At 61.8% G+C, this 226,524-nt stretch carries 215 protein-coding genes, 4 tRNA genes and 1 pseudogene (1 of these 220 only partly in view); 118 read left to right on the forward strand and 102 right to left on the reverse strand.

The features are described from left to right. Positions 1-110, reverse strand: a 110-nt coding sequence (locus BM413_RS33605; protein WP_139238584.1) for an NAD-dependent epimerase/dehydratase family protein, incomplete at its 3' end; no start/stop codon positions are given. A gap of 62 nt (positions 111-172) precedes the next feature. Continuing rightward, positions 173-1,033: a glycosyltransferase family 2 protein gene (locus tag BM413_RS14235; RefSeq protein ID WP_175544326.1), complete on the reverse strand. Its 861-nt coding sequence runs from the start codon at positions 1,031-1,033 to the stop codon at positions 173-175. A 187-nt stretch (positions 1,034-1,220) separates the two neighbouring features. Between BM413_RS14235 and galE the strand changes: the two genes are divergently transcribed. Next, positions 1,221-2,207 carry a UDP-glucose 4-epimerase GalE gene (gene galE / locus BM413_RS14240; protein ID WP_091914106.1) on the forward strand — a complete coding sequence of 329 codons (987 nt, stop codon included), beginning with the start codon at positions 1,221-1,223 and terminating at the stop codon, positions 2,205-2,207. Here the strand turns inward: galE and BM413_RS14245 are convergent. Further along, the gene (locus tag BM413_RS14245; RefSeq protein WP_175544327.1) at positions 2,204-3,367 is read right to left on the reverse strand and encodes a glycosyltransferase family 4 protein; all 1,164 of its coding nucleotides are present in this window, start codon (positions 3,365-3,367) and stop codon (positions 2,204-2,206) included. The two genes, galE and BM413_RS14245, sit on opposite strands and share 4 nt — an antisense overlap. A gap of 211 nt (positions 3,368-3,578) precedes the next feature. On the opposite strand from BM413_RS14245, the gene BM413_RS14250 reads away from it, so the two are divergent. The 3 genes from BM413_RS14250 (at position 3,579) to BM413_RS14260 (ending at position 7,531) form a co-directional block, all read left to right on the forward strand. Beyond that, positions 3,579-4,541 carry an NAD-dependent epimerase/dehydratase family protein gene (locus BM413_RS14250; RefSeq protein ID WP_091914561.1) on the forward strand — a complete coding sequence of 321 codons (963 nt, stop codon included), beginning with the start codon at positions 3,579-3,581 and terminating at the stop codon, positions 4,539-4,541. A 169-nt stretch (positions 4,542-4,710) separates the two neighbouring features. Continuing rightward, the gene (locus BM413_RS14255; protein WP_139238585.1) at positions 4,711-5,670 is read left to right on the forward strand and encodes an MraY family glycosyltransferase; all 960 of its coding nucleotides are present in this window, start codon (positions 4,711-4,713) and stop codon (positions 5,668-5,670) included. Further along, positions 5,660-7,531 carry a polysaccharide biosynthesis protein gene (locus BM413_RS14260; protein ID WP_091914112.1) on the forward strand — a complete coding sequence of 624 codons (1,872 nt, stop codon included), beginning with the start codon at positions 5,660-5,662 and terminating at the stop codon, positions 7,529-7,531. Before BM413_RS14255 ends, BM413_RS14260 begins: the two co-directional genes overlap by 11 nt. Before the next feature lie 166 nt (positions 7,532-7,697). Here the strand turns inward: BM413_RS14260 and BM413_RS14265 are convergent. Further along, a tRNA-Gly gene (locus BM413_RS14265) sits at positions 7,698-7,771 on the reverse strand. A 138-nt stretch (positions 7,772-7,909) separates the two neighbouring features. Between BM413_RS14265 and BM413_RS14270 the strand changes: the two genes are divergently transcribed. Beyond that, the gene (locus tag BM413_RS14270; protein WP_091914114.1) at positions 7,910-8,173 is read left to right on the forward strand and encodes a DUF6460 domain-containing protein; all 264 of its coding nucleotides are present in this window, start codon (positions 7,910-7,912) and stop codon (positions 8,171-8,173) included. Here BM413_RS14270 and BM413_RS14275 read toward each other — a convergent pair. Further along, complete coding sequence (locus BM413_RS14275) at positions 8,161-9,078, reverse strand: histone deacetylase family protein (RefSeq protein ID WP_091914563.1); 918 nt, start codon at positions 9,076-9,078, stop codon at positions 8,161-8,163. The two genes, BM413_RS14270 and BM413_RS14275, sit on opposite strands and share 13 nt — an antisense overlap. Positions 9,079-9,229: 151 nt before the next feature. Here BM413_RS14275 and BM413_RS14280 point away from each other — a divergent pair, with 151 nt between their 5' ends. Further along, complete coding sequence (locus BM413_RS14280; protein ID WP_091914116.1) at positions 9,230-10,570, forward strand: MATE family efflux transporter; 1,341 nt, start codon at positions 9,230-9,232, stop codon at positions 10,568-10,570. Between the two features lie 63 nt (positions 10,571-10,633). Here BM413_RS14280 and BM413_RS14285 read toward each other — a convergent pair whose 3' ends face one another. Next, entirely contained in the window at positions 10,634-11,725 is a 1,092-nt protein-coding gene (locus BM413_RS14285; protein ID WP_091914118.1) for a quinone-dependent dihydroorotate dehydrogenase, read from the reverse strand. Further along, positions 11,722-12,072 (reverse strand): DUF952 domain-containing protein, encoded by a 351-nt coding sequence (locus BM413_RS14290; RefSeq protein ID WP_175544330.1) that lies wholly within the window; start codon positions 12,070-12,072, stop codon positions 11,722-11,724. The genes BM413_RS14285 and BM413_RS14290 overlap by 4 nt, the downstream gene beginning before the upstream one ends. A 114-nt stretch (positions 12,073-12,186) precedes the next feature. Here BM413_RS14290 and BM413_RS14295 point away from each other — a divergent pair, with 114 nt between their 5' ends. Both BM413_RS14295 and BM413_RS14300 read left to right on the forward strand, forming a co-directional pair. After that, positions 12,187-12,630, forward strand: a complete 444-nt coding sequence (locus tag BM413_RS14295) for a hypothetical protein (RefSeq protein WP_091914122.1) — start codon at positions 12,187-12,189, stop codon at positions 12,628-12,630. 157 nt (positions 12,631-12,787) lie between these two features. Further along, positions 12,788-13,444 carry a response regulator transcription factor gene (locus BM413_RS14300; RefSeq protein ID WP_091914124.1) on the forward strand — a complete coding sequence of 219 codons (657 nt, stop codon included), beginning with the start codon at positions 12,788-12,790 and terminating at the stop codon, positions 13,442-13,444. A gap of 9 nt (positions 13,445-13,453) precedes the next feature. Here BM413_RS14300 and BM413_RS14305 read toward each other — a convergent pair whose 3' ends face one another. Then, entirely contained in the window at positions 13,454-16,945 is a 3,492-nt protein-coding gene (locus tag BM413_RS14305; protein WP_091914126.1) for a hybrid sensor histidine kinase/response regulator, read from the reverse strand. Positions 16,946-17,218: 273 nt separating this feature from the next. Between BM413_RS14305 and mscL the strand changes: the two genes are divergently transcribed. The 4 genes from mscL (at position 17,219) to BM413_RS14325 (ending at position 20,658) form a co-directional block, all read left to right on the forward strand. Continuing rightward, a complete protein-coding gene (gene mscL / locus BM413_RS14310; RefSeq protein WP_091914128.1) occupies positions 17,219-17,638 on the forward strand; it encodes a large conductance mechanosensitive channel protein MscL in 420 nt (139 codons plus the stop codon). Between the two features lie 112 nt (positions 17,639-17,750). Continuing rightward, a complete protein-coding gene (locus BM413_RS14315) occupies positions 17,751-18,917 on the forward strand; it encodes a pyridoxal phosphate-dependent aminotransferase (RefSeq protein WP_091914130.1) in 1,167 nt (388 codons plus the stop codon). Positions 18,918-18,999: 82 nt separating this feature from the next. Then, complete coding sequence (locus tag BM413_RS14320; RefSeq protein WP_091914132.1) at positions 19,000-20,082, forward strand: branched-chain amino acid aminotransferase; 1,083 nt, start codon at positions 19,000-19,002, stop codon at positions 20,080-20,082. Positions 20,083-20,169: 87 nt separating this feature from the next. Further along, positions 20,170-20,658: a molybdopterin-dependent oxidoreductase gene (locus BM413_RS14325; RefSeq protein WP_091914134.1), complete on the forward strand. Its 489-nt coding sequence runs from the start codon at positions 20,170-20,172 to the stop codon at positions 20,656-20,658. Between the two features lie 44 nt (positions 20,659-20,702). Here the strand turns inward: BM413_RS14325 and hemA are convergent, their stop codons facing one another. After that, on the reverse strand, positions 20,703-21,980 hold the full coding sequence (hemA, locus tag BM413_RS14330; RefSeq protein ID WP_091914565.1) for a 5-aminolevulinate synthase: 1,278 nt from the start codon (positions 21,978-21,980) through the stop codon (positions 20,703-20,705). Between the two features lie 207 nt (positions 21,981-22,187). Between hemA and BM413_RS14335 the strand changes: the two genes are divergently transcribed. After that, complete coding sequence (locus tag BM413_RS14335) at positions 22,188-23,438, forward strand: D-amino acid dehydrogenase (protein WP_091914136.1); 1,251 nt, start codon at positions 22,188-22,190, stop codon at positions 23,436-23,438. A gap of 5 nt (positions 23,439-23,443) precedes the next feature. On the opposite strand, the gene BM413_RS14340 is transcribed toward BM413_RS14335, so the two are convergent. The 9 genes from BM413_RS14340 to BM413_RS14380 form a co-directional block, all read right to left on the reverse strand. Next, positions 23,444-24,760 carry an aspartate aminotransferase family protein gene (locus BM413_RS14340; protein WP_091914138.1) on the reverse strand — a complete coding sequence of 439 codons (1,317 nt, stop codon included), beginning with the start codon at positions 24,758-24,760 and terminating at the stop codon, positions 23,444-23,446. 26 nt (positions 24,761-24,786) lie between these two features. After that, complete coding sequence (locus BM413_RS14345; RefSeq protein WP_091914140.1) at positions 24,787-25,455, reverse strand: cysteine hydrolase family protein; 669 nt, start codon at positions 25,453-25,455, stop codon at positions 24,787-24,789. Next, positions 25,452-26,480 (reverse strand): branched-chain amino acid ABC transporter permease, encoded by a 1,029-nt coding sequence (locus BM413_RS14350; RefSeq protein WP_091914141.1) that lies wholly within the window; start codon positions 26,478-26,480, stop codon positions 25,452-25,454. The genes BM413_RS14345 and BM413_RS14350 overlap by 4 nt, the downstream gene beginning before the upstream one ends. A gap of 7 nt (positions 26,481-26,487) precedes the next feature. Then, entirely contained in the window at positions 26,488-27,378 is an 891-nt protein-coding gene (locus tag BM413_RS14355; protein ID WP_091914143.1) for a branched-chain amino acid ABC transporter permease, read from the reverse strand. Between the two features lie 235 nt (positions 27,379-27,613). After that, entirely contained in the window at positions 27,614-28,321 is a 708-nt protein-coding gene (locus BM413_RS14360; RefSeq protein ID WP_091914145.1) for an ABC transporter ATP-binding protein, read from the reverse strand. Next, complete coding sequence (locus tag BM413_RS14365; protein WP_091914147.1) at positions 28,314-29,048, reverse strand: ABC transporter ATP-binding protein; 735 nt, start codon at positions 29,046-29,048, stop codon at positions 28,314-28,316. The genes BM413_RS14360 and BM413_RS14365 overlap by 8 nt, the downstream gene beginning before the upstream one ends. Before the next feature lie 51 nt (positions 29,049-29,099). After that, positions 29,100-30,275, reverse strand: a complete 1,176-nt coding sequence (locus BM413_RS14370) for an ABC transporter substrate-binding protein (protein WP_091914149.1) — start codon at positions 30,273-30,275, stop codon at positions 29,100-29,102. A gap of 155 nt (positions 30,276-30,430) precedes the next feature. Next, positions 30,431-31,093 carry a cysteine hydrolase family protein gene (locus tag BM413_RS14375; RefSeq protein WP_091914151.1) on the reverse strand — a complete coding sequence of 221 codons (663 nt, stop codon included), beginning with the start codon at positions 31,091-31,093 and terminating at the stop codon, positions 30,431-30,433. Further along, complete coding sequence (locus BM413_RS14380) at positions 31,094-31,894, reverse strand: N-formylglutamate amidohydrolase (RefSeq protein ID WP_091914153.1); 801 nt, start codon at positions 31,892-31,894, stop codon at positions 31,094-31,096. A 163-nt stretch (positions 31,895-32,057) separates the two neighbouring features. Here BM413_RS14380 and BM413_RS14385 point away from each other — a divergent pair, with 163 nt between their 5' ends. From BM413_RS14385 to mprF, 6 genes are all read left to right on the forward strand, one after another. Further along, positions 32,058-32,939, forward strand: coding sequence for a MurR/RpiR family transcriptional regulator (locus BM413_RS14385; protein WP_091914155.1), 882 nt, complete (start codon positions 32,058-32,060; stop codon positions 32,937-32,939). Continuing rightward, positions 32,929-34,242, forward strand: a complete 1,314-nt coding sequence (locus tag BM413_RS14390; protein WP_091914157.1) for a glutamine synthetase family protein — start codon at positions 32,929-32,931, stop codon at positions 34,240-34,242. Before BM413_RS14385 ends, BM413_RS14390 begins: the two co-directional genes overlap by 11 nt. Before the next feature lie 290 nt (positions 34,243-34,532). Further along, positions 34,533-35,990, forward strand: a complete 1,458-nt coding sequence (hydA, locus tag BM413_RS14395; protein WP_091914159.1) for a dihydropyrimidinase — start codon at positions 34,533-34,535, stop codon at positions 35,988-35,990. Positions 35,991-36,128: 138 nt separating this feature from the next. Continuing rightward, positions 36,129-37,490 (forward strand): virulence factor family protein, encoded by a 1,362-nt coding sequence (locus BM413_RS14400; RefSeq protein WP_244537869.1) that lies wholly within the window; start codon positions 36,129-36,131, stop codon positions 37,488-37,490. A gap of 329 nt (positions 37,491-37,819) precedes the next feature. Next, complete coding sequence (locus BM413_RS14405) at positions 37,820-39,370, forward strand: DegQ family serine endoprotease (RefSeq protein ID WP_091914161.1); 1,551 nt, start codon at positions 37,820-37,822, stop codon at positions 39,368-39,370. Between the two features lie 177 nt (positions 39,371-39,547). Then, positions 39,548-42,184, forward strand: a complete 2,637-nt coding sequence (gene mprF / locus BM413_RS14410; protein ID WP_091914163.1) for a bifunctional lysylphosphatidylglycerol flippase/synthetase MprF — start codon at positions 39,548-39,550, stop codon at positions 42,182-42,184. Positions 42,185-42,219: 35 nt separating this feature from the next. On the opposite strand, the gene BM413_RS14415 is transcribed toward mprF, so the two are convergent. The 3 genes from BM413_RS14415 to BM413_RS14425 all read right to left on the reverse strand — a co-directional run bounded on the left by BM413_RS14415 (position 42,220) and on the right by BM413_RS14425 (position 44,537). Next, positions 42,220-42,657, reverse strand: coding sequence for an NUDIX domain-containing protein (locus tag BM413_RS14415; RefSeq protein WP_091914165.1), 438 nt, complete (start codon positions 42,655-42,657; stop codon positions 42,220-42,222). Positions 42,658-42,745: 88 nt separating this feature from the next. Continuing rightward, positions 42,746-43,381 (reverse strand): DedA family protein, encoded by a 636-nt coding sequence (locus BM413_RS14420; protein ID WP_091914167.1) that lies wholly within the window; start codon positions 43,379-43,381, stop codon positions 42,746-42,748. 103 nt (positions 43,382-43,484) lie between these two features. Further along, a complete protein-coding gene (locus tag BM413_RS14425) occupies positions 43,485-44,537 on the reverse strand; it encodes an ornithine cyclodeaminase (protein ID WP_244537870.1) in 1,053 nt (350 codons plus the stop codon). Positions 44,538-44,798: 261 nt separating this feature from the next. Here BM413_RS14425 and BM413_RS14430 point away from each other — a divergent pair, with 261 nt between their 5' ends. Next, the gene (locus BM413_RS14430) at positions 44,799-45,110 is read left to right on the forward strand and encodes a hypothetical protein (protein WP_091914172.1); all 312 of its coding nucleotides are present in this window, start codon (positions 44,799-44,801) and stop codon (positions 45,108-45,110) included. A 103-nt stretch (positions 45,111-45,213) separates the two neighbouring features. Here the strand turns inward: BM413_RS14430 and BM413_RS14435 are convergent, their stop codons facing one another. Beyond that, positions 45,214-45,603, reverse strand: coding sequence for a DUF930 domain-containing protein (locus BM413_RS14435; protein WP_091914175.1), 390 nt, complete (start codon positions 45,601-45,603; stop codon positions 45,214-45,216). Between the two features lie 111 nt (positions 45,604-45,714). Between BM413_RS14435 and BM413_RS14440 the strand changes: the two genes are divergently transcribed. Further along, entirely contained in the window at positions 45,715-45,981 is a 267-nt protein-coding gene (locus tag BM413_RS14440; protein ID WP_091914177.1) for a PepSY domain-containing protein, read from the forward strand. A 52-nt stretch (positions 45,982-46,033) separates the two neighbouring features. Here BM413_RS14440 and BM413_RS32475 read toward each other — a convergent pair whose 3' ends face one another. Beyond that, on the reverse strand, positions 46,034-46,567 hold the full coding sequence (locus tag BM413_RS32475) for a helix-turn-helix domain-containing protein (protein WP_139238586.1): 534 nt from the start codon (positions 46,565-46,567) through the stop codon (positions 46,034-46,036). 285 nt (positions 46,568-46,852) lie between these two features. On the opposite strand from BM413_RS32475, the gene BM413_RS14450 reads away from it, so the two are divergent. The 4 genes from BM413_RS14450 to BM413_RS14465 all read left to right on the forward strand — a co-directional run bounded on the left by BM413_RS14450 (position 46,853) and on the right by BM413_RS14465 (position 51,592). Continuing rightward, complete coding sequence (locus BM413_RS14450) at positions 46,853-47,221, forward strand: hypothetical protein (RefSeq protein WP_091914181.1); 369 nt, start codon at positions 46,853-46,855, stop codon at positions 47,219-47,221. Between the two features lie 358 nt (positions 47,222-47,579). Then, positions 47,580-48,614: an extracellular solute-binding protein gene (locus BM413_RS14455; RefSeq protein ID WP_091914184.1), complete on the forward strand. Its 1,035-nt coding sequence runs from the start codon at positions 47,580-47,582 to the stop codon at positions 48,612-48,614. Positions 48,615-48,670: 56 nt separating this feature from the next. Continuing rightward, entirely contained in the window at positions 48,671-49,615 is a 945-nt protein-coding gene (locus BM413_RS14460; RefSeq protein WP_091914186.1) for an alpha/beta hydrolase, read from the forward strand. Positions 49,616-49,624: 9 nt separating this feature from the next. Continuing rightward, complete coding sequence (locus BM413_RS14465) at positions 49,625-51,592, forward strand: MOSC N-terminal beta barrel domain-containing protein (RefSeq protein ID WP_091914188.1); 1,968 nt, start codon at positions 49,625-49,627, stop codon at positions 51,590-51,592. Positions 51,593-51,615: 23 nt separating this feature from the next. On the opposite strand, the gene BM413_RS14470 is transcribed toward BM413_RS14465, so the two are convergent. Next, entirely contained in the window at positions 51,616-52,314 is a 699-nt protein-coding gene (locus BM413_RS14470) for a GntR family transcriptional regulator (RefSeq protein ID WP_091914190.1), read from the reverse strand. A gap of 386 nt (positions 52,315-52,700) precedes the next feature. On the opposite strand from BM413_RS14470, the gene BM413_RS14475 reads away from it, so the two are divergent. Next, a complete protein-coding gene (locus BM413_RS14475) occupies positions 52,701-52,946 on the forward strand; it encodes a YMGG-like glycine zipper-containing protein (RefSeq protein ID WP_091914192.1) in 246 nt (81 codons plus the stop codon). A gap of 131 nt (positions 52,947-53,077) precedes the next feature. On the opposite strand, the gene BM413_RS14480 is transcribed toward BM413_RS14475, so the two are convergent. The 11 genes from BM413_RS14480 to BM413_RS14530 all read right to left on the reverse strand — a co-directional run bounded on the left by BM413_RS14480 (position 53,078) and on the right by BM413_RS14530 (position 59,761). Continuing rightward, entirely contained in the window at positions 53,078-53,695 is a 618-nt protein-coding gene (locus tag BM413_RS14480) for a hypothetical protein (protein WP_091914194.1), read from the reverse strand. 106 nt (positions 53,696-53,801) lie between these two features. After that, positions 53,802-53,877, reverse strand: a tRNA-Phe gene (locus BM413_RS14485). A 310-nt stretch (positions 53,878-54,187) separates the two neighbouring features. Continuing rightward, on the reverse strand, positions 54,188-54,391 hold the full coding sequence (yacG, locus tag BM413_RS14490; protein ID WP_091914196.1) for a DNA gyrase inhibitor YacG: 204 nt from the start codon (positions 54,389-54,391) through the stop codon (positions 54,188-54,190). Beyond that, positions 54,388-55,017, reverse strand: coding sequence for a Maf-like protein (locus BM413_RS14495; protein ID WP_091914198.1), 630 nt, complete (start codon positions 55,015-55,017; stop codon positions 54,388-54,390). The genes yacG and BM413_RS14495 overlap by 4 nt, the downstream gene beginning before the upstream one ends. A gap of 40 nt (positions 55,018-55,057) precedes the next feature. After that, complete coding sequence (gene infA, locus BM413_RS14500; protein WP_019172992.1) at positions 55,058-55,276, reverse strand: translation initiation factor IF-1; 219 nt, start codon at positions 55,274-55,276, stop codon at positions 55,058-55,060. 112 nt (positions 55,277-55,388) lie between these two features. Then, positions 55,389-55,784, reverse strand: coding sequence for an arsenate-mycothiol transferase ArsC (locus BM413_RS14505; protein ID WP_175544331.1), 396 nt, complete (start codon positions 55,782-55,784; stop codon positions 55,389-55,391). Between the two features lie 41 nt (positions 55,785-55,825). After that, positions 55,826-56,311 (reverse strand): UPF0262 family protein, encoded by a 486-nt coding sequence (locus BM413_RS14510; protein ID WP_091914202.1) that lies wholly within the window; start codon positions 56,309-56,311, stop codon positions 55,826-55,828. A gap of 3 nt (positions 56,312-56,314) precedes the next feature. Next, on the reverse strand, positions 56,315-57,613 hold the full coding sequence (hisD, locus tag BM413_RS14515) for a histidinol dehydrogenase (RefSeq protein ID WP_091914204.1): 1,299 nt from the start codon (positions 57,611-57,613) through the stop codon (positions 56,315-56,317). 16 nt (positions 57,614-57,629) lie between these two features. Continuing rightward, positions 57,630-58,064, reverse strand: a complete 435-nt coding sequence (locus BM413_RS14520) for a DUF2948 family protein (protein WP_091914206.1) — start codon at positions 58,062-58,064, stop codon at positions 57,630-57,632. A gap of 94 nt (positions 58,065-58,158) precedes the next feature. Further along, positions 58,159-59,448, reverse strand: coding sequence for a UDP-N-acetylglucosamine 1-carboxyvinyltransferase (murA, locus tag BM413_RS14525; RefSeq protein WP_091914569.1), 1,290 nt, complete (start codon positions 59,446-59,448; stop codon positions 58,159-58,161). Positions 59,449-59,578: 130 nt separating this feature from the next. Then, positions 59,579-59,761, reverse strand: coding sequence for a hypothetical protein (locus BM413_RS14530; RefSeq protein ID WP_091914208.1), 183 nt, complete (start codon positions 59,759-59,761; stop codon positions 59,579-59,581). Positions 59,762-59,916: 155 nt separating this feature from the next. Here BM413_RS14530 and BM413_RS14535 point away from each other — a divergent pair. After that, positions 59,917-59,991 (forward strand) — tRNA-Thr (locus BM413_RS14535). A 232-nt stretch (positions 59,992-60,223) separates the two neighbouring features. On the opposite strand, the gene BM413_RS14540 is transcribed toward BM413_RS14535, so the two are convergent. Beyond that, a complete protein-coding gene (locus BM413_RS14540) occupies positions 60,224-61,114 on the reverse strand; it encodes a GntR family transcriptional regulator (protein ID WP_091914210.1) in 891 nt (296 codons plus the stop codon). A gap of 298 nt (positions 61,115-61,412) precedes the next feature. Here BM413_RS14540 and BM413_RS14545 point away from each other — a divergent pair, with 298 nt between their 5' ends. From BM413_RS14545 to BM413_RS14575, 7 genes are read left to right on the forward strand one after another with little or no spacing between them, the layout of a single operon-like run. After that, complete coding sequence (locus BM413_RS14545) at positions 61,413-62,222, forward strand: ABC transporter substrate-binding protein (RefSeq protein ID WP_091914212.1); 810 nt, start codon at positions 61,413-61,415, stop codon at positions 62,220-62,222. Between the two features lie 31 nt (positions 62,223-62,253). After that, positions 62,254-62,982, forward strand: coding sequence for an amino acid ABC transporter permease (locus BM413_RS14550; protein WP_091914214.1), 729 nt, complete (start codon positions 62,254-62,256; stop codon positions 62,980-62,982). An 11-nt stretch (positions 62,983-62,993) separates the two neighbouring features. Continuing rightward, positions 62,994-63,743 (forward strand): amino acid ABC transporter ATP-binding protein, encoded by a 750-nt coding sequence (locus BM413_RS14555; RefSeq protein ID WP_175544332.1) that lies wholly within the window; start codon positions 62,994-62,996, stop codon positions 63,741-63,743. Between the two features lie 21 nt (positions 63,744-63,764). Further along, entirely contained in the window at positions 63,765-64,922 is a 1,158-nt protein-coding gene (locus tag BM413_RS14560) for a M20 family metallopeptidase (RefSeq protein ID WP_091914218.1), read from the forward strand. A 3-nt stretch (positions 64,923-64,925) separates the two neighbouring features. Beyond that, a complete protein-coding gene (locus tag BM413_RS14565; RefSeq protein WP_091914220.1) occupies positions 64,926-66,023 on the forward strand; it encodes a mandelate racemase/muconate lactonizing enzyme family protein in 1,098 nt (365 codons plus the stop codon). Continuing rightward, positions 66,020-67,186, forward strand: coding sequence for a M24 family metallopeptidase (locus BM413_RS14570; protein WP_091914222.1), 1,167 nt, complete (start codon positions 66,020-66,022; stop codon positions 67,184-67,186). Before BM413_RS14565 ends, BM413_RS14570 begins: the two co-directional genes overlap by 4 nt. Before the next feature lie 24 nt (positions 67,187-67,210). Beyond that, positions 67,211-68,134: a dihydrodipicolinate synthase family protein gene (locus tag BM413_RS14575; protein WP_091914225.1), complete on the forward strand. Its 924-nt coding sequence runs from the start codon at positions 67,211-67,213 to the stop codon at positions 68,132-68,134. A 67-nt stretch (positions 68,135-68,201) separates the two neighbouring features. Here the strand turns inward: BM413_RS14575 and BM413_RS14580 are convergent, their stop codons facing one another. Then, on the reverse strand, positions 68,202-69,419 hold the full coding sequence (locus BM413_RS14580) for a pyridoxal phosphate-dependent aminotransferase (RefSeq protein WP_244537872.1): 1,218 nt from the start codon (positions 69,417-69,419) through the stop codon (positions 68,202-68,204). A gap of 177 nt (positions 69,420-69,596) precedes the next feature. On the opposite strand from BM413_RS14580, the gene BM413_RS14585 reads away from it, so the two are divergent. The 4 genes from BM413_RS14585 (at position 69,597) to BM413_RS14600 (ending at position 73,660) form a co-directional block, all read left to right on the forward strand. Next, a complete protein-coding gene (locus tag BM413_RS14585; RefSeq protein ID WP_091914229.1) occupies positions 69,597-70,814 on the forward strand; it encodes a glutamine amidotransferase-related protein in 1,218 nt (405 codons plus the stop codon). Positions 70,815-70,831: 17 nt separating this feature from the next. Then, positions 70,832-71,617: an SDR family oxidoreductase gene (locus BM413_RS14590; RefSeq protein WP_091914231.1), complete on the forward strand. Its 786-nt coding sequence runs from the start codon at positions 70,832-70,834 to the stop codon at positions 71,615-71,617. Positions 71,618-71,727: 110 nt separating this feature from the next. Next, positions 71,728-72,747 carry an LLM class flavin-dependent oxidoreductase gene (locus BM413_RS14595; RefSeq protein WP_091914233.1) on the forward strand — a complete coding sequence of 340 codons (1,020 nt, stop codon included), beginning with the start codon at positions 71,728-71,730 and terminating at the stop codon, positions 72,745-72,747. 214 nt (positions 72,748-72,961) lie between these two features. Next, on the forward strand, positions 72,962-73,660 hold the full coding sequence (locus BM413_RS14600; RefSeq protein WP_091914235.1) for a class I SAM-dependent methyltransferase: 699 nt from the start codon (positions 72,962-72,964) through the stop codon (positions 73,658-73,660). Between the two features lie 11 nt (positions 73,661-73,671). On the opposite strand, the gene BM413_RS14605 is transcribed toward BM413_RS14600, so the two are convergent. Further along, positions 73,672-74,817 carry an acyltransferase family protein gene (locus BM413_RS14605; protein ID WP_244537874.1) on the reverse strand — a complete coding sequence of 382 codons (1,146 nt, stop codon included), beginning with the start codon at positions 74,815-74,817 and terminating at the stop codon, positions 73,672-73,674. Positions 74,818-75,137: 320 nt separating this feature from the next. On the opposite strand from BM413_RS14605, the gene BM413_RS14610 reads away from it, so the two are divergent. Beyond that, positions 75,138-75,911, forward strand: coding sequence for a metallophosphoesterase (locus BM413_RS14610; protein ID WP_091914237.1), 774 nt, complete (start codon positions 75,138-75,140; stop codon positions 75,909-75,911). 42 nt (positions 75,912-75,953) lie between these two features. Here BM413_RS14610 and BM413_RS14615 read toward each other — a convergent pair whose 3' ends face one another. The 8 genes from BM413_RS14615 to BM413_RS14650 all read right to left on the reverse strand — a co-directional run bounded on the left by BM413_RS14615 (position 75,954) and on the right by BM413_RS14650 (position 84,919). Continuing rightward, a complete protein-coding gene (locus BM413_RS14615; RefSeq protein ID WP_091914572.1) occupies positions 75,954-78,287 on the reverse strand; it encodes a polysaccharide biosynthesis tyrosine autokinase in 2,334 nt (777 codons plus the stop codon). A 197-nt stretch (positions 78,288-78,484) separates the two neighbouring features. Further along, complete coding sequence (locus BM413_RS14620) at positions 78,485-79,381, reverse strand: UTP--glucose-1-phosphate uridylyltransferase (RefSeq protein ID WP_091914239.1); 897 nt, start codon at positions 79,379-79,381, stop codon at positions 78,485-78,487. 61 nt (positions 79,382-79,442) lie between these two features. Beyond that, positions 79,443-80,405: a glycosyltransferase family 2 protein gene (locus tag BM413_RS14625; protein ID WP_091914241.1), complete on the reverse strand. Its 963-nt coding sequence runs from the start codon at positions 80,403-80,405 to the stop codon at positions 79,443-79,445. After that, entirely contained in the window at positions 80,395-81,360 is a 966-nt protein-coding gene (locus BM413_RS14630; protein ID WP_091914243.1) for a glycosyltransferase family 2 protein, read from the reverse strand. Before BM413_RS14630 ends, BM413_RS14625 begins: the two co-directional genes overlap by 11 nt. Then, entirely contained in the window at positions 81,357-82,358 is a 1,002-nt protein-coding gene (locus BM413_RS14635; RefSeq protein WP_091914574.1) for a glycosyltransferase family 2 protein, read from the reverse strand. Before BM413_RS14635 ends, BM413_RS14630 begins: the two co-directional genes overlap by 4 nt. A gap of 8 nt (positions 82,359-82,366) precedes the next feature. Continuing rightward, positions 82,367-83,542, reverse strand: a complete 1,176-nt coding sequence (locus tag BM413_RS14640) for a glycosyltransferase family protein (RefSeq protein WP_091914245.1) — start codon at positions 83,540-83,542, stop codon at positions 82,367-82,369. Between the two features lie 12 nt (positions 83,543-83,554). Then, positions 83,555-84,298: an endo-1,3-1,4-beta-glycanase ExoK gene (locus tag BM413_RS14645; protein WP_091914576.1), complete on the reverse strand. Its 744-nt coding sequence runs from the start codon at positions 84,296-84,298 to the stop codon at positions 83,555-83,557. 237 nt (positions 84,299-84,535) lie between these two features. Continuing rightward, positions 84,536-84,919, reverse strand: coding sequence for a hypothetical protein (locus BM413_RS14650; RefSeq protein WP_091914247.1), 384 nt, complete (start codon positions 84,917-84,919; stop codon positions 84,536-84,538). Positions 84,920-85,478: 559 nt separating this feature from the next. Here BM413_RS14650 and BM413_RS14655 point away from each other — a divergent pair. Next, the gene (locus BM413_RS14655) at positions 85,479-86,438 is read left to right on the forward strand and encodes a glycosyltransferase family 2 protein (RefSeq protein ID WP_091914249.1); all 960 of its coding nucleotides are present in this window, start codon (positions 85,479-85,481) and stop codon (positions 86,436-86,438) included. 11 nt (positions 86,439-86,449) lie between these two features. After that, positions 86,450-87,403: a polysaccharide pyruvyl transferase family protein gene (locus tag BM413_RS14660; protein WP_091914250.1), complete on the forward strand. Its 954-nt coding sequence runs from the start codon at positions 86,450-86,452 to the stop codon at positions 87,401-87,403. A 59-nt stretch (positions 87,404-87,462) separates the two neighbouring features. Here the strand turns inward: BM413_RS14660 and BM413_RS14665 are convergent, their stop codons facing one another. Together BM413_RS14665 and BM413_RS14670 are read right to left on the reverse strand one after the other, a co-directional pair. Continuing rightward, positions 87,463-88,461: a glycosyltransferase family 2 protein gene (locus BM413_RS14665; protein ID WP_091914578.1), complete on the reverse strand. Its 999-nt coding sequence runs from the start codon at positions 88,459-88,461 to the stop codon at positions 87,463-87,465. A gap of 133 nt (positions 88,462-88,594) precedes the next feature. Beyond that, positions 88,595-88,891 carry an exopolysaccharide production repressor protein gene (locus tag BM413_RS14670; protein WP_091914253.1) on the reverse strand — a complete coding sequence of 99 codons (297 nt, stop codon included), beginning with the start codon at positions 88,889-88,891 and terminating at the stop codon, positions 88,595-88,597. A gap of 622 nt (positions 88,892-89,513) precedes the next feature. On the opposite strand from BM413_RS14670, the gene BM413_RS14675 reads away from it, so the two are divergent. The 7 genes from BM413_RS14675 to BM413_RS14705 all read left to right on the forward strand — a co-directional run bounded on the left by BM413_RS14675 (position 89,514) and on the right by BM413_RS14705 (position 96,852). Next, positions 89,514-90,194 (forward strand): sugar transferase, encoded by a 681-nt coding sequence (locus tag BM413_RS14675; protein ID WP_091914254.1) that lies wholly within the window; start codon positions 89,514-89,516, stop codon positions 90,192-90,194. A gap of 174 nt (positions 90,195-90,368) precedes the next feature. After that, the gene (locus BM413_RS14680) at positions 90,369-91,556 is read left to right on the forward strand and encodes a polysaccharide biosynthesis/export family protein (protein ID WP_244537875.1); all 1,188 of its coding nucleotides are present in this window, start codon (positions 90,369-90,371) and stop codon (positions 91,554-91,556) included. Positions 91,557-91,573: 17 nt separating this feature from the next. Further along, positions 91,574-92,842, forward strand: a complete 1,269-nt coding sequence (locus BM413_RS14685) for an O-antigen ligase family protein (RefSeq protein WP_091914258.1) — start codon at positions 91,574-91,576, stop codon at positions 92,840-92,842. After that, positions 92,839-93,873, forward strand: coding sequence for an acyltransferase family protein (locus tag BM413_RS14690; protein ID WP_091914260.1), 1,035 nt, complete (start codon positions 92,839-92,841; stop codon positions 93,871-93,873). The genes BM413_RS14685 and BM413_RS14690 overlap by 4 nt, the downstream gene beginning before the upstream one ends. Positions 93,874-94,012: 139 nt before the next feature. Beyond that, a complete protein-coding gene (locus tag BM413_RS14695; protein ID WP_091914262.1) occupies positions 94,013-95,113 on the forward strand; it encodes an OmpA family protein in 1,101 nt (366 codons plus the stop codon). Positions 95,114-95,245: 132 nt separating this feature from the next. Next, entirely contained in the window at positions 95,246-96,583 is a 1,338-nt protein-coding gene (locus tag BM413_RS14700; protein ID WP_091914579.1) for an NAD(P)H-dependent oxidoreductase, read from the forward strand. A 74-nt stretch (positions 96,584-96,657) separates the two neighbouring features. Further along, positions 96,658-96,852 carry a hypothetical protein gene (locus BM413_RS14705; RefSeq protein ID WP_091914264.1) on the forward strand — a complete coding sequence of 65 codons (195 nt, stop codon included), beginning with the start codon at positions 96,658-96,660 and terminating at the stop codon, positions 96,850-96,852. 65 nt (positions 96,853-96,917) lie between these two features. Here BM413_RS14705 and proC read toward each other — a convergent pair whose 3' ends face one another. The 4 genes from proC to BM413_RS14725 all read right to left on the reverse strand — a co-directional run bounded on the left by proC (position 96,918) and on the right by BM413_RS14725 (position 101,444). Beyond that, the gene (gene proC, locus BM413_RS14710) at positions 96,918-97,733 is read right to left on the reverse strand and encodes a pyrroline-5-carboxylate reductase (protein ID WP_091914266.1); all 816 of its coding nucleotides are present in this window, start codon (positions 97,731-97,733) and stop codon (positions 96,918-96,920) included. 80 nt (positions 97,734-97,813) lie between these two features. Then, positions 97,814-98,977 (reverse strand): metallophosphoesterase, encoded by a 1,164-nt coding sequence (locus BM413_RS14715; protein ID WP_091914268.1) that lies wholly within the window; start codon positions 98,975-98,977, stop codon positions 97,814-97,816. A gap of 35 nt (positions 98,978-99,012) precedes the next feature. Next, positions 99,013-100,296, reverse strand: a complete 1,284-nt coding sequence (locus BM413_RS14720) for an O-antigen ligase family protein (RefSeq protein WP_091914270.1) — start codon at positions 100,294-100,296, stop codon at positions 99,013-99,015. A gap of 149 nt (positions 100,297-100,445) precedes the next feature. Further along, the gene (locus BM413_RS14725) at positions 100,446-101,444 is read right to left on the reverse strand and encodes a glycosyltransferase family 2 protein (protein WP_091914272.1); all 999 of its coding nucleotides are present in this window, start codon (positions 101,442-101,444) and stop codon (positions 100,446-100,448) included. 171 nt (positions 101,445-101,615) lie between these two features. Here BM413_RS14725 and BM413_RS14730 point away from each other — a divergent pair, with 171 nt between their 5' ends. The 3 genes from BM413_RS14730 to BM413_RS33610 are packed head-to-tail and all read left to right on the forward strand — an operon-like array spanning position 101,616 to position 104,484. Continuing rightward, positions 101,616-102,791, forward strand: coding sequence for a glycosyltransferase (locus tag BM413_RS14730; RefSeq protein ID WP_091914581.1), 1,176 nt, complete (start codon positions 101,616-101,618; stop codon positions 102,789-102,791). Next, positions 102,788-103,570, forward strand: a complete 783-nt coding sequence (locus BM413_RS14735) for a WecB/TagA/CpsF family glycosyltransferase (RefSeq protein WP_091914274.1) — start codon at positions 102,788-102,790, stop codon at positions 103,568-103,570. The genes BM413_RS14730 and BM413_RS14735 overlap by 4 nt, the downstream gene beginning before the upstream one ends. Next, a complete protein-coding gene (locus BM413_RS33610) occupies positions 103,567-104,484 on the forward strand; it encodes a DUF6492 family protein (protein WP_091914276.1) in 918 nt (305 codons plus the stop codon). Before BM413_RS14735 ends, BM413_RS33610 begins: the two co-directional genes overlap by 4 nt. Positions 104,485-104,502: 18 nt before the next feature. On the opposite strand, the gene BM413_RS14745 is transcribed toward BM413_RS33610, so the two are convergent. Next, complete coding sequence (locus BM413_RS14745; RefSeq protein WP_091914278.1) at positions 104,503-105,798, reverse strand: lipopolysaccharide biosynthesis protein; 1,296 nt, start codon at positions 105,796-105,798, stop codon at positions 104,503-104,505. Between the two features lie 168 nt (positions 105,799-105,966). Here BM413_RS14745 and BM413_RS14750 point away from each other — a divergent pair, with 168 nt between their 5' ends. The 3 genes from BM413_RS14750 (at position 105,967) to BM413_RS14760 (ending at position 110,632) form a co-directional block, all read left to right on the forward strand. After that, on the forward strand, positions 105,967-108,573 hold the full coding sequence (locus BM413_RS14750; RefSeq protein WP_091914280.1) for a GumC family protein: 2,607 nt from the start codon (positions 105,967-105,969) through the stop codon (positions 108,571-108,573). A gap of 129 nt (positions 108,574-108,702) precedes the next feature. Then, a complete protein-coding gene (gene folD, locus BM413_RS14755) occupies positions 108,703-109,602 on the forward strand; it encodes a bifunctional methylenetetrahydrofolate dehydrogenase/methenyltetrahydrofolate cyclohydrolase FolD (protein ID WP_091914282.1) in 900 nt (299 codons plus the stop codon). Positions 109,603-109,669: 67 nt separating this feature from the next. Continuing rightward, a complete protein-coding gene (locus tag BM413_RS14760) occupies positions 109,670-110,632 on the forward strand; it encodes a GlxA family transcriptional regulator (protein ID WP_091914284.1) in 963 nt (320 codons plus the stop codon). 3 nt (positions 110,633-110,635) lie between these two features. Here the strand turns inward: BM413_RS14760 and BM413_RS14765 are convergent, their stop codons facing one another. After that, positions 110,636-111,436 (reverse strand): SDR family NAD(P)-dependent oxidoreductase, encoded by an 801-nt coding sequence (locus tag BM413_RS14765; protein ID WP_244537876.1) that lies wholly within the window; start codon positions 111,434-111,436, stop codon positions 110,636-110,638. 77 nt (positions 111,437-111,513) lie between these two features. On the opposite strand from BM413_RS14765, the gene BM413_RS14770 reads away from it, so the two are divergent. Further along, complete coding sequence (locus tag BM413_RS14770; protein WP_197716886.1) at positions 111,514-111,957, forward strand: MarR family winged helix-turn-helix transcriptional regulator; 444 nt, start codon at positions 111,514-111,516, stop codon at positions 111,955-111,957. 229 nt (positions 111,958-112,186) lie between these two features. On the opposite strand, the gene edd is transcribed toward BM413_RS14770, so the two are convergent. The 3 genes from edd to zwf form a co-directional block, all read right to left on the reverse strand. Beyond that, entirely contained in the window at positions 112,187-114,010 is a 1,824-nt protein-coding gene (gene edd / locus BM413_RS14775; protein WP_091914288.1) for a phosphogluconate dehydratase, read from the reverse strand. Positions 114,011-114,137: 127 nt separating this feature from the next. Further along, positions 114,138-114,839: a 6-phosphogluconolactonase gene (gene pgl / locus BM413_RS14780; protein ID WP_091914290.1), complete on the reverse strand. Its 702-nt coding sequence runs from the start codon at positions 114,837-114,839 to the stop codon at positions 114,138-114,140. Positions 114,840-114,843: 4 nt separating this feature from the next. Further along, positions 114,844-116,313, reverse strand: a complete 1,470-nt coding sequence (gene zwf / locus BM413_RS14785; RefSeq protein ID WP_091914292.1) for a glucose-6-phosphate dehydrogenase — start codon at positions 116,311-116,313, stop codon at positions 114,844-114,846. Between the two features lie 198 nt (positions 116,314-116,511). Here zwf and BM413_RS14790 point away from each other — a divergent pair, with 198 nt between their 5' ends. The 3 genes from BM413_RS14790 to BM413_RS14800 all read left to right on the forward strand — a co-directional run bounded on the left by BM413_RS14790 (position 116,512) and on the right by BM413_RS14800 (position 119,904). Beyond that, positions 116,512-117,987 (forward strand): aldehyde dehydrogenase family protein, encoded by a 1,476-nt coding sequence (locus BM413_RS14790; protein WP_091914294.1) that lies wholly within the window; start codon positions 116,512-116,514, stop codon positions 117,985-117,987. 16 nt (positions 117,988-118,003) lie between these two features. Continuing rightward, the gene (locus BM413_RS14795; RefSeq protein WP_091914296.1) at positions 118,004-118,753 is read left to right on the forward strand and encodes an SDR family oxidoreductase; all 750 of its coding nucleotides are present in this window, start codon (positions 118,004-118,006) and stop codon (positions 118,751-118,753) included. Positions 118,754-118,956: 203 nt separating this feature from the next. Beyond that, complete coding sequence (locus tag BM413_RS14800) at positions 118,957-119,904, forward strand: cell wall hydrolase (protein ID WP_244537877.1); 948 nt, start codon at positions 118,957-118,959, stop codon at positions 119,902-119,904. 1,310 nt (positions 119,905-121,214) lie between these two features. Here BM413_RS14800 and BM413_RS14805 read toward each other — a convergent pair. The 6 genes from BM413_RS14805 to aceA all read right to left on the reverse strand — a co-directional run bounded on the left by BM413_RS14805 (position 121,215) and on the right by aceA (position 127,293). Then, positions 121,215-121,907 carry an outer membrane protein gene (locus tag BM413_RS14805; protein WP_162931677.1) on the reverse strand — a complete coding sequence of 231 codons (693 nt, stop codon included), beginning with the start codon at positions 121,905-121,907 and terminating at the stop codon, positions 121,215-121,217. Between the two features lie 130 nt (positions 121,908-122,037). After that, positions 122,038-123,324, reverse strand: a complete 1,287-nt coding sequence (locus BM413_RS14810) for an NAD(P)/FAD-dependent oxidoreductase (protein WP_091914302.1) — start codon at positions 123,322-123,324, stop codon at positions 122,038-122,040. Positions 123,325-123,465: 141 nt separating this feature from the next. Next, positions 123,466-124,899: a glutamine synthetase family protein gene (locus BM413_RS14815; RefSeq protein WP_091914304.1), complete on the reverse strand. Its 1,434-nt coding sequence runs from the start codon at positions 124,897-124,899 to the stop codon at positions 123,466-123,468. A gap of 102 nt (positions 124,900-125,001) precedes the next feature. Next, positions 125,002-125,460, reverse strand: a complete 459-nt coding sequence (locus BM413_RS14820) for a PleD family two-component system response regulator (protein WP_244537878.1) — start codon at positions 125,458-125,460, stop codon at positions 125,002-125,004. A 252-nt stretch (positions 125,461-125,712) separates the two neighbouring features. After that, on the reverse strand, positions 125,713-125,952 hold the full coding sequence (locus BM413_RS14825) for an SMc00767 family acetate metabolism repressor (RefSeq protein ID WP_091914306.1): 240 nt from the start codon (positions 125,950-125,952) through the stop codon (positions 125,713-125,715). Between the two features lie 51 nt (positions 125,953-126,003). Beyond that, entirely contained in the window at positions 126,004-127,293 is a 1,290-nt protein-coding gene (gene aceA / locus BM413_RS14830) for an isocitrate lyase (protein ID WP_091914308.1), read from the reverse strand. Between the two features lie 416 nt (positions 127,294-127,709). Here aceA and BM413_RS14835 point away from each other — a divergent pair, with 416 nt between their 5' ends. After that, complete coding sequence (locus tag BM413_RS14835; protein ID WP_091914310.1) at positions 127,710-129,149, forward strand: helix-turn-helix domain-containing protein; 1,440 nt, start codon at positions 127,710-127,712, stop codon at positions 129,147-129,149. A 4-nt stretch (positions 129,150-129,153) separates the two neighbouring features. On the opposite strand, the gene BM413_RS14840 is transcribed toward BM413_RS14835, so the two are convergent. From BM413_RS14840 to BM413_RS14850, 3 genes are all read right to left on the reverse strand, one after another. Continuing rightward, a complete protein-coding gene (locus tag BM413_RS14840; RefSeq protein ID WP_091914313.1) occupies positions 129,154-130,365 on the reverse strand; it encodes an MFS transporter in 1,212 nt (403 codons plus the stop codon). After that, positions 130,362-130,910, reverse strand: a complete 549-nt coding sequence (locus BM413_RS14845) for an NADPH-dependent FMN reductase (protein WP_091914315.1) — start codon at positions 130,908-130,910, stop codon at positions 130,362-130,364. The genes BM413_RS14840 and BM413_RS14845 overlap by 4 nt, the downstream gene beginning before the upstream one ends. Positions 130,911-131,034: 124 nt before the next feature. After that, a complete protein-coding gene (locus tag BM413_RS14850; protein ID WP_091914317.1) occupies positions 131,035-131,910 on the reverse strand; it encodes a LysR family transcriptional regulator in 876 nt (291 codons plus the stop codon). A 393-nt stretch (positions 131,911-132,303) separates the two neighbouring features. Between BM413_RS14850 and BM413_RS14855 the strand changes: the two genes are divergently transcribed. Next, positions 132,304-133,251 carry a DMT family transporter gene (locus BM413_RS14855; RefSeq protein WP_091914319.1) on the forward strand — a complete coding sequence of 316 codons (948 nt, stop codon included), beginning with the start codon at positions 132,304-132,306 and terminating at the stop codon, positions 133,249-133,251. 35 nt (positions 133,252-133,286) lie between these two features. Here BM413_RS14855 and BM413_RS33120 read toward each other — a convergent pair whose 3' ends face one another. Continuing rightward, positions 133,287-133,472: a hypothetical protein gene (locus BM413_RS33120; RefSeq protein WP_162931516.1), complete on the reverse strand. Its 186-nt coding sequence runs from the start codon at positions 133,470-133,472 to the stop codon at positions 133,287-133,289. 91 nt (positions 133,473-133,563) lie between these two features. On the opposite strand from BM413_RS33120, the gene BM413_RS14860 reads away from it, so the two are divergent. The 5 genes from BM413_RS14860 to BM413_RS14880 all read left to right on the forward strand — a co-directional run bounded on the left by BM413_RS14860 (position 133,564) and on the right by BM413_RS14880 (position 139,156). Continuing rightward, on the forward strand, positions 133,564-134,817 hold the full coding sequence (locus BM413_RS14860) for a glutamine synthetase family protein (RefSeq protein ID WP_244537879.1): 1,254 nt from the start codon (positions 133,564-133,566) through the stop codon (positions 134,815-134,817). Between the two features lie 119 nt (positions 134,818-134,936). After that, the gene (locus BM413_RS14865) at positions 134,937-136,034 is read left to right on the forward strand and encodes a polyamine ABC transporter substrate-binding protein (RefSeq protein ID WP_091914321.1); all 1,098 of its coding nucleotides are present in this window, start codon (positions 134,937-134,939) and stop codon (positions 136,032-136,034) included. A gap of 182 nt (positions 136,035-136,216) precedes the next feature. Continuing rightward, entirely contained in the window at positions 136,217-137,359 is a 1,143-nt protein-coding gene (locus BM413_RS14870; RefSeq protein WP_091914323.1) for an ABC transporter ATP-binding protein, read from the forward strand. Between the two features lie 8 nt (positions 137,360-137,367). Next, entirely contained in the window at positions 137,368-138,336 is a 969-nt protein-coding gene (locus BM413_RS14875) for an ABC transporter permease subunit (protein WP_091914325.1), read from the forward strand. Position 138,337: 1 nt separating this feature from the next. Next, complete coding sequence (locus BM413_RS14880) at positions 138,338-139,156, forward strand: ABC transporter permease subunit (protein ID WP_091914327.1); 819 nt, start codon at positions 138,338-138,340, stop codon at positions 139,154-139,156. A gap of 309 nt (positions 139,157-139,465) precedes the next feature. Here BM413_RS14880 and BM413_RS14885 read toward each other — a convergent pair whose 3' ends face one another. Further along, positions 139,466-141,355, reverse strand: coding sequence for an AsmA family protein (locus BM413_RS14885; RefSeq protein ID WP_091914329.1), 1,890 nt, complete (start codon positions 141,353-141,355; stop codon positions 139,466-139,468). 197 nt (positions 141,356-141,552) lie between these two features. On the opposite strand from BM413_RS14885, the gene BM413_RS14890 reads away from it, so the two are divergent. Both BM413_RS14890 and BM413_RS14895 read left to right on the forward strand, forming a co-directional pair. Continuing rightward, on the forward strand, positions 141,553-143,511 hold the full coding sequence (locus BM413_RS14890; RefSeq protein WP_091914331.1) for an acetoacetate--CoA ligase: 1,959 nt from the start codon (positions 141,553-141,555) through the stop codon (positions 143,509-143,511). Positions 143,512-143,843: 332 nt separating this feature from the next. Further along, positions 143,844-145,433, forward strand: coding sequence for a peroxidase family protein (locus tag BM413_RS14895; protein WP_091914333.1), 1,590 nt, complete (start codon positions 143,844-143,846; stop codon positions 145,431-145,433). A gap of 284 nt (positions 145,434-145,717) precedes the next feature. Here the strand turns inward: BM413_RS14895 and BM413_RS14900 are convergent, their stop codons facing one another. Continuing rightward, the gene (locus tag BM413_RS14900) at positions 145,718-147,433 is read right to left on the reverse strand and encodes an ABC transporter permease (RefSeq protein WP_348272906.1); all 1,716 of its coding nucleotides are present in this window, start codon (positions 147,431-147,433) and stop codon (positions 145,718-145,720) included. Between the two features lie 70 nt (positions 147,434-147,503). Beyond that, complete coding sequence (locus BM413_RS14905) at positions 147,504-148,526, reverse strand: Fe(3+) ABC transporter substrate-binding protein (protein WP_244537885.1); 1,023 nt, start codon at positions 148,524-148,526, stop codon at positions 147,504-147,506. Between the two features lie 382 nt (positions 148,527-148,908). Here BM413_RS14905 and BM413_RS14910 point away from each other — a divergent pair, with 382 nt between their 5' ends. After that, positions 148,909-149,370 (forward strand): GNAT family N-acetyltransferase, encoded by a 462-nt coding sequence (locus BM413_RS14910; protein WP_091914337.1) that lies wholly within the window; start codon positions 148,909-148,911, stop codon positions 149,368-149,370. A 4-nt stretch (positions 149,371-149,374) separates the two neighbouring features. Here the strand turns inward: BM413_RS14910 and BM413_RS14915 are convergent, their stop codons facing one another. From BM413_RS14915 to BM413_RS14925, 3 genes are all read right to left on the reverse strand, one after another. Beyond that, positions 149,375-149,728, reverse strand: coding sequence for a hypothetical protein (locus BM413_RS14915; RefSeq protein ID WP_091914339.1), 354 nt, complete (start codon positions 149,726-149,728; stop codon positions 149,375-149,377). A 68-nt stretch (positions 149,729-149,796) separates the two neighbouring features. After that, entirely contained in the window at positions 149,797-150,759 is a 963-nt protein-coding gene (locus tag BM413_RS14920; protein WP_091914341.1) for a hypothetical protein, read from the reverse strand. 16 nt (positions 150,760-150,775) lie between these two features. Then, on the reverse strand, positions 150,776-154,429 hold the full coding sequence (locus tag BM413_RS14925; protein ID WP_091914343.1) for a PAS domain S-box protein: 3,654 nt from the start codon (positions 154,427-154,429) through the stop codon (positions 150,776-150,778). A gap of 271 nt (positions 154,430-154,700) precedes the next feature. On the opposite strand from BM413_RS14925, the gene BM413_RS14930 reads away from it, so the two are divergent. The 3 genes from BM413_RS14930 to BM413_RS14945 all read left to right on the forward strand — a co-directional run bounded on the left by BM413_RS14930 (position 154,701) and on the right by BM413_RS14945 (position 156,351). Next, positions 154,701-155,162 (forward strand): phasin, encoded by a 462-nt coding sequence (locus BM413_RS14930; protein WP_091914345.1) that lies wholly within the window; start codon positions 154,701-154,703, stop codon positions 155,160-155,162. Between the two features lie 270 nt (positions 155,163-155,432). Further along, positions 155,433-155,509: transfer RNA gene (locus BM413_RS14935), tRNA-His, on the forward strand. Between the two features lie 587 nt (positions 155,510-156,096). After that, positions 156,097-156,351, forward strand: a complete 255-nt coding sequence (locus tag BM413_RS14945) for a hypothetical protein (RefSeq protein ID WP_091914349.1) — start codon at positions 156,097-156,099, stop codon at positions 156,349-156,351. Between the two features lie 34 nt (positions 156,352-156,385). Here the strand turns inward: BM413_RS14945 and xseA are convergent, their stop codons facing one another. Continuing rightward, on the reverse strand, positions 156,386-157,951 hold the full coding sequence (gene xseA / locus BM413_RS14950; protein ID WP_091914351.1) for an exodeoxyribonuclease VII large subunit: 1,566 nt from the start codon (positions 157,949-157,951) through the stop codon (positions 156,386-156,388). 125 nt (positions 157,952-158,076) lie between these two features. Here xseA and BM413_RS14955 point away from each other — a divergent pair, with 125 nt between their 5' ends. Together BM413_RS14955 and BM413_RS14960 are read left to right on the forward strand one after the other, a co-directional pair. Next, positions 158,077-159,021, forward strand: coding sequence for a DMT family transporter (locus BM413_RS14955; protein ID WP_091914353.1), 945 nt, complete (start codon positions 158,077-158,079; stop codon positions 159,019-159,021). Positions 159,022-159,061: 40 nt separating this feature from the next. Further along, positions 159,062-160,099: a zinc-dependent alcohol dehydrogenase family protein gene (locus BM413_RS14960; RefSeq protein WP_091914355.1), complete on the forward strand. Its 1,038-nt coding sequence runs from the start codon at positions 159,062-159,064 to the stop codon at positions 160,097-160,099. A 188-nt stretch (positions 160,100-160,287) separates the two neighbouring features. Here the strand turns inward: BM413_RS14960 and BM413_RS14965 are convergent, their stop codons facing one another. Continuing rightward, positions 160,288-161,244, reverse strand: coding sequence for a LysR substrate-binding domain-containing protein (locus tag BM413_RS14965; protein WP_091914357.1), 957 nt, complete (start codon positions 161,242-161,244; stop codon positions 160,288-160,290). 182 nt (positions 161,245-161,426) lie between these two features. Between BM413_RS14965 and BM413_RS14970 the strand changes: the two genes are divergently transcribed. Further along, positions 161,427-161,717, forward strand: a complete 291-nt coding sequence (locus BM413_RS14970) for a DUF1127 domain-containing protein (protein WP_091914359.1) — start codon at positions 161,427-161,429, stop codon at positions 161,715-161,717. Between the two features lie 104 nt (positions 161,718-161,821). On the opposite strand, the gene BM413_RS14975 is transcribed toward BM413_RS14970, so the two are convergent. The 3 genes from BM413_RS14975 to BM413_RS14990 form a co-directional block, all read right to left on the reverse strand. Further along, on the reverse strand, positions 161,822-162,046 hold the full coding sequence (locus BM413_RS14975) for a type II toxin-antitoxin system HicB family antitoxin (protein ID WP_091914361.1): 225 nt from the start codon (positions 162,044-162,046) through the stop codon (positions 161,822-161,824). Between the two features lie 252 nt (positions 162,047-162,298). Next, complete coding sequence (locus BM413_RS14985) at positions 162,299-163,375, reverse strand: DUF937 domain-containing protein (protein WP_091914364.1); 1,077 nt, start codon at positions 163,373-163,375, stop codon at positions 162,299-162,301. Positions 163,376-163,467: 92 nt separating this feature from the next. After that, on the reverse strand, positions 163,468-164,841 hold the full coding sequence (locus BM413_RS14990) for a glutamate--cysteine ligase (protein WP_091914366.1): 1,374 nt from the start codon (positions 164,839-164,841) through the stop codon (positions 163,468-163,470). Between the two features lie 199 nt (positions 164,842-165,040). On the opposite strand from BM413_RS14990, the gene BM413_RS14995 reads away from it, so the two are divergent. After that, a complete protein-coding gene (locus BM413_RS14995) occupies positions 165,041-165,445 on the forward strand; it encodes a GNAT family N-acetyltransferase (protein ID WP_091914368.1) in 405 nt (134 codons plus the stop codon). 77 nt (positions 165,446-165,522) lie between these two features. Here BM413_RS14995 and BM413_RS15000 read toward each other — a convergent pair whose 3' ends face one another. Continuing rightward, the gene (locus BM413_RS15000; protein WP_091914370.1) at positions 165,523-166,257 is read right to left on the reverse strand and encodes a 16S rRNA (uracil(1498)-N(3))-methyltransferase; all 735 of its coding nucleotides are present in this window, start codon (positions 166,255-166,257) and stop codon (positions 165,523-165,525) included. A 100-nt stretch (positions 166,258-166,357) separates the two neighbouring features. Next, entirely contained in the window at positions 166,358-167,005 is a 648-nt protein-coding gene (locus BM413_RS15005; RefSeq protein ID WP_091914372.1) for a hypothetical protein, read from the reverse strand. 74 nt (positions 167,006-167,079) lie between these two features. Here BM413_RS15005 and BM413_RS15010 point away from each other — a divergent pair, with 74 nt between their 5' ends. Both BM413_RS15010 and BM413_RS15015 read left to right on the forward strand, forming a co-directional pair. Next, on the forward strand, positions 167,080-167,778 hold the full coding sequence (locus tag BM413_RS15010) for a type 1 glutamine amidotransferase (protein ID WP_091914374.1): 699 nt from the start codon (positions 167,080-167,082) through the stop codon (positions 167,776-167,778). A gap of 212 nt (positions 167,779-167,990) precedes the next feature. Continuing rightward, positions 167,991-168,131, forward strand: coding sequence for a hypothetical protein (locus BM413_RS15015; RefSeq protein WP_175544325.1), 141 nt, complete (start codon positions 167,991-167,993; stop codon positions 168,129-168,131). A 20-nt stretch (positions 168,132-168,151) separates the two neighbouring features. Here BM413_RS15015 and BM413_RS15020 read toward each other — a convergent pair whose 3' ends face one another. From BM413_RS15020 to BM413_RS15035, 4 genes are all read right to left on the reverse strand, one after another. Then, positions 168,152-168,676 (reverse strand): hypothetical protein, encoded by a 525-nt coding sequence (locus BM413_RS15020; RefSeq protein WP_091914378.1) that lies wholly within the window; start codon positions 168,674-168,676, stop codon positions 168,152-168,154. A 38-nt stretch (positions 168,677-168,714) separates the two neighbouring features. Continuing rightward, on the reverse strand, positions 168,715-169,422 hold the full coding sequence (locus tag BM413_RS15025; protein WP_091914591.1) for a metallophosphoesterase: 708 nt from the start codon (positions 169,420-169,422) through the stop codon (positions 168,715-168,717). 79 nt (positions 169,423-169,501) lie between these two features. Next, a complete protein-coding gene (locus BM413_RS15030) occupies positions 169,502-170,638 on the reverse strand; it encodes an alpha-hydroxy acid oxidase (RefSeq protein WP_091914381.1) in 1,137 nt (378 codons plus the stop codon). 16 nt (positions 170,639-170,654) lie between these two features. Further along, positions 170,655-171,461, reverse strand: coding sequence for a FadR/GntR family transcriptional regulator (locus tag BM413_RS15035; RefSeq protein ID WP_091914383.1), 807 nt, complete (start codon positions 171,459-171,461; stop codon positions 170,655-170,657). A gap of 177 nt (positions 171,462-171,638) precedes the next feature. Between BM413_RS15035 and BM413_RS15040 the strand changes: the two genes are divergently transcribed. From BM413_RS15040 to glcF, 5 genes are all read left to right on the forward strand, one after another. After that, the gene (locus tag BM413_RS15040) at positions 171,639-173,135 is read left to right on the forward strand and encodes an FAD-linked oxidase C-terminal domain-containing protein (RefSeq protein ID WP_091914385.1); all 1,497 of its coding nucleotides are present in this window, start codon (positions 171,639-171,641) and stop codon (positions 173,133-173,135) included. After that, on the forward strand, positions 173,135-173,650 hold the full coding sequence (locus tag BM413_RS15045; RefSeq protein ID WP_091914387.1) for an endonuclease domain-containing protein: 516 nt from the start codon (positions 173,135-173,137) through the stop codon (positions 173,648-173,650). The genes BM413_RS15040 and BM413_RS15045 overlap by 1 nt, the downstream gene beginning before the upstream one ends. A gap of 268 nt (positions 173,651-173,918) precedes the next feature. Beyond that, the gene (gene glcE, locus BM413_RS15050; protein WP_091914389.1) at positions 173,919-175,169 is read left to right on the forward strand and encodes a glycolate oxidase subunit GlcE; all 1,251 of its coding nucleotides are present in this window, start codon (positions 173,919-173,921) and stop codon (positions 175,167-175,169) included. Continuing rightward, positions 175,166-175,546: a DUF4870 family protein gene (locus BM413_RS15055; RefSeq protein WP_091914391.1), complete on the forward strand. Its 381-nt coding sequence runs from the start codon at positions 175,166-175,168 to the stop codon at positions 175,544-175,546. The genes glcE and BM413_RS15055 overlap by 4 nt, the downstream gene beginning before the upstream one ends. Positions 175,547-175,563: 17 nt before the next feature. Next, positions 175,564-176,892 carry a glycolate oxidase subunit GlcF gene (gene glcF / locus BM413_RS15060; protein WP_091914393.1) on the forward strand — a complete coding sequence of 443 codons (1,329 nt, stop codon included), beginning with the start codon at positions 175,564-175,566 and terminating at the stop codon, positions 176,890-176,892. Positions 176,893-176,922: 30 nt separating this feature from the next. On the opposite strand, the gene BM413_RS15065 is transcribed toward glcF, so the two are convergent. Then, entirely contained in the window at positions 176,923-177,534 is a 612-nt protein-coding gene (locus BM413_RS15065; protein ID WP_119920291.1) for a hypothetical protein, read from the reverse strand. An 87-nt stretch (positions 177,535-177,621) separates the two neighbouring features. Continuing rightward, positions 177,622-178,260, reverse strand: a complete 639-nt coding sequence (locus BM413_RS15070) for a DNA-3-methyladenine glycosylase I (RefSeq protein ID WP_091914397.1) — start codon at positions 178,258-178,260, stop codon at positions 177,622-177,624. Positions 178,261-178,456: 196 nt separating this feature from the next. Here BM413_RS15070 and BM413_RS15075 point away from each other — a divergent pair, with 196 nt between their 5' ends. Next, positions 178,457-179,266 (forward strand): L,D-transpeptidase, encoded by an 810-nt coding sequence (locus tag BM413_RS15075; protein WP_091914399.1) that lies wholly within the window; start codon positions 178,457-178,459, stop codon positions 179,264-179,266. Between the two features lie 123 nt (positions 179,267-179,389). Here BM413_RS15075 and BM413_RS32500 read toward each other — a convergent pair whose 3' ends face one another. Further along, entirely contained in the window at positions 179,390-179,581 is a 192-nt protein-coding gene (locus tag BM413_RS32500; RefSeq protein WP_139238591.1) for a hypothetical protein, read from the reverse strand. Between the two features lie 81 nt (positions 179,582-179,662). Here BM413_RS32500 and BM413_RS15080 point away from each other — a divergent pair, with 81 nt between their 5' ends. Together BM413_RS15080 and BM413_RS15085 are read left to right on the forward strand one after the other, a co-directional pair. After that, positions 179,663-180,580 carry a bifunctional 5,10-methylenetetrahydrofolate dehydrogenase/5,10-methenyltetrahydrofolate cyclohydrolase gene (locus BM413_RS15080; RefSeq protein WP_091914401.1) on the forward strand — a complete coding sequence of 306 codons (918 nt, stop codon included), beginning with the start codon at positions 179,663-179,665 and terminating at the stop codon, positions 180,578-180,580. A gap of 270 nt (positions 180,581-180,850) precedes the next feature. Beyond that, on the forward strand, positions 180,851-181,210 hold the full coding sequence (locus tag BM413_RS15085; RefSeq protein WP_091914403.1) for a lysozyme inhibitor LprI family protein: 360 nt from the start codon (positions 180,851-180,853) through the stop codon (positions 181,208-181,210). A 158-nt stretch (positions 181,211-181,368) separates the two neighbouring features. Here BM413_RS15085 and BM413_RS32505 read toward each other — a convergent pair. From BM413_RS32505 to BM413_RS15100, 3 genes and pseudogenes are all read right to left on the reverse strand, one after another. Further along, positions 181,369-181,485 (reverse strand): annotated as a pseudogene (locus tag BM413_RS32505) (oxidoreductase); the annotation flags it as partial. 71 nt (positions 181,486-181,556) lie between these two features. Continuing rightward, on the reverse strand, positions 181,557-182,093 hold the full coding sequence (locus tag BM413_RS15095; protein WP_091914407.1) for an STM3941 family protein: 537 nt from the start codon (positions 182,091-182,093) through the stop codon (positions 181,557-181,559). 280 nt (positions 182,094-182,373) lie between these two features. After that, on the reverse strand, positions 182,374-183,249 hold the full coding sequence (locus tag BM413_RS15100; protein WP_091914409.1) for an aldo/keto reductase family oxidoreductase: 876 nt from the start codon (positions 183,247-183,249) through the stop codon (positions 182,374-182,376). A 95-nt stretch (positions 183,250-183,344) separates the two neighbouring features. Here BM413_RS15100 and BM413_RS15105 point away from each other — a divergent pair, with 95 nt between their 5' ends. Beyond that, a complete protein-coding gene (locus BM413_RS15105; protein WP_091914411.1) occupies positions 183,345-184,262 on the forward strand; it encodes a LysR family transcriptional regulator in 918 nt (305 codons plus the stop codon). A gap of 95 nt (positions 184,263-184,357) precedes the next feature. Next, entirely contained in the window at positions 184,358-184,549 is a 192-nt protein-coding gene (locus tag BM413_RS15110; protein WP_091914414.1) for a hypothetical protein, read from the forward strand. Between the two features lie 101 nt (positions 184,550-184,650). Here BM413_RS15110 and BM413_RS15115 read toward each other — a convergent pair whose 3' ends face one another. Beyond that, on the reverse strand, positions 184,651-184,881 hold the full coding sequence (locus BM413_RS15115) for a hypothetical protein (RefSeq protein WP_091914415.1): 231 nt from the start codon (positions 184,879-184,881) through the stop codon (positions 184,651-184,653). Between the two features lie 513 nt (positions 184,882-185,394). On the opposite strand from BM413_RS15115, the gene BM413_RS15120 reads away from it, so the two are divergent. Further along, positions 185,395-186,759: a DUF2778 domain-containing protein gene (locus BM413_RS15120; RefSeq protein WP_091914593.1), complete on the forward strand. Its 1,365-nt coding sequence runs from the start codon at positions 185,395-185,397 to the stop codon at positions 186,757-186,759. Here the strand turns inward: BM413_RS15120 and BM413_RS15125 are convergent, their stop codons facing one another. After that, positions 186,760-187,080 (reverse strand): putative quinol monooxygenase, encoded by a 321-nt coding sequence (locus BM413_RS15125; RefSeq protein WP_091914418.1) that lies wholly within the window; start codon positions 187,078-187,080, stop codon positions 186,760-186,762. Between the two features lie 1,433 nt (positions 187,081-188,513). Here BM413_RS15125 and hisS point away from each other — a divergent pair. From hisS to hisG, 3 genes are all read left to right on the forward strand, one after another. Next, positions 188,514-189,980, forward strand: a complete 1,467-nt coding sequence (hisS, locus tag BM413_RS15130; protein WP_091914420.1) for a histidine--tRNA ligase — start codon at positions 188,514-188,516, stop codon at positions 189,978-189,980. Positions 189,981-190,152: 172 nt separating this feature from the next. After that, entirely contained in the window at positions 190,153-191,271 is a 1,119-nt protein-coding gene (locus BM413_RS15135) for an ATP phosphoribosyltransferase regulatory subunit (protein WP_091914422.1), read from the forward strand. Beyond that, a complete protein-coding gene (gene hisG / locus BM413_RS15140; protein ID WP_091914423.1) occupies positions 191,268-191,966 on the forward strand; it encodes an ATP phosphoribosyltransferase in 699 nt (232 codons plus the stop codon). Before BM413_RS15135 ends, hisG begins: the two co-directional genes overlap by 4 nt. Before the next feature lie 3 nt (positions 191,967-191,969). Here the strand turns inward: hisG and BM413_RS15145 are convergent, their stop codons facing one another. Beyond that, complete coding sequence (locus BM413_RS15145; RefSeq protein WP_091914425.1) at positions 191,970-192,884, reverse strand: hydrogen peroxide-inducible genes activator; 915 nt, start codon at positions 192,882-192,884, stop codon at positions 191,970-191,972. Between the two features lie 320 nt (positions 192,885-193,204). Here BM413_RS15145 and katG point away from each other — a divergent pair, with 320 nt between their 5' ends. Continuing rightward, complete coding sequence (gene katG / locus BM413_RS15150; RefSeq protein WP_091914427.1) at positions 193,205-195,394, forward strand: catalase/peroxidase HPI; 2,190 nt, start codon at positions 193,205-193,207, stop codon at positions 195,392-195,394. A gap of 94 nt (positions 195,395-195,488) precedes the next feature. On the opposite strand, the gene BM413_RS15155 is transcribed toward katG, so the two are convergent. Beyond that, complete coding sequence (locus tag BM413_RS15155) at positions 195,489-195,719, reverse strand: hypothetical protein (RefSeq protein ID WP_091914429.1); 231 nt, start codon at positions 195,717-195,719, stop codon at positions 195,489-195,491. A gap of 188 nt (positions 195,720-195,907) precedes the next feature. Between BM413_RS15155 and BM413_RS15160 the strand changes: the two genes are divergently transcribed. The 4 genes from BM413_RS15160 to guaA all read left to right on the forward strand — a co-directional run bounded on the left by BM413_RS15160 (position 195,908) and on the right by guaA (position 200,069). Continuing rightward, complete coding sequence (locus BM413_RS15160) at positions 195,908-197,197, forward strand: RsmB/NOP family class I SAM-dependent RNA methyltransferase (RefSeq protein ID WP_091914431.1); 1,290 nt, start codon at positions 195,908-195,910, stop codon at positions 197,195-197,197. Between the two features lie 101 nt (positions 197,198-197,298). Then, entirely contained in the window at positions 197,299-197,757 is a 459-nt protein-coding gene (locus BM413_RS15165) for a PaaI family thioesterase (protein WP_091914433.1), read from the forward strand. Positions 197,758-197,761: 4 nt separating this feature from the next. Continuing rightward, entirely contained in the window at positions 197,762-198,394 is a 633-nt protein-coding gene (locus BM413_RS15170; protein ID WP_091914435.1) for a 5'-methylthioadenosine/S-adenosylhomocysteine nucleosidase, read from the forward strand. Positions 198,395-198,506: 112 nt separating this feature from the next. Continuing rightward, complete coding sequence (gene guaA, locus BM413_RS15175; protein ID WP_091914595.1) at positions 198,507-200,069, forward strand: glutamine-hydrolyzing GMP synthase; 1,563 nt, start codon at positions 198,507-198,509, stop codon at positions 200,067-200,069. Positions 200,070-200,632: 563 nt separating this feature from the next. On the opposite strand, the gene BM413_RS15180 is transcribed toward guaA, so the two are convergent. After that, positions 200,633-201,265 carry a methyltransferase family protein gene (locus BM413_RS15180; RefSeq protein WP_091914437.1) on the reverse strand — a complete coding sequence of 211 codons (633 nt, stop codon included), beginning with the start codon at positions 201,263-201,265 and terminating at the stop codon, positions 200,633-200,635. Positions 201,266-201,519: 254 nt separating this feature from the next. On the opposite strand from BM413_RS15180, the gene BM413_RS15185 reads away from it, so the two are divergent. The 5 genes from BM413_RS15185 (at position 201,520) to BM413_RS15205 (ending at position 205,328) form a co-directional block, all read left to right on the forward strand. Continuing rightward, positions 201,520-201,777, forward strand: a complete 258-nt coding sequence (locus BM413_RS15185; RefSeq protein WP_091914439.1) for a hypothetical protein — start codon at positions 201,520-201,522, stop codon at positions 201,775-201,777. Positions 201,778-201,815: 38 nt separating this feature from the next. Continuing rightward, positions 201,816-202,610 carry a COG4705 family protein gene (locus tag BM413_RS15190; RefSeq protein ID WP_091914441.1) on the forward strand — a complete coding sequence of 265 codons (795 nt, stop codon included), beginning with the start codon at positions 201,816-201,818 and terminating at the stop codon, positions 202,608-202,610. Positions 202,611-202,719: 109 nt separating this feature from the next. Next, positions 202,720-203,220 carry a tyrosine-protein phosphatase gene (locus tag BM413_RS15195; protein WP_175544333.1) on the forward strand — a complete coding sequence of 167 codons (501 nt, stop codon included), beginning with the start codon at positions 202,720-202,722 and terminating at the stop codon, positions 203,218-203,220. Between the two features lie 70 nt (positions 203,221-203,290). After that, entirely contained in the window at positions 203,291-203,968 is a 678-nt protein-coding gene (locus tag BM413_RS15200) for a winged helix-turn-helix domain-containing protein (RefSeq protein WP_091914446.1), read from the forward strand. Further along, on the forward strand, positions 203,955-205,328 hold the full coding sequence (locus BM413_RS15205; RefSeq protein ID WP_091914448.1) for a HAMP domain-containing sensor histidine kinase: 1,374 nt from the start codon (positions 203,955-203,957) through the stop codon (positions 205,326-205,328). The genes BM413_RS15200 and BM413_RS15205 overlap by 14 nt, the downstream gene beginning before the upstream one ends. 134 nt (positions 205,329-205,462) lie before the next feature. Here the strand turns inward: BM413_RS15205 and BM413_RS32510 are convergent, their stop codons facing one another. Further along, a complete protein-coding gene (locus tag BM413_RS32510) occupies positions 205,463-205,852 on the reverse strand; it encodes a hypothetical protein (RefSeq protein WP_139238593.1) in 390 nt (129 codons plus the stop codon). 274 nt (positions 205,853-206,126) lie between these two features. On the opposite strand from BM413_RS32510, the gene BM413_RS15210 reads away from it, so the two are divergent. Then, positions 206,127-206,399 (forward strand): glutathione S-transferase family protein, encoded by a 273-nt coding sequence (locus BM413_RS15210; RefSeq protein ID WP_280141836.1) that lies wholly within the window; start codon positions 206,127-206,129, stop codon positions 206,397-206,399. A gap of 150 nt (positions 206,400-206,549) precedes the next feature. On the opposite strand, the gene BM413_RS15215 is transcribed toward BM413_RS15210, so the two are convergent. The 3 genes from BM413_RS15215 to BM413_RS15225 are packed head-to-tail and all read right to left on the reverse strand — an operon-like array spanning position 206,550 to position 209,430. Further along, positions 206,550-207,692, reverse strand: coding sequence for a M20 family metallopeptidase (locus tag BM413_RS15215; protein ID WP_210188934.1), 1,143 nt, complete (start codon positions 207,690-207,692; stop codon positions 206,550-206,552). Positions 207,693-207,703: 11 nt separating this feature from the next. After that, a complete protein-coding gene (locus BM413_RS15220; RefSeq protein ID WP_091914452.1) occupies positions 207,704-208,582 on the reverse strand; it encodes a nitrilase family protein in 879 nt (292 codons plus the stop codon). Between the two features lie 29 nt (positions 208,583-208,611). Beyond that, positions 208,612-209,430: a glutamine amidotransferase gene (locus tag BM413_RS15225; protein ID WP_091914454.1), complete on the reverse strand. Its 819-nt coding sequence runs from the start codon at positions 209,428-209,430 to the stop codon at positions 208,612-208,614. A 170-nt stretch (positions 209,431-209,600) separates the two neighbouring features. Between BM413_RS15225 and BM413_RS15230 the strand changes: the two genes are divergently transcribed. From BM413_RS15230 to BM413_RS15250, 5 genes are read left to right on the forward strand one after another with little or no spacing between them, the layout of a single operon-like run. After that, the gene (locus tag BM413_RS15230) at positions 209,601-210,590 is read left to right on the forward strand and encodes an ABC transporter substrate-binding protein (protein ID WP_091914597.1); all 990 of its coding nucleotides are present in this window, start codon (positions 209,601-209,603) and stop codon (positions 210,588-210,590) included. A gap of 21 nt (positions 210,591-210,611) precedes the next feature. Further along, positions 210,612-211,328, forward strand: a complete 717-nt coding sequence (locus BM413_RS15235; RefSeq protein WP_091914456.1) for a M24 family metallopeptidase — start codon at positions 210,612-210,614, stop codon at positions 211,326-211,328. Between the two features lie 21 nt (positions 211,329-211,349). Further along, positions 211,350-212,153 carry an ABC transporter ATP-binding protein gene (locus BM413_RS15240; protein ID WP_091914458.1) on the forward strand — a complete coding sequence of 268 codons (804 nt, stop codon included), beginning with the start codon at positions 211,350-211,352 and terminating at the stop codon, positions 212,151-212,153. Next, on the forward strand, positions 212,143-212,961 hold the full coding sequence (locus BM413_RS15245; RefSeq protein WP_091914460.1) for an ABC transporter permease: 819 nt from the start codon (positions 212,143-212,145) through the stop codon (positions 212,959-212,961). Before BM413_RS15240 ends, BM413_RS15245 begins: the two co-directional genes overlap by 11 nt. A 28-nt stretch (positions 212,962-212,989) precedes the next feature. Further along, positions 212,990-214,030: a LacI family DNA-binding transcriptional regulator gene (locus tag BM413_RS15250; RefSeq protein ID WP_091914462.1), complete on the forward strand. Its 1,041-nt coding sequence runs from the start codon at positions 212,990-212,992 to the stop codon at positions 214,028-214,030. A gap of 179 nt (positions 214,031-214,209) precedes the next feature. Here the strand turns inward: BM413_RS15250 and BM413_RS15255 are convergent, their stop codons facing one another. After that, positions 214,210-214,998: a sulfite exporter TauE/SafE family protein gene (locus BM413_RS15255; protein ID WP_091914464.1), complete on the reverse strand. Its 789-nt coding sequence runs from the start codon at positions 214,996-214,998 to the stop codon at positions 214,210-214,212. 367 nt (positions 214,999-215,365) lie between these two features. Here BM413_RS15255 and BM413_RS15260 point away from each other — a divergent pair, with 367 nt between their 5' ends. From BM413_RS15260 to BM413_RS15270, 3 genes are all read left to right on the forward strand, one after another. Next, complete coding sequence (locus BM413_RS15260; RefSeq protein WP_091914599.1) at positions 215,366-215,803, forward strand: MarR family winged helix-turn-helix transcriptional regulator; 438 nt, start codon at positions 215,366-215,368, stop codon at positions 215,801-215,803. Between the two features lie 155 nt (positions 215,804-215,958). Beyond that, entirely contained in the window at positions 215,959-217,524 is a 1,566-nt protein-coding gene (locus tag BM413_RS15265; protein WP_175544338.1) for an MFS transporter, read from the forward strand. A 19-nt stretch (positions 217,525-217,543) separates the two neighbouring features. Then, the gene (locus BM413_RS15270) at positions 217,544-218,632 is read left to right on the forward strand and encodes an HlyD family secretion protein (RefSeq protein ID WP_091914468.1); all 1,089 of its coding nucleotides are present in this window, start codon (positions 217,544-217,546) and stop codon (positions 218,630-218,632) included. A gap of 74 nt (positions 218,633-218,706) precedes the next feature. Here BM413_RS15270 and BM413_RS15275 read toward each other — a convergent pair whose 3' ends face one another. After that, positions 218,707-219,054 carry a DoxX family protein gene (locus tag BM413_RS15275; RefSeq protein ID WP_091914470.1) on the reverse strand — a complete coding sequence of 116 codons (348 nt, stop codon included), beginning with the start codon at positions 219,052-219,054 and terminating at the stop codon, positions 218,707-218,709. Then, positions 219,047-219,691, reverse strand: coding sequence for a TetR/AcrR family transcriptional regulator (locus tag BM413_RS15280; RefSeq protein WP_091914472.1), 645 nt, complete (start codon positions 219,689-219,691; stop codon positions 219,047-219,049). Before BM413_RS15280 ends, BM413_RS15275 begins: the two co-directional genes overlap by 8 nt. A 245-nt stretch (positions 219,692-219,936) precedes the next feature. Between BM413_RS15280 and BM413_RS15285 the strand changes: the two genes are divergently transcribed. The 8 genes from BM413_RS15285 to BM413_RS15330 all read left to right on the forward strand — a co-directional run. Next, entirely contained in the window at positions 219,937-220,662 is a 726-nt protein-coding gene (locus tag BM413_RS15285) for a class II aldolase/adducin family protein (RefSeq protein WP_210188935.1), read from the forward strand. A 3-nt stretch (positions 220,663-220,665) separates the two neighbouring features. After that, positions 220,666-221,607: an NAD(P)-dependent oxidoreductase gene (locus tag BM413_RS15290; protein WP_091914474.1), complete on the forward strand. Its 942-nt coding sequence runs from the start codon at positions 220,666-220,668 to the stop codon at positions 221,605-221,607. Positions 221,608-221,673: 66 nt separating this feature from the next. Further along, on the forward strand, positions 221,674-222,387 hold the full coding sequence (locus BM413_RS15295; protein WP_175544334.1) for a GntR family transcriptional regulator: 714 nt from the start codon (positions 221,674-221,676) through the stop codon (positions 222,385-222,387). A gap of 119 nt (positions 222,388-222,506) precedes the next feature. Next, positions 222,507-223,541: a LacI family DNA-binding transcriptional regulator gene (locus BM413_RS32520; RefSeq protein WP_175544335.1), complete on the forward strand. Its 1,035-nt coding sequence runs from the start codon at positions 222,507-222,509 to the stop codon at positions 223,539-223,541. A gap of 182 nt (positions 223,542-223,723) precedes the next feature. Continuing rightward, complete coding sequence (locus BM413_RS15315) at positions 223,724-224,743, forward strand: ABC transporter substrate-binding protein (RefSeq protein ID WP_244537881.1); 1,020 nt, start codon at positions 223,724-223,726, stop codon at positions 224,741-224,743. A gap of 48 nt (positions 224,744-224,791) precedes the next feature. Continuing rightward, positions 224,792-225,631 (forward strand): ABC transporter permease, encoded by an 840-nt coding sequence (locus tag BM413_RS15320; protein ID WP_091914483.1) that lies wholly within the window; start codon positions 224,792-224,794, stop codon positions 225,629-225,631. Continuing rightward, a complete protein-coding gene (locus BM413_RS15325) occupies positions 225,628-226,452 on the forward strand; it encodes an ABC transporter permease (RefSeq protein ID WP_091914485.1) in 825 nt (274 codons plus the stop codon). Before BM413_RS15320 ends, BM413_RS15325 begins: the two co-directional genes overlap by 4 nt. A 31-nt stretch (positions 226,453-226,483) precedes the next feature. Further along, positions 226,484-226,524: the 5' end (the start) of a dimethylarginine dimethylaminohydrolase family protein gene (locus BM413_RS15330; RefSeq protein WP_091914487.1), read on the forward strand. The gene runs 979 nt beyond the window's last position; only the first 41 of its 1,020 coding nucleotides appear in the window; the start codon lies at positions 226,484-226,486; its stop codon lies off the right edge, out of view.

Genomic DNA, 226,524 nt, shown 5'->3' on the forward strand with positions numbered 1-226,524 from the left:
AGGATCTCGCAATCCTCGTCCTTCAGCCTGCGCACGATTGCCGATCCGACCATGCCGCGATGGCCCGCGACGAAGACGCGCTTGTTTTTCAGGGAATAAAGATCGGTCATGGTCAATCCTATCATGTCGGGTATCCGTCGCATCGGAAACCCTATTCCGTCTCTCGCCGGCTTTAAACTTTCTCCCTATCCCATCCCGGGGAAAGTTGAAGCGAAAAACGCGGGCATTCAATAAGTGAGCGGGCGAGCCAAAGCAGGGCTTTGACCCGCGAACCGGCAAAAAAATGTGCCGCCGCAGTTTCCAGGCTCATATAGCTTCGCAAGCGCGACATCAAAAGCCGGTCGAGTCCATTTTCGGCCCATTTGCGGCAGAGGGCGCCAGCTGCCTGTTCTATGCGGTGGGGATTTTGCTGGCGCTTGCGCTCGATGTTCGCGCCGATGACGGGAAGAACCTGCAGGGAAAACCCCTTCAGCGCGAGCGCCAGGAACCAGTCGCAGTCCTCGAACCGCCGCAAGGTTTCGTCCTGTCCCCCGGCCGCTTCAACGGCCCGCTTGCCGTTCATGATGATGCAGGAGCCCGGTGAGAACCAGCAGCCGGCGGCGAAATCCAGCGGGTCATGCGACGGTCTTGGCTGCCTGATGCCGAGCGATTTGCCGTCTTCATCGCAATCGATCCAGCCGCAGCCATAGATGGCTGTGTCGTTCGGGCGCTGCTGCTGGTCTTCCTGCACGAGCGCCCAGCGGCGGCCGAGCGTGTTGGACAGAAGGGCGTCATCGCTGTCGAGAAAGGTTATCCATTCGGTAGTGCTGGCCGCCAAACCCGTGTTGCGCGCGCCCGCCGCACCCTTGTTCCTGTCATGCCGAATGAGGCGCAGCCGCAATTGGCGCGTGAATTCAGGCCGGATGAGCATCGGTGTTTCGGAGGCGTCATCGACCACGATGACCTCGGCCGGCACAACTTCTTGTGCGATCACGCTTTGCAGCGCGCAGTCGAGCGCGTCCTGGCGGTCATGCACCGGGATGATCAATGTCATCGGGATTTCAGGTTTTCCGGTCATGAAATACGGTCGGTTCAGATGCACTTGGCTTTTAGGATAATTCATACCTCTAAAGTGTGTCGGCGCTGTCTGCGAGTGTGAACGGGCCTGTTCTGGCAAAAATGGGAAAAATCGCTAAAACGCAGATCGGCAAATCTGTCGATGAGAATGGAAAGGATATTGCATGGCGGTGATGGTGACGGGCGGAGCCGGTTATATCGGCAGCCACATGGTCTGGAAACTGCTGGACCAGGGCGAAGAGGTCGTCGTCGTCGATCGCCTGAGCACCGGCTTCGATTGGGCCGTGCCCGCAGAGGCCGAACTGGTTGTCGGCGACATTGCCGACCAAGCGCTGATCGAAGCGACGATGAAGCGCAAGAAAGTCGATGCCGTCATCCATTTCGCCGGCTCGATCATCGTGCCGGAATCAGTTTCCGATCCGCTCGGCTATTATCTCAACAACACAGCCAAGTCTCGCGACCTGATCGAGAGCGCCGTGCGCTCGGGCGTCAAGAATTTCATCTTTTCATCCACCGCTGCCGTTTATGGCAGCCCGGAGCGTATTCCGGTTGCCGAGAATGAGGCCGCCGCTCCCGAATCGCCCTACGGCACCTCCAAGCTGATGACGGAACTGATGCTGCGTGATGCCGCCGCCGCACATGACCTCGATTATACGATCCTGCGCTATTTCAACGTGTCCGGCGCCGACCCGAAGATGCGCACGGGCCAGTCGACCAAGGGCGCTACCCATCTGATCAAGGTCGCCTCCGAAGCTGCGACCGGCAAGCGCGACTATATGGAAGTCTACGGCACCGACTATCCGACGCCGGACGGCACCTGCGTGCGCGACTACATCCATGTCAGTGATCTGGCGAACGCGCATTACCTGGCGCTCAAGCGCCTGCGCGACGGCGGCAAAAGCATCATCGCCAATTGCGGTTACGGCCAGGGCTATTCGGTTCACGAGGTCATAGATGCGGTCAAGCGCGTCGTCGGCCATGATTTCGAAGTGCGCACCCGCGAACGCCGCCCGGGCGATGCGGTGGCGATCGTCGCCAATGCCGATCTGGCAAAGTCGGAATTCCAGTGGAAGCCCGAATACGACAACCTAGAAACCATCGTTTCCCACGCCATCCAGTGGGAAGAGATGCTGAAGAAGCGTAATACCTAGATACGGTCGGTCTCCGGCCCGGTCAGCAATGCGATGAAGTGGCTGACGACCGCTTCCTCGCTGAAGCCGCCTGACAGGAAGCGCTGGTAGCCGGCAGCACCTTGTGTGCGCAGCAGTTCAGGATTTTGCAGATAGGCGTCGACGGCGTTGCTGATGTTCTTGGCAAGCGCTTCCGGTTCCGAGGCCGGGACGAGCGTGCCCGAAACGCCGTCCTCGACGATTTCCTTGCAGCCTTCCAGATCGGTAGCCAGACAGGCGATACCGCTTGCTGCCGCTTCGATGAGGATGCGCGGGATGCCTTCGCCGTAGCGCGTCGGCAGGCAGACAAGATCGACCTCGCGCAGCAGGGCGGGCATGTCCGTCACCTCGCCGAGGAAGGAAATGGCGGGCTCCTTGCGCAGTTCTTCAGGGTAATAGCCGTCGGGATCGTGGGGCTCGATCATGCCGGCCACGATGAACTCGATATCCGCGCGATTTGCGTATTGCTTGGCCGCATCGATGAAGGCGTCGAGCCCCTTCGCCTTCAAAAGCCGCGACGCAAACAGCACCTTGATGCCGGGGCGAGCGGCTTTCCCGGCGACCGGATAAAATATCTCCGGGTTGACGCCGGCCCCGTTGATGACGGTGGAATTGTCGTTGCGGATCAGCCCGTCCGAGAGCCAGAGATTGCGGTCGTGTGAGGTCTCGAAGGTGAAATAGACGCCGCGCCGATCCGACAGGAAACGTATCGCGCGCCGCACGATGGAGCGTGCTGCGGAAGCAGTGCTGCTCGACGCCGCGCCCGGCGACATCAGGCGGCCGAGGCCGGGAATGGTGACGAGGATGCGGCGCGGGCCTCTACCCGCCAGCCGCGCCAGAATGGCGGCAAATCCCGAAAAGACAGCCGGCTTGAGCGTTATCAGATGCACGGCGTCGGGGTTTATTGCTGCAATCAGCCGTGCTGAGCGCGCGACGATCGCCAGGTCCCCTAGCGGGCGAAACGAAAACCGTTCGATCGGCATATGGATGAAGGTCCAGCCTTCCGGCTTGCGCAAGGGCTTTTCCTGCCCGCCGGTGACGACGGTCACCTCTGCGCCCGCCTGCGCGAGCTTCTCGACGACGGCGAGCCGGTGGCGCAGGAAATATTCCTGGTCGTTGCAGATGACGACGACTTTCGTCATGCCTTTGCAGTCATTCGTCTGGGTGCCCCCATACCCGTCGCGCTGAGGGGAAACGGCGCAGAATCCAAGTGCTTTCCGTGACATAGCGCGAAGTGTTTCATGGCTCGCTGCACTAGCATGGCCCCCATGGCTGCGCTAGACCGGCAGCGATGTCGCAAACCGGGGCCGGATGTCGATGCCGTCGTCAGAAGAAAAGCCGTCTGTTGTTCCCGTGAATATTGGTGTCACGGGCGCGTCGGGTTTTGTCGGCCGGGCTTTGGTCAGGCAAATCGCTGAGACGAAGAATTCCTGTTCGGCAGCGTATCGTGGATCGATTCCCTCGCGCCTACCGCCGCAAGTCCGGCCGGTCACGGTCGGCGATCTTTCTCGCGAAACCGATTGGTCATCCTTTCTGCAGGGTCTCGACGTCGTCATCCATGCGGCGGCGCGGGTTCATGTTTTGAACGATCTCTCCGGTGATCCACTCACTGAGTACCGGCGCGTCAATGTCGAAGGCACGCTGGCACTGGCCCGGCAGGCTGCTGCGGCAGGCGTCAAGCGCTTCGTGTTCCTCAGCACCATCAAGGTCAATGGCGAGGAAACCGCGCCCGGACAGGCATTTCGGGCATCAGACAGTCCCCAACCTTCCGACCCCTATGCGATCTCCAAACTGGAGGCCGAAACCGGGCTTGTCGAGCTGGGTGCGCGACAGGGAATGGAAATCGTGATCATCCGTCCACCGCTGGTCTATGGCCCGGGCGTGAAGGCGAATTTCCTGAGCATGATGCGATGGGTCGATCGCGGCGTGCCGCTGCCGCTTGGCGCGGTGAACAATCGGCGCACGCTGGTGGCGCTGCCCAATCTCGTCGACCTTGTCCTGCTGTGCACGCAACATCCGGATGCAGCCGGAAAGGTGATCCTCGCCGGAGACGGCGAAGACCTTTCGACCTCCGACCTTCTGCGCCGCCTCTATGCAATCATGGGCCGGTCAAGCCGTCTGATCTCCGTGCCGCCGCGCCTGCTTTCTGCTCTGGCGGGTCTCCTTGGCAAGGGCGAAATAGCCCGCAGGCTGTGCGGCTCGCTGCGCATGGACGTGGAGGAGACGCGACGCCTGCTTGGCTGGACACCGCCGGTGAGCGTTGACGAAGGACTGCGTCAGACAGTCGAATACTATCGGCGGGAACAAAGGCTTTAAGAATCTGCGAACAAAGATGTTCGATCATCTCTCCTGTGCCTTGTCGGTAAACAATCTGGACTTCCAGCGCCGCCAGCATTACGAGGTCAGTCGAGGGTAACCGGGACAAGATGATTTGATATTGTTCGTCGTGCTTTGCGGAGTAGCGGCATGGGCTGCTACGGCTTTCGTGAGGCGTAATGCAGTCCAACTTCGCCTTGTGCAGGCACCGAACGAACGATCCTCGCATGTTCGTCCCACGCCGACCGGCGGTGGCGTCGGCATCGCCCTGACCGCGTCCATCTTCGGCGTTTGGGTGGCATGGCAATCCGGCTCTCCGCTCTGGACCATTCTGCTGCTTTCGCTGGCATTCGCCATGCTTGGCCTGCTCGACGATATTGTCAGCCTGCGATCGGCATTGCGGTTTCCGATCCAGATGCTGCTGATCTGCATTCTGATTGCGACCATGGCACCGCTTCCTGCGATTGAAGTCTTCGGATTGACGATTTCCGGCTGGTCGCTGCTGGCCGCCATAGCTTTCGTCGGCCTGTGGTGGATCAATCTCTTCAATTTCATGGACGGCATCGACGGATTGGCGGGCATGCAGGGAATTGTCATGCTGCTGGCGGCCGCCGTTCTGTGCTCACCACATTTGACCGGCATTCCGGCCGGCCCGGTGTGGTGGTGGATGCTGGCCGTGGCGGCTGCGACCGCAGGCTTTCTGGGCATGAACTTTCCACCGGCCCGCATCTTCATGGGCGATGCCGGCAGCAACTATCTCGCCTTCATGATTTTCGCGCTGGCGCTGCTGTCGATCTCGGCGGGCTGGCTATCCTATCAGACATGGGCGGTGCTGGCGGCAGCTTTTGTCTGCGATGCCACGGTCACGCTTCTGAGGCGTATCCTCAACCGTGAACGCTGGTGGGCCGGCCATCGCCAGCATGCCTATCAGCATCTGGCGCGTCGCCTTGCATCGCACCGCTCGGCAACGCTGATTTACACGGGGGTGAATCTGTTATTTGTGGTGCCGCTGGCCTTCGCGGCAAACAGCCGGCCGCAGGAAGCCTGGCTGCTGGTAGCTGTCGCCTATCTGGGTTTGGGGATTTCGGCATGTTTTGCCGGAGCGGGACGTTCTGAAGATGGTAAGTAGACTCCGCACGACGATCAGTATCTTGCCGCGCCGGGCCAAGCGCGGCATCCTGATTGCATTCGATATCGTCGTGCTTCTGTTCGTTCTGTGGGCGAGCTACTCGCTGAGACTGAACCGCCTGTTCGTGCCGAGCGGCAGCGAGCAGATCATGATCATGCTCGTAGCGCCTGTGCTGGCCGTGCCGATCTTCATACGCATCGGCCTCTATCGTGCGGTGATCAGATACCTGCCCGAACGGGCGATATGGACCGTTCTGCAAGCCATGACGCTGGCAGCACTTGCCTGGGTCTTCGTGATTTTCGTTACCGAAATGGCAGGCAGCGCTGTCGTTCCACGCTCGGTTCCGCTGATTTACTGGATACTCGGGACGTTCGCGATCGGCGGAACCCGGTTTGCGGCCAAGCGGTTGCTTCTGGCTCCGTCGGGCAACAAGGCTCCCCTGAATAGTCAGATACTCATCTATGGCGCCGGCAATGCAGGATCGCAGCTGGCCACAAGCCTGCTCAGCCAGGGTACGATCATCATTGCCGGATTTCTCGATGACAATTCTTCCCTGAGAGGCAGGGATGTAGCCGGCATCCGTGTCTTTTCGCCCAACCAGATCCAGACGCTGATCGACAATAACGGGATCAAGGAAGTGGTCCTGTCCATGCCGTCGATCAGCGTGGCCCGCCGGCAGGCCATTGTCGCCAACCTCAGCCAGTATCCGCTCCGCATCCGCACCCTGCCGCCGATCACCGATCTTGTCGCGGGCAAGTATCTGGTCAACCAGATCCGCGAGATCGATATCGATGAGCTTCTGGGCCGCTCGTCGGTGCCCGCCGACGCCCGCCTGCTCCGTAATATGATCGAGGGGAAAAACATCCTCGTTACCGGTGCGGGCGGATCGATCGGATCGGAACTGTGCCGCCTCATCGTGCGCTGGGCGCCTGCCAAGCTGGTTCTTTACGAAGCAAACGAGTTTGCGCTCTATCGCATCGATCAGGAACTTACCCGAAAGACTTCCTGCCCCATCGTGCCGGTCCTTGCCTCCGTCACCGATGAAGTAAGCATCGGGCGCGCGATCAGGAACAACGATGTCGAGGTCATCTTTCACGCAGCGGCGCACAAGCATGTGCCGCTGGTCGAGGCCAATGCGATCGAAGGCATCAGGAACAATGTCTTCGGCACGATGACGGTGACGCAGGCCGCAGTCGACAACGGCGTGAAGAATTTCGTGCTGATTTCCAGCGACAAGGCCGTGCGCCCGACCAACGTCATGGGCGCGACAAAGCGCTGGGCGGAATTGATCCTGCGGGAGCAGTCATTGGCTTTCCACGAACGAGGCGAGGGCACCCGCTTTTGTGCGGTGCGCTTCGGCAATGTGCTTGGTTCGAACGGCTCGGTCGTGCCGGTTTTCAAGGAGCAGATCGCGGCAGGCGGTCCGGTCACGGTGACCGACACGCGCATGACGCGCTATTTCATGTCGATCTACGAGGCAGCGGAATTGATCGTGCAGGCGGCGGCGCTGTCGGAAGGCGGCGACGTGTTCCTGCTTGAGATGGGAACGCCGGTGCGCATTCAGGAACTGGCGGAGAACATGATCCGGCTGGCCGGATTTTCGGTACGGGACCAGCAGCACCCGGAAGGCGACATCGAGATCATCATTACGGGTGCGCGGCCCGGAGAAAAAATGTTCGAGGAACTCTTCTATGATGAAGCGACGGCCCTGCCGACCCTTCATCCGAAAATCATGCGGGCCAAGCGCTCCAGCATGGAAGATCGCGATGTGCCCGCTGCTTTGGAGAAACTCAAGGCGGCCGTCGACGCCAATGACGAGGCCGCGGCACGCAGCATATTGTTCGATTTCATCAAGCCTTGAGAGACTGCTCGCTAATTCTAGCCTGCCGGCCATCTGACGCAGTTTTCTGCGCTTCCGGTGCTCACGTACTTTATGTACGCTCCCCTCGGGTTCTCGAAAACCACGCCATATGCCTCGACAGGGCGAATTATCAAGCGGTCTCTAAAAGGCCGCGCTGTGAAGAGGCTGGAGCGGGTAGAGGGAATCGAACCCTCGCGTTCAGCTTGGGAAGCTGACAAGCTACCATTACATCATACCCGCATATGGCTTCGATATCACGGTGAAGAGCCAATCGGCAATCGCTAAACGAGGCCTGACAGGCATTCGCCTTGAACGCCACGCAACAAGTGCGTATTTCGGCAGGACGGCAACGCGAAAGCGAATCGCAGGAGAACCACAGTGTCCGGACTTACGCGCTTTCTTGGAGACAGCCCGCTACGGGTTTTTCTCAAGCTCGTCGTGGTTTCGTTCCTGGTCGGCATCGTCATGAGCTTCTTCGGCTGGTCGCCTTATGACGTGTTCTACCAGATACGCGATTCGATCCTGCAGCTGTGGAACATGGGCTTCCGGGCGATCGACCGCTTCGTCGGTTACTTCATCCTGGGCGCAGCGATCGTCATTCCGGCCTTCCTCCTGCTGCGGCTTTTCAGCTACCGCAAGTGATGTCCGGCAAAGCCTGAGGCTACTTCGAAGAGTATGGCGTGGCGGGCAGCAAGTGCCGGCACATCCTTGGAATAACCGCCGCCGATAACCCCGCAGACCGGAATCCCGCGCTCACGGAAATGGCCGATCACCGTCAGGTCGCGCTGGCGTAGGCCGTTATCGGTCAGCGCAAGCCGCCCAAGGCGGTCATCGGCGTGCGGGTCGACACCGGCATTGTAGAAGACGAGATCCCAATCCGCCTTTTCCGACAGCGCCGGCAGCACCTCCCGAAGCGTTTCGAGATAGGCGTCGTCACCCGTGCCGTCCGGCAGCGCGACATCGAGATCGGAGGCGATCTTCTGGTTGGGATAGTTGCGCTCGCCATGCATCGAAAAGGTGAAGACGCGCGGCTCCGGCTGCAAAATGTCGGCCGTGCCATCGCCCTGGTGCACGTCGAGATCGACGACGAGGATGTTGGCCGCCAGCCCTTCCGAAAGCAGCACCAGGGACGCGACCGCCACGTCGTTGAAGGTGCAGAAGCCGGCGCCCTGGGCGCGGCGGGCGTGATGGCTGCCGCCGGCGGTGTTGCAGGCGATGCCGTGCTCCAGCGCCAGCCGCGCCGCCAGAACCGTACCGCCAGCGGCAAGCTGGGCGCGGCGCGACACGCGCTCGCCGATGGGAAAGCCGATGTCGCGCTCAATTTGCGCGGGCACGGCACAGGCGATCACCTGATCCACATAGACGCCGTCATGCGCCAGCTTCAGCCACTCCGCAGGTGCGGGTTCGGTGAGGTGCAGATTGCCGTTTGATGCAAGGCCCCGCCCGACCAGTTCTTCCATGAGCAGGCGGTATTTGCCCATCGGGAAGCGGTGGGTCGAGGGGAACCCGGCGTCGTAGTCGGGATGATGAACGATCTGGAGCGGCATCGTCGTTTCTTGCAATGCGATCCAGCAGAAAGGAAGCGGCAATATCGCTCCTGCATCAAAAGTCTCCTGACATCAGCCGCTTGCGCCGGTGGTGCGGAATGTTTCAGATCGCGTTCAGCGCCAGCATCAGGCCAGCAGCGAAAGACCCGGAATGGATCAGGTATCATTGGCGACCAGCCCGAGGGCTTTCGACGTCAACAACCGCCTCGTGCTGACGATCGCCATTCCGATGATGCTCGCCTATCTGACCACGCCGCTGCTGGGCCTCGTCGATACGGCGGTCGTCGGACAGTTCGGCGATGCCGCCCTGCTCGGCGGACTTGCTGCCGGCGCGATCATTTTCGACGTCGTCTTCACCACCTTCAATTTCCTGCGCTCGGGCACGACCGGCCTGGTTGCGCAAGCGTTCGGACGCGATGATTCGCTGGAACAACGGGCGGTCTTCTGGCGGGCGGCGGCCATCGCCGTGATTGCTGGCGTCGCGCTGATCCTGCTTGCGCCGCTTATCGCTTCCGCCGGCGAATGGTTCATGGGGGCGGAGCCGCGCGTCACGCAAGCGATGGACACATACATACGCATACGCCTGCTGTCGGCCCCGGCTTCGCTGCTGAACTACGCCATCCTTGGCTACTTCCTCGGGCGCGGTGAGGCGAGCCGTGGCCTGATGCTGCAGCTTCTGCTCAACGGCGTGAATATCGTGCTTTCGATCTGGTTTGGCCTTCATCTCGGCTGGGGCGTCGAAGGCGTTGCCTGGGGCACGGTCTGTGGCGAGGTCGTCGCAACGCTGGTCGGCCTGGCGGTCATTCTCCGCCGCTTCCATCCGATGCCGGACATGCCGTGGCGGCGCACCTTCAGCCGCGCCGCCATGCGGCGCATGCTGGCGCTCAACGGCGACATCATGATCCGCTCTTTCGTGCTGATGGGCGCCTTCACGCTGTTCACGCGGCAGGGCGCGCAACTCGGCACGCTGACACTCGCCGCCAATGCAGTGCTCATGCACTTCTTCCTGGTGGCGGGCTATTTTCTCGACGGCTTTGCCACCGCAGCCGAGCAACTGGCGGGCAGGGCGGTCGGGGCGCGCTACCTGCCGGCGTTCCAGCGGGCAGTCAGGCTGACGCTGATATGGGGTTTCGCCATGGCGGGCGCCGTCACCATCATCGTACTTCTGTTCGGAGACCAGCTGGTTGCCATCATCACCACGGCGGCAGACGTGCGCGCAGAGGCTTCGGCCTATTTGCCCTGGGCCGCACTGACGGCGGTGAGCGGCGTTCTGGCATTCCAGATGGACGGTGTCTTCATCGGAGCGACCTGGTCGCGCGACATGCGCAACATGATGCTCTTATCGTTTGCGGCCTTCGTCGCAGCACTTCTGCTGCTCGGCGCCTATTTCGGCAATCACGGCCTTTGGGCGGCGCTCCACGTCTTTCTCATCACGCGCGGATTGAGCCTGCTGGCGGCAATGCCGCGATCTGTGCGCGCAACCTTCGTCTGACGTATGGCGCGCAAAACTGTGCAGCGGTTTTGCGATGACGACATGCGCAAAACTATTGCCTGATCAATCGAGCGGACGGTCGGCCCACTGCGCCAGCCGCGTATCACGCAGATCGCGGAAGCTGGCGATGCCTTCGGATGCGGCGAACTGCGCCATGCCCCTGACAATCTTTCCGGGCAGCGACGGTCCCGCATAGATCATGCTGGTATAAAGCTGCACGAGATCAGCACCCGCGCGGATTTTCTCAAGCGCGGTCTCCGTCGAATCGACACCACCGACGCCGATGATGGCCACCTGCGGTCCGAGCAGCCTGCGCATCTTGGCGAGCACGATCGTCGAGCGTTCGAACAGCGGCTTTCCCGAAAGGCCGCCGGTCTCGCCGGTATGGGCGCTGCTTGCGAGGCGAGGGCGGGTGATCGTCGTGTTGGAAATGATGACGCCTTCGACCGCCTTTTCCGTCACCTCGGCGGCGATGTCTTCCAGGTCGGCCTCGTGCAGGTCCGGCGCGATCTTCAGGAACAGCGGCGTTTTCCGTGGCTGGTTCTGGGTGACCGCATCGCGCGCCGCCACGACGCGGCTGAGCAATTCGGCAAGGCTTTCGCGCGCCTGCATGTTGCGCAGGCCGGGCGTGTTGGGCGAGGAGATGTTGACGGTGAGATAGGAGGCGTAGCGCGCAAAGCGCTTCACCCCGAGCTCGTAGTCGGCGATGCGATCGGCGCTGTCCTTGTTGGCGCCGATATTGACGCCGACGACGCCCGGCCGCCCGGCGCGCGCCACAAGCCGCTTTTCGCAAGCTTCATGGCCCTCATTGTTGAAGCCGAGCCGGTTGATGACGGCGTCGTCGCGGGTGAGGCGAAAAATGCGCGGTTTGGGATTGCCGGACTGCGCAAGCGGCGTGACCGTTCCAACCTCGGCGAAACCGAAGCCGAGGCCGAGAAGCGCATCCGGCACCTCGGCGTTCTTGTCATAGCCGGCGGCCATGCCGAGCGGATTGGGAAAATCGATGCCGCAAAGGCTTACATGGAGACGCTTGTCGGAGACAGGCCGGCCCTGAACCGGAAAACCGCATCTCAGCGCCTTGATGGAAAGGCCGTGCGCGGCTTCCGGGTCCAGCGTGAAGAGCAGATTGCGGCCAAGCGTATCGAAAAGGCTCATGCGGACCCCAGCGGCGGGAATTGATGGGCGCCGTCGGCGCCGAGCGGCAGCGGTTTCACCCACAGCACGCTTGAAAGATCGAGCGGCGCGTAGAGATGCGGAAACAATGCGCCGCCGCGCGACACTTCATATTTCAGCGCCGGGCCGAGCTTCGCGTCGTCGATGGCAATGAGCAGCAGGTCGGTTTGCCCGGCAAAATGCTTGGCTGCCGTCTCCACGGCCTGATCGGCGGTCGAGAAATGGATGAAGCCGTCGGCAAGGTCGATCGGCGCGCCGGTGAAGACGCCTGTTTTTTCGGCCTCGCGCCACAGCGCTTCAGGACATATCTTGTAAATGGTTTGTTGCATGCGCGCCCTATAGTCCGAAAGCGCGGAACGGGAAAGACGGGCAAACCGTTTACTCCCCATTTCCGGCGCAAACGAAGTGCAGCCTGTCGGGTCTGCTTAAGATTGGAGGAAGTCATGCGGTTCATCACCACCATCATTGCCCCGGCGGCTGTTGCGATGCTGGCAGTCTCCGCTGCGCAGGCCGCCGACACCGAACGTTACCGGTTGGAGAAATCAGAAAGCGGCTATGTCCGCATGGACACGCAGACCGGCGAGATGTCGATCTGCGAGGAACGCGCGGGACAACTGGTCTGCAAGCTCGCCGCCGATGAGCGCAAGGCCTATCAGGATCAGGCCGATCGCCTGCAATCGGAGCTGAAGGCGCTGGATGAGCGGGTCGCCGCGCTTGAAAAATCGCCGCTGATAAACCCGAAATCCGTGCTGCCCACGGACGAGGAATTCGAAAAGACGATGGGCTACATGGAACGCTTCATGCGCCGCTTCATGGGCATCGCCAAGGATCTGGATCAGGACAACAAGACGCCCGGCGTTCAGCCTTCCGATCCGAACAAGACCTGACCCTGCTTGCCGATTTCATGCGCGTATTGCGAGGATGCGGGCTCTCGAGCTTCAAAAACGGGCGCTTGCCGCTTGAAATGCCTGTATATCCCCGCATAATTGGGTTGCTTGATCTCGTGCCATACAACAACAATAAGCGAGATTTCGGGAGGGACATTTGCCGTCAGGCTACAAGTTCGTCATCGCGGACGATCATCCGCTGTTTCGCGGCGCGCTGAAACAGGCGCTTTCCGGCGTTGCCGACGTCGCCACCATCCTCGAGGCCGGCGATTTCGAGGCGACCAAGGCCATCGTCGCCGCCAATGAGGATATCGACCTGCTGCTGCTCGACCTTTCGATGCCGGGGGCCAGCGGCCTTTCCGGGCTGATCTCGCTGCGCGGCATTCACGCCGCCGTGCCGATGGTCGTGGTCTCGGCACATGACGATCCCGAAACGATCCGGCGCGCGCTGGAACTCGGCGCTTCGGGCTTCATCTCGAAATCGGCGAGCATGGACGATATCCGCAAGGCGGTTCAGACCGTGCTGTCGGGCGATATCAGCGCACCGGTCGGGATCGATCTCGGCGTCGAGCGCGACCCAGAGATTTCCGACCTCATCAAGCGCCTGCAATCGCTGACGCCGCAGCAGACGCGGGTGCTCGGCATGCTGGCCGAGGGGCTTCTGAACAAGCAGATCGCATATGAACTGTCGGTGTCCGAAGCGACCATCAAGGCGCATGTCTCGGCCGTATTGCAAAAGCTCGGCGTCGACAGCCGCACGCAGGCGGTCATCCTGCTCTCAAAGATCGGCAGCGACCCGCTTTCGGCAAACTAAGCGCATAAGCTACTCAGCCGCCGGCGCCATGCGACGCAGCCGCGTCATCATCGAGCGCAGCACCGCAGGCTTCACCGGCTTGTTGATGACGGGCACGTCCATCAGATCGGCGGCGGTGCGGACCTCGTTCGAGCGGTCGGCAGTCAGCAGCACTGCCGGTGTGCCGTTGCCGTAGACCGTGCGCAGCCTGGCGATGACGTCGAGGCCGGTTTCGCCGTCGAGGTGATAGTCGGCAAGGATGATGTCCGGTTGCCGTGCCGGGCGATTCTTCGCGAAAGCTGCGGAGCCCGAATAGGCGCTGACCTCGCAACCCCATCCTTCGAGCAACAGGCGCATGCCTTCGAGAATGCGGGCGTCATTGTCGACGCACAGCACCGAAAGCCCGTTCAGGGCGGCGTTGGCGGCAGGCTGCGGCCTGGCCACGCTTTCGGTCACGGTCTCCTGTGCGTCCGTTACCGGCAGGATGACGGAAAAGCGCGTGCCCTTGCCGCGGCCGGAATCGATCTGGATTTCCAGCCGCAGAACCCGCGCGATGCGGTCGACGATCGACAGGCCGAGGCCCAGCCCCTGCGCTTCGCGCGCGCCTTCGTCGAGGCGGGTGAATTCGCGGAACACGGTGTTCAGCTTGTCGACCGGAATGCCGATGCCGGTGTCGAACACCTGGATTTCGGCCAGTTCGCCACGCCGCCGGACGCCAACGAGGACGCGGCCGCTGCGGGTATATTTGATCGCATTGGAGACGAGGTTCTGGACGAGGCGGCGCAGCAGGTTGCGGTCGGTCTCGACCGTCAGCGAAGACGGCACGATGACGAGCTCGAGCTTCTTTTCCGCCGCCATGGGCTGGAAGTCGGTGCCGATCTGGCGCAGCAGGCCGTCAAGGCGGAAGACGGTTTCGGCGGGTTTCATCGCGCCCGCGTCGAGCCGCGATATGTCGAGCACCGCGCCGAGGATCGTTTCGACGGACTCCAGCGAGGATTCGATATTCGTCGCCGCATCTCCGACGGCACCCTTGCCTGCACGCTCCAGCAGTGACGAGCAGTAGAGCCGTGCGGCGTTGAGCGGTTGCAGGATGTCGTGACCCGCAGCCGCCAGGAAGCGCGTCTTGCCGAGATTGGCCTCCTCGGCCAGCATCTGCGCCTGGGCGAGCTCTTCGTTGACCAGCGTCAGTTCGGCGGTGCGGCTCTTCACGCGCTGTTCCAGCGATTCATTGGCGCGCTTGAGCGCCAGATCGGCAGCGACCCGGGCCGAAATATCGGCATAGGTCGCGACGATGCCGCCGTCCGGCATCGGGTTGGAGCGCAGTTCGATGATCCGCCCGCTGGTCTTCAGTTCGATCTGCCAGGCGCTGTCGAAGTCCGTCAGCCGGTTGAGCGTCGAAAGCCGCGCCTCGTGAGGGATGTCGCCGCGTGCCGCCAGAAAGCGCAGGATCTGGTCGAGCGAGACGCCGACCTGGCCCATGTCGTCGGGCAGGTTGAACAGGGCGCGATACTGCCTGTTCCAGCAGGTCAGACGGAAATCCTTGTCGAAGACGGTGATGCCCTGTTCCATCTGGTCGAGCGCGATCTGGAGCAGGTCGCGATTGTGCTGCAGGGCTTCGGTCGCGTCGTCCAGCAGGCGGAAGGCGTCCTTGGAGGCGCTGTCGTTGCGCTTGAACAGCAGCGACAGGATCAGCCGCGCCGAAGACGAGCCGACGGCGCTGGCCAGAAGCTGCTCGGAAAAGCGCACCACCTCCATGCTGGCCTGCTCGTTGCCGTTGAGCTTGATCCCGTCGATCTGCTCGAAGGTCTGGAACGACCGCTCGGTGCGCTCGACGCCGAGATAGCGCGAGATCGTGTCCTTGAGGTCGTTGACGGTGATGGCGGTGCGGAAACGGCGCAGGCTCGGCATGGGGCTCGTGTCGCGCGGCACGAAGATCGCCGCCTGTATCCGCTCCAGCGGCACCGAGGCGCGCGAGAGCGAACCGAGGATAAAGCAGAGCGTGTTGATTGCGAGGCTCCACATCACGCCATGGTTCAGCGGCTCGGCAACGGTGCCAAACAGCGCCTGCGGCCGCAGCGCCTCGATGCCGAACAGGCCGTCGGTCAGGATTTGCGTATCTGGTGCGGCAAGTGACGGAAACAGCAGCGTATAGGCCCATACGAGGATGCCGGCGGACATGCCGAGGGCAGCACCCCGGCCATTGGCGCCGCGCCAGATTAGTCCGCCGAAGAAGGACGGCGCGAACTGGGCGATTGCCGCAAACGACATCAACCCGATCGAGGCCAGCCGCGCATTGTTGGTGCTCTCGCGGTAATAGAGGAAGGCCACGAACAGGATGATGAAGATCGATGCGCGGCGGATGTTGAGGATCAGGCTCGACCAGTCCTCGTTCTCGCTGGCCTCCGTCTTGAGCACGCGCCGCACGAACAGCGGAATGATCAGGTCGTTGGAGATCATGATCGACAGCGCGACGCTGGCCACGATCACCATGGCGGTGGCCGCCGACAGCCCACCGATGAAGGCCGCCATCGCCAGCAGGTCCTGCCCGCTCAGGAGAGGCACGGAAAGCACGTAGAGATCGCTGCTTGTCTGCGGGCCGACCATGGCAAGACCGGCAAATGCGATCGGCAGGACGAACAGGTTGATCAGCACCAGATAGAGCGGAAACACCCAGGTTGCCGTGCGCAGCTCGGCCTCGCTGCGGTTCTCGACGATCATCACATAGAACTGGCGCGGCAGCATGATGATGGCGAAGCCGCTGATGATCGTCGAGACCAGCCAGGTTCCAAGCGAGGTCGTGTAGCCCATGGCGTGCTGTACCTCGGCATTGGCGGCGAAGGCGTCGAGCATCTCGCCCGGACCGTCGAAAAGCACGAACATCACCATCAGGCCGACGGCAAGGAAGGCAGCGAGCTTGACCACCGACTCCACCGCGACCGCCAGCACCAGCCCATCCTGGTGTTCCGTCGCGTCGGCGTGCCGCGTGCCGAACAGGACCGCAAAGAGCGCGAGCAGCATGGCGACGATCAACGAGATGTCGCTGACGAACGGGTCGAAGGACGGCGGCGAGCCATTGTAATGCTCGACCATCAGGCTGACCGACCCTGAGATCGCCTTGAGCTGAAGGGCGATGTAAGGGATCGCGCCGACGATGGCGATCAGCGTTGCGATGAGTGCCACGGCAAAGCTCTTGCCGTAGCGGGCGCCGAGAAAATCGGCGATCGAGGTGATCTTCTCGGCTTTCGCCAGCTTGACGATGCGTTTGAGCAGCGGAAAGCAGAAGACGAAGACCAGCACCGGGCCGATATAGATGGCGAGGAACTCTATGCCCTTTTCGGAGGCGAGCCCGACCGATCCGAAGAAGGTCCATGATGTGCAATAGATGGCGAGGCTGAGCGCGTAGATAAATGGGCGCGGGCGGCCCGGTTCGCGCTTCGCGGCCTGCCTGTCGCCCAGGCTTGCAATCGCGAAAAGCAGCGTCACATAGGCAACTGCGATGATGACGACGACCCAGCCCTGCACGCCTGAACCAACCTCCCACGCCAAGCGATCTCGGCAATAGAACGAAGGCAATCACAGCCGCGCTGGCTTGTCCATTCGAGAACCCTAGACAATTGGTTGTGCAAGACCTTGCCGACCGGGTTTTTGATCCCGGCCCATTTTGCGGTGCGGATCGCGCATCGGTGCAATTTTAAACGTTTTGCAATCTATGGTTTTTGTTATGATGCCGCACCGGCCGGAGTCGAAGAGGCGGACAAATCAGAGTGCCCGGCCGTCATCAAAGGAGAGGGTTCTATGCTTAAGGAATTCCAGGAGTTTATCTCCAAAGGTAATGTCATGGACCTCGCGGTCGGTGTCATCATCGGCGCGGCTTTCGGAAAGATCGTCGACTCGCTGGTCAACGACGTCATCATGCCGATCGTCGGCGCGATCTTTGGCGGCCTCGATTTCAACAACTACTTTTTACCCTTGTCTTCGGCCGTTACGGCACCGTCACTCGACGCTGCGAAGGCGCAAGGCGCCGTCCTTGCATATGGCAGCTTCATCACCGTCGTACTGAACTTCATCATTCTTGCCTGGATCATCTTCCTGATGGTCAAGGCGGTGAACAACATGCGCCGTCGTGTCATCGCGGAAAAGCCGGTGGCTCCTGCCGCTCCTCCCGCGGACGTTGCGCTGCTGACCGAAATTCGCGATCTTCTGGCGAAGAAGTAGCCGTTTATTTCAACCGCTTTAGGAAAACCCTGGCTTCCGCAGCCGGGGTTTTCTGTTTTCGACGGCATGAAAACGCGCTAGCTATCTTCCAAACCTTCCATCTGGATTCATCATGACCCTGATAGACAACCTTCGCGCAGAAGCCCGGCTTGCGCCCGAAAGCGGCATCGTCGAAGTCGCCAACTATGGCCGCGTGCGCGAGGGCCTCATTCCGCTGTGGGCGGGCGAGGGCGACCTGCCGACGCCGTCTTTCATATCCGACGCGGCGACCCGCAGCCTTGCCGCCGGTGAAACCTTCTATACATGGCAGCGCGGCATACCGGACCTGCGCAGCGCTCTTGCTCGTTACCACGAGCGTCATTTCGGCAGGCATTTCGCCGACGAGGAATTTATGGTCACCGGCGGCGGCATGCAGGCGATCCAGCTTGCCCTGCAGGCGACGGCCGGAGCCAGCGACGAGGTCATCTACCTGACGCCGGCCTGGCCGAATTTTCCGGGTGCCGCCGGCATTGCCGGGGCAAAGCCGGTGGCGGTTCGCCTCGACCAGTCGGACAATGGCTGGGTATGCGATGTCGCCAAGATAGAGGCTGCGGTTACGCCGCGTACCAAGGCGATCTTCCTCAACAGCCCGTCTAATCCGACCGGCTGGACAGCTGATCAGGAAACGCTGAAGGCCATTCTCGATCTCGCCCGCCGGCATGGGCTCTGGATCATCGCCGACGAGATTTACACGCTGTTCTACTATGGTGGCGACCGTGCGCCGTCCTTCATGGACATCATGGATGACGAGGACCGCATCCTGTTCGTCAACACATTCTCCAAGAACTGGGCGATGACCGGCTGGCGTATCGGCTGGCTGCGCATCCATCCTTCGCTGCAGCAGACCTTCGAGAATCTGATCCAGTATTCGACCTCCGGCGTTGCGCAATTCATGCAGCGCGGCGCGATAGCCGCACTCGAACATGGCGACGAATTCCTGAAATCGCAGATCGAGCGGGCAAGGCAGGCGCGCGATATCGTCTGCGGCATTCTCGGCGAAACCGGTCGCGCGCGCATCAGCGCGCCGCAGGGCGCCTTCTACCTGTTCTTTTCGGTCGACGGCATCAGCGACTCGCGCAGCGCGGCTTTCGAGATCATCGACAAGGCCAATGTCGGTCTGGCACCGGGGACGGCCTTCGGTGAGGGTGGCGAGGCGTTCTTCCGGCTGTGCTTCCATCGCCGTCTGGACCAATTGGAAGAAGCGGCAACCCGGTTGGCAGGCTGGATGTCGCAGCGGTAATTTGGTTTTGCGCTGTTGCAGTCAAGCGCTGCAGTAGACTATGCAGGTCTCCAGTTTCGGGGAGACCGGGAAAGTAAATTCGATGACAGGCAAACTGCAGATAAAACACATTCCACACGCTTCGCCGACCTCGCCCGAGGCGCGCGCGGCATTGATGCAAAATCCCGGCTTCGGCAAGGTCTTCAGCGACCATATGGTAACGATGACGTGGAACGCCGAGCGCGGCTGGCACGACGCCGAGATCAAGGCGCGTGCGCCTTTCTCCATCGACCCCGCGTCTGCCGTGCTGCACTACGCGCAGGAAATCTTCGAAGGCATGAAGGCCTACCGGACCAAGGACGGCATCGCGCTGTTTCGCCCGGAAGAGAATGCACGGCGCCTTGCAATGTCGGCCGACAGGATGGCGATGCCGACTGTGCCGGAAGAGCTGTTCATCGAAGCCGTCGAGACGCTGGTGCGCACTGACGCCGACTGGATTCCGGAAGGCGATGGCAGCCTCTATATCCGGCCATTCATGTTCGCCAGCGAGGCGTTTCTCGGCGTGCGCCCGGCATCGGAATACATCTTCTGCGTCATCGCTTCGCCGGTCGGGGCCTATTTCAAGGGCGGCTACAAGGCCGTGACCGTCTGGGTTTCGGACGATTACACGCGTGCGGCTCCCGGCGGCACCGGTGCTGCCAAGTGCGGCGGCAACTACGCCGCCAGCCTGATCGCCCAGGCCGAGGCAACCAAGCACGACTGCGACCAGGTTGTCTTCCTCGACGCTGCCGAGCATCGCTGGGTTGAAGAACTTGGCGGCATGAATGTCTGCTTCGTCATGGATGATGGCAGCCTGGTCACGCCGCCGCTCGGCGGAACCATCCTGCCCGGCATCACGCGCGCTTCTATCCTCAAGCTGGCCCAGGAGGCCGGTCTGCGCATCGACGAAAAACCCTATTCCTTCGATCAATGGCGCAAGGATGCCGAAAGCGGCAGGCTGCGCGAGGCATTCGCCTGCGGCACCGCCGCGGTCGTGGCCGGCATCGGCTCCGTGCGGTTCAAGGATGGTTCCTTTGCGATCGGCAACAGCGGCGACGGCGAAGTGACCGCCAAGCTGCGCAGCGAACTGGTAGGTATCCAGCGCGGTACCGTCGCCGACAAGCACGGCTGGGTGCATCTGGTCTGACACCTCGCATCCCGACAGACCTTCTGCCGGGATTGCCTTTCACGGCAGGCTCCGTAATATCTCGTTGAGTATTACGGAGCTGAACCGATGAGAACCGTCCGCATCCTTCTGGCTGTATTCGCGCTGCTGGCCATTCCTCTCGTGGCGACGGCCAGAGACATGGCCGGAATCGCGCTTTCCGGCGTCGGCGTAGAGGCCGGCACGCTGACTGCGGCCGATCTCGCCAAGTTTCCAACGACGGAAATGGAAGTCTCCTTCATGACCAAGAAAGGCATGGAGACGGGACGGTACAAGGGCGTTCTGCTGTGGCCGGTGCTTCAGGAGAAGGGGCTGGCCAAGCTCGCCGGCGACCATCACGAAGACCTGGCGCACACATTTCTGGTGACGGCCAGCGACGGCTACAGAATAGCCTTTTCGATCGGCGAGATCGCGCCGGACTTCGGCAACCGCGCCATTCTGCTCGCCACCGAGCGGGACGGCAAATCGCTGCAGGATGAAGGTTTCCGGCTGGTCGTGCCGAATGACGCCCGTGGCGCCAGAAGCGTCAAGGGCGTGGTGTCGATCGAGATCAAATAGGCAGCCGGGCAGCTTGGCCCGGCATTAACAGTGGCGGATGTCTGTCAGCCGCCGGATTTAGGAACCAGCAGCGGGATGATCCGGTCGGACTTGGCCACCGCCGGCTTGCCTTCGGTGTTGTAGGGAATGCCAAGCGCGTCCCAGGTTTCGACCAGCGCGTCCTTGAGAACATCGATCAGCGCATCCGTATGGAACGGCGTCGGCGTGATGCGAAGGCGCTCCGTGCCGCGCGGCACGGTCGGGTAGTTGATCGGCTGGATGTAGATGCCATGGACGCCGAGCAGGCGGTCGGTGGCCATCTTGCAGAGCTCGGGATCGCCGACCAGAACCGGCACGATGTGCGTTTCCGACGGCATCACCGGCAGGCCGACGGAAGCGAAAACTTCCTTGGCGCGCGCAGCCTGACGCTGCTGGGCGTCGCGTTCTGCCTGCGAAGTCTTGAGGTGGCGGATCGAGGTCGTGGCGGCTGCGGCGATCGCCGGCGGCAGCGCGGTGGTGAAGATGAAGCCCGGCGCAAATGAGCGCACGGCGTCGATCACCGATTTCGTGCCCGTTATATAGCCGCCGAGCGTGCCGAATGCCTTGGCAAGCGTGCCTTCGATGATATCGATGCGGTCCGCCAGACCTTCGCGCTCGGTGATGCCGCCGCCGCGCGGACCGTACATGCCCACGGCATGGACCTCGTCGATATAGGTCATGGCGTTGTATTTCTCGGCGAGGTCGGCGATCTCCTTGATCGGCGCGATATCGCCATCCATCGAATAGACGGATTCGAAGACGATCAGCTTGGCGCGCTCGCGGCCGGCTGCCTGCAGCAGGCTTTCGAGATGCGCGACATCATTGTGGCGGAAGATCTTCTTCTCCGCACCCGAGCGGCGCACGCCCTCGATCATCGAGGCGTGGTTGAGTTCGTCCGAGAGGATCAGGCAGTTGGGCAGCAACCGCGCGATGGTCGAGATCGAAGCCTCGTTGGAGACGAAGCCCGACGTGAAGACGAGTGCTGCTTCCTTGCCATGCAGGTCGGCGAGCTCTAGCTCAAGCTCGACCAGCGGATGGTTGGTGCCGGAAATGTTGCGCGTACCACCTGCGCCCGAGCCCATCTTGCCGGCAGTATTCTGGAAGGCGCCGATGACGTCGGGGTGCTGGCCCATGCCGAGATAATCGTTGGAGCACCAGACGGTGATTTCCTGGGCTTCACCGTTCGACCGCCAGATGGCCTTGGGGAACGAACCGGCGATGCGCTCCAGATCGGCGAAGACGCGATAGCGTCGTTCGGCATGGATCTGGTCGATCGCTTCCTCGAAAAATCGCTGGTAGTTCATTTCTGCATCCCGATTTTTGATGGGGATCATAATCACAGCCCGCTTTTCAGTCCATTCCATGGATGCGGGCAAAATGCCACGCCGTCTTTGGTGCAATATGCCCTCTTATCTGGGTACAGACCGTGATCTGGATCACGTGCGTCGTGGTTTTTGCCCAAATTTCCGATAACTGCTATTCGGCGGCCGTCTTGGGCAATGAGGAATGGCATGAAGATCGTGGTTCTTGGCGCGGGCGTGGTCGGCACGGCTGCGGCCTATTATCTCGCCCGCGACGGCCATGAAGTGACCGTTGTCGAGCGCCATCCGGCCCCCGCCAACGGCACCAGTTACAGCAATGCCGGCTTCGTGTCGCCCGGAGACGCCTATGCCTGGGCCTCACCCGGAGCGCTCAAAACGTTCCTGAAATCGCTCTACAAGCCGGAGCTGGGCATAAAGATCCGCCCGAGCCTCGATCCAGCCTTTCTGTCCTGGACCTGGCGGTTCCTCCAGCAATGCACGCAAGCGCGGGCCAATGCCAATACCAACGTGAAGCTCAGGCTGGCGCTTTATTCGCGCGAATGCATCAACGAAATCTCCTCGGAAACCGGCATCGATTTCGACGAGCGCCGCAAGGGCATCGTCTATTTCTACCGTTCGCAGCAAGGGCTCGACGGGGGTGTGGAGCACTTCAGTTATATCGGCGAACGGGGCCTCGAGATCGAAGTGGTGGATCGCAAGCGCCTGTTCGAGATCGAACCGGGTCTGGCGAATTCCGGCGACAGGATCGCCGGCGGCATCTATTCGCCGATGGACCAGACCGGCGATTCGCGGCTGTTCACGACGCGGCTCGCCGACTACGCCAGCGAACGGCACGGCGCGAAGTTCCTCTATGACACCAGCGTCGCGGGATTGGAATTCTCCGGCGATCGCGTCAGCGCCGTGAAGACCGCCAAGGGTTCGATCCCTTGCGACGCGGCGGTTCTCTCCATGGGCCCGGAAAGCGGCGTCTTTGCCCGCACGCTTGGGCTCGACCTGCCGATCTACCCGGTGAAGGGCTATACGGCGACCATGGAACTGAAAGACCCGGACAACGGGCCGACCATGGGCAGCGTTGATGAGGAGCGCTATGTCGTCTTTACCCGGCTCGGCAATCGCATCCGGCTTGCCTCGACAGCCGAGTTCGCCGGTTTCGACCGCAGCCACAAGCCGGCCGATTTCGAGCGCATGTTCCGCACCGCGCGCGAGCTGTTTCCCGGCGCGATCGATGAGAGCAAGGCCGAATGCTGGGCCGGCCTGCGCCCGATGATGCCGAACTCGGTGCCGGTCATCGGCAAGACCCGCTACGGCAATCTCTATTTCGACACCGGCCACGGCCATCTCGGCTGGACCCTGGCCTGCGGCTCCGGGAAATTCCTGTCCGATATCGTTGCCGGACGGAAGCCGGACATCGATCCGCAGGGGCTTTTGCCGGTAGCATAAAGGGCTTACCAGCCCTCGAAAGCCGCAAGAACGGCTGGGTCGACGCGGCCATCGCTAACATCGGAAAGCGCCCGGTCGAGCATGTCGAGGCCGCTGTCCGCTTCCGCCTTTGTCAGCGTCAGCGGCGGCGTAAACTCCAGAATATTCGAGCTGACGCCGACATAATAGAGCACGAGGCCAAGCTCGAAGGCACGGTAGACGGTCAGCGCCGTTTCGCGCTTGGCCGGCGTCTTGCTCATGCGGTCGGTGACCAGCTCGACGCCGATGGCAAGCCCGCGCCCGCGTATGTCGCCGATGAGACTGTGTTTCTGCTTCAGGCGTTCCAGCCCGTCCATCAGATGCTGTCCAACCTCGGCCGCATTGGCCGCGAGATTATCGCGCTCGATGGTCTCCAGCACGGCGAGAGCCGCTGCCGCGCAGACGGGATTGCCGTGCACCGTTTGGAATGAGAAGGCGGCGCTGTGGTTCATGATCTCGGTGGGTCCGACCGCTGCCGAGATGGGCAGGCCGCCGCCGAGCCCCTTGCCGAAGACGACGATGTCCGGCTCGATGCCGAAATGCTCGAAACAGTGCAGGCGCCCGCTGCGCCCAAGCCCGACCTTGACCTCGTCGCAGACGAGCAGGATGCCGTGCTGGCGGCAGAGCGCCTCGACTTTCTTGAAATAGTTCGGCGGCGGCACCACCATGCCGCCATCCGACTGGATCGGCTCGATGAACAGTGCGGCGACTTCGCTTGGCGGCACCGGCCCGGCGAACAGCTTTTCGAGATGGTCGATGGCGCTGGCTTCGGCCTGTTCCTCGCCGCCGTCGCGATAGGCATTGGGGTAGGGGATCAGCGTCAGCCCTGCGGCCTTGGCGACGCCCTGCTGTGCCGGATGACCCGAGATCGCCATCGAGCCTGACGTGCCGCCATGATAGGCGCCGTTGAAGGCGATGATGCGCGGCCTGCCGGTCGCGGCGATCACCGCGCGTGCGACCGTCTCGTTGGCGTCCGAGCCGGAATGGCCGAGCCATACGCGGCCGGCGGCGCGCTTCGGCACGATCGACAGAAGTTTCTCGGCGAGTTCGACCGAGGGCAGGTTTGCCGTGGAAAGCAGGCTGGCTCCGGCCTGGTTTTCCAGCGCTTTGTTGACCGCCTCGCTTACCGCTGGGTGCGAATGGCCGAGACCGGCGGTTCCCCAGGACGCGGAGAGGTCGAGAAGCCGGCGCCCGTCATCGCCGATGAGGTAGGCGCCATCACCGCCAACCACCGCCTGCGGGAAGAAGCGCAGGAAGGACATTTTTGAGATCGCGGCGGCGTCGCGCTGGTAAAGGCTTGCCATGGATGGCTTCCCTCGTTGCCTCGATTTTAGTTGAAGAACCCCACCGCCTCATCAAGCTGCACGACATGGCAATAAATCATGTTGATGATCTCCAGCTCGCGCCGGTGCAGTTCCATCGTCGCCGCTGCCGAGCAGTCGTCGACGACGACCACGCCGAAACTTTCATCCGCCAGGCTGCGCACGGTGGATGACACGCACTGGTCGGTGAAGATGCCGGCGCAGATGACGTCCTTGATGCCCATATTGTGCAGGATCAGCCGCAGATTGGTGCCGGTCAGCGCGCTGTCGGTGGTCTTGATGATGGTGATCTCGTCTGCCAGCGGCGCGAGTTCCGGCACGATCTGGCCATCCTCGCGATCCTTCGGCAGAAGCAGATAGTTGAAGCCGGGCTTCTTCTGGCTGAGCGAGCGATCGCGGCCATCATTCTTCAGGCAGGCGATACGGGCATAGATAACCTCGACGCCGCGTGCACGGCATTCGGCGATCAGTTTGGCCGTGTTGGGAATGACCGTGTCGCGCATGCGGCTGTAGAAGGGCTGCCAGCGCGCGGTTTCCTCCGGCGTGTCCTTGTCCTCGAGATAGGTGTTCTGGATGTCGATGACGAGAAGTGCGGTCGTCTGCGGATCGAGTTTGATATCCGCCGGCTCCTCGGCATTGGCGTAGTAGAAGGAACGGTAGGCGGTTTTCCAGCTCATCCTGCATTCTCCTGTCTGGTCTTCTTGCGCCCGAACAGCGCGCCGATTTCGCGGGTCGGGAACAGGCCGCCGGGCCGCAACGCCAGCACCGCGATCATCGCCAGCGCCAGCACGATTTCGGTAAGCCCGACGACCGGGTTCGACATGATCTTGGCTTCGTTCAGCACGCCCTCGAAGCCGCGCAGGCTCTCATAGGCGATGGTGACGATGAAAGTGCCGACGATCGCCCCGGTGACCGTATTCGCGCCGCCGATCACCAGCATGCTGAGGATCAGGAATGTTTCCTTGAGATAGAAGGCCTTTGGCGAAAACGAGGTGATGAAGTGGCCCCACAGCGCACCACCGACGCCGGCAAAAAGTGCTGCCAGAATGAAGGCGCGCCAGCGCAGGCTCGGTATATGAGCGCCTAACGCCGCCGCAGCCGTCTCGTCGTCGCGGCTTGCGCGCAGCAGACGACCGGTGCGCGATTCCTTGAAAACGAGTGCGGCGATCAAGGCGAGTATCGCGACACCCGCAGCCAGCGGCAGGTCGGTCGCTTTGGGCAGGCCAAACAGCGTGCGCGGCCCGTTGGTCACCTGGCTCCAATGCGTCATCACCGTGTAGAGCACGACCAGCAGCGCAAACGAGGTGATGACGGCTGCGGCATCCGACAGCCGCATCAGCGGATAGGACAGAGCGGCGGCAACCAAAGCCGCGACGATGCCGCCTGCGGCGATGGCGAGATAGGGCGATACCTGCACGGTCTGGAGGAAGGGATAAAGGTCGGGCAGGGCCATGCCCTTCATCTGCGCCGGTATGGTCAGCACGGCCGACGTGTAGGCGCCGACGCCCATGAAACCCATATGGGCAAAAGACAGGATGCCGGAATTGCCCATGAACACCTGCAAGCCCAGCACCAGCACCAGCGAGATACACAGATTGGTGGCGATGCGGTCGTAGAGCCGGATGCCCAGCCATTGATTGAGCAGCACCAGCAGGACGATGAGGCCGCCGAGGATCGCTACGGTGAGAAGATGGCGCTTCATGATGTCCTCACGTCCGCTGGCCCGAGGCCGGGCCCTTGATGAGGCCATCCGGCCGCCACAACAGGATCAGGATGACGAGGCTGAAGGTGAAGGCGTCGCGGAACTTCAGCAGCTCCTGCGACAGCGTGTAGTTCAGCGTCGTATCGATGAGGGCAAGCAGGAAGCCGCCGATCACCGCGCCCGTCATCGAGCGCATGCCGCCGATGACCGTAGCGATGAAGGCGACCAGCAGCGGCTCCAGCCCGATGCCCGGAACCACGGTGCCGATGCGGCCGATCCACAGCAGCCCAACGACGCCAGCCAGGAAGCCGCTGATGGCGAAAGCCGAGGTTATGATCAGGTTTGCCGGCACGCCGAGCATCCGCGCCATGGTGAAGTTGGTGGCCGCTGCACGCATGGCGATGCCGAGCACGGTGCGGCGCATCAGCCAGGCAAACAGCGCCAGAAGCACGATTGCCGCGACTATGGTGATGAGGTTTCGCACCGGCGTGATCGCGCCGAAGATCGTCACCGTCTGCGAGAAGATGTCCGGCAGAGGCACCGGGCGCGGGCGCGGCGAAATGAACAGCAGCGCCGCATTCTGCAACAGCGTCGAGAAGGCGAAGGAGGTGATCAGAACCGCCGTCACCGACTTTGCCCGAACCGGGCGGAAGGCGACATAGTCGGTGGCGATGCCGGCGATCACGGCCATGATGACTGCAACCCCCGCCATGACCAGCCATGGCAGGCCGGAGCCGCCCATCAGGAACATCGCATAGCCGGCTACCATGATGAGCTCGCCGTAGGCAAAGTTCACCAGCTTGAGGATGCCGTAGACGATGACGAGGCCGAGCGCCATCAGCGCGTAGGCGCCGCCAAGGCTGAGCACGTCGATGAGGAATTGAACTGCGAAGGTCATCTGGAGAGCCGCCTGTTCGAGTGACAGCCAAAAGGCAGTGCAGCCGCATATGAAGCTACCCCCACCCCTAGCCCCTCCCCACAAGGGGGAGGGGGATTCTGAGCTGGTGCCATTGCGAGCCAACCTTCCAAAGTTTGCGCCCAGAAAGCAGCGGCATAGTTCCCCTCCCCCTTGTGGGGAGGGGTTAGGGGTGGGGGTACAAGGACGGCGAGGGAGACAGAAGCCATATCGAAACTCACGCCCCCAAATACAGCGCTGAGAGATCCGTTTGCGCGCCGATTTCGGCGGCGGTTCCCGATGCGGCGATCTTGCCGAGCCGCATCACATAGGCGCGGTCGGCCACCGACAGCGCCTTGCGGGCATTCTGTTCGACGAGCACGATGGTCAGGCCCGATTGCTTGAGGGTGCGGATCATCTCGAAAATCTGGTCGACGATGACAGGTGCAAGCCCCAGCGACGGCTCGTCGAGCAGCAGCACCTTGGGCCGCGACATCATTGCGCGCGCAATCACCAGCATCTGCTGTTCGCCGCCTGAAAGCGTGCCGGCGGGCTGCGCGGCGCGCTCGGCAAGGCGCGGGAACAGCGCCAGCATCCGCTCGCGATCTTCAGTGACACCCGCGCGGTCGCTGCGCCGGGTATAGCTGCCGAGCGTCAGGTTTTCGGTGACCGTCAGGTCGGGAAACACGTCGCGCGTTTCGGGCACGGTGGCGACGCCCGCCCGCACCATCTTTTCGGGGTTGGCGGATGTCACGTCTTGCCCGTCGAGCCGGATCGAGCCGCCGGCAGCCTTCAGCGCGCCGGCGATGCACATCAGCGTCGATGACTTGCCGGCGCCGTTGGCGCCAAGAATGGCGACGAGTTCACCCTTGTCGGCCTTCAGCGAGACGCCGCGCACGGCGCGGATCGCGCCGTAGCGCACTTCGAGATCGTTGACCTCAAGCATGGGCGGCCTCCGAGCCGAGATAGGCTTCGATCACCGCCGGGTTCTTGCGGACTTCATCCGCCTTGCCTTCGGCGATGGTGCGGCCCGAAGCCAGCACATGCAGCCGGTTGCAGAGCCGCATGATCAGGCCCATGTCGTGGTCGATGATCAGCAGGCCGAGCCCGCGCGTGCGCGGCAGTTCGGACAGGATGTGCAGGAGCGTTTCGGATTCGGCCTCGTTCATGCCGGCTGCCGGCTCGTCCAGCAGCAGGAAGGCCGGGTCGGCAGCCAGCGCACGGGCGATCTCGACGCGGCGCTTGTCGCCATAGCTGAGATTGCCGGCAAGATCCTCGGCTTTTTCCGAAAGCGAAAACTCGGCAAGCAGCGTATTCGCCTTTTCGCGCGCCTTGCGCAGGCTGACACCGTGGGCAAGCGCCGAGCTTTCGACATTTTCGACAACGGTCATGTTGTTGAACAGGCGCACGATCTGGAACGACCGGTTGATGCCTTTCAAGGCGATCTTGCGCGGCGAAAGCCCCGAAATCTGGTCGTCGCCTATGGTCACGCGACCGCCGGCGAGCGGCACCTGCCCGGTGATGGCGTTGATCAGCGTGGTCTTGCCGGACCCGTTCGGTCCGATCAGGCCGACGATCTCGGCCGGCGACAGCGTCAGCGAGACATTGTCGAGCGCGCGAAGGCCGGAAAACTCGACCGATACGCCAGCCGCGTTGAGCGATTTGTCAGACATGGACTGCCCCATTGGGAGGGACCGGGGCACAAGGCCCCGGCGCCTGAGATGTCAGGGAGCGGGAATGCTCTCGGGCTTGCGCCAGCCGACGAAGGTCGGCTTGCCGCCCTTGAGTTCCAGGACAACGGCAGCCTTGTTCGGCACATGGCCTTCCTCGGCCGTGCCGTAGTCGAGATCGCCGGTCAGGAGCTTGAACTGGCCGTCTTCGAGCGCCTTGGCGACAGCCGCACCGTCGGTGCTGCCCGCAGCCTTGATCGCGTCGGCCATCAGCATGATCGTGTCCCAGCCGGTCGAGACGAAGGAGGTGTCGGGTGCTGCCCCATGCATCTTGGTGTAGAGGTCGATGAATTTCGGCATGTCGGGATGTGCTTCCGGCCCCATCCAGGTGTGGGTCACGAAGTAGACATTGTTGCCGAACTTCTCGCCGAGTGCCTCGTGCATCGCCGGATCGTCATAAGCGTCTCCGCCGAGCACGGGGGCATCATATCCGACTTCGCGCAGCGCGCGGATGATCGCGCCGATGTCCTGGCCGTATGAGGACAGGAAGATCACGTCGGGCTTCTTGCCGAGCGCCTGGAGGCGGGCGATCTGGGCCGAAAAGTTGTTGTCGCCGTTGGTGTAGGTGTCTTCGAGGATCACTTCGCCGCCATCGGCCTTGAACTGCTCGACGAAATATTTCGACAGCGACTTGGTGTAGGCGATGAATTGGTCGGTGACGACATAGGCCGTCTTCCAGCCCTTCTCCTTGGCGGCGAAATCGGCTGCCACTGCGCCCATCGTCGTATTCCACATCGACAGGGTGAACTGCTTGTCGCCGAGCGACCACGACGAGTAGAGCGGGTCGGAAGCGCAGGTCGAGATGCCGACGATGCCGGCTTCCTGTGCTTCACGGCCGGCCGGGCTGCCGAAGTCGAAATCGCATGGCGCCATGATCAGCTGCGCGCCCTTGTCGATCAGCTCGACCGCGACATTGCCAACCGTCACCGGGTCGGACTTGCCGTCGATGTTGATGAATTCGATCTGCTTGCCGAGCACGCCGCCATTGTCGTTGAGATATTTGACGGCGACTTCCGCGCCCTTGACGCCGGGCGTGTCGAGCGGCGCCTGCACGCCGGTCAGCGACATCGCACCGCCGATGATGATCTTGTCGTCTGCGGCGTGCGCCGCCGAGCCGAGCAGCAGCAGTGCTGCTGCTGTACCTAAAAGAGTGTTTCTTGACGTTTTCATAGGTGCATTCCCCTGTTTTTGTTTGGTTATTTCAAAGGGCCGGTGCGGGTTTTCCCGCTGTTTTCTGTCTTTTCGGCCCTGTATGCTGAAGTCACTATCAGTAAAGTTTATTTCCTCTCGAACCTCAATCCACGAACCCGCCGCGGCATCGCGGTCTATGCTTTTTTCGACGCCGAGATTTCGGCGATCAGCGCGTCTGTATCGATCTGCCGGCAATAGCCTTTGATCGTCCGCAGCGAATTGTCGTGGCGTTCCTGGCTGTAGGTTCCGCAGGCGTCGGGCACGAGCGTCACGAGGTAGCCGAGGTCGCAGGCATCACGCACCGCCGATTCCACGCACTGGTCGGTGAGCAGGCCGCACATGACGAGCTGCTTCACGCCGAGATTGCGCAGGAGATAGTCGATATGGGTCGACACGAAGACGCTGGACGAGCTTTTCGGCAACACGATCTCGTCGTCGCCCGGCGCGATCTCGTCGATGACCTTGCCGTCGTCGGAGCCCTTCGGCACGTTGAAACCGGTGATCTTATAGTCGAGGCTGCGGTCGCGCCCATCCTTGGTCAGGCTCTCGATGGTGGTGTAGAGCACCTCGATGCCAGCATTGCGGAAGGCTGCCTGCAGCTTCTGCATGTTGGGCACGGCGGTCGTCTTGATGCGGTCGAAGTAATAGGCGTATTTGCCGGTGATGTCGGCGTCCGGCACATCCTTGAACTCGCCGCCATCGCGTCGGACGCAGAAGTTCTGCACGTCGATGAACAGGATCGCCGACGCATTCGGCTCGAGCGGAAGATCGCGGGTGGTTGGAAAGTCGGCGGCCATCTAGTTGCCTTTCTCGTTCATAAGGGCGACGGCACCCATCAGTGCGTCCGCCACAAGCCGTGCCCACCTGACCTGGCCGTCAGGCTGGGCGATCTGATCATTTCGTATTTCCAGGAGAAGGTGGGGAATGCCCCGCGCCTCGCCATGAACCGGGACGGTGTAGTCCGACAAATCGTCAACCGTATAGGGCTCGTTGTGGGCGATGCTTATGCCAGGATTAGCCTCAGTGAAGGCCGCCATGAACGCGTCGGCGACACGCCGGTCGCGATTGGCCAGAAGCCCGACCAGCCAGGGCCGTTCCTTGCCGGCCAGGCATGGCGTGAAGCTGTGAACCGAGATCAGGATCGCCGGCTTTCCGGCTGCCTTGCGCTGATCCAGAAACGCGCTGACGGCGCCGTGGAAAGGCTGGTGAATTTCGTTGAAACGCTGGCGGCGCTCGCCTTCCGAAAGCGATCGGTTGACCGGCACGGCCGTCCCGTCGCTGATTTCGGGGAAGCAGTCCTTGGCTTCGAAGGGACGGTTGCAGTCGACCACCAGCCGGCTGTAGCGCTGCATGATAAGCGGCGCGTCGAGCAGCGCGGACAGGCCGCGCGAAAGCGCCTCCGCGCCGACATCATAGGCGATATGGCGATCCATCTCGGCAGCGTCCACGCCGAGATCGCCCAGCACCTGCGGTACGGCTCGGCCGGCATGTTCGCAGGTCAACAGAAACGGCGAATTGCCGGCGAGGTTGATCGCCTCGACCGGGTCCGGATCGTTTCCGGTCAGAACCGTTGTTTCTTGCTGTGCGTTCTGCAACATCGCCTCAGGCTATTTCGGCGGGCCATAGGCAGCCCATTACCGGCACAGTGGAAGAAATTTTTCAGTCATAGTCAATGTTATTTGTTTGTTTGACTAATTTTTTTCACTGTGAATAATGAACGTCAGCAACGCTCTCGGGCGGTTTATGGACCTTTCAGGCTAGATGACAGTCCGCACCACGATCATGCAGGCCGCGCCGACGCTGACCGCCAGCGAGCGCAAGCTCGCCAATGCCATTCTGGCCGATTATCCCTTCGCCGGGCTGCAGACGATCCAGGAACTGGCCGAGCGCACCGGTGTCAGCGCGCCGTCGATCACACGCTTCGTCAGCAAGGTCGGCTATGGCGGCTATCAGGAGTTCCAGCGCCAGCTGATCGGCGAGCTGAAGGAAAGCCGCCGTTCGCCGCTCGACCTGAAGACGGTCGAAAGCCCGGCCCGGGCCGGAGACTTCCTGGGCGACTATGCCAATCGCGTCGGGCATCTCATGCAGGAAATGTCGGCAAGCGTCTCGGCGGAGCAGTTCGATGCGATCTGCGGGTTGGTCGCCGATCCTTCGCGCAACATCTTCCTGCTCGGCGGGCGCATCAGCGACAGCATCGCCGCCTTCCTGTCGATGCATCTGCGCCAGATCCGCGAGCGGGTCCACCATCTGCCGGCCAGCTCCGAACAATGGCCCGAATACATCCTGCGCATGCGCAAGCAGGATGTCGTGATCCTGTTCGACTTCCGGCGCTATCAGCCGGACCTTGCGCGGCTCGCCGAAATCATCCGCGAAAAGCGCAAACCGTCGATCGTGCTGATTACCGACAAATGGATGTCGCCGATCGCCCGCGACAGCACGCATGTCGTCGGCCTGCCGATCGGCGTCGGCACGGCCTGGGACACGGTGGTCAGTGCCGTCGCCTTTGTCGAAGCCTTGATCGTCAAGGTTTCCGAGGCGGACTGGACCGCCACACGCGAACGTATCGAGGCCTGGGATGCCGTGCGGCTGGCGCCGCCGGCTCCCGGGCAGGAACAACGGAATGGGGAATTCGATGAAACGTGAAGAAATGGTCGTCGCCTGTTGCAGCGATCTGGCGGGCAAGGTGCGGGGCAAGGCGTTTCCGGCCTCGCAATTCGACAAGCGGCTGGCGCGCGGCATCGGCTGGACACCGACCAATGTCCAGATCACCTGCTTTGATGCCATCGCCGAGAGCCCGTTCGGCTCGCTCGGCGATCTGGTGCTGATCCCGGATGCCGATGCGCGCGTCCGTATCGAGTTCGGTGAGGGCGAGCCGGTCGAGCATTTCGCCATCGGCAACATCCGCCACACCGACGGCAGGCCGTGGGAATATTGCACGCGCTCGATCCTGATCGCTGCACTTGAGCGGCTGAAAAAGGCAACAGGGCTGACGCTGTTCGGCGCTTTCGAGCATGAGTTCCAGTTCAAGAACAGCCATAGCCCGATGGGCGATGCCTTCTCGATGGCCGGCTTCCGCGCCGAGCGCGATTTCGCCGAACTGCTGGTCGGTGCGATGCGCGAGGCAGGTGTCCAGCCCGACACCTTCATGAAGGAATTCGGTGCTGCTCAATACGAGGTCACGATGGGCCCGCAGCGCGGCGTGACGGTGGCCGACCACTCGCTGATCACCCGCGAAATGGTGCAGACGGTCGCCGACCGCCTCGGCCACGAAGTCACCTTCACGCCGATCCGCGACCCGAAAGGCATCGGCAACGGCGTTCATATCCATATGAGCTTCCTGTCGGAGGACGGTAAGCCCGCGACCTACGATCCTGCCGGCAAGCACGAGCTTTCGAAAACGGCGGGCCATTTCGTTGCCGGCGTCCTGAAATATCTCGATTCCATCGTCGCCATCACCGCGCCGAGCGCGGTTTCCTACCTGCGGCTGACGCCGCATCGCTGGAGCGCTGCCTTCAACAATCTCGGCTTCCGCGACCGCGAGGCCTCCGTGCGCATCTGCCCGGTGTCCGATTTGAGCGACATCGCCAAGGCGGCGCAGTTCAACTTCGAGTTCCGCGCGGCTGATGCGACGGCAAGCCCTTATCTGCAGCTTGCGGCGTTGGTTCACGCCGGCGTGCAGGGCATCGAGGAAGAACTGGAGGTTCCCGAAGCGACACAGGAAGATCTGTCGCTGCTCGATGCCAAGACACTTAACGAGCGCGGCTATGTCCGCCTGCCGCAGACGCTGGAAGAAGCGCTGCGCCGCTTCAAGGCCAATCCGGTCGTTACCGGCTGGTTCCCGCAAGGTTTTGCCGACGTCTATGTCAAGCACAAGGAAGGCGAACTTGGCTTCCTGAAAGGCAAGACGCAGGAGGAAATCTGCGCGGCCTACGAGGAAGTGTACTAGCCTTCCTGCATCTTCGATCGATCGCCCGCCGGTCCGATTCCGGCGGCGATTGCGCCTGAAACGCCTTCGATTACATCTGCCGGGCAAGACCGCATCCACCAAACGCCTCGTTTGGTGGAAAGGTGCTTTGCCGCCGCCCGAAAACGATTAAGGTGGCCCAATCAATTCTGGCCCACGGCGCTGTTCCAGGCGCGTCGGGGCGGCCAGTGTGGTGGATCAAACAAGAAGATCGAGCAGTCCGCGAGGGAACACGCAGCGACTGCCGGCAGGCAAGCATGAAGGAGATTCCAATGTCGAAAGTGATCAAGGGCGGCACCATCGTTGCGGCCGACAGGACCTATGAGGCCGATATTCTGGTCGAGGGCGAGCACATCGCGGCGATCGGCAAGGATCTCTCCGGCGACACGGTGATCGACGCTGAAGGCGCTTATATCCTGCCCGGCGGCATCGACCCGCACACCCATCTCGAAATGCCCTTCATGGGCACGACGGCTGCCGAAACCTGGGAAAGCGGCACCTTCGCAGCCCTTTCCGGCGGCACTACCATGGTGGTGGATTTCGTCATCCCCGGACCCGGCGGCATGCTGGAGGCGCTGGAGGAGTGGGAGAGCAAGGCTCAGCGTCAGGCATCCTCCGACTATTCCTATCATATGTGCGTGACCAACTGGTCGGAGCAGAACTTCTCCGACATGGCCAAGGTCGTCGACCGCGGCATCAACACCTTCAAGCATTTCATGGCCTACAAGGGCGCGCTGATGGTGAATGACGACGAGATGTTCGCCTCCTTCCAGCGCTGCGCCGCCCTCGGCGCGCTGCCGCTGGTTCATGCCGAAAACGGCGATATCGTTGCCGCCTTACAGCAGAAATATATGGACAGCGGCATGCCCGGCCCGGAGGCCCATGCCTATTCGCGTCCCCCGGAAGTCGAGGGCGAGGCGACCAACCGCGCCATCATGATCGCGGACGCAGCCGGCGTGCCGCTCTATGTCGTCCACGTCTCCTGCGAGCAGAGCCATGAAGCGATCCGACGCGCCCGCCAGAAGGGCATGCGCGTCTATGGCGAGCCGCTGATCCAGCACCTCACGCTGGACGAGCGCGAATACCAGAACCCTGACTGGATGCACGCCGCCCGTCGCGTGATGTCGCCGCCCTTCCGCGACAAGCTCAATCAGGACAGCCTGTGGGCGGGTCTCGCCGCCGGCTCGCTGCAGGTGGTGGCGACCGACCACGCCGCCTTCACCAGCGAACAGAAGACGCTCGGCCTCGACGATTTTCGCAAAATCCCGAACGGCACCGGCGGGCTCGAAGATCGCATGTCGGTGCTGTGGGCGCGCGGCGTGGAGACCGGTCGGCTGACCATGAACGAGTTCGTCGCCGTCACTTCGACCAACATCGCCCAGATCCTCAACATCTACCCGCAGAAGGGTGCGATCCTGCCGGGTTCGGATGCCGATCTCGTGGTCTGGGACCCGAAACTGTCCAAGACGATCTCGGCGGCAAACCAGAAGTCGATCATCGACTACAATGTCTTCGAAGGCTTCAAGGTCAACGGCCTGCCGCGCTACACGCTGTCGCGCGGCGATGTCGTCTGGTCGCATGGCCAGAACGACCAGCCGCAGCCGGGCCGCGGCAAATTCGTCAAGCGTCGCGCCTTCCCGGCGGTCAACCAGGCGCTGTCGAAGTGGAAGGAAATCACCGCCCCGCGCGCCGTCACCCGCTCGGCCGAGCATATGCCGATCGGGGTCTGACCGACGGAGCCGTGTCGCTTCCACCCTTGAGAAATGGCCCGCCTTAATCCCGGCCATTTTTAGGGATCAAGGTGCCCGCGCTGTACCTCCGGAACGTGTTTCGGAGGTGGGGAACGGCGGACATCCAAGGGTTTTGTCGTGAAGCGGTTTGTCGGATTTTCTCTGATTTCTCTTTGCCTTGTGGCCATCGCAGGGTCAGCCCCGGCTGACCAGTTCGACAGCGGCCTGATCCCGTCGCCGCATATCCTGATGCCGGACGGAGCGCCGAGCAGCACCGTCTTCCTGTTCTCCGACAAGCAAGGCTGGTCCGCCGCCGACGAAGACTTTTCAGCACGATTGGCCGGCGATGGCGCAATCGTCGTCGGGGTCGATCTTCCGCAATATCTCCAATCGATCGCCAAAGTGCCGGACGATTGCGCCTATCTGGTCTCGGATATCGAGAACCTCAGCCAGCAGATGCAGCGCTCGGCCGGTTCCTCCAACTACAATCCGCCCATCCTCGCCGGTGCAGGCGAGGGTGGCGGCCTTGTCATGGCAATTGCGGCGCAGACGCCTGCGGCTACCGTCGGCCACACGGTAGCCATCGATCCGACCGCCAGCGTCCCGCTGAACAAGACCTTGTGCAGCGGCGCGGCGCAAAAAGTCACCCCGCAAGGCACGGTCTACGATCTTGAAAAGGGCGAGATGCCCAATCCGATCGATGTAACCTTCACGCCCCAGGCCAACGCTGACGGCCGCGCGCATATTGAGGATTTGCGCAGCCAGGGGTTCGACATCAAGATCAACGATGCGACGACGCCGGCCCAGGCGGCACTTGAGAATTCGATGACCGCCGTGCTCCAGTCGCAGGACGACACCAGTGATATTCCGCTGGTGGAACTGCCGGCAACGCCAGTCCACGACACGATGGCGATCGTCTATTCCGGTGATGGCGGCTGGCGCGATCTCGACAAGTCCATCGGCGGGATTCTTCAGGAAAAGGGCATCCCCACAATCGGGGTGGATTCGCTGCGCTACTTCTGGTCCGAGCGCCCCGCCAAGGATGTGGCGGCGGACCTGAAGCAGATGATGGACAAATATACCGCGCTCTGGAAGGTCAAGCACGTTCTGCTGATCGGCTATTCCTTCGGCGCCGATGTCCTTCCGGCGACCTTCAACGTGCTGGATGAGGCGGACAGGCAGCGCGTCAGCCAGATTTCACTGCTCGGCTTCTCTCCCGACGCATCGTTTGAGGTTTCGGTTGCAGGCTGGCTCGGCACTTCTGATTCCGATTCTGTGCCGACCCTGCCGGAACTCAGCAAGATCGATCCGAAGCTGGTCCAGTGTTTCTACGGTGAAGATGAAGACGACACGGCGTGCCCGAAGTTGGAAGGCGGCCCGGTCGAGGTCATCAAGACTACCGGCGGGCATCACTTCGACGGAGATTACGCAGGCCTCGCCGACAAGATCATAGATGGATTTATACGGCGTACAGGCATGGCCGCGAACACGACGCCATGATCAAATGCAATAGAGAAGTATTGTCGTAATTCTGAAGATTACAATAAGTTAATAAAATAACTCTGCCAATTATGAACATCGTGTCGCACTGTATTTGTGATGCGGCGATGTTTTCTTGCGTATGTGAAAATATGCGTAAGAATTAAATCTTCGTAATGTTCGCAAAAGCTCTAAATTGTGGCGGGATTGCTCCCTAAGTCTTCCCTATCGAATGCATCGGCAGCCGAAATCGGCGAGAACGGCCAGCCTGATCGTCGATACGTCGAATAGACGATTCCAGCATGGAATACGCCACGGCGCTTGGATCAACTCTCGCAGGGACCACGAAAATGTCCTCCAATATTCTTCGCAGACACCGTGTCGCCGCTCTGCTTGGCGCCGCGTTGATCATCACTCCCCTCGTGCTGTCGCCTGTCCTGCGGGCAGGGGCAGCCGAAGCCGTCCAGCCGACGCCGGTAACCGGCATCATGGCACCGTCCGGCTCGTTCGCGCCCATCGTCAATGCCGACAAGCCGGCCGTGGTCACCATCATGACCAAGATGAAGGTCGACGCTTCGGCTTCCGACGACAGCGGCGACGGCCAGCAGCAGCCGTTCAGCGGAAATTCGCCCTTTGACGAGTATTTCCGCCAGTTCTTCGGCGATCAGGGCATGCCGCAGCAGCAGATGAGGCCGCACCGGCCCGACAGCGGCGGCCAGCAGGCCGAAGCTCTGGGCTCAGGCTTCATCATCGCATCGGACGGCACCATCGTGACCAACAACCACGTTGTCGATGGCGCCACCGAGATCAAGGTGGTGCTCGATGACGGCACGGAATTGCCGGCCACCCTCGTCGGCCGCGACGCCAAGAGCGATCTGGCGGTGGTCAAGGTCAAGTTCGACAAGCCGCTGCCGACCGTGAAGTGGGGCGATTCCGACAAGCTTTCGCTCGGCGATCAGGTGCTGGCGATCGGCAACCCGTTCGGCATCGGCACTACCGTCACCGCAGGCATTGTCTCGGCCCGTGGCCGCGACCTGCACAGCGGGCCCTATGACGACTTCATACAGGTCGACGCCGCCATCAACCACGGCAATTCCGGCGGTCCGCTGGTCGCCATGGACGGCTCGGTGGTCGGCATCAACTCGGCCATCTATTCGCCCAATGGCGGCAGCGTTGGTGTCGGCTTTGCCATCCCGTCAGATCAGGCCCAGTCGGTCGTCGCCAAGCTGATCAAGAGCGGCTCGATCGAGCACGGCTATATTGGCGTGCAGATCCAGCCGGTGACTGCCGACGTCGCCAATGCGATCGGCCTCGATCATCCGACGGGCGCGCTGATCGCGCATGTCAGCGACGATTCGCCTGCTTCGGCCGCCGGCCTGAAGACGGGTGACATCGTCACCGCGTTGGGTGGCCGCGACATCAAGGATCCGAAGGATCTTTCCCGCGCCGTGGCGGACGTTTCGCCCGGCACCAAGGAAGATCTCACGGTCTGGCGCAAGGGCTCGAGCGTCAATGTGCCGATCACCGTCGGCCAGAATGGCGACGAGCAGAAGACGGCCTCCGCCGACAGCACGCCGGACCAGTCGTCCGGCCGCAATTCGGTGCCTTCGCTCGGACTGGCTCTGACCGACATCACCCCGCAGGCCCGGCAGGCGCTGAACCTGTCGACCGGTGAGCAGGGCGCGCTTGTAGCTCGCGTCAACCCGGACAAGGCCGGCGCCGAGCAGGGCATCCGCGAGGGCGACCTGATCGTCTCGGTCAACCAGACGCCGGTGAAGAACGCCAGGGAGGCGAGCCGCGCCGTTGCCGAAGCCGGCAAGGCCGGCAAGAAGTCGGTGCTGCTGCTCGTCGAGCGTGGCGACACGCAGACCTTCATCGCCGTACCTTTCGATCACGCCTGATCGTTATTCGCCTCACAAACCGCCCGGACACATGTCCGGGCGGTTTTTGTTTGGATGCTGCCTGAAATTCGACACTGTCATACGAAAATCGACTACCATTCGCGGCCCGAACCGGCCGATTTCGGAGACTGACATGATCCTGTTTGGAAAGCCTTGCCGAGAGGCCAGCGTTAGCTGATGGACCAGCGCGTCATTGAAGAACGCAGCCCGCGCTGGCGGTTGAGTGCGTATTTAGGCTCCATTGCCGCAGTGGCGGTGACGGTCGGCGCATTATGGCTTTTCCATCAGATGACCGCCGGGCTGCGCCTCGACGACATCAAGGCTGCGATAAGTGCCATGCCGGGCACCAGCATAGTGGTGGCGCTTCTGGCAACCGCAGTCAGCTATTGCGCGCTCGCCACCTACGACATCGTCGCCTGCCGCATCGTGGCCCCCGGCAAGGTGCCATGGCACAGCGCCGCACTTTCCGGCATGAGCGGCTACGCCTTCTCGAATTTCCTAGGTTTCCATCTGTTCACCGGCGGCGCGGTCCGTTTCCGCACCTATTCGCGCAGCGGGCTCGACGCCGGCGAGATCAGCCAGGTCGTGCTTCTGACCTGGATGGGCCTATGGCTGGCTTTCACGGCACTTGTCGGCCTGGCGTTGGTGATCGACCCCGACGGCGTGCCGGTCATGAAGATGCTCTATCCGGCCGCCGATCGCCTGGTGGGTGTGGCGCTGCTGGGCGCGTTGGTCGGCCTTTATTTCCTTGCAGGGCCTGAAGGGCGTGAGATCAGGTTCTTCGAGTGGCGCTTTCCCCTGCCGCGCCGAAGCATGGTGCTGGTGCAACTGCTCGTCGGCATCATCGATCTCATGGCGTCGGCCGCCGTGCTCTACGTGCTTCTGCCGGCTGATGCGCAATCTGGCCCCGCGCTCTTCCTGACGGTCTATATGAGCGCGGTCATCCTCGGCTCGATCAGCCATGTGCCGGGCGGTATCGGCGTGTTCGAGGCGACGCTTATCGCCGGTCTTGGCCTGCAGGGCAGGGCGGACATTCTGGCCTCGCTGCTTGCCTATCGGCTCATCTATTATTTCCTGCCGTTCTTCATCGCGGTGGTGGTGCTTGCGGCAATCGAGGCGGGCGTGATCCGCGGCAAACTTGCCGCCCGCTTCGTCGGCTCGGCCAAGGCCATAAAGGCCATCGTGCCGCCGGTGGCAGCCGCAGTCGTCTTCATCTCGGGCGTGGTGCTGCTATTTTCCGGCGCCACCCCCGGCGTGCCGGACCGGCTCGATATGCTGGAAGGATGGCTGCCGCTGACGGTGGTGGAATCGTCGCATTTCCTCGGCAGTCTTACCGGCCTTGCGCTGCTGGTTATCGCCCATGGCCTGCAGCGCCGGCTGTTCTCGGCCTGGGCGGCGGCGGTGGCGGTGCTGTTTGCCGGCGCGGTGTTTTCGCTGATCAAGGGCCTGGACTGGGAAGAGGCGACGACGCTGGCCTTCTCGGCGATGTTCCTTCTGCTCTCGCGGCAGGCCTTCTATCGCCGCTCGCCGCAGCGGTTCGGCCGCATCTCATGGCACTGGCTGGCGCTGGTGGTGTTGACCCTCGTTGCCACCACATGGCTCGGCTTCTTTTCCTACAGCCACGTCGAATACTCGAACGAACTGTTCTGGGAATTCGCGTGGGAAGGCGAGGCGCCGCGCTTCCTGCGCGCAACAGTGGGCCTTCTGATCGCGGTGGCAGCACTTGGCGTCGCCGTCGCGATCAACCGGCCGCCGGTGCGCGCCAGAAAGCAGCCCGCCACAGAGTCGGACGCGGTCGAAGCGGTGATCGCGACTTCGCACGACACGCAGACCAACATCGCCCTGCTAGGCGACAAGGAATTCCTGTGGTCGCCGGACCGCAAGGCATTTCTGATGTATGCGCGGGCAGGGCGCTCGCTCGTCGCCATGGGCGATCCCGTTGGCGACCTCGAACAGGCCGAGGATCTGGTCTGGCAGTTCCGTGACATGGCCGACCGTGAGGCAGGCCGCGCCGTATTCTATGGCGTTCACCCCGACAATCTGCCGCTCTATCTCGACATGGGCTATGCGCTTCTGAAGCTTGGCGAAGTCGCCCGGGTAGATCTTACCCGCTTCACGCTGGAAGGCGGCAAGAACCAGGATTTCCGCTACGCCGACCGCCGCGCCGCCAAGGAAGGGCTGGTCTTCGAAATCGTGCCGAGGGCGGGCGTGCCGGCCATCATGGACGAACTGCGGCAGGTCTCCGACGTCTGGCTTGCCGAGAAGAGCGGCGGCGAGAAGAGCTTTTCGCTCGGCTACTTCGACCCGGCCTATCTCTCGCATTTCGACTGCGCGGTGATGCGCCACGAAGGCCACATCGTCGCCTTCGCCAATATCTGGCGCAGCGGCGGGATGAACGAAATGTCCGTCGACCTTATGCGCTACCGTCCGGGTGTCTCGAAGATTCTCATGGACGCGCTGTTCGTCCGCATCCTGCTCTATGCGCAGTCCGAAGGGTATCGCTGGTTCAATCTCGGTGCTGCACCCCTGTCCGGGCTTTCCGACCACGCTCTGGCGTCGCGCTGGAACCGCATGGGAACGTTCCTGTTCCGTCACGGCGACGACTTTTACAATTTCGAGGGCCTGCGCTCTTTCAAGCAGAAGTTCTCGCCGGTTTGGACGCCGCAATATCTGGCCTGCCCCGGCGGTCTCAACATTCCGCAGGTGCTGCTCGACGTGAACGCGCTGATTTCCGGCGGTATCGGCAAGTTCATCGGCTCGGGCTCGCGCAAGCCAAAGCGCCGGCCCAAGCCCAAGGTGGCGGAGCCGGCATAAGGCTTAGTCCGCGGGCCCGGGGAATGTTGAAATGTCTAGGAAAACAGAGCGGACAAAGGGTAAGGCAATGCCAGCGGCGGCATATCCTCCCGCGCGAAATATCTAAGCGATTTTGTCTCGTTGTCCGTCCACGATCCTTGATCTGCAAGAATCTGGCATCTGAATAGTGTGACGACGTATTCGACTTGATCGCCATTCGGGTAGGTGTACCGAAACTCTTTTCCACCAAAGACGCCGAGAATAGCGGTTGGGGTGACCGTAAGGCCAGTTTCCTCCATCACCTCCCGAATGACGGCCTCCTGCGGCGTCTCGCCAGGTTCGATTGCGCCAGCAGGCAGGCTCCATCCTTCGCCCGAAGCTTTTTCCTGCAGAAGCAGATTGCCCGCATGGTCATGAATGACAGCGGCAACGGAGGGAAGCAGAAGTAGGCGGCTTCCGATCAAACCGCGAAGCTCCATCAGATAGGATGTCATTCAGGCGCTTTCTTTTGGAGTGAAAACCCAATGTTGAATGTCGGGGAGGCCGATTCTTGGCCCAGCCTATCGGAAACAGGCTCTCGCGCTAATCGGGCAGGGCGGCTCTTGCGCGTGCTTCCAGTTCCTTCTCGTGATGACGGAAGAACCAGATGCCGGCAATAAGCCCGACGACAACGACGAGCAGCAGCAGGAGGCTGACAGGCCCGGCGACGGCCTTTATGCGTTCGCCGAAGAAATAGGCGCCGCCGCCGAAGAGCAGCGCCCAGCAGATGCCGCCGGCCGCATTCATAATCAGGAAATGCGGCCAGGCCATGCGGTTTGCACCCGCCAGCACAGCCGCGAAGGCGCGCAGAAAGGCGACGAAGCGGCCGAAGAACACGATCTTCCCGCCATGCTTCAGGAACAGATACTGGCCGACCTTGAGCCGGCCTTCATCCAGCCCGATGCGGCTGCCATGCTTGATGAGCAGCTTCAGACCGACGGAGCGGCCGATGAGATAACCGATATTGTCACCGACGATGGCCCCGCCGGCTGCGATGGTGACGACATGCAGGATCTCTATGCGATGGGTCGCGCCGGCATAAAGCGCTGCCGAGACCAGCGCCGTTTCGCCGGGCATCGGCACGCCCATGCTCTCGCACATCACCACGGCAAAAAGCACCCACAGCCCGTATGTGTGGATCAGGTGATGAAGTGTGTCCGGGGACAGGAGATCGAGCATACAGCCCTATGAAATGCATATGACGAGACAGACGGCACGTGCCGCCTTTCAAGCATAGAGCATCGCCATACGGCAAAAACGCGTCAAGTGTTCGACCGCAAGGTCAGGCAATTTCCGCCAGCATTTCCCGTGCTGGTGCTGCACCCTTCATCAGCAGGCCGAAAAGATCGCGCGGATCTTTCGGCTCGGCCACGAGGTCGATCTCGGAATAGAATGCGGTGCCCTGCACAAGATCGCGCAGGAACCGCAGCATGGAAAAATCCTCGATGGCGAAACCGACGGAATCGAAAAGCGTGATCTGCTTGTCCGAAGATCGGCCGGCCTTCTGCCCGGTAATGACCTGCCAAAGTTCGGTCACCGGATAGTCCGCGTCGAGCTGCTGGATTTCACCCTCGATGCGGGTCTGGGGCGGGAATTCGACGAATATGTCGGACTTCAGCAGGATGTCGCGGTGAAGTTCGGTCTTGCCGGGGCAGTCGCCACCGACCGCGTTCAGGTGCACGCCCGCGCCGACCATGTTGTCGGACAGGATCGTCGCGAGCTTCTTGTCGGCTGTGGCCGTGGTGATGATGTCAGCACCAAGAACGGCTTCTTCCGCACTTGGCGCATGGGTGATGACGAAGCCGGAATTTTCCAGGTTGCGCGAGAACTTCGCTGCAGCTTCCGGGTCGATATCGAAGACCTGAAGGTGGCGGATGCCAAGGACCGTCTTGAACGCCGTCGCCTGGAATTCCGACTGTGCGCCGAGGCCGATCATCGCCATCGTGCGCGCGTCCTTGCGCGCCAGATATTTGGCCGCCATGGCCGACGTCGCTGCCGTGCGCAGTGCGGTCGATATGGTCATTTCAGCCAGGAATTCGGGATAGCCGGTGTGCATATTGGCGAGCACGCCAAATGCAGTCACGGTCTGAAGCCCGTGCAGCGGGTTTTCCGGGTGGCCGTTGACGAATTTGAAGGCGTAGAGATCATGGTCGCTGGCCGGCATCAGCTCGATCACGCCATTGGGGGCGTGGGCCGCGATGCGGGGCGTCTTGTCGAAATCTTCCCAGCGCGAAAAGTCCTGCTCCAGATATTTCACGAGCTTGAGAAGCAATGTCTCCAACCCGACCGAAGCGACCAGATCCGCGATGTTTTTCGTGCCGACGAATTGAACCACAATCTACCCCAACCACCTGTTCCAGCATCTCCGCCGGATGACCAAATTGGTAGACTAGCGACGCTCTCGGCCAATCGATACGACACTTTCTTGCATAATCGCCAACCCGGTTGATAAATATCGCAGCGGTTTTGTCAGTATCGACAATACCTCTAATTGGGCATTCCCCGCTGCCGACTCATTTTGGCAGGCACCGTGACGCTCTGAAATTCCTATGATAATTGTGCCGCTGAAGGGCTCATCGGCAACAGGAGAGGTTCGATGATTAAACGCTTGTCTTTGGCGGCGGTTTTGACGGTTACGGCTTTGACGCTTGGCGGTTGCAATACGCCGGAGCAACGCGCACTCGGCGGTGGCGCGATCGGTGCGGGCGTGGGTGCGCTGGCCGGCCAGGCGATCGGCGGCAACACCGGAAGCACGGTTGCCGGCGCTCTTATCGGTGGCGTCGCGGGTGCAGCCCTCGGTGCGGCGACAACGCCCGGCCGTTGCGTCTATCAGCAGTATGATCGTCGCGGCCGGCCGCTCTACGACCGCTACGGCAATCCGCGCACATATGAGGCGCCCTGCAACTGATCCCCGGATTTCAGGTTTGACCTGATCCATGGCCCGCCGCTCCTAAAGGAATGGCGGGCTTTTTGCGTCGCATTGCGTGGTCGATGGAGATGCGCTGCGAGCGCTATTGCCAGAGATTGTATTTCTGCCAATCAGCCTCGGCGATTGCGTCGCCGATCTGGTATTCGAACGACAGCACCTTCATGTGATCCGGTGCGGTCTTGCAGACATAGGCGAGCTTGTACCATTCGCCCTTGCTGCGAAACGCAGCCCCCGGGCTTTCGATGGCGTCGGTGAGCATTGTCGGCGTCGCCATCGCATAGGCAACGACGCGATCCGGCTTGTAGTGAGAGCCGTCTTTGCCGATGCGATCAAGCGCTTCGGCGTCGCAACGCTGCTCAAGTCGCGTTTCGGGATCGAGTTTCAGCAGGCCGGCCTTGAGGGCGCCGTCGAGCGCCATGGCCGGTGAAGCGAGAACCACAACGGCGAGTGTCAGGAGACAGATTTTCCTCATGGTTACTCCTGCACCATAGGATCGAGCCTAAATCAAGGCATCAGGAGGACCATGGGAACCGGAACGCGCGTTTTATCGTTTCCTCCGCGATCAGCCAGAAAGGGAGAGATCATGTCTCGCAAATTGTTCCTTGCCGCATTGCTTGCAGGAGGCCTGATAAGCGCTCCGGCCCTGGCTCAGACCGCAGCGCCTGCCACGCCGCCCGACAACGGAAAGAAGTTGTCGGAGATCATCGCCAAGATCGAGCAGCGGGATCAGTTCCGCTATATCGGGGAGATCGACTGGGACGAGGAAGGTTTTTACGAGATCACATACTATACGACCGACAAGGCCAAGGTCGAAATAAAGATCGACCCGGCCACGGGTGAGCCGAAATAGCGGTCAAATTCGACCGGCTCGCGACTTCGGTGCTCGATAGAGACACGGTGCTCTAGATAGCTTCGAGGGGGCGGTTTTCAGCTCTGCCGACTTGTTTGAAGGTCGCCCTTCCGATCGAGGGCGTCTTGTTGCCCTGCGCCAAGCTTATGCCCTCCGCATATGCGCGCGTGCGTATTGCGCCGACGGAGCGGTTGAACCGCCTTGCAATTGCGGTCACGCTTTCCTGCTTGCCGGCCATGCGCCGCAACTGGGCGATGTCCTCCGGCGTCCAATGCTTGTATCTGCCTGAATACTGGCTCTCGTAACGGTTCACGGCACACCTCTGCTCTGTACGAAATACGTTCCAGAGCCCAGGCCGGATGAACTGCCCGTCGCCGAGCCCACGTACATCTGAGCGAATTTGACAACCGGCACTCATTGCCGTCGTCACCAGCACTATGGCTCTTTTTCCTTTCGATTGCACCACCCATACGGGTGGAATGAAGAAAAAGTGAAGATAAGGATAACGACGAACCGGATGATGACTTGCCTGACTTCGCCTCGGTGCCAGTTTAAGACAAGCTTTACCATGATCATCCATCGTCATCCGATTGAATACCGCCCCGCCCGGTAGAAGGGTGGTTCAGGCAACGAAATTGGCCCGCCGTTCCACGAAGAGCGGCGGGCTTTTTATGTTTAGCGACTGGCCGGGAAGATCAAAATTATGTCGTTCCGAGACGCCGTTGCCGGGATGAAAATAAAAGTTGCTCCCATTTCCGTTACCAGATGCTGCTCTAGGTAACGAAGTGGTGATCAATTGTATCTGCCTCCGCGGCACGGCAGATGGTATTCGGCTAAAAGTGGAACAGAACGTTCGTTCCGGGGGAGTTCATTGAAAGCGTATTTCGTTCGCATAGCTGCGGACCAACAGGTTGTGGGCCTCTTCGTTGCACCGTCGCTTTCGATGCTGGCGGCGCTTGTCGATGAGTGCGTCGATCCGAACGAGTGCGAATACGCCCCGGCGCGGATGGGCGGCATCATGGTTGCGGGCAAGGCACACGCGACCTGGCCATTGACGGACGCCGCCGACGAGGAAGCCGGCCAGTACGAAAATCCGACGGGTATCGAGGGCAGTGTTCTTTCCCAGCAATGGGAAGATGACTTGCGTTACGTGCCGGCTGCCCTGGAATGGAAGCCGCTCGCACAGGAAGCCGGCGCGCTGACGAAAGCCAAGCTGGTTTCGAAAAGCCACGGCAAATAATCCCAAAGCACGTCGCCGGTACGCGCCGGCAGTTTCCTGACGGCCCTTTGCTTCGGCTTCGCGCTGAAATCCCTGATTTTTGCGGGACTGGATTGTCCGGGAGCCGACATGCCGGCGGCGGCTCTCAAACGTCGCCCCTTGCCATTCATTGCACCCCGGACAGCTTGAAAAATAGTGCGATCGCAGATCGCACTATTGTGTAGCGGTGAGATCGCAATATAGTGCGGTTCGGCCGGTGTTGGAGGGCTGGCGGCAAACGCCGCCGGAAAACAATGAATTAGGCAAAAGTCGTCCGCCAGGGTTTGAGCGGCGGCGAAGCGCGGTCGTAATCGGGCGATTAAACTGGGAGGAGCATGACATGAACTGGAAGACGACGGCGACGGCAGTAGGCCTCGCATTGTTGGCGATGACGGGTCTCGCCCGCGCCGAGGGTGAACTGAACATCTACAACTGGGGCAACTACACCAGCCCGGAGATGATCAAGAAGTTCGAGGACGCCTACAAGGTCAAGGTTACCGTCACTGACTATGATTCCAACGACACTGCGCTGGCGAAGGTCCGCCAGGGCGGCCACGGCTTCGACATGGTTGTCCCTTCCGCCTCGGTGGTGAAAGTGTGGATCGACGAGGGTCTGGTTCTCGAAAGCCGTCCCGACCAGATGGAGAATTTCAAAAATGTCGATCCCCGCTGGGTCGATGTGCCGTTCGATCCGGGCCGTCATTACTCGGTGCCGTGGCAGTGGGGCACCACCGGCGTGACGGTCAATACTTCCGTGTACTCCGGCGATGTGAACACCTCGGCGATCTTCATGGATCCGCCGGCCGAACTCGTCGGCAAGGTCAATGTCGTGCCGGAAATGTCGGATGTCATGTATCTGGCCATTGCCTATGTCGGCGGCGAGCCCTGCACCGGCGACAAAGAAGTGTTGAAGAAGGTGCGCGACATGCTGGTTGCGGCCAAGCCGAAATGGCTGTCGATGGATTTCGGCAACATCGAGAAATACATCAAGGGCGATATTTCGGCCGGTGTAAACTGGAACGGCGCGTCCTTCCGCTCGCGGCTGAAGAACGACAAGATCGTCTATGGCTATCCGAAGGAAGGCTATCCGATCTGGATGGACAATCTTATGATCATCAAGGACGCCAAGAACACCGAAAATGCCAGGCTGTTCATGAACTTCGTCATGGACCCGGAAAATGCCGCGATGCTTTCCAGCTTCGCCCGCTACGCCAATGGCATCAAGGGTTCGGAAGCTTTCCTGCCGGAAGACATGAAGGATGCGCCCGAGGTCAATATCCCGGCCGAATTTGCTGCGAACGGCAATTTCAACCTCGCCTGCGCGCCGGATGTGCAGGCGCTCTACACCCGGATCTGGACCGATCTCCTGAAGTGATCTCGACGCGCCGCCCGGTTCGCCGGGCGGCGGCTTCCCTGAACAAGAGGTGTTGCATGGCGCTCGATCCGGAAATCAAGGCGATGCTCGACCGGCTCGCGGCCGGGCAAGCTTCGTCGCAGCAGGAGGTCACGCTGCAAAGCGCGCGCCGCGACTATCGCGCGCAATACCGCGAAATGAGCCGCGCGCCCGAAGGTGACGTGTCCGAAGCCACGGTTCGGCTGCCGGGCGGCCATGCCGATGCCTCCCTTCGTATCTACACGCCTGCCGATCTTTCCGGGTCGGCGCCGGTGATCCTCTACCTGCATGGCGGCGGCTTCGTGCTCGGCGATGCCGACACCTATGCGCTGCAATCGGCCCGCATTGCGCTCGAATGCGGGGCGGTGGTCGCCTTTCTGGAATATCGCCTGGCGCCGGAGCACCCGTTCCCCGCGGCTCTTGAAGACACGCTGCTCGCGGTGAACTGGATTGCCGGCAACGCCGCATCGATCGCCGGCGATGCTAGCCGTTTCATGCTGATGGGCGACAGCGCCGGCGCAAACCTGTCGATCGCGGCCATGCTGCAGGATCGGGCGCCATTCAAGGGTGCATGCCTTCTCTACCCGCTGGTCGATGCGCGGCCCTATCTCGGCCTCGCGTCGAAATCAGCGTCGGACGAAGCTTTCGCCACCGGCCATTATCTGGAATTCGCCGAGACCGAGTATTTCGCCAGGGCCTATCTGCCGGATCGCGCCCTGGCGTCCGATCCCCGGGTTTCTCCCGTGCTGGCCGCGGATTTGAGCGGGCTGCCGCCGATCCTGTTCTACGGCGCCGAGAACGACATCCTGCGCGATCAGGGCAGCGCGTTTGCCGAACAGTTGAAGGCTGCGGGCAACAATGTGAAATACCGCTGCTTCGACGGCCTCATCCACAATTTCATGCAGCATTCCGGCATTTCGAAGCGCTCCGATGCGGCCTTTCTGGAAGTTTGCGGTGCCGTGAAACAGATGCTTGCGGCATAACGTATCGAAATGACCGCTTTGCCTTTTCGTGTCGAAAGCCTGCACATCTATCCGCTGAAGTCCGGTGCCGGCCTGACGGTCGAAACCGCACGGCTTGAGCCGGAAGGGCTCGTCGGCGACCGGCGCATGATGGTCGTGGACGAAGAGGGAAACTGCATCACCGCCCGCAAGACTTCGAAGCTGATGCAGGTGCGCACGCATCTCGATGGCGACGAGGTGGTGCTGACTGCGCCCGACATGCCGGTGCTTGGCTTTGCGCGTGGCTCTCTGCGCCGGACCGACACGGTGACAATCTGGGGTGACAGCGTGATCGCGCTGGACGCCGGGGACGACGTTTCGCAATGGCTGCAGGATTTTCTCGGCAGGCCGTGCCGCCTTGTGGTGAAGGGCGGCCAGACCCATCGCCCGCTCGGATTGGGCGGTGGCGGCACCGTCAGCTTTGCCGATACTGCGCCGCTGCTTCTGACCAATGCGGCATCGCTTGCCGACATGAACCGCTTCCTCGAAACCGAGGCTGAAATGCAGCGGTTCCGGCCTAATCTGGTCGTCACCGGGCCGGACGCCTATGCGGAAGACGGCTGGGCGTCGGTGCGCATCGGCGCGATCGAGTTCGAGGTGGCGGGCGCGTGCGACCGCTGCGTCATGATCACGCTCGATCCGCACACGGGCGAGGGCCGACCGGATCACGAGCCTCTTGCCCTGCTGGGCAAGCAGCGGCGCGGCGAGGACGGCAAGGCCTATTTCGGCCAGTTCCTGATCCCGCGCACCATGGGACGATTGACTGTCGGCGACCCTGTCGAAGTGCTTGCACGCAAAGTCCCGATCACCATCCTGCCGGGCTCTGCCGTGCCCGTCACGCGGCTGCCTTCGACTGCCGGCGCCACAGGTGCCTCGAATGCCCGCGGGCGCGAAAGGCTGCTTCGTTGCGTGGCCGTCATCGACGAAACGCACGACTTCCGCACCTTCCGCTTCCAGCTGGAGCCGGGCGAGGCCATCGACTACAAGCCCGGCCAGTTCATCACGCTGCTGCTCGATATCGACGGGCAGACTGTGCGGCGCAACTATACGATTTCTTCGTCGCCGTCGCGGCCGCACCATATTTCAGTGACGGTCAAGCGGGTCGAAGGCGGTCACATCTCGAACTGGCTGCACGACACGCTGAAGCCGGGCGACACCCTTCGCTCACTCGGTCCTAATGGCCGCTTCCATCTTGCGGCCGCCGGTTCCGTCGAGCGCCTGCTGCTGTTGTCGGCCGGCAGCGGCATCACGCCGATGATGTCGATGCTGCGCTTCATTGCTGATGCCAACCTGCCGCTCGATATCCATTTCCACCACAGTGCGCGCAATGCGGAGGATGTCTCTTTTCTCCATGAACTGGCACTGCTGCGCCGGCAGATGGGTGGACGGCTGCGGCTATCCTGGAATCTCACCGGCGCCAACGCCGCGGAGGAGATGCTTGCGTCCACCCGCTTCGGAGAAGATAGCCGGCCCAATGTCTTGACCGGACGGCTCGATGAGGCTGTGCTGCGCGCGGCCTGTCCTGATCTTGCCGACCGCCTCGTCTTCTGCTGCGGACCCGATGGGTTTCGCAGCAAGGCCCGGCAGATCTATGAGGTCTGGCAGCCCACGCCGAAACACCCGTTTCTGGAGGAAACCTTCGGCCCGGATCGCTCGGCTGCACCGGAAACCGAGATAGGCGCCTACAAGGTGTCCTTCCTGAAGAGCGGCAAGTCGGTAGAAGGCGAGGGGGGCGTCACCGTGCTGGAACTCGCCCGCAAGGCTGGCGTTGAACTGCCTGCCGATTGCGAGGCCGGCATCTGTGGCACCTGCCGCTGCAAGGTCGTTTCGGGCGAATGGCGCATTGCTCCAAACGCCGCCGATCCCGAACGCGCGGCGTTGTCGGAGGATGAAAAGCAGTCAGGCTACATCCTGGCCTGCTCGACCAACCCGGTCGGCGCCGTCGAACTGGAGATCTGACGAGACGGGGTTTCCTGCTGCCGTCAGGCGCGCGCTTCGGGGAATTTGACGTGTTTCAGAAGATGCGTTGCGCCGTCATTTATGTCGCGTGTTATGGCTGCGCGTGCCCGCGCGCCATCATGTTCCTCGATCGCAGCCACTGCTTCCTCGTGGTAGTCGATGTCGAGAATGGACGCGAGATTGTTCTCGAACCCGGTTGTCAGGTTCCGCAGAAACGGGCCCACCTGCATCCATACGGTTTCGATCAGGAAGATCATCTGTTCGTTGCCACAATGGCGGTAGATGGAGAACTTGAAATTGTAGTTCTTGCGCAGATAGTCGTCGATGTCGCCCTTGCGGGCCGCCTCGGTCAGCTCGGTGCAATGGCGGCGGACCGTGCGCAGGTTGTTTCCGTTGATGCGCTGGGCGGCGAGTTCGGTTGCCGAACCTTCCAGGATCATGCGCACGGCAGTCAGTTCCGAGAACCGGGCAGCGGAAATCATCGGCACTTCCATGCTGCCGTTGGGCATCGGGCTCAGCGCCCGCAGCGCCTGCAGGCGCATGAAGGCACTGCGCACCGGCATGTCGCTGGTGCCGAGTTCCTTGGCGACCTTGCGCGACGTCAGCTTCTGGCCGGGTGCGAACTGGCCCGACATCAGCGCCCGCACAAGCTCGAGATAGACCTTCTCGTGCAGGGGAACGGTGTCGACTGCAGTCAGTCCGAATTGGGTTTTATCGGCCATTGGCGGTGTGCTGCTTCATGCGTCCTGAAACTACGCAGATGGCTTTATCTGCCGCTATGAAAATAAAGGTGCTGAACAATACCTGACTGCGGAAGTCAGCGATTTTTCAAGTAGATAATAGACGCTTGATCCGCAAAGCCGCAAGCGGCGATGTCACGTTATCTACGGTTGTTCGCAGGCAGCGCGGCATGAAATTCCGCCTATATTTTCCTGTCGGTAGGATCATGGTTCTCGAACTATCGGCTGCGAGCGTCGTGATTTCCCATTTGCGGTAACATCTGGCAACAATATTTTATCCAACTTTCGAGGCCCTTGACGCGTTGTCCCATTTCTTATGCTAATGGGCTGCCTGATCACTCGTGATCACCAAGTGAGGAATTCGATCCATGCGTAAAATGATCATTGCACTAGCCGCTGTAGTTGCACTGAGCGGCTGTACCTCAACCGAACGGGATGTTGGTATAGGTGCGGGTGCCGGCGCCATCATCGGTGGTATTGCTGGCGGCGGCAGAGGCGCGCTGATCGGTGCCGGCGCGGGTGCACTCGGCGGCCTGCTGGTGCGCAACCTGCGCAACGGCTACTGCCAGTATCGCGACCGTCACGGCCGCATCTACACCGCGCGCTGCCGGTGATAGGTTAGCCAGCACCGAAGATTGCGAGGTTTTCGCGGTCTAGTTGAGACAAACTGATGCCAGCTCTGTATTTCGGGCTGGCATCAGCCGTTTGCAGGCGGTTTTCCTTGAAATCTTTCAATCACCGCCGATCACCACATCCGACGCAGAAGCGCCCGGCACTTGTTGAGTCCGACCCCGACTGACATTCCGATAAACGTGTCCCCGACCTCGCCGGTCTGGGTCATGATGCCGATATCGACGCCTACAATCGCAATCCCCTTAAGTGCCTCAAGGGCATCTTCGGCCAATTCTGGTTGCGGATTTTGCGCGAACTCCGGATCCTTTGCGTATCGGCAGCATACATCCCGGATGAGCCGGATTTTTCCTTCGACTCTGTCGAAATCGAAATCGTCGATCACGCCGAGGAGACCGGAGAGTTCATCCGCTACATGAATGGTGGCACCTTCGTTGACACCAGACTGGCGTAGAACCTCTCCCTCAACGTCACGAAAGCGCTGGACAAAGCGTTCGAATTCTTCACCTTCGCGCGGCATCCCTTGAGTTGCGCGACGCCCGACCTCGACACACTCGCGCAGGTCCGCTTCAAAATCAGGGTCTTCAACCAGATCGGAGAAAGCCCGGCAGGCTTCTTGCATCACCGCGACTGCATCTTCACGCGGCATCACGTCACCCCGCGTCAATGCCCTTCTTTCTTCAATGCGGCTGATAACTCTGCCCCAATACTGCGGGTCTTTGAGTATTCCCATGGCCCCCTCCGCACATCTTGCAGAAAGTTACGGGCATATAATCAAGTCTGCATAGTTCTCAAAATGGTGGAGGTGTGATCATCAAGCTGAAATCGCTCGAAAAAAATGGTGCCCAGACGCGGATTCGAACCACGGACACGCGGATTTTCAATCCGCTGCTCTACCAGCTGAGCTATCTGGGCCTATTGGGGAACCCGGTTTGAGCCGGTTCCCCACTTTGCGGGGGCTTGGCAACCCCTGGAAAGCGGGTGGGTTATAGCACGAGATTTCTGGCTGTCCAGCGCCTGAAAGCCGATTGCGACAAGAAAGAACGAAAGCCGCTGGAAAGTCAGCCGGCGTCAGGCCGTGATCCCGAAAAGCGGTGACCGGTTTTCGCAAAAGATCACGGTCAACCCTAGAGTGCCGTGACGTTTCCTTGAATCGTCATCGCACTCTAGGGTATTGATTTTGAGCCATGATCCCGAAAAGTCTGCAGCTTTTCGGGATCATGCCCTAATTCGAGGGGTCGTCGCCTTGCTCTTCCTCGTCGTCGCGAACCGGAATGGCATAGCTGCCGGAAAGCCAGCGGTTGAGGTCGACATTCTTGCACCGCGTCGAGCAGAACGGGTAGGTTTCGCGCGCAGATGGCTTGCCGCATTCGGGGCAGGGCCGCTTCGGGCGCAGCGGCGTGACGTTGCCTGGGGCGTCGGCACTCATGCCCGCGCTCCCGACAGCCAGTTGAAATGCACCTTGAAGCCTTCCGCAGTCAGCAGGCCGACCGTCTCGTAGAGCGGCAGGCCGACGACATTGGTGTAGGAGCCGACGAGCTTGACGACGAAGGTGCCGGCCAGTCCCTGCACGGCATAACCGCCGGCCTTGCCGCGCCATTCGCCCGAAGCGAGATAGCTTTCCAGTTCCTCGCGGCCCAGCCGCTTGAAGCGCACGCGTGTTTCCACCAGCCGCTGGCGCAGCTTGCCGTCCGGCGTGATCAGGCAGACGCCGGAATATACGCGGTGCGAGCGGCCGGAAAGAAGCTTCAGGCAGTTCGAAGCTTCATCGATCAATTCGGCCTTGGGCAGGATCCGCCGCCCGACGGCAACGACGGTATCGGCGGCCAGGATGAAGGCACCGGCAAAGTCAGGTTCGGTCTTCAGCGATTCGAGGGCCTTCTCGGCCTTGGCCTTGGACAGGCGCTTGGCCAGCGAGCGCGGATGCTCGGCGCGCAGCGGCGTCTCGTCGACATCGGCCGGCAGCAGCCGGTCGGGCTCGAGGCCCGCCTGCTGCAGAAGCTCGATCCGGCGCGGCGAAGCCGAGGCAAGCACAAGCTTCTGGAAAGCGCTCATCTAATTCCCGTCGGTTGGAAAACGCGACTCGCGAACCGTCTTACTTGAAACGGTAGGTGATGCGGCCCTTGGTCAGGTCGTATGGCGTCATTTCGACGAGGACCTTGTCGCCCGTCAGCACGCGGATGCGGTTCTTGCGCATGCGGCCGGCCGTGTGGGCAATGATTTCGTGTTCGTTTTCGAGCTTGACGCGAAACATCGCGTTCGGCAGCAGTTCTGTTACCGTGCCCGGAAACTCGAGGACTTCTTCCTTCGGCATTCTTTACCTTTGGTCTGGATTGTATTTCGGCACGCCGGCCGGAATTTCGGCGGAACCTATATGATTATATGCTCTTTGTGAACACGCTTAATCGACGTAGGCCCAGTGGCCTTCACGGAAGGAAACGCTGGGCGATTCTGGCTTTCAGCCGCTCGCGCACATCGCGGTAGGCAGCCATGATCTGCTCGCGCGTGCCGGTCGCCGTGGTCGGGTCGGCTGTCGGCCAGTATTCGACATCGACGGCCATGGAGCGCGTGAGTTCCAGTGCTGCGTGATGTGCCTCCGGTGCTAGCGTCACGATCAGGTCGAAATAATCGTCCTCCAGCTCGTCCAGCGAACGCGGCTGGCGATCGTTCAGCGACAGCCCGTCTTCGGCAAGTACGGCATCGACGAAAGGGTCGCGCTCGCCCGTGCGCACGCCTGCCGAGGCGACGAAGGTCGTAGCCGGCAGCACCTTTCGGGCCAGAAGCTCAGCCATGGGAGAGCGCACGGCATTCATGCCGCACATGAACAGGATGGATCGGGGAGGGGGCGCTGCTTCAGCCAGGACTAACCCCGCCAGTGCAATACGCAGACGAGCGTGAAGACGCGGCGCGCCGTGTCGAAATCGATGTCGATCTTGCCGGCAAGCCGGTCCATCAGCGTCTGCGAGCCTTCGTTGTGAAGTCCCCTGCGGCCCATGTCGATCGCCTCGATCTGGCTCGGCGTGGAAGTGCGGATGGCCTCGTAATAGCTCTCGCAGACCATGAAATAATCTTTGACGATGCGGCGGAACGGCGTCAGCGAGAGGATATGGGTCATCACCGGGCTGTCGTCTTCGTGCGTGATGGCAAAGACCAGCCGGGAATCGATCATCGAGAGTTTCAGCTTGTAGGGTCCGTTGCCCTCGTCATTGGCCGGCTGAAAGCTGTTTTCCTCGATGAGGTCGAAAATCGCCACGGCCCGCTCGTGCTCGATGTCGGGCGTCGAACGGCCGATCGATTCGTCAAGCGCGACGTCGATCAGTCTGGAGCGTTGGCGGGTGACGTCGTCCATCCCTCACTCTTGCAGGTTCAATCTGATGGCGACGGAGCGGCCATGCGCGTCGAGCCCTTCGGCCGTGGCGAGTGCTATCGCCGCCGGCGCCAGCGCGCGCAACTGGTCGGGCCCGAGTTTCAGGAGCGACGTGCGCTTCATGAAATCCAGCACCGAAAGCCCGGAGGAGAAGCGTGCGGATCGTGCCGTCGGCAGCACATGGTTCGAGCCGCCGACATAGTCGCCGATGACTTCGGGCGTATGGCGCCCGATGAAGATCGCGCCGGCATTGCGGATTTTGGGCAGCAGCGCTTCAGGGTCGGCGACGGCGAGTTCGAGATGCTCGGCAGCGATACGGTTGGCGAGCGGGATCGCCTGGTCGATATCCTTCACCAGGATCACCGCACCGAAATCGCGCCAGCTTGCCGCTGCGGTTTCCGCCCGCGATAGCGACTTGAGCTGGCGTTCGACGGCTGCCTCGACCGCCTTGCCGAACCCTGCGTCGTCGGTGATCAGGATCGACTGTGCCGATTCGTCGTGCTCGGCCTGCGCCAGAAGATCGGCGGCGATCCAGTCAGGATCATTGTCCGCGTCGGCGACGACCAGCACTTCCGACGGGCCGGCGATCATGTCGATGCCGACCGTGCCGAACACCTGCCGCTTGGCCGCAGCAACATAGGCATTGCCCGGCCCGACGATCTTGGCTACCGGCGCGATCGTTTCGGTGCCATAGGCAAGGGCAGCCACGGCCTGCGCGCCGCCGATGCGATAGATTTCGCTGACGCCGGCAATATCGGCCGCCACCAGAACCAGCGGATTGATGGTTCCGCCCGTGGCCGGCACGACCATGACGATGCGCTCGACACCGGCAACGACAGCCGGAACCGCATTCATCAGCACGGAGCTGGGATAGCTTGCCGTGCCGCCCGGCACATAGAGGCCGACCGCCTCGACGGCGGTCCAGCGGGAGCCGAGTTCGACGCCGATCGGGTCGACGTAGCGGTCGTCCTGCGGACGCTGGCGCTGATGGTGCGAGCGGATGCGGTCACGGGCGAATTTCAGTGCTTCCACGGTCGCTGGGTTGGCATCGCGATAGGCTTGCGCGATATCTTCCTTCGACACGGCGATGCCGAGCTTGTCCAGATCGGCACGGTCGAACTTCAGCGTCAATTCCTTGAGCACAGCGTCGCCGCGTGCGCGCACATCGGCAATGATGGCCCGCACCACTGCATCCACATCCGGCGAAGCTTCACGCTTGGTCGTCAGAAACGCCGCAAAGCGCGTCTCGAAATCGGCATCGGATGTGTTGAGCGTAATTGCCATTTTTTATGAGAACTCGTCATGCTTTGTGTATGGGGCGGGAACTTGCTTCCCATGCAGCGCCCAGATCGGCCAGGCGCGCTTCGATGCACTCGACCTGCAGCGCGATTGCGCCGCCGCCGGCGAAAATCAGTTCGATGGCGCCGGCCGGTGCGTCTCTTTCGTGAAATTGTATCGCCAGGAGAGAGAGCACGTCCTCGGGCTTTTCGCGGTCGATGCCGGTTGCCCTGACGCCGAGCACGCGGTTGAAATCCAGCACGCTCTTGCGGCGCTCATAATGCGGACGGAAGAAGCCGGTCCTGGTTTCCCAGGCGAAACGGTTGACGCTCATGATGAAGCGTTTGGCCGACGCGGAAAAATCCAGGTCGCCGACCTTCATGACGGCGTCCTGGACATGCGCCGAGACGATCTTCAAATCCTGTTCGTCGAGTGCGACGAGTTTAAGCTGGTCCATATCCGCGCCGGCGCCTGTGCGAAGGTTTCTGGCCTTGTGTTATGCGGTCTTGGCAAAGCACGCAACCGAAACGCCAGCCGGCGCGGAGCAGTTCCTACGAAGACAGGCGCTCGATGGTCGCACCACAGCCGGAAAGCTTCTCTTCAAGCCGCTCGAAACCGCGATCGAGGTGATAGACGCGGTTGACCACGGTTTCACCTTCGGCAGCCAGCCCGGCGATGACCAGCGACACCGAAGCGCGCAGGTCCGTCGCCATCACCGGCGCGCCCTTGAGCTTCGAAACGCCCTCCACGATGGCGGTCTGGCCGGCCAGTGTGATGTGCGCGCCGAGGCGGGCAAGCTCCTGCACATGCATGAAGCGATTCTCGAAGATCGTCTCGGTGATGCGGGATTTGCCCTTGGCCATGGTCATCAGGCCCATGAACTGCGCCTGGAGATCGGTCGGGAAGCCGGGGAAAGGCTCGGTCGTTACGTCGACTGGCGAGATGCCTGCGCCGTTGCGGCGAACGCGAATGCCGGAATTGACCGGAATGATCTCAGTACCGGTCTGCGCGAGCACGTCGAGCGCGCCTTGCAGCAGGTCGGCGCGCGCACCTTCTAGCAGCACGTCGCCGCCGGCCATTGCAACCGCCATGGCATAGGTGCCGGTTTCGATGCGGTCAGGGATGACACGGTGACGCGCACCGGACAGCGCATCGACGCCTTCGATGGTGATGGTCGAGGTGCCGGCGCCGTCGATCTTGGCGCCCATGGCGATGAGGCATTCGGCAAGGTTGACGACTTCCGGCTCGCGGGCGGCGTTTTCCAGCACGGTTTCACCGCGCGCCAGCGTTGCCGCCATCATCAGCACATGCGTTGCGCCGACGGAAACCTTCGGGAAGACGTAGCGGTTGCCCCGCAGCCGGTTCTTGGCCTTGGAGAGGATGTAGCCGCTGTCGACATCGATATCGGCGCCCAGCGCCTGCAGGCCGTCGATGAACAGGTCGACCGGACGCGTGCCGATGGCGCAGCCGCCCGGCAGCGAAACCTTGGCTTCGCCCATGCGGGCCAGCAGCGGCCCGATCACCCAGAAGCTGGCGCGCATCTTGGAAACCAGCTCGTAGGGAGCGGTGGTGTCGACAATGTTGCGGGCGGTGAAATTGATAGTGCGCGAATAGCCTTCATTCTGGCTTTCGCGGCGGCCATTGACCGAATAGTCGACGCCGTGATTGCCGAGAATGCGGATGAGCTGCTCGACATCGGCCAGATGCGGCACATTTTCCAGCGTCAGCGTGTCGTCAGTCAAAAGCGACGCAATCATCAGCGGCAGGGCGGCGTTCTTGGCGCCGGAAATCGGGATGCGGCCTTCCAGATGATTGCCGCCGACTATTCTTATGCGATCCATGAGAATCATTTCTCCGGGATGTTTCCCGGTTTTGTCCGTTTATCCTTGCGGTCCGTCTAGACCATCGTGAAATGCCGTTCAAGAAATAGGATTTCGGCCGTCTCGCCAAAAGCCCTTACCCAAAAGCCTGCTAGTTTTCCTCGTCATGCGTCTGCGCCGCGGCGATTCCGTCGGGCCTTGCATCTTCCTCGCCGGTCCGGCGCGACCGCGCCTGCGCCTTGCGCTTCTGCAGATTGGCGCGCAATTCCTGCGCCAGGCGTGCCTTGCGGTCGTCCTTTACCGTCGAAACTTGCGTAGTTTTGTTCGAATTCATGAAGATTGCCCGAACGTGTCCCCTGTTCGATCGTCGCGAGAGCCGAAAATACCTATCATTATGGCCGCGCCGTGTCCGTGCAAAAACACTGCAAACAAGTTTCACACATAACTTGCGCTTGCCGGATTGATGTGGCAGAAGCGCCGCATTCGACAGCTGCGGTAGCTCAGTGGTAGAGCACTCCCTTGGTAAGGGAGAGGTCGAGAGTTCAATCCTCTCTCGCAGCACCATTCCCAAATCATTGATAATCTTCAAGCATTTGATTGCCGTGGCGCGCAGCATCGTTCGGCAGCGTTGCGCAACTTCCGTTGGCATCGATTCCAGATCGTGGACTATGCTGCAAAGCTACGGTTGCCGGCTACCATAGTAGGTGCCGCCATCGCCCCGGAAATGGGCGGTCCTTGGGGATATCAGGAGAGTGTCTGCCAATATCGACCGGCATTCTGCGAGAAGTGAGCCGTTCTAGCCGCCATATTTCGGCGCTGAGGCCAGTGCCGCGTTGAGGTGTTCGTTCATCAGTGTTGCGGCTCTGGCCCGGTCTTCGGATGCGATTGCGTCGATGATCATGACATGCTCGCGGCACCAGTCGCGCACGCGCCTTCGATTGGTGTAGCCGCCGAATTCGAGAAGCCTGCGCAGTCTGTTCTGTTGCTGGATGGCCTGCTGGAAGAACACGTTGCCGCTGAATTCCGCAATCATCTCATGGAACTGGGCATCGGTGTCGAACAGCTGGCGTGGGTCGAGCGCGCTGATGTCCGGATGCGCTTCCAGATAGAGATGATGCATGCGCGAGCGCTCAAGTGCTGCCGCATCCGACCGGAAAGTCTCGAGCATGATGCCCGCCGGCTCGATCGTCCTGCGGAAATTATAGCTGTTTCGAAGCGCCATCTGCGTGTCGAGCGTGGGCAGGAACGTCCAGCCCCTGCCGCTGCTTCTGGCCAAAAGGCCATCGCTTACGAGATGGGTCAGGGTTCTGAGCAGCAGGGTTCTGTCGACGTCGTAGCGCTGGAGAATCTGGGTCTGGGTGAATGTCTCTGACAGGCGGCCTGAAAGCCGGTCCTCGACGATTCTTGTATAGAGATCCTGGTCGGCCGTTGTCGGTACCTCGACCTCGAGCCGGTGCAATTCTTCCGGGCGGGCGGTCAACAGAAATCCGTGGTTCTTCTTGGCTTCGACAATGCCGCGTTCCGCCAGCAGGGAGAGAGCTGCGCGCACCGGTGTGCGCGAAACGCCGAGCATGTCGCCCAATTGCTGCTCGCGCAGGCGATGTCCGGGTTCGAAACGGGCGTCCCGCGCAATTTCCAGAATCTGATTTGCCAGACGGTAGCGATTCTGGCGCGGACTGCTGACCATGCGTGCTCACTTTCGTATTTTCTACCGTATATTCATACAATGATTTCCGTCAATCGTACAAGAAGGTGCGGTATGAAAGCTGTACGCCTTGCCAAAAAAACAAACAGTGACTGTCGATAAGCCTCGAGATTTCTCGAATTTTGCCTGTGTTTTTTGCAGTTTATGCCGTGATAGCTCGTTTATCGAGCAGATTGTGGGTTGGCTTCGCCTGACCGATTTCCGCTTGACTTCCATTTTTTCAAGATTGTATGTTTGTTCTCAAAAAGAGCAATAACTTATCCAGAGAAAGGGAACTGACATGTTTAGATATTTGCTGGCCGCAGCAATCCTGCCGCTTTTCGCAACCGCTCCGACCATCGCCGCAGAGCTTCCGAAAGAGGGTCTCGTGGAGGCTGGCGCCGTCAACTATGGCGTCGCTGCTACTTTCGCCCCATTCGAATTCCAGAAGGATGGGCAACTGACGGGCTTCGACATTGACCTGATCGGCGCGCTTGCCAAGAAACTCGGCGCCGAAGCCAAGGCATCGAATATGGAGTTCAAGGGCCTGATACCGGCGCTGAGCGGCGGGCGGATCGATATCATCAATTCCGCGATGTACATCAACCCGCAGCGCTCCGAGCAGGTCGACTTCGTTCCCTATTTGAAGATCGGCAACCAGGTCATCGTTCAGAAGGGCAACCCGTCGAAGGTCACCGGCCGCGACGACTCGCTTTGCGGCAAGACGATCTCGGTGACGCTGGGCGGCATCCAGGAAAGCCAGGCGCGCGCTGATGACAAGCGTTGCACCGACAAGGGGCTGGACGGCATCAAGGTTCTGACGATGCCGACAGCGCAGGATTCGGCACTGACGCTTCGCCAGGGCCGCGCCGATGCGACCTTCGACTCGACACCGGGCGCTGTTGTGCTGCTGGGTGCCTTGCCCGACGTCTATGAGACGGTCGGCGAGGAATTCGAAGCAAACACCAATATCGGCATTGCGACCCGCAAGGGCGACACGCAGATGCAGGAATCGCTGAAAGCAGCGCTCGCGGAAATCGTCGCGGACGGCACCTACAAGAGCCTGATCGAGAAATGGAAGCTGCCCGCAACGGTTTCCATCTTCAACTGATCCAACACCAGACAAAGAAAAAGGAGCGCGAATGTCACTCGAACTCGTCTTCGAATATCTGTTTTCGCGCACCTTCTTCGATGGTGCGGTGCTCACGCTTTTGATCACCATAACATCGCTGTTCTTTGGCGTGCTGGCAGGGCTGGTCGTGGCCCTGCTGCAGGAAACGAAAATCCGCAGTCTGCAGGTGGTGACGCTTGTCTACCTGTGGCTGTTTCGTGGAACACCGGTGCTGTTCCAGATCATCTTCATCTACAATGTCTTGCCGACCTTCGGCATCCGCCTTTCCGCCTTTCTGAGTGCGGTTATTGCTCTCTCGTTAAACGAGGGCGCGTATATGGCCGAAATCCTGCGCTCCGGCCTCCAGGCGGTGAAGACCGGGCAACGCACGGCCGGTCTCGCTCTCGGCATGACGAAGGCGAAGGTCATGCGTTACATCGTGATACCGCAGGCCGCACGCATCGTGCTTCCGCCGATGGGCAACCAGATGATCGGCATGCTCAAGACGAGCGCGCTTGTGTCGGTCATCGCGGTTGAGGAATTGCTGCTCGTCGCCAACCAGACCGCGAGTGCCAGCTTCCGCTACTTCGAGGCGCTGACGGCCGCGGGCATCTATTATCTCGCTCTGACGACGATCTTCATGGCCGGACAGTTCCTGCTGGAACGTTCGCTCGACCCGAAGCGTGGACGCCGCAAGGCTGCACCGGCCCCGCTCATCGAGCGCCTCACCCATATGACCGAAACTGCCGAGACCCGGTGAAGGATCAAGACATGCGCTCGCAAGATCATCAGCCGCTTCTGGACATCATCAATATCGACAAGAGCTTCGGCGCTTTGAAAATTCTCAAAGGCTGCAGCTTGAAGGTCAACCGGAAGGAAACGGTCGTCGTCATCGGCCCATCCGGATCGGGCAAGTCGACATTGCTGCGTTGCCTGAACCTTCTCGAGCCGGCAGACAGCGGCGCCATTCTTTTCGACGGCAAGGATATTGCCGGCAATCTCCGCGAGGCACCGGCCGTGCGTCGTGAAATCGGCATGGTCTTCCAGAATTTCGAGCTGTTCCAGCACCTGTCGGCGGCGGAAAACATCATGCTGGCGCCGATGAAAGTGTCGGGCCTCAGCAGGTCGGATGCCCACGATCTGGCCACCGATCTTCTGCGCAAGGTCCACATTCCTGAAAAGGCGGACTTCTTCCCGGACGAGCTTTCCGGCGGCCAGCAGCAGCGTGTTGCGATTGCCAGGGCGCTGGCGATGAAGCCGAAGCTCATGCTCTACGACGAGCCGACCTCGGCGCTTGATCCCGAGATGATCCGCGAGGTTCTTGACGTCATGGCCGAGCTCAGCAGTGACGGCATGACCAGCATCGTCGTGACGCACGAAATGGGTTTTGCCAAGCGCGCGGCCGACCAGATCGTCTTCATGGAAAGCGGCCAGATCATCGAGAATGCCACCAGCGAGGATTTCTTCAGCGGCACGGTCAATGAGCGTGCGCAGCGTTTCCTCGATCAGATCCTGCATTAGACCACAGCCCGGAACCCAGATATGTCCATCGCACCAGATGCCGCTCGGATGAAGCGCGAGCTCGCCGAACTGATTGCCATTCGCACCGAAAACCCTCCGGGCAACGAGGCCGAGGCCGCAGTCTATGTGCGCAATCTGCTCGAAGCCGAAGGGTTCGCAACGATATCGACCGAATACAAGCCGGGCCGCTTCAACATCGAGGCGAAACTCGAAAACGGCCCGGGCCCGGTCTTTGCCTTCAACACACATATGGACACGGTTCCGGCAGGCGAGGGGTGGTCGTCCGATCCTTTCGTGGTTCGCGAAGCCGATGGCAAACTGTTCGGTCGCGGCGCTTGCGACTGCAAGGGCCCGCTCATCTCGATGATCGAGGCGATGCGGATGCTGGCGCAGGACCGTTCGTCCTGGTCGGGCACGCTGTTGGGTGTTTTCGTCGGTGACGAGGAAATCGCCAGCGAGGGCGCGAAGTTCTATGCCGCGTCAAAGCCGAAGATCGATTTTGCCGTGGTCGGCGAGCCGACCTCCAACGCGACGTTTTCGGCGCACAAGGGAAGCTTGCGGCCGGTGGTGCGCATTCACGGCATCACCGCCCATTCGGGCACGCCGCATCTCGGCGAAAACGCGATCTACCGGGCCGGCCAGTTCCTGACCATCGTCGAGGCGCATCACGAAGACTATGTGCGGCATCAGTCGCATCCGCTGGTCGGCAATGCCAGCCTGACGGTCACACGCATCAATGGCGGCCATGCGGACAATGTCCTGCCCGGCGCCTGCGACATGCTGCTCGACCGCCGCATGGTTCCAGGCGAGGAAGAAGAAGCAGTCCAGAAGGAATTCGCGCTGCTTCTCGAACGCGCCCATACGCAGTTCGGTATCCGCGCCGAGATCATCGACTACAAGGCGACCACCGGCCCGGCAACGCAGACCGAAGAAAACACTTCGATTGTGCAGGCGAGCCTTGCCGCATGCCGCGCGCACGGTACGGCGGAGCCCGGACCGTTCGGTTTCCAGGGCGGTTGCGACCTCGTGCATTTCCGGTCGGTGGGAGCACAGGGAACGGTTATCGGACCGGGAAGCCTTTCGGTTGCGCACAAGCCCGACGAATTCGTGCCCGTGGACGAGTTCATAACCTCGAGCCTGATTTACAGGGACGTCGCAAAAGCGATGCTCAAGGCATAGGACATGCGCGCCTCACTCCATCGCGCGATGTTGCATTATGGCGGCGGCCTGCTGCTGTACACGGCGTCGTCGGGACCGGTGTCTGGTCTCGATGCGCTGTATCTGCATCTGGATGACGGCAGCACCGCCGGCACCGGTGAAGTGCGCATCAACATCGCTTATCTCAACGGCCTTTCAGCCGAAGCCGTTGAACGGGAAGCGATCGCCCTGTTCGAGACCGTCGACTGGTCAAGACAGCCTGACGCGCTGCTTGCCGATGCGACGACCTTGAAAGGCGTGAGCGCTCCCGTTCGGATGCTGCTGGATGGAGCGCTGCACGATCTTGTTTCCCGGCGCGCCGGTTTGCCGCTGGCGCACTGGCTGGGCGGCGACCGGACGCACCCGGTAAGCCATGCGACCAACCAGACGCTTTTCATCTCGTCGTTGGAGCGTTTTCTGGAGCAGGCGGAAGCTTATGTCTCGCGCGGCTTTCGGGATCTGAAGGTGCGCGTCGGCTCCAGCGGCTTTTCCGAAGATATGGCCCGGCTTGAAAGCCTGCGTGCCCGTTTTGGGTCGAAGATCAAGCTCGCCATCGACGCCAACGGCGCGTGGGCGTTCGAAGAAGCCCTGGAAAACCTGTCGGCACTCGTGCCGCTCGGCCTTGCCTATGTCGAACAGCCGATCGCTGCCGGCGACTGGGCGGCACTGTCCGAACTCGCGAACAAAAGCGCCATCCCTTTGATGCTCGACGAAAGTGTCGCCGGCCAATCCGACGTCGACGCGATCATTGCGGCGGGCGGAAAGCTTTGGGCGCATCTCAAGCTGGTGAAGATGGGCGGCATCGCGCCCACCATGAAAGCCGCAGCCCGGCTTCGCGGGGCGGGCATCCCCTTCATGATCGGGCAGATGAACGAGGGTGGTCTGGCGACGGCGGCCGCCTTGCACGTCGCTTGTGCGGCCCAGCCGCAATTTGCCGAGCTCTATGGCGCGGACGGCATCGAGAACGATCCGGCGCCGGGTCTCGCATATGAAAACGGATCCGTCAGCGGCACGCAGTCTCCGGGTCTGGGATTGGAATTCGACGCGTCGAAAACGCGTCTCATCAGGGAGTTTGGACAGTGAAGAATATCGGCGTTCAGCAGGGGCAGGAATCCGCCTTTCCCAGGCAAGAGTATGAAGCACGCCAGGCCCGCGCGCGCCAGAATCTGGTCGAGGCAGGCATCGATGCGCTGGTGGTGACGGGGCCGGAGAACATCTTCTACCTGACCGGCCAGCAGACGCCCGGCTACTACACGTTCCAGGCGCTGGTCCTTCCGGCGGAAGGCGATCCGGTATTCGTGATCCGTCAGCTCGAATATTTCAACTTCATCGCCAACACCTTCATTTCGGACGCCGAGGTCTATCAGGACGGCGATGAGCCGGTCGGTTTCCTCGTCGCGCTTATAGAGAAGCGTGGGCTCGCTTCAAAGCGCGTCGCGATAGACAAGCGCGGCTGGTTCCTTCCGATTGCCGTCTACGAGACACTGCAGGCACGCCTCGGAACCATCCACGACGGTGCGGGCGTTATCGAAAAGCTTCGCGCCATCAAATCTCCGTTGGAAGTCGAGAAGCTCGAAAAGGCCGCCGGCTATGTCGATGCCGGCATGAAGGCCGGTCTGGCGACAGTGCGCGCGGGTGCTACGGAAAACGATCTTGTCGCCTCGATGATGCAGGCGGCGATTGCCGCCGGCTCCGAATATATGGGCATGGAGCCGCTGGTTTCCTCGGGCCCGCGCACCGGCGTTCCGCACGGCACATGGCGTCGCCGCAAGATCGAGGACGGCGATCCCGCCTTCCTCGAAATGGCAGCCTGCCACGATCGCTATCATGCGGCCCTTATGCGCTCGGCCTGGGTCGGCAAGCCTCCGCGTGAAGCGGTCGACATGATGAAGACCTGCCAGGAAGCGCTGCAGGTGGCGCTGGATGCCATCCGCCCGGGTGTCGCCTGCGAAGTCCCGCACATCGCCTGCCAGAAGGTCATCGACGCTGCCGGCTACACCGACAATTTCCGCAAGCGGTTGGGCTACAGCGTCGGCATCTCGTTTGCGCCGGACTGGGGCGAGGGCGCAATTCTCAGCCTCAATGCAGGCGTGAAGACCGAATTGCAGCCGGGCATGACGTTCCACCTGCCGCCGGCTCTGCGCATCTACGGCCGCTTCACCGTGGGCGTCAGCGAAACCATCGTCGTTACCGAAACCGGATACCGCGCACTCGGCACGATCGGGCGCGAGCTTCTGGAAGTCTAGGGTCAAGGAAACAGGAATAAGAACATGAAAGACATCAGCGAGACGCGTGCCCGGCTGAAGGGCATCTTCAACATCACGGTCACGCCGTTCACCGCAAATGGCGATATCGACAAGGCCGGCTTCGCACGCAGCATAGAGCGCGTCATCGGGCTCGGCTATGACGGCATCCTGATCGGCGGTACCTATGGCGAGTTTCCGGCGATGTCGACGGAGGAGCGGGCTGACCTGTTCCGGCATGCCATGAACGTCGCGGGAGACCGTGTTCCGGTGATGCTGTGCAGCGCGCATTCGGATATCCGCGTCGTGAAAGATCTGACGCGCCTCGCAGGCGACCTTGGCGGCCTGCCGATGGTCACGCCGCCATACGTCTCCGAAGTCACCGACGGCCAGATCGTGTCGTTCTTCCGTGATATGGCGCCGCTGTCGAAGACCGGCATTCTTGTCTACAACGCGCCGGGCATCGGCATCACGCTTTCGCCTTCCATTCTGGAGCAGCTTGCCGACATCGACAATGTCGCGGGCGTCAAGCAGGGTGATCTCACCCCCACCGCAATCGACCAGATCGCCAATCGGATCGGCGGTCGCATCCGCCTGTTCTGTGCGTCGGATCTCGCTTTCCTCGGGCCGATGATGGCAGGTTTCGACGGCATCAGCTCGACCAACAGCTGCGCGCTGCCCGAGCTCATTCTCGATACCTATCGCGCTCTGGAAAAGGGCGACGCGGCCACCGCGCGCGACCTGCACCGCATCTGGTATGCGTTCCGCGCGCTGGCGCGCAAGCACGGCCAGCCGCAGACGACCAAGGCTGCGATGAACCTTCGCGGGTTCGACGGCGGTTCGGTGCGGGCGCCTCTGCGCAATCTGGAAAAGCCGGTGATCGAAGAGATCGCCAAGGTTCTGGAGACGCTGCGCGGCGATACGCGCACGCAGGTTACGCTCGCAGCCTAAAGGCGAAAACCTCCCAACAAAAAACCCCGGCTACATCGCTGTAGCCGGGGTTTTTGTTTGCCTGGTTTCAGGCTGCGTTGCGCCCGTGCAGTTTTGCGCAGGCATTGACGATACGGTCGCAGGCCGTACGCAAAGTCTCCGTGTCGACAGCATAGGCAATGCGAACATGCCCCGGCGCGCCGAACGCGGAGCCATGGACCACGCCAACATGCGCGGTTTCGAGAAGGTAGGAGGCGAACTCCAGATCGGAGCTTATCACACGTCCATCCGGGCGTGCGGTGCCGAGCAGTTTGGAGCAATCGGCAAAGACGTAGAATGCACCTTCAGGCGTGTCCGCGTGCAGCCCGTCGATCTTGCCCAGGGCTGCAAGAACGATATCGCGCCGCTCGCGCAAGGTTTCGATCCAATCCGCCATGAAGCCGATCCCGCCATCCAGTGCCGCGATCGCCGCGCGCTGGCTGATCGAGCTCGGATTGGAGGTGCTCTGGGATTGCAGGACCTGCATTGCCTCGATCAGCCAGGCCGGGCCGGCGGCATAGCCAAGGCGCCATCCTGTCATCGAGTATCCCTTCGACAGCCCATTGACCGTCAGCACGCGCGCTTTCAAAGCGGGTTCGATTGCGGCGGGCGTGGCGAATTCACCTTCGAAACGCACATGTTCGTAGATGTCGTCGGCCATTATGAGAACGCCGTCGTGGCCTAGCAGAACGTCGGTCAGCGCCTTCATTTCAGCGTTGCTGTATACCGCACCCGTCGGGTTGTTCGGTGAGTTGAGGATGACCCATTTCGTCTGCGGGGTCAGTGCCGCCGACAGGGCTGCGGGGGTGAGTTTCCAGGCTTCCTCGGCGCAGCATTGGACGATAACCGGCTCGCCGCCTGCGAGCCGGATCATGTCCGGATAGGAAACCCAGTAAGGAGCAGGCACGATCACTTCGTCGCCGGACGCGAGCGTTGCCAGAAGCGCGTTGAAGATGAGCTGCTTGGCGCCGGCGCCCGCGATTATCTCGGAGGGTTCATAGGAAAGGCTGTTTTCACGCGCGAACTTGCGCTGGATCGCAGCTTTCAGCTCGGCGGTGCCGGCCACGGCGGTATACTTCGTGTCGCCGTCGCGGATCGCTGCGACGCCCGCTTCGCAGATCGCCTCGGGCGTCGCGAAATCGAGCTCGCCTTCGCCGAGATTGATGACGGAATGGCCTGCTGCCGTGAGCGCGCGAACCTTGTTGGAAATTTCAGCGGTCGGTGAAGCACCGACGAGTTTCATGCGGGGAGCAAGCGATGGATGCACGGTCAGATTCCTTGTGGCGATTTCTTTACATTGTATAATTGTTTTTATATTGTGCAATCTGTGATCGGCAAATTATGCCGTGAAATCAGCATTTCTTATGAAGAAGCGCTTGTTCGTGTGTGAGCAGAAGTGCATATATTGAATGATTGCATGCGATCATGAATTACAGGGTTTCCGATGAGTTTGGTGCTTGTCACGCATGAGATTGACGAACCCGCGCTGTATGGCGCGGCGGCAGCGGTGATCGCAGCGCGGCATGGTGGCCGGGTGCTCTATCCCGAATTTCGTTTTGATACCGGCCTGCACGCCGATGCGGTTCAGCATGTGCTCGCAGCAGGCGGGCTTGGGCCAAGCGGGCTCTATTGGGCCGATCGCCTGACGCCGTCGCCAGCTCGTGCGGCGTCCAGTGTCGATGAGATCGTCGCAGAGGCGCGCGCGAGTGAAATCATCGTGCCTATTCACCCCAACTACCTTCGAAATCCGACGCTTCCGGGCACCATCGTTCGCGCGGCCCAAAATGCAGGGATCGAAACAACGGTCGTTACGATAGGAACCTCCGGCGACGGTTTTGTCGTTGAAGGCGAAACACTTGCGGGCAGGGACGGTTTCGGGCGGATCACGGATCGCCCGGAAAGCGCCTCCGAAAATCGTATCCCGCTGGAGATAGGGCTGATCGCCGCCGAAGGGGATCAACGCAGCGTCTACCCCGCGACGCTTGCGAGCCTGGCCGATGCTGCGGATGGCCTGTCGATAAATCTAACTATCCGGTTCATCGATCCCGTTGCGTTGGGCGACGCGGGCAATTTTGAAATTCCCGCCTCGCTTACCGGCCTGGTTCTTCCGGGTGGTGCGGCGATGAAGAATGTTCCCGGGCAGATCGAAGCTGCGGCAGCCGGTCTTGCTGCAGGCGTTCCGACTGTCGGCCTGTGTCTGGGAATGCAGACGATGGCGACGGCGATCGCATGGCGTCGGTTCGGGCGCGGAACCGCCAATCTCGCGGAAGCCGATCCGGCAGCGCCGATCAAGACCTTCGTGCCGATGGCTGGAGAGAAGGGGCCGAACGGCCGTCCCTTGCCGGAACACCGGACCGGAACGCATTCAAGCGCTGTGGCGACGCAAACGCGCCTTGCTGAAATCCTGCCCGCCTCGACGACCGTTCACTACAACCATCGCTACCGGCTGGATCCGGCACTCGTGAAAGACCTCGAAGAGGCTGGCTTGCGCGTCGCCGCCACGGGTTTCGACGGCGCCATCGTCGATGCGATCGAGGATCGCGATCATCCCTTCTTCATCGGCATGCAGGGCCATCCCGAACTTGGCTCGCGCGAAAACAACCCTCATCCGCTGCTGTCCGCCTTCCTGTCGGCAGCACGCGAATACGCTCACTCGCATTGAAACCGGGACTTTAAAAAATGGATCTCAACATAAAAGGCCGCCGCGCGCTCGTGCTCGGTTCCAGCCAGGGACTTGGCTTTGCCATCGCGCGCAATCTGGCGCTTGAAGGCGCTTCGGTCACGCTGGTCGGCCGTTCGGGAGAACGGTTGAACGCGGCTGCGGAAACGATCCGCGCAGAGAGCGGTTCGGAAGTGAATACCGAGGTGCTGGACCTCTCCGATTCCGCCGCTCTTGAGGCATGGGTTCCGGTCATCAGCACGCGTGCCATCGATATTCTCGTCAACAATGGAGGCGGTCCTCCGCCCGGTGCGATTGCCGGTGTTGCTGCCGACGTCTGGCGCGCCCAGTTCGAAACGATGGTCAACGCGCCGTTCCGCATCACGGCTGGCCTGCTGCCGGGCATGCGCAGCCGCAAATGGGGCCGCATCGTCAATGTCGTCTCGTCGGGCGTCGTGCAGCCTATTCCAAACCTTGGAATTTCCAACACTTTGCGCCTGTCGATCTTGGGTTGGGCGAAGACGCTTGCAGCCGAGGTCGCAGCTGACGGCATCACGGTCAACTCGGTCATTCCGGGCCGCATTCATACGTCACGCGTAGACCAGCTCGACAAGGCAGCCGCAGACCGCACCGGCAGCACGCCGGAAGCCGTGGCGGAGGCCTCGCGCGCCGGCATTCCGATGGGCCGCTACGGCAAGCCCGAGGAATTTGCGGACGCCGTTGCGTTTCTGGCGAGCGAGAGAGCGAGCTACATCACCGGCACGACCCTGCGCGTCGACGGTGGAATGCTGCGCAGCGTCCTGTAAGGCCAGAGCACCAACATCGCGCCGCTTCCGCTTTGGAGAACCGCTGCGATGTTGGCTGATGACGCATCTTTGCATTGCAGCATAAGCCGCACATGCTAAATCCTCGCGGTATGAAGAAAATCGGCTTCCTATCGTTCGGGCATTGGTCGCCCTCGTCCCAATCGCAGACGCGGTCAGCGTCCGATGCGCTTTTGCAATCGATCGACCTGGCGGTCGCCGCGGAGGAATTGGGCGCCGACGGCGCCTATTTTCGGGTGCATCACTTTGCCCGCCAGCTCGCCTCGCCATTTCCGCTTCTGGCGGCGATCGGCGCGAAGACCAGCCGCATCGAGATCGGCACGGCGGTCATCGATATGCGCTACGAGAACCCGCTCTATATGGCGGAAGACGCGGGCGCTGCCGATCTGATCGCCGGCGGACGCCTGCAACTCGGTATCAGCCGTGGGTCGCCCGAGCAGGTGATCGACGGATGGCGCTACTTCGGTTACGCCCCGCCTGAGGGCCAGACTGACATCGACATGGCCAGGCGCCATGCCGAGGTATTCCTGGAAGTGCTGCGCGGGCAGGGCTTTGCGCAGCCAAATCCGCGGCCGATGTTTTCAAATCCGCCCGGATTGCTACGCGTCGAGCCGCACTCGCCAGGCTTGCGCGACCGGATCTGGTGGGGCGCTGCCACCAACGCCACCGCGGAATGGGCGGCTGCAGCGGGGATGAACCTGCAGAGCTCGACGCTCAAATTCGATGAGAGCGGAAAGCCCCTTCATATCCAGCAGGCCGATCAGATCCGCGCCTTCCGCGCCGCGTGGAAGGCGGCAGGACACGAGCGCGAACCGCGGGTGTCTATCAGCCGCAGCATCTTTGCGCTGATGGACGATCGCGACCGTGCCTATTTCGGCGGCGACGAGAGCGAGGATCATTTCGGCTATATCGAGGCCGACACACGCGCCGTGTTTGGCCGCAGCTATGCCGCCGAACCGGACGTTCTCATCGAGCAGCTGAAAAAGGACGAGGCAATCGCCGAGGCCGACACGCTGCTTTTGACCGTCCCCAACCAGCTCGGCGTCGACTACAACGCACATGTCATCGAGGCCATCATGACCCATGTTGCCCTAGCGATGGGTTGGCGCTGACGTCGCCTGTAGTGGTCCTCCGGTCAGGTCAGGACGATGCAGACGGACAGCGCGATCCAGCTGCCGGACCACCCGAAGGCAGGAAGGCTTTATTGCTCGGTTGGCATACCGATTTCGACTTAGGGCAAGTACATCCTGTCGGCCGTTGTGAATACTTGTCCGTCTTTTGCAAAGATGTTTGAGTAACAAAGGGGCTCAGCAAGGGGTTGTCTCGATGTTACATCTTGTCGGAAATGCCCGACTGCGGAGCATTCATGATCTTCTCGGCCCGCTTATCAAGGGCAGAAGAATGCTCGACATTGGAACCATCGGGCACGAGTTTGAGGCCCGGCAGGAGATCGGCACCTTCTACCTTTCAGAATTCGTCGGCCTGGCAGGCTACGTGAAAGGCATCGACATTCTTGAAGAGGATGTCGCTCGGGCCCGCGCCGCCGGCTACGAGGTTGTTGTCGGCGACGCCGAATCCTTTGTCGATACCGAACCCTACGACGTGGTCTTTGCCGGCGAACTGATCGAGCACCTGAGCAATCCTGGCCTTTTTCTCCGCTGCTCGATCCGCAATCTGAAGAAGGACGGCGTCCTCGTCATCACGACGCCGAACGCTTTTTCCATGAGCCGGCTGCTGAAATGCGTCTTCGGCCTGACCAACGAGCCGCCGGTCAATCCCGAGCACACCTGTTACTACACGCCGCAGACCTTGCAGCAACTGTCCGTTCGCGAAGGCTTCGAGATCAAGCAGATCTATTTTTCCGACTATGACTACGGAACGCGCGGTGTGACGATGAAACGTGCCTTCATGCTGCGCGTGAACAAGATGCTCTGCGACCTGTTTCCGCAGCTCAGCCAGTCTTTCATCGCGGTCTTGGGACGGCCGTCCGACGCGCGTGACGAACTGTCGCCATCAGGCGCCTGACAATCATTGGATCAAGCGGACGCCCGCTCCGCTGCCGGCCGCCACAGCGGCTGCACCTTGTGGCCTGCATTGAACAGGAAGATCAGCACCCCGGAGCGGTTGATGATCTGCAACCCGATGATTGCACCGACCACCGCCAGAACGGGCAGCGTGAAGAAGGTGATCGGGAACAGGTCGGAGCCGTAATTGCCGAAAAAGCGTCGGAAGATGATTCCGGCGTAGTCGAACAGGATCGCATGGCTGCAGAACAGGAAGAAGGCATAAGGCTCGAACCGCATGAACGGTTCGGCAAAGGATGACCGCCGGATAAGCTCCGTCAGATACCAGAAACCTGCCGCCATGGTTATGCGCAGCAGCGTGTCCAGCGTCAGCCGCAGCGTATCGTCCATTTCCGAAAGCAATATGCCCTGAATGCGGATGTAGAGGAAAACCGCCGCCATCGCCGCAAGGCCGATCGAAAGCGGGCGGGTGATCCGGTCGATTTCCTGCTCATTCGTCCGCGACAGGCGAAGCCACATGCCAATGGCAAAGAACAGCATCAGCTGCGGCCTCTGCAGAACGTAGAGGTCTTCCCCGAAAAGCGTGAAGACGACAAGCAGCAGGATGGTCGCAACCGGCAGCCGCTTGATTGCGAAATAAAGCAGCGGCGAGAACAGGCAGCAGACGAAAAGATCGCGCAGGAACCACAGCGGCACAACCAGCGGCCATTCGGTTACGGCAAAGAAGGCGTTGGCCAATGCGGGTAGGGTAAACTCCGGCCAGTTGCGCCAGTTGTCGGAAAGCAGCCCGTAGGCGCCGAGCAGCACCAGCGCCAGCACATTCCAGGCCACCAATGGCACGACCAGCGTCTTCACCTTGGATTTGTAAAGATCGAGCGTGCCGACCTTGAGCAGGCTTGAGACGATGAAATAGCCCGAAACCACACTGAGTAGCGAAACCGAGCTCAGCCCCATCAGCCGCGTCAGGATGAAATAGACGATGTCGAAGAAGCCGGCGTCACGGTCATAGACGTTCTCGGCAATGCCCGGCTGGACGTGAACGAATGTCATGAAGAAGATGCACAGCGTTCGCGCGATCTTGATGCGGTTCGACATCGTCTTGGCGACGGGCGACAGGCCGGTCGCGCTCGGCGCGGGCGAAGATGTTCTTGCTGTCAAAACGTTCTCCTTGAACAGTCACGCGGCGGCTAACCGCATGGCTGCAGGTGTTCTCTTTGAAGAGCGATGCCGGAGCGAAACCGGGTGCAGCATCGCAGCGAGCCACTGAGGCCGCTCCCATCCTTGGCGCCCTGCATCCAGGGCCAGGTGTCTGCCGACTTGCGGCTGGCACAGGACATCGACACCATGTAAGCCGTTTGGGTGGTTCAAATGTGAATGTTGTGCAATTTCTGCGCGATTTCCGATTCACAAAATGCAACGTCGTTTAATACAAGGGCTGCAATGGGGGCCGCTTCGCTGGAAAGCAGAGAATATCGCCTATGAAGAAATTGGCAGGCCTGTTTGGTCTGGACAAAAACCCGGGGCGGGAACGGCGCGCCCGGTTGAAGATCGAGACCGCGGGAGCCGCCGTCTATGTGATCGGTGACGTCCACGGCTGCCTCGACCTGCTGCTGGCGCTGGAACATTTGATCGTCGCCGATGCGCGCGAACTGCCGGGGCGCAAGACCATCGTCATGCTCGGTGACTATGTCGATCGGGGGCCTGCCTCCTCTCAGGTGATCGATCACCTGATGGCCCCGCCGCCGGTTGGTTTCGAGCGCATCTGCCTGGCCGGCAACCATGAAGTGGCGATGCTGGATTACATCGACAAGCGCCTGACGCTTGGCGACTGGATGCATATGGGGGCAGGGCCGACGCTTCTTTCCTACGGGGTCGACCCCGAGCGCCTCGGCTCGATTTATCAGTCCCGGCAGGTCGACGACATGATCAGGCATGCCATTCCGGCAGGGCATGTCGAATTCCTGCGCTCGCTTCCGATTCTCATCGAGGCAAAGCGGTACATCTTCGTCCATGCCGGTATCCGGCCCGAACTCGATCTCGACCGGCAGTCGGACGACGATCTGGTTTTCATTCGCACCGCCTTCTACGAAAAGGCGCATCTCCTGAAGAAATATGTCGTCCATGGCCACACGCCGGTCACGGAAGCGAAGCTCGAAGGCACACGCATCAATGTCGATACGGGCGCCTTCTTTTCCGGACGGCTGACCGCTCTGCGGATATGGCAGAACAAGGGCCGTTACCTCACGACCTGACCTGAGCGGCCGGCGGTTCTGCGAGCGGAAACCGCCAGGCCTTCAGGCTTTCGCCGTCAGGCCGGCCTGCTCGATGTAATAGGATGAATAACGGTCGAGATATTGTTCCGAGCCGCCATAGGCGCCGTAGCGCACCAGCTTCTTCATGTCCGTCTTGTTCAGGATGATGCCGAGCAGCTTGGAGGCGATTTGCGGTTCACCCTGCAGTGTCGCCTTCACCAATGCGCGCGGCGTCACGCCCCACTCGGAGACCATCACGAATCCATCGGCAAACGGTGCGAACGCCTTGGCGTCGACCACCGGGCCGAGCGGCGGCAGATCCACCACGATGTAATCATAGGCGTTGCGGGCGTCGGTCAGGAGGTCGTTCATTCCCGGCCCGGAAAGCAGTTCGCTGGTATGCGACAGGCGTCCGCGAACCACGGCGGGAATGATGTTGAGCTTGGTCGTGCGATCGACCATGACCGTGGTTTGCCAGCGCTGCTCGCCAACGATCGCCTCGACCAGCCCTCTGTCCGGGGACAGCGACAGGCCACGGCTGAGGCCCGGGTTGCGCAAGTCGCCGTCGATCAGCAATGTTCTCGCGCCATTGGCGGCCAGAAGCCCGGCGAAGTTCGCGGCAACCGTCGTCTTGCCTTCGCTCGGCAGCACCGAGACGAAACCGATCACCTTGCAGGGCCTGCCTTGCAACACGACATCGCAGGCGATCTTGGCGTTGCGAAGCGTCTCTGCAAATGACGATGACGGAGCGTTGATCGCTACCCTTAGAATGCGCGGCGTGACGGGCTCGGGACCATCGCGTGGCGGCTTGTCGGCGCCATTGGCCCCGTTCTTGGACGCAGCACTGGAAAGGCGTGTGCCGACGATCGGCAGATAGCCGAGGAAGTTGATGTTGAGCGATGCGCGCACGTCTTCGCCTGTGCGGAAGAACCGCTCGCGGAACTCCTGAAAGGCGCCGACCCCGGCGCCGCCAAACAGGCCGAGCACCAGCGACAGGCCGAGTACCATCGTCTTCTTGGGGCTGGAGGCGGCCACCGGATCGACGGCTTCCGAGATCACGCGCGCCTTGGCGATGGGGAAGGAGCGCTGCTGCGAGGCTTCCTCATGACGGGCGAGGAAGGTTTGGTAGAGCGTCGCCAGTGCGGCTGCCTTCTGTTCGAGTTCACGCAACTGCACCATGGACTGGCTGGTCTCGGAGCTTTCTCCGGCCATCAGCCCGACATTGGCGCGCAGCGAATCCTCGCGCGACTTCGCAACCTCATATTCCGTGCGGTAGCTCTCCGTGAGCTGGTTGAGTTCCTGGAAAATCTGCCGCGAAAGGTCTCCCTGTTCGCGCCGCAGCGCGACGGCCTGAGGATGGTCCTCGCCGAAACGGTCGCTGATCTCGCGCTCGCGCTTGGTGACGTCAAGATAGCGTCCCTTCAGGTCATTGATGACGGTGTTGTTGCTGCCCTTGTCGGAAGGGATCGTCGCGTTCTTCACGGCGTTGTCCGGGCCGCTTTCGATGATCGACTTGAACTGGTTGTAGCGCGCCAGCGCATTGGCAGTATCGGCTTGCGCCAGGATGAGCTGGCTGTTGAGATCGGCAAGTTGCCGCTCGGAGATAAGCTCGCCCCGGGCCGAGGTCAGGCCGTTCTCGGCGCGGAATTTTTCCACGGCAAGTGCTGCGGCCTGCGAACTGTCGCGCAATTCGGCCAGCCGCCCCTGAAGCCAGACGGTCGCCCGCTGCGTGGCGTCGAAATTGGCGTCGAGCTGGTCGGAGAGATAGGCATTGGCATAGGCGCGTGTGATCGCGCCGGCGAGCTTCTTGTCGTAGGCCTGGAACGACAGGTCGATGACATAGCTGCGTCCGACACGCTCGGCTGACATGCCGGCCTGCAGCAGTGCTGTCGCCTTGCCGATCTTGCCGTTTGCGATCGAGGTCGCGGAGAGTTCGGGCTGCGAGGAAAACAGGCCGATTACGGACTTGATCTGATCCTTCACCCAGCCGATCGGCGAGCGCGGCGGATTGAGAAACGCGTCGTTGTTCTGAAGGTTCTCGGCCATCACCACCGCGCGGGCGAGGCGGGCCGATTTCAGGATTTCGACTTCGCTCGAAACCATCGAGTCCGCCTGGACCCGGGACGGCCCGGAATCCTTCTCTTCGGCAAACTTGGTCAGCGTGTCGTCAAGCAGGATGCGGGTGCCCGATGTGTATTGGGCGGGCGTGAACAGAAGATAGACGACGCCAAGCGCAAGGCCTACCGCCGCGCAAAGCGCCACCACGCGGATTTGCCGCATGGCGATAGTCATCAGGCGTTCAAGATCGATGAAGCGATCCGCCTCATCCGGCTCCACGGCCAGTCTGCTGTTCAAGGGAATGTTTCTCTGGTGCATGATTTCGTCGACGCCAGGCGTCACTTTCGTTTTGGATGCTTTTCGATCTCGTCCGATGCGCTCCGCCACTGATGCGGCATCAAGCATGGTTATGAGGCGAGAATGCGTTTGCGGCGGCCTTTGCGCCGCTATCTACCTTTTTGACGATCATGCCATGTCGCGGCCGATATGCTCGGCCGCGACGAGCAGTATTTCGACTAGGCTGCCGCGCTGCGGCGCTGCTGCGAGGCGATCATTTCGACGATCGGGTCGAATACGAGATCGCGGATGTCGTCGCGTGCCAGCGCGAAGGCAACGTTGGCCTGAATGAACCCTTCCTTCGAGCCGCAGTCGAACATGCGCCCGTTGAAGGGCGCTGCATGGAACGCCTGTGTCTGGGCAAGCCGCTTCATCGAATCCGTAAGCTGGATTTCGTTGCCGGCGCCCCGCTCCTGCGTGCCGAGAAGGTCGAACACCTCCGGCTGCAGGATGTAGCGGCCGTTGATGTAGTAGTTCGACGGCGCGACGGCGGGCGCCGGCTTCTCGACCATTTCGGTCACGGCAAAGCCGGTGCCGACATCCTTGCCCTTGCCGACGATGCCGTATTTGTTGGTCTCGGTCGGGTCGCACTGCTCAACCGCAATGACATTGCCGCCGGTCTGCTCGTAGAGCTCCATCACGCCGGCAAGACAGCCCTTGTCGCCGAACGACACCATGTCGGGCAGAAGCAGCGCGAAAGGCTCGTCGCCGATGATATCGCGCGCGCACCAAACTGCATGGCCGAGACCGTGCGGGGCCTGCTGGCGGGTGAAGCTCACTGCACCTGCGCTCAACTGGATCTTGTTCAGCGAAGCGAGCTGTTCCTGCTTCTTGGAGCGCGTCAGCGTGTCCAGAAGCTCCGGCTGGATGTCGAAATAGTCCTCGATGACGTGCTTGTTGCGGCCGGTGACGAACACGATGTGCTCGATACCTGCTTCCAGCGCCTCGTCGACCGCATACTGCACGACGGGACGATCGACCACCGTCAGCATCTCCTTCGGCATCGCCTTGGTTGCCGGCAGGAAACGTGTTCCAAGCCCAGCGACCGGGATCACTGCTTTTCTGACTTTTTTCATTCTATCATCCCTGCTTTGAGTGCTTTTCAATTTATCCCCCGTCCAATTCCGAAATTTCAGGTCATCCTGTCTGGCCTGCCGGGCGGCGACCCCGCAGTGGCTCTGCGAACCGCCGCAGCCGCGCAGCGATCGGCATTCTGAGATGCGTCAGCGCGACCGGATCGCGCAGTGCCGCGCCCATGGCCTTCAGCGGCGCGCGGTCCTTCAGGTGCTGGACCAGCGCCAGGAACGATGCCGCCTTTTCCAGGCTGCGGGTACGCCGCGCCTGCGCCGACTTGGCGGCTTCATCAAGGTGATGCGTGCGCAGAAACGCGGCATCGGCGTCGAACATCGCCTTGACGTGATGCTGCTCAAGCACGCGCGAGATGGAGCCGTCGCGAATGTGATAGTCGTAGCCGGGTTCCGGCTCGACCACGCAACGCCCGCCCTTGGCCAGCGCCGAAGCGAGGAAGATATAATCCTCGCCGATGCGCAGCTTCTCGTCGTAGCGCAGCTGGTGTTCTTCGATGAAGCGGCGCTCGAATATCGGCTTCATGTAGCCGTAGTTGAACGTGCCTTCGAAAAGGATGTTCGCGGCAATGAACTCGGCCAGCGTGATTTCGCTTACGCCTTCAAGATGCGAATGGGGAAACATCGTCTCGCGTGTGCCGGGCTCTTCACGGATCACGTCCAGATTATCGACGGCGATCTGCGCGCCGGCAGCTTCTGCGCGTTGGATCATCCGGGCGAGCCGCTCAGGCTGGACCGTGTCGTCCGCGTCGAGCACCGCGATCCAGCGCCCGCTGGCTGCTTCCAGTCCGGCATTGCGTGCGCCACCAGGTCCGCGATTTTTGTCGAGGGCAATCACCTTGACCATCTCGGGCGGGAAGGACCGCGCGAGCTCGACCGTGCCGTCACCTGAGCAATCGTCGACGACGACCACCTCGACGGATACGTCCCGCTGGCCGAGCGCGCTTTGGACGGCCCGGGCGAGGAAAGTTTCAGCATTGTAAGCCGCGATGACGAATGTCACGTCAGGCTGCATTGCTGCTTCTCCGCGCAGGTTCATGGTCACCATATTGTTTGATTTCGCGGACGCCGAGAAGTCCACTGACGACGCCGATATGCATAACGCCGCGAAGGGCGAAACGGTTGCGTCGCTCCGGCAATATTGCGAGGCCTGCGGCTGCCGCGAAGCAATAGGCTGCCTTCGCCGAAGCAAGCCCGATCTGGGGCAGGGCGAAACCAGCCGATGTCTGCCGCTCGACGATCAGCCTGCCGTGGGTCTGTCCGGAGCGGAACTTCCGCTTCATCAGCCACGAAAACTGCGCCCGCTTGGCCGGCACAGGCTCATAGACCCAGGCCTTTGGTGCGAAGGCTATTCTGCCGCCGGCCTGATGCAGGTGGGTGAAATATTCGGTGTCCTCGCCGCCCGTCTTGCCCAGTGCCAGGTTGAAGCGTCGGCCGGCCACCGGCTTTGCCGCACGGCGCAGCAGGACATTGCAGCTATAGCCTGTCCGGATCTCGCCTTTGACCCAGACCGGCAGCGTCGAATGGAAGTCACCCCGCGCCATCCAGCCCGGAGCGCCGTTCCCGTATGTCGCTTCGACCGGCCCGAGCACGGCATCCGCGCTGGTTGCGAGCGCTACGTTCATGAGTTCCGAAAGCCATTCCTTCGAGACGGTCTCGTCATCATCGATGAAGGCGAGAAAATCGCCCGAACTGTTTTCCAGGCAGGCATTGCGCGCAATCGAGATGTTGGAGGCCGGGCAATGCACGTAGACCACCGAGAACGGCAGCTTCGCGGCAATGGCATAGACGAGGTCACGTGCGCTCGGCTCGGCGTCGTTGTCGGCGACGATGACCCGAACCGTCGTATGCGGCGGTATGGTCAGCGCGCCGAGCGACAGCAGCGTCTCTTCTAGTTCCGGGCGGCGATAGGTGCAGACGCAGACGTCGATCCGGGTCGGCTTGGTGGCGGCTTCGTTTTGCTTGTTCATGATGCCGGTGCCTCTTTCCTTCGAAAATCGAGGAGCTGGAGCCAGAAGCCCGCGGACCATGCCAGGTGCATGACCATCGCCGAAAAGCCGGCCAGCGGCCCGTAGGGGTTGCGCTGGCTGAGAGCCATCCAGACGCCGTAACCCAGGCATGCCGCTGCCCAAAGGACTGCCGGAATGATGGCAGCCCAGCTGAGGAACGCCAGCGATGTCCCGGCAACGACCGGAAACACCATCAGCGGAATCATCTGTCGGATCTTGGGCATCGCGCGGTGCTTCAGAATGTTCTTGGCGCGGCCTCTGCCGTAGCCCAGATACTGCCTGAAGAGCGCCGGCACGGACGCACGCGGATAGTAGACCATGAACGTCTTGTCGGTCATCCAGAGCCGGTAGCCTGCAGCCCGTAGCCGATAGTCGAGTTCGGCATCCTCATTGTGGCTGAATGTCTCGTCGTAGCCGCCAACCGCACGAAACGCCTTCACCCGCATGAAGGCGTGGTGACCATGGTCGGTCCAGTGGCCCTTGGCCCCTTGGCGGTGTGGCGAGCCGCCATTGCCGAGCTTGGAATTCTGCGCGATCGCCGTCGCTTTCTGGAAAGCGCCGAAGCCACGCGTCGCCATGGACACGACCACCGAATCCGCGTCCGTCTCTTCCGCGTCCTCGATCAGCCGGTCGCAATAGTCGGCTGGGTAGTCGCCATGCGCGTCGATGCGGATGAAACTCGCGAACTCGTCGCCGAATTGTTCGACGGCGAGATTGATGGCAGCACTCTGTATCTTCTTGGGATTATCGAGCAGCGTTACGCGCGGATTGCTCGCGGCGATCTTTTGCACGATCGCCTGCGTCCCGTCGGTGCTGCCGCCGTCGGCAACCACGATCTTCATGCCCAGCCGCTCGACTGAAGGCGTCAGCCGGTCGATCAGCGCCTCGATATGCGCTGCCTCGTTCAGGCAGGGGATCACCACCATGCAAGGTGTTGCCAGCAAGGCTTCGTTTGTCATCTCAGCCATCACGCCGCCTGCAGCATCATGTTGGGGACACGTGTCGATCTCAGGCCGGCCAGTCGCTCCACCAGCGCCCGGCAGTCGCGCACATCGCAGACCCATGTGCCGCGATCCTCGGCCAGGATTTTCCGGCGGGCAGCAGAATAGGTTTCGGGTGTGAGGTCTTCGAAAAGCGCTGCCAGCGCATCCACGGAGGGTTCGTCGAGCAATTTGCCGAGGTGCCGGTCGGCCAGGAAACGGCCGGTTTCGGTGTTGCGCATGGCAATCGGAACCGCGCCGTAGCGGCAGCCTTCGTAAAGCCGGTTCGGCAGCAGCCAGCTCGAATTCAGCCCTTCCTCGAAAAAATCGATCGCCCAGGAGAAATGCACCTCGCCATAGACGCGCGGCAAATCTTCGGGGTTGCGATAGGCGCCCTCGAAACGCAGATAAGGCTCAGCGGCAACAAAGCCGTCGAAATCGGTAAACTCCGAATAGGCCGGACGTCCACGCAGCACGACCTCGAAGCGGCCTTCCATGCGCCGCGTGAAGGCTGCAAGAAGCTCCAGCGACTTGCGGCAACGCAAGGCGCCGAACCAGCCAATCTGCCATGGCTCGCCGGGCTTTGGCCCCTGCAGCGCCTGGTTGCTCGTGTCGCTCCCGCCGTTCAGCTCCAGCACCTTGTTCTGCAGCAAAGCCACCGGCGCATCGATCTGGCGGAAGCGCTGGAAATAGTCGCGCACGAAGGCCGGCGAACTTGTCATAAGCAGCGATGCGTTCCTGCCCAGCACGCGCTCGGTGCGCCGCAGTGCCCGCGAAATACGGTTCTGCCCGAGCAGCAGACGGTGGATGTCGAGGCACTCGTAGACGATGGGCGCATCGGAGGAAAACAGCGCCTTTGCCCGGTTGGCCAGCGCCAGCATTTCCAGATTGCGGCCGATGATGACGTCGGGTTTGCGGATGCCCTGCAGCTTGCCGCCGAGCGACAGTGCCGCCTTGGCGATCGCCACGATGCGTTGCGCGAACCTGCCGTCCTGCGTCGGACCGAGGTCGATAGGTGAAAGCATCTCCAGGCCGGCCACGGGCTTGTCGGCGCGCTTGAAGCCCGCCAGCGTGACATCCGCGCCACCGGCCTGCAGCATGATCACCCGCCGGCGGACCGCCGGATCGGAGAGATCATGCACGAGATAGAGAACGTGCAACATGTGGGACACCAGTTATTTCAGCTTGCAGACAACCGATTCGGGAAACTGGCACGCATCGCCTTCGGCGGTGTAAGCGATGCGATCGATCTCGGCCGTCACCGGCGCGCCGGGATCAGCGAATGTGCCCATCCAGGATTTCAGGATGTCGCTGCTCCACAGGCTGACAAAAATCTTGGACGCGTGGGTCGGCAGCTTTGCCGGGTCGGTCGCCTCGCCGACGAGTTCGCCGTTGACGTACCAGCTTATCTTGTCCTGCTTCCAGACGAAGGCGTAGTCGTTGAAACCCTGGTCGGCACCGCCGGGTACATCCACCAGCTTGGCGTCTCCGACAGGCTTGCCGTTCACATACTGGTTGATCTGAACCTTTGCCGGGTTCTTGCCCAGCACTTCGAAGTCGATCTCGTCATGCGGCTGCTTGTCGACCGGGCCGATATAGGTGAAGAAACCGGTGTTGAGGCCGGAGCCGGCGGCAGCCTTCATGCGCACCTCATAGGTGCCGTAGCTGTAGCGCTGCTTGGTCTGGATCTCGCCGCAGGCATAGTCGAGATTCTTTATCGACTGCTTCTGGAAGCCCAGCCGCAGCATGCCGTCGGAGACCTTCACCTGATCCTTCGACCAGATGCAGTTCTGGTGTTCGCCGTTCGTCCAGCCGTCGGAGACATACCACTGCTTCCTGTCCAGCTTGTCGAAATTTTCGACGAAGGATTTTCCCGAGGCTTTCTTCTCTTGCGCATGGGACGCATTCATTGCGCCCATGGATGAGACGAGGAGGGTACCGACGCCGAGAATGAGAAATGTCAGACCGCGCCGTGCCGTGCCGGCTTCGTTTGAAATCACGTGGCTTGCCACCTTTGTTTTGGCGGCGCCTCCCACGCCCACCTGTTCAAGTCACAGCATCGAAATGCTGCACTGCACATAGGTCGGTGGCAAGTTCAGAATGTGACGTGGGGCCTAATTTCGGACCCGCGTCCGGTAACATTTTATAAGCGCGCGTTAACCCTGTTCGGCCGCAACGGGGTTCACTGAGGCGCCTTCACCCACGTTTGCTTGGGAAAATTGCTCGATGCGCTCGCGCAGTTCGGTAACAAAACCGATCTGACCATCAAGCGAGGCAAGCCGCTTGGTGTAGCGGATCATCGCCTCGGTCAGTTCATCGATCTTCGACGACATGCCGGCATCGACGCGATCGTCCTCGAGGGCCTGCTGCGAAAAGGCGGCGTCGGCCGTCACCTTGTCGTAGCGATTGCGCAAGCCATTCTTTTCATTCTCGATTTCGTCGTGAATCTCATCGAGAACCTGCCTCAGCCGTTGCATGCGGCCGGCATCCGTCTCACGGTCACGATTCGGGTTGCGGGTTTTGAAGCGGAAAAGAGCCATATCGTTGCGCCTTGTCGAATCGCCATGCGGCTTGACCAGAGCTTACAGGAAAATCTCACCGAACCCCGAGATAAACAAGAGGATGAGGGGGCCTAACCCCCACCTCGGCCATGGTCGCCAGCGCGTGCCTCGCGCGGCTGAAACCGAACAAGGTTGAAGTCGCGGCTGCCGGCGCCCCGACCGGTGCCGAAGCCTTCTTCCGACGAAGTTCGCGCCGGCAATTGTGCACTGCATCAAAAGTGAACGGACCGCGCCGTTGCAGAGCTGGATTGAGCTGAGAAGGACCACTATCCTGAGAAGGTATGCGGTGAAAGATGCGCGCTCGGATCGGCACGGTGACAAACTTCAGCCCGAATGTGCTGGTTTGGGACGGGTCGCTCCAGCCGACATCATTCGTCACAGTTTCGGGTTAATGGCAGGCAGCATGGACCGGCGTTGTTTGGCTCTCGGTGAACGCCTTGTTCTCCATCAAGCCCGGAATTGGGCAGCCGACCAGAATTCATCGAGCGCTCATCGATAGCCTGCGAGCCTCTCCCTTAGACTTCATAAGGCGCAAGAAATGACGAAGTGCACAGCCATTATCCCTTATTACCAGCGGCAGCCCGGAATACTGCATCGCGCGCTGAAATCGGTCTTCGCGCAGACCCATCCGGACTTCGACGTGATCGTCGTGGACGACGCTTCGCCGTCGCCCGTGGAGCTGGATCTGGAAGGGTTTTCGCTGGAGGAGCGGGCCAGGATTACCGTCATAAAGCAACCCAATGCAGGCCCGGGCGGAGCACGCAACATGGGCCTCGAGCACATACCCGCCGATAGCACCTATGCCGCCTTCCTCGATTCCGATGACGAATGGACGCCCGATCACCTCAAGAATGCGGTCGCCGGCCTGTCACTTTTTGATGCAGATTGTTACTGGGCGTCGATAAAAGGCGGCGACGCCTTCTATTACCACTTCGGCGTGTCTGCTCTGGCAGACGTCACCACAGTCGACCGGCTGTCGGAAGAACCACCGATCGTCGAGGTGCCGGACCTTGCCGGCGTCATGCTGAAGAACTGGAGCTTCATGCACCTGTCCTGCATGGTCATCGGCGAAAACCTGTTCCGCAAAGTGCGCTTCGAAGCCGAGCTGCGTCTTGCCGCCGAGGACGTGCTGTTCTTCTACGAGTGCGTACGCAATGCGCAGCGCTGCATTCTCAGCGAAACCGTCGGTGCGACGCGCGGCGAGGGCATCAACATTTTCCACGGGCTCGACAACGATTCGCCGCAGTTCCTGAAGCAGCAGTTCAACACATGGGTGGCGCTGGACCGTCTCGAAAACGGCTTTCTGCATAAGCCGGAAGACAAGGCCTCGATCGAATCCTACAAGCAGACGGCGCGCCGGCAGGCCCTGTGGGGCCAGATGCGGCTGGTGCGCAAGCGCAAGGTGCCGCAGCTGAGCCTGCTGGCCGAATGGGCCTGGCGCGACCCAAAAATCCTGCGCAGCGCGGTGGAACTCGCCGTATCCAAGATTTCTCGATAGGCGAGGGCAACATGAATCCATTCTATTGGGAATCCGAACACGGCAATTTCGGCGACGACCTCAATCTCTGGCTCTGGGATTTTCTGCTTCCCGGCTTTCGCGCGGTTCACCCCGAAGTGCTGCTCGTCGGCGTCGGTACGGTCCTCAACAAGGTCTTGCTGCCGGATGGCGTCAAGAAGCTCGTGATCGGCAGCGGCTTCGGTTACGGCACGCTGCCCGATTTTTCCGACAAGTCGGAGTGGGACGTTCGCTGCGTACGCGGTCCGCTGACTGCCGGCAAGCTCGGCATCGACCCTGAGCTTGGCATCATCGATCCGGCCGTGCTGGTCGCCGATATGCCGGAATTCCAGAACCTGCCGAAGACCGGCGGTCCGATCTTCGTGCCGCATTGGGAATCCACGGTCGGCGGCATCTGGCCCATCGTCTGCAAGGCCGCCGGCCTCGACTATGTCGATCCGTGCGGCGAGGCGAAGTCGGTGATCCGGTCGATCGCCCAGGCCGAACTTGTCGTTGCCGAATCCATGCATGCCGCGATTCTTGCCGACGCCTTCCGCGTGCCATGGGTCGCAGTCAGCACCTCGCGCATCATCAACAATTTCAAATGGAACGACTGGGCCTCGACGGTAAAGGTCGCCTACAAGCCGTTGCACGTGCCGGTTTCGTCGCGCGCCGAGGCGATCACCAAGGGGGCGCGTTTCTGGGGCGTCGATTTCGACAACAAGGCGCCGCCGCCGCTTGACGATCCCAACAAGCGCAGCTTCGACGAAAGCCTGGTCATGACGCGCAACGATCCGCGTCAGTCGACCTTGCGCACCATGGCAAAGCAGGTGCTGGCGGCTCCATCGACGCTTGCCCTGCGGCAGGCGCGTCGCTCCGTACCGCAGCTCAGCGCCGACAGCGTCCTTGCCGAGCGCAAGGAGCGTTTTCGCGAAGTGCTGGCCGGGATACGGCGCGATTATTTCTAGAGCAATTCCAGGAAAAGTGCGTCGCGGGTTTCCGTTCGGAAGTTTGTAGAAACAAACAGTTAGATGACGCGCGCGGGCAGCAGGTAGCGCGGCGGCATCGGTGTGTCGCTCACCGGCCTGTATCGCGACTTGCGCGCTTCGATCTTGTCGGCGGCGACGCCACCGACGATCGACGGCAGGGATGCCGGGTTCGTCAGCGCGATGAGCCCGGCTCTAGCGAGCCCGGCCTTGGCTTTCATGTCGAGGAAGTTGCGCAACTCGTAGCGTCCGCGAATGTGGCGTTCGTGCAGACGCAGCCAGCCTTTCGCTTCCCTCGGCAGATCGGGTGAGGCGAGGATGGCCCGGTCTGCTTCATAGAGACGCTTGAGATCAAGTGTGCGGTGCCGGCCGCTCAGCGAGTCCGGCCGCACCACCGCGCCGTAGCCGCAGCCGTGAATGATCTTGTAGCGCGCACCCTTCACCAACGCGCGGGCATAGAGGTCGTAATCCTCGCCGAGCCGCAATTCTTCCTTGTAGCGGATGCCATGCGCATCGAGAAAAGCCCGGCGCATGACCGGCTTGAGAAAGCCGATCTCGCCGCGCGCCTTGCCACGCTTGGAGATATTGCCCTCGATGAAGCCGCCAATGTCGAGGAAGCGGGGTTCTGCCGCGAAATAGGGAACCTCCGGTTCGCTCATGTCGCCACGGGCATCGATGAAGACGATGTTGTCGGCAACGAAATCCCAGTCGTCATTGTCGAGAAGCCGGTCGAAACGGCCTTTCAGGAAAAAGTCGTCCGCGTCGAGGATCGCGATCAGCGGCGCCGTGGAATTTGCGATGGCATGATTGCGGGCAAAGGCTGGCCCCTTGTTCGTATCGAGGCGAAGGACCTTCAGGCGGCCGGTGCCATCGTCTGCTGCAATGGAGGTTTCCGCCGTGCGGTCGCTCGAGCCGTCATCGACGACGATGACCTCCGCGGTCTGCCTCTCGCGCAAGGCGGAGCTTATGGCCCGGGAAATCGTGTCTGCCGCATTCTTGGCTGCGATGATAACGCAGACGCTAGCCTCGGATGATGTCACGTGCACCTCTTTCAATCCGCTTTGTGGATCGCCGCTCGACAGCGGCGCGCCGGAAGTCGCCGGCTCCAATACAGGCAGATTGTTCGCAGTTGCGAAAGGCTATTTCATGACATGCGGGTGATCGAGACAGTGATCAGGGGTGCTGGGAACCGGAAACGCCGGGCAGTTGGCTGATCTTTGCCGAAGGCTGCTCTTCTGTGCCCGAGGTTTGAATTGAATCGTCGGAACGGCTTGCCGTGGCCTGCGAATTCTTGCCGCCTGAGCGCCAGACCATGAACAAAACAGCAGCAAAATAGCCTACTTGCAGGAGAATGGCGCAGATCACGGTCTGGATGAAAGTCGTCCATAGCGATTGGGTCACAACGTAAGTCGTGATGGCGAACACCACCAGTACGCCGACAAGACCGCGCAAGAATAGCAATAAGGACATTGTTATATCCTCATGCCATTAGTGTAATAGTTTCGGTTGCCCGAAATCATGCGCAGATACCTCCCTCCCAAACACACACCCACAATCTGCATCCGGCACGCGACCTGATCTTGTGATTTTTCGGAGCCGGGCGCCACTGCAAAGGCGCGTATAGAGGAGATATATTGAACCTGAGGTGAACGCGCAACATCACGAATTGGTTTCTCTTCCATTCTTTCATTGTGCATCGCTTTGAATCCAAAGGATGTTGCAGCGCAATATCTGTGGGAAATAATTTCAATCATGACATAGATTTATTGGGCTAACATAGGTTAGAATATTAAGGATATACAAGAATGATGTTGATTTTCGCCTAAGAGTTTCTCAATAAAATTTGGTTTGATTATAAGTAATACAAATAGATTTCAAAAAATGCACCTAAAACGATCAATTTTTACTAAAGCTCGCGGTAAAATATCCTCACCTAAATCGACTGTTATGTAAACGAGCGTCACAAATTATGATCTAAATCGGTTTTCCCGTCCGATTTTGATCACAGACATGACATATCCCCCAGTGTACAAATGTTATGTTGCGTTGCAGCATTTCGCATCGTTCCTGACCATTCTCGTGGAGCAGCCAAATGAATTACGCCGCCGTACTGGCAAACCTATCTCGACGATTCCGATCCGGCACCGAAGCCCAGCCGCCGATCGGAGGAGCTATTAAGAGGGGCTTCGACATTCTCGGTGCTGTGGGAGGACTCGTATTACTCAGCCCGCTTTTTCTGATGCTGGCAGCCCTGGTCAAATTTTCTGACGGCGGCAGTATCTTTTATGGCCATCGCCGGATCGGCCGGAATGGCAATGTGTTCCATTGCCTCAAGTTCCGCACCATGGTGCAGAATGGCGATGAAGTTCTGGCAGCCTATCTCGCCACCAATCCCCAGGGCCGCGAAGAATGGGAAGCCACGCGCAAACTGCAGAACGACCCGCGTGTAACCAGGGTCGGCACCGTCCTGCGCAAGCTCAGCCTCGACGAACTCCCGCAGATCATCAATATCCTGCGCGGGGACATGAGCATTGTCGGCCCGCGTCCGGTGGTGAAGGACGAACTCGAACTCTACGGCCAGGCGGCTGACTATTATCTGAAGTCGCGTCCGGGCCTGACCGGCCTGTGGCAGGTCAGCGGCCGCAACGACGTTTCCTACAATGCGCGTGTCGCCTTCGACCGTCACTATGTCGAGAACTGGTCATTCGCTTCCGATCTCAAGATCATCTTCAAGACGGTTCCGGCCGTTTTCTCGTCGCGCGGCAGCTATTGACCACGGACTGAGGCCGTTCCGATTGTTCGGATCGGCCTGCGCTTCGGCGCCAAACACCAGATGACCCGACAAACGCAGCCAGAAAGGCATGCTTTGATCAGCCTATTGTCTATACCCCATCCCATGTGGCGCGCCGGCAGGCGTTTTTTCTGCTTTGGCGCGGCCGCTATCGTCATGCTGCTGCCCATGGCGGCGCAATCCGCCGACTATCAGCTCGGCACCATGGACAAATTGCGTATCCGCGTCGTCGAGTGGCGCACGGCGGAGGGCGCGGTGCGCGACTGGTCGTCGATCAGCGGCGACTACACTGTTGGGCCTTCCGGCAACATATCGCTGCCTTTCATCGGCGAGATGCCGGCTTCGGGCAAGACGACCACCGACATCTCGACGGCGATCGGCGAGGAGCTTCAGCAGAAGTTCGGCCTGCTCGACAAGCCCGACGCCTCGGTGGAGCTCGCCGAGTTCCGCCCGGTCTTCCTTTCCGGCGATGTGGAAACGCCCGGGCAATATCCCTTTGCGCCCAATCTGACAGTGCTCAAGGCGCTCAGCCTTGCCGGCGGTCTGCATCGTGCTGATGCGGGTCAGCGCATAGAGCGTGACTTCATCAATGCGCGCGGCAATTTCGATGTTCTCGTGTCGCAGCGAAACGGCCTTCTCGCCCGGCGCGCGCGCCTTGTCGCGGAAGCCGAGGACCAGGAGCAGATCGCGTTTCCGAAGGAGCTGGAGGAAAGCGCCGATGGCAAGAAGCTGATCGCCGACGAAACCAACTTCAAGAACGCTCGCGCGAAAAGACTAAGCGACCAGCTCAAGTCGATCGATGACCTCAAGGGCCTTCTGACGAGCGAGATCGCCTCGCTTGAAAAGAAGATCGCTACCCAGAACCGTCAGATGGAACTCTATCGCAAGGAGCTGGACGGCATCGGCAACCTGGCCGACCGCGGACTTGTGGTGAATTCGCGCGTGCTGTCGCTCGAGCAATCCATCTCCGATCTGCAAGGCAAGGTGCTCGACATGGAAACGGCATCGCTGCGCGCCAAGCAGGACATCAGCAAGGCAACGCAGAATGCCGCTGACCTCCAGAGCGACCGCGATACCGAGATAGCCCAGGACCGTCAGTCGACGGAGTCCGATATCGAGGGCCTGAGCCTGAAGATCGGCATGTACAAGGATCTGATAGCCGAGGCGCTGTCGCGTGATCCGGGCGCCGCGCGCGGCTCGAGCACCAGCGAGGCCCCGCCGGTCAGCTACTCCATCGTGCGGGAAACAGACGGAAAGGCCAGCGAGATACCGGTCGACGAGAACACGCCGGTTCAGCCGGGTGACGTCATCAAGGTCGGGATATTGCCGATCCCCGCCAACTGATCGGCGGTGGACCGGATATGAAGATCGCCAAGGCACGCTTTGTCAGCCCCGACCATAATTTCTGGTATGGCTTCTTTGCGATCACCTTGTCGGTCTTCGTCTTCGCCTATTCGAGCCGCTTCGGTCAGGTTTCGATCCTGGCCTATTACGCGCTCTGGTTTCCGCTGATCCTGATCGACTATCGCCACTCGCTCGGCAACTACGCGAAATTCTACTGGATCATAGCCTTCGGCGTTTTTGCCTGCCTGTCAGTCTTCTGGTCGGCAGCACCTAGCGTCACCATGCGCGCCAGCCTGCAATATATGACGCATATCGTTTGCGCGCTGATCGTCGCGCGCACGATGAACATCCGCACATTGTCGATGGGCATGCTTGCCGGCGTCTGCATGGTGGTTCTCTACTCGCTGGCATTCGGCGGCTACAACTACGATTCGATGGACGGCAATTTCAGTTTCGTCGGCGCTTTTTCGTCCAAGAACCAGCTCGGCTTTTACTGCTCGGTGGGCATCTACTTTGCCTTCGCCGCCATCTTCATCCTGCGCGAACGCGGCATCTGGCGTCTGCTCGCCCTTGGTACGCTGGTTCTCGCCGGTTACGCGCTGCTCGCCTCGCAATCGGCAACCTCCATCATCGCCACGGCAGGAACCCTCGCGGTCGTAATCGGGTTGAGCCTCCTCCTGCTGTTTGCGCCGCGCACGCGAAAGATGTTCTTCCTCGTCGGCCTTATAGCTGCCATCGGCCTCGCTTTCGCCGCCATCAACCTTGGCGGCCTCGACCTTCTGCTCGGCGCCTTCGGCAAGGACACGACGCTGACCGGCCGAACCTATCTGTGGGGCGAGGGCATCGCCGCATGGCGGCTGTCACCCTATTTCGGCGTCGGCTACCAGGCCTATTGGGTGCAGGGCTTTTCGGAAGCAGAGCGGCTGTGGGAGGAATTCTACATCGCCTCGCGCAGCGGCTTCCATTTCCACAACACCTATATCGAGCTGCTGGTCGAGCTTGGCGTGGTCGGGCTTTTCCTGCTTGCCGTGGTGATCGTTCGGGTTCCGGTCGGCCATCTCATTCGGCTTCTCGATGACCGCGACGATGTCGCCTCTTATGTCGTCTTCGGCATGTCGGTCATGCTGGTCGTGCGCTCCTTCTTCGAAGTCGACATGATGCACCCTTATGCGATCGGCTCGTTTCTTCTCTATTATTCGGCCGGCCTGCTCGCGACATCCCAATCCACCCGGCGCTACGTCGCGCCGGAAAGTCAGCCGGAGTTGCAGGTGCATCCAGCCCAATGAAGAAGCTCTACGGTATCCAGTATCTGCGCGCCTTCGCAGCACTTGCAGTCGTCGTCTTTCACGCCGCCGAACGCACGGGCGGGCACTTCGCCATCGGGGCGGCGGGCGTCGACGTGTTCTTCGTCGTCAGCGGCTTCATCATGTGGACGCTTGCGCAGTCGCGGCCCGTCACGCCGTTGCAGTTCCTGCGGGAGCGGCTGGAGCGTATCGCGCCGGTCTACTGGATCGCCACGGCCGTCATGGTCGCGGGCGCATTTGCCGGGCTGTTCCCCAACATGAAGCTTACGCTCGGCCATGTGCTGGGTTCGCTGTTCTTCATTCCGCACATTTCGCCGAGCAATGGCGAGATATGGCCGGTTCTCGTCCAGGGCTGGACGCTGAACTATGAGATGTTCTTCTACGCCGTCTTCGCCTGCACCTTGCTGCTGCCAACGGCCAGACGGCTTCCGGCGCTGGCGGGCTTGTTCATCCTATTGACCGTCATAGGCCTTTCATTCGACAGCGATAATCCGCTTTTCCGCACCTACACCAACCCGGCGATCCTCGAATTCCTGCTGGGCGCGGTCATCGGCAAGTTCTGGCTGGAGGGCAAGATTCCATCGCCCGCCAGCGGCCTTGCGCTGATCCTGCTTGCCGTCTTCGGTTTCGTTTTTGTCGGCGTTACCTATGTCGGCTTTCATCCCTTCGTCTTCGGCCCGCTCGCCGTCGCCCTCGTAACAGGCGTGCTTTCGCTGGAGCGCGCCGGCATGATTTCCGATTTTCGCCCGCTGACGTGGATCGGCGACGCTTCCTATTCCATCTACCTCTGGCATACGCTGGCGGTTTCGGTGGTGGCGAAATTTGCGCCGGCGCTTTCCCTGCCGGCTCCCCTTGCGCTGGTCATTGCCGTGCTCGCCGGCACTGCCATTGGCCTCGTCGCCTATGAACTGCTGGAAAAACCGATCGCGGCCGCTTTCAAGACGTTACGCCGGCGTGGCGCGAGCAGGGCGTTGCCGCCGGAGCGCGGAATCGAAGCAGTGACGAAGACATAGTTTCGTTCTTCGAAGTCGAGGCCAAATTTTTCTCGAGCCGAAAAATAAAATCGGTCTATTCAGCAGTAAAGCGTAATTGCGTTTCTTGCCACTCGAAGATATTTTTCACCATCTGTGATAAACGCAGTGGGGGAAGATTATGCAATTTTCGGGTTCCAGGATCGCGACGCTGTTTTGTGCCGCCATTCTTCTGTTTGCCGGCGTAAATCTTGCTGTGGCCGATGCCACCATTCCTACTGCCGACATCGAAGGTGCCGCCGACAATGCGCTGGCCAAGCGTTATGACGGCTCGTTCATCGTCAGCTACGAAAAATTCTCCTACACCGATTTCACCATTCCGCTTTCGCCGCTGAAGCCCAGCGAGGATGAAGACGCGCGCGATTCCAGCAACAACCGTGTTTTCGCCCCTGAAAAGAAGGTCGAGGTCGAGGGTGCATTGACCCGCATCGCCTATGTGTTGCCCGCCGAGCGCTCGCCGCTGGAAGTACTGCGCAATTATCAGGATGTGATCGAAGAGGCCGGCGGCGAAGTCCAGTTCGAGTGCAAGAAGGAAGAATGCGGCGGCGATGCCACCCGTTCGAGCAGCGGTGGCGGCAACAATATGAGCCTGATGCAGTATTTCTTCCACGAGGCCGATGTGAAGGATGCGGCCTTTTCCAACGGCAATTGCGCCCTGACCGCCGGCATCAACGACCAGCGCTATTTCACCGCCAAGGTGCCGCAGTCAGCCGGCGACGCCTACGTCACCGTGCAGGCTTATCAACTGGTGGATGATCTCTACTGCAAGGAGTTCAACGGGCGCACCATTGCCGTCGTCCAGATTCTGGAACCGAAGCCGCGCGAAAAGAAGATGGTTCTCGTCGAGGCCAAGGAGATGGCCGATTCGCTGAGCCAGAAGGGCAGCATTTCGCTCTATGGCATCCTGTTCGACACGGACAAGACCGACATCAAGCCGGAATCCGAGCCGACCCTGAAGGAAATCGCTGCCCTGCTGAAGAACGAGCCGAATATCTCCGTCATCGTGGTCGGCCATACCGACAATCAGGGCGCCTTCGACTACAATCTCGACCTGTCGTCGCGGCGCGCAAATTCCGTCAAGAATGAGCTTGCCGCCAAATACGGCATCGAGGCTGCGCGCCTCACCGCCGCGGGCGCCGGCATGATGGCGCCCGTCGCCAGCAATGACGACGAGGCCGGCCGCGCCAAGAACCGCCGCGTGGTGCTGGTCAAGCTCAACTGAGCAGGCATCGGGCTTCAGCCTGCCGATTTGCTTCGGATGATGGTAGACTGTGACTGGACGCGCGGCCGTTTCGTTGGCAAGACGGGCGCAATTCCCGTAACATCGTTCAGTTTTACCAGCATCGGAATTGCCATGACCAATGTCGCCCTCACCGGGCTCGCCCGGGATCTTGCCAGACGTGCGGAGGAGGGGCGGCCGGTTCGCATCGGCGTCATCGGCTCGGGCGAAATGGGCACCGACCTGGTCACGCAGGCGATGCTGATGAAGGGCGTCGAGGTTTGCGCGATTTCCACGCGCCGCCCGCATACGGCGCGTGAGGCGATCAAGATCGCCTATGGCGACGAGGCCATGGCGCGCGAGGCCGACACCGCCTCGAAGGTCACCGAGGCGATCGAGGCCGGCAAGATCGCCATCACCTCCAACGAAATGCTGGTCACCAACCCGCTGGTCGATGTCGTCATCGACGCCACCGGCAAGCCGGGCGTCGCCGCCGACTTCGACCTCAAGGCGATGGAGCACGGCAAGCATCTCGTCATGATGAATGTCGAGGCCGACGTCACCATTGGCGCCTATCTCAAGAAGGAGGCCGACCGGCTCGGCGTCGTCTATTCAGTTGGCGCCGGCGACGAACCGTCAAGCTGCATGGAACTGATCGAGTTCGCCTCCGCACTCGGCTACACCATCGTCTCGGCCGGCAAGGGTAAGAACAACCCGCTCAACCACGATGCCGTGCCCGACGATTATCGCGAAGAAGCCATCCGCCGCAACATGAACCCGCGCATGTTGGTCGAGTTTATCGATGGATCGAAGACCATGGTCGAGATGGCGGCTATCGCCAACGCCACCGGCCTCGTGCCTGACAAGCCCGGCATGCACGGCCCCAAGGCCGACCGCGATCAACTGGCCAAGGTGCTGATCCCTGAGAAGGATGGCGGCGTGCTGAGCAAGAAGGGCGTCGTCGACTATACGATCGGCAAGGGCGTGGCGCCGGGCGTCTTCGTCATCGTCGAGGCCACCCATCCGCGCATCGTCGAGCGCATGGACGATCTGCATGTCGGCACCGGTCCCTATTACAGCTTCTTCCGGCCATACCACCTGACCTCGCTGGAAGTGCCGCTGACGGCGGCCCGCATCATGCTCTACGGCAAGCCCGACATGGTGCCGCTGCCGACGCCCGTGGCCGAAGTCTGCGCGGTGGCCAAGCGCGACCTGAAAGCCGGCGAGATTTTCGATGCCATCGGCGAAACCTGCTACCGCTCCTGGACAATGACGGCGCAAGAAGCCCGCGCCAGCCACGCCGTGCCCGTCGGTCTGCTGGAAGGCGGTAAGGTGCTGAAGGCGGTCCGGAAGGGCGAACTGCTCACCACCGACAACGCAGCACCGGACGCCACGACGCGGCTGTATGAGCTGCGGCGGAGGCAGGATGCGATGCTTTATGGGGCAGTTGCGAGTTCGGCGGCCCTTGTTTGAGTGGTGGTCGGCGGGCGAGTGAATATCCTCTGTCCGTTTCGAGACTTGATGTGACCGTTGTCTATGGAGGCGTCATGAAAGAGAAATTCAGGACTTCCCAGACCGAGCCGGCAATCGCCACTCCGACACCCGAAATCGAATGCGAAAACGGCCGCTTACCCTTGGCAGAGCGCCTGGCGACAATCGCCGGCAACCTCAAAGCCGGAAGCGGTGAGGGTGGCAGACAGATGTCCAAGGATGAGATCGATCAGATGTGGGGCCACACCTGACATCTACCGAATTGCCGCCAGGTGAAGCGCCTGCCGGAGCCGCCGATCTCGCATAAGCTGCCGCCCTACTTCCCCAGTTCCACCGACCTCAACCGCGCCGCTTCCACAGCCTCGGTCAAAAGGTTCTTCAGCCGGTCCTCTCCCATCAGCACCGCAAGCGCTGCTGCTGTCGTGCCGTTGGGGCTGGTCACTTGCTGGCGCAGCACGCCGGGTTCTTCCTCGCTTTCGGCGGCGAGGCTCGCTGCGCCGAACACGGTCTGCATGGCGAGCAGCTTTGCCGTTTCCTTCGGCAGGCCGGCATGTTCTGCCGCTGCCGTCAGGCATTCGATGAAGTGGAAGATATAGGCCGGGCCTGAGCCGGAAACCGCGGTCACTGCGTCCATCAGGCCTTCGTCATCGATGGTCGCCACCGCGCCGCTGGCCGAAAGCAGCTCGTCAACTATGCGTTTGGTCAGCGCAGAGACATTGCCGTTCGCATAGACCACCATCATGCCCTTGCCGATCGCGGCGGGCGTATTCGGCATCACGCGGATGATCGGCGTCTTGCTGCCGAGGATGGTCTCGAAGGTTGCAATCGGCGTTCCGGCGGCGACGCTGACGAAAGTCGTCTCACCATTGCCGAGATGCTTGTAGGCGGCCGTCACTTCGCGGATCACCTGCGGCTTGACCGCAAGCACCACAAGCTTCGGTGTTGCGCCAGCCGGCAGACCGCTGGCATCCGGACTTGCCGCAGCGCCCAGCTTTTCAGCGCGCGCGCGCAAATCCGCATTCGGCTCGACCACGAAGGTTTCGGATGGCTTCAACTGGCCCGATTTCAGCCAGCCGGCGAGCATCGCGTATCCCATATTGCCGCAACCGGCGAGCACGACTGTGATTGTCATTTGAGTTCTCCAGACAAGTCCTCAATAGACGGTCATGTGCGGATGGAAAAGGGTGCCCGTGGAGCTGGCCCAAATCCTCGTCAGGGCGTGTCCAACCTCTTGCTGAAGGCATTGGTGAAGATCATCTCGCCTCTGTCGCCGACCGCCTCTGCCAGCGTGACATCCATGTAGTCGTTGGTGACGTGGACGATGGCGAAGCCGCCCATATAGGCGGCCTTGGGCTTGAAGATGTCGAGCCCGTCGCGCTGATAGATCATCGCCGTCTCGTGCTGATGGCCGTGAAAGATACCGATGACATTGTGGCCGGAAAGCACCGCCAGCAGCGCCTTGCGGTCGTCCTCGCTCCACCAATGCGGTGCGCCGGCGCCGTCATCGTCGAATTGTTTTTTCGCCGGGTCCCACTTTTCCGTCGAGAAAGGATCCCAGCCATAGTGCTGGAAGAGGATCACCGGCTCGCCGTTGCCGGCGTAGGTCTCCAGATCTCGCTTGAGCCATGGCAGGCCGCTCACCGCGCCCTTGGTGGTGTCGCCGGCAAAGCGATGTGTCTGGACCAGATGCAGGCCGCCCCAGTTCCAGGAATAGTCATCCGAAGCGCTGTCGTAGTTTTCGGCCGGCACCGGCGGCTTGAAGAACACGCTCGGGCGGTGGTTGATCTCAATATAGTCGCGCAGTTCCTGCCGGTACCAGTCAGTTTGCGGCGGCGGGCCGTCCTGGTCGAGATCGTGATTGCCGAGGCCGGCATAAACGGGAAAATGCACGCGGTCCGGCCCGGCGCCCTGCTGGTAGCGATGGCTGAACTGCAGCAGCTGGGTTCCTTCCCGCGGTTGCGTCATCTGTCCGCCGCCATCGTCGGTCAGGTCGCCGCCGACGACCACGCCGAGCGGCCGCGAAATCTTCCTGCCCGCGCCTGCAAGCCCGCTCGCCGCGCCTTGGATATCCTTCGGCCAGCGATTGTTCGGCACGCGGTTAAGCGCTGCGATGTGGCGCAGCAGGTTCTGGTCCGTCTTGCCTTCCTGCAAACAGTTCGGGCTGAGGCCGCTCGCCATGCGGCAGGCGTGCACGTCGTTTGTGAAGATGAAGGTGGCGTCGATCATCCGGCCGGAAGCAGGCGCCACGGCAAAGGCCTCGCGCGGCAAGGCGGAGAGCACAGCCAGCCCGAGCCCGCCGAGGATCATGTCGCGCCGGGACAGTCGAATGTCCGGGGCGCTGGAACCCTGTCCAGGAGCAATGCCGCGCGCGCTCATGCGATGAAGATGTGACGTCCGCATGCGCTTTGCAACTAACGTTTCGTCCGTGTCGCCACCGGAAAACGTGCGACCAGCCTTAGCCCGATGATGCTGAAGACGAAGAACAGCCAGACCGGATCGGCACGACGGAAGAAGAAACTCTCCAGGAAGGAGTTCAGCGCGGTGAACAACAGGATCATCATGAAGAAGTCACCGAGGAAGACGTTCTCCTTGCGCATGGGAATGCGCATATAGTCGCGCAGCGGCGCGATGAAGAAGGCCCAGGCGGCAACGCATAGCGCCGGAATGCCCATGATGACGGCGATGTCGAGATAACCGTTGTGGCCATGCACGATGCTGCGGATGTCCCATGGCCGGTCGAAGGGCTGGTCCATGGTCCAGAGGAACATCGTGCCCCAGAAGCTCTCATAGCCGTAGCCGGTCCATGGTTTCTTGGCGATCATCTCGCCGGCGAACTCCCACAGGGTGGTGCGCCCGGTATAGGTCAGGTCGGGAAAGTTGTGGTGGACGAACAGCCGCAACGGCTCGATGAAGACGATGCCGAGCGTGCCGATCGTCGTACCGATGATCGCCAGCAGGAACAGCGCCGGCGTCAGCGAGCGCACCCCGAAAATTCCCGGCACAGCCACCATCAGGATCGCGAGAGGCACCAGCCCGGCAGTTGTCTTGGAGCCGGTGTTCATCATGAAGATCATCGCGGCGACCAGCAGGAACGGACCGGTGACCTTCCAGCCGCGCCGGAACAGATAGAGACCGCCAAAGCTGAAACAGGCCATTACCGGCCCGGCGATGTTCTTGTGCGTGAACACGCCGCGCCACAGCCCGGCATGCTGCGGCTCGGCGCCGACGGTGGTGTGCTTGGCTTCGTTTGGAAACAGCACCAACCCGACAAAACACAGAACTACGATGAAAATGCCGGAAAAGGCAATGACGGCCGAAAATGCGTCGGCGTCGCGCGGAATGGCAAGGACCGTCGCCATCACCAATATGCCGATGATGGTGAAGGAAGCGGCACGGAGTGCCGCCATCGGGTCCGTCGCATTGGCGACCGAGAGCATCAGGAAGCCGAGCAGCAGCAGGAAAGACGGCGCAAACAGCGCCATCAGCACGCGCCTGTCGGCAAAGGTGAACAGCGAGAAGATCGAAATCGCGCCCAATGCGCCGAAGCCGAGCTGGTTGACGATGTCGCCGCCCGCCGACGGCATCTCGGCGCCCCCCGGCTGGAACGGCCGGAACGAGATCATCACGACGGTCAGCAGCAGCGAGGCGATCGCGGTGGCGATACCGGTGCGCGTGAAAGCGCCGGCCAGCGGCATCCAGAAAGAAACCTTTCGAGGATTCGTTCCGCCGAGGTGTATGGCGTGGTTTTCGAGAACCGGAGCGGAGCGGACATGCGGTCCGTGAGCACCGGAAGCGGAGAAAATCGCGTCAGACGACCGGTGGGGCGAAGTCATCGAAGGGTTTCTCAGTTTTTTTCGGGCTGACGATATTGCTCATTGGCATATCCAAATTCGGCCATCACCCGGCCGAGCGCAACATAGACGGGATAAAGACCGACCGAAAGCGAGCGTGTTTCATAGAGCCGCCGCGCGCCCCGTACCGGAGAAGCCGCCAGCAGCGCCAGGCTTTTCAACAGCACTTTCGTGTTGGCAAAGGGCGTGTCGGCCCGTTTCTTCTTTTCCACCAGCGTCGAAATCACGCCGTTGCGCAAGGCGCGGGCGCGGATCCAGTCGGCCTCGACCCGGCGCGCCGGCACGGCTTCGTAGACGGGTGCTTCCGCACACCAGCCCAGCCTGAAGCCGCGCACGGCCGAGCGGCTCAGGAAATCGGAATCGCCGCCGCCCATGAAATTGAACCGCAAGTCGAGGAAGGGCGGACCCATGGCCGCCAGCACATGGCGTCCGATCAGGAGATTGCCGGACGAGTAGAGGGCCGGCACGCGACCGCTTTCGTTATAGGGTGGCGCAAAGACCGGATGCGTCGCCCACTTTTCGTGAGCAGGTTCTGCAAAGACGGGAATCTGCGGGCCGCCGACAATGTCGGCACGCATCGTCTCCGATGCCAGGCACATGCGCTCCAGCCAGTTCTCGTCCGCGATCTCATCGTCGTCGATGACAAGCAGGTGGCGAAAGGCGGGGAAATAGCGGATCGCCGTCTGCCAGCCGGCATTGTAGGCGCTGCAATTGCCGCGATCATGCGCAATGATGACCATGCCGGGAAGATGTCCGGCCACGAACAGCGGCGTCGCGGCCTTGGCGCCTTCGCGTTTTTCGGCCTCGTTTTCCATGACGATGATGGCAAAGGGGCGTTGCGTCTTTTGCGCGCGCAGTGAGTCGAGCGTGGCCAGCAATTGCTCCGGCCGGCGGAAGGTCGGCACGGTAACAACCGCTTCCATTGCCGCGAAGTCCAGGGCAGGAGACTTGCCGGCGATCGAAACGGCGCCGTTTGATGGCGAAAGGGTCATGCGTGGGCTGCCGATTGAGTTTGGGCTGTGATATCACTATCGCCGATAACGGTTCGTTAAACACCTTTCGTGGAACGGGCTTCGCCAGTGGGCCAATCGCGACAATCATATGTGTCATTTAATCAACGGTTCACCGCGCTCTGCTAGCGAAAATGCTGACGTAGGGGTATGATGCATCTTCTGTTTGCAACATCGATCGTGCCGGACGGCGCGCTGGAATCGGGCTACGAGATCGCCAATGCCGCGGTCATCGATGCTTTGCATCGTGCTGGCGTGCGCGTCACGGTCATCGGTTTTGCCTGGCCGGGCAAGCCGCCGGCCGATCCCGACAACACCATAGTGCTCGGCGAAATCGACGTTCGCACGGAAGACGCACCGCTCAAGCAGAAGATGGTGTGGCTCGCCAAGGCGATGCGCACCGGCCTGACCTTCTCGTCGGTGAAGCTGCGCGCCGTCACCGCCAGGGAATTGCGCCAGGAGATCGACAAAGCCGGCCCGTTCGACGGCTATGTGCTGAACTCCGTCCAGTTTGCGGGCGCATTCGAGGGCGTCTTCGATGACCGTCCTTCGATCTTCGTGGCGCATAATGTCGAGCATCGCTCGGCTATCGAGATTGCCCATTCGGTCAACAGCATGCTCCAGCGTTTCATGTATACGCGCGAGGCGAGGCTGCTGAAGACGCTCGAATTGCGGCTGTGCGAAAAGGCGCGTTTCGTGTTCACGCTGGCCGAGGAAGACCGCGCAGCCCTCGGCGTCGCCTCGGATGACAGGTCGGCTGCTTTGCCGCTTGTCACGCGCCACACGCCCCCGCCGCAGCCGTCGAAGCGGCAGATCGAGTGTGACGCAGCCCTTATCGGCACCTGGACCTGGCAGCCGAATAGAATTGGCCTCGACTGGTTTCTGGGCGAGGTCGTGCCGCAACTGCCGAGCGATTTCCGGATCCGCATCGCCGGACGCACGCTCGCGGGCACGTCATCGACCCATCCCGGAGTGGAATTCGTCGGCCGGGTGCCCGATGCCGAAGCGTTCGTGCGAAGTGCCGCGGTCATCCCGCTTATCAGCCGTGCCGGCACCGGCGTGCAGCTCAAGACCATCGAGACCTTCGAACTTGGCCTTCCCGCAGTCGCAACCCGAAGCGCCCTGCGCGGCATAGATCATATGCCGGAAAACTGCGTCGTCACCGACAATCCGGCCGTTTTCGCCAAGGCGCTCGAGCGCGCGGCGTCCGGCAAGGTTGCCGACGCCGACGGCCGCATCTTCTACCGCCAGCAGCGTGCCGCACTCGACGCGCAGGTCATGCGGGGCCTGGACAAGATCGGCTACCAGAGAGATGGAGCTGCCGCATGAACGTCCATGCCGGCCGCCGGTCCTCCGATGTGAAGTCCTGGAGAATGATACTTGGCATTCACGTCGCCAATATCGAATGGGGCGCGGCGATCACCATCCTGAAGCGCAAGCTGGATGACAACCGCTTCACCAAGATCAGCTTTCTCAACGCACACAACGCCAACATCGCCTGCGTTGATGAAGCCTTCGCCGACGCGCTGAACGATTTCGTCATTCTGCCGGACGGCATCGGTGTCGATATCGCGTCCAAACTGCTCTACGGCGCGCCGTTTCCGTCGAACCTGAACGGTACCGATTTCATTCCCGCTTTCCTGAAAGCATCGGCCCGCCCGCTGACGGTTGGCCTGATCGGCGCCACGCGCCGCAACGCCGACGAAGCCGCGCGCAAACTCGCAGCATTGGCTGAACAGCACAGCTTTGCCGTCATCCATGACGGCTATTTTGCGCCCAAGGACGAGCCGGAAATCCTCGAACGCATCAGAATCCTGCGCCCCGACATCCTGCTGGTCGCCATGGGCGTGCCACGCCAGGAATTGTGGATCGCCCGCAACCTGACCAAGCAGCATTGCATCCTGCCGATCGCGGTCGGTGCATTGCTCGACTTCCTCAGCGGCTCGGTGCCGCGCGCGCCGGGGTGGATGCGCACCCTGCGGCTCGAATGGCTGTTTCGCCTGATCATCGAGCCGCGCCGCCTGTGGCGCCGCTATATCGTCGGCAATCCGCTCTTCCTTGCCCGCGTCCTGTATCAGAAGTTTTTCGGCGTGAGGGAAGAACGGTGAACAGCCGTTTCGTTCCCTCCGACGACAGGCGCTCGAACATGCCGGTGACCTTGCAGGCGGCAATGGTGACCGCCAGCTACGCGCCCGATTTCGAACGCTGCCGGCTGCTTTGCGAGACCGTCGACCGCCACGTCGCCGGCATGGCGCATCATTACATCCTGGTCGAGCATCGCGACGTGCCGCTGTTTCGCCAGCTGGAAACACCAAACCGCACGGTGGTCGACGAGCAAGACCTGCTGCCGAGCTGGCTTCACGTCCTGGACGACCCGCTCAGCCTGTTTCGCCGCCGCGTCTGGCTCAGCATGCGCACCATGCCGCTGCGCGGATGGCATGTGCAGCAGTTGCGCCGCATCGCGGTTGCAGCGCATGCGAAGGAGGACGTTCTTGTCTATGTCGATTCCGACGTCGCCTTCCTGAAGCCGTTCGACTGCGCCGCCTTCCAGCGTGAGGGCAAGGTGCGGCTTTTCCGGCGTGACGATGCCATGGCAGGCCGTGATCAGGGCGAGCACCCCATATGGTCGCGCAATGCCGGTGCAGCCCTCGGCATTGAAACCCCCGAAATATCCCCGCATGACTACATCTCGACGCTGATCGCATGGCGGCGCGACAGCGTGCTGGAAATGTGCCGGAAGATCGAGGCGGTGCATGGCCGCCACTGGATCGCGGTTCTTGGCTCGGCGCGAAAATTCTCCGAATGCCTGCTCTATGGCCGCTTCGTGGACGAGGTTCTGGAAGGGCAGGGCCATTTCCATGGCGCGGAAGAATTCTGCCGCGTGCACTGGACGGGTTCGGCCATGTCGGAGGCGGAATTCCGCGAATTCGTCGCCACCATGTCGCCCGAACAGGTGGCGATCGGCATGCAGTCCTTCATCGGCACCGATCTCGACCGCATCAGGCGGTTGGTCGAGGCATAATAGCCCGCGCTTGGCCGCTTACACCGCCTTCGCCGGCAGCTTCAATGCCGAATAGGTGAGGGCGGCCGACGCCAGGTAGAGCCCGGCGAAGACGCCGTTCAGCCACCATATCAGGTCCGGTGTTTCCAGTCCGCGCGTCAGTATCCAGATCAACAGAACGGCCTTGAGCCCGGCCAGCAGCGCGAGATTTATCGCGCGAATCAGCGTCTGTCCCCGCGCGAACAGCAGCTCGGCCTGGTATTCCACCAGGTTGCGCAGGCCCGGAACGCATATGGCAAGCGCCACCAGCGGGGCGGCTTCGGCAACGTTCCTGCCGAGTGCGTTGGGGAAGAAATGCAGGACCACCGCAAGGCAGAAAAGGGCCAGCGTCGAGACGAGGAACACGCCGAGTTCGATGCCGCCGCGCACCTTCCAACGCCTCAGCATTTCCGGCGCGCGCATCATTCGCTGCACCAGCATCATCGAGAAGGTGCGGATCGGTATGGCGGTGAGATCGACCAGCCGCATGATGATGGCATAGAGACCGGCAAGCTGCGGCCCGCCGATCGACAGCACCAGCAGTTTGTCGAATTCCATCTGCAGGTAGAACAGCACTTCCGCGCCGGCGACATAGACCGAATCCGCCAGCCGCCGCATATAGAGCGGAATGCGCAGCCGCAGGCGCTGGCGCGGGTAGAAGAAGCCGAAGGCGATGGCCGCCGATATGGCATTGGCGGCAATGTAGAACAGTGCCCAGTCTTCCAGCGCATGCGTCGGCCAGAAGAAGAATGCCGCCGCGAAAGCGGCCCGCGCCACCGTTCCGAGTATCGCCATGATCGCCGCGCGACCGAACCGGCCGAGACCGTTGTTGACGATCAGCGCCACCTCCACCGGCCGCCACAACAGCGCTTCGGCGAAGACCACCGTCGCAAAGATCTTGAGCGTCAGTTCGCTTGAAAAGAACAGCAGGTAGACCCCATAGGAAGCCGCCGCGAGCAGCGGCAGCGAGAGCACCGCCAGCAGGATGAAACCCGCCGTGAAGGTGCCGATAAGGTTCGGCCGGATCGTCGCCGTCCGGTAAAGCGCTGAGATGAAGCCGAAGGCGAGGATGCGCGACAGCATGACGCCTGCCGCCGAGGCGGTTGCGAAGAGACCGAAGTCGGCCAAAGACAGCGTGTTGGCGAGTGCTATGAAATAAATGAGCGAAAAGACAAGCCGCCCGCCGGCGCCGCTGATCGCCGAAAAATAGTCGCGCACGAGGTTGCGCCGTTCCGACAGGAACGCGGTCAGTCGCGCGGTCGGCCGCGCAGGCCTTGTGTTGTTGCTCTGGGTCATATTTGAGTCGAGAAACTACCGTTGAAAGCTTAATGTCCCGCAAAGCAGGATGCACGCTGGCGCTTACCGGAAGTTGCACCTAAATTAACGTTTTGTTTCCCATACTTGTTTAGCGTGACTTAACGATCGGTTCTCGATCACCGTGCCCCGTTTGGAAGCTGTCGCAGAATGTTCGACACCGAAAATCGTGATGATCGAAAGCGTTCGCTGCTTGCATATGCCGGCGACGATCGTGATGCCCGAAAGGCACCGCGTCCCGGTTCCCTGCTTTCAATGGCGAATTCCGAGCCGGAAGCCGATCCGGTAGAGCGGCATCGGGCAGCGAGGGCACAGCGCGAAAGCCGCTGGGAAGCCCCGGTTGCGGCTGAAGCGCCGCCGACCGTACAACCGACATACACCCCAGCCGAACCGCGATCCTCGTGGCACATCGCCGATCTGGTTCCTGGCTGGATGTCGCGTATGGCGCAGCATCGCCAGCATCAGCTATCATCGGCCACCGCCGAAGCCGCCTCCGTCGATCAGGACCGGCGGCTTGCAACGCGGCGGCAGGATGACGACAGCGTGCGTGGCAACGAAGATCAGTTCGCTCAAAGGGGCGATGATGGTGACGACCAGCAGTGGAAGCCGCTGGTCGATCCGATGAAGGTCATCGGCGGTGTCGCCCGCTCCAAATTGCTGATTGCCGCGACGACGATACTCGGCGCGCTGCTCGGCATCGCCATCGCCTTGTCGACGCCCAAGACCTACGAGGCGGCAACCGAACTGCTGATCGATCCGCGCGACCTCAAGCTGGTTGACCGGGATCTCACCCAGGCGGGCTTCTCCAACGAGGCAACGCTCGCCATCGTCGAGAACCAGGTGCGCGTCATCACCTCCGGTACGGTGCTCAACAAGGTCGTCGACCGCCTCAATCTCGAAAGCGATCCAGAATTCAATGGGCAGGGCGGGGGCGGGCCTCTGTCATTCGTCCGCTCGCTGCTGTCGCGCGGCAGCAACGGCGCCGACGATCCCGGCCGCCGCCGTTCGCTGGCCGTCGGCAATCTCGCCAAGGCCCTTTCGGTGGAACGCGGCGGCAAGACCTTCGTGGTCGTCATCGATGTGAAGACGCAGGACGGCGAGAAGTCGGCGCTTATCGCCAATACCATGGCGGATGTCTTTCTGAAGACCTATGGCGAGTTGCAGTCCGATACGGCCGGCCGCGCCACCGACGAACTGACGGCCCGGCTCGACGAGCTTCGCAGCGGCGTGGAAGCCGCCGAACGCAAGGTCGAAGCTTTCAAGGCCGAGAACGATCTGATCGACGCGCAGGGCCGCCTGATCAGCGACGATGAAATCCTGAAGCTCAACGAACAGCTTTCGATCGCGCGTGCCCGCACACTGGAACTCAATGCCAGGGCCGCCTCCACCAGGAACGTCAATGTCGATTCCGTTCTCGGTGGCGTACTGCCGGAAGAAATGGCGTCGGCGAGCATGACCGAACTGCGCTCGCAATATTCGACGCTGAAGGGCGAGGCCGACCGTCTTGCCGTCAAGCTCGGGCCGCGCCATCCGCAGCGCCAGGCGGTCGAAGGCCAGCTTGCCGGCGCGCGCGACCAGATCGCCGCCGAACTGCGCCGCATCGTCTCCTCGGTCCAGACAGAGCTGAAGCGCGCCGTGCAGCTTGAACAGGAACTGTCGTCGCGGCTCGCCCAGCTCAAGGTGCGTTCGGGCAGCGTCAGCAGCGAACTCGTAACCCTGCGCGAACTGGAGCGCGAGGCGACCGCCAAGCGCGCCGTCTACGAATCCTTCCTGCTGCGCGCCCGCGAAACCGGCGAGCAGAGGGACATCAATACGGCCAATATGAGCGTGATCTCGGTGGCATATGCGCCGTTGCAGGCCAATGGGCCGTCACGCTCGACGATAACGATCGCCAGCACCATCCTCGGTTTCCTGGCGGGCATCGGGCTGGGCGGCATGCGCGGTGCTTATGAAAGCCTGCGCGATACCGCCGACGATCGCCGTCGCCGGCGCAATCCACGCAAGCGCAGTGCTGCACCGCTGACCCCGGCCAACCGCGAGCCAGCGCAGCGTCCATACCAGCCGGCCCCACAAGCCGCATCCTCCGCGTTTGGTGAACCCGCCTTCGCACGCGAAACTGCTGTGCACGCCGGCTCATATTCCGTCCCGGAACAGGCAGTTCCGCAGCCGGCTCCAATGCGGCAGCAGCCTTCCTATCCGGAGACAGACCCGAGGCAAAATTCCGCCGCCGGCTACCCGACTTATCATGCCCCGCAGCCGGTTCAGGCGCCTGTGACCTATCAGCAGGCTGCGGTGCCGCCTTTCGTCCAGCCGACGCCTCAGCCGCAAGCCTATCCGCAGCAGCCGGCGCCGCATCCTTATGCCGGCCAGTACGCGCAGCCACCGGTACAGCCCGCGCCGCAGCCCATGACTTATGCGCCACAGCCAACGCCCTATCCGCAGGCACCCGCGCAGATGTACCAGCCGCTGCATTCGCAGGTTCAGCTGCAGGGCTATTATCCCTATCCACCGCAAGCGCCTGCCTTTGAACAGCAAATGCCGATTCAGCCCCAGCCGGCAGCACAGCCCGCATATCAGCCGATGCCGGGGGCATTCCAGCCCGCGCCCGCACCGCAGCCGCACGCACCGGCCGGCCCGCAGATGCCGGACCCCGCGGCCCATCAGCCGCCCATCGAGGAAATCCGCGCCAGCCTGCGCGACTTCCGTCAGGCCGTGGAAGAGCTCGCCACATCACGCGCGCGCCGCCGCTATTTCTAAATAATTCACCGGGTTTCACGTTAGCGGCACGCCGTGCCGTATTGACGGGATTGCGCCGCGAATTTTTCGTGACTATGCCTGTTATACGGATATGCTTACCATGCAAGAAAAATGCATAGGAGGAAATAAATGGCTGAAGTGATCGATGGCAAGCTGGTGGCCGAAGATGTTGTCGCAACGGTCAAGCGCCTGACCGCCGATCTGTTGGCCAAGCACGGCGTGACACCCGGCCTTGCCGTGGTCATCGTCGGCGAGGATCCGGCCAGCCAGGTCTATGTCTCCTCCAAGGGCAAGAAGGCCAAGGAATGCGGCTTCCACTCGGTCCAGCACACGCTGCCCGCCGACACCGGCGAAGCCGAGCTTCTGAAACTTATCGGCGATCTCAACGCCGACCCGGCCATTCACGGCATTCTGGTGCAACTGCCGCTGCCAGACCACGTCGATGCCGGCAAGGTCATCCAGACCATAGCGCCGGAAAAGGATGTCGACGGCTTCCACTTCATCAATGTCGGCAAGCTCGGTACCGGCGAACTGGCGACGGCCTTCGTGCCTTGCACGCCCGCCGGCTCGATGCTGCTGATCGAGCGCGTGCGCGGCAAAGACCTCTCCGGTCTCAACGCGGTCGTCGTTGGCCGCTCCAACATCGTCGGCAAGCCGATGGCCAATCTGCTGCTGGCCGCCAACTGCACCGTCACCATCGCCCACAGCCGCACCCAGGACCTGCCTGCCATCGCTCGCACCGCCGATATTCTGGTCGCAGCTGTCGGCCGTCCGGAGATGATCAAGGGCGACTGGGTCAAGCCGGGCGCGACCGTCATCGACGTCGGCATCAACCGCATTCCGGCACCCGAAAAGGGCGAGGGCAAGTCGCGGCTCGTCGGCGATGTCGCCTATGCCGAGGCGGCGAAGGTCGCGGGCGCGATTACGCCGGTACCCGGCGGCGTCGGCCCGATGACCATCGCCATGCTGATGGCAAACACGCTCGTCTCTGCTAGTCTCACCGCAGGCATCGAACGCCCGTCTTTCTGACTATCTTTCAGCCCAAACGCAGGTGGCATCTTTGCCGAAGCTTCCCGTTCCGGTAGATATGCCGCCCATGGCCGATTTGGTTCAAGGCGGCCGGCAGTTCGCATTCCTGCTGGTCGACAAGTTCTCGATGTTTTCCCTGGCAGCCGCGATCGACACGGTTCGTTCGGCGAACCGTCTGCTCGGCCAGGATTATTACGGCTGGACGACTGTCTCCGCCGACGGCGATTCCGTCATTGCCTCGAACGGCCTGCCTTTGAAGGTCGATTACAGCGTCGCCGACGTGCCGCCGGTCGATATCCTGTTCGTCTGCGTCGGCCTGACCACGGAATTCCCCGGCAAGAGCAAGGTGCTCGGCGCGTTGCGTAACTGGGGCCGCCGGGGCGGCACGCTGGGCGCGCTCTCGGTCGGCTCCTACCTGCTGGCCGAGGCCGGCCAGCTCGAAGGCCACCGCTGCACCATCCATTGGGAAAACCGCGCCGGCTTCATGGAACGTTTTCCCGATATCAACTGCACCGGCAACGTCTTCGAGATCGACCGCAAGCGCTATACCTGCGCCGGTGGCACCACCTCGATCGACCTGATGCTGGAGATCGTCCGCACCGATTTCGGCTCCAACATCGCCAACGGCGTCGCCAACCAGTTCCAGCATGAGCGCATCCGCTCTGCCGGAGACCGCCAGCGCGTCGGGCCGGAGCGCGATCTGACCGGCAAATCGGAAAAGCTGCGCAAGATCGTCGAACTGATGGCCGACAATCTCGACGAGCCGTTTTCTGCCGTGCAACTTGCGAAATCTGCGGGGCTGTCGGTGCGGCAGGTAGAGCGCCTGTTTTTGCGCCATCTCACCGTCACGCCGGGCCGCTACTACATGCGCCTGCGACTGGAGCGCGCGCGCGAACTTTTGCGCCAGACCAACATGCCGATCCTCGACGTGGCGATCGCGACCGGCTTCACCTCGCATTCCTATTTCGCCCAGAGCTATCGCCTGCAATTCGGCCGCCCGCCCAGCGAAGAGCGCCGCACGACCTACTGAGGCTCAAGCGGCGAGGAAGCCGCCATCTGCCGCCAGCACATGTCCGACGACAAAGGCCGACTGGTCCGATGCAAGCCACACAACGGCTTCCGCCACTTCCTCGGGTTCGCCCATGCGCCGCAGCGGCAGCCCAGCCGCCACCGCCTCCAATCCTCCGACGCCGGACGCTGCCAGCTTCATCATGTCTGTCACCACCCGGCCGGGCGCGACGGCGTTGATGCGCACGCCGCGCGATGCATAGGTCATCGCGGCGGAGCGCATCAGCGAGATCACCGCTGCCTTGGAGGCCGAGTAGAGCGCGAAGCCGGGATTGGGATTGCGCACACCGCTGACCGAGGTGTTGATGACGATGCGCCCGCTGCCCTGCGGCAGCATCACCGCCAGCTGCTGTTTCAGGCACACGAACACCGACCGCACATTGGTGTCGAACACCGCGTCGAATGTCTCGGTGCTCTGCGTCTCCAGCGGCCCTGGCCGTTCCTGATAGCCGGCATTGTTGAAGGCGACATCCAGCCGCCCGAACCGCTCGACTGTCGTGCGCACCAGATGCTCGACTTCCTCGTCCTGGGTCACATCCGTGCGCACGAACAGGCTTTTCGCTCCGGCGGCGCGGCAGGCTTCGGCCACGGCTTCGCCTTCCTCGGCGCGGCGTCCGGCGATGACCACTGCCGCCGCTCCTTCCGCCGCCATCTTAAGTGCAGTCGCTTGTCCGATGCCGCTGCCGCCGCCGGTGATCAGGCAGACGCGGCCAGCCATTCGGGCATGTGCTGCTTGCTCGTTTAGGTTCAAGGTTTCTACCGACATGCTACCCGTTCCACGCAATTCGGATTGAATTCATGAAAGTTGTATCATACAACTAATTATAAACAAGAGGATCATGAATGCTGGAAAACGAAGAGATCGAAAAGGTCCGCGATTCCTCGCGCAAGCTCGTGCGCGAACTCGGTTTCATGAGGCCCACACTTGCCTCAAGCGGCCTGCCGATTTCCGCCGTTCACGCGCTGATCGAGATTGGCGGCAACGAGGCGATGACTGCCGGCATGCTCAGCGAAATCCTCAACCTCGAAAAATCCAGCGTCAGCCGGATGCTGCGCAAGCTGATCGATACCGGCGAAATCGAAGAGCGGACAAGCCCCGGCGATGCCCGCTCAAAACTCCTGACGCTGACGACGCGCGGAAAGGCGACGCTCGCGGCAATCGACAGCTTTGGGCAAAATCAGGTCGCTGCGGCCTTCCGGCATCTTTCGCAGGACCAGCGCCACCTCGTCGTGGCGGGGCTGACTGCATATGCGGAGGCGTTGCATAGCGTTCGCGCGGGTAAGTGATGCTCCGCTAAGGAAGCAGGGTATTGATCTGACAGACCTGAGTGGCGGTTGTACCCCCACCCCTAACCCCTCCCCACAAGGGGGAGGGGGACGATTTCGTCGCTGTTGTCACGAGAAACGTTGGGCTGGGCGAGGCGCGCAAAAATCCCCCTCCCCCTTGTGGGGAGGGGCTAGGGGTGGGGGTCCCTCCGCAAGTGCCTGCCCTCAACGAGAAGCAAGCCACCCGCCCTCAAGCCATCCCGAATGCACTCGCACCTTGGTCGGCGCGGCCGGCCATCTGGCGGAAGCCGGCAAACAGCTCGCGCCCAAAGCCGTACTCGTTCCCGGTAAGGTCGATCAGCGGCACCTTGCGCGCCTTCAGCTCTGTCTCGGACACGAACACTTCCAGCGTCCCGTTATCAGCATCAAGCCGCACGATGTCGCCGTCGCAGATCTTGCCGATCGGTCCGCCTTCCAGCGCTTCGGGCGTCACATGGATTGCCGCCGGCACCTTGCCGGATGCGCCCGACATGCGGCCGTCGGTGACAAGGGCCACCTTATGGCCGCGGTCCTGCAGGATGCCCAGAATGGTCGTCAGCTTGTGCAGTTCCGGCATGCCGTTGGCGCGGGGGCCCTGGAAGCGGATGACGGCGACGAAATCGCGGTCGAGTTCGCCTGCCTTGAAGGCGTCATTCAGCGCCTGCTGGCTGTCGAGTACCACGGCGGGTGCCTCGATCAGGCGGCGTTCCGGCTTGACGGCAGACGTCTTGATGACGGCGTGGCCGATATTGCCCGACAGCATCTTCAGGCCGCCATTTGATTGAAATGCCTTGGCGAAGGGCGCCAATACCTTTTCGTCGCCGCTGAGCTTGGGGGCGGCTTCGCGGGTGACGCTGCCGTCTGCGCCGAGCTTGGCTTCGACCGCATAAGGGCGCAGGCCTTCGCCCCACACGGTCTGCACATCCTCATGCAGCAGGCCGGCGTCGAGCAGTTCGCGGATCAGGAAACCGAGCCCGCCGGCGGCGTGGAAATGGTTCACGTCGGAGAGGCCGTTGGGATAAACGCGGGCCAGAAGCGGGGTCGCGTCGGAGAGATCGGAAATATCCTGCCAGGTCAGCTTAATCCCTGCCGCCGCCGCCATGGCAAGCAAATGGATCGTGTGGTTGGTCGAGCCGCCGGTGGCGTGCAGGCCGACGACGCCATTGACGATCGAACGCTCGTCGATCATCCGCCCGACCGGCGTGTAGGCATTGCCGAGCGCGGTGATCGCCAGTGCCCGTTTGGCGGCTTCCCTGGTCAGCGCATCGCGCAACGGCGTGCCCGGATTGACGAAGGAGGCGCCCGGCGTGTGCAGGCCCATGATCTCCATCAGCATCTGGTTGGAATTGGCCGTGCCGTAGAAGGTGCAGGTGCCGGGGCCGTGATAGGACTTCGATTCCGCCTCAAGCAGTTCGGCGCGGCCAACCTTGCCCTCGGCATAGAGCTGCCGCACCTTGGCCTTCTCGTCGTTCGGCAGGCCTGACGTCATCGGCCCGGCGGGAATGAACACCGCCGGCAGATGGCCGAAGGTCAGGGCCCCGATCAGCAGCCCCGGCACGATCTTGTCGCAGACGCCGAGGAAGACGGCGGCATCGAACATGTTGTGGCTGAGGCCGACGGCCGCTGCCATGGCGATCACATCGCGCGAAAACAGCGAAAGCTCCATGCCCGGCTGGCCCTGGGTGACGCCGTCGCACATGGCCGGCACGCCGCCCGCCACCTGCGCGATGCCGCCAACTTCGCGGGCCGCCTGCTTGATCATTTGCGGAAAGGTTTCGAAGGGCTGATGCGCCGACAACATGTCGTTATAGGAGGTGATGATGCCGAGATTGGGCACCTTGTCGCCGCCGAGCGCGATTTTTTCCGACGGGCTGCACACGGCAAAGCCGTGGGCGAGGTTGCCGCAGGAGAGCACAGCGCGGTTGGCCGAGCGGCTGGAGGCCTCCGTGATGCGCCCGAGATAAATCTCTCGCGAGCCTCTGGACCGCTCGCGGATGCGGTTGGTGATGGCTTCGATATCGCTTCTCGCGGTCATGGCTCTCGGTCCTACCTTGTTGTTTGACCATGACCTTTTCGAAACCGGCTCCCGTCTTCGGGATCATGGTCTGGAACATGCCGCAGAAAACGTGGAGGAGCGTTCTCCGGCTCGGCATGCAGAAATATTACGGCGCCCAGAACACCTGGACGGGCGTGCGGGCATGATCGAAGACTGCGCGCACGGGCAGATGCTCTTCAGTCCCAAAGGCTGCTTCCAGCACGCGGCGCTTCTCCGCACCTTCGATGTGCAGGGCAATGAAGCCGGCTTCGGCAATGCGCGGCAGGGACAGCGTCAGGCGTGGCTCGATGCCACTCGCCGCATGAACCGGCAGCACGTTCGATTTCGAGGCCGGGTCGAGCAGCGCGGTCAGGTTGCCGGCATCGGGAAAGAACGAGGCCGTGTGGCCGTCGCCGCCCATGCCGAGGATCGCGGCATCAAGAGGCAGTGCGCTGCGGGCGATGGAATCATTGGCGCGCTGTGCCGCGCTCTGGACGTTACCGGCCTCGGAATAGAGGCCGACGAAATTTGCGGCTGCCGCATCGTTCTGGAGAAGATTCGCGGCCACCAGTCCGGCATTGGAGCGCGGCGAATCCGCCGGCACGAAACGCTCGTCAATGAGCGTCACCGTCACCTTGGCCCAGTCAAGCTTTTCGCGCGAAAGCGTGCGGAAGAACAGGCCGGGCGTGGTGCCGCCGGAAACGGCGAGTGTCGCCTTTCCGTTAGCCGCAATCGCATCACTCAGAACCTTGGCGACGGTGCCGGAAAGCGCCAGCGCCAGTGTCTCGGACGAGGCGAATTCGTGCCAGTTGCGGGTGGCCGCGTCCATGCGCTCAGCTCTCGTGCCAGGTGCGGCCATCGCGCTCGATCAGCGCGATCGAGGCAGACGGACCCCAGGTGCCCGAGGTGTAGCCCTGCGTTTCCTGATGGCTATCGGCCCAGGCGCCCTGGATCGGGTCGATCCACTTCCACGCCGCCTCGACTTCGTCGCGGCGCATGAACAGCGTCTGGTTGCCGCGGATGACGTCCATCAGCAGGCGTTCATAGGCGTCCGGGTTGCGCTCCTGGAAGCTCTCGGCGAAGCTCATGTCGAGCGCAACGTTGCGCAGGCGCATGCCGCCCGGACCCGGATCCTTGATCATGATCCACTGCTTGACGCCGTCGTCGGGCTGCAGACGTATCACCAGCTGATTGGCGATGACATTGCCCGCACTTTCCTCGAAGATCGAATGCGGGATCGGCTTGAACTCGATGACGATTTCGGAAACGCGCGAGGCCAGCCGCTTGCCGGTGCGCAGGTAGAACGGCACGCCGGCCCAGCGCCAGTTGGCAATCTCGGCCTTGATGGCGACGAAGGTTTCGGTGTCGCTCTCGCCGTTGCCGAGTTCCTCGACATAGCCCTTCACCGGGCCTGTGGCAGACGCGCCGGCGCGATACTGTCCGCGCACGGTCGATTTCGGCGCTTCCTGCCCGTTGATACGCTTCAGCGAGCGCAGCACCTTCAGCTTTTCGTCGCGCACTGCGTCCGCTTCCATCGAGGCGGGCGCTTCCATGGCGACAAGGCACAGAAGCTGCAGCATGTGGTTCTGCACCATGTCGCGCAGCGCGCCGGCCTTGTCGTAATAGGTGATGCGATCCTCGAGGCCGACCGTCTCGGCCACGGTGATCTGGACGTGGTCGATATGGGCCGAATTCCACAGCGGCTCGTAGAGCGCATTGGCGAAGCGCAGCGCCATCAGGTTCTGCACCGTCTCCTTGCCGAGATAATGGTCGATGCGGAAGATCTGCTGCTCGGAGAAGACCTTGCCAATCTGGTCGTTCAGTTCGCGCGCCGATGCCAGATCGCGGCCGATCGGCTTTTCCATGACGATGCGCGCAGTCGGCGTAACGAGGTCGTTGGCCTTCAAATGGGTCGAGATATCGCCGAACAGGGCCGGCGCGACCGCCAGATAGAAGACCAGCACGTTCTTGCTGTCACCGACCACGTTCTTGAGATCGGCAAAACCTTCACCCGTCTTCGCATCGACGGCCACATAGTTGAGGCGCGCAATAAAGCTTTCGAGCTGGGCGGGGTCGATTTCCTCCGCCTTTACGTGCTCGGAAATCGCCTTGCTCGCGAATGCGCGATACTCTTCGTCGGTCATCGTCGTGCGCGAGGCGCCGATGATGCGCGTGGGTTCGGAGAATTGCCCGGCGCGCTGGCGCTGGTAGAGCGCCGGCAAAAGCTTGCGCTCGGCAAGGTCGCCCGTGCCTCCGAAAACGACAAGGTCGAAGGCTTCGACGGGGATGATCTGGCTAGTCATTGCAGTTCCGTGTTCACGACGGCGGTGAGTCCGCCGTCTATTAATCTAATCGATTTAAAATTACCAGTGTCAGACTGTCACAGCTTCAACCTTGACACTGGTCCAACCGGGGCGTTTCTGCGCAGGCAATAGTCACTCCGGTCTGTTCGCAAACGCAACATAAGACTTGAGCGTGACGATTTCCAAAGGAGAATTGCGATGGGAACGCATCTTTCCAGAACCGTGGCGGAAGGCCGCGCCTTCATGCAGATCGTCGACGGCAAGCAGGTCGATGCGCTGTCGGGTGAACGGATTGACGTGCGGTGCCCCTCGGACGGCAAGGTTTTCGCCTCAATTCCCGCAGCCGGTGCCGCAGATGTCGACCGCGCCGTGCAGTCCGCCCGCCGCGCCTTCGATGAAGGGCCATGGAGCCGCATGCCGGCTGTCGAGCGCGGGCGCTGCCTGACCCGGCTGTTCCAGCTCATCGAAAAAAACGGCACCGAGCTCGCCGCACTCGAATCGCGCGACACCGGCAAGCCGATCCGGCAGGGCAGGGCGGATGTGAACGGCGCCATGCGCTATTACGAGTTCTACGGCGGTGCTGCCGACAAGATCCATGGCGACACCATCCCGTTTCTGGAGGGCTACACGGCGCTGACCCTGCGCGAGCCGCATGGCGTGGTCGCCGGCATCATTCCCTGGAACTATCCGCTGCAGATCCTTGCACGCGTTGCCGGTGCTGCCCTTGCCATGGGCAACACGCTGGTGGTCAAGCCAGCTGAAGACGCCTCGCTGACCACGATCCGCATTGCCGAACTGGCGCTGGAGGCCGGTATTCCAGCCGGCGTGTTCAATGTCGTCACCGGCTACGGCAGCGATGCAGGGGCAGCCCTTTCGGCGCATCCGCTGGTCGATTACGTCACCTTCACCGGCTCGCCAATGACCGGCACCGCGATCCAGCAGGCCGCCGCCATCAACAACCGCGGCGTCACCATGGAGCTTGGCGGCAAGTCGCCGCAGATCGTGTTTGCCGATGCCGATATCGAGGCGGCACTGCCCGTTCTGGTCAACGCGATCATTCAGAATGGCGGTCAGACCTGTTCGGCCGGCAGCCGCGTGCTGATCGAAAAGCCGGTCTACGACCGCATTGCCTCCGGCCTTGCAGAGCGGTTCTCCAAGCTCGTCGCCGGCCCGCATGATGCCGATCTCGATCTCGGCGCGCTCATCAATCCCAAGCAGAAGAGCCAGGTTGCCGGCGTGATCGCGGCGGCGGAAGAGGCCGGTATTTCGATCCTGGCGCGCGGCTCGATCCATCCTGACGCGCCCGCAGAAGGCTATTATCAGGCACCGGTCCTGTTCGGCTCGGTCGATCCGGCAGCAGCGATCGCCCAGAACGAAGTGTTCGGGCCGGTGCTGACGCTGTTTCCATTCGAGGGCGAGGAAGAAGCCATCCGTCTTGCCAACGGCACTGACTTCGGCCTCGTCGCCGGCGTCTGGACGAAGGACGGCGCGCGCCAGCATCGCGTCGCCAAGCGCGTGCGTGCCGGTCAGGTTTTCGTCAACGGTTATGGCGCCGGCGGCGGCATCGAACTGCCCTTCGGCGGCTTCAAGAAGTCCGGCCATGGCCGCGAGAAAGGTTTCGAGGCGCTTTACGATATGTCGGCCACAAAGACGGTTGTTTTTAATCACGGGTAGGAGAACCAGGAACACCATGCAACGTCTGAAGAACAAGGTCGCGATCATCACCGGTGCCGCAGCGGGTTTCGGCGAGGGCATGGCCAAGCGCTTTGCCGAGGAAGGCGCAAAAATCGTCGTCGCCGATCTCAATGTGAAGGGCGCCGAGCACGTTGCCGCCGAGATCGGGCACCAGGCGATCTTCGTGCAGACCGACGTGTCGCAGAAATCCGAGTTCGATGAACTGGTCGCGACGACCATGAAGGCGTTCGGCCGCATCGACATCATGGTCAACAATGCCGGCTACACCCATCGCAACGGTGATCTCGTGGCGGTCGAGGAGGATGTTTTCGACCTCATCACCGCCGTCAACATGAAGGCGATCTACCACGCCGCCCGCGCCGTCGTGCCGATCATGGACGCACAGGGCGGCGGCTCCATCATCACCACCGCATCCACCGCCGGCGTGCGCCCGCGTCCCGGCCTGACCTGGTACAACGCCTCCAAGGGCTGGGCGATCACCGCGACCAAGTCGATGGCGGTGGAACTCGCGCCGAAGAACATCCGCGTCAACTGCCTTTGCCCTGTCGCCGGCGAAACGGGAATGCTGGCGCAGTTCATGGGCGAGGACACGCCCGAGCTTCGCGCCAAGTTCCGCGCCTCGATCCCGCTCGGCCGCCTGTCAACGCCGCTCGACATCGCCAATGCTGCTCTCTGGCTGGCTTCCGACGAAGCGAAATTCATCACCGGCGTGGCGCTGGAGGTGGACGGCGGCCGCTGCATCTAGCCGGCGATCCTGCCTCGTTGCCGAGCTCTCCGGTGCGTGAAAAAAGCGAAAGCTGACATGGTTAAGGCTTTCGCCATCTTTTAGCCTGAAAAATACACAATCTCGATTCTGGGCTGGGGACGACTAAGGAGTAAGGGGCCCGCTTGCTAAATCTCCCAAGGTGGAGGACGTTTCTTGCGTTCGGCACCGTCGTGTCCGGTTGCGTGCTTGCTGGTTGCACCACGCAAGGCGCTGGCGGTCTGTCGGATGGCCTCAAGACCGCGTCCCTCGGCAAGACATCGTCCAAAACGTCCTATGCCTACACGGCCAAGGACAAGGAATGTCTCGCCCGCGCAATGTTCTTCGAATCCAACCGCTCGAGCCGGTCGGGGCTTGTCGCCGTCGGCACGGTGGTGATGAACCGCCTGCAATCCGGCGAATACGGCAACACCGTCTGTCAGGTCGTCGGCCAGAAGGGCCAGTTCGCGCCCGGCGTGCTGTCGCGCCGGATGGACTCCAAGGCGCTTCCCGATGTGGTCGATGCAGCCGATTCCGTGCTGAAGGGCGAGCGCCACCCGAAGGTGCAGAGCGCCATGTTCTTCCACACCGCCGGCCTGCGCTTCCCCTATAAGAACATGCACTACGTGCTGGAAGCCGGCGGCAACGAGTTTTACGAAAAGCGCAGCCGGCGCCGCGCAAAGCCGGCGGTCGAAGAGACCCAGGTCGCAGAAGCCAGCCCGCTTCCCGGCGTGCAGGAGACGACGGCGCAGGCAACCGCTCCCGTCGAAACGAAGATTGCCATGACCGAAAACGGACCGCGTGTCGTTGCGCAAAGCGCCCGTTCGCAGGATTCCGCGCCGGTCGAGACGCGCGCATCCACCTCTGCAAAGGGCGCACGGCTTGTTGCCCGAAATGGCCGGTCCGACGACGCCGGACCGGTAGCGATGCAGCCAGGCACCACAGGCAAGGGGCCTCGGATTCTTGTGCAGGACACGAAGCCCGAAGCCTCTGCGCCGCAGATGGCGGAAGCCACGCCGTCCCTGCCGTCCGAGGCGCCGCAGCCGTCTGACCTGGCGCAGACAGCCATGTCTTATGAGGCCGATCCCAAGGCAGTCGACGCCATCGGCGCCATGATCGCCTCCCAGACGCGGCCGATGCCGGCAGTGGAGTAAGAGGTGGCGCGGCGGCGCACTTTATCGTCGCCACGCCTGCTTTCGCATCTGGCCATTGTCAAAGAACTCCCTCTACGAGGGTGGGAAGCGGGGCGCATGGCCGTGCCTTCCTAATGTTTAGTACGTGGCGCGACGTCCGCGCCCCGCCGGCGATTTCTGTTCCCGCCCGTTCCGCTGCGCCCTGCAAACCTTTTGGTTTGCAGGGCCTATGTGCTCGTCCAGCACGCGCGGGCCGTATTACCCGCAGGGGAACCCTTGGACGGAACCTCCCCGGCCTTGCTGCTACGTTTGCCGCAAGACGGAAGCGCCGGTTCCTCCCCACAGATCACCGTCGCGACCGGCGTTCCCGCGGGAGGAACTGGCTGGATTATGAAAGATGCTCGAAGGGTGTGGAAAAATCGGGCGTGAGAAAGTGTGTGGTGTGAGCGGAAACAATGGGTTGCTGGGAAATCGGGTGGAAATCTTTCCCACAGTTTCCGCTGGTTTCAGCTTCGGCAGTTCTGCACCGCGGTACATTTCACCGAGGTTCCGGCATGGATCCCCGGGTCTTCGCCCTTCGCTTCGCTCGTGCTTCGACCGAGGATGACGAGCTTGTTATATGCCGCCTTCGCAAACCGTCAACGCTAAGCCGCCAACGCCAAACCGCCAACGCCTGAGATTGGCGGCAAGCCCAAATGCAATTCGTCATTCTCGACCTCGTGAGCGAGGAACGAGCGGAGAGTGTCGGGAATCCATGCCTGAATGGAGAAGAGCTTCAACGGTACAGAACGCGGGTCGGGACCGGGCCGTGCCTGACGATGCTACGATCAATGGATCCCGGATAGCCTTCGCTTCGCTCCAGCTTCCGGGATGACGAACTGCATGTTTGGCCTTCGCTGATCGTCAACGCTGGGGCGCAGCAATTGCGTCTCTGGTCTTAGCAACGTTTGCGATTAGCGGCGACACCCCTCCCTTCGTCATCCCGGGTGGAGCATGAGCGAAGCGAATGCGCAGACCCGGGACCCATGCCGGAACGGCAGAGAGCTTTAACGGTGCAGAACGCGCGTCAACCTCAGGACCGGGCCGCGCCTGACGATGCTGCGGCCAATGGGTCCCGGATAACCTTCGCATCGCTCCGGTTTTCGGGATGACGACGTCAGGACTGCCTTCGCCAGTCGTCGACATTGAATGGCAGCGTCCAGAATGACGACTTCACGGCTAGTCGCCCCTCGCACCAAGACCCTAGCCACCTTCCCGCATGCCGCACGAGCCCGCGCAAAAAGAAACCCCGGCGCGAGCGCCGGGGGGAGTTCAGCCAATGAGACGGTTCGTTAGAACTTGTAGTTGAAGCCAAGGCGGATGCCGTCGGACTTCCATTTGGCTTCGACAGGCGTGCCGCCATCCAGCGAGTAGTCGTCCTTGCCGAGATCGATGTGCAGGTATTCGAGCTTGGCGGTGAACTGGTCGGTGAAGGCATATTCGAGGCCGACGCCGGCAGCCCAGCCGAACCGCGTCTGGTCGTCGCTGACGCTATTGCCCGTCGCCGTGTCATGGGTCGTCAGCTCGACATTGCCGAAGGCCGCGCCGCCGGTGATGTAAGGCAGGAAGCGGTCATAGGCATAGCCGAGGCGTGGGCGCACCGTGCCATACCATTTCACTTCCGAGTCGCAGGAGAAGGTCGGGTTCGGGCAGGTTACGCTGCCATCGGCGCCCGACCAGGAGAGATCGCCTTCAAGGCCGAGCACGACATTGTTGGGGAATTGATAGTTGTAGCCAACCGTGCCGCCGACCGAGCCACCATTGGTGTCGAAATCGTTGTTGTCGCCGGTGTCCGTGAAGGTCCAGTCGGTCTTGCCCCAATTATAGCCGCCGACGATACCGACATAGGCGCCGGTCCAGCTGAAGATCGGTGTTTCGGCAATGGGAGCCGGTGCTTCGGGCTCCACGACGTCAGCGGCATAGGCCACCGTTCCGGTGGAAAGAAGTGCTGCGAGAACCGCAGCGCGCGCAAACCCTTTGGTCAAGGCTGCCTCCTGCACATGCGAATACCCCACGCCACCCGACGTGATGAAGCGACCTTAGCCCAAATCCGGCGCTTTGGCTGTCACACCTGCGCAACAGTGCTCGGGGGCCTGATCACTAAAACGAGAGGTGTCAGAACCTGTCCCGCAGCGCGAACCAGTTGAGCGCGAGGAACATCAGCGGCGCGCGGAAGCGCCGTCCGCCGGGGAAGGGCGGGATTTTCAGGTCTTCGAACAATTTCAGCCGGTCGCGGTTTCCGGCGATGGTCTCGGCGTAGAGCTTGCCGACGAAGTTGGACAGCATGACGCCATGGCCGGAATAGCCGCCGGCGAAAATGACATTGGGCATGACTTCGCGCACATAGGGTTTTCGCGGCACGGTGATGCCGACATAGCCGCCCCAGCCATGGGTGATCTCGACATCTTTCAAGGCCGGATAGAGCTCGGCGATCTGCTTGCGGATATGAATGTGGATGTCCTTGGGATCATCGACGCCATAGACCTCGCGCCCGCCGAACAGCAGCCGGCCATCCCTGGATTTGCGGAAATAGCGCACGACGAAGCGGGAATCGTCGACGGATTCGCCGCCCGGAATGACCGGGCTCTCAGTGCCCAGCGGCACGGTCGCGCCGATGAAGGAGCCGATCGGCATGACATGGGCGGCACTCACCGGCTCGAGGTTGCCGCCATAGGCATTGACCGCGATCAGGCATTTGTCGGCGGTTATCGTGCCGGTCGGCGTCGTCACGCGCACCTTGCCGCCGGCGGAGACGATGCCGGTGGATGGCGTGTTCTCGAAAAGCTGCGCGCCTGCCGCCGCGGCCACGCGCGCGGTGCCGATGACCAGTTTCAGCGGATGAATATGACCGGTGCCGGTGTCGCGCGTGCCGCCGAAATAGGCGGTCGAGCCGAGCCGCTCCGCCGTCTCCTTCTCGTCCATGAAGGAGATGTGCTCATAGCCGAAGCGCGTCGCCATGATCTCGGCATGGGCTTTGTAGTCGTCGACATAGCGCTTCTTGTGCGCCACCGACAACTGGCCGGGCATGAAGTCGATCTCGATATTGTTGGCCGCCGAGAACTCCAGCAGATGTGCCTTGGCTTCCTCGGCGAGTTCGAACAGCGCCTTGGCGCGCGAAAGACCAAGTTCGGCCTCGAGGTCTTCGGCCCAGGCGCGCTGGCCGGTGCCAAGCTGGCCGCCATTGCGCCCCGACGCGCCATCGCCGAAGCGATGCGCCTCGATCAGCACGACATTGGTGCCCGCCTTGGCCAGATGGGCCGCTGCCGACAGCCCGGTAAAGCCGCCGCCGATGATGACAACATCGGCACTGCGATCGCCGTCCAGCGCCGGATAGACCGGCCGCTCGCCGGCCGTCGCTTCGTACCAGGAATGGCCGGGGGAGATGGGGGAGTGGTGAGTCATTAGTGAGTAGTGAGTAGTGAATAGCGAGTGGTGGCAGCACAGACTGCGCTGCCGAAAACGTCAACTTGCAATGCTGTCTCCATGCGGTCCCTGCTACTCACTACTCACTACTCACTACTCACTACTCACTACTCACTCATCTCACACATTCAACAACAGATACTCCCGCTCCCACGGGCTGATCACTTCCATGAAGGTTTCGAATTCTGCGCGCTTGATGGCGGCGTAGGTGGCGACGAAGGATTCGCCCAGCATCGCTCGCAGGTCCTCGTCGGCCTCGAACAGATCGACCGCTTCCAGCAGGCCGCGCGGCAGGTCGATCTCGTCCTCATTGGCCGTGGTCAGGATCGGCGCGTCGGGTTTCAGGCCCTTGTTCATGCCGATCAGCCCGCAGGCGAGCGAGCCCGCCAACGCCAGATAGGGATTGGCATCCGAAGAGGGGATGCGGTTTTCGACACGCCGCCCGCCCGGATCGGAGCGCGGAACGCGGAAGGCCGTGGTGCGGTTGTCGTAGCCCCATTTGGTGTTGACCGGCGCGGACGCCGCCTGCGTCAGCCGGCGATAGGAATTGACGTAGGGCGCAAACATCACCAGCGCGTTCGGCACATGGCGCTGCATGCCGCCGATGAAGTTGAAGAATGCGTCGGTCTCCGAACCGTCCGGTGCCGAGAAGATGTTCTTGCCGGTCTTGCGATCGACGATCGACTGATGGATGTGCATGGCCGAGCCCGGCTGGCCCTGGATCGGCTTGGCCATGAAGGTGGCGTAGGTGTCGTGCTTGAGCGCCGCCTCACGAATGGTGCGCTTGAACAGGAACACCTGGTCGGCAAGCTCGATCGGATCGCCATGGCGCAGGTTGATCTCGAGCTGGCCGGCACCCTCTTCGTGGATGAGCGTATCGATCTCGAGACCCTGGTTTTCGGAGAAATGGTAGATGTCGTCGATCAGCTCGTCGAACTCGTTGACGCCGGCGATCGAATAGCCGGCGCCGCCGCCGATCGGCCGGCCCGAGCGTCCGACGGGCGGGGTCAGCGGGTAATCCGGGTCGGGGTTCTTGCGGACGAGATAGAATTCGATTTCCGGCGCGACGACCGGGCGCAAGCCCTTCCTCTCATAGGCGGCAACGACCTTCTTCAAAACATTGCGCGGCGTGAACTCCACCGCGCGCCCGTCCTGATGGACGAGATCGCAGATCACCTGCGCCGTCGGGTCTTCCTCCCAGGGCACGGCGGTGAGCGTCGAAAGATCGGGCATCAGCTTCAGGTCGCCGTCGTCTTCCGGATAGGAGAAGCCGTTGCCGTCTTCGGGGTAGTCGCCCGAGATCGTCATCATGAAGGGCGCCGAGGGCAGCGCCAGCGAGGTGTTCGAGGTGAATTTGCTCGACGGCATCATCTTGCCGCGCGCCACGCCCGCCTGGTCGGGGGTGATGCATTCTATGTCTTCGATGCCGCGCCATTCCAGCCAGTCGCTGACTTCCTTCCAGTTCTTTACGCCACGAAGGTTTTTTACGTAGGCGGGGGTTCGCGCGCGCCCTCCGGCTTTGGAGGGGCGGGCTTCCTTTTTAGGGGCAGGCATCAATCACCAGGATTTGATTTCGGATTTGCGAGTATAGCCACGCCCCATCAGGGAAGGAAAGGGGGGGGCTTTCGCGGCCTTTTGTGAGGCCACGCGCGGTTCTTAACCGCGCAAGCGGTCCAGTAGCCGATCGACCACCGGCTGGAGCAGTTCGGGCGTGATCGGCTTGGCGACGGCGGCATCGATCGCCGTCAGCGCCGACAGATCGTCGGCATCCATGATCCGCGTCGAGAGCAGGATCACGCAGGGCGCTTCCGTTCCCGACAGGCGCCGCAGGGTCACCAGCTGGCCCATGAGCGCCTGGCAGTCAGTATTGTCGACGCCGCCGTCGAGCACGACTGTGCCCGGCACCATCGTCTGCAGCGTTCGGAGTGCTGTCTCCGGATCTTCCGAAATCGGCCTGAGCCCGGATCTCTCGACGATCTTGGAAACCACGATGCGGTTGATCTGCGATTTGCCGACGACCAGAACCTTGCTCAGGTCGACCGTGAAAACAGCGGGACTCTGGTCAGTCGGGCCGATGCCCGGGCGACGGCTGCTGTCGCTACGTGACTTGATCATGCACTAGCCCGCCCGCCGATAGCTCAATTTATGGTTGAGGAATGATGCAACTAACCGCACGCCCGACCTTCATGTCAAGCGTAAAACCATTGCGTGGCGAGCGTGAGCAAAAAGTGAAGGGATTGGCTGCGCCGCGCTTGCGACCAAAGGCGCAACAAGGGCAATCGCATTAAAAAAAGATCACCCGCGCGAAACCGCGCGAGTGATTGAGCAGGCCTTGGAAATGTTTTGTCGGCTGACGGATGCCGATCGTTAGCGGGTGCCCTGGGTGACGATAACCGGGATGAGCAGGTCGCCCCAGTTGCCGTCGCCGCCATGATGGCGTGCCGAGCGCACGAGCTCGACCGAGACGCCGGCCTCCACCGCCTTCATCACCGACTGGTTGAGGCGGTGCAGATCGTTGGCGACGATACGGATAACCGCCTGCTGATCCATATTCATGGCCGAAGACTGTTCCTCGGCCCGCTCCTTGACGCGTGTTCTTGTTGCCATTGGTCTTCTCCCGTGCCTGTAGTCGCCTTTCGGGCGCTTCCTCTGCTTTGGTTACTCTGCCGCCGGGCGGAACTGGTCGTGCTCCGTCGATTCCTTCATCGCCGTGGTCGACGACTGGCCGCCGGTGATCGCCATCGACACCGCGTCGAAATAGCCGGTGCCGACTTCGCGCTGGTGCTTGGTCGCGGTGTAGCCGTTGGCTTCCGAAGCGAACTCCGCTTCCTGCAACTCCGAATAGGCCGCCATCTGGCGATCCTTGTAGCCGCGCGCCAGCTCGAACATGCCGTGGTTGAGCTGATGGAACCCGGCCAGCGTGATGAACTGGAACTTGTAGCCCATGGCGCCCAGCTCGCGCTGGAACTTGGCGATGGTGGCATCGTCCAGATGCTTCTTCCAGTTGAAGGAAGGCGAGCAATTATAGGCGAGAAGCTTGTTCGGGTGATGCTTGCGCACGCCCTCGGCAAACTTCTTCGCCTGCGCCAGATCCGGCTTGGAGGTCTCGCACCAGATCAGGTCGCAATGCGGGGCATAGGCAACGGCGCGCGCAATGCAGGGCTCGATGCCGTTCTTGACGTTGTAGAAGCCTTCGACCGTGCGGCCGGCGTCGTAGTCGACGAAAGGCTGGTCGCGCTCGTCGATGTCGGAGGTCAGCAGCTTGGCGGCTTCCGCGTCGGTGCGTGCGATCACCAGCGTCGGCGTGCCCATCACGTCGGCGGCAAGGCGGGCCGCATTGAGGTTGCGGATGTGGGCTGCAGTCGGGATCAGAACCTTGCCGCCGAGATGGCCGCACTTCTTTTCCGAAGCGAGCTGGTCTTCATAGTGGACGCCGGCAGCGCCCGCCTCGATGAAGGCCTTCATGATCTCGAAAGCGTTGAGCGGACCGCCGAAGCCGGCTTCCGCATCGGCCACGATCGGCGCGAACCATGTGTCGACCGACAGGCCCTTGCCTTCCGAGGTTTCGATCTGGTCGGCGCGCTGCAGCGTCTTGTTGATGCGCTTGGCAAGCTCGGGCGCGGCATTGGCCGGGTAGAGCGACTGGTCGGGATACATGGCGGATGCGGTATTGGCGTCGGCCGCGACCTGCCAGCCCGACAGATAGATCGCCTTCAGCCCGGCGCGGACCATCTGCATCGCCTGGTTGCCGGAGAGCGCGCCCAGCGCGTTGACGAAGCCTTCGTCGTGGATCAGCTGCCACAGCCGGTTGGCGCCCATTTCGGCCAGGCTGTGCTTGATCTGCACGGAGCCGCGCAGCTTCTTGACCGTCTCGGCGGTGTAGGGCCGCTCGATGCCTTCGAAACGGCCTTCCGGCGCGGATGGGACGAGATTGTAAAAATCGGTCATATTCTTCTCCGAACAGTCAACGGTGTTACATTGGCGGAGCAGCTTTACCGCTGCTTCTGTGTTACGGAATTTACATTGCGGTGCGACATAAGCGAGGTAATTCGGGAAAATCGTGCCGGAAATAGGGAAAACCTGTATTGTGTTTGACAGGATCGCGTTGTAAATTTGTAAAAATTGTAAAGGCCGTTGGTGATGAGAAACTTGTCAATGCCTGTAAATAGTTATTGCAGATCAGCGCGGGACAGGCCTGCGGCCGTCATCCCGGAAGCCGGGCGCAGCGTAGCGGAGACCGACTATCCGGGACCCATTCCTGAACCAAGACCAACAACCGGAATGGGTCCCGGGTCTCCCGCCGCTTTGCGTCGGTCGCCCGGGATGACGCTCTCTTTTCGCTTGTGTATTGAAGGTCGAGACTGATGGCCGAGCAAAAAATCTTCGCCGGGCCGCGCATCCGCCGCATCCGCAACGCCAAGGGCCTGACCCAGACGGCGATGGCCGAAGGGCTCGGCATCTCGCCATCTTATCTCAACCTGATCGAGCGCAACCAGCGCCCGCTGACGGTGCAGCTGATCCTAAAACTCTCATCCGTCTACAAGGTCGAGCCCGAGGAGCTTCAAGGTGAGGCGAGGGGCTCGATCGCGTCCCTCAAGGAGGTCTTTTCCGACCCGCTGCTGGCCGGCGAACTGCCGGGCGACCAGGAACTCGTCGAAATCGCCGAGGGCGCACCGAACGCAGCGGCGGCGGTGATAAAGCTGTTCCGCGCCTACCGTGAGCAGGCCGAACGCCTGTCCGACCTTTCGGAATTGCTGGCGCGCGAGGGCAGGGCGACGGCCCTGTCCGGCGCACGGCTGCCCATCGACGAGGTGCATGAGGTCTTCGAGCGCCGGCCCAACCACTTTGGCGCGATCGAGGAGGAGGCGAAGGCGTTTACTGGCGTTCTCGATCCCGGCGATGACCTGTTCGGCGCGCTGAAGGCATGGCTCAGGCGCGAATACGGCATCGTGGTAAAGGTGCTGCCGGTCGCCACCATGCCCAACTGGCGCCGCCGCTACGACCGCCATTCGCAGCGCCTGTTCATTTCCGAGCGCCTGTCGCCCTTCGACCAGCTGCGCGAGGTGGCGATGGAAGCCTGCCTCATCCGCATGTCGGTGGCGGTGGCCGCCGAGATCCAATCGCTGAAACTGTCATCTGACGAGGCGCGGCGTCTCGCCCGCTTCGAGCTTGGCCGCTATGCGGCGCACGCGCTAATGATGCCCTATCAGGCGTTCCAGTCGGCGGCGCAGCGCTCACGCTATGATGTCGACGTGCTGCGCTCGCGCTTCGGCGTCTCCTTCGAGCAGGCGGCAAACCGGCTGACCATGCTGCAAAGGCAAGGCGCGTCGGCGGTGCCGTTCTTCATGCTCGAGGTCGACAATGCCGGCAACCGCTTCCGCAAGGCCGGCGCGCAAGGCTTTCCGCAAAGCCGCTTCGGCGGCGGCTGTCCGAAACTGCCGGTGCATGCGGCCTTCACCCAGCCGGGGCAGATCTTCGTCGAGGCAGTGGAGATGCCGGACGGCGCCGAATTCCTCTGCGTCGCCCGCACGCTGGAAGGGCCGCAAGGCGCATTCAACGAGCGCCCGCGCCGCACCGCCCTGCTCATTGGCTGCGACATCGCCTTCAAGGACGAGATCGTCTACGGCGCCGCACTTCCCGGTGCCTCGGGCGGCAAAGCCGGGCAGATTGCAGCAACCCCCGTCGGCCCCGCCTGCCGGCTCTGCGAACGCACCGGCTGCCTGTCGCGCGCCGAACCCCCCGTCACCCGCCCGCTCGGCCTTGACGAGATGGTAACCGGCTTGAGCGCTTTCGATTTCCAGTAGCCGCTCAACCCACCGCCGGGACGCGCGCAGCCCGAAATATCGCCATGCTGGCGGCGAAGATCGCGACGGCACCGACAGTAGCGCCTGCACAGAGGTAGGTCCGCTCGAAGCCGAATGCCGCGATCATCGGCTGGCTGACGAAGGGCGAGATGAAATGGCCGGCGAAGACGCTGGCCGTCATGCCGCCGGCAACGCGTCCTCTCATCTCCGGTGCGGCTGAGGTCATCGCGGCTGCTGCGATGTTCGGCATCATCATGCCGAGCCCGAGCCCGACGACGCCGGCGCTCGCAAGCACAGTGGGCAGCGAATCTGCCAGTCCGAGCAGCGCATAGCCGGTCGCCATCAAACCGAAAGCGAGGCCGAAAATGCCGGTCACGCCCAGTCTTGCGCGCAAGGGAGCATAGAACAGCGAGACGCCAGCGCTGACGATGTTGCCCAGCCCGATGGCGAACCCCGCCAGCGTGGGCGAACCAATGCCCATGGTATTGAGGTAGAAGGGAAGTTGCGTCGGTATCAGATAGTAGGCGACGCTGTTGAGAACGGAAGCGAAATACACCGCGGCAATTGCCAGCCATGCCGTCGTGCCCACGGCTCCGGCGACCACGGTCGTGGCGCGGGCATGATTGGGTTCGTTGATGAAGGCCAGTATGGCCGGGATCAGCAGGAGCGAAAGGCCATAGACGGCAAATGGTGCTCGCCAATGCAATTCGGCCAGAAAGCCGCCGCCGGTCAGGAAGACCAGCCCGCCTATGCCGACGAAAGCCGACTGCAACCCCATGAAACGATCGCGCGCCGGGCCGGTGAAATAGTCACCGATGAGCGCCGTGACCGTCGTCATCACGCCCGCCACGGCAATGCCGAGTGCGGCGCGTCCGATCAGCAGGCCCAGAAGCGAATCCGCCAGCAGGCCCGACATGCCACCTATCCCGTAGAGAACGGCACCCGCCATCAGCAACGGCCGGCGGCCGAAGCGGTCGGCAAGGCCACCGGCGAAGGGCGCGCAGATGACGATGAAAAGCGCCGGCAGCGTCAGCACCAGCCGGGTCAGGATCTCGACATTGTCGCTGCCGGCGAAATGCGCTTGGATGGCCGGCAGGGAAGGCGAGATCGTCGCGCCCGACATGATGGTCAGCGTCGCCGCCAGCAGCAGCGTGATGTTGCGGGCGCGGTGCGGGTGGCGGCTTGAGGCCGTCTCGATCGGCAGTTGCGCATTCATGCTGCCACCTCGAAGTAAGATGAGGTGGCGCGGGCGTCGCGCAGGGTCACGGCCCACCAGTGGAGGCGGGCGAGGAGTGTTTTCATCGCCCGCTGCGCGTCCTTCGGTTCGACCAGCGCCCCGGTGGAATCGAATCTGTTCCAGGGGTTGGCGAAGCTCACCGTGTCGCGAATGCCGACGGCATGAAGCTCGGCGAAGACCAGCCGAAGCTGCTCGACCGCCCGCAGCCCGCCCGAAACGCCGCCATAGGAGACGAAGGCGATGGGCTTGATCTGCAATTGCTGATTGTAGGCGTCGATCAGCGATTTCAGGGCGCCGGTGTAGCCGTGATTGTATTCGGGCGTGACGATCAGGAAGGCGTCTGCCTCGTCGAGGCTGTGCCCGATCTCCGCCCGGCTTCTGTCGAGGTCTCGCGGGTCGATGTGGCTTGCGGCGAACCGCCCGTCGTTGACAATCTCGGCTGCCGCCCAATTGACCATGGTGTCGCAAAAGCGGCCTTCTCGGGCGCTGCCATAGATCAGGCCGAGCTTTGTTTTCTGGGGCATTTTGGGCGGGCACTCCATTCGATAAGGATCAGGAGCATCCCTATAAAACCTCAGGTATAGTTGAGGTCAAGCGCTAAAAAACGAGGCCGTGCTTTTTGGAAACGCAGCGGGCCAAGGCTGGCGTTCAGTCGCCTCCCAGGGGCCGCTCGCCGGCAAACAGCGGCGCATGCGCGGCGATCAGCGCGGCCATGCGTTCGATGACCTTTCGTACCTCGGGGCGATGGCGGTCGTCGTCATGCATGACGATCCACTGGCGGTGATGCAGTTCGGCAATCGGCTCGCCGGCGCGCTCTAGCAGCGGGTCGCGGTCGCCGGCAAAGCACGGCAACACGCCGGTGCCGACGCCGGCACTGATGAGATCGTAGAGCGTGCGTGGCGTGTTTGCCCACGCGGCAATCGACAGGTTCGGTTGCGCATTCGTCCAGCGGGCCGACGGCGTGGCGGCGTCGTCGGGCGCGATCGCCACCCAGTTTTCTGGTCCCTGCATAGGCTGGTTGCGTGCCCGGAAAGGCGCATAGGCGACTTCGCCCGCCGGCCGCGAAGCCAGGTTCATGCCCTCGGCCGGACGATTGCGAACGCCGATCTCGACCTCGCGATGGGCGATGTCGAGCCGCGCTTCCGCCGTCTTGAAGCCGATGCGGAAGGGATCGTCGGGCGTCCACAGCCGCGAGAAATTGGCCGACAGCAGATTGGCGATCCAGGTGCCCGCCGATATGCGCACCACGGGGCGTCGCATGTCGGCTGAAAGCCAGTCCTCGATGGGGCGGGCGCTCGCTTCCATCGCCTGCGCCTTGGCAAGCAGCGCACGGCCGTCTTCGGTGAGTCCATAGCCGGTCTGGCGGCGGATGAAGAGCCGCCGCGCGAGCGCCTGTTCCAGCGACAGCATCTTGCGGCCGATCGTGGCCGGGCTGGAGCGCAGTTCCACGGCTGCCGCCGAAAGCCCGCCGCTGCGCGCGACATGGATGAAGGCCTTCAGGTCGTTCCAGTCGAGATTTTTCATAATTGAAAAAGATAGCGCGAAATACGCCGGAGATACATCCGAAATCGCCCGATATCCTTCGATTATGAACTTTGAACAAAGGATATGGCTATGGAACCGCTTCACGTCTGGACAATGATACAATACGAACTGACTCGAAAATCCCGCGAGCGCCAGCGCTCGTTTAAGGGCGAAGCACAGGATATTCCCTCGAGAAGCATCCTGCGCAGGCTTTGGTCCGGCCTGTTTCGCAGCCGCCGCGAAAGGCGCGACAACGCCTGCTGAGCGACCGAGTGTCACAACCACAAGCCCGTACTGGACCACCCGCAAAAAACATCTTTCGACTATCGGATTCCGAACGTGTTTGTCGCTTGGCGACATGCGCGGCCTTTTCGAAACATCGATAGTCGAGCCATGACAGAAACCGCCGTTTCACACGCAGGCTCTCACATCTCCCGGCGCGAGGAGCGCATCGGCATGCTGCTGGTGTTCCTGTCGGCGCTGATGTGGAGCTTTGGTGGCGCGATCGCCCGCTTCGTCGAGGTCGACGATAGCTGGACGGTCGTGTTCTGGCGCTCGTTCTGGGCCGCGGTTTTCCTGCTCGGCTTCATGGCCTGGCGCGATGGCCTGCGCGGCACGCTGAAGCTGTTCCGGGGAATGGGCCTGCCTGGCCTTGCGGTGGCGCTTTGCTTTGCGGTGGCCTCCACCTGTTTCGTCGTAGCACTTGCCTACACCACCGTTGCCAACATCCTTCTCATGCAGGCCGGTGTGCCGCTGTTTGCGGCGCTGATCGCCTGGCTGGTGTTCCGCGAACGTGTCAGCGGGCCGACCTGGATAGCGATTGCCGCCGTGATCTGCGGCGTCGCCATCATGGTCTCGGAATCGTTCAACGGACAGGTATCGCCAATCGGCGACGGTCTTGCGCTGCTGATTGCCATGGTGTTTTCGATCGCCACCGTCATCACCCGCCGCTTCGCCCATGTGCGCATGACGCCGGCAACGTGCCTGGGCACGATTCTCGCCGGCATATTTGCCGCCACGCAGGTCGAAGCCTTTGTCGTGTCGCCGCGCGACATGGGGTTCCTGTTTGCCTTCGGCGCGCTCAATCTCGGGCTCGGGCTTGCCTTCTTCGCCACCGGCGCGCGGCTGGTTCCGGCTGCCATCGCAGCCCTTCTCGGCTGTTTTGAGCCGATCCTCGGACCCATCTGGGTCTGGCTTATCCATGGCGAAGTACCATCGGCCCGCACCATCGTCGGCGGTGCGGTGGTGTTCACGGCCCTGCTGGTTCACATCGGGCTGGAGTTCCGGCGCCAGTCGCGTCCGGTGAGGCCGGGCGTCACAGGCATGCCGTCTCCCCATTGACATAACTGTTACAGAGCAGGCAGGTTATGTGATCTTCAACCAGTAAACAGGTATATCTTGCGTGAAATAACCGGAAGCATAGAAACCGGAACCAAACCTTCTTCCATAGGCGGCTCTTCTTTTCCCTCAAGCGGCACCGCCGGGAAAAAACGCCCGCCCGAAATTCCTTCCCCTGAAATTCCCCCGGTTCCAGCCTCTTCCGGCCAGAAGTCCTCATTCATTTCTCCAGAGCACGAGGCCGAATATCGCGCCTTCGTCGAAAAGCATCCTGACATCGAAGCGGTCGAATTCCTGCTGGTCGATCCCAACGGGATGATGCGCGGCAAGTGGGCGCCGGGCGACGCGCTCAAGAAAGCTTTCCAGGACGGCGTCAATTTCCCGATGTCGCTGCACGGACTCGACGTTTGGGGCCGCGAGGTCAGCGAAACCGGCCTGCACATCGAAACCGGCGACAAGGACGGCTACTGCCGTGCCACGCGCGGCTCGCTGTCGATCGTGCCATGGGCGAAGCGCAAGACCGCGCAGGTGCTGCTCCAGACATTCTCGCCAGAAGGCGAACCCTTCATGGCCGATTCCCGCCAGGTCCTGAAGCGCAAGGTGGCCGAGGTCAACGCCAAGGGCTTCTTCCCGGTCGTCGCCTTCGAGCTGGAATTCTATCTCCTCGATCCCGAGGTGGAGTGGGATGACGGCATGCCGGCTCCCGTCGGCGCCACCGCCGGCCCGGACCGGCTGCGCATGTATGGCCTCGACGACCTCGCCGAACATGCCGACCTGTTCGACATGATCCGCGACGCCGCCGACGATCAGAACCTGCCGATCGACACGATCATCAAGGAAGCCGCCCCCGGCCAGTTCGAGGTCAATCTCAAGCACCGGGCCGATCCGCTGAGGGCTGCCGACGACGTCATCATGCTCCAGCGCATCGTCATCGGCTGCGCCCGCGCGCATGGGCTGACGGCCACTTTCATGGCCAAGCCCTTCCTCGAATATGCCGGCAACGGCATGCACGTCCACGCTTCGATGCTGGACGCCGATGGCCGCAACATCTTCGGAGGCGCCGAGGGTCGCAAGACGCTCGAATCGGCCGTCGCCGGTCTCTTGAGGACCATGCCGGAATCGCTTCTGCTGTTCATCAACACCTGGAACGGTTTCCGGCGCATCACGCCGGGTTCCTATGCGCCGACCCGCGCTGTGTGGGGCGAGAACAACCGCTCGGTTGCCCTGCGCATCCCGGTCTCGTCGGAAGAGAACACGCGCCTCGAGCATCGCATCGCCGGCGCCGACGCCAACCCCTATCTCGTCATGGCGACGCTGTTGCAGGGCATGGTCGAAGGCATCGAGAACAAGGAAGTGCCGCCGCCGCCCGTCCAGGGCAACGCCTATGACGATGGCGGGCTTTTCCTGCCCGACGACATGGACGATGCGCTGCAGCTGATGGCCAAGAGCACTTTCGTCGAGCGGGCGCTCGGGCCGTTGATGGCCAAGGTCTACCAGGACCTGAAGCGTGCCGAAATCCTGGCCTTCTGGGCCGAGATCACGCAGTTGGAACGCACAACTTATCTGTGAACTGCATGCGCGATTTCGCGCTTGTCGCACTGCAAAAACGCCAATAGGCTAAACCAAAAACCGCCCGGGGCTGGCTTGGCCCCGGAGCCGGAATGGAACACTGAAAACAGGAGATTGAGATGATACGCAAAGCGCTTTGGCTCACCGCCACGACGACTTTCGCAGCGGTTTTGACATTCTCGGCCAACGCGCAGGAGCGCGTCGTCAATGTCTACAACTGGTCGGATTACATCGACGATTCGATCATTGCCGACTTCACCAAGGAAACCGGCATCAAGGTTGTCTACGACGTCTTCGATTCCAACGAAATCCTCGAAACCAAGCTGCTGGCCGGCGGCAGCGGCTACGATGTCGTGGTGCCGACCGCGAACTTCCTTGCGCGCCAGATCACGGCGGGCGTCTTCCAGAAGCTCGACAAGTCGAAGCTGCCTAACCTCTCCAACATGTGGGACGTGGTTTCGGAGCGCACCGCCAAATACGATCCCGGCAACGAATACTCCATCAACTACATGTGGGGCACCGTCGGCATCGGCTACAACAAGAAGAAGGTTGAGGAAGCGCTCGGCACCGACAAGGTCGATACCTGGGAAACGGTCTTCAACCCGGAGAAGCTCGCGAAGCTCAAGGATTGCGGCGTCTACATGCTCGATTCGCCGACCGACATGGTCCCGACCGTTCTCAAATATCTCGGCCTCGATACCGAATCGACCAATCCCGACGATCTCGCCAAGGTCGAGGAGACCTTGCTGAAAGTACGGCCTTTCGTCCGCAAGTTCCATTCGTCCGAATACATCAACGCGCTCGCCAATGGCGACATCTGCCTCGCTGTCGGCTGGTCCGGCGACGTGTTCCAGGCACGCGACCGTGCTGCCGAAGCCAAGCAGGGTGTGGAAGTCGCCTATGTCGTGCCGCAGGAAGGCGCGGAGATGTGGTTCGATCAGATGGCGATCCCGGCCGACGCCAAGCATGTCGAGGAAGCGCATGAGTTCCTCAACTACATCATGAAGCCGGAAGTGATCGCCAAGGCGACGAACTTCGTCTACTTCGCCAACGGCAACAAGGCTTCGCAGGAGTTCATCGAAAAGGACATCACCAGCGATCCGGCGATCTACCCGGATGAGGCGATGCTGGCCAAGCTGTTCACCGTCTCTCCCTACGATCCGAAGTCACAGCGCAACATCACGCGTCTTTGGACCAAGGTCGTCACCGGCCAGTAAAATCAAGAAAAGAGAGCCCCGCGGAAAGCTTCGCGGGGCTCTTTTCGAAAACTCTCCCGCAAGCGCTCGCAAAGGGCCGGGGAGGCGATCCAGAGTAATTCCAGGAAAAGTGTGCAGCGGTTTTCCGTCCGGAATTGCGTAGAAATACCTAGAGTGGGAATCCGTACAGGACGGAGAGGGACATGAAATCGCTTGGAAGCATTCGCAGGAGCTTTGCGCCGTGGAGCGATCCCGCCGCCAAGCCCTACATCGTCTTTGAAAACGTCACCAAGCGCTTCGGCGATTTCACCGCCGTCAACGACCTGTCGCTGAGCATTTTCGAGCGCGAGTTCTTCGCGCTTCTCGGTGCGTCCGGCTGCGGAAAATCGACGCTGCTGCGCATGCTGGCCGGTTTCGACGAGCCGACTTCCGGCCGCATCCTGCTCGACGGTCAGGATCTGCGCGGCATCCCGCCTTACAAGAGACCCGTCAACATGATGTTCCAGTCCTATGCGCTGTTCCCGCATATGACGGTCGAGAACAACATCGCCTTCGGCCTGAAGCAGGAAGGCATGCCGAAATCCGATATCGAAAAGCGCGTCGCCGAGATGCTCAAGCTGGTCAAGCTGGAGCAGTTTGCCAAGCGCAAGCCGCACCAGCTTTCCGGCGGCCAGCGCCAGCGCGTGGCGCTCGCCCGCTCCGTCGCCAAGCGGCCGAAAGTGCTGCTGCTCGACGAACCGCTCGGCGCGCTCGACAAGAAGCTGCGCGAGGAAACCCAGTTCGAGCTGATGGACCTGCAGCAGGAACTCGGCCTCACCTTCGTCGTGGTGACCCACGACCAGGAAGAGGCGATGACCATGGCCGATCGCATCGCCATTCTCGACAAGGGCGAAGTCATGCAGGTGGCAACGCCGACCGAAGTCTACGAGGCGCCGGCCTCGCGCTTCGTCGCCGGCTTCGTCGGCAACGTCAACATGTTCGAAGGCAAGGTTGCCAGCCGCGATGCCGGCAGCGCGCGCATTTCGGGCGGCAACGGCCTGACCATCAAGACAGAGAATGCCGGCGATGCCTCGGCCGGAAGCGATGTCGTCTTCGCCATCCGCCCCGAAAAGATCAAGGTGTCGTCCAAGAAGCCGGCCGATGCCGAGGCCAATGTCGCTGAGGGTGAAATCTACGACATCGCCTATCTCGGCGACATGACCGTCTACCACGTCAGGCTTGCCGACGGGCAGGTCGTCAAGGCAAGCTCGCTCAACGCCGTGCGCATCTCGGAAGACCCGCTGAGCTGGAACGACAGGGCCTGGATTTCCTTCCGCCCCGATGCGGGCGTGGTTCTGACACGGTAGGTGCGGTCATGACGGACACAGCCATCGTCGCATCGAGCGCTACGGAATATGCAGGCAGATCGCCGCTTGCCCGCGCCTTGAATGCCTTCGTCAGCCGCCTCGTCATCATCATTCCCTATCTCTGGCTGCTGTTCTTCTTCCTCGTTCCCTTCATCATCGTCTTCAAGATTTCGCTGTCGCAGACGGCCATCGCCATGCCGCCCTACATGCCGGTGCTGGGCTTCGGCGAGGGCTTGAGTGGTTTCTGGGGGCAATTGAAGCAGCTCAGCATCGACAATTACCTCTGGCTGACGGAGGACGCGCTCTACTTCAATGCCTATGTCTCGAGCGTCGTCATCGCCGGCATCTCCACCATCCTGACGCTGCTGGTCGGCTACCCCATCGCCTATGGCATGGCGCGCGCGCCGGCGACGCTGCGGCCGACGCTGTTGATGCTGGTTATCCTGCCGTTCTGGACCTCGTTCCTGATCCGCGTCTATGCCTGGATCGGCATCCTGAAACCTGAGGGACTGCTCAACCAGTTCCTGCTCGCCACCGGCATCATCGATCAGCCGCTGATCATCCTCAACACCCACACGGCTATCTTCATCGGCATCGTCTATTCCTACCTGCCATTCATGATCCTGCCGCTCTATTCGGCGCTGGAAAAGATGGACTTCTCGCTGATCGAGGCAGCGCAGGATCTCGGCTGCCCGCCGATCAGTGCCTTCTGGAAGATCACCTTTCCGCTGTCGATCCCCGGGGTCGTCGCCGGCTGCCTGCTGGTGTTCATTCCGGCGGTGGGCGAGTTCGTCATCCCCGACCTGCTCGGCGGCTCGCAGACGCTGATGATCGGCAAGACGCTGTGGAACGAATTCTTCGCCAATCGCGACTGGCCGGTGTCGTCGGCGGTGGCCGTCATCCTGCTGCTGTTGCTGGTGGTGCCGATCATGATCTTCCAGCACGCGCAGGCACGCGCTCAGGAACAGGGCAGGTGACATGAACAGCAGCTGGAGCCGTTTCAACATCACCTCGATCGTGCTGGGCTTTGCCTTCCTCTATCTGCCGATCGTGCTGCTCATCATCTTCTCCTTCAACGAGTCGAAGCTCGTCACCGTCTGGGGCGGGTTCTCGACCAAATGGTACGGCTCGCTGTTCCAGAACAAGGGCCTGATGGATGCCGCCTGGGTCACCGCCCGCGTCGGCGTCATATCGGCCACCGTCGCCACCGTGCTCGGGACGCTGGCCGCACTCACGCTGACGCGTTACACGCGCTTTCGCGGACGTGTGCTGTTTTCGGGCATGGTGTTTGCGCCGCTGGTCATGCCGGAGGTCATCACCGGCCTGTCGCTGCTGTTGCTGTTCGTGGCGGTTGGCCTCGACCGCGGCTTCCTGACGGTGACGCTGGCGCACATCACCTTCTCCATGTGCTTCGTTGCCGTCGTCGTGCAGTCGCGCCTGCTGACCTTCGACAGGTCGCTGGAGGAGGCGGCGATGGATCTCGGCGCGCCGCCGGTAAAAACCTTCTTCCAGATCACGCTGCCGGTCATCCTGCCCGCGATCGTCTCCGGCTGGATGCTGGCTTTCACCCTGTCGCTAGACGATCTGGTGATAGCTTCCTTCACTTCGGGACCGGGCGCGACCACCTTGCCGATGAAGATCTATAGCCAGGTGCGTTTGGGCGTGACGCCGGAAATCAACGCGGCCTGTACCATCCTGATCGCGGTGGTGGCGGTGGGCGTGATCGTGGCCTCGGTGGTCAACAAGCGCCGTGAAGTGCAGCGCCTGCGCGACGAACAGGCGGCCCAGCGCGGGTAGGCAATTCCAGCTCGGGTGGAGTCGCCCCTCATTCCGCTGCCGCGACCTTCTTCCCGTTTATGGTAGGGCAATCGCCTATGAAATACCCCCACCCCTAACCCCTCCCCACAAGTGGGAGGGGGATCCGATGGCATTCAAACAAGACGCTGATCATTGCCGGGTTCGTGTGGCAAACGGATCAAAAATTCCCTCCCCCTTGTGGGGAGGGGTAAGGGGTGGGGGTTCTCGTAAGGCGGTAATCATCGACGGGAAGAGGGTTAAGGGTGAGAGGCCATTTCCGCCAAGACCTGACACCATATAAGCGAAGGTTTATTGCACCGGTGCTGCCGGCCCTGCCAAGGCAGGCGGCGTCGAGCGGATCGGCGAGATGAAGGGCGCGCTCCACGAGCCGCCGACGAAGAACATGGCGACCGGTGGCGATGCGCCGTTCTGCGCCGCGGGCTGGTCCGGCGGCACGATGCCGCCTGAAAGCGCCAGCCCCCGCCCTACATAGGGGACGATGCCGGTCAGCCAGAGCCTGCCCTGCGGGCTTTTGGCCTCGGCCTTGTCGATCTTGACGACGCCGCGCGAGATGCTTGCCTTGAACTCCGCGCCGTCGATCGGCAGCGTGCCTTTCGAGACGTCGCCGAGCGCGAAAAAACCACCTTCGGCGCTGCGCTTCTGGAATCCTGCCAGATCGAAATCAGAAAGCGCACCGGGACCGAAGGTCGCCGATATCGTGCCTTCGGCATTGTCGAGAATGGACCCCCAGGTCCGCCCCGGACCTTTCATGATCAGCGAGATATTACCGCGCCCGATCGGGAACAGCCGCGGCATGCCAGTTGCCGCGCCGAAGGCGCCGCCCTCGATGTCGGAGGCGAGAAGCCGCATTTCCACCTGCGTTCCTTCCGGCTTGCGGTCGAAGCGTATGCCGGCCTGAAGGTTGCCGTCGAAGGCGGCGGCGTCCGAAATGTCGAAGGCAGCCAGCCCGTTCTTCACCTGCACATTGGCGGCGACCTCCGACAGCGTGACCGAGCCGGCAACGGCGTGACCGGCCGACAGGCGCAAATCCAGGTTCATGCGGTTGGCAAAGGTCGTGTCGATCTCGGAGGGCCCCGCCTGAGCCGCATCGGCTGCACCCGCTACCGGCGCCAGCGGCGTGAAGGCGGCAAGGAACGACCGCAGGTCGAGCGTCTCGAAAGCCAGCGTGCCGGCGATCGAAGGCACTCCATCAGCGAAGGACGCATTCAGCACGCCCATGCCCGGATTGCCGTCCAGCCCAATCTCTGCGTTTTCCAGCTTGAGCCGCTGTGCATCCCCGCTCATGCGTCCCGCTATCGAGAGCGAGCCGATGGCGCTGCCCGGCGAGACGTCGGCACGCGACCATTCGAGCATTCGCCGCAGCGAGGGCGCTGAAAATTTCACCGAGCCGTCGACGAAGGGATTCTCCGTCGTCTTCACGATGCCGTCGAAGGAGGCGGTGGCCGGCTTTGCGGTGAGAGAGGCGGTGACGGGCGCTTCGCCGCCGGCAAAGAGCATCAGCGGCTTGGCCGACGAAGCCTCGATCGCAACCGATTCGCCGCGCCAGATGCCGGTAACGTTGAGCGTCGCGGTGCTGCTGAGCGTTGGCCAGCTCACCCGGCCGGCGACGCCGGTCAGGATTTCGCGGTCCTTGCCCTCGGCAAAGACGGTCACGCGGCCGTCACTGACCTCGACCATCCCGAACGGGTCGGAGGAGACGCGTCCCGGTTCGGCTTGGCCCGCGTTGGCAGCCACAGCTTCCCGCGTCGCCTTGACCGAACTGGCGATGCGCCCGCCTGCGGGCAAAGCCGGCAGATAATGACCATCTGCCGTGCGCTCGACGCGCAGCGTCGGCCGGATCATGCTGGCGGAGGAAAAGACGACGTTGCCGCCGAGTGCTGCCAGCGCAGAAAGCTTGATTTCCATGCGCTCGGCTTCGATCACCGGCGGGTGGTCCGGCTCGCCCCACTGGGTCATCGCGACATTGGTCAGGACAGCGCGAAAACTCGGCCAGACTTCTATCTCCGGCGTCGAGCCGATGGTGACGCGGTAGCCGCTCCACGAGCTCATCTCGTAGGCGATGCGGTCGCGCACCAGCCGCGTCGATGCGATGAGCGGAAGCATGGCGATGATCAGGCCGACAATCAGCGCAGCCGCGCCAATCACCCAGATGCTGCGCCTGACCAGAGGTGACGGCATTGTGCCTCATTCATGCTAGTGGTTGATCGGCCGCCGTGCCGATTACCTTGTCGTCCGGTTTAGCGGACATGCGCGGCATTTCAACCCTTTGTGTCAGAGCTATGGCATTTTGTGAACGACGAAGCCGCAACAGGCCGGTACGCCTTGCCTTGTTGCGCTGCACTATGCATAAGAAACCGCCGCTGGGAGGACCTTGCATGACCGAGAAGACGCCGCTCTGGACACCCTCGAAGGACCGGATTGCCGCAGCCCCGCTTACGGCCTTCATGTCGCAAGCCTCGAGCCGCGCCGGCGCGACATTCTCCGATTATGCCGAACTGCATGCCTGGTCGATCGATGACCGCGAAGCCTTCTGGGATCTCGTCTGGGACTTTTGCGGCATCGTCGGCGACAAGGGCGCGCGCGTCCTTGCCGATGGCGACCGCATGCCGGGCGCGAGCTTTTTTCCCGATGCAAAACTCAATTTCGCGGAAAACCTGCTGAAGAAGACAGGGCCCGGTGAGGCGATGGTCTTCAAGGGCGAAGACAAGGTCGAGCGGCGGCTTTCCTGGGACGAGCTTCACGCGCTGGTGTCAAAGCTGCAGCAGCTGTTCGTGTCGCTCGGCGTCAAGCAGGGCGACCGCGTTGCCGCGATGATGCCCAACATGCCCGAGACCATTGCCGCCATGCTGGCGACAGCCTCGCTGGGTGCTGTCTGGTCCTCCTGCTCGCCCGATTTCGGTGAACAGGGCGTGCTCGACCGCTTCGGCCAGATCGAGCCGGTCGTCTTCATTGCGCCAGACGGCTATTTCTACAACGGCAAGGAAATCGACGTTGCCGCCAAGATCGCGGCGGTGGCGGAGAAGCTTCCCACTGTCCGTAAGGTGCTGGTCGTCGACTATGTCGGCAAAGCGAAAGAGGTCGCGGCAGGCGTCGAGAAGGCCGAGGCGCTGGATGCGGCCCTTGCGCCGTTCACCGCAGGCAAGGTGAGCTTTGAGCGGCTGCCCTTCGCCCATCCGCTCTACATCCTGTTTTCGTCGGGCACGACCGGCATTCCCAAATGCATCGTCCACTCGGCCGGCGGCACGCTGATCCAGCACGTCAAGGAACAGCGCCTCCATGCCGGCATCGAGGATGGCGACCGCTTCTTCTATTTCACCACCTGCGGCTGGATGATGTGGAACTGGCTGGTTTCCGGGCTGGCGTCGGGCGCGACGCTGCTGCTTTACGATGGTTCGCCCTTCTATCCCGACGGCAATGTGATTTTCGATTTCGCCGATGCCGAGAAGATGACCTATTTCGGCACCTCGGCGAAGTTCATCGATTCGGTGCGCAAGGCCGATCTGCATCCGATCAAAACGCATGACCTGTCGACGGTCCGCACGCTGTCCTCCACCGGCTCGCCGCTGTCGCCGGAAGGGTTTTCATTCGTCTATGACGGCATCAAGAAGGACGTGCACCTGGCCTCCATTTCGGGCGGCACCGACATCGTCTCCTGCTTCGTGCTCGGTGTGCCGACCGAACCGGTGTGGACCGGCGAGATCCAGGGCGCCGGCCTCGGCATGGCCGTCGATGTCTGGGATGACGACGGCAAGCCGATCCGCGGCGAGAAGGGCGAACTGGTTTGCACCCGCGCTTTCCCGGCCATGCCGATCGGCTTCTGGAACGATCCCGACGGCGCCAAATACAGCGCTGCCTATTTCGAGCGCTTCGACAACATCTGGTGCCATGGCGATTTCGCCGAATGGACGGCGCATGGCGGCATCGTCATCCACGGCCGTTCGGACGCGACGCTCAATCCGGGTGGTGTGCGCATCGGCACTGCCGAGATCTACAACCAGGTCGAGCAGATGCCGGAAATCCTCGAGTCGCTGTGCATCGGCCAGACCTGGGACGACGACGTGCGCGTCGTGCTGTTCGTGCGGCTGGCCGAGGGCGTCACCCTCGACGAGGCGCTGGACAAGCGCATCAAGGCCAAGATCCGCACCGGCGCAAGCCCGCGCCATGTGCCGGCAAGAATTGTCGCGGTCGCCGACATCCCGCGCACCAAGTCGGGCAAGATCACCGAACTTGCCGTGCGCGACATCGTTCATGGCCGGCAGGTCAAGAACAAGGAAGCGCTCGCCAATCCGGAAGCGCTGGAGCTCTATCGCGATATTCCGGTGCTGCAGAACTAAGGCACCGGCGCGATTCCCTGGTCGGAGAGCGATACCAAATTAGAAGTACATCTGTTTCGATTCTGCTTTTGTTTATAGCATCTTACGTGAATCGCTCCGAATACGGATATATTCATTAAAGCATCTTCGGTTGAAAACACGAAGTTGCTTAAGTATTATTCTGTCATCGCGAAGGGCGCGACGGCATATCATAAAATTGTATTTGATTAATAGGCGCTTGCGGTTACGGCAACGCACGCCCGTCCTTTGTCTCATCGTTGGATTTCGCGAGGGTAGTGGGGGCTATCTCACGCGTCGGCTTGATATTGGCCGATGTATTCAGGAGGATGGCGATGTCCCTGAAAACAAAGAGCTTGCCCAAGAGCTCCAAGGCAGGCGGACTTCCAACGGAATTGTTGAACACGCTCAAGCTGGCCGCCACTGCGGTCAAGACCACCCCCGGCCATGGCGTGGCCGGGCGGCATCCAAACAGGGAAATGCTCGACGCGCTGACCGGAAACAAGGATCCGGGCATGTTCGGTCGGATGTTTCCCAGGCTGCCGCCATTGCAGGTTTCCGATGCCAAGCTGAAGGCGCTGTCCGAGGCGATGGTGGATGCCAATCCCGGCGATCCCAATGGAAACAACCCGAATGTGCCGGCCGGCTTCACCTATTTCGGCCAGTTCATCGATCACGACATCACGCTCGACCTGACCTCGCTTGGCGAGAAGGAGAAGGACCCGCTCGGCATCGAGAATTTCCGCACGCCGAGCCTCGACCTCGACTCCCTCTACGGCCTCGGCCCGGACGGCAGCCCGCAACTCTACGCCCGCAATCCTGTCGCCGGTGAAAAGCATGGCCCGAAGTTCCTCATCGGCAAGAACTTCAATTCGGGTGAGGGCGAGTTCCGCAACGACCTGCCGCGCAGCCCGGAAGGCTTTGCGCTGATCGGCGATCATCGCAATGACGAGAACCTGCTGGTCGCCCAGACCCATCTCGCCTTGATGAAGTTCCACAACAAGGTTTGCGATACGCTTTCGGCAGCGCCCAATCCGCCACCGGATGTCTTCCAGGAAGCCCGCAAGCTGGTGACATGGCACTATCAGTGGATCGTGCTGCATGATTTCGTCGAGCGCATCACCGAACCGGGAATTGTCGCCAAGATCCTGCACAACGGCCGCAAATTCTACCGCTTCAAGCGCGTGCCCTTCATGCCGGTGGAATTCTCGGTGGCGGCCTACCGCCTCGGGCACAGCATGGTCCGCCAGCGTTACGCCCACAACCGGGTCTTCACGGCGGCCGACTTCAACCTGTTCTTCGCCTTCACCGGCCTGTCGGGCGGCATTGTCGGCGATCTCGCGCCGACGCCGCCGACCCCGCCGCCCAACACGGCGTTCCCGCGTCTGCCCAGCAACTGGATCATCGACTGGCGCCGGTTCCATGAACTCGGCGACATGGGCGGCGCGCCGGTCAACATGACGCCCTCGCGCAGGATCGATCCTTTCCTCGTGTCCTCGCTCCACAACCTGCCGGGCGGTGGTGGCAATCTCGCCTTCCGCAACCTGAAGCGCGGCGTGATGCTGGGGCTTCCCTCCGGCCAGGATGTCGCGCGGCATATGCGGATCAGGAACCCGCTGACACCGGCCGAGATCGCTTCGGGAACGGACGGCGTGGTGGCAAAGCAGCAGGGGCTCGATAGGGCGACGCCGCTTTGGTACTACATCCTGAAGGAAGCCCAGGTGAAGAAGGGCGGACTGGGGCTCGGGCCGGTCGGCGCGACCATCGTCTCGGAGGTTTTCGTCGGGCTCGTGCATGGCGACCAGACGTCATACCTCTGGCGCGAGGCCAACTGGAAACCGACGCTGCCATCGGCGGTGCCGGGCAAATTCACCTTCGCGGATCTGTTGCGGTTCGTGAACGACATCAACCCGATCGGGGACTGAAGAGCCCCGCCGCCTGTCGGGCAGAACGCGACGGGCGGCGGTATGGTTAACCAATCGTCACCATGAAATTTACCGAGATTTCATGAGTGGTACACTTTCGTAAACTGAATCGCATTCCGGTAAGGACTTGTTAAGGATTGGCCGCGATATTCGTGCCTAACTTGAGGGAGAAATCCCGTTCCTCACCTCCCGAGGAAAGCCAGTTCGCTCAAGTCCCCGTTGTGACAGCAATCAACACTCAGGCGTTCCCTTTGGAACGCCTTTTTCTTTTGCGGCATCGAAAGTCACATCTGCGCTTCGCGGTCGCGGGCAAGCGCGCCGGACAGAAGCAGCACCGGCACCAGCGCGGTCAGGATGATGAGGATCGCAGCCACCGCGCCATCTTCCGGCACACCGCGCGAGGCGTTCTCGTAAACATAGGTCGCCAGCGTGTTGAAGCCGAATGGCCGCAGCAGGATCGTTGCCGACAGTTCCTTGATCGTGTCGACGAACACCAGCACGGCGGCGGTGAAGATCGCCGGCTTGAGCAGCGGCAGCAGCACGCGTGCGGCACTGCGCGCCGGCGTCTGGCCCAGGCTGCGGGCGGCTTCGTCGAGATTGGGCGGCAGCTTCTCCATGCCCGAGCGGATCGCGCTTTCAGCGAGCGCCAGGAAGCGAATGGCGCAGGCGATCACCACGGCAGCCGCCGAGCCGGTGAGCAGCAGTCCCGTGCTGAAGCCGAGATGTGCGCGGGAAAACGCGTCGATCGTGTTGTCGAAGCGGGCGAGCGCAAACAGCAGCCCAAGCCCGAGAATGCCGCCGGGCAGGGCATAGCCGATCGAGGCAAGCCGCACCGCACCGGTGATCGTATGCGAGCGTGCCAGCCGCACCGCGTTGATGAGAAACAGCGCCAGCACGACGGTGATGAGCGCGGTCACCGCAGCGGTCGCGACGCTGTGCAGAAAGGCTTGCCCGAGTGCCGGCGAGGAGAACTGCTCCAACCGCCGCGCCGCATACTGTCCGAAGACGAACATCGGAATGCCGAAGCCGCACAGCACCGGCAGGCAGGTCGCCAGCAGCGCCAGCACGGCGTGCCAGCCGCCGAGCCGCACGCGTGGAGCGCGCGCGCGCATATGCGTGGCCCGGCCGGTGTGGAAGCGCTGGCGCCGCCGCGCCCATTGCTCGGCGGCAAGCAGCAGGAACACCAGCAGCAGCATCAGCAACGCGATCTGCGCGCCACCCTCGAGACTGCCGCGGTTCAGCCAGGTCGCATAGACCGAGAAGGTCAGCGTGCGCACGCCGAGATATTCGGCAGCACCAATGTCGTTGATCGTCTCCATCAGCACCAGCGCCACGCCGGCGACGATCGCCGGCCGCGCCACCGGCAGCAGCACGCGCCAGAACACTTTTGACGGTTTCGCACCCAGCGTGCGCGCGACATCGGCGATGTTGCGGCCCTGCATAAGGAAGATGATGCGCGTCGTCAGATAGACATAGGGGTAAAGCACCGAGGAAAGCACGAAGGCTGCTCCCGGCGTCGAGCGAATATCGGGAAACCAGTAGTCACGGATGGTCTGGAAGCCGAAAATTTCGCGCACCAGGCCCTGCACCGGGCCGGTGTAGTGAAAGAACTCGCCGAAGGCGTAGGCAGCGAGATAGGGCGGCACCGCCAGCGGCAGCACAAGCGCCCAGGACAGCGTCCTTCGCAACGGAAACTCGTAGGCCACGACCAGCCACGCGCCAGTGACACCGGCGACCGAGGTCAGTATCGCCACCAGCGCCATCAGGTAGAGCGTGGTGATGCTGGAGCCCGGCAGCACATTGGCAATCAGGTGCGGCCAATCCTCGCCGGTTCCGCTCAGCGCGACATAGGCCAGCGACAGGATCGGCAGGAGAACGCAGGCCGAAACCGCAAGCGCCAGCAGATGCGCCGGCACATGGCGGTTGCGCTTGACGCGCAGCGGCAACGGCGGCTTGGCCCCGGCGGCAGGCGCGTCCTCGATGCGTTGCAGTGCGGTCAATTCACGCTCGGTTCAAAAACGGAAAAGCCGGGCTACGATTGCCCGGCTTCCCCTTGATCAAATCACGGCCTCAGCTTGCCGGGCCGTCGTCGAGGCCGACGCGGTCGACCATTTCGGAAGCGGCCTTGCGGTTCTTGGCGATCTCGGCCAGCGGCAGCGTGTCGGCCTTCAGCTCGCCGAATTCCTTGACCACCGGCGAGGGCTCAAGGCCCGGCTCGACCGGGTATTCGAAATTCTTCTCGGCATAGACCTGCTGCGCCTTGTGGCTCGACAGGAACTGGATGAGCTTCACCGCATTGTCGTGGTTCGGTGCGTATTTGGCGAGTGCCGCACCAGAAATGTTCACATGCGTCAGGCCGTTTTCCCAGGTCGGGAAGATGACGTTGATGGCATTGCCCCATTCCTTTTCCTGCGGGTCCTTGTCGTTGGTCCGCATCAGGCCGACATAGTAGGTGTTGCCGATGGCGATATCGCATTCGCCGGCAGCGATTGCCTTGGCCTGCGGGCGGTCGCCGCCTTCCGGCTTGCGCGCCAGATTGGCCTTAACGCCCTTAATCCACTCTTCGGCCTTTTCCGGACCCCAATGGGCAATCGCCGCGCCGAACAGCGCCAGATTGTAGTCATGCTGGCCCGAACGGATGCAGATCTTGCCCTTCCACTTCGGGTCGGCCAGATCGGCATAGGTGATGGCCGTGTCCTTGACGCGATCCTTCGAGGCATAGACGACGCGGGCGCGCTTGGTCAGGCCGAACCAGTGGCCTTCCGGGTCGCGATATTCGGCGGGCAGGTTGGCGTTGATGGTGGCGTCGTCCAGCGCCTGCGTCACGCCCTTTTCCTTGGCGGTGGTCAGGCGGGCGATATCGACCGTCATGATGACGTCGGCGGGCGAATTCTGGCCTTCCGCGAGGATGCGTTCCTCAAGGCCCTTGTCGAGGAACAGAACCTCGGTCTTGATCCCGGTCTCGGCGGTGAAGGCGTCGAGCACCGGCTGGACCAGTTCGGGCTGGCGATAGGTGTAGATGTTGACGGTGCCGTCCGCGAGCGCGGTGCCTGCAAAGAGGGTGGCGAGGGCAAAAGCAGCGTATCCGGCCATCTTCGACCGGGCGTTTCCAATTGTCATGTCTCTCTCCTGACCAGAGGGGTTCAAGGCCCCAGGGGTTTGCTGGCGACGGCGCCATTGCCGAGCCGATCGTCTACTCGTCTATTTATAAAGCCTGGTCAAGGCAAAGACCAATGAATTCAATAGTTTAGAATTATTCTAAACTGGACGGTTTTTGGCAGCTTTCCGTGAGTTTTCCAAAAAGTATATCGCGCGAGGGCATGCTGAACGGGTTGTTTCGACTTGGCCGCGTTCGGTTGTGAATGAGCTTCATTTCCACGCTTTCATAGTCCACCGACAAGGTCTTGAGAAACGTACCCAGCGTCCTGTTTCGCGGACGTTGCTTTGTCGGTGCCCTGGCCGTTAGAGAAAGGGCATGAGCGACAAAAATCCGACCTGTGAACTCCGGCCCGCGACCAAGGCCGACCATGACGCGATTGCCGATATCTGGCACAGCAGCGCGAGCCTTGAAGGCGTCGGCCCTCCGACCATGCCGACCCAAAATGAGCTGAGACAGCGGGTCGATCTGGAGTCTGCGGGCTGGATCGTGACGGTCGCTGTTCGCGGCGATGAGGTGATTGGCTTTGCCGCGATCAAACCGCGCGAACGGGTTCTCGCCGAACTGTTCGTGCGCCCCGGATCGATCGGCGGTGGCGTCGGCCAGGCGCTTCTCGCCCACTGCAAGATGGCAATGCCGGAGGGCTTCACGCTGTATACGCGGTCTGCGAATATGAGAGCGCGCCGCTTCTACGAGAAGGCCGGCCTGATTTTTCTCCGCGACGATGTCCATCCCCGAACCGGTGACCCGGTAACGCATTACGGCTGGAATGTTCGATGAGGATCTAGCCGCACATCTCGGGGACAGCATCATTCAAACGCTGCTCCTTGATGGCGGCAACGATGTTGACGCCGAGCGCCAGGCAGACCGACAGACAGGCGCAGGCAACCGCAAGCCTGAAGGGCCTCCTGAAATGCCGCCCGTTCACGAGCGCCCCGACGCCGTACAAGGCGATGCCCAGCCCGGCGAAAAAGAACACCAGCCCCGGCCCGTCGCAATCGATCCCGTCTCCGCCCCACGCCTTGTATTCGTTCGCCGGCATCAATCCCATCAGGGCCACGGGCAGGGCGATTACGAGTGCCGCATAGCCCAGCAAGGCCCAGATGCGCTGGTGGGGGTGGCGTTCGGTTTCATTCATGCATGCGCTTCTTGGGGGTGTGTGTGGATGAAGCTGTGCTATCTGAGGCGTCCGTCGATGATCATCGGCTACTCTCGCATGACCTTTTCCAACACGTGTGCACAATAGCCACAAAGCTCGGGATACTCTGGATTGTATTCATGGACAGTGATCGCAGTGCCGCATCGGCTGCACCTTCCAGCCACCGTCTCTTTGCAGGAGAAGCAAATACTTGCCTCTCCGTTCTCGACGTAAGTGGCTGCACCGCATTCTGGGCAATCCGCTATAGGTGAGCCTTCGCCATTCTTGGCCGCAAGATACGAGTCGATTTCGTAGCTCGTTGCGACCACCATCTCGACAATCTCTTGCTGATTGAATTCCTCTCCACACTGGAAGCATTTGCCTTTGATATAATCACTGTCGGTATTTTCTCGATCAGCCTGGCCAATTAGAGACGAAGCGCATTTGGGGCACGACATTTGATCAAGGTCGCGGACCTCGCCTGGCCAATTTACGTGTAGCAGGCTGTCGACGCAGCTTTTCTGGACTCTATCGAATGCATCCTTCTCTTCAAGGATTGTGTCCCAAACATCTGCCAGCGTGCTCTGGGGGTCTTCGTTCAGTATTTCGAAAAAATCGATGATCATCTGGAAAGACGAGGCAATTGCTTCCCTCAATGATCCAACTGGCTCAGCCAAGTGATAGTGCTCGATGTTGTTTCGAAATTGCTGTAGTTTTTTTGTGTTGGTCTGTGGCCACGGGAGGCTGAATTTTTTGAACCGGCTTTTGAGTTGCTCAAGATCAACCGTAGCATACCCGACGACCTCATGATCAACGCCACCGTCGCCATCGGGTACGGGTTCGAACTTCGCTCCAATAATTTCCATTGGATCGGCCTCAGGCGCTGCGCGCACAAGGCATTCCTTCCCCAAGAGCAGTAGACCCGCGTAATAGTTGCGCGCGGCGCTAAGCATGCGCTCGTCCGACCCTTCTCGGAAGTCCTCAATACCAAGTATTATCGACGCAACGGCGTTGTCGAAGATGTCTGCCATAGCAGTTGCCGCCCCTCTACTCCGCCAGCACCCGCGTCGACGGAAATGTCACTTCCACCATCGTGCCTTCGCCGGGCGTCGAGGTGATCGAGAACCGGGCGCGGTTGGCTTCCACCATCGCCTTGGTCAGCGGCAGGCCGAGGCCGGTGCCGTCGCCGCGCGCGCGCTTCAGCGCGTTGATCTGCTTGAAGGGTTTCAGCGCCTGTTCGATCTCGGCGTGGGTCATGCCGATGCCGGTGTCGCGCACCCGCATGACGATGTCGCCCGAAGCCTCGTAGGCGGTCGAGACGATGACCTGCCCGCCGGCCTGCGTGTAGCGGATGGCGTTGGACAGCACGTTGAGCGCGATCTGGCGGATCGAGCGCAGGTCGGCAACCACGTCGGGCAGTTTCGAGGCGAAGCTGGAGCGGATGATGACGCGCTCGCGGTTGGCCTGCGGCTGCATCATGGCCACCGTCTCGCCCAGCGTGTCGTTGAGCGACACCGCCTCATGGGCCATTTCCTGCTGGCCGGCCTCGATCTTCGAAATGTCGAGCAAATCGTTGACGAGGTCGAGCACATGGTTGCCCGATCGGTTGATGTCGCGCAGATAGTCGCGGTAGCGGTCGTTGGCGATCGGCCCGAACTTCTCGTCGACCATCAGTTCGGAAAAGCCGATGATGGCGTTGAGCGGCGTGCGGATTTCGTGGCTGACGCGGGCCAGGAAATCCGTCTTCTGCGAAGAGGCACGCTCGGCCACGCTGCGCGCCTGCGTCAGTTCCTCCTCGGCCCGCTTCCACTGCGTGATGTCGCGCACGACGGCGCAATAGCCGCTCTCGTTGGGCAGGCGGCCGATGGTCATGAACAGCGGAATGAAGCGCCCCTGCGCTTCGCGGCCGATCACCTCGCGCCCGTCATTGAGCACGCTAGCGACGCCATGGTCCGACATGCCGTTGAGATAGTCATGCGCGGCGCGCTGGCTTTCCATGGCGAAAAGTGAGGCGAAGGGCTTGCCGGTCACCTCGTCGCTGTCGAAACCGAACAGCGCTTCGGCCGGCCGGCTGATTGAGCGGATTGTACCGTCATTGGAGATCAGCACGACGCCATCGGTTGCCGTGTCGATGATGGTGCGCATTTCGGCGACGCGGCTGTGAAGCTCGCTTTCGCTCGGCGACAGCACCTGAAGCGGCGCGATGTCAGCCTCGCCGGTGCGCCTTATGACCAGCATCAGCGCCTTGCCACCCTGCCACGGCACGGAGCGCAGCAGCGCCTCGATCGGAAATTCCAGCCCGTCGGCGGTGCGCAGCTTGAGATGATGCTGTTCGGCCGCCGACTCGTCGTCATAGCTTTCGGCAAACAGTGCATCGAGCCCACCCGCCTCGGCGAGTTGCTCGACCGATTCATAGGCCGTCAGCGTCAGGAACTCTTCATTGGCATAGTGCAGCACATCGCCGGAATGGATCAGCACCGGCACCGGCAGCTTTTCGAGGATCGGCGTGTCGGACGGCGAGGATTCGCCAGTCCCGGCGGTCGCGGGTTCCGGGGTCTCTTCGGCCGCAGCGGCATGTTCGGTGGTTGCTCCGTCGGCATCGTTGCCGTTTGCCGCAACTGGTCGGTCATCGTCATGCGCCAGCCGGCTCGCGTCGTCGATGCCGGTAACCGGAGGGATGGTATCGTTCGCAGCGTTCCCGATGACGGGCTCGTCCCGCGAGACGACTTCCTGCGTCTCTTCCGCTGCGCCTGCGTGTTCGCCGGGCTTGTCATCGGCCATCGTCTCGGCTGCCGAATCCGCATCCGGTGCATCCGCTGCCGGAGCAAACATTTCGCCCTGGATTTCGGCAGGGCGCGTTTCCGGCCCGGCGATGTCGCTTTCCGTTTGGACGATTGGCTCTGATGCAGCGCCTTCGGCTTCCTGCAATTCGACCGGTGAAATCTCGTCGGCAATGCCTAGTACGGACGCGGCCGTCTCCTGTCTGCCGGTCTCGTCGTTCGCCGGCTGCTCGCCGGCCTCGCTCTCAGCCGCGCCGGCGGTCTCGCCGCGCTGCTTCAGCCTTTCGCCGATCTCGCGAAACGCGCTGCGCTCGATGGGAGAAAGGCCTTTTTCCGGCACGGCAGCCGGGCGATGCTCCGCCAGGCGGATGACCTTGTCGGCGAAGCGGCGGTTGTCGGGCTTCGGCACGATGGTCAGCGCCGGCACCTCGCCCTGGAACGGGTCGGGGGCCTGCGTGCTTTCAGATGCTGGCTGCTCGCGGGGTTCTTCGGCCACCGTGCTTTCGCGCGGCTCGCCGGTCGAAGGCACCAGAACCATACCGAGCCCTTCGGGATCGGTCACCGCATCGGCCCTGCGGGCGACGCCGAAACCGCGAAAACCTTCAAAATTGCGGTCGCGGCCATAGACGGGCAGGGCGGCGAGATCGACGGGGATCTTCAAGTCCGTTCCGGCCACCGGCCACAGCACCGAGCGGCCCGACCATGTATCGCGGCGGTCAAGCAGATCGGCGATCTCGCCCGAGGGGTCGAGCCCGAAGGTCATGGCGACATCGCGGAACCGCCGGCCGATCACATCCGCTGCGAGCGGCCCCACCACCTCGACGAATTCGCTGGAGACCGCGCTGAATTTTCCCTCGGCATCGGTGCGCCAGACAAAACGCGTGGGCGCCGCCATGCGGTCGATCTCCACCGGCTTGCGTTCCGCATCGGCTCCGGTCTTGCCCGCTTCGCCGGCGTTGAAATACCAGTTGTCGTGATCGCCCTTGGCGGCGGCCTCCGCAGACGTTTCCGAAACCGGCAACTGCGGTGACGCATCGCCTTCTATGGCGGGAACATTCGCTACGGGGCTTTCCGTCGCGATTGTCGCCGGGCTTTCGGCAGTGGTGGCCGGCTTTGCGTCGGCCGGTGCCGAAACATGCGCCAACACATCCGCCACCGAGGCGGCAGGCAGCAACGGAACCTCGGCCACCGGAGCCGCGGGCGCAGAAGGCTTGTCGTCGGGAGCTTCAGCCGTCGCCATCTCGTCATCGGCGAACTGGCGTTCGTCGATGACCACCAGCAGATGCCGGGCAGGCTCGTCGACCAGCCGCGCCAGGCCGGCGGGGAAGGAGCGCTCCGCACCCGGAACCATCCGCTTCACCAGCCGCTCGCGTTCGCCGCTTAATTCCACGACCATCTCGGCAAGTGTCTTTTGCGAGATGCCGAGCCCGGCGAAACCCTGCGAGGCTGCCTCCACCGCACCGCGAGCGTCGATCAACGCTGCGAACTGGCCGCGCTCGTCCAGGCCGCTTATGGCGCGCTCGGCAATGTCGCCGTCGCTGCGACCGCTGGTCTGTACGGCGGGCACCGCCAGCAATATCGCGTCCTCACCATCCGGCAAGGTCAGCGCGCTTGCGGTGAAATTGACGGCGCGGCTGCTGACCCCGGTCGCCAGCCGCACGGCAAGGGTCCGGTCGCGGCCTATGCGCGGAAAGCCGCTCGTCGCCATGATCTGGCGTCTGGCGGTCGGCCCGAGCAGGGGCGGCTCGCCGATGATCGATTCGATGTCGGGATAGCCGAGCAGGGCCGCACCCGGTCCGTTCGCCCAGATCACCTGGTCGAGGTCGGTCGTCAGGATGGCCAGCGCGTCGCCGGCCGCGAAACGCTGCCGCACGTCGTCGAGTATGGCTACATCGATGAACGAATACGAAGCTGACGGCATGCGCTGCACGAACTCCCAGGCGGAGACAGATTCTCTGCGGTTAACTCTTTGTTAATAACAAGGCGGCGGGGCAAACGTCCACAAAACAGCGCGTTTGAGCACCGAAACCCGATGGTTTGGTTAACGCGCCTTAATGGTTTGCCCTGCCTGGATGACGGTTTTGTTGCAGTGCACAAAAGATGTTGCAATGCACCATTGGCTGCGCTATATCAGGGTTACGCATGAACGAGACCGGCTTTCGCAAGGTCGGTCCACCGAAAAGGATGGAAATATGTCCAAGACAGCAACCAAAACCGCTGAATTCGCCAACGTTGAATTCCCGACCTTCGATGCCTCCAAGGCCACCGACCAGTTCCGTGCCTTCGCCGAAAAGGGCGTCGAGCAGTCGAAGGAAGCCTACACCAAGATCAAGTCCGGCGCCGAAGACACCCAGAAGGCCCTCGAGTCGACCTTTGAGACCGCCAAGGCTGTCGGCAACGACCTGTCGCTGAAGACGATCGCCACGCTGCGCACCAATGCCGAAACCGGCTTCTCGCATCTTGAAGCCCTGGTTGCCGCAAAGTCGCTGTCCGAGCTGATCGAGCTGCAGACCTCGTTCCTGCGCAAGGGCCTCGAGACTGCCGTCGAGCAGGCCAAGGAATTCCAGGCCGTCTCAACCAAGGCTGCCACGGACGTGACCAAGCCGATCAAGGACGTCTTCGAAAAGACGTTCAAGGACTTCAAGGTCGCCTGATTTCAGGTGACTTCATAGATACCCGAAGGGCGGTACCTCCTCCCACCAAACTTCGGGCATGACGGCCGGAATCCTCCTCCCTCCGGCCAGATACAAGGAAAAGACCGGCACCTCCTCCCGCCGGTCTTTTTCTTTTTGGGCAAGGCGTTGCGCAGTTTCCTGTGACTCTTATTCGCCCTGCGGCCAAATTGACGGGAATAACCGTCGCCAAGCGTCTTGAAATCTCCGTCGTTTGTCCGTATTGGAGCGCTTCGCCAGACAATGGCCTGCGCGGTTGTAGCTCAGTTGGTTAGAGCGCCGGATTGTGGATCCGGAGGTCGGTGGTTCGAGCCCACCCAACCGTACCATTCCTTTCTCAATAAACAGGCAGATGCTCTATCAGGGCGGGTGACAGCTCCTCCGCCGGTGAGGTCCATGCCATGCAGATGCCGGAAAACCACGAGCATCTTGCGGGAGTCAGATGTCCAGTTTGATTCCGCAGAGGAGGAGGTAGCACTCCACAAAGCGGGCATGTTCCGGGTCGCCTCGCGGGGGCATCCGACGTCCGCCATCGTAACGTTCAAGGACGCGCGAACACTGAGCTCCGTTCACCGCAATTGCGTTCGGGGCAAGCAATAGCAAGCCGCTCAGGAAGACGCATCCGGCACTGGCGGCGAGGAAAAGATAACGCTTGTCCATGGTGACAAGGATACGGCGGGCGAACGCGCAAGACAACCGCTGATTGCCGCCGTATCCAGCCGGACATGGCTCGGCCATCTTTCCCGGCACCGCCAAAAGGCAACATCGCGATATCATCATGTTCGCGCTTGTTTTTATGCTTGATTGGAGCGGTTCCTGGAAAAATGCTAACTTCGCTCGTCGCCGCGCGATGTCCACGGGCACCGGCGATCGAGAGACAAGACGTGCTCCCGCCCCTCGAAAAAAGGGAGTAGGCATGGCCACAAAATCGCCGGCGCAACCGACAGGACGCGTCTATTTTCCCGACGAACTCAGGCTGTTGCGGGAGATTTTCGACAATTGCACCGCTGGCCGGGCCGACCGCGAAAAAGTGGCCGGCATCGTCGCCAAGCGGCTGATGGACGCTTATGAAAACGGCATCAGGGATGAGAAGCTGTTGCGGCTGATAGCCGTTGGAAACCGCGCTTCCCTGGCAACGCGCCCAGCCACGACCGTCCATCATCATCTCTGACAGGCGCCTGGCGCTTTGCCGGGTTCAAGACATCCTAGAACAGCGAACCCTGCGTGCCGGGGACTTTGGCCTTGGGCGCGGGTTTCGGCTGCGGCTTGGGCCGCGCGGCGCCTTCGCCGGCAACCACGCCCACCGTGCCGTCGGCAAAGGTGAGCGAAAGTGCTGCGTCGGTCGCGACTTCCGCGGCCCTCTTCACCAGCACGCCTTCCTCATTCGTCACCAGCGCAAAGCCGCGCTCCAGAATCGATTGGTGCGACAGCGTCGACATCAGCCGCTCGGCCTGCGTCAGCCGGCCGCGCAGCCGTTCCAGCCGGATTTTCGTCACCTGATCCATCCGCCGCTGAAGTGCGGCCAGCCCTTCGCCAGCCAGTTTCTGACGGCGCATCAGCGGTTCCGGCCCGATGCGCTGCGCGGTGCGGTCGAGCCGCGTGCGCCGCTCGCGCAGCATGGCGCGAAGGGCGGCATAGGCGCGGGCGATGTCGCGGTCGGTGGTCCTGCGGGTTTCGGCCAGCCGGCGGTCGAGCGTAGCCGGCGACAGGCGGATGGCCGAAAGCCGCGCCCGCTTGCGCTCGGTGCTGACGATCAGCGCGCGCGAAAGCCGGCTCGTCGCCTCGTCGAAATGACGGCGCGGCAGCGCGAGCAGTTGGTCGGGCGAGGGCAGGGCCCGCGCCGCTGCCCGCAGCGCCTGCCGCTTGCGGTCGAAATTGCGCGACATGCAGCCCTTCAGCCGTGCGCCGAGATTGGCCAGCGTCGCCTCGAGATCGGCCTTCACCGGCACGGCGATTTCGGCCGCACCCGTCGGTGTCGGCGCGCGGACATCGGCGACCAGGTCGACCAGCGTCCAGTCGGTTTCGTGGCCGACCGCCGAGATCACCGGGATGCGGGACGCGGCCACGGCACGCGCCAGCGCCTCGTCGTTGAAGCCCCAGAGGTCTTCCAGGCTGCCGCCGCCGCGCGCGACGATCAGAAGATCCGGCCGGACGATCGCGCCGTCCGCCGCCAGTTCATTGAAGCCGCGAACCGCTGCCGCCACCTCCGCCCCGGAGGTGTCGCCCTGCACGCGCACCGGCCAGAGCAGCACATGCAGCGGAAACCGGTCCTTGATGCGGTGAATGATGTCGCGGATGACAGCGCCCGTCGGCGAGGTGATGACGCCGATGACCATCGGCATGAACGGCAGGCGACGCTTGCGCTCGCTGTCGAACAGGCCTTCCGCGGCAAGCTTGCGCTTGCGCTCTTCCAGCAGCGCCATCAACGCGCCGGCGCCGGCCGGCTCCAGATTGTCGATGACGATCTGGTATTTCGACGATCCCGGATAAGTCGTCAGCTTGCCGGTGGCGATGACCTCCATGCCCTCTTCGGGCCGGAATTTCAGCCGGCTCATCGTGCCTTTCCACACCACCGCCTCGATGCGGGCGCGATCGTCCTTCAGGCTGAAATAGGCGTGGCCGGAGGAATGCGGCCCGCGATAGCCGGAAATCTCGCCGCGCACCCGCACATTGCCGAAGGCGTCCTCGACCGTGCGCTTCAGCGCGCCGGAAATCTCGCTCACCGTATATTCGGCAGCGTTGGTTTTCGATTCGGGCAGAAAATCACTCATGGCGCGATTGGGGCCATTCCGGTGCGTCGGGTCAAGTCCGTTTGCCCCCACATATCGTTTGTCTCAATGTTTCAATCAGAAGAATTGGATGGACGTCTGCCACTGCGAAGACCTACCTCAGGCGCATGAGCACGCAGACCGAAACCATCGCAGCCCCCCAGGCATCGTCCGCAGTCGACAGGCCGTTCCAGCCGATGGACTACGGGCTCTATGTCCTGACGGTGCTGTCGTGGAGCCTATCGTGGTTTGCCATCTCCCTGCAGGTCGGCACGGCTGTGTCGCCGGAGGTCAATCTCGTCTGGCGTTTCGCCATCGCCACGCTGCTGATGTTCGGCTGGGTGATCGTCAGCGGCAAGCAGCTGCGCTTCCCACTCTCCGACCATCTGCGCTTCGCATTGCTCGGCGTGTTGATCTTCTCGTCCAACTTCCTGTTCTTCTATTACGGCGCGCTCTATCTGGTCAGCGGCCTTTTGTCGGTGGTGTTTTCGCTGGCGTCGGTCATCAACATGCTGCTGGGCGCCATCATCATGCGCGAGCGGCCTGCGCCGCGTATTTTGATTGGCGGTCTGCTCGGCTTTGCCGGTATCGCGCTGATGTTCTTCCCCGAAATCGCCGCCCATGGCCTGTCCGGCGGCACGCTTACCGGCCTGCTTCTGTGCATTGCCGGCACGTTTTCCTTCTGCCTGGGCAATCTGGTCTCGGCGGCCAACCAGCGCAGAAAACTGCCGCTGATCTCCACCAGTGCCTGGGGCATGCTCTACGGCACGATCTGGGCAGCCTTCCTCGCCTTCATGCTGGGCAAGCCGTTCATCATCGCCACGACGGTTTCCTATCTCGGTTCGCTGGTTTTCCTGGCGGTGGTGTCGACGGTGATGGCCTTCGCCGCCTATCTCACGCTGCTCGGCCGCATCGGCGCGGCGCGGGCCGGCTATGCCACGGTCATTTTCCCGGTCTTCGCTTTGCTCGTCTCGACCGCGCTCGAAGGCTATGTCTGGACCGCCTATGCCCTCGCCGGCATCGTCCTTGTCGGGCTCGGCAATGTGCTGGTCATTCGCGGCGGCCGGCGATAGTTTCGCCATCTTTCCAAATCCGAAGCCCCAGGGATTATCGATGAAAGCTGTTCTGTTCGAGCATTTCCGCGAAGCGCCAAGCATCCGCAACGTGCCTGACCCGAAGCCTTCTACCGACGGCGTGGTCATCAAGGTCGAGGCGACCGGGCTGTGCCGCAGCGACTGGCACGGCTGGATGGGCCATGACGCCGACATCGTGCTGCCGCATGTGCCGGGCCACGAACTTGCCGGAACAGTGCAGGCGGTTGGCCGCCAGGTCACGCAATGGCGTGTCGGCGACCGGGTCACCGTGCCTTTCGTCGGTGGCTGCGGCCATTGCCACGAATGCAATTCCGGCAATCACCAGGTCTGCGAACAGCAGTTCCAGCCCGGCTTCACCGCCTGGGGTTCGTTCGCCGAATATGTCGCCATCGACTATGCCGACACCAATCTGGTGCGTCTGCCCGAAGAGCTGGATTTCGTCACCGCCGCAAGCCTCGGCTGCCGCTTCGTCACCTCGTTCCGGGCCATCGTCGATCAGGCGAAAGTGCTGCCCGGCGAATGGGTGGCGGTGCATGGCTGCGGCGGCGTCGGCCTGTCGGCGATCATGATCGCCACCGCCATGGGCGCCAATGTCGTCGCCATCGACCTCACCGAGGAAAAGCTCGCCTTCGCCCGAGAGCTCGGCGCCGTCGCCACCGTCAACGGCGCAGAGCAGGACGTCGTTGCAGCCGTGAAGGAAATCACCAAGGGCGGCGCGCATGTCTCGGTCGACGCGCTCGGCCACCCTTCCACCTGCTTCAATTCCATCGCCAACCTGCGCCGGCGCGGCCGTCACGTTCAGGTCGGGCTGATGCTCGGCGACCACGCCACGCCGCAGGTGCCGATGGACAAGGTCATCGCCCATGAGCTGCAGATCGTCGGCAGCCACGGAATGCAGGCCTTCCGCTACAAGGCCATGATGGACATGCTCGAAACCGGCAAGCTGAAGCCGCAGAAGCTTGTCGGCAAGCGCATCAGCCTTGCAGAAGCGCCCGTGGCGCTGATGCAGATGGACCGTTTTGATGGGACGGGGATCAGTGTGGTCGACAGGTTCTGAGTGGTCGCCAGTATTTCTGTCGGCTGCCTTCTCTCAGTTTGCGGTTGGGTAATCGCATTTGAAATACCCCCACCCCTACCCCCTCCCCCTTGTGGGGAGGGGGTAGGGGTGGGGGTATTTCCACCACGCAGGCCATCGGAGAATGCACATGCGATAGCCCCTAGCGAGAAGGTTTTCGCAGCGCCGCCTCACCACCCCGGCATGACATGGCTAGGCTTCAGCCGCTTGCTGCGAATCCCGGTAAGTGCTGCAAAATCGAACGTGCCCGTTTCCTGAACAGCCGGTACCGAGATGTTGTCGAGACTTTCGGCGATGTGCCGGGCCAGCGCCTCGACGATGTGGGCGCTTGCGGTGTGGCCGCGCATGATGCCGATCTTGCAGTCGGGCAGGGCGCCGAAACCGTCGGCCTCGCCAAGCACGCGCATGCCCGGCCTGAGTGCGCATTCCGGCAGCACCGAGATGGCCAGTCCTGAAAGCACCGCGGCGGTGATGACGGTGGCCGACCAGCTCGTGAACAGGATGCGATAGTCGCGCTGCATGCGGTCGAGCACGTCGCAGGCTCCGCGCCGCCAGATGCAGGTTGGGCGGCCGAAGGCCATCGGCAGGATTTCCTGCTCATGCGTGGCGTGGTTGGCCGAGCTCACCCATAGCAGCGGTTCGCGCCGCACCACTTCCGACTGCCCCTTCACGTCGTCATGCGTCACCAGCGCCAGGTCGAGATGCCCGCGCTTGATGTGCTCGACCAGATTGAAGGTAGGCTCGCAGATGACGGTCAGCTCGACGCGCGGGTTCGACCGGGCAAAGCGCGCCATGATCTCGGGCAGGAAGCGGTCGGCATAGTCGTCGGGCGTGCCGATGCGGATCGTGCCTTCCAGGCTGCGGTCGTCGAAGGCGGCCAGCGTCTCGCGATTGAGGTGGATCAGCCGCCGGGCATAGGAGAGCAGCTTCTCGCCTTCCTCGGTCAGCTTGTTGGTGCGCCCGTCCTTTTCGAAAAGCGGCTTGCCGATGCGCTCTTCCAGCCGGCGCATCTGCATGGAAACCGCCGATTGCGTGCGGTGAACCTCATCGGCGGCTCTGGTGAAGCTGCCGGTGTCGGAAATCATGATGAAGGTTTGCAGTTGATCGAGATCGAGCGGCGCGGCCATGACTTTCATCCATCATCGATGTTGATGATAAAGATTAAAAACATTCGTTGGATTAATCAATACGGCGATGCCAAAGTCATAAGCGTCCACAGGAAGCGACGCAAAACACCGATGCGGAGCGCGATCAGCGCGTCACCGTGCGGAGCGGTTTCCTGTGTCCGAGCCCTTGAAAGGAGAGTGCCATGACCACGATCGATTACGCCGCCAAGACGATGCAGCCTGCAGTCCGTCCGGTGACTGCGTTTCGCGTCGTGAACTGGCTCTTCAATACATATCGCGCCCTGAAAAATCGCCGCGAATTCTACCGAATGGGCGAAATGACCGACCATGAACTGGCCGATATCGGCCTGACGCGCGCCGATCTCCACGTCGTCGTCGACCTGCCGTTTGGCGTCGACCCGACCGCACGCCTCGGCTCGATGGTCAGCGCCCGCTCGGACGTGATCGAAGACATGGCCCGCCGGGTACATTAGACCCGACGCCTGAGTTTCTGCAGGCTCCCCACTCCCTGCCGGTTTCCCTCCGGCCCGCCTGCACGCTGCCCGGTCCTCGCGGACCGGGCATTTTTGTTATGGGATCAAGCCAAGGCTAAGTGGCGGGAAGGGCGCGGAATCGAACGGCCGAGATCCTGCGCTGCCTCGATCCACACCGCGATGGCATCCTGCACATTCGCAATCGCCTGTTCGGGCGTATCGCCATCACTCATGCAGCCGGGAAGATCGGGGACCACAGCGGAAAATCCGCCGTCATCTTCAGCGGACAAAGGCTCAATGACGACCGGGTACTCAAGTCTGTCAGCCATTTTTCACCTCGTCGATGAAAGCTACTAATTTACGAATATAGACGGCTTTGATGGGACGTTTGAAAGGCACAGTCAGAATTTCAGGATGCGGCGGATGAAACACCTTGTAGTGCGAGCCACCCGATCGCGGTGGCAAACACTGCACTCCAGCCTCTTTACATACAGCCTTCACATCCTGAATAGACTAGTCGCCCTGCGGATTGCGGCGCATCTGTTCAAGGCGTTTGCTCATCAGCAGCGGAGCGGTCTTTGTTACCGCCGCCGGTCCATGCCTCGCGTAAACTGCTCGAAGATCGATTCCACGCCCTTCTGGTAGTCGTCGCGCTGCTGGGCGCCGGTTTCGAACATCTTGCCGAACAGATCGTCATACGGGTTCTTCGACTGCCCGCTCGGAGCGGCCTGCGGCTGTGCTTTTGGCTGTGCCCTGCCGCTCGGCTGAGCAGCGCCGCCTCCGAACATGCCTTCGAGAATCTGGCCGAGTGGATTGTCGCCGAGAGGGTTCTGACCCTGCGGCTGCGCGCGGCCAGTGGGCTGCTGTCCGGCCTGTCCACCGCCGAACATGCCTTCGAGGATTTGTCCAAGCGGGTTGTCGCCAAGCGGGTTTTGCCCCGATGGCTGCGCCCTGCCGGTGGGCTTGGTTTGCGCGCCGCCGCCGAACATGCCCTCGAGAATCTGGCCGAGCGGATTGTCGCCTGCCGGGGCCTGCGCCTGCCTTTGCGGCTGGCCTGCCTGGCCGCCACCGAACATGCCTTCAAGGATTTGCCCGAGCGGGTTGTCCGAAGGGCTCGCCGATTGCGGCGCCTGCTGCTGTTGGGCAGCGCCGCCCATGCCACCCTGGCGCATCATCTGCTCGATGATGTCACCCAGCGGATTGTTGCTGCCGCCGCCAAGTCCGGCTGCCTGAACCTGATTGGTCGACTGCTTGAACAGCCCGCCCATCACCATCGTCGCGATGGCCGGCAGCATCTGCTTCAGCACATCCTGGCCGATGCCGGTGGCTTGCGCGGCCTGGCCCGCAACCGCCCGCGAAAGATCTTTTGAGCCGAACAGATGGCCGAGAATACCGTTGCCCTCGGCCATGCCGGCAGGCGAGAAGGCCGCCGCCGGGTTCTCGAAATATTTGGCGTGCTGGCCGCTCGCCATGGCACTCAGGAACGCACCGGCGCCATAGGGGTCGGCGGTGTTCTGCTTAAGCCCTTGCGAAAAGGCTGGCAGCAAGGCCGCGACGGCCGACTGCGCCTGCTGCGGCGACAGCCCGAACTGCCGCGCCAACGCATCCATGCCGTTGCCGTTCTGGGCATTCGTCAGCATGTCGAATAGTGAAGCCATTTTCGATCTCCTCGGAGTGTCTCGCCGGGAAGCAGCCTAACCCAAACCCGTGAACCCGCCTACGGGATTGTTACGGGCGAATGCAGAGACCGTTAATACGCATATTCGAGGAAAACCGGCTCGATCGAGCCGCCCCAGCGCGTGTGATAGGCGTTGAGCATTTCCTGTGCGCTGGTGGTGCCGCGCGCCACGACTTCGTCGAGCGTGGAGAGGAATGTCGTCTCGTCATAGCCGTCGCGGTTCAGGCGGGCGCGGTTCTTCAGGCCCTTGCGCGAAATCGCCAGCACCTCGCGCGAAACCTCGCGCAGGTCGGTGTTGCGGAACGGCGCGCCGATGCCTTGCGCCGGCACGGCGTTGCGCATCGCCAGCACTTCCTCATAGGTCCAGCTTTTCGTCAGCGCTTCCGCCGCATCCAGCGCTTCCGCGTCGTAGAGCAGCCCGACCCAGAAGGCCGGCAGCGCGCAGATGCGCCGCCACGGACCGCCGTCGGCGCCCCGCATTTCCAGGAAACGCTTCAGTCGCACGTCGGGAAACAGCGTCGACAGATGATTGGCCCAGTCGCCGATGGTCGGCATGCCGTCCGTCAGCTCCTTGCGCGCAGCCCCAGCCATGAACTGGCGGAAGGTTATGTGGGTCATGTCGTGATAGTGGCCGTCGCGGATGACGAAATACATCGGCACGTCGAGCGCCCATTCGACATAATCGGCAAAGCCGAACTCCGGCGAGAAGCAGAAGGGTAAGAGGCCGGAGCGCTGGTTGTCGGTGTCGGTCCAGATATCGCCGCGCCAGCTCTGCAGCCCGTTGGCGTGGCCGTCGGTGAAGGGCGAGTTGGCGAAGAGTGCGGTCGAAAGCGGCTGCAGCTTCAGCGAGACCTGCATCTTGCGGCGCATATCCTCTTCCGAGGAGAAGTCGAGGTTCACCTGGATCGTGCAGGTGCGGTACATCATGTCCAGGCCCTTGGTGCCGACCTTGGGCATGTAGTTGGTCATGATGTCGTAGCGCGATTTCGGCATGCGCGGCGTCTCGGCCAGCGTCCATTTCGGGCTGCCGCCGAGGCCGAGGAAGCGAATGCCGAGCGGCTCGGCGATTTCGCGCACCTGCGCCAGATGCGCATTGCCCTCGCGGCAGGTCTGGTGGATCGTCTCCACCGGCGCGCCGGAAAGCTCGAACTGCCCGCCGGGCTCCAGCGAAATCGCGCCCTGTCCGGTCGGCTCGACCAGGCCGATGATGCGCTCGGCATCGACGATCGGCTCCCAGCCCAGCGTGCGCTGCATGCCTTCCAGAAGGGCGCGGATGCCACGGTCGCCGCCATAGGGCACCGGGCTGTTGCCGTCGACATAGAAGGGGAATTTCTCGTGCTCGGTGCCGATGCGCCATTTTTCGCGCGGCTTGTTTCCCTCGGCCAGATAGGCGACGAGTTCGTCCACGCCTTCGATCGGCCGGAAATCGGTGGTGTCACGCGCCATGGTCTACCCTCTCGCCGCTCGAAAAAAGCGTCGCGCTTGATGGACGCAATCATATCTCGCGATCAAGCGAAAAATCCTGAACTTTGGTTCAACTCAAATTGAGCATGCTGGCGAATCGAAAAAGCGTCGAAAATCATGCTCAAAACGACAGTGCGCCATGTCTTGAACCGCACATTGCCAACCCGGAGGGCATTACCGCATGAATTTTACATGGATCGAGCATTTTGGCGGCGACCGGGAACGGGAACTGTTCGAGCTTTACCGGCAGGAATGGTGGACCAGGGATCGCAGCTTCGACGATGTTGCCCATATGCTGAAGCATTCCGCCATCGTGCTTGGCTGCTGCACCGACGACGACCGGCTGATCGGCTTCGCGCGGGTGCTGACGGATTTCACCTTCAAGGCGATGATTTTCGACGTGATCGTCCACGCGGATTTTCGCGGGTCGGGCGTCGGCAAGGCGATCGTGGACAGGATCATCGGCCTGCCGTCGCTGGCGCGCGTGTCGAGTTTCGAGCTGTATTGCCCGGAGCGGCTAGTTCCCTTCTATGAGAAACTCGGTTTTGCCGAAGGGTCAGCGAAATTGCTTTTTCACCAGCGGTGAAGCGGCATTGATACAGGTGCAGCGAGAACTCGCTGCGCAGAGACGGCCGGCGCAGTAGAGTTCGCGTAGTACCTTGTTCACCAGTCGCCGATCGTCGCCTGCAACACCGCCATCGCTGCCACCGCTGCGGTGTCGGCGCGCAGGATGCGGGGGCCGAGCGGAATGGCGGTGACGAAGGGCAGGGCATAGAGCTGCTTGCGCTCGTCTTCGGAGAAGCCGCCTTCCGGGCCGATCAGCAGGCCGAGCTTGCGCTCGGTGATCGCCTGAAGGGCCGCTAGGGGATTGTTGGTCTCGGCACTCTCGTCGCAGAAGATCAGCCGCCGGTCCGTTTCCCAACCGGCAATCAGCCTGTCGAATTTCTGCGCCTCGCGCACTTCAGGCAAAGCAAGAATGCCGCATTGCTCGGCGGCTTCCACGACATTGGCGCGCAGCCGGTCGATGCCGGGCTTGGCGATCTGGGTGTGCTGGGTGATGACGGGTTGCAGCACGCCCGCACCCATCTCGACCGCCTTCTGCACGAGATAGTCGAGCCGACCCTGCTTCAGCGGCGCGAAGCAATAGACGAGGTCGGGAAGGGGCGGTTGAGGGCGGGTTTCCTCGACCGCGCGCAGCTTTGCCGCTTTTTTGGTTTTGGCCTCGATCCGTACAAGCCATTCGCCGTCGCGGCCGTTGAAGACGAGCAGTTCCGCGCCTTCGTTCAGGCGCAGGACGTGGATGAGGTAATGGCTCTGTTCCGTGCCCGTCTCGAAAACGGCATCCCTGGCGAGGTCCTGCGGCACGAACAGCCGCTGCATTTTGTAGTTTGCGCGCATGGCGGATGAATGCTGGAGCGGAGGGGGGAGGTCAAGGGGTGGTGGTGATTGCCTTGGGATTCCCCCTCTCCGTCTCGGCGAAGCCGAGACGGAGAGGGGGCTACCTCCCCACACTCACATGCCAAACCGGCTCATACCCCGCCCGCAGCACCGCAACCGTCGTCGGCGGCGTCAACAACGAAAATCCCGGCGATGCCATATCAAAGTCCCCGCGCGGAGCTTCATAACCCTCGAAGCTCCACCGTCGAAGCCTGCCCCGATGAACTGCATAAGCATCAGTGCCCCGCGCCACCATCGTCCCATCCGGCAGTCGCTCCAACGCGCCCGCCTTCAGCGCCACCGCCCGGCCACCCGCTGCCAGCCGCTCGCCATGCAACCGCGCGTCCATCTCGGGCGCTGTCGGCTTCGCCACCCCGCATGCCTCGCCATAACGCGCCGCAAATTCCTTGGCCCGCTCGCGCTGGCAGTAGAAGCAGGGCCGGTGGCCGGCGGCCAGAGCGGTCACCTCGTCGAGGAAGAAAAGCTCGGTCCAGCCGGCATTGCCGCTCGGCGTGTTGCGGCCCATCACATCGCGCCGACGCCCGCGAAATTCGCACACGCAGATGATCCAGGCACGAGTCGCCCAACGCCGCTTCAGCAGCGTGCGCGTTGCCGGGTCGTGGATGACGCCGCGGTTTCCCGTGAACATGCCGCGCGCCGGCACCGCATGGATATCGCCGAAGGGATCGACCCGGTTCTGCAGTGGCATATCCGTTCCTCTCTTTTTGGCGATTGCCGCGCATGATATCGGGGCTGGAGAGTTTGTCATTGCGAGGGTCCTTCATGCGGGTGCTGGTCGTCCAGAATTACGACAATACCGGTCTTGGCCAGATCGGCGCCGCATTGCGCGAAGCCGGTGCCGAAATCGACCTGCGCAATGCCCATCACGGCGATGCCATGCCGCAAGACGCCAGCGAACACGATGCCATCGTCGTGCTCGGCGGCGGGCAGAATGCACTGGCCGACGACAAGTATCCCTATATTCCGGCCCTTCTCGACCTGATTCGTGATTTCGAGGCCAAGGATCGTTCCGTGCTCGGCATCTGCCTCGGCAGCCAGCTCATGGCGCGAGCCTTCGGCGGCGAGAACCTGATCGGCACCTCCCCCGAATTCGGCTGGCGGCGGATTTCGCTGACGGAAAGTGCAGAGGCCGACCCCGTTCTCGGCGCGCTGCCGAAGGATTTTTCGAGCTTCCAGTGGCACGACGACACCTTCACGCTGCCTGATGGCGCGGTGCATCTCGCCGCCAACGAGGCGACGAAGAACCAGGCGTTCCGCGTTGGCCGCGCGGCCTATGGCTTCCAGTTTCATTTCGAGGCCGACCAGCCGCTGGTGCGCTACTGGAACGCGTCGTTCCCCGACCTCCTGCGCGAGCGCCAGCCCGGCTGGCTCGAACGTCATGAGGACGAGGCGGCAGCGCACGGAGCCGAGGCCGACGCCACCGGTTTGTCGATTGCCCGCGCCTGGGTAGCGACCATCTGAGGGCCATCTACCTCTTTTGTACGTGGCAAAAATAACACGTCCGTAAGATTACGTGACTGTGTGCTTTTCGAGCACTGGACGTCCCGGAGGCCGAAAGCCTAGAAGGACGCCGCTTCCGCCAACAAACCGGGTTAACCATCCGACGGGCCGCCCGCCGAAGCGAAACACATTCGTAATAATTTCATGAAGAGATGCAGGAAGCCGCAACCGAGATGACCGCCGTGAAAGCCGCTTTACTGTCCTTCGCAATGCTCTCCGCCATCGTTATTGGCGGTCTCGGCATCTATGCTGCCGATGCTGCCGGCGACCATAATGTGGTCGACGGCTACGGCGTCACCGCCGCCCGTTATTAAGGCGCTGCGGGTCGTTCCCGTCAGGGGCGACCGGAGGCCAGGCGGTTCAGTTTTTCGACTGTCGTCTTCAGCGGAACGGTAAAGGATACGTACTTTAGCGACGTGTCCTCCCGGTAGAACGCGCCCACCTGCACGTTGCCTTTCATCCAGTGATCCCAGTCGATCTCGCCGTCTTCCTCTTCCGTGTGATAGGGAACGCCGAATTCGCGCAGGGCGTCGTCGCGGTCGTGGATAGGGCCGCTGCTGAAGGGTATGGGGCCGACATAGGCCTTCCGCTTCTTGGCCGGCTGACCATAGACGAAGATGGCTGAAAGGATCGCCTTGCCGCCATCCATGGGCACGCCGTAGCTATGTTTGTAATCCGTGTGAAACTGGAACGCGAGCTCGATGCCGAGGGCATTCAGCTCGCAATGTCCGGTCCCGCCGCCGCGTTGCGCCCGGCCCGGCATCAGCGAGACATCGAATCCGGCGGTTGTGAGCAGATCGGACAGTCCGCTGTCTTGTTCGGAATGCCCGAGAAAGGGCAGAAGCGCGCTCAGTTCCATGGTCTCTCCGGTTTCAATCCTGTAGTGCCACGTTCAGATCACGCGCTCATGTCAGCAATCACCGACAAAATACGCTTTTGCGCACCGTCTATGACGAGCGCGGTCAGCTTGCCCGATTTGTAGGCAAGGGTGTCGACATTGACCCGGTTGGCCATGACTTCAGGTTCGTCATGCGGCGTGTGGCCGTGCACGACCACCTTCGGGTGCAGGTACGGATAGTTCAGGAATTCTCCGCGTATCCAGATCAGGTCCTGGCTGTCCTGCCGGTCGAGCGGAGCGCCTGGCCGGATGCCGGCATGACAGAAGAAGAAGTCGCCGAAGCTCGCCGAATAACGCAGGTCGGCGAGAAAGGTCACATGGTCTGCCGGCACGGCATCCATGAGCAAGGCGTGGCCTTTCCTGCATTGCTCCGCGTTCGTGAAATCGATGTCGACGCCGTAGGAAAGCGCGGTTTCCTTGCCGCCATAGCGCGCAAACAGTCCCTCTGGCTCGGGGTTCGCCAGAAAATCGAGAAAACCGCGATCATGGTTTCCGGCCAGCGAGATGATCCGGCTGTCGCGTTTCTCGGCGTCGATCAGAAACTGCACAACGCCCTTGGAGTCCGGCCCGCGATCGACATAGTCGCCGAGATGGACGATGCACCAGTCGGCCGGAGCGTCCCGCTCCAGTTCGCTTTTGATGCGCGCATGCATCATTTCCAGCAGGTCGCGCCGGCCATGCACATCGCCAATCGCATAGATGCGCATGCCTTCGGGGCCGGCGGCGTCGAGATAATGAATGCCTGTGCTCAATGCGCCCGCCGTCGGTTCTTCATGCGCGCCGGCGTCATCTGCAGAGCATCTCCTTACTGGCGTCCGTGATCAGTCGCTTGCCGCACAGAGCCATCGTCATGTCCAGCTCCTTGCGGATGATTTCCAGCGTGGTCGTCACACCTTGCTTGCCCATCGCGCCCAGCCCGTACAGGAAGGGCCTGCCGATATAGGTCCCCTTCGCGCCCAGGCAAAGCGCCTTCAGCACGTCCTGGCCCGATCGGATGCCGCCGTCGAAGTGCACTTCAATCTTGTCGCCGACTGCCTCGACGATTTCCGGCAGCACCGAAATCGAAGACCGCGCACCGTCGAGCTGGCGGCCGCCATGATTGGAGACGATGAGCGCATCCGCTCCCGTCTTCGCCGCCATGATGGCATCCTCCTTGTCGAGAATGCCTTTCAGGATCAGCTTGCCGCCCCAGCGTTCCTTGATCCAGGCAACGTCGTCCCATGACAGGCTCTGGTCGAACTGCTCCGCCGTCCATGAGGAGAGTGAAGCAAGATCCGACACGCCCTTGGCATGGCCGACGATGTTGCCGAAGCTGCGGCGCGGCGTGCCAAGCATGCCCATCCACCAGCCCGGACGCCGGCCGATGTCGAATAGGGTCTTCGGCGTCATCTTCGGCGGTGCCGAGAGGCCATTGCGCAGGTCCTTGTGGCGCTGCGCCAGCATCTGCAGGTCGACCGTCAGCACCAGTGCGGAGCATTTCGCAGCCTTGGCGCGGTCGATCAGGTTGTAGACGAACTCCTTGTCGCGCATCACATAGAGCTGGAACCAGAACGGCTTCTTCGTCACCGAGGCGACGTCCTCGATCGAACAGATGCTCATCGTCGACAGGGTGAACGGTACGCCGAATTCTTCCGCCGCCTGCGCCGCCAGCATCTCGCCGTCGGCATGCTGCATGCCCGTCGATCCGGTAGGCGCCAGCGCCACCGGCATCGCCACCTTCTCGCCGATCATGGTCGAAGCCAGCGAGCGGTTGTCCATGTCGACCAGCACGCGCTGGCGGAATTTTATCTTGGAAAAATCTTCCTCGTTCGCCCGGTAGGTGCTTTCGGTCCAGGAGCCGGAATCGGCATAGTCGAAGAACATCTTCGGCACGCGGCGGCGTGCCTGGTTCTTGAGGTCGTCGATGGTGAGGATTTGTGACATTCGTCTTTATTCCTGGCTACTTCCCGGTTCCGGTCTTGCGCGCCGCATCGCCCGCTTCGGAGCGCTGGCGCAGTCTCAGTTTCGATACGCGCTGCCAGTCGCCGGTGCGTTCGGCTTCCGTCATCGCGCGTTCGACATAGGTTATGTGGTCCATCGCCGCCTTGCGCGCCTTGGCCGGCTCGCCGCCCGCCACCGCCTCATGGATGGCGCGATGCTGGGCAAGCAGTTCGTCGCGCGCGCCGGGCAGGGCATAGACCAGAAGCCGGCTCTGGAACACGCCGTCCGACAGCAGCCGATAGCAGGAGCGCAGCGTGTGCAGCAGGATGATGTTGTGCGCGCATTCACCCACGGCGTGATGAAACTCGACGTCGATCTCGGCTTCTTCCTCGAAGTCGACGCGCTCATGCACCGCTTCCATGCGCTGCATGATGCGCTCCAGCAGCGCGCGGTCGTCGGCGGTGGCGCGGCGCGCAGCATATTCGGCCGCCACGCCCTCGATCTCGCGGCGATATTCGAGATAGTCGGAAGCCGCCTTGCTGTGCGTGCCGATCAGGTCGAGCATCGGCTTGGTAAAGACCTGGCCGATGACGTCGGCAACATAGGTGCCGCCGCCATGGCGGGTCACGATCAGCCCGCGTATTTCCAGCGCTTTCAGCGCATCGCGCAGGATCGGCCGCGACACGTCGAACTGGCGCGCCAGCTCACGCTCGCCGGGCAGGCGATCTGAAACGCGCAGCACGCCCTCGAGAATGAGGCTCTCGATCTGCTGCACCACCTCGTCGGCGGTGCGCGAATGCTCGATCCTGGAAAAAATCTCGCTCAAGCGAAGTGTCCGGTGAGGCCGATAATGTGCCGAGAATAGCGGTATCCGGCATAAGTGGTCAATTTATTTATCCAATTGGACGGATATGGCGGGCAAAATCAAATGAACCGGTCCTGGTTTACAGGCGGCGTCGATAACTGGTAAAAGCTTTTTACCAGTATCCTGAGGAGCGAACCCATGTCCGGTCTGGCCATGCCGGCACCCGATCAATCGACGCTTTCACGTCGCGCCGAGATCGTCGCCGACATGCGCATCATCGTGCCGGGCGAGGGGGTTGTCGATGCCGTCAACGAAATGCGTGCCTTCGAAAGCGACGGGCTCACCGCCTATCGCCAGCTTCCGCTGGTGGTCGTGCTGCCCGAAACGGTGGCGCAGGTTTCCCGCATCCTGAAATATTGCGACGATCGCAAAATCCGCGTCGTGCCGCGCGGCTCGGGCACTTCGCTGTCGGGCGGTGCGCTGCCGCTGGAAGACGCCGTGCTGCTGGTCATGAGCCGCTTCAACCGCATTCTCGAGATCGACTATCCCAACCGCACCGTCACCGCGCAGCCGGGCGTCACCAATCTCGGCATCACCACCGCCGTCGAGCAGGAGGGCTTTTACTACGCCCCCGATCCATCCTCCCAGATCGCCTGCTCGATCGGCGGCAATGTCGCGGAAAATTCCGGCGGCGTGCACTGCCTGAAATACGGCCTCACCGCCAACAATGTGCTCGGCATCGAAATGGTGCTGATGAATGGCGAGGTCATCCGCCTCGGCGGCAAGCATCTGGACAGCGAGGGCTACGATCTGCTCGGCATCATGACCGGCTCGGAAGGGCTTTTGGGCGTCGTCACCGAAGTCACCGTGCGCATCCTGCCCAAGCCCGAAACGGCGCGCGCGCTGCTGATCGGCTTTCCGACCAGCGAGCAGGGCGGCCAGTGCGTGGCCGACATCATCGGCGCCGGCATCATTCCCGGCGGCATGGAAATGATGGACCGCCCGGCGATCCACGCGGCGGAAGATTTCGTCCATGCCGGCTATCCGCTCGAATGCGAGGCGCTGCTGATCGTCGAGCTCGACGGGCCGGGCGTCGAGGTCGACCACCTCATCGACCGGGTCGAGGCGATCGCGCTGAAAAACGGCTCGACCACCTGCCGCATCTCGCAATCCGAGCAGGAACGCATGACTTTCTGGGCCGGGCGCAAGGCGGCATTCCCGGCGGTCGGCCGCATCTCGCCGGATTATTACTGCATGGACGGCACCATTCCGCGCAAGGAACTGCCGCGTGTGCTCGCAGGCATGCGCGAACTGTCCGAGCAATACGGGCTCGGCGTCGCCAATGTCTTCCACGCCGGCGACGGCAACCTCCACCCGCTCATCCTCTATGACGCGAACGTCCCCGGCGAACTCGACAAGGCCGAAAGCTTCGGCGCCGATATTTTGCGCCTCTGCGTCAAGGTCGGCGGCGTGCTCACCGGCGAACACGGCGTCGGCGTCGAAAAGCGCGACCTGATGCCGGAAATGTTCAACCAGATCGACCTCGACCAGCAAATGCGCGTCAAATGCGCCTTCGACCCCAACCATCTGCTCAACCCCGGCAAGGTGTTCCCGCAGCTCCGCCGCTGCGCCGAACTCGGCCGCATGCACATCTCGGGCGGCAAACTGCCGTTCCCCGACATTCCGAGGTTTTGATGGGGACCTTTCAGAACGGGGGTTCCTCGCCCCGCTTGCGGGGAGAGGTGGCTCGGGCAAAGCCCGAGACGGAGAGGGGGATCACCGACCCCTCTAGCCGCCGCTCACCCGAAAGCATCGAGCGAGCCCGGCAACTTCGCCATGGCGACAACCAAGCGGAAGCCACCCTCTGGAACCAACTGAAAGCCAAAAAACTGGGCGGTTACAAATTCGTCCGCCAGATGCCGTTGGGGCCGTATTTCGCTGACTTTGCGTGCCGAAGCGGCAAGCTGGTCGTTGAACTGGACGGCAGCCAGCATGCCGAGAGTTACTACGACCGGCGTCGCGACGAATTCATGCGCGCTCAAGGCTATTCGGTCATTCGTTTTTGGAGCGCTGATGCGGTGAAGAACTTGGCGAGCGTTTGCGAAACCATTCTTGCGGCATTGGACGGCCGCTTGAGCGAAGAGGTGGTTGCCTCGGATTTGCGGTTCGTCTTTGCGAGGACCAACAAGGCAGGAGACGGTTCTCTATGATCGCCCCCTCTCCGTCTCGCTGCGCTCGACACCTCTCCCCCGCTTCGCAGGGGCGAGGAACCGGCACTCGCCGAGGTCGCAACTTTACAGAACTTGGGTTCCTCGCCCCCATGAAATGGGGGAGAGGTGGCTCGGGCAAAGCCCGAGACGGAGAGGGGGCCCCCTCCACCGGACTCGACCTGTTTTTCCGGCAGAGCACTGCCGAACTGACCCCCTCTGGCTGCTTCGCAGCCATCTCCCCCTCAAGGGGGGAGAAAGCGTTGGCGCCATGACCACCTTCACCCCAACAACCCCCACTGAGGCGCTCGCCGCCGTCGAATGGGCGCTGGCCAATGAATCCCCGCTGGAAATCATCGGCCACGGCTCCAAGCGCGGCCTCGGCCGCCCGCTCCAGACTGAACACACGCTTGACGTCTCAAACCTCACCGGCGTCACGCTCTACGAGCCGGAAGAACTGGTGCTGTCGGCGCGGGCCGGCACGCCGCTTGCCGAGATCGAAAAGCTGCTGGCGGATCACGGCCAGGAACTTGCGTTTGAGCCCATGGATTACGGTCCGCTGCTTGGGCAGCCCGCCGGACGCGGCACTATCGGCGGCGTGCTGGCGGCCAATCTCGCCGGCCCGCGCCGCCTCAAGGCGGGTGCCGCGCGCGACCATATCCTCGGCATCAACGCTGTCTCCGGGCGCGGCGAGGCGTTCAAGTCCGGCGGCCGCGTGGTGAAGAACGTCACCGGCTACGACCTGTCGAAGGCGATGGCCGGCTCGTGGGGCACGCTGGCCGTGTTGACCGACGTCACTTTCAAGGTTCTGCCTGCCGCCGAAACCGAAGTGACGCTCGCCATTCGCGGCCTCTTCGACGATGGCGCGAACGCCGCCATGGCGCTGGCGCTCGGTTCGAGCGAGGAAGTTTCAAGTGCGGCGCATGTGCCGGAAAACCTTGCCGGCAGCATCGCCAGCGGCGCGTTGAAAGGTGCATCCGCCACGCTGCTGCGCGTTGAAGGCTTCGGCCCGTCGGTCGCCTTCCGCACCGGCAAGCTCATCGATCTCCTGAAAAACGCCGGCCCAATCGACGAGATTTCCGGCGATGCTTCAAAGGCGATCTGGCGCGATATCCGCGACTGCACGCCCTTCGCCGACGGCACCGAACGGCCCGTCTGGCGCGTTTCGATGGCGCCGGCGCAGGCCCATGCGATGGTCATGGCGCTGCGCATGGAAGAGGCCACCGACGCCATTTACGATTGGCAGGGCGGCCTCGTCTGGCTGCGGCTTCAGGCCGATCCCGAAGCCGATCTGCTGCGCCGGCTGGTCCGCAAATTCGGCGGCGGCCACGCCACGCTGGTGCGCGCCAACCACTCGCTGCGCGCATCGCTTGCCGTGTTTGAGCCGCAGCCGCAGGCCCTTGCCGGCCTCTCGGCGCGGCTGAAGGAGCAGTTCGACCCGAAGGGCATCCTCAATCCGGGCCGTATGGTGCCACTCGGCAAGTCTGCTACGCTCGATGCTGCAACTGGGGGCAAGTCATGAGCGATATCAACAACGGGCCGACCGCACCGCGCCAGACCGACCGCTGGCTGGAACCGGGCGCAACCAATGCGCAGGTCATCTACATTCTCTATCTCGCCGGCCTCGTCATCGGCATCAGCGGGCTGGTCGGCATCGTGCTGGCCTATATCAATCGCGGCAAGTCGGAAGCCTGGGTCGAGACCCACTACACCTGGCTCATCCGCACTTTCTGGATCGGCCTGCTGTATGGCCTGGTTTCCGCAGTTCTCATCGTTCTGGTCGTCGGCTTCTTCATGCTGTTCGCGGTCGCCGTCTGGTTCATCGCCCGCTGCATCATCGGCCTGCAGGCGGTCGGTCGCGGCGAGCCGATCCGCAATCCGAACGGCTGGTTTATTTAGGAAGACAAAAGGGCGCCATGCAGACCAGTTTCACCCCCGCGCAACTCGCCGATCCGCATGTGGCGGAATCGGAGAAGATTCTGCGCAAATGCGTGCATTGCGGCTTCTGCACGGCGACCTGCCCGACCTATGTCACGCTCGGTAACGAGCTCGACAGCCCGCGCGGGCGCATCTACCTGATCAAGGACATGCTGGAAAACGGCCGCCCGGCCGACAAGCAGATCGTCACCCATATCGACCGCTGCCTGTCGTGCCTTGCCTGCATGACGACATGCCCGTCGGGCGTGAACTACATGCATCTGGTCGATCATGCCCGCGCTCATATCGAGAAAACCTACAGGCGGCCGCTGCCCAACCGCGCCATCCGGGCGCTGCTCGCCTTCGTGCTGCCGCATCCGGCGCGCTTTCGCGCGGCCTTGAAGCTGGCGAAGCTGGGCAGGCCGTTTGCTGGCCTGTTCGAGAAGTCTGCTGCGCTTAAACCCCTGGCCGCGATGCTGAAGCTTGCGCCCGCCACTGTCCCGGAAGCCTCGGCCATGGCGTCACCGGGCAGCCATGCGGCATCGGGCACGCGGCGGGGCCGTGTCGCCATCCTCACCGGCTGCGCCCAGCCGGTGCTGGAGCCCGGCATCAACGAGGCGACGATTTCGCTGCTGACGCGGCTCGGCGTCGAGGTGGTGGTGCCGCAAGGCGAGGGCTGCTGCGGCGCGCTCGTCCACCATATGGGCCGGGAGGAACAGGCGCTTGCCTCGGCGCGGCAGAATGTCGACGCCTGGACGCGCCAGATCGAGCAGGGCGGGCTCGACGCCATCGTCATCACCGCGTCCGGCTGCGGCACGACGATCAAGGATTACGGCTTCATGCTGCGGCTCGACCCGGCCTATGCCGAAAAGGCGGCGCGGGTTTCAGCACTGGCAAAGGACATCACCGAATATCTCGCCACGCTCGATCTGCCGGAACCGGCGCAAAAGCCCGGCCTGACGGTGGCCTATCACTCGGCCTGTTCCATGCAGCACGGCCAGAAGATCACGCGCCAGCCCAAGGAGCTTCTGGCCCGCGCCGGCTTCATCGTGAAGGAGCCGCGCGAGGGGCATCTGTGCTGCGGCTCAGCCGGCACATACAACATCATGCAGCCGGAGATTTCGGCGCGGCTGCGCGACCGCAAGGTGAAAAACATCGAGGCGACCGGAGCCGACATCGTCGCCACCGGCAATATCGGCTGCATCACGCAGATCGCGTCGGCCGCGAATATGCCGGTGGTGCACACGGTGAAACTGCTCGATTGGGCCTATGGCGGCGAAAAACCTGCCGGCGTGCCGGAGGGCAGGGTGCTCGTGGCGGCGGAGTGAACCGGCGTCCGGCCGCTCGCGCGGCAGCACTCATTGATCCTCGTTATTGTCCAGCTCGATGATCTGCGTGAATTCCACGTTGCGCAGTTCGCTGACGACGCTCTTGTCGGCCTTGTAGTTGGGCATGACGATGACTTCGACGGCCTTTGTGCCGGGCCGGAACTGGTAGTGGCTCTCGTCGCCTTCCTCTGCGATGACACCCTCGAGGCGGGTCCAGCCATCCTGCGAGTTGATCTGAACATTCGCAGCGCCGGCAAAGCGGTAAGGCCCGGGGCCGGAATTCAGCGCCTTGCCTTTGGCGTCATAGGTCTGGACGCCGAGATAGACGGTGGAAATCTGCGGCGAGCCGTCTTCCTTGGGCAGCACGCGAATGTCGGTTCCGATCCGGTACCGCCGGCTCGTGTCGACAGGGATCAGCTTCGACCTGATGCTCTGCGCCCCGGCAATGCTTGCGGGGCGGTCGATCTGCAGGACCTTCTTGGCCGTCGGCATATCGGGCGTGAACCAGCCCAGTTGTGTGCCGACGAGCGCAAAGATGCCGATAAGGGCAAGTAGCACGGTCGCCACGCGCAGATAAAGCATGCCGATCTCGGCAAACAAGCCGCGCGCCTGCCCCTTGTCCGTCAACGCTTCTACCGTCACCCGAAATTCCTCACCGTGTCGCTCCTCACGCTCCCTTATGGGCGCGCGATCCATCAGCGACTAGTGAAATAAGGCAACACCGAAGTTTTATGTCGGCCGCTTGAAGGCAGCGCGCTCGCTTTCGATCTCGGCGCGGCAGACGCAGCCTTCAATATGGTCGTTGACCAGCCCCATCGCCTGCATGAAGGCGTAGACGGTGGTGGGGCCGACGAAACTCCAGCCGCGTTTCTTCAATTCCTTGGAGATGCGGGTCGAGGTCGGCGTGGTCGGGTTGGCGATCAGCGAGGCATAGTCGACTTTGGCGGGGCGCTCGTCGGCGCCGGGCTCGAACTTCCAGAACCAGGCGGCGAGCGAGCCGGCCTCCGCGGCCAGCTCGCGGGCGCGCCTGGCATTGTTGATGGTCGAGACGATCTTGCCGCGGTGGCGCACGATGCCGGCATTGCCCAGCAGGCGCTCGACATCTGCGTCGGTGAATTCGGCAACGCGCTCATACTCGAAATTGGCAAAACCCTCGCGGAACGCCTCGCGCTTGCGCAGGATGGTCAGCCACGACAGGCCGGACTGGAAACCTTCAAGGCAGATCTTTTCGAACAGCCGCCGGTCGTCGGCCACGGGGCGGCCCCATTCGTGGTCATGGTAGTGCTGGTAATCTGGCAGATTGCCATGCCAGGCACAGCGCGTGACGCCGTCTTCGCCTTCGACCAGGCCGGTTTTTACTGTTTCCATTTCCTAATACTTTCCATTTTTACCCGGCCTTTACCAGATTCCTGAACCGGGCGGTAACCACACCAAAAGGTTTAAACGCGGTTTGGCTTTTTGCGCATTCCGATTCACGTTTCGGTTGCCACTGGCGGACAACATCGCACACGGAGGGGGTGCAATCCCCGCCTGTTGATGACGATCGAGTTCGAGAGTGCGTCCGATGAAACATCTTTTTCTACTGGGGGCCACGGCCCTTGCTGTCAGCATGGCGTCAGCAGCCTTCGCCAACGACCGCTACGCAGAACGCCCGCCGGTGGTGGTAAGCCCCGATCTTTCCGCCCCTTGGGTGATGCAGCTCGGCCAGCAGCCGGGCAAGGTGGTGCGCCGGCAGGTGCGCCAGGTGCGGCAGCAAATCCCGGCCGGGGTGCAGGTCCAGCCCTATGCGGTCGAGCCGCGCTTCGACCAGCGCTATGCCCCGGCACAGCGGCGCCAGCAGCAGCCGCAGCCGGACGCGCAGCGCACCGCAGGCATCGTCGCCCCGGCACCGGCCAAACGCGAGGTGCGCCGGCAGATCGACCCGATGTATCTGCCGCAGCAGGTTTCCTATGACGGCCCGCACAAGCCGGGCACGATCATCATCGATACCAAGCAGAATTTCCTCTTCCTCGTACAAGCCAATGGCGAGGCACGGCGCTACGGCGTCGGCACCGGCAAGCCGGGCTTCGAATGGGCCGGAACCCACAAGGTCACCGCCAAGCGCGAATGGCCGGACTGGCGGCCGCCGGCCGAGATGATCGTGCGCGAGCGCGCCAAGGGCCGCGTGCTGCCCGTCCATATGGCAGGCGGGCCGGAGAACCCGCTCGGCGCGCGCGCCATGTATCTCGGCTCGACGCTCTACCGCATCCACGGCACCAACCAGCCCTGGACGATCGGCGGGGCGGTGTCTTCCGGCTGCATCCGCATGCGCAACGAGGATGTCGTCGACCTCTATGATCGCGTGAAAATCGGCACGCAGGTCGTGGTAATGTAGCGGCCGACCCGATTCGATATTTCCGGGGGACGGTCCGGAAGCGGCGGTTTTCGCCGCCGCAGCAAGGGCAGCATGATGGGGATCGTGCTGCCCTTTCGCTTTGAGATGGGGTGGAGCGCTCGTTCATGAAAGCTCAAACAGCCGCCAAGAAGCGATAGCACGGCGCAATTGCGTCAACGCTCGCCTGCCGTTTCCAATAAACCAGCTCCTGCCCTTTCGTTTTGTCGCACTGCCAAACGGGCCGAAATCGGCTATAGGCGGCAATGAGAGCGAAATCGCTCTGGACTTTCCTTTTGTGAAAATATTATTCTTCATGGTGGGAAGTTCCAGACAGCATTCCATATGAAGTCCGGCAACGGATTGCCGGCCATCCTGTCCGCCGAAGGAAGCTAAAAAATGCCTCTCGACGACACACGCTATCTGAAGGGCGCGCCCGTCGCAGCCCGCATCATCGCGCAAGTGCGCGCGGCAGCCGACAAGGCTGTCGAAGAAGGTTTTCCGCCCCGCCTCGTTTCGATCACCGTCGGCGACGTGGCGGCGGTTGACGTCTATGTGCGCAACCAGCGTGCCAAGGCCGAACTCGGCGGCATCGATTTCGAGGAGCGCCGCTTTCCGCAGGAAACGACGGCAGCCGAGCTGGAAGCAGCCATCCACGGCATGAATGCCGACCCGCGCGTCACCGGCATCATCATCCAGCGGCCGGTGCCGGCGCATATCCCGATCAAGGCGATCCAGGCGGCGGTCCACCCGCTGAAGGACGTCGAGGGCATGCACCCGGCCTCGATCGGCAACATCGTCTACAATGAGATCGAGCTGGCGCCCTGCACGGCGGCCGCCTCGGTGGAAATGCTGAAAGCCACCGGGCTCGACCTGAAGGGCCTCGAAGTGGTCGTCGTCGGCCATTCCGAGATCGTCGGCAAGCCGATCGCCTTCCTGCTGATGAGCGAGGGCGCGACCGTGACCGTGTGCCACCACATGACACGCTCTGTGGCCGCCCATACGCGCCGCGCCGACGCGCTGTTCGTGGCGGTCGGCAAGCCGCGCCTGATCAAGGGCGACATGGTGAAGCCGGGCGCCGCCGTGATCGACATCGGCATCAACGCCGAAACCGCGCCCGACGGCTCGACCCGCATCGTCGGCGATGTCGACACCGACAGCGTCAAGGACGTGGCCTCGTGGATCACGCCCGTACCGGGCGGCGTCGGCCCGGTGACGGTCGCGATCCTGCTGCGCAACACGATGGTCGCCCTGAACCGCCAGCGCGCGCTGTATCAGAGCACCTATGCGACAGAGGGCAAGATCGCGGCTGAGTAGGATTCGAGGCCCGGCGACGGGGCGCTGCTGCCTGTCGGTCAGCGCCATATGTGATTTCCGGTCACTGAAACACGCGGGGACAGTAGCAGGATCAACGACAACGAGACGCGCTTTAGGGCCTTTGAAGCCGCTTCGATAGAAGCTGCGAACCAGGGTACCAAAGCACTGCTGGGATGATCAACGTTTCGCTTACCTTATGGCTTGCCAATGCTTGCCGACAGCCTTCACGCGTGATTACCTATAAGTGCTTTACCTTGGGGGAATACAACTATGCGTTTTCTGCTTGCCGCCATTGCTACGCTGTCGTTTTCCATCACCGCAGCGCTTGCTGACCCATCCTCGGACTTCAAAAAAGCCGATCAGGCGCTGAACCAGACTTTCAAGAAAATTCAAACGAGAATTGCTGACGACGCCGATGGAAAGGTGCGTTTTGTCAAGGCGCAAAGAGCGTGGATTGCATTCCGCAATGCCGAATGCACTTTCCAATCCAGCGGCGATGATGGCGGCTCTGCTGCGCCGATGGTTGTCGCTGCATGTCAGGCTGAACTGACCAAGGATCGCACCAGGCAATTGAAAGCCTATCTGAATTGTCAGGAAGGCGACCTCTCTTGCCCGGTGCCTTCGGAATAGCCGAAAAGGGCGGGATGACCACTTCCCTACGCTGCTGAAAATCTATTTGGTCTCTGGCAGGATCAGGAACTTCGTCCACCCGCCATCCAGCCTCACATCATCGGCGGTGAAGAACCCGAAACCAGCGGCACCAACCAAATGATGCGGGCCGTTGCACGGGCGTCGTCGGCGCGATGCGCCAGATTGTACTGGTTCTGCACGCAGACGATCTCGGCGATCCGGCGTCCTTCCGCGATCTGCGCCGGTGTGAGGTTGCTCAGCCCGATGTGGCCCACTTGGTGACAACGCGAAGGCAGCCACCGCCGATTTTCCGTCGGCAAAGCCCGACGCGTTCCAACTGACCGGTTCAGGCATTTTTGCGAAGAAAATGACCTACAACGGCATTAAATCTGTCGTGATCCATGTTCAGACTGTTCGTATAAACCGCCACGGGCGTCGATATGGTTTTCTGATTGGACACCATCCTTTTGTACAGCGGATGTTGTTTGTGCGCGGATAAGTAACCTTCCGGATCTTTGAGGATAATTTTGTATCCCGTCAGATGCGAGGACGTGAAATCCTCATAATGCTCCAAAGCAGCTATATCATTCCATTTCACCAGCAATGAACCATTTAAGTTGATGCCGTCATGATTGACTATCAGACCTTTTGCACCCGAGAGGAGCCGATAGAGGCCTCCAACGGAGAGCGCTAGAAAAATCAAAAGCCCAAATCCAAATATAGGATAAAATAAATAACCTTCCCGGAGCACGATTCGCAGACTGCTTTGGTCTGGCCCTCTATGGAGATAGTAAATCGCAATAGCAGATATCGTAAGGAGAAATATTGTTGAGAGCAGCAATTTCACCTTATTTGGTTTTGCTACAAAGAGCTCTTGATTCATAAAATCATCCTATATTGGGCGTATGCCGAATTAACGACACTTAAGACGCCCCAACATTAGCCGGACGGGCTCGCCTTAAAATGTTCGCTTGCCTTGCAGAGCCCCTTTTAGAAACGCGACCTCTGTCGGGCAAGCTCTCCAGTGCGGCGATCCGTTCAACCCACGGAATCGTCGCATTGGAAAGCTTTTCATGCCACAGGGCCTGGGATCGCCCCGAATGATCGCTGGCGTTACGTGAGCTTGTGCTGATGTCGGAATGCGACAACAGTCCTGTGTGCCGTCACGCGGCGATCTTGGCCACGGAATCCAGCTCCGCCACCACAGCATCACTCAGCACCAACCCACCCGCGGCCAGATTTTCCTGCAGATGCCTGACCGACGAGGTGCCCGGGATCAGCAGTATGTTGGGCGCGCGGCGCAGCAGCCAGGCTAGCGCGACCTGCATGGGCGTCGCGCCGAGGCGCTTGGCGACATCGTTCAAGGTTGACGACTGCAGCGGGCTGAATCCGCCGAGCGGAAAGAACGGCACATAGGCGATGCCGTCGCGGGCGAGATCGTCGATCAGGGCGTCGTCGGCGCGATGCGCCAGATTGTACTGGTTCTGCACGCAGACGATCTGGGCAATCCCGCGTCCTTCCGCGATCTGCGTCGGCGTGACATTGCTCAGCCCGATGTGACGGACAAGGCCCTTCTGCTGAAGCTCGGCCAGAGCGGAAAGCGGCGCCTCGATCGACCCTTCGGCGGGGCCGTGCGTGTCGAACATGATGCGGAGATTGACCACATCCATCGCCTCGAGCCCGAGATTGCGCAGATTGTCATGCACGGCCTGGGTCAGTTCTTCAGGCGAAAACGCCGGAAGCCATGATCCATCCGCGCCGCGCCGCGCGCCGATCTTGGTGACGATGACGAGATCGTCGGCATAGGGATGCAGCGCCTCGCGGATGATCCGGTTGGTGACATGCGGGCCGTAGAAGTCGCTGGTGTCGATGTGATTCACACCGGCTGCCACGGCCGCGCGCAGCACGGCCAGCGCAGCGTCATGATCCTTCGGCGGGCCGAACACGCCGGGGCCTGCAAGCTGCATGGCGCCATAGCCTAGCCGCTTCACGGTGCGGTTCCCCAGGGTGAAAGTGCCTGACTGTTCGATGCTGGTCATGATCTCTTTCCTTTTGATCTGACCCCGTATTTAGGCGATGACCATATTCATGATAATGGGCTGCAATCGGCACAGGCTGTGCGGGATTACGAACAATGAAAACCGATCTCGGTGACTTGAACGCCTTCGTGGCCGTGGCGCGCGCCAAGGGCTTTCGCGATGCCGCCCGCCTCAGCGGCGGCAGCGCGTCGAGCCTGAGCGAGGCGGTGCGGCGCCTCGAGGCGCAACTGGGCGTCCGGCTGCTTAACCGGACGACGCGCAGCGTCGTTCCGACCGAAGCCGGCGAGGGGCTGCTGGCGCGCCTCGGCCCCGCCTTGGCCGAGATGGAGGCAGCGCTCGATGTGGTGAACAGCTTTCGCGACAATCCGGCGGGCTCGCTGCGGCTCAATGTGCCGGTCAGCGCGGCAAGGCTGGTGCTGCCAGACATCGTGCCGGCGTTTCTCGCCGCCTATCCCGACATCGTGCTGGAGGTGATCACCGAGGAAAGCTTTGTCGACGTGATCGCAGCCGGGTGCGATGCCGGCATCCGCTATGACGAGCGGCTGGAGCAGGACATGATCGCCGTGCCGATCGGGCCGCGCTTCCAACGCTTCGCCACCGCCGCATCGCCGGCCTATCTCGATCGCCATGGCCGGCCCGAACACCCGCGCGATCTGCTCGGCCATGCCTGCCTGCGCGGCCGCTTTTCAAGCGGCTCGATGCCACCCTGGGAGTTCGAGCGCGACGGAGAGGTGGTGCGGGTCGATCCCAGCGGCCCCTTAATCGTAAGGCTGGGCGGGTCGACCGACCTCGCCGTCGACGCGGCGATCGCCGGCACCGGCATCGTAAGCCTTTTCGAGGATTGGCTGCGCCCGTATTTTGACAGCGGCGTCCTCGAACCCGTGCTGGAACCATGGTGGCAGCGCTTTTCGGGGCCATTTCTCTACTACCCCGGACGACGCCTCGTGCCGGCACCGCTGCGCGCGTTCATCGATTTCATCAAGGCATCGGCAAACCAGGGCCTCACCTCCTGAAACCACTCAGATCCCACCACAACAAAGCGTGATTTTGCCGGCGGCGCTGCCGCTGTTAGCCTTTCCCTGTACCAATGCAGCGAAGGAGACAGACGATGAAGACAATTCTCGTGCTTGCCGCCGCGATCGGCCTGACGGTATCGGCCGCATCCGCAGAATGCATGGGTCATTCGAAGGTAAATGCTTCGATAGACACCGAAACCAAAGTGGCGAGTGTATCAACGGCCGACACCTCGACGGCCACGGTTCCGCAGACCGTCAAGCAGCAGGAAACCAAGGCCGAATAGGCCATCCATCCAGGCATCTCGCCCTGTCGCGCTTGCTGGTGCGGCAGGTCGAATTGCCGTGCGGCGATGCCAGGCATCACCGCGCTATCCGGCCCGCACGACTATTTTGTTTTGAACGGGTCGATGGAGATGACGTATTTCAAAATCTGGTCCGGGCTCTTGATGCCGACCTCGAACAGCGTCAGCACCTTGTAGGCCAAGTCGCTGATATCGCTCTGGTCCGTAAGCTGGAGATGCTGCTTGGCAGACTGCAGGACTGCGTCCAGCGTAGACAGATCCTGCGGCGAGTATATGCCCGTGCAACCCAAGTGTTTTACAAGATAGTTGGTCATGGCAACGCTCCACAGAAGCGTTGCAACATATCTGCTGTTGGAACAGCCCTCTATTAACTTTGACGTATGTAAGCAAAAATCGCTCCGGCGCGCCCGCATCTCATCTATTGCTGTTTGGGCCACCCGCCAGATCTATCCCCGATCGGTCCTGCGCCCTCTGGACAATTCGCGACCGAGGTTGACCAACCGTCAACCGATGTCCTACAAGCGGCCCTGACGGGCCTTACCGTCAAAGGGCATTGGTGCCGTTTGACGTTTGTTGTCGGTTTTGAATTGGTGACGCTGAAAGCTCTGCTCAGGCGTCGAAAATGCCGGATCTCGGATATTCTGGGTTTCTGGAAAGCAAAATTTAACCATATTTGCCCATCTTCAGTCGATCACTTGGTCTAAATGGGGACATTCTGGAAGTCACGCAACTACGGTCGCTTGCCGACCTGAGACCGTTTGCGGGATATGCCGGTTTGGCGCGCGTTTGTGAGTAAGGTCGTTCGTACACATTCCTGGCGCCGCCTGATGCGTCCCCTGCTGGTCACCTCCGTTGGCATCGGTTTTGCCGGTGCGGCTGTGTGGTCCGTCGCTGGCATGGTCGCGATGAGCAGCTCATTCGCCTCCAACTCAGGCAGCCTCCTTCCCAAGCCGCAGTTCTACGGAGTCGAGCCGTTGCAGGCGCGGCTGCCGCAGGAGCATGGCAAGACCGGCAAAGCGCCGCGGCTGGTCATTGCAACGGCGCAGCCCTTCGTGACCGCGAGCATCGCTGCCGGCCCTAAGAAATCCGCCCGCCATCCCGATGTCGCCGCCGTCACCGGCGCGAACCCCAATGCAGCCCGCTTCGACGCTGTCGTGAAGAATGCCGCGCTGACGTCCAAGAAGCTCGCCAGCCTTTTCCAGGCCCCCAATTCCGGCAAGTCGGCCCGCACGGTCGCAAAGAGCACTGTCGCAAAGGCCGGTACGCCCGCGCAGGAGCGGTTCGCAACGCTGCCCGCTGCGACCGAACAGCATCCGACCTTGCTTGCCTATGCCGATCCGTCCCCCGGTGGAGCAGCCGACGCTGCACTTTCGGCGTTGCTGGCGCCACCGCTGGAGGACGACCTCGCGGCATCGCAAAACCCGAACCTCGACACGGGCGAAGACGCCGCGTCCCTGCCGGACTATGAAAACACCCCGTCCGACGGTCCCCTGCCACAGCTTCGGCCGCGCTACGAACAGGCACGCAAGCCCGTCCCGGAGACGGAAAAGCCCGACGTTCGCCAGGCCGATGAACCGGCAGCACCGAAGCCCGACGAGCAGCCCGTGCGCAAGGCCGACGAGCCGAAGAAGGCAGACGAACCGAAGAAGGCCGACGAACGCGCAGCACCTAAGCCGCAGAAGCTGGCTTATGCGCGGCCGAGCGATCCTGGCGACAGGCCGACAAGCGGCGGCTTCGGCCGGGCGCTGCAGAATCTGTTCGGCGGCGGTGGAGCCAGGGCAGGCGGCGGCGTCGCCGTCTACGACATCAGCGCAGCCAAGGTCTACATGCCCGACGGCAGCGTGCTCGAGGCCCATTCCGGCGTCGGCAAGATGGCCGACGATCCACGCTATGTGAACGTCAAGATGAACGGCCCGACCCCGCCGCACACCTATAACCTCAAGATGCGCGAAAGCCGCTTCCATGGCGTCGAGGCTATCCGCATGCTGCCCGTCGACGGCAGGAACAAATATGGCCGCGACGGCTTCCTGACCCACAGCTACCTGCTGCGCGGCCGGCAGGCCGAATCGCATGGCTGCGTCGCCTTCAAGGACTACGAGCGCTTCCTCACCGCCTTCAAGAAGGGCAAGGTCAAGCAGCTCGTCGTGGTGCCGAGCGGCGGACGCTCGACCATGGTTGCGTCCAACGGCTGATCACGTCTTCATTACCTCGGCGCTGTCGCTTCTCAGCGGCTGCCAGACCGAGATATCGCGTGGCGCTTTCAGAAGCTCGTCGAGCGCTGCATGCCATTCCTCGCGATAGGGACGCTTGATCTGCACGTCGAGCACGTCCTGATGATCGACCCACGTCTCATGCAGCAGGAAGTGGCAAGGATCGTTCGGGTCGACGTGAAAATTCGCGCTGACGAACATCGCCTCATGGCGCATCGCATCGAGCACGCCGTTGAGCAGCGACAGAAAGCGCTCGCGCTGGGCGGGCCGGACGTTGAAGCCGATGATATAGGTAACGCTCATTCGCGTTTTCTCCATGCAGGATCGGAAACGCCAATCTCATGACGAGAGAAATGCCGGGAATGAGAGCGGTTACAATTACGTCGGGGGTAATAAGATCGAGCTGGCCCTTGTTGCCGTTTGAGCGTTCCGACGGATTCTCGGGTCTGCGCATTTCGCTACGCTCATGCTGCGTCCAAGGATGATGCGGTCCGCGCTTCGAAGTTCAACCTGGGCGATTAGCGATAGCAACCATGAAGTCGTCTTCCCGGAAACCGGAGCGAAGGTTATCCGGGGACCCATTGGCCGCATCATCGTCAGGCACAGCCCCGTCCTGATGTTGACGCGCGTTCTGCACCGCCGAAGTTCCCCACCGTTCCGGCATGGATTCCCGACACTCTCCGCTCGTTCCTCGCTCACGAGGTCGAGAATGACGAATTGCGTTTGGGCTTGCCGCTAATCTCAAGCGTTGGTGATTTGCAGACACGCAGATACCAAGCTCGTCATCCTCGGGGCCGGAGCCGAACGTAGTTCGGCGGAGGAACCCGGGAATCCATGCCGGAACATCGATGAAGCCGCTGCGGTGCAGAACTGCCGAAGCTGAAACCAGCGGAAACTGTGGGGGAAAGATTTTCACCCAATTTCCAACCAACCCATTGTTTCCACTCACCCCACACATTTTTTCACCCCCAATCTTTCCCCACCCCAAGACACCTCGCACATAATCCCCCCATCGCTCTTGCGGGACCGGGTTCTGGAACCGGGATCGGGGAGAGCGGCGGTGACCTCCCGCCCTGGTGTGGTAGCCAGGAACCCGAGGGCCCGACACAGGCCGGCGTCCTGCGGCCGCATGCCCTGGCTGGAAGCTGCAAGCGATAAGCTTGTGGCGGAAGGACCAAGGGCAGATCGCGCAGGATGCGGAGAACCCGCGGCGTCTTGTCCATGGAATGTACATGGAGCGGGCGTTGTGACCGGCCGACTTCGGGACAGACACCGAGACGGGCGGTCGAGAGATCGCAGAAAATACAAAAGATGAGCGAGATTTCGGCCGCCCGTCTTTCCCGGCTCTTTGACAATGGCCAGATGCGAAAGCAGGCGTGGCGATGAATAGGCGCGTCCTTCGAGGCTCGCTACGCTCACACCTCAGGATGAGGGAGGGTGTGCCGGCAGAAGTTCTTTTCATGAAGGGTAGGAACTCAGGATCAGGGAGAATAGCGCCAACTTCCCTCATCCTGAGGTGCGATCCTGAGCTTGTCGAAGGGGAGCCTCGAAGGACGCACCGCAATGCACCGGGGGCAGGGCATGGCGAAGATGAAGCGGTGCCCTTCCTTCTCCCACAAGGGGAGAAGGAAGGGCACCGCAACCCTTGCCGCTCCGGGCCGCATAAGTTAGGACACGCGCGCTGTAACTTTATACGGGTTACAACGCATTACACGAGCGACAAGAGCGAACACGACATGGCCGAAAAGACCGAAAAAATGAAAGCGCGCCAGCCGCGCGGCTTTGCCGATCGCTCGGCCGACGATATTCGCGCCGTCGAAAAGATGATGGGCAAGATCCGCGAGGTCTATGAGCTTTACGGTTTCGAGCCGGCCGACCAGCCGATGATCGAATACACCGACGCGCTCGGAAAATTTCTGCCCGACCAGGATCGTCCCAACGAGGGCGTGTTCTCGTTCCAGGACGATGACGAGCAGTGGCTGTCGCTGCGCTACGATCTCACCGCGCCGCTTGCCCGCTATGTCGCCGAAAATTACGAGCGCCTGCCGAAACCCTATCGCAGCTACCGCGCCGGCTGGGTGTTCCGCAACGAGAAGCCTGGGCCGGGCCGCTTCCGCCAGTTCATGCAGTTCGACGCCGACACGGTCGGCACGCCGGGCGTGGCAGCGGATGCCGAAATGGCGATGATGATGGCCGATATCATGGAAGCGCTCGGCATCAAGCGCGGCGACTACGTCATCCGCGTCAACAACCGCAAGGTGCTGGACGGCGTGCTGGAGGCCATCGGCCTCGGCGGCGACGACAATGCCGGCCGCCGTCTGACCGTGCTGCGCGCCATCGACAAGCTCGACAAGTTCGGCCCGGAAGGCGTGAAGCTGCTGCTCGGCAAGGGCCGCTGGGACGGCGGCAAGGAAGGCGAGGGCGATTTTACCAAGGGCGCCGGGCTGGATGACACGGCCATCGCCAAGGTGCTTGCCTATATCGAAACCGGCGAGATCGAAGCCAATGAAGGCGTCGAGGAACTGGCGCAGATCAAGGCGCTCTGCGCTGCGGCAGGCTATGATGACGGCCGGGTAAAAATCGACCCCTCCGTCGTCCGCGGCCTCGAATACTACACCGGCCCGGTCTACGAGGCCGAACTTCTGGCCGAAATCCCCAATGACGAAGGTCAGGTCGTGCGCTTCGGCTCGGTCGGCGGCGGCGGGCGTTATGATGGGCTCGTCTCGCGTTTCCGCGGCGAGCCGGTTCCGGCGGCGGGCATCTCCATCGGCGTTTCGCGCCTGATGACGGCGCTGAAGAACCTCGGCAAGCTCGATACCTCCGATGTCGTCGCCCCGGTCGTCGTGCTGGTCATGGACCGCGACACCGAAAGTCTCGGGCGCTACCAGAAGATGGTCTCGGAACTTCGCCAGGCCGGCATCCGCGCCGAGCTTTATCTCGGCGGCGCCGGCATGAAGGCGCAGATTAAATATGCCGACCGGCGCGGTTCGCCCGTCGTCGTCATCCAGGGCGGCGACGAGCGCACCAAAGGCGAAGTCCAGATCAAGGATTTGATCGAGGGCGCGCGGCAGGCGGCGGCGATCGCCGGGCATGCCGAATACAAGGAGGCACGGCCGGGGCAGATAACGGTGGCGGAAGCCGATCTGGTGGCCGAGGTGCGCAAGATATTGGATGCGCAGGCGGAAGAGCGGAGGCGCGGATGAGTGGCGCCGCGCTCTCCCTCCCCTTTGAGGGGAGGGTGGCCGCGAAGCGGTCGGGTGGGGTCGCTCGTGAAGGACGCGGCCTGATCTCTTCGACGCGCGCGGCCGCAACGACCCCCTCTGGCTGCTGCGCAGCCATCTCCCCCTCGAGGGGGGAGAAAAGTCGGCGCGCGTCATGAACTCCCGCTACCCCGCCATCGCCCCCGAGCTCCTGAAACTCTTCGCTGCCCGCGAGGCCGACCCTGTCGACGTGGCGGTGATTCAGCCGGCTGATCCGTTTCTCGACATGGCCGGCGAAGACCTGCGCCGCCGCATTTTCCTGACCGAAAGCGAGACCGGCCAGACGCTGTGCCTGCGCCCGGAATTCACCATCCCGGTCTGCCTCGACCACATCGCCAGCCAGTCCGGCACGCCGCGGCGCTATTCTTATCTCGGCGAGGTTTTCCGCCAGCGCCGCGAAGGCGGCAACGAGTTTTTCCAGGCCGGCATCGAAGACCTTGGCGACACCAACATTGCCCGCGCCGACGCCCGTTCTGTGGCCGATGCCCATGCGCTGCTCCAGCTTGCACTGCCCGGCAAGAAGCTTGGCATAACGCTCGGCGATCAGGCGGTGTTCGAGGCGGTGCTGGCAGCGCTTGGTCTGCCGCGGGGCTGGCGCATGCGCCTTGCCCGCGCCTTCGGCTCCGCCGAGATGCTGGCCGCAGCCCTTGCCGATCTTGCCTCACCCGCCCGCAACAACGCGCTTGCCGAGCCGGTCGCCTCGCTGGTCGCCGACGGCGATTTCGAGCGCCTTTCGGCGCATGTCGCCACGCGCATGGAGGCAGCCAGCCTGTCGCCTTCGGCCGGCCGTACGCCGGGCGACATCGCCCGCCGGTTGATCGAAAAGGCCGAACTGCGCGCCGTGCGCCTGTCGAACGAGGCCTTCGATGCGCTGAAGGCGTTCCTGGCAATCAACGTGCCGGTGGATGAGGCAGCAGATGCCCTGCGCGATTTCGCCGCCGGCGCGTCGCTATCGCTGGGTGCGGCACTGGAAAATTTTGATGCGCGCGCCGCAGCGCTTGCCGAGCATGGCCTGTCGCCGCAGGCGATCCACTACGACGCCGCCTTCGGCCGCCCGCTCGATTACTACACCGGCCTCGTCTTCGAGATTACGGCCGATGGCGACGACCGCCCGCTGGTCGGCGGAGGCCGCTACGATCGGCTGTTGACGCTGCTCGGCGCGACCCAACCCATTCCCGGCGTCGGCTTCTCGGTATGGCTCGACCGCATCGAACGCCTGCGGGGTGCCGCATGACCATCACGCTTGCGATCCCCTCCAAGGGCCGCCTCAAGGAACAGACGCTGGAAGTTCTGGCCAAGGCCGGGCTTGCCGTCAGCCTGCCCGGCGACGAGCGCAAATACCGCGCCCGCATCGAAGGCCGCGACGATATCGAGGTGGCGTTCCTGTCGGCGTCCGAAATCGCCGGCGAGATCGGGCAGGGCGCCGTCGATCTCGGCATTACGGGCGAGGACCTGCTGCGCGAAAATCTGGTCGATTGGGAAGCGCGCGCCGAGATATCCGCGCGGCTTGGTTTTGGCCATGCCGATGTCGTGGTTGCCACGCCGGATGTCTGGCTCGATGTCGACACCATGGCCGATCTGGACGATGTCGCCGCCGATTTCCGCCAGCGTCATGGCCGTCGCCTGCGCATCGCGACGAAATACTGGCGGCTGACGCAGCAGTTCTTTTCGCAGAAACACGGCATCCAGGTCTATCGCATCGTCGAAAGCCTGGGCGCCACCGAAGGCGCGCCGGCGGCCGGCTCGGCGGACGTCATCGTCGACATCACCACGACCGGCTCGACCTTGCGCGCCAACCACCTGAAGATACTTCAGGACGGCGTCATCCTGCGCTCGCAGGCCTGTCTCGTTGCCTCGAAGAAATCGCGCAGCGCCAATGACGAGACATCGCTGCGTTCGATCGTCGAGGCGGTGGCGGGTATAGTGTGAACCTCACGCAGCCTGCGGCAGCACGACCTCGCGCAGGCCCCGCACGATCTTGGCCAGTTCCACGCATTCCTCGTGGCGCTGGCTGTTCCTTCGCCAGGCGAGGCATACCGTGCGCGATGGCATCGGCTCCATGAAGGGCACGATCTTCAGGTCGCGCATGCCGTTTGCCGGGCCGGTCGCCATTTCGGGGATGAGCGTCACGCCCAGCCCATGCGCCACCATCTGCAACAGCGTCGTCAGGCTGGTCGCGCCATAGCTCGCCATCGCCACGGGCTTGACATTGCCGCAGACGGCCAGCGCCTGCTCGCGCAGGCAGTGGCCTTCTTCCAGCAGCATCAGCCGCTCCAGCGCCGGACTGTCCGGCGCCACCGGTGGCGCGATGAAGCCGGGGTCATTCTCGGCAACGGCCAGGAAAAACCGGTCCTGAAACAGCTCTTCCTTGACCAGCCCCGGAAAATCCAGCGGCAGCGCCGCGATGAAACCGTCCAGCCGTCCAGCCGCCGTTTCCTCGACGAGCGAAGCCGTCACCGCCTCGCGCAGTTCGAGCTGAAGCGCGGGAAAGCGCGACTTCAGTTCCGGCAGCACATGCGGCAGCAGATAGGGCGCGATGGTGGGGATGATGCCGAGGCGGAACCGGCCTTCCATGGAAAGCCGGCCGCGCCGCGCAATGGTCTCGACCTCGCGAATATCGGCCAGAATGGTCTCGATGCGCGGCAGTAGAGCCTGCGCTTCCTCGGTCATGCGCACGCTCTTGCCGCCGCGCTCGAACAGCCGGCAGGCGAGCCTTTCCTCCATCTCTGAAATCTGAGCGGAAAGCGCCGGCTGCGTCACGCCGGCAAGCTCTGCCGCGCGGCCGAAATGCAGCGTTTGGGCGAGCGCGTCGAAATACTGCATCTGTCGGACGGTCAGTCTTATCATAAGGAAAAGCTATCGATAAAAATAGAAAAGGCAATTTGTTTTTATGGAAGTCGCGGCCTAATCTGGAACAGTTCCAGACTGGCCGAGGGCGAGAAACCGCCCCGCCGGTCGTTGAGATTCGGCAAAACCCGGACAATCCAAGGGAGGCGAAAGCCATGACGAAACCGACAAACACCATTTCGGCCGTCGCGCTGTTTCCGGACAATCAGAACTAGCTCGCGGCCCGCTGCCGCTGCAGGACCGCTGATCGAAGATCACACACTACAGTCGGTTCCAGATGGAACCCCATAACAATCCAAAGAACACGTTCGGAGAGAAACATGGACGCAAAGACAGACGACAAGAGCGCCGGCAAATGCCCGTTCACGGGCGGCAGCAGCGGACGCTCTAACCGCGACTGGTGGCCGGAAATGCTGGACCTCCAGATGCTCCATCGTAACTCCACGCTGTCCGATCCGATGGGCCAGGATTTCGATTACGCCGAGGAATTCAAGACCCTCGACCTCGATGCCGTGATCAAGGACCTGCATGCATTGATGACGGATTCGCAGGATTGGTGGCCGGCCGACTTCGGGCACTATGGCGGCCTGTTTATCCGCATGGCGTGGCACAGCGCGGGTACCTACCGCATCACCGACGGCCGCGGCGGTGCAGGTGCCGGCCAGCAGCGTTTTGCGCCGCTCAACAGCTGGCCGGATAACGCCAACCTCGACAAGGCTCGCCGCCTGCTGTGGCCGATCAAGCAGAAATACGGCAGCAAGATTTCCTGGGCCGACCTGATGATCCTCACCGGCAATGTTGCGCTGGAATCGATGGGCTTCAAGACGTTCGGCTTCGCCGGCGGCCGTGCCGATGTATGGGAACCCGAAGAGCTCTACTGGGGTCCTGAAGGCACATGGCTGGGCGACGAACGCTACAGTGGCGAGCGCGAGCTTTCCGAGCCGCTCGGCGCGGTGCAGATGGGCCTGATCTATGTCAATCCGGAAGGGCCGAACGGCAATCCGGACCCGGTCGCGGCGGCCAGGGACATCCGTGAGACGTTCTTCCGCATGGCGATGAATGACGAGGAGACGGTTGCGCTCATCGCCGGCGGCCACACCTTCGGCAAGACCCATGGCGCCGGCGATCCTTCGCTGGTTGGTGCCGACCCCGAAGGCGGCGCCATCGAGGACCAGGGCCTCGGATGGAAGAGCAAGTACGGCACGGGCGTTGGTGCTGATGCCATCACCGGCGGCCCGGAAGTCACCTGGACGCAGACGCCGACGCAGTGGAGCAACCTCTTCTTCAAGAACCTGTTCGAACATGAATGGGAACTGACGGCGAGCCCCGCTGGAGCGAAGCAGTGGAAGGCGAAGAATGCCGAAGCCTCTGTGCCTGACGCGTTCGATCCGTCGAAAAAGCATCTGCCGACCATGCTGACCACGGACCTCTCGCTGCGCTTCGACCCGGAATATGAAAAGATCTCGCGCCGCTTCTACGAGAACCCGGACCAGTTCGCGGATGCGTTCGCCCGCGCCTGGTTCAAGCTGACCCATCGCGACATGGGTCCGCGCGTTCGTTACAAGGGCCCGCTCGTTCCGCAGGAAACGCTGATCTGGCAGGACCCGATCCCGGCCGTGGATCACCTGCTGATCGACGATCAGGACATCGCAGCATTGAAGGCGAAGATTCTCGCCTCCGGCCTGTCGGTGTCGCAGCTGGTCTCGACCGCCTGGGCGTCGGCCTCGACCTTCCGCCGCTCCGACAAGCGTGGTGGCGCCAATGGTGCACGCATCCGTCTCGCTCCGCAGAAGGACTGGGAGGTCAACCAGCCGACTCAGCTGGCGACGGTGCTTCAGAAGCTAGAAGCGATCCAGAAGGAATTCGGCAAGAAGGTTTCGCTCGCCGACCTGATCGTTCTCGGCGGCGTTGCAGCAGTCGAGAAGGCTGCAAAGGATGCCGGTGTCGACGTGAAGGTTCCGTTCACGCCGGGGCGCATGGACGCCTCGCAGGAACAGACCGACGTTGCCTCTTTCGCCCCACTGGAGCCGCGTGCTGACGGTTTCCGCAACTATATTGGCGGCAGGCAGTTCATGAAGCCCGAGGAAGCTCTGGTGGATCGGGCGCAACTGCTCACGCTGACTGGCCCCGAAACGACGGTTCTCGTCGGTGGCCTGCGTGTCCTCGGCGCCAATGCCGGCGATAGCAAGCATGGTGTCTTCACCAAGCAGCCCGGGACCCTGACGAACGACTTCTTCGTCAACCTGCTGGACATGAACACGCAGTGGCAGCCGTTGGCCGGCCCCGACGGGGTATACGAGGGACGCGACCGCCACACGAATGAACTCAAGTGGACCGGTACCCGTATCGACCTGATCTTCGGTTCGCACTCGCAGCTGCGCGCCTATGCCGAAGTCTACGGCAGTGCGGACGCCAAGAAGAAGTTCGTGAATGACTTCGTGTCGGCCTGGACCAAGGTGATGAATGCAGATCGCTTCGAAGCTGCGCAACCGTTGCGGAAGGCTGTGTAGCGTTAGCGATCGCCGAAGACGGAACTTACCGTCCTCCCAAGACGGCAATTCAGGCGCGGAGCGATCCGCGCCTGAATTGTTTCAGCAGCAGCTATCAGCGGCAGACCCTGACCTTTTCGACGATCAGGCGGCCATGACGATGATGCTTGACCGTCTTGGTGTAACAATGATGCCGGACCATATGGTGCCGGTATTGAGGCTTGTGGTGACGCGGCGCGACCACCCGTTCTGTCGTGGTAACCGTCATGCCGGCTGCCTGCGCCGGCAGGTTTACAGAAAATACCGCGCTTGCGGCGATGAGAGATGCGAGCAGGAAATTTTTCATTTCAACCTCTGTGATGTGAACAAAGGCTGTAACAAGCGGCAGGTCACGACCGTTCCTGCATTACAGAAAGTTTAGGTTCGGGTTCGAGGCGAACGCGGAAACCAAATTTCAAAGTGCGGCTTGTGCTTGTTCGTTCCCAAGGCTAGTCAGGCCCTCTCTCGGGTACACCGAAATAGGGATCACCGATTATGCGACTTGGCGGAAGACTGGCTGCGGCCATTGAAGTGCTGGAAGATATCGAGCGGCGGCATCGCCCCGCTGCGGACGCGCTGAAGGATTGGGGCCTTTCCCATCGTTTCGCCGGCGCCGGCGACCGCGCCGCAATCGGAAACATTGTCTATGACGGTCTGCGCCGCAAACGCTCTGCCGGATGGCTGGTTGGCGACGACACGCCTCGCGCCATTGGTTTTGGCGCGCTCCTGCTCGAATGGCGCGAAACCGCACAATCGCTCAATCAGACGCTTGATGGCGACAAATTCGCCCCGCCGCCGCTGACCGCGGATGAGTTGAGCGCAATCGCTGCGCGCAACCTGAATGATGCGCCCGATGCAGTGCGCGCCGATTGCCCCGAATGGTGCGCGCCATTGCTGGAACGGGCCTTCAACGGCGAATGGGTGGGGGAGGGTGCGGCCCTTGCCGCCCGCCCGCCGCTCGATCTGCGCGCCAACACGCTGAAGTCCAGTCGCGCCAAGGTGCTGGAAGAGCTTGCCGAGACCGGTGCAGCGCCAACTGCACTTGCCGCCAACGGCGTTCGCATTGCCCCCATCGATGGCAGCGGCCGTCACCCCAATGTCCAGGCCGAACCGGCGTTTCAAAAGGGTTGGTTCGAGGTGCAGGACGAAGGTTCGCAGATCGCCGCCGAACTGGCCGGCGCGAAACCGGGCATGCAGGTTCTGGACTACTGCGCTGGCGCCGGCGGCAAGACGCTGGCGCTGTCGGCTGCCATGGAAAATCGCGGCCAGATTTTTGCGCATGATTCCGAAAAGGGCCGTCTCGCGCCGATCTTCGACCGCATCCGCCGCTCCGAAAATCGCAATGTTCAGGTGGTCACCAAGCCCTCCGAACTGGCCGGCCTCCAGGACCACATGGACATCGTGCTGATCGATGCGCCCTGCACCGGCAGCGGCACTTGGCGTCGCCGCCCGGACGCGAAGTGGCGCCTGACACAGCGGCAGCTCGACGTCCGCAAGGGCGAACAGGCGGCGATTCTCGACACGGCAAAGACCTATGTGAAGCCGGGTAGTCTGCTCGTCTACATCACCTGTTCGGTCTTCGACGAAGAGAACCACGATCAGGTCGAGGCCTTTCTTGCGCGCGAAGCAGCCTTTGCGCCGGTCGATCATACCGAGCTTTGGGAGCGCGGTTTTCCGGGAAAGGCCGATGCTGCGCGCATCGACAAGGAGATGGGCATTTCGCTGACGCCGGCACGCAGCGGTACGGACGGGTTCTTCTTCGCGGCACTGCGCCGGCGGCAATAGATCGACGATTGACCGGCCAAGTCTATTGCGCCGCAACATTGGCGATTGCTTGCAGCCGGAGCGTTTGCAATAAGCCTTTGAGGCAGCGAAGGTCAGGCGTCATGGCAACGAAGATAGAATCCTCGCCGAACTATGAAGAACGGGTGAGGTCGTCTTTCGCCCGGCAGCAGGTGATGACAACAGTTGGTGCGACGCTGACCGTTGTTACGCCGGGCACCGTCGAGATCGAAATGCCCTATTCGGACGCGCTGACGCAGCAGCATGGCTTCCTCCACGCCGGTATCATCTCGACCGCGTTGGATTCGGCCTGCGGTTATGCGGCCTATTCGCTGATGCCGGAAGACGCCGCCGTGTTGACCATCGAGTTCAAGGTCAATCTTCTGGCGCCGGGCAAGGGCGAACGTTTCCTGTTCCGCGGCTCGGTGACCAAGCCCGGCCGCACCATCATCGTTGCCGACGGACAGGCTTACGCCTTTGCCGCCGATGGCGAGGCAAAGCTCGTCGCCACGATGACCGGCACGATGATGACCATAACCGGCCGTGACGGCATCGAAGGCTGATCCGATGACCCTGACGAGCCTGGGTGGCAAGAAAATCCTGTTCGTGATGGCGGTGGACGCCGAATACGGACCGCATCTGAAAAAGCTGTTCGTGCCCTTCATGACGGGCGTTGGCCCGGTAGAGGCTGGCGTCATGCTCGGCGCGGAAATGGGGCGGTTGAAGGCATCGGATGCTCTGCCTGATCTGGTGGTTTCGCTCGGCTCTGCCGGAAGCCGCAGCCTCGAGCAGACCGAGATCTATCAGGCCACGACCGTTTCCTATCGCGATATGGACGCCTCCGCGCTCGGCTTCGAGAAGGGCGCGACGCCGTTCCTCGATCTGCCGGTAACCGTGCCGTTGCCATTGCGCGTGCCCGGCATCCGCGAAGCCAGCCTCTCGACCGGTGCGGCGATCGTTTCGGGCGCAGCCTATGACGCCATCGATGCCGAGATGGTCGACATGGAAACCTTCGCGGTATTGCGTGCCTGCCAGTTGTTCGGCCTGCCGCTGATCGGCCTGCGCGGCATATCCGACGGTGCCGCAGAACTGAAGCATGTCAACGATTGGACGGAGTATCTTCACGTCATCGATGAGAAGCTGGCCGGCGCTGTCGGCAAGCTGGGCGATGCCTTGTCGAACGGCACGCTGCGCCTCTGATCTCGTCATTTGCGTGAACGCGATGAATCAATTCGCGAGGTCGATGAATCGGATCGTTCATACGTTGTCGCAACCCATTGCGCCGACTCACTCTTTTCTCTAAATGCTCGCCATGAAAACCAACAATCATCCCGACACCGTCCTTATCATCGACTTCGGCAGCCAGGTGACGCAGCTGATAGCGCGTCGCATCCGCGAGGCTGGCGTCTATTCCGAGATCGTGCCGTTCCAGTCGGCTGCCGAGGCCTTCGAGCGCGTTCAGCCCAAGGCGGTCGTCCTTTCCGGTAGTCCTCACTCCACCATCGACATCGGCAGCCCGAGAGCGCCGGACGCGATATTCCAGGCCGGCATCCCGGTTCTCGGCATTTGCTACGGCGAGCAGACGATGTGCGCCCAGCTTGGCGGCAAGGTCGAGGGTGGTCACCACCGTGAGTTCGGCCGGGCCTTCCTGGAGATCGAGGACGACAGTGCATTGTTCGAAGGCGTCTGGGCCAAGGGCACGCGCCATCAGGTCTGGATGAGCCACGGCGACCGCGTCACCGATATCCCCAAGGGGTTTCGCGTCATCGGCACCTCGGCCGGTGCGCCGTTCGCAGCGATCGCCGACGAGAAGCGCAAATTCTACGCTGTCCAGTTCCATCCCGAAGTGGTGCACACGCCCGACGGCGCCAAGCTGCTGCGCAATTTCGTGCACAAGATCGCCGGCATCGAGAGCGACTGGAGCATGTCCGCCTACCGCGAAAAGGCGGTGGCCTCGATCCGCGAACAGGTCGGCAAGGGCAAGGTCATCTGCGCGCTCTCCGGCGGCGTCGACTCTTCGGTTGCTGCGCTGCTGATCCATGAAGCGGTCGGCGACCAGCTCACCTGCATTCTCGTCGACCACGGCTTGATGCGGAAGAACGAGGCGGCCGATGTCGTCGCCATGTTCCGCGAGCACTACAATCTGCCGCTGATCCTGGTCGATGCGGCGGACCGCTTCATCGGCGCGCTCGAGGGCGAGGCCGATCCCGAAACCAAGCGTAAGACCATCGGCCGCCTGTTCATCGAGGTGTTCGAGGAAGAGGCAAAGAAGCTCGGCGGCGCCGAGTTCCTGGCGCAGGGCACGCTCTATCCCGACGTCATCGAAAGCGTTTCCTTCACCGGCGGCCCGTCGGTCACCATCAAATCGCATCACAATGTCGGTGGCCTTCCCGACCGCATGAACATGAAGCTCGTCGAGCCGCTGCGCGAATTGTTCAAGGACGAGGTGAGGGTGCTCGGCAAGGAACTTGGCCTGCCCGATCATTTCATAGGCCGCCATCCTTTCCCCGGCCCGGGCCTCGCCATCCGCTGCCCCGGCGGCGTCACCCGCGAAAAGCTCGAAATCCTGCGCGAGGCGGACGCCGTCTATCTCGACGAGATTCGCAAGGCCGGTCTCTACGACGCCATCTGGCAGGCATTTGCCGTGCTGCTGCCGGTGCAGACGGTGGGCGTGATGGGCGATGGCCGCACCTACGAATTCGTCTGCGCGCTGCGTGCGGTGACATCGGTCGACGGCATGACCGCCGACTTCTACCACTACGACATGAGCTTCCTCGGCCGCGCCGCCACCCGCATCATCAACGAAGTGCGCGGCATCAACCGCGTCGTCTACGACGTGACCAGCAAACCGCCCGGCACGATCGAGTGGGAATGATTCAGGCCTATCCGGACGTATCCAAGAAAACGCTAGGCTACGAAACAAGCTATTGAAAACAAACAAAAAACCTGTCGAAGTCAATCGATGGCTATCGGCGGGGAGTGTTTGGCTTTGGCGGCCTGTCTGACGGACCTCCCTATATTGCTCGAGTGAGTTTTTCAAAGTACCGTCACGACCAATGAGGCTCGTGACGGTACTTTTTTGCGTCACGGGGTGTTTGCTCATGACGGGATGCCGGCCGAGACGATGGAGCTGCGCGGCGATAGTTTGTACGAATCCGGCAGTGACATCGCGGCTTTTATCGCGATCTACAGCTCACCACTTCTCATGCGCAGATTTTGGTCAGACTGCTCGCTTGGTGCCATAAACCACCAGGATCGGTTATGCATAGCGTGCCGCCGCTGCAGCCTGCGCCTGCGCGGTGATTGCAGCGGCCAGTCCGACACTTCGGGCGCCTGTTAGCGGGGATGTCCTTCGCTCGAAACAGGAGCCGGAATGATGTCCCTCAGCGACGCCCAAGCCGTCGCCTGATGCGTCCGCAGATCAGAAGCTCACGCGGATCAAAAGAGAACGAACAACTTCGGCAGAAAGCCGTTCATCCTGAGATACTCGATCGTCTCGATTGCCGGAAAGAGAGCCAGGAAAAAGAGGCCGTCATAGAAGGTGCGTTTCAAGGCATGCGTTGAGAATTGCCTTTCGGCGTTGTCTTGAAAGAGCAACGGGTTTGGCCAGAAACGCGGTGTCTTGCGCCTGTAGGCTTCATAGGCATCACCGAATTTTCCCGAAAGAAATTCAGCCTCCTTTCCCGCCGTCACCCGAAAAACGATGAAGCTGGCGAGACCAAGGGCCAGGGCAGCCAGGACCGATCCGTAAATCAGCCCGATGCCGAGCGCGCCGAGCGTGGAAAAGAAATAGAGGGGGTTCTGCGTCATCGAGAACGGCCCCATCGAGATCAACTCGCTGTTCTTTCTGCCGCCGATGTAGAGCGTGCTCCAAAGTCGGCCGCCGACACAAATGAGCACCAGGCCGAGGCCGAACATTTCCACGAATTCATGCGCCTGCGACCCCTCGGCCAGGAATGGCTCGGCGAAGAGCAGAAGCAACACCGCCATCAAAGCTGCGACACGAACAACGACCATGCGCTTGCGCTGGTCGAACGGCTTTGGCGCTGGATTTAGGGAAGCGGAAGTCATTTTGAGCTCTTCACCTTCTGGCGCCTTGGATGCCGCGATTTCCGACCGTCGCCGCTCTTTATGTTTCCTGTGTGCCCAAAGCGAGGCAGTCGCAAGAGATTTTCGGCTTGTGATGCGCATTCTTACGAATTTGTAAATCGCCGGACAGGCCGGTGTGAAATCCACCTCCTATCGTCCTGATGCCAGCAGGTTTCGCATCTGCCGGAGTTCAATGGACAGCGCCGGTGACATCGGCGTCAAACGAGGAATATCTTATGAAAAACCTGGTTCTCGCCATCGCGCTTGGCTCGATTGCAATTGCCAATCCGGTTTCGTCGGCGTTCGCGGCTCCTGCGCCTTGCGAAAACGTGCTCAAGGATGTGCGGGCGGCTGAGGCTGCCGCAAAACTCAGCGATGCCGACAAGACAAAGGTATCCGAACTGGAGACCAAGGGTATCGAGCGCTGCAACGCCGATGACGACAAACGCGCCGACGAATTCTTCGCGCAGGCCATGAAAATCATGGGCAAGTAGGCCCGATCGGGCACCATCTTCAAAGAGAGGATACCGCCATGCTGTTGCCAGCCACCCAAGGTGTTGCGCCGGCCGTCAATCGGGTTCCCAATGTCACAGCCGACTTCTGGCTGATAAAGCTCATGGCGGTGACCATGGGCGAAACGGCGGCCGACTATCTTGCCGTCAATCTTGGCCTCGGGCTGACCGCCACCTCGCTGATCATGACCGGCATACTGATTGTCGCGCTTATCCTGCAGTTTGCCCAGAAGCGTTACGTGCCCTGGGCATACTGGCTGGCCGTCGTTCTCATCAGCGTTGTCGGTACACTGATCACCGACAATCTCGTCGACAATTTCGGCGTCCGGCTTGAAACGACGACCATTGCGTTCAGCGTCGCGCTCGCCGCGACATTCGCGCTCTGGTATGCCAGCGAGAGAACGCTGTCGATCCACACCATCTTCACGACCAAGCGTGAGATTTTCTACTGGCTGGCTATACTGCTGACGTTTTCGCTGGGTACTGCCGCCGGCGATCTGGTCGCTGAAACCTTCAACATGGGTTACCTCACCACCGGCCTGATGTTCGGCGGCGTCATCGCGCTTATCGCTCTGGCTTACTATGGCTTCAAACTAAACGGCATCCTGGCGTTCTGGCTCGCCTATATCCTGACGCGGCCGCTTGGCGCCTCGTTCGGCGATCTGCTTTCGCAGCCGCCCGAATATGGCGGACTTGGCTTCGGCACCACCTTTACCAGTCTGATCTTCCTTGGCTGCATCATTGCCCTCGTTGTCTACATGACACTGAAGAGGGCTTCCGACGAAGCCGACGCGATCCTGCTTGAAACCGAATGAAAGCTGGTCATCCGTCAGTCAGAAAGACGATTACATGGGGCTATCGCGGCAAAGTTGGGCCAATACTTGGTGTGTTCTGCTCATAGGCGCGGCTGTGATTGTCGGCTGCGTGCTTGCTAGCACTCACCTGAACGATAATTTCCACGCAATCGTTGTCGGCGAGGCCTATCGGGCTGCGCAGCCGACGCCCGACGAAATCAGGACGTATCGTGATCACTATCATATTGCGACGATCATCAATCTGCGCGGCAAGAGCACAGGCAGTGCATGGTACAATGCCGAGATTGAGGCCGCGAAAAATCTCGGCATCCAGCATATCGATTTTGCCATGTCGGCTCGCGAGGAATTGACGCCCGACCGCTCGCTGGCATTGATCGATCTGATGAAGTCTGTGCCCAAGCCCGTGCTCATTCATTGCCGGGCGGGGTCCGACCGAAGCGGCCTGGCGGCAGCGCTCTACCTCGCTGCGATCGCTCAGGCAGGAGAGGAAAGATCCGAAGGGCAGCTTTCGCTCTGGTTTGGCCATGTCGCGATCCCGTTCGTGGGAACATACGCGATGGATCGGACCTTCGAACTCATGGAGCCGTTGCTGGGGTTTCACAGGTCGTAGCGCGATGGATGGATATATTGTTGCGCAAGCGCTAGGTTTTGAGATGTGCCGGCAGTAGGGCGGAGCTGGGATGCGACTTCTTCTCGTTGAGGACGACCAGAGAACGGCCGACTATATCGTCAGGGGGCTGACGGAGGCCGGACATATCTGCGACCTGCTTCAAAACGGCCATGACGCGCTCTTTGCCGCAACCCGCAGCGCCTATGACGTGATCGTGGCGGATCGGATGATTCCGGGGCTGGACGGTCTGTCGATGATCCGGGCGGTTCGCGCGGCCGGCGTTCGCACGCCGGCGATCTTTCTGACCGCGGTGGGCGGTGTCGACGATCGCGTGGAAGGGCTTGAAGCCGGCGGAGACGACTATCTGGTCAAGCCTTTCGCGTTCTCGGAACTGCTGGCCCGCATAAATGCTCTTGGCCGGAGGCCGCCAGCGCAGGACCAGAAAACCATGTTGCGGGTTGCCGATCTCGAAATGGATCTGATCACGCGGCGCGTGGTGCGGCAGCGTCAGGCGATCGACCTTCAACCGCGGGAATTCAGGTTGCTGGAGGTGTTGATGCGCGGTGAAGGACGCATCATCACGCGGACGATGCTGCTCGAGCGCGTTTGGGATTTTCATTTCGATCCCAGGACCAGTGTGGTCGAAACACATATCAGCCGCCTGCGCACCAAGGTCGACAAGCCATTCGACACCCAGCTTATCCACACTGTCCGCAACACCGGCTACAGCTTGCATGCGCCGCTTTAGCCTGCTTCGCAGCACGCCTTTCCGGCTGGCATTGACCTTCGCATTCCTGTTCGTGCTTGCCTTCGTCCTTTCCGGCGCTGTCGTCTATCGGCTGATGAGCGCCAATCTCGCGGACAGGCTGGACCAGTCCATCATGGAAACCTACGCGGTCGTGTCGGCAACCTATGCCGGAGGCGATCTCGAAGATCTTGTGTCCAGTGTCGACAACCACGCGCAACTCAGCCCGAAAAAGGATCAGCTTTTCTCGCTGACGGGTCCGGATGGCAAACATTTGGCAGGAAATTTTTCTGCTGGAGATTTTCCCCGCGGCTTTTCGATGTTTGATGGGGTCGCGGCTGGAGCGCCTTCAGGAACCATGTTCAGGGCTTATTCCGGCCCGGTCGGCGAAAATAATTTGATCGTTGCCAGTAGCCTTTCGGAGACCGAAGAGCTGGAGTCGATCATGCTGATGAGCTTTGGCTGGTCGACGCTGATAATTACCGGTCTGGCGATTACCGGCGGAGCCTTGCTCGCATCGCGCATCCAGCGCCGCCTCGATGGAATTGCCGCGACCATGGTGGATGTGTCCCATGGACGGCTCGACGCCCGCATTCCCTTGCTAGGAAACGGCGACGATATCGACGATGTCTCGCGTCAGGTAAATGCGGCGCTCGAACGCCTTTCTGCGCTGGTTGACGGTATGAAGAATGTCAGCGCCAACATCGCTCACGATCTCAAGACACCGCTGAACCGCCTTCAGATGATCCTGGAAGCCGCATCGGAAAAGGCAGCGTCGGGGAGCGCGGTTTCGGACGATCTGGTGGAGGCGCGTGCGGAAAGCCTTCAGATCAACGAGACGTTCGACGCCCTCCTGCGCATCACCCAGATCGAGGCCGGCGCGCGCAAGGAACGCTTCACCGAAGTCGACCTCAATGAGGTCATCAAGACCATCGCTGAAATCTACACCGACGTTGCCGAAGACGACGGCAAATCGCTTTTGGCGACGATTCCCGACGAAAGGGCAGGGCGCATTCTCGGAGATCGGGAACTGTTGACCCAGCTGTTTGCCAATCTGGTCGAGAATGCACTTCGACATTGTCCCCAAGGCACGGCCATCGAATTGTCAGTCACCAGACGAGATGACCGCATTGTTGCAAGTGTCAACGACGATGGCCCCGGAATTCCGGACGCAGAACGCGAAAAGGTGTTCCAACGGCTCTACCGTCTGAATCATAGCCGATCGACGCCTGGCAGCGGTCTCGGACTCAGCTTGGTCAAGGCAATTGGGGATTTGCACGGAGCGTCCGTCTCGCTTGAAAACCGTCACCCTGGTCTCGCCGTGGCGGTCAGTTTTCCGATGGCCAGATCGTCGCCTGGGTAGAGCAGGTGATCCGTTTGGAAAGCTTGCGGGCGATTACCGGGAAAAAGGCGGTGGAATTGCGACGGGTTCGAAGGAGATTTTCTTTGCGAATTTTGGAAGTGAGGCGACACTAGTCTGTGCGTCAACTGCGTATCTCAGTCTCTTAAGATGGGTGGTACTTTCAGCGGGCCGCTTTCCAAAAGACGAGTCCATACGCCGTCTCGCCGCCATGTACCACGGACCCGATTTCCGTCACGATCATGAGCAGGATCAAAGAATTCTCCCCCGAAATGAGCTTGAAATACCTCTGCCGAAGCTCGATCGGCGAAACAGTACAACCGCATGCTCTGATACTTCCCGTTTGGCCAAATGGCTTGCACGTTGCGCGTGAAGTATCGCCAACCGCGCGCGACGAAGAATTCAAGGATGATGGTGAAATTGTCCTGAGTGCAGATATCATCGGGCAGAGCCACCTGATAAGGCCATTTCTGATCGATGACGCTTGCGCTTACGCTTGGAGTGAAGCTGTTGCGTTTGCTGCTCATCGATGATTCCTGTGATGCCAGCCGCGGGAAAAGCCTGACGAAACAGCGACTTGTACCAACTTGAACTCACGTTCTAGAAAACGGTTTGCAGTAAGAACGTAATGACAGCGGCGCGGGCATCGCCGCTACATGAATCTATGGCTTGGTCTGCAGCCGTTTCCAATTTGGACATAGCTCCGCCGTCCGTCGCCTTGGGTGCGGTCATGTGAAAGTTCCTTGAGGAAGGGACTTCTCTCACGAATCGGCTTATCGACGCAAGGCATTTGTTCCTATTTTGTTCTTTTTTCGTAACAAGGATGGGGGCCTTCCGATCCGACTGCGCGATCGTCTAGGGATGCTTGAGAGTGCTCTCGATGGGAAAGAGTATCTTGAAGGAAGTTTCACAGTTGGCGACCTGATGATGGCCGATGTGTTGCGCATTCTCGATCATACGAATCTCGTCGATGCATATCCCCAACTAAGCGCCTACAAGCGGCGCTGTGAAGCGCGACCTGCATTTCAGCGGGCAATGAAGGCGCAGATGGATGGGTTCAAGAACGCGGCTTGAGGTCACACTTCCAACTCGGTCGATCAGCGACGGGCGGTCTTCGAAAGACTCGCGCTATCGTCTCCAGATAGCCTATCCGTGTCTCGTTTGTGCACTGATTTAAGTTCAGTGCAGGCTTCGAGCAAGTAAGCAAGCCTTGCGAAAAGGCAGTCAGGGCGTTTCCTGTAATCCAGTCCGTGCGATGATCGCGCGATAGATTTCTACTGCCTCGCCGATTCTGGCCACTTCGCAATACTCATCGGTCTTGTGCGCCATTTCCGGGTCGCCAGGTCCGCAAATGATCGTTTCAACGCCGCCGAGCGCCGGAGTGAAGACAGAGGCGTCGGTGAAGAAGTTTGCGCCGCCCGCAGCGGATGTCCAGCCTGCGGCAGCGTCGCGGCATTCGGAAAAGAGCTTCATGGCGGGACTTTTCGGGTCGCTCCACACCGCCGGCAGGTCGAGGATCGTCGAAACTTTGCAGTCGCTGCCGAGCGTGAAAGACAGCTGGTCGGCGAGGGCGGCGCTGTCCATTTCGGGCAGCGTCCGCACGTCGATCGTCAGTTCGGCATGGTCGGGAACGGAGTTGATGTTTAGCCCGCCGGCAATCGTCCCGACGTTCAGCGTCGCAGACCCAAGGACCGGATGTTGCGCGGCGTTGAACCCGAAGGATTCGAGTTTTGTCACGGCGCGCGCCGCCTTGTAGATCGCGTTGTCGCCAAGGTGCGGCATTGCGCCATGCGCCGTGCGCCCGCTGCAGCAGGCCCTCAGCCACAGCGCGCCCTTATGGCCGGCGACGAAGCTGTTGCCGGTGGGCTCGCCCACCACAAGCAGGCTCGCCGGATCGAGCATCCTGCCTCTCACTAATGCGGCGGCACCTTCGCAACCGGTCTCCTCGCCGCCGGTGATCACCAGTACGACGTTCGACCGTTCATGCAGGCGGTCTGCCTCTGCCACGACGGCAGCGACCATCGCTGCGACGCCGGCTTTCATGTCGGTGGAGCCGCGCCCATAAAGTCGCCCATCGACGATTTCCGCGCCGAACGGGTCGCGCGACCATGCGGCAAGGCCAAGCGGAACCGTGTCGATGTGACCGGTGAACAGGATCGGAGGTTGCGTTGCCTTCGATGCGCGGATGGGGAACCGCGCGACAAGGTTGCTCCTGCCCGAGCCGAAATTGTGGACAGTCACGGAAAGGCCGTGGCTGCTCAGCAGATCGGCCAGCATGGCAGCGCATTGTGCTTCGCTGCCCGGCGGATTGCGCGTGTCGAAGCGTATGAGTTCCTGCGTCAGCGTTACCGCGTCGATCGCGCTCACGTCAGGGTCCCTCAATACCATCCCGGCCGCTGGCCGCTGCCGAGCATCTCGTCATAGGCGTCGGTGCGGCGATCGCGCAGAACCTGGTTGAAGGCATTCCAGTTTCGCTTGCGCCGCGCATCGGCCAGATTGACCCTGGCGATCAGGATTTCTTCCTTGTCCGCGCTAGCCGGCCCGGCGACCGGCCATCCGGTGTGGCTGACGACAAGGCTCTGGCCAATGAATGGCTGGCCGCGTTCGGTGCCGACGCGGTCGGCTGCGGCGACGAAAACGGAATTGGAATGGGCAGCGCCCATAACGATGATGTTCGCCATCGCCTCGCGCTTGGGGTCCTGGCCGGGAATCGGCACCCAGTTGGTGGGCACGCACATGATCTCGGCTCCTTGCAGGGCGGCCAGGCGGAAGCTTTCGGGGAACCAGCAATCGTAGCAGATATGGCAGCCGATGCGTCCGAGCGGGGTGTCGAACACGGGAAAGCCGAGATCGCCCGGTGTGAAGTAGAGCGCTTCGTCGCCCCATAGATGCATCTTGCGATAGCGGCCAATCAATCCATTCGGTCCGATGATGACGGCCGAATTGAACAGATTTTCACCGGAACGTTCGGTGATGCCGGCGACGATGTGAAGGCCAAGCCGCGCAGCCGCCTCCATCCAGGCTTTCGTCGTCGCTCCTTCGGGAATCTCTTCCGCAAGCGTGCGTGCTTCAGCCCGGTTGCGAAAGACATAGCCCGTGTTGCAAAGCTCCGGCAGGACGACGAGTTGCGCGCCTTTGTCAGCCGCTTCTTCCATGAAGGCGACGGTTCGCGCGACGTTGTGCGCTGTCTCCCCGAAACGGGGTTCCATCTGGATGACGGCGACGGTGACGGCTGCTTCCTCGTCCTGTTTGGGCATCGTGTTTCTCCGTATTGCAGTCTGTCCGGTCAGCTCCGGGTGAGCCAGCCAAGAGCGTTGCGCCAGAGCGTGGCATAACCTGGCCAGTCGGAGAAGGAAGCCGGCAGCCAGTGCGGGCTGACATCGGATGTCCAGACGAGCGTCCTGCCTTTTCCGTACTCCCCGGTTACCAGCAGCGGATGACCGCCCTGGTCTTCCGGAAGCCGAGCGAGCACCTCGACATCAGGGCGCTGCCTTGCGCTCACTTCGTTTGCGCCAAGCAGCAACGGCCACTCGCCATCCAGGCCCTGAAGGACGGGATGCTTGCTTTTGGCGTCGATCGCAGCTGCGAACCCTTCGGGTATCTCCAGCCGATCGTCATAAGGCAGACATTCCACCGGCAGCACGTCCTCGACCGGCGTGCGGTGCCAGCGTGCCTTGCCGTCAATGCCCTGGAAGCTGAAATAGCCGCCGATCATGGCGAGGCCGCCGCCAGCCTGCGTCCATTGCTTGAGAAGCTGGAGGCGGTTTGGAACGGTGGTTCCGCGCAACCAGACATCGGGGTGCAGGAGCAGCGAGTTCGCGCCTATGTCTGAAAGCAGAATCGCGTCGTAGGCGTTGAGACCCTCCAGATCGAAGGGCATCTTTTCCACCGCCTCATGCGCGGGCATATGGGTAAGATCGAAGGGACTGCCTTCCAGCGCTTTCATTAAAGGCTCGGCGCCTGAATGGAAGGTAACGCTGCCGAACTGATCGAAGCCCTTGAAATGGGTCGAAGAGCTCATCCATGTCTCGCCGACAAGCAAGACTTTCTTGTTGGATTTCGCCAAGACGGATACTCCCTTACGTCGCAACCGCGGCGCTGGCATCACCAGGGCGCGGGATAAAATGAACCGGTTCAATTCGTAAGTTCTGAACGACTTCAGTCACGAATGCAACGGAGAAATAATTCATTCTATCGACGTTGACAACCAATATTGAACCGGTTCAATATCAAGCCATAGATATTGCCGACCGGACAAGCGCAAAGGATCGCGACATGAACCTCACCCGCCGCAGTTTCGGCTATGCGTTGGCTGCCATGGCAGCTTTCGCAGTGGCCCCATCACCTTCCTCAGCACAGAACCTCACCAAACTAACCTTCATTCAGGAATGGCCGGTTCCCGATGGCTTCTGGGTTCCCTGGATATTGGGAAGCAAGAAGGGCTTCTACGCGGAAGAGGGCATCGAGCTTGAGATCGTCACGCCGCCGACCGTTGCCGACACGATGAAATTCCTGGGCACCGGTCGCGCGCAGGTGGCCTTCACGACCGTGATGGACGTAATCTTCGCCAAGGAGCAGCAGGCGCCCGTAACGGCGATCGCGCGCTATGGCCGTGGCAACAATTGGGGCATTCTGAGCCCGCAGGGGACACCTCTCGCTGTTGCCGATCTCAAGGGCAAGACGATCGGCATCTACAACGATGCCTGGACCAAGGCGCAGCTGACCATGATGCTCGCCGATGCCGGCCTGACGCTCGATGACGTCAGCACGGTCGCGGCGACCGACGATACCGTGCCGCTTCTGCTCCAGAAAAAGGTCGATGCGATTACCGGCATCACCAATGCGGAAGGCACCGGCATGGCCACCACCGGCGGACAGCGCGCCGAGTTTCTTCCCGCCACCGCGCATGGTGTGCCCAATACGCCGATCTTCATGATTGCCGGCAACGACGATTGGCTGAAGGCCAATCCGGATCTGGCGAAGGCGTTTCTGCGCGCAACCCAGAAGAGCATCGAATACGCCGTTGCTCATCCCGACGAGGGCGTTGCGGCTTTCTTCGATCTCTATTCCAAGGCCTATGACGAGAAATTCATAACCCAGCAGTGGAAGGATACGGTTCCGCTTTTCGGTGAAATCGGACCGGACCTGATGGTCTCGAACGAAGCCGACTGGGTGGCGCTGCTCGACGCGTTGAAGAAGTTCAAGGTCGTGTCAGAGGTTCTCGAACCTTCAGCCTACTATACAAACCAGTATCTCGCCCAGTAAGCCCGACAAGGAGTTGACCGCATGAGCGCCGCCGCTTCCTCCCGACGTGTCGTTCCGGCCTGGACCTACAGGCCCGGACCGGATGTCTCGGACGTGCCCCCCGCGGGTCTCGTCAGAGCGCAGACGATCGCAAAGGCAGCAGCGGCTGCGGGGCTGGCGGCGGTCCATCCGGGAATGACGGAGCAGGCGGTCGACCTCGCGGTGAGTGCCTTTCTGCTCGACCAAGGCGTCGAGAATGTTTGGACGATCACCAATGTCGGCCTCGGCGAAAATACACGCACCTGCTTTCCGACCAACCCGCCGACAGAGCTTGCGGCGCAGGATCGCGACATACTCATGGTCGATGTCCATCCGATCACCTCGGACGGCTCCTGGGGTGATTGCACGCGATGCAAGGTGATCGGCGATTGGCCGGAAGCCGACGAGGCGCTGCGCGACCTCGAAAAGCTTCACTATGAAATACTGGCAAGATGCCGCCCCGGCATGGCTGCGAATGAACTCTTCGGCATGACCCATGAACGGTTGGTGGCGGAAGGCTATATCCTGCTCGACCAACTCGCCAATATCGGCCATTCGCTGACGGCGGGGGCGGCCTATCTCCATCAGTTCATCGACGCTGGGAATGCCACGCCGATGTGGGGAGCATGGGCCATAGAGCCCTTCGCCGCGCGCGGCGATATCGCCGTCAAGGTCGAGGACCTGGTCTGGTTCGGCCGCGAAAACTGCGTCACGCTCTAAGCGTTCAGAAAAAGAGACGAGATGCCTGAAACATCAAAGCCAAAACTGTCGTTGAAGCATGTCTCGCAAACCTTCGGCGAGACACAGGCGCTCGCGCCAACCGATCTCCATGTCCAGGCCGGAGAATTCGTATCTGTTGTCGGCCCTTCGGGTTGCGGCAAGAGCACGATGTTCAACATCATCGCCGGCGTTCTCAAGCCAACTAAGGGTCAAGTCCTGATCGACGGTAAGGACGTGACGGGGCGCAGCGGTCATGTCGGCTACATGCTTCAGAAGGATCTTCTCCTGCCCTGGCGCACCGTCATCGACAATATCGTGCTCGGAGCCATCCTTAAGGGTGGTGCAAGCCATGCCCAGCGCGCCGAGGGTGTCGCACTCGCCCGCCGCTATGGGCTGGGCGAGTTCGTCAATCATTATCCAGCAGCACTTTCGGGCGGCATGCGCCAGCGCGTGGCGCTGATGCGAACGCTTGCGATGCATCACGACGTCATGCTTCTCGATGAACCCTTCGGTGCCCTCGATTCGCAGACGCGCCTTGCCATGCAGCAATGGCTGCTGAGCGTGTGGGAGCAGGAAAAGCGGACCATCGTCTTTGTCACGCACGACATCGACGAGGCGATCCTGCTTGCCGACCGCGTGGTTGTGATGACGCCGCGCCCAGGACAGGTGAGGGAGATCCTGACCGTCCCGATCGAGCGACCACGGCCGATGTCCTGCCTTACCAGCCCGGAATTCAGTTCGCTGAAGGCACGCATTCTCGACCTGATCTATTCCGACGCTGCAACTGAGAAAACAGTTGAGATGGAGGCAGCCAATGGCCACTAGCCGCATGTCCAGCAGCACCGTCCTTCAGATTGCCTATCCATTGCTTGCTCTGGTGCTCGTCATCCTCATCTGGGCGGCCCTGGTCGAGTTTTTCCAGATACCGCGTTACGTCATGCCTTCGCCGTTGCAGGTGTGGAACCACATACAGTCCGACTGGCAGGCGCTGCTGAATGGTTTCGGCATCACCTTCTTCGAGTTCCTGCTCGGCTTCATCGTCGGCGCCGGTGCGGGATTCTTCTTCGCGGTGCTGATGGATGCGTCCAGCACAACGCGCGGCGTGCTCTATCCTGTTCTGATCGCCAGCCAGGCAATACCAGTCGTCGCGATCTCGGCAGCTCTAACCATCTGGCTTGGTTTCGGGCTAGCCCCCAAGCTGGTGATCGTTGCACTCGTCGTCTTTTTCCCCGTCGTGGTGAATGTGCTGGACGGCCTTGCTTCGGTCGATCGCGACGTTCTCAACCTTGTGCGGTCGATGGGCGCGTCCAAATTCAACATCTTCCGCCATGTGAAGCTGCCGGCGACCTATTCGCCGCTTTTCTCCGCCCTGAAACTGTCTGCGACCTTCAGCGTCACCGGCGCAGTCATCGCTGAGTGGACGGCGTCGACTAGCGGTGGACTGGGCGCGTATCTGCTTCAGGCGAATTCCCGGTTGAACACGGCCGGCACCTTTGCGGCGATCAGCTTCCTGGCCTTGCTCGGCGTCGTCAGTTTCCTGCTTGTCGTGCTGGCGGAATATTTGCTAACGCCTTGGAAGTCGTCGTCGAAGGCGCGGCCTTGGTCCCGCACCTACTGGCGCGACCCGTCATAGGATCGAACGCGAGGGATATTTCCCCGATATGAGTGACGGAACCGAGGCCATCGGCAGCAAGCGCCCGACGATCCGCGACGTGGCGCGTGAGGCCGGGGTGTCGATCGGCACGGTCAGTGCCGTCATCAATGGGCGCGGCCTCGTCGCAGACGACACCAAGCGACACGTACTACGCTTCATCGCTGAACTCGGCTTCGAGCCGAACAATGCAGCACGCAGCCTGAAGCGCGGACGCATTTCCTCGATCGGCTTCGTCGTGCCCGATCTGGGAAATCCCTTCTTCGCCAGCGTTGCGGAAGGCATCCAGCATGGTATCGCCGACAATGATATCTTGTTGATGCTCTGCATCACCTGGTCGAAGACTGAGCGGGAAGAATATTTCGCGCGAGTCCTGAGAACCCAGAGGCTCGACGGCGTGATCTATCTAAGCGGCACCGGCCTGCCCAGCCCCTCGCTGCTCGAATTGGCCAAGACCGGATCGGTGGTTTTTGTCGATGAAGTGCTGCCGGGCCTGGATGTGCCCTTCGTCGGGAGCAACAATCTTGCAGGCGCACGCGCTATTGCCCGCCATGTGCTCGACTGCGGGCATCGCAAGATCGCCATCATCGGTGGTCCACCGCGCCTCTGGACGAGCGAGCAGCGTCTTGCCGGCTTTCGTGAATCGCTGGCTTCGGTCGGCCTCGATCCGGATGCTGCAACCTACGTTTCCGGCGACTACAGCGAACGGTCCGGCTATCTTGCAGCCACGAACCTCCTGACCGGCGATCCCGCAGCACGGCCCACGGCGATCCTGTGCGCCAACGACCTGATGGCGATCGGCGTCATGCGATTTTGCCGCGAAAGCGGCATCAGCATTCCCGGCCAACTCAGCATCACCGGCTTCGACGACATTGCTAATGCTGAATTCCTGTTGCCATCCTTGTCGACGGTCGCTCAACCGGCCCAGGAGATGGGACGGGCAGCCGCGGAACTCCTGCTCCACCGCAAGGGCGTAAGGGCAGACCCTCCGGTGACGACCCGGTTTCCGACAGCTGTTCGGATACGGAACTCAGTCGGATCGCTCAAGTAAGAAATTTGGGTCTGGTGGCATTGGCAATTTACTCGTAGCCATCGGATGGCATGATCCGGAATTTGCGAACGCGGCGAGATGACGTTGAAACCGGATCACCCGATAGAAGTGGCTCAGGCCACGGAAACCCCGAGAATGATTGCGTCTTAGCGGGCGAGTGGATCGCCCCCTAAGAGCAGCTACGGACGCAACGTATCAAACAGCGGCAGGCCTGCCAGCGCAGCCAATGCTATCAGCAGGAAGCAGATTTTGCGGAAGGTCGCTTCACTTGCAAAGCCGAAGCACCTGGAGCCGACAAGCAATCCCACTCCGTAGCAGGGACAGGCGAGCAGTGCGATCAGCAACACCTCCACGGTCAGAAGCCCGCCTATCAGATAAAACGTCGTCGAGATCACCGTCGAGAGCGCGAAATACAAGACGAGATTGGCTCTCACCGTGAGCGGAGGGATAGCGCCGCCTAGCCAATAGGCCACGACCGGTGGTCCCGACATCTGCGCTGCTCCGCCAAAGAGGCCCGCCACGGCGCCCACTGCCACGGTGAGGTGGGTCTTTGGCCGGCCATGGTAGCGCCACCCTGAAATCAGGAAGGCGAGGAGGCCGAAGACCACCACCGAGATGATCCAGCGCAGCGTCACCGAAGGCAGCAGTGCCAGCAGTGCGGTGCCTGCTGGCACGCCAACCAATGCGCCCGTGAGCATTGTGAAGACATCGCGTCGATTGCTTCGTTTCCAGCCATTCGGCACCATGCCCAGCGTCATGATCCCGTCAATGACAAGAAGCAGCGCGGACGCGATCTTCGGCCCCATGGCCGCGCCGGCCAGAGGTACGAAGATCAAGGCTCCGCCGAACCCGGAGAAACCACGTGCCAATCCCCCGATGAGCGCTGCAATGCAGACAAAAGCGATTTGACCGAGGGAGTGACCGGGAAGCTGCTTCTGCAGACCGGAGAAGAAAGCGGAAGATTGCATGGAACGCCTGTGCAAGTGTGCGTGCGACCCGGCTTTTGCGCAGTAATGAAAGTTTCCAGTAGTACCACCGCAGTCCCAATCGCTGGACGGGTGCCGGTCAATGTCGCTCCTGAACGCTCACGAGCCGTGGATATCTCAGTGCGAGGCCAGCAGCGAAATCGCGGCTTCTGTCGCGATCTGCAACCAGCCGCTTCTCATGCACAGATCTCAGTCAGATTGACCCACTTGGTGCCACCAATCCGTCAGGGATCGGCCACGCATACCGTGCCGCCAGCTTGCGCCTGCGTGGTGATTGCAGCTTGTCTGTTACACTCACTAGCATTATATAGGTACCTAATTATATTGCTACTATCTAATGGTGCTTGGTATGGACGTTGCCGTTTCGAGAGCTGCCTTCGTCGATGAACTGACGAAAGTGAACCGGAAGCTGCGCACTCTTTTCGATGCGCGAGTGAAGATGCACGGACTGACACTTGCCCGCGCGCGATTGCTTGTGCATCTGGCCAAGGAAGAAGGCGCGACCCAAACTGAATTGGCCAACGCCCTGGAGGTAGAGCAACCTTCGATGGTCGGGTTGATCGACGGGCTTGAGAAGAAAGGCTTCGTCACGCGCCGAGCCGTGGAGGGAGATCGCAGAGCCAGGGGGATTTTCTTGACCGAGGCTGCACGCGCCGAGGCTGATGCCATTCTGGCCTTTGCGGGCGAGCTCCGCGAACAGGTGCTCGAGGGCGTCGACGAGATGGATCTGATGGTCGCCACCCGCGTGTTGCAGCGCGTCGCGCGCAACATTGGCGCGGCATCCTGATATCCAGATAGATTCCAATGCCGCAAGAAAACCGCGCCACAGACCGCGAACCAGAGGTCGTCGAAGATACCGGTTCGCCAAGCAGCGAACCGAACGAGCCGTCGCCGGTTTCGCAGGAGCCAGCACCCGCGCCGGCTCCGCCGCCATTCGTGCCGATGCATCCGGCTCGGGCCGCAGCCTACATGTTTGCCTCGCTGGTCGTCGCCCTGACCCAGGGTCTGGGCATGAACCTCGTCACCACCAATATTGTGCAGATCCAGGGATCTATCGGCGCGACGACCAATGAGGCGACCTGGCTGGTTGCCGCCTATATGGCGCCGAACGTCTCGCTTTCGCTTGCCCTGATCAAGATCAGGGCTCAATACGGCTTGAGGAACTTCGCGGAGCTCAGCATCCTCGGCTTCGTGCTCGCCTGTATTCTGAACCTGTTCATCAGCGATCTGCCGTCGGCAATCGTCGTTCGCTTCATGAGCGGCATTGCCGCCGCGCCAATGTCGACGCTCGGCTTCCTCTATATGCTGGAGTCTTTCCCGCCGGAGAAAAAGCTCAGTATAGGATTGCCGCTTGCGCTCACCAACATCTCGCTCGGCGCACCGGTTGCCCGCCTCATCTCGCCGGCCTTGTTCGACATAGCCGGCTGGCACGGCGTGACCATCTTGGAGGTGGCGCTGGCGATGATCGGCTTCTGTCTCGTCTATCTTCTGCCGCTCGCCCCGCAGCCCCGCGCCAAGGTGATCGAACGCCTCGATATCGTCAGCTATCTCCTGATAGCAACCGGCTTCGGCGCAACCGCGGTGGCGCTGGTGCTCGGCCGCCTCTACTGGTGGTTCGAAGCGCCATGGCTCGGAGTGCTGTTTGCCTTGGCTACCGTCTGCATCACGGTGGCGGTGATAATCGAGCTTAACCGCAAGAACCCGCTTCTCGACATACGCTGGCTCGCCAGCCCGGCCGTGCTGCACTTCGCCGGCACGCTGCTCTTGTTTCGCATCGTCCTGTCCGAGCAGACAACCGGCGCCTCGGGCTTTTTCCAGGTTCTTGGCTTGCTCAACGATCAGACAAAGACGCTCTATTGGGTGATCCTTGTCGCAACGGTCGCCGGTGGGCTTGTCTGTGCCATGGTTCTCAAACCGGGACGCGAACCCGCGATCCACGTTGTCGCACTTACCCTGCTGACCGTTGGAGCGTTCATGGACAGTGGCGCAACAAACCTCACCCGCCCCGAGCAGATGTATCTCAGCCAGTCGCTTATCGCGTTCGCCGGCGCTTTGTTTCTGCCTCCCGCACTGCTCACCGGCCTGATGTCGGCGCTCAAGAATGGACCGAACTACATTTTGAGCTTCATCATCGTGTTTCTGACGACACAAAGCCTGGGCGGCCTGCTTGGCTCGGCCGTGTTTGGTACCTTCATTACGATACGGGAGAAATTCCACTCGAGCATTCTGGTGGAGCATCTGGCGCTGACGGACCCCCTTGTCGCGCAGCGCATTGCCCAGCTCGGCGGCGTCTACGCCCGTGTCCTGACCGACAAGGCACTCCTCAATGCCGAAGGCGTCGCACTGCTTGCGCAGCAGGCAACGCGGGAGGCGAATGTACTCGCCTACAATGACGCCTTTCTAATGATTGCCATCATATCCGCCACAGCGCTCCTGGCGCTTCTCATCCACATCGCAATCCTTGCCGTTCGCACTCGCGCGATAACGGCATCGACCGCCAACGCGTAAAGCATAGTCGATCAACATCATGTTCAAGTTCCTCCGCTCCACCGCCACCATTATTGCGATCGTCATTGGCGTCGCTGGTCTCGCGCTGTTTTTGTACGCTTGGCGGCTGCCGCCCTTTACCTCCAGTATCCAGACCACTGAGAACGCCTATGTTCGCGGCCAGGTAACAATTATTGCCCCCCAGCTTGCCGGCTATGTCTCGGAGGTGGCGGTGCAGGACTATCAATCCGTGAAATCCGGGCAGCTTCTTGTTCGTCTCGATGACCGCATCTTTGCCCAGAAACTTGAGCAGGCCAGGGCGACACTGGCGTCGCAACAGGCCGGCCTCGCCAATTCGGCGCAGCAGCGGCTGTCGGCGGAGGCCCGGATCAGGGCAAGCGAAGCCGAGGTGGAAGGTGCACGTGTCACGCTCGACAATGCAGAAGCGAGTTGGCGGCGCATTGAACCGCTGTTGAAGCGCGGGGTCGTGACAGAAAGTAGTGCTGACACGACTCGGTCGACCATGGAACAGGCTCGCGCAACCTACCATCAGGCACAGGCTGGTCTCGAAGTGTCGCGGCAGGATCTTCAGGCGACCATTGTCAGCCGTCAATCACTGGAAGCTGCCGTCCAGGGTGCCGAAGCCGCGGTCCATCTCGCGGAGATCGATCTTCAGAACACGCGTATCGTCGCGCCGGAGGACGGCCGACTCGGAGAGGTTGGCGCGAGGCTTGGCCAATATGTGTCGGCCGGCACGCAACTGGTGGCCGTCGTGCCGCAGCGCATGTGGATTGTTGCGAACTTCAAGGAAACGCAGCTTGCAGGCATGAAAATCGGGCAGCCCGTCACGATGAAGATCGACGCCCTGCAGCGTGCAAGCCTTACTGGCCGCATTGAGCGTTTCTCGCCGGCGACTGGATCAGAGTTCAGCGTCTTGCGCCCCGACAATGCAACGGGAAACTTCACCAAGGTCTCGCAGCGGCTGCCGATCCGCATCGCCATAGACCCCGGTCAACCTCTGGCCGAACACCTTGCCCCCGGCATGTCAGTGGTTGTCAGCGTTGACACGAAGATGAGCGCGGTGACCAACGTTGAAGCAACGGAACTGTGGCCACGGTTTGCGTCCTGACGAGTAACGGCGGCTGTGAGGGGCGAGCCCACAATACCGCCTCCCATTTCCGTTTCAAAGCCATCACGCCGTCTTCATGATCGGGCGCGCAATGCGATCGTTCCTGTGATGATCGCAACCGCCAACACGGTGATCGGCGCGACCGCATGGGCGTATTCTCCATGCAGAACAACCGTACCGGCAGCAGCAATCATCACGGCAGCCGCGAGGCCAGCCCCAAGCAAGCGGGTTTTGCGTGGAATGAGAAGTGCTGCCGCTGTCAGTTCCAGAAGGCCGGTCACATAGTGGAACCACTCAGGATAGCCCCAGCGCCGATAATCTTCGAGGATCGATCCCGGCGCGAGGATGTTGCTGACGCTGCCGAATAAGAAGAATGCGGCCAGCGCCCAGCCAAGAATCGTTGCCCAGGGAAGTTTACGCATTGCGTTTCTTGTCCTTTACGAGAGCGCCTTCCAGAAATGCCTTGACGGCTATTTTGGTCAGGCGCGTTATTTCCAGATCATCCAACGGCTTTGATGCAATGCCGACGAGCGCACGCAATTGCGGCCCGGTCACCAGCAGATTCACAAACTGCGCCGCCAGATCCGAAGGCGAGATGTCGCCTCGAAGTTGATCGGCGGCCTGTTTGCGTCCGATCCAGACGGACAGCCTGCGCACCGCGTTGTCATGTCCGGCATGCCAGATCGCCTGGGCAAGTTCAGGGAACCGAAGTCCCTCGCCAATCATCAGGCGTTGCAAGGCGAGCGTTCGTGGCTGAAGCACGATCGACAGGACACGGCAGCCAAATAGGGTAAGCGCGCTGCTCACGTCATGCTCGGCATCGATGTCGAGTTCTTCGAGCGGGCGAGACAGGTCGGCGCAGAGCTGCGTAACGACCTCGATGAACAAACCTTCCTTGCCGCCAAACGGCCCATAGATATTGCGTCGCGAACCGCCGACGCGCGCGATCAGGGTATCGAGCGACACGCTCTCATACCCCTGATCCAGAAACATCTCCGATGCAGCTTCGATGAGCGCGCGCAGCCGCGCTGCACCCCGTTCTGTTCGGTTGGCTTCCATTGCGATCGACTACCTTGGCCTCATTTTCAAATGAAGTGGTCTGGTACGATACCATACCATTTCTGTCAATCGAGGGTGGGAATTGCTGAGTGGGATGCCGTTTCGGGTCCAATCTGCGCCGGCCTCTTCGGGCTGATGCATTTGCACTTCATGCCAGTCCTGACGGCCACCTCCTATCCAGCTCGTTGACTGTATGCAGGAATTCAAGTATCCGAAATTGATCAAAGAGGAAGGAAAGATCCGGTATGATGTCGACTGCTGAAATGGCTATGCGCGAAGATCTGGCGGCGGCGTATCGGCTGATCGCCCGGTTCGGGATGGACGACATCATCCACACGCACATATCCGCGCGTCTGCCCGAAGAGCCGGAACTCCTGCTGATCAACCGCTACGGCGATCTTTTTCGAGAGGTGACGCCGGAATCGCTGGCGGTGATCGATCATCATGGCCAGCAGATGCGTGGCCAGCAGGTGCCGATCAACACGGCGGGCATCGTCATTCACACAGCGGTCCATATCGCGCGCCCGGACGCGGTCTGCGTCATGCATACCCATACCGCCGCCGGTGTCGCGGTAAGCTGCCTCGAGGAGGGGCTTTTGCCGCTCAACCAGACGTCGCTGCTGTTCTACGGGCAGGTCGGCTATCATGAGTTCGAGGGCATAGCACTCGATCCCGGTGAGCAGGAACGCCTGGTTGCCGATCTTGGCACCAATCGTGCCATGATCCTGAGAAACCATGGGCTTTTGACCGTCGGGCGATCCGTCGGAGAGGCTTTTTCCCTGATGTACAACCTTGAGCAGGCCTGTCGCATCCAGCTTGCGGCGCTCGGTTGCGGGCGGCCCATCCACCTGCCGAGCAAGGAGGTGTGCGAGCGCACCGCCAGGCAGTACGAGGCTGATCCGGATGGCGCGGCGGAACTGGAATGGCTGGCGCTGCGCCGGCTTGCGGGAATGCCCATCGAGGGACATTGACCGATGCGGATCGTCATTGCCGATCCGCTTGCCTACAGCGATCGCTTCGAGCACGCGCTGCGCGACGCTCTTCCGTCGGCACGCTTCATCCGATGGCCCGATCTGCCGGAGGGCGCCGACTACGATTTGCTGGTTGCCTGGCATTTGCCGAAGGATATGACGGCGTTGCCGCCGTCGCTGCGTGCCGTCTTCTGTTTCGGCGCGGGAACGGACCAACTTCTCGACGATCCCCGCATCCCGGCCGATGTCCCGATCGCGCGCCTGCAGGATCAAGGCCAGGCCGAGCAATTGCTGGACTATGCGATGCACGCGGTCTTCGCGCGCCTGCAAGATGACGTCGTTGTCAGGGCGGACCAGCTTGCCCGCTTCTGGCGCTTGCCAGATCAGCAGAACCGGACACGCGGATCACTGCGCGTGGCAGTCCTTGGGCTGGGTCCGCTCGGTCTGCATGTCGCGCAAGGGCTTTCGGCAGCCGGTTTCCCGGTGTCTGCCTGGTCGCGAACTCCCCGCAGCATCGACGGCGTCGCTTGCCTGTATGGCGATGATGGGCTCAGCGCCTGTGTCGACGGCGCCGACGTGGTGGTCAATCTCCTGCCCTCCAGGCCGGAAACGAAGGGCATATTGTCGGACCGGCTGTTTTCGCGCCTCGCGCCCGGAGCCTATGTCGTCAATCTCGGCCGCGGCGATCACCTCGACGAGGAGGCGCTGCGCGCTGCGGTCGATCGGGGTCGGCTCGGCGCCGCGTGGTTGGACGTCTTTTCGGTCGAGCCCCTGCCGCCCGAGCACTGGTTCTGGCGGCACGAACGGATCCGGCTAACGCCTCATCGTGCCGGCCTGCCGACACCGCAGGGCGCTGCGGCCTCCATTGCCGCCGTCGCTGCGGCGCTTGAACAGGGTCGCGCGCTTCCAGGTTTGGTTCGGCCGGGGAGGCTGATCGAAAATTGAGCCAATCGCGCATCTGCACAAAAAATGCGCTTGACTCGAAACGATCCTGAATGCCAGCATACAGCCATGCTGAACCTAAGCACCTCACTCCTGGCCGATCAGAATGAGCGTCGAAACACGATCTCGGCGAAGGCCTATGTCGAGCTGCGTGAAGCGATCATCACCGCACGCATCGCACCCGGTGCCAATATTTCGGAAACAGACGTCGCCCAGTCGCTCGGCATCAGCCGCACGCCTGTGCGTGAGGCGTTCACGCGGCTCTTCGATGAGGGTCTGATCGAGATTTCACCCCAAACCGGCACCCGCGTCTCGCTGATTGACATGGCGCGTGTCCGTGAGGCGGTATTCATTCGCTCCACGCTTGAGAGCGCAGTCGTTGCCAACAGCGGCATTCGGCCCGATCCGGCCATGCTGGACGAGATCGAGCTATCGCTTCGGGCGCAAGAACGCCTTCTCCACGGCGATGACATGGGCGCTCTGCATCGTGCCGACATGGCCTTCCATGCAGGTCTGCTTGGGGCTTTTGCGCATCCGCGGGCGTGGACGGCGTGCCAGCATGTCTCGGCCGACATGATGCGCATCCAGTTCCTGATCGGCATGAAGCCGGATCATATCCGCTCGATCATCGCCGAGCACCGTGCCATTTTCGACGAGGTTCGGGCCGGCAATATGGGCGAGGCCGCACGGCTCATGGCGGCGCACATCCGCAATGCCGATTTGGATCAAATGAGCTTGAATCGCGAGCACCAGGAATTCTTCCGAGCCGGAGACCCCTCGTGAGCGCCGCCGTCATTCGCTCCTGGTCCGTTGCGGATGGCGCGCGCGATTTTTTTTCTGTCGTTTGTGAAACCGGTTTACTAGAACGGTTATCTGCACATGTCTCGCGGGAGTGGGGCCGCTTGTCGGGAAGATTGAAAGCCACCATTCGCGACGTCGCCCGGGCTGCCGGCGTGTCCGTTACGTCCGTTTCACGCCATCTCAACGGGCAGATCAGCCTTCCGGAGGCGACGGCAAGCCGCATCCAGCGGGCAGCGGAGCGGCTAGGCTACCGGCCCAACGCGATCGCCCGCAGGCTGAGCAGCGGCAAGAGCGAAACGCTCGGTCTCATCACCGCCGACATCGCATATCCGCTGTTTGCCGAGATCGCCAGCGCGTCGGAGGCCGAGGCCGCAAGGCATGGCTACAACCTCCTGATGTTCAACAGCCGGAACCTGGTGGAGAAGGAAGTCTCCTTCCTGTCGCGCATCGAAGACCGGCAGGTCGATGGCATATTGCTTCTCACCAACCATCATGATGACGGCCGGCTTTTGCGGCGGATCAACGAGACCGGAAGCGTCGTGCTTCTCGACGAGGACGTGCCGGGCGCGAAGGCGCCACGCCTGTTCGCAGACAATGTCCATGGCGGGCTCCTGGCAACACGCCATCTGATATCGCGCGGCCATACCCGTATCGCCGCTATCGGAGGGCCGCGAGGGCTTCTCAGCACCACAGAACGTCTCGACGGCTTCATGCGGGCGCTCGCGGAGGTCGGTCTCGATGCCGATCCCGCGCTGCTAAGATTCTGCGCATATGAGGAGGCGCCTGCTTCGATCGCGTTTCTCGATCTTATGGAACAGGGCGATCCGCCCACCGCGATCTTCACCTTCGGTGATATGCTGGCCACCGGCGTCATGCGGGCCGCGCGGCACGCCGGTGTCCGCATTCCCGAAGACATTTCGCTCGTCAGCTTCGACGATATCCGCAATGCCGACCTGCTCGCGCCGGCGCTGACGACGGTGCGTCAGTCGGCAGCTGAGTTCGGCACGCGCGGCGTCAACATGCTGCTCGACTTCATCGCCGGCCGGAAATCCGAAACGGCGACTGAACGGGTCGGCGTCGAACTCGTCGTACGCAGTTCGGTGGCGCCGCCACACCGCCGTCCATCTGGACGTTAGATCGCGCATACCGGTTCCGGAAGCTGTGATGGGCTTCCGGTGCAGGCCAGGGAGGGAGAGAAAGAAAATTAGACCGCGGACGTGAAAGGGGAACACACATGTCCAACAATCGCTTTGGTCAAGACGCAGCGTTGATTGCGCTTGATAAATTTAGAAATGGGAAGATCGATCGCCGAGGCTTTATGACCGCCATGGCCGGGCTTGGCATCGCAGTCGCGTTCAAACCGGGTCCGGCCTCTGCCGAGGCGTCGGAAATCGTCGTCTGCAACTGGGGCGGCGCTGCCCTCGAAGCCTTTCAGAAGGCCTATGGTGAGCCGTTCAAGGCCAAGTCCGGCATGGAGGTCGTCATCGACGGCGCTGGCCCGGCCACAGGTGCGATCCGCGCCATGGTCGATTCCAAGAACGTCACCTGGGATGCCACGGATGGCGGCATGGTGGACGCCGTCGTGCTCGGCAAGGGCGGCTATGTCGAGCCGATCGACTATTCCATCGTAGACAAGTCTCTTGTCGGCGAAGGCCTCGCGGCCGAGTTCGGCATCTGCAACTACACCTACTCCAACGTGCTGGCATATGACGCCAAGAAGGTCGGCGCCACTGCTCCTTCGAGCTGGAACGACTTCTTCGATCTCGAGAAGTTTCCCGGCAAGCGCACCATGTGCAAGTGGATTCAGGGTCAGCTCGAAGCCGTGCTGCTCGCCGATGGCGTCAAGCCGGAGGAGATGTATCCGCTCGACGTCGACCGGGCGTTCAAGAAGCTCGAGCCGCTGCTGCCGCAGCTGATCTTCTGGGAGTCCGGCGCGCAGAGCCAGCAGCTCTTCCGCGACGGAGAAGTGGTCATTGGCAATATCTGGCACACGCGCGCCAACCTGCTGCGCAAGGAGAACCCCGACTACACCTGGACCTGGAACCAGAACCTGATGTTCGCCAGCGCCTGGTCTGTGCCGAAGGGCAACCCCGCCGGCAAGAAGGTCTTCGACTTCATCAATTCGTCGTTGGACCCGGAGAGCCAGGTGACGCTGTTGCGCCTCATGGGCAACGGCCCCTCGAACCCGAAGGCGCTGGCGCTGATGACCGACGAGGACAAGGCGGTCTATTCGCTCGCTCCCGAGAACGCCAAGACCGGCCTGCCGATCTCGGCGCAATACTATGCCGACAACGAGGCCGAGCTGCAGAACAAGTTCCTCGACTTCATCTCACGCTAACCATCGGAGACCACCACCGGCCAACGGCCGGTGGTGGTTCGAAAGATCATGACCTCATTCCAGCGTTGGGCCTTCTGCCTGACGGTGCCGGCAGCGCTTTTGACCTTGTGTCTCTACGTGATGCCCATCCTTCAGGTGCTGGCGCTCAGTTTCACCGAGCCGACCTTCGGCCTCGGCAATTATGTGGCCCTGTTCCAGAACGCCGCGATCGGCCGCGTCGTGCGCACGACCGTGTTCGTCTCGGCTGTGACGACTGTGCTCACCATCGTCATGAGCTACGCGGTGGCCTTCGCGCTGGTTCATATGCCGCCGGCCACGCGCCGCGTCGCTTTGTTCATGGTCATGGTGCCGTTCTGGATATCAGTGCTGGTACGAGCCTTTGCCTGGATCACCATCCTGCGCCGCAACGGCGTGCTCAACTCGGCCCTCGTCGGCAGTGGGGCCGTCAGCCAGCCGCTCGAACTGGTGTACAACCAGTTCGGCGTCATCGTCGGCATGGTGCATTACATGATGCCCTTCGCCATCATGCTGCTCTACGCCAATCTGTCGGAGATCGACCTCAGGATCATTCAGGCAGCCAGATCGCTTGGCGCGCGCCCGGTCACCATCTTCTTCCGCGTTTGGCTGCCGCTCTCCATGCCCGGCCTGGCGATCGCCGGCCTGTTCATCGTCATCTTCTCACTCGGCTTCCTGGTTACGCCGGCGATCCTTGGCGCCGGTCGGGTGCTGATGGTCGCAGAATATATCTCCGTGCAGATATCCTCGACGCTGCGCTGGGGCGTGGCGACGGCGCTCTCGACCATGCTGCTGCTCGTCGTCGGCATCCTGATCGCGCTCGCCATGCGCAGCCCGGCCCTGCGCGCCGCCTTTGAAGGGGGCCGCAAATGACGCCGCGCAGCCGACGCCTGCTCGAACGCGAGCTGCCAAAGCTTGTCGCCTGGCTGCTGCTCGCCTTCCTGTTCGTTCCCGTGCTCGTGGTCATTCCCGTGGCGCTGACCGACCGGGACTATCTGTCCCTGCCCAACAACGGCATTTCGTTCGACCATTTCGCCGCCCTGGCGAACTGGCGCGCCGGCTGGATGCCGAGCATCCTCACCAGCCTCGGCATCGCCATGGCCTCGGCCGTTATCGCGACGGCCGTTTCGGCGGCCTTCGCCATCGGCGCCTGGGTCTATGTCGGACGCTGGCCGTCGATCCTGCGCGTCATCCTGCTTTCGCCGCTGATCGTGCCGCCGATCATCTATGCGGTCGGCATGGTGCGGCTGTGGTCGAAGCTGGGGCTTCTCGACACATGGCTTGGCGTCACCATCGTCCACGTCATCCTCGCCATGCCACTGGCAGTGCTGGCGATCGGCGCTTCGCTGTCGAACCTCGATCCGAGGCTGGTGCAGGCGGCTCGCTCGCTCGGCGCCCGCCCGGCAACCATCTTCGGTCGCGTCATCCTGCCCAACATTATTCCGGGCACGGTGGCCGGAGCGATCCTCGCCTTCATCGTCTCCTGGGACGAGATCACCGTGACGCTGTTCATCACCAGCCGAGGCATCGTCACCCTGCCGCGCAAGATCTGGACGAGCATCGCAGATGCCGTCGACCCCGCGCTGGCCGCGATCGCGACCGTCATGCTGGCGGTGACCATCGTCGGCCTCATCCTGCGCATGACCGTCTGGGACCATATCGCCCAGCGTCGGTCACGACACGACTTTCAATAGCTTCGTTTGTTTCAGAAAGGAAATCGAAGACATGACTGCCCATAGCGCCGCAATGAGCGAGCACGAATACCG

It is taken from the genome of Mesorhizobium sp. YR577 (assembly GCF_900116595.1).
GTDB lineage: Bacteria > Pseudomonadota > Alphaproteobacteria > Rhizobiales > Rhizobiaceae > Mesorhizobium_M.

Bases quoted from the DNA above. Each gene is read 5' to 3' on its own strand.
- BM413_RS14235 (WP_175544326.1), bottom strand. From the start codon at position 1,033: ATGACATTGATCATCCCGGTGCATGACCGCCAGGACGCGCTCGACTGC.
- galE (WP_091914106.1), top strand. From the start codon at position 1,221: ATGGCGGTGATGGTGACGGGCGGAGCCGGTTATATCGGCAGCCACATG.
- BM413_RS14245 (WP_175544327.1), bottom strand. From the start codon at position 3,367: ATGACGAAAGTCGTCGTCATCTGCAACGACCAGGAATATTTCCTGCGC.
- BM413_RS14260 (WP_091914112.1), top strand. From the start codon at position 5,660: ATGGTAAGTAGACTCCGCACGACGATCAGTATCTTGCCGCGCCGGGCC.
- BM413_RS14275 (WP_091914563.1), bottom strand. From the start codon at position 9,078: ATGCCGCTCCAGATCGTTCATCATCCCGACTACGACGCCGGGTTCCCC.
- BM413_RS14280 (WP_091914116.1), top strand. From the start codon at position 9,230: ATGGATCAGGTATCATTGGCGACCAGCCCGAGGGCTTTCGACGTCAAC.
- BM413_RS14285 (WP_091914118.1), bottom strand. From the start codon at position 11,725: ATGAGCCTTTTCGATACGCTTGGCCGCAATCTGCTCTTCACGCTGGAC.
- BM413_RS14290 (WP_175544330.1), bottom strand. From the start codon at position 12,072: ATGCAACAAACCATTTACAAGATATGTCCTGAAGCGCTGTGGCGCGAG.
- BM413_RS14295 (WP_091914122.1), top strand. From the start codon at position 12,187: ATGCGGTTCATCACCACCATCATTGCCCCGGCGGCTGTTGCGATGCTG.
- mscL (WP_091914128.1), top strand. From the start codon at position 17,219: ATGCTTAAGGAATTCCAGGAGTTTATCTCCAAAGGTAATGTCATGGAC.
- BM413_RS14315 (WP_091914130.1), top strand. From the start codon at position 17,751: ATGACCCTGATAGACAACCTTCGCGCAGAAGCCCGGCTTGCGCCCGAA.
- BM413_RS14320 (WP_091914132.1), top strand. From the start codon at position 19,000: ATGACAGGCAAACTGCAGATAAAACACATTCCACACGCTTCGCCGACC.
- BM413_RS14325 (WP_091914134.1), top strand. From the start codon at position 20,170: ATGAGAACCGTCCGCATCCTTCTGGCTGTATTCGCGCTGCTGGCCATT.
- hemA (WP_091914565.1), bottom strand. From the start codon at position 21,980: ATGAACTACCAGCGATTTTTCGAGGAAGCGATCGACCAGATCCATGCC.
- BM413_RS14335 (WP_091914136.1), top strand. From the start codon at position 22,188: ATGAAGATCGTGGTTCTTGGCGCGGGCGTGGTCGGCACGGCTGCGGCC.
- BM413_RS14340 (WP_091914138.1), bottom strand. From the start codon at position 24,760: ATGGCAAGCCTTTACCAGCGCGACGCCGCCGCGATCTCAAAAATGTCC.
- BM413_RS14345 (WP_091914140.1), bottom strand. From the start codon at position 25,455: ATGAGCTGGAAAACCGCCTACCGTTCCTTCTACTACGCCAATGCCGAG.
- BM413_RS14350 (WP_091914141.1), bottom strand. From the start codon at position 26,480: ATGAAGCGCCATCTTCTCACCGTAGCGATCCTCGGCGGCCTCATCGTC.
- BM413_RS14355 (WP_091914143.1), bottom strand. From the start codon at position 27,378: ATGACCTTCGCAGTTCAATTCCTCATCGACGTGCTCAGCCTTGGCGGC.
- BM413_RS14360 (WP_091914145.1), bottom strand. From the start codon at position 28,321: ATGCTTGAGGTCAACGATCTCGAAGTGCGCTACGGCGCGATCCGCGCC.
- BM413_RS14365 (WP_091914147.1), bottom strand. From the start codon at position 29,048: ATGTCTGACAAATCGCTCAACGCGGCTGGCGTATCGGTCGAGTTTTCC.
- BM413_RS14370 (WP_091914149.1), bottom strand. From the start codon at position 30,275: ATGAAAACGTCAAGAAACACTCTTTTAGGTACAGCAGCAGCACTGCTG.
- BM413_RS14375 (WP_091914151.1), bottom strand. From the start codon at position 31,093: ATGGCCGCCGACTTTCCAACCACCCGCGATCTTCCGCTCGAGCCGAAT.
- BM413_RS14380 (WP_091914153.1), bottom strand. From the start codon at position 31,894: ATGTTGCAGAACGCACAGCAAGAAACAACGGTTCTGACCGGAAACGAT.
- BM413_RS14385 (WP_091914155.1), top strand. From the start codon at position 32,058: ATGACAGTCCGCACCACGATCATGCAGGCCGCGCCGACGCTGACCGCC.
- BM413_RS14390 (WP_091914157.1), top strand. From the start codon at position 32,929: ATGAAACGTGAAGAAATGGTCGTCGCCTGTTGCAGCGATCTGGCGGGC.
- hydA (WP_091914159.1), top strand. From the start codon at position 34,533: ATGTCGAAAGTGATCAAGGGCGGCACCATCGTTGCGGCCGACAGGACC.
- BM413_RS14405 (WP_091914161.1), top strand. From the start codon at position 37,820: ATGTCCTCCAATATTCTTCGCAGACACCGTGTCGCCGCTCTGCTTGGC.
- mprF (WP_091914163.1), top strand. From the start codon at position 39,548: ATGGACCAGCGCGTCATTGAAGAACGCAGCCCGCGCTGGCGGTTGAGT.
- BM413_RS14415 (WP_091914165.1), bottom strand. From the start codon at position 42,657: ATGACATCCTATCTGATGGAGCTTCGCGGTTTGATCGGAAGCCGCCTA.
- BM413_RS14420 (WP_091914167.1), bottom strand. From the start codon at position 43,381: ATGCTCGATCTCCTGTCCCCGGACACACTTCATCACCTGATCCACACA.
- BM413_RS14430 (WP_091914172.1), top strand. From the start codon at position 44,799: ATGATTAAACGCTTGTCTTTGGCGGCGGTTTTGACGGTTACGGCTTTG.
- BM413_RS14435 (WP_091914175.1), bottom strand. From the start codon at position 45,603: ATGAGGAAAATCTGTCTCCTGACACTCGCCGTTGTGGTTCTCGCTTCA.
- BM413_RS14440 (WP_091914177.1), top strand. From the start codon at position 45,715: ATGTCTCGCAAATTGTTCCTTGCCGCATTGCTTGCAGGAGGCCTGATA.
- BM413_RS32475 (WP_139238586.1), bottom strand. From the start codon at position 46,567: ATGACGATGGATGATCATGGTAAAGCTTGTCTTAAACTGGCACCGAGG.
- BM413_RS14455 (WP_091914184.1), top strand. From the start codon at position 47,580: ATGAACTGGAAGACGACGGCGACGGCAGTAGGCCTCGCATTGTTGGCG.
- BM413_RS14460 (WP_091914186.1), top strand. From the start codon at position 48,671: ATGGCGCTCGATCCGGAAATCAAGGCGATGCTCGACCGGCTCGCGGCC.
- BM413_RS14465 (WP_091914188.1), top strand. From the start codon at position 49,625: ATGACCGCTTTGCCTTTTCGTGTCGAAAGCCTGCACATCTATCCGCTG.
- BM413_RS14470 (WP_091914190.1), bottom strand. From the start codon at position 52,314: ATGGCCGATAAAACCCAATTCGGACTGACTGCAGTCGACACCGTTCCC.
- BM413_RS14475 (WP_091914192.1), top strand. From the start codon at position 52,701: ATGCGTAAAATGATCATTGCACTAGCCGCTGTAGTTGCACTGAGCGGC.
- BM413_RS14480 (WP_091914194.1), bottom strand. From the start codon at position 53,695: ATGGGAATACTCAAAGACCCGCAGTATTGGGGCAGAGTTATCAGCCGC.
- yacG (WP_091914196.1), bottom strand. From the start codon at position 54,391: ATGAGTGCCGACGCCCCAGGCAACGTCACGCCGCTGCGCCCGAAGCGG.
- BM413_RS14495 (WP_091914198.1), bottom strand. From the start codon at position 55,017: ATGAGCGCTTTCCAGAAGCTTGTGCTTGCCTCGGCTTCGCCGCGCCGG.
- infA (WP_019172992.1), bottom strand. From the start codon at position 55,276: ATGCCGAAGGAAGAAGTCCTCGAGTTTCCGGGCACGGTAACAGAACTG.
- BM413_RS14505 (WP_175544331.1), bottom strand. From the start codon at position 55,784: ATGTGCGGCATGAATGCCGTGCGCTCTCCCATGGCTGAGCTTCTGGCC.
- BM413_RS14510 (WP_091914202.1), bottom strand. From the start codon at position 56,311: ATGGACGACGTCACCCGCCAACGCTCCAGACTGATCGACGTCGCGCTT.
- hisD (WP_091914204.1), bottom strand. From the start codon at position 57,613: ATGGCAATTACGCTCAACACATCCGATGCCGATTTCGAGACGCGCTTT.
- BM413_RS14520 (WP_091914206.1), bottom strand. From the start codon at position 58,064: ATGGACCAGCTTAAACTCGTCGCACTCGACGAACAGGATTTGAAGATC.
- murA (WP_091914569.1), bottom strand. From the start codon at position 59,448: ATGGATCGCATAAGAATAGTCGGCGGCAATCATCTGGAAGGCCGCATC.
- BM413_RS14530 (WP_091914208.1), bottom strand. From the start codon at position 59,761: ATGAATTCGAACAAAACTACGCAAGTTTCGACGGTAAAGGACGACCGC.
- BM413_RS14540 (WP_091914210.1), bottom strand. From the start codon at position 61,114: ATGGTCAGCAGTCCGCGCCAGAATCGCTACCGTCTGGCAAATCAGATT.
- BM413_RS14545 (WP_091914212.1), top strand. From the start codon at position 61,413: ATGTTTAGATATTTGCTGGCCGCAGCAATCCTGCCGCTTTTCGCAACC.
- BM413_RS14550 (WP_091914214.1), top strand. From the start codon at position 62,254: ATGTCACTCGAACTCGTCTTCGAATATCTGTTTTCGCGCACCTTCTTC.
- BM413_RS14555 (WP_175544332.1), top strand. From the start codon at position 62,994: ATGCGCTCGCAAGATCATCAGCCGCTTCTGGACATCATCAATATCGAC.
- BM413_RS14560 (WP_091914218.1), top strand. From the start codon at position 63,765: ATGTCCATCGCACCAGATGCCGCTCGGATGAAGCGCGAGCTCGCCGAA.
- BM413_RS14565 (WP_091914220.1), top strand. From the start codon at position 64,926: ATGCGCGCCTCACTCCATCGCGCGATGTTGCATTATGGCGGCGGCCTG.
- BM413_RS14575 (WP_091914225.1), top strand. From the start codon at position 67,211: ATGAAAGACATCAGCGAGACGCGTGCCCGGCTGAAGGGCATCTTCAAC.
- BM413_RS14585 (WP_091914229.1), top strand. From the start codon at position 69,597: ATGAGTTTGGTGCTTGTCACGCATGAGATTGACGAACCCGCGCTGTAT.
- BM413_RS14590 (WP_091914231.1), top strand. From the start codon at position 70,832: ATGGATCTCAACATAAAAGGCCGCCGCGCGCTCGTGCTCGGTTCCAGC.
- BM413_RS14595 (WP_091914233.1), top strand. From the start codon at position 71,728: ATGAAGAAAATCGGCTTCCTATCGTTCGGGCATTGGTCGCCCTCGTCC.
- BM413_RS14600 (WP_091914235.1), top strand. From the start codon at position 72,962: ATGTTACATCTTGTCGGAAATGCCCGACTGCGGAGCATTCATGATCTT.
- BM413_RS14610 (WP_091914237.1), top strand. From the start codon at position 75,138: ATGAAGAAATTGGCAGGCCTGTTTGGTCTGGACAAAAACCCGGGGCGG.
- BM413_RS14615 (WP_091914572.1), bottom strand. From the start codon at position 78,287: ATGCACCAGAGAAACATTCCCTTGAACAGCAGACTGGCCGTGGAGCCG.
- BM413_RS14620 (WP_091914239.1), bottom strand. From the start codon at position 79,381: ATGAAAAAAGTCAGAAAAGCAGTGATCCCGGTCGCTGGGCTTGGAACA.
- BM413_RS14625 (WP_091914241.1), bottom strand. From the start codon at position 80,405: ATGCAGCCTGACGTGACATTCGTCATCGCGGCTTACAATGCTGAAACT.
- BM413_RS14630 (WP_091914243.1), bottom strand. From the start codon at position 81,360: ATGAACAAGCAAAACGAAGCCGCCACCAAGCCGACCCGGATCGACGTC.
- BM413_RS14635 (WP_091914574.1), bottom strand. From the start codon at position 82,358: ATGACAAACGAAGCCTTGCTGGCAACACCTTGCATGGTGGTGATCCCC.
- BM413_RS14640 (WP_091914245.1), bottom strand. From the start codon at position 83,542: ATGTTGCACGTTCTCTATCTCGTGCATGATCTCTCCGATCCGGCGGTC.
- BM413_RS14645 (WP_091914576.1), bottom strand. From the start codon at position 84,298: ATGGGCGCAATGAATGCGTCCCATGCGCAAGAGAAGAAAGCCTCGGGA.
- BM413_RS14650 (WP_091914247.1), bottom strand. From the start codon at position 84,919: ATGGCTCTTTTCCGCTTCAAAACCCGCAACCCGAATCGTGACCGTGAG.
- BM413_RS14655 (WP_091914249.1), top strand. From the start codon at position 85,479: ATGACGAAGTGCACAGCCATTATCCCTTATTACCAGCGGCAGCCCGGA.
- BM413_RS14660 (WP_091914250.1), top strand. From the start codon at position 86,450: ATGAATCCATTCTATTGGGAATCCGAACACGGCAATTTCGGCGACGAC.
- BM413_RS14670 (WP_091914253.1), bottom strand. From the start codon at position 88,891: ATGTCCTTATTGCTATTCTTGCGCGGTCTTGTCGGCGTACTGGTGGTG.
- BM413_RS14675 (WP_091914254.1), top strand. From the start codon at position 89,514: ATGAATTACGCCGCCGTACTGGCAAACCTATCTCGACGATTCCGATCC.
- BM413_RS14680 (WP_244537875.1), top strand. From the start codon at position 90,369: ATGCTGCTGCCCATGGCGGCGCAATCCGCCGACTATCAGCTCGGCACC.
- BM413_RS14685 (WP_091914258.1), top strand. From the start codon at position 91,574: ATGAAGATCGCCAAGGCACGCTTTGTCAGCCCCGACCATAATTTCTGG.
- BM413_RS14690 (WP_091914260.1), top strand. From the start codon at position 92,839: ATGAAGAAGCTCTACGGTATCCAGTATCTGCGCGCCTTCGCAGCACTT.
- BM413_RS14695 (WP_091914262.1), top strand. From the start codon at position 94,013: ATGCAATTTTCGGGTTCCAGGATCGCGACGCTGTTTTGTGCCGCCATT.
- BM413_RS14700 (WP_091914579.1), top strand. From the start codon at position 95,246: ATGACCAATGTCGCCCTCACCGGGCTCGCCCGGGATCTTGCCAGACGT.
- BM413_RS14705 (WP_091914264.1), top strand. From the start codon at position 96,658: ATGAAAGAGAAATTCAGGACTTCCCAGACCGAGCCGGCAATCGCCACT.
- proC (WP_091914266.1), bottom strand. From the start codon at position 97,733: ATGACAATCACAGTCGTGCTCGCCGGTTGCGGCAATATGGGATACGCG.
- BM413_RS14715 (WP_091914268.1), bottom strand. From the start codon at position 98,977: ATGAGCGCGCGCGGCATTGCTCCTGGACAGGGTTCCAGCGCCCCGGAC.
- BM413_RS14720 (WP_091914270.1), bottom strand. From the start codon at position 100,296: ATGCCGCTGGCCGGCGCTTTCACGCGCACCGGTATCGCCACCGCGATC.
- BM413_RS14725 (WP_091914272.1), bottom strand. From the start codon at position 101,444: ATGACCCTTTCGCCATCAAACGGCGCCGTTTCGATCGCCGGCAAGTCT.
- BM413_RS14730 (WP_091914581.1), top strand. From the start codon at position 101,616: ATGCATCTTCTGTTTGCAACATCGATCGTGCCGGACGGCGCGCTGGAA.
- BM413_RS14735 (WP_091914274.1), top strand. From the start codon at position 102,788: ATGAACGTCCATGCCGGCCGCCGGTCCTCCGATGTGAAGTCCTGGAGA.
- BM413_RS14745 (WP_091914278.1), bottom strand. From the start codon at position 105,798: ATGACCCAGAGCAACAACACAAGGCCTGCGCGGCCGACCGCGCGACTG.
- BM413_RS14750 (WP_091914280.1), top strand. From the start codon at position 105,967: ATGTTCGACACCGAAAATCGTGATGATCGAAAGCGTTCGCTGCTTGCA.
- folD (WP_091914282.1), top strand. From the start codon at position 108,703: ATGGCTGAAGTGATCGATGGCAAGCTGGTGGCCGAAGATGTTGTCGCA.
- BM413_RS14760 (WP_091914284.1), top strand. From the start codon at position 109,670: ATGGCCGATTTGGTTCAAGGCGGCCGGCAGTTCGCATTCCTGCTGGTC.
- BM413_RS14765 (WP_244537876.1), bottom strand. From the start codon at position 111,436: ATGTCGGTAGAAACCTTGAACCTAAACGAGCAAGCAGCACATGCCCGA.
- BM413_RS14770 (WP_197716886.1), top strand. From the start codon at position 111,514: ATGCTGGAAAACGAAGAGATCGAAAAGGTCCGCGATTCCTCGCGCAAG.
- edd (WP_091914288.1), bottom strand. From the start codon at position 114,010: ATGACCGCGAGAAGCGATATCGAAGCCATCACCAACCGCATCCGCGAG.
- pgl (WP_091914290.1), bottom strand. From the start codon at position 114,839: ATGGACGCGGCCACCCGCAACTGGCACGAATTCGCCTCGTCCGAGACA.
- zwf (WP_091914292.1), bottom strand. From the start codon at position 116,313: ATGACTAGCCAGATCATCCCCGTCGAAGCCTTCGACCTTGTCGTTTTC.
- BM413_RS14790 (WP_091914294.1), top strand. From the start codon at position 116,512: ATGGGAACGCATCTTTCCAGAACCGTGGCGGAAGGCCGCGCCTTCATG.
- BM413_RS14795 (WP_091914296.1), top strand. From the start codon at position 118,004: ATGCAACGTCTGAAGAACAAGGTCGCGATCATCACCGGTGCCGCAGCG.
- BM413_RS14810 (WP_091914302.1), bottom strand. From the start codon at position 123,324: ATGACTCACCACTCCCCCATCTCCCCCGGCCATTCCTGGTACGAAGCG.
- BM413_RS14815 (WP_091914304.1), bottom strand. From the start codon at position 124,899: ATGCCTGCCCCTAAAAAGGAAGCCCGCCCCTCCAAAGCCGGAGGGCGC.
- BM413_RS14820 (WP_244537878.1), bottom strand. From the start codon at position 125,460: ATGATCAAGTCACGTAGCGACAGCAGCCGTCGCCCGGGCATCGGCCCG.
- BM413_RS14825 (WP_091914306.1), bottom strand. From the start codon at position 125,952: ATGGCAACAAGAACACGCGTCAAGGAGCGGGCCGAGGAACAGTCTTCG.
- aceA (WP_091914308.1), bottom strand. From the start codon at position 127,293: ATGACCGATTTTTACAATCTCGTCCCATCCGCGCCGGAAGGCCGTTTC.
- BM413_RS14835 (WP_091914310.1), top strand. From the start codon at position 127,710: ATGGCCGAGCAAAAAATCTTCGCCGGGCCGCGCATCCGCCGCATCCGC.
- BM413_RS14840 (WP_091914313.1), bottom strand. From the start codon at position 130,365: ATGAATGCGCAACTGCCGATCGAGACGGCCTCAAGCCGCCACCCGCAC.
- BM413_RS14845 (WP_091914315.1), bottom strand. From the start codon at position 130,910: ATGCCCCAGAAAACAAAGCTCGGCCTGATCTATGGCAGCGCCCGAGAA.
- BM413_RS14850 (WP_091914317.1), bottom strand. From the start codon at position 131,910: ATGAAAAATCTCGACTGGAACGACCTGAAGGCCTTCATCCATGTCGCG.
- BM413_RS14855 (WP_091914319.1), top strand. From the start codon at position 132,304: ATGACAGAAACCGCCGTTTCACACGCAGGCTCTCACATCTCCCGGCGC.
- BM413_RS33120 (WP_162931516.1), bottom strand. From the start codon at position 133,472: ATGAATGAGGACTTCTGGCCGGAAGAGGCTGGAACCGGGGGAATTTCA.
- BM413_RS14860 (WP_244537879.1), top strand. From the start codon at position 133,564: ATGATGCGCGGCAAGTGGGCGCCGGGCGACGCGCTCAAGAAAGCTTTC.
- BM413_RS14865 (WP_091914321.1), top strand. From the start codon at position 134,937: ATGATACGCAAAGCGCTTTGGCTCACCGCCACGACGACTTTCGCAGCG.
- BM413_RS14870 (WP_091914323.1), top strand. From the start codon at position 136,217: ATGAAATCGCTTGGAAGCATTCGCAGGAGCTTTGCGCCGTGGAGCGAT.
- BM413_RS14875 (WP_091914325.1), top strand. From the start codon at position 137,368: ATGACGGACACAGCCATCGTCGCATCGAGCGCTACGGAATATGCAGGC.
- BM413_RS14880 (WP_091914327.1), top strand. From the start codon at position 138,338: ATGAACAGCAGCTGGAGCCGTTTCAACATCACCTCGATCGTGCTGGGC.
- BM413_RS14885 (WP_091914329.1), bottom strand. From the start codon at position 141,355: ATGCCGTCACCTCTGGTCAGGCGCAGCATCTGGGTGATTGGCGCGGCT.
- BM413_RS14890 (WP_091914331.1), top strand. From the start codon at position 141,553: ATGACCGAGAAGACGCCGCTCTGGACACCCTCGAAGGACCGGATTGCC.
- BM413_RS14895 (WP_091914333.1), top strand. From the start codon at position 143,844: ATGTCCCTGAAAACAAAGAGCTTGCCCAAGAGCTCCAAGGCAGGCGGA.
- BM413_RS14905 (WP_244537885.1), bottom strand. From the start codon at position 148,526: ATGGCCGGATACGCTGCTTTTGCCCTCGCCACCCTCTTTGCAGGCACC.
- BM413_RS14910 (WP_091914337.1), top strand. From the start codon at position 148,909: ATGAGCGACAAAAATCCGACCTGTGAACTCCGGCCCGCGACCAAGGCC.
- BM413_RS14915 (WP_091914339.1), bottom strand. From the start codon at position 149,728: ATGAATGAAACCGAACGCCACCCCCACCAGCGCATCTGGGCCTTGCTG.
- BM413_RS14920 (WP_091914341.1), bottom strand. From the start codon at position 150,759: ATGGCAGACATCTTCGACAACGCCGTTGCGTCGATAATACTTGGTATT.
- BM413_RS14925 (WP_091914343.1), bottom strand. From the start codon at position 154,429: ATGCCGTCAGCTTCGTATTCGTTCATCGATGTAGCCATACTCGACGAC.
- BM413_RS14930 (WP_091914345.1), top strand. From the start codon at position 154,701: ATGTCCAAGACAGCAACCAAAACCGCTGAATTCGCCAACGTTGAATTC.
- BM413_RS14945 (WP_091914349.1), top strand. From the start codon at position 156,097: ATGGCCACAAAATCGCCGGCGCAACCGACAGGACGCGTCTATTTTCCC.
- xseA (WP_091914351.1), bottom strand. From the start codon at position 157,951: ATGAGTGATTTTCTGCCCGAATCGAAAACCAACGCTGCCGAATATACG.
- BM413_RS14955 (WP_091914353.1), top strand. From the start codon at position 158,077: ATGAGCACGCAGACCGAAACCATCGCAGCCCCCCAGGCATCGTCCGCA.
- BM413_RS14960 (WP_091914355.1), top strand. From the start codon at position 159,062: ATGAAAGCTGTTCTGTTCGAGCATTTCCGCGAAGCGCCAAGCATCCGC.
- BM413_RS14965 (WP_091914357.1), bottom strand. From the start codon at position 161,244: ATGGCCGCGCCGCTCGATCTCGATCAACTGCAAACCTTCATCATGATT.
- BM413_RS14970 (WP_091914359.1), top strand. From the start codon at position 161,427: ATGACCACGATCGATTACGCCGCCAAGACGATGCAGCCTGCAGTCCGT.
- BM413_RS14975 (WP_091914361.1), bottom strand. From the start codon at position 162,046: ATGGCTGACAGACTTGAGTACCCGGTCGTCATTGAGCCTTTGTCCGCT.
- BM413_RS14985 (WP_091914364.1), bottom strand. From the start codon at position 163,375: ATGGCTTCACTATTCGACATGCTGACGAATGCCCAGAACGGCAACGGC.
- BM413_RS14990 (WP_091914366.1), bottom strand. From the start codon at position 164,841: ATGGCGCGTGACACCACCGATTTCCGGCCGATCGAAGGCGTGGACGAA.
- BM413_RS14995 (WP_091914368.1), top strand. From the start codon at position 165,041: ATGAATTTTACATGGATCGAGCATTTTGGCGGCGACCGGGAACGGGAA.
- BM413_RS15000 (WP_091914370.1), bottom strand. From the start codon at position 166,257: ATGCGCGCAAACTACAAAATGCAGCGGCTGTTCGTGCCGCAGGACCTC.
- BM413_RS15005 (WP_091914372.1), bottom strand. From the start codon at position 167,005: ATGCCACTGCAGAACCGGGTCGATCCCTTCGGCGATATCCATGCGGTG.
- BM413_RS15010 (WP_091914374.1), top strand. From the start codon at position 167,080: ATGCGGGTGCTGGTCGTCCAGAATTACGACAATACCGGTCTTGGCCAG.
- BM413_RS15015 (WP_175544325.1), top strand. From the start codon at position 167,991: ATGACCGCCGTGAAAGCCGCTTTACTGTCCTTCGCAATGCTCTCCGCC.
- BM413_RS15020 (WP_091914378.1), bottom strand. From the start codon at position 168,676: ATGGAACTGAGCGCGCTTCTGCCCTTTCTCGGGCATTCCGAACAAGAC.
- BM413_RS15025 (WP_091914591.1), bottom strand. From the start codon at position 169,422: ATGCGCATCTATGCGATTGGCGATGTGCATGGCCGGCGCGACCTGCTG.
- BM413_RS15030 (WP_091914381.1), bottom strand. From the start codon at position 170,638: ATGTCACAAATCCTCACCATCGACGACCTCAAGAACCAGGCACGCCGC.
- BM413_RS15040 (WP_091914385.1), top strand. From the start codon at position 171,639: ATGTCCGGTCTGGCCATGCCGGCACCCGATCAATCGACGCTTTCACGT.
- BM413_RS15045 (WP_091914387.1), top strand. From the start codon at position 173,135: ATGGGGACCTTTCAGAACGGGGGTTCCTCGCCCCGCTTGCGGGGAGAG.
- glcE (WP_091914389.1), top strand. From the start codon at position 173,919: ATGACCACCTTCACCCCAACAACCCCCACTGAGGCGCTCGCCGCCGTC.
- BM413_RS15055 (WP_091914391.1), top strand. From the start codon at position 175,166: ATGAGCGATATCAACAACGGGCCGACCGCACCGCGCCAGACCGACCGC.
- glcF (WP_091914393.1), top strand. From the start codon at position 175,564: ATGCAGACCAGTTTCACCCCCGCGCAACTCGCCGATCCGCATGTGGCG.
- BM413_RS15070 (WP_091914397.1), bottom strand. From the start codon at position 178,260: ATGGAAACAGTAAAAACCGGCCTGGTCGAAGGCGAAGACGGCGTCACG.
- BM413_RS15075 (WP_091914399.1), top strand. From the start codon at position 178,457: ATGAAACATCTTTTTCTACTGGGGGCCACGGCCCTTGCTGTCAGCATG.
- BM413_RS32500 (WP_139238591.1), bottom strand. From the start codon at position 179,581: ATGAAGAATAATATTTTCACAAAAGGAAAGTCCAGAGCGATTTCGCTC.
- BM413_RS15080 (WP_091914401.1), top strand. From the start codon at position 179,663: ATGCCTCTCGACGACACACGCTATCTGAAGGGCGCGCCCGTCGCAGCC.
- BM413_RS15085 (WP_091914403.1), top strand. From the start codon at position 180,851: ATGCGTTTTCTGCTTGCCGCCATTGCTACGCTGTCGTTTTCCATCACC.
- BM413_RS15095 (WP_091914407.1), bottom strand. From the start codon at position 182,093: ATGAATCAAGAGCTCTTTGTAGCAAAACCAAATAAGGTGAAATTGCTG.
- BM413_RS15100 (WP_091914409.1), bottom strand. From the start codon at position 183,249: ATGACCAGCATCGAACAGTCAGGCACTTTCACCCTGGGGAACCGCACC.
- BM413_RS15105 (WP_091914411.1), top strand. From the start codon at position 183,345: ATGAAAACCGATCTCGGTGACTTGAACGCCTTCGTGGCCGTGGCGCGC.
- BM413_RS15110 (WP_091914414.1), top strand. From the start codon at position 184,358: ATGAAGACAATTCTCGTGCTTGCCGCCGCGATCGGCCTGACGGTATCG.
- BM413_RS15115 (WP_091914415.1), bottom strand. From the start codon at position 184,881: ATGACCAACTATCTTGTAAAACACTTGGGTTGCACGGGCATATACTCG.
- BM413_RS15120 (WP_091914593.1), top strand. From the start codon at position 185,395: ATGCGTCCCCTGCTGGTCACCTCCGTTGGCATCGGTTTTGCCGGTGCG.
- BM413_RS15125 (WP_091914418.1), bottom strand. From the start codon at position 187,080: ATGAGCGTTACCTATATCATCGGCTTCAACGTCCGGCCCGCCCAGCGC.
- hisS (WP_091914420.1), top strand. From the start codon at position 188,514: ATGGCCGAAAAGACCGAAAAAATGAAAGCGCGCCAGCCGCGCGGCTTT.
- BM413_RS15135 (WP_091914422.1), top strand. From the start codon at position 190,153: ATGAACTCCCGCTACCCCGCCATCGCCCCCGAGCTCCTGAAACTCTTC.
- hisG (WP_091914423.1), top strand. From the start codon at position 191,268: ATGACCATCACGCTTGCGATCCCCTCCAAGGGCCGCCTCAAGGAACAG.
- BM413_RS15145 (WP_091914425.1), bottom strand. From the start codon at position 192,884: ATGATAAGACTGACCGTCCGACAGATGCAGTATTTCGACGCGCTCGCC.
- katG (WP_091914427.1), top strand. From the start codon at position 193,205: ATGGACGCAAAGACAGACGACAAGAGCGCCGGCAAATGCCCGTTCACG.
- BM413_RS15155 (WP_091914429.1), bottom strand. From the start codon at position 195,719: ATGAAAAATTTCCTGCTCGCATCTCTCATCGCCGCAAGCGCGGTATTT.
- BM413_RS15160 (WP_091914431.1), top strand. From the start codon at position 195,908: ATGCGACTTGGCGGAAGACTGGCTGCGGCCATTGAAGTGCTGGAAGAT.
- BM413_RS15165 (WP_091914433.1), top strand. From the start codon at position 197,299: ATGGCAACGAAGATAGAATCCTCGCCGAACTATGAAGAACGGGTGAGG.
- BM413_RS15170 (WP_091914435.1), top strand. From the start codon at position 197,762: ATGACCCTGACGAGCCTGGGTGGCAAGAAAATCCTGTTCGTGATGGCG.
- guaA (WP_091914595.1), top strand. From the start codon at position 198,507: ATGAAAACCAACAATCATCCCGACACCGTCCTTATCATCGACTTCGGC.
- BM413_RS15180 (WP_091914437.1), bottom strand. From the start codon at position 201,265: ATGACTTCCGCTTCCCTAAATCCAGCGCCAAAGCCGTTCGACCAGCGC.
- BM413_RS15185 (WP_091914439.1), top strand. From the start codon at position 201,520: ATGAAAAACCTGGTTCTCGCCATCGCGCTTGGCTCGATTGCAATTGCC.
- BM413_RS15190 (WP_091914441.1), top strand. From the start codon at position 201,816: ATGCTGTTGCCAGCCACCCAAGGTGTTGCGCCGGCCGTCAATCGGGTT.
- BM413_RS15200 (WP_091914446.1), top strand. From the start codon at position 203,291: ATGCGACTTCTTCTCGTTGAGGACGACCAGAGAACGGCCGACTATATC.
- BM413_RS15205 (WP_091914448.1), top strand. From the start codon at position 203,955: ATGCGCCGCTTTAGCCTGCTTCGCAGCACGCCTTTCCGGCTGGCATTG.
- BM413_RS32510 (WP_139238593.1), bottom strand. From the start codon at position 205,852: ATGAGCAGCAAACGCAACAGCTTCACTCCAAGCGTAAGCGCAAGCGTC.
- BM413_RS15220 (WP_091914452.1), bottom strand. From the start codon at position 208,582: ATGCCCAAACAGGACGAGGAAGCAGCCGTCACCGTCGCCGTCATCCAG.
- BM413_RS15225 (WP_091914454.1), bottom strand. From the start codon at position 209,430: ATGCCAGCGCCGCGGTTGCGACGTAAGGGAGTATCCGTCTTGGCGAAA.
- BM413_RS15230 (WP_091914597.1), top strand. From the start codon at position 209,601: ATGAACCTCACCCGCCGCAGTTTCGGCTATGCGTTGGCTGCCATGGCA.
- BM413_RS15235 (WP_091914456.1), top strand. From the start codon at position 210,612: ATGAGCGCCGCCGCTTCCTCCCGACGTGTCGTTCCGGCCTGGACCTAC.
- BM413_RS15240 (WP_091914458.1), top strand. From the start codon at position 211,350: ATGCCTGAAACATCAAAGCCAAAACTGTCGTTGAAGCATGTCTCGCAA.
- BM413_RS15245 (WP_091914460.1), top strand. From the start codon at position 212,143: ATGGCCACTAGCCGCATGTCCAGCAGCACCGTCCTTCAGATTGCCTAT.
- BM413_RS15250 (WP_091914462.1), top strand. From the start codon at position 212,990: ATGAGTGACGGAACCGAGGCCATCGGCAGCAAGCGCCCGACGATCCGC.
- BM413_RS15255 (WP_091914464.1), bottom strand. From the start codon at position 214,998: ATGCAATCTTCCGCTTTCTTCTCCGGTCTGCAGAAGCAGCTTCCCGGT.
- BM413_RS15260 (WP_091914599.1), top strand. From the start codon at position 215,366: ATGGACGTTGCCGTTTCGAGAGCTGCCTTCGTCGATGAACTGACGAAA.
- BM413_RS15265 (WP_175544338.1), top strand. From the start codon at position 215,959: ATGCATCCGGCTCGGGCCGCAGCCTACATGTTTGCCTCGCTGGTCGTC.
- BM413_RS15270 (WP_091914468.1), top strand. From the start codon at position 217,544: ATGTTCAAGTTCCTCCGCTCCACCGCCACCATTATTGCGATCGTCATT.
- BM413_RS15275 (WP_091914470.1), bottom strand. From the start codon at position 219,054: ATGCGTAAACTTCCCTGGGCAACGATTCTTGGCTGGGCGCTGGCCGCA.
- BM413_RS15280 (WP_091914472.1), bottom strand. From the start codon at position 219,691: ATGGAAGCCAACCGAACAGAACGGGGTGCAGCGCGGCTGCGCGCGCTC.
- BM413_RS15285 (WP_210188935.1), top strand. From the start codon at position 219,937: ATGATGTCGACTGCTGAAATGGCTATGCGCGAAGATCTGGCGGCGGCG.
- BM413_RS15290 (WP_091914474.1), top strand. From the start codon at position 220,666: ATGCGGATCGTCATTGCCGATCCGCTTGCCTACAGCGATCGCTTCGAG.
- BM413_RS15295 (WP_175544334.1), top strand. From the start codon at position 221,674: ATGCTGAACCTAAGCACCTCACTCCTGGCCGATCAGAATGAGCGTCGA.
- BM413_RS15315 (WP_244537881.1), top strand. From the start codon at position 223,724: ATGACCGCCATGGCCGGGCTTGGCATCGCAGTCGCGTTCAAACCGGGT.
- BM413_RS15320 (WP_091914483.1), top strand. From the start codon at position 224,792: ATGACCTCATTCCAGCGTTGGGCCTTCTGCCTGACGGTGCCGGCAGCG.
- BM413_RS15325 (WP_091914485.1), top strand. From the start codon at position 225,628: ATGACGCCGCGCAGCCGACGCCTGCTCGAACGCGAGCTGCCAAAGCTT.